Source organism: Sphingomonas sp. Root720 (assembly GCF_001428605.1).
In the GTDB taxonomy this organism is placed as follows: Bacteria; Pseudomonadota; Alphaproteobacteria; order Sphingomonadales; family Sphingomonadaceae; genus Rhizorhabdus.
Genome location: NZ_LMID01000001.1, coordinates 1074338 through 1301937, shown reverse-complemented (window position 1 = coordinate 1301937; position 227600 = coordinate 1074338). Strand labels below are relative to the sequence as shown.

General features: G+C 64.4%; 204 protein-coding genes, 1 tRNA gene and 2 pseudogenes (2 of these 207 running past the window's edge). 127 read left to right on the top strand and 80 right to left on the bottom strand.

Features of this window, described 5'->3' with window-relative positions; genetic code table 11:
- Positions 1 to 78: the beginning of a hypothetical protein gene (locus ASE22_RS05980; RefSeq protein WP_056356097.1), read on the bottom strand. The gene continues 213 nt to the left of window position 1, outside the view; only the first 78 of its 291 coding nucleotides appear in the window; it begins with the start codon at positions 76 to 78; its stop codon lies beyond the left edge, outside the window.
- Positions 79 to 210: 132 nt separating this feature from the next.
- On the bottom strand, positions 211 to 1209 hold the full coding sequence (locus tag ASE22_RS05975; protein ID WP_056356094.1) for a 2-hydroxyacid dehydrogenase: 999 nt from the start codon (positions 1207 to 1209) through the stop codon (positions 211 to 213).
- Positions 1210 to 1349: 140 nt separating this feature from the next.
- On the opposite strand from ASE22_RS05975, the gene ASE22_RS05970 reads away from it, so the two are divergent.
- From ASE22_RS05970 to ASE22_RS05955, 4 genes are all read left to right on the top strand, one after another.
- Positions 1350 to 1808: an SH3 domain-containing protein gene (locus ASE22_RS05970; protein WP_056356092.1), complete on the top strand. Its 459-nt coding sequence runs from the start codon at positions 1350 to 1352 to the stop codon at positions 1806 to 1808.
- Complete coding sequence (locus ASE22_RS05965; RefSeq protein ID WP_056356090.1) at positions 1805 to 2338, top strand: GNAT family N-acetyltransferase; 534 nt, start codon at positions 1805 to 1807, stop codon at positions 2336 to 2338. Before ASE22_RS05970 ends, ASE22_RS05965 begins: the two co-directional genes overlap by 4 nt.
- 138 nt (positions 2339 to 2476) lie before the next feature.
- Positions 2477 to 2947 carry a VOC family protein gene (locus tag ASE22_RS05960; protein WP_056356373.1) on the top strand — a complete coding sequence of 157 codons (471 nt, stop codon included), beginning with the start codon at positions 2477 to 2479 and terminating at the stop codon, positions 2945 to 2947.
- A 14-nt stretch (positions 2948 to 2961) separates the two neighbouring features.
- Positions 2962 to 3753: a VOC family protein gene (locus ASE22_RS05955; protein WP_056356088.1), complete on the top strand. Its 792-nt coding sequence runs from the start codon at positions 2962 to 2964 to the stop codon at positions 3751 to 3753.
- A 58-nt stretch (positions 3754 to 3811) separates the two neighbouring features.
- Here the strand turns inward: ASE22_RS05955 and ASE22_RS05950 are convergent, their stop codons facing one another.
- From ASE22_RS05950 to ASE22_RS05935, 4 genes are all read right to left on the bottom strand, one after another.
- Positions 3812 to 4411: a TIGR02466 family protein gene (locus ASE22_RS05950; protein ID WP_056356086.1), complete on the bottom strand. Its 600-nt coding sequence runs from the start codon at positions 4409 to 4411 to the stop codon at positions 3812 to 3814.
- Between the two features lie 65 nt (positions 4412 to 4476).
- Positions 4477 to 5394 (bottom strand): S41 family peptidase, encoded by a 918-nt coding sequence (locus ASE22_RS05945; protein ID WP_056356084.1) that lies wholly within the window; start codon positions 5392 to 5394, stop codon positions 4477 to 4479.
- A complete protein-coding gene (locus ASE22_RS05940; RefSeq protein ID WP_156397764.1) occupies positions 5394 to 6347 on the bottom strand; it encodes a hypothetical protein in 954 nt (317 codons plus the stop codon). The genes ASE22_RS05945 and ASE22_RS05940 overlap by 1 nt, the downstream gene beginning before the upstream one ends.
- A gap of 28 nt (positions 6348 to 6375) precedes the next feature.
- Positions 6376 to 6708, bottom strand: coding sequence for a hypothetical protein (locus tag ASE22_RS05935; RefSeq protein ID WP_056356080.1), 333 nt, complete (start codon positions 6706 to 6708; stop codon positions 6376 to 6378).
- 157 nt (positions 6709 to 6865) lie between these two features.
- Here ASE22_RS05935 and ASE22_RS05930 point away from each other — a divergent pair, with 157 nt between their 5' ends.
- Positions 6866 to 7258: a hypothetical protein gene (locus ASE22_RS05930; protein ID WP_056356078.1), complete on the top strand. Its 393-nt coding sequence runs from the start codon at positions 6866 to 6868 to the stop codon at positions 7256 to 7258.
- A gap of 59 nt (positions 7259 to 7317) precedes the next feature.
- Here ASE22_RS05930 and ASE22_RS05925 read toward each other — a convergent pair whose 3' ends face one another.
- The 4 genes from ASE22_RS05925 to ASE22_RS05910 all read right to left on the bottom strand — a co-directional run bounded on the left by ASE22_RS05925 (position 7318) and on the right by ASE22_RS05910 (position 9984).
- Positions 7318 to 7578: a hypothetical protein gene (locus ASE22_RS05925; RefSeq protein ID WP_056356076.1), complete on the bottom strand. Its 261-nt coding sequence runs from the start codon at positions 7576 to 7578 to the stop codon at positions 7318 to 7320.
- 180 nt (positions 7579 to 7758) lie between these two features.
- Complete coding sequence (gene rpsI / locus ASE22_RS05920) at positions 7759 to 8331, bottom strand: 30S ribosomal protein S9 (RefSeq protein ID WP_056356073.1); 573 nt, start codon at positions 8329 to 8331, stop codon at positions 7759 to 7761.
- On the bottom strand, positions 8331 to 8810 hold the full coding sequence (gene rplM / locus ASE22_RS05915; protein WP_056356071.1) for a 50S ribosomal protein L13: 480 nt from the start codon (positions 8808 to 8810) through the stop codon (positions 8331 to 8333). Before rplM ends, rpsI begins: the two co-directional genes overlap by 1 nt.
- A gap of 130 nt (positions 8811 to 8940) precedes the next feature.
- Positions 8941 to 9984, bottom strand: coding sequence for a COX15/CtaA family protein (locus tag ASE22_RS05910; RefSeq protein ID WP_056356069.1), 1044 nt, complete (start codon positions 9982 to 9984; stop codon positions 8941 to 8943).
- A 376-nt stretch (positions 9985 to 10360) separates the two neighbouring features.
- Between ASE22_RS05910 and ASE22_RS05905 the strand changes: the two genes are divergently transcribed.
- The 5 genes from ASE22_RS05905 to ASE22_RS05885 all read left to right on the top strand — a co-directional run bounded on the left by ASE22_RS05905 (position 10361) and on the right by ASE22_RS05885 (position 15397).
- The gene (locus tag ASE22_RS05905) at positions 10361 to 12667 is read left to right on the top strand and encodes a xanthine dehydrogenase family protein molybdopterin-binding subunit (RefSeq protein WP_082545645.1); all 2307 of its coding nucleotides are present in this window, start codon (positions 10361 to 10363) and stop codon (positions 12665 to 12667) included.
- The gene (gene hemH / locus ASE22_RS05900) at positions 12664 to 13674 is read left to right on the top strand and encodes a ferrochelatase (RefSeq protein ID WP_056356064.1); all 1011 of its coding nucleotides are present in this window, start codon (positions 12664 to 12666) and stop codon (positions 13672 to 13674) included. Before ASE22_RS05905 ends, hemH begins: the two co-directional genes overlap by 4 nt.
- A 107-nt stretch (positions 13675 to 13781) precedes the next feature.
- Entirely contained in the window at positions 13782 to 14504 is a 723-nt protein-coding gene (phbB, locus tag ASE22_RS05895) for an acetoacetyl-CoA reductase (RefSeq protein ID WP_056356062.1), read from the top strand.
- Between the two features lie 25 nt (positions 14505 to 14529).
- Positions 14530 to 14808 (top strand): ribbon-helix-helix domain-containing protein, encoded by a 279-nt coding sequence (locus tag ASE22_RS05890; RefSeq protein WP_056356060.1) that lies wholly within the window; start codon positions 14530 to 14532, stop codon positions 14806 to 14808.
- Between the two features lie 40 nt (positions 14809 to 14848).
- Positions 14849 to 15397 carry a hypothetical protein gene (locus ASE22_RS05885; protein WP_156397312.1) on the top strand — a complete coding sequence of 183 codons (549 nt, stop codon included), beginning with the start codon at positions 14849 to 14851 and terminating at the stop codon, positions 15395 to 15397.
- On the opposite strand, the gene ASE22_RS05880 is transcribed toward ASE22_RS05885, so the two are convergent.
- Positions 15340 to 16563, bottom strand: a complete 1224-nt coding sequence (locus ASE22_RS05880) for an MFS transporter (protein ID WP_056356056.1) — start codon at positions 16561 to 16563, stop codon at positions 15340 to 15342. The two genes, ASE22_RS05885 and ASE22_RS05880, sit on opposite strands and share 58 nt — an antisense overlap.
- 389 nt (positions 16564 to 16952) lie before the next feature.
- On the opposite strand from ASE22_RS05880, the gene ASE22_RS05875 reads away from it, so the two are divergent.
- Positions 16953 to 17696, top strand: a complete 744-nt coding sequence (locus tag ASE22_RS05875) for an aspartate/glutamate racemase family protein (RefSeq protein WP_056356054.1) — start codon at positions 16953 to 16955, stop codon at positions 17694 to 17696.
- A 105-nt stretch (positions 17697 to 17801) separates the two neighbouring features.
- On the opposite strand, the gene ASE22_RS05870 is transcribed toward ASE22_RS05875, so the two are convergent.
- The 3 genes from ASE22_RS05870 to ASE22_RS05860 form a co-directional block, all read right to left on the bottom strand.
- Positions 17802 to 18761 carry an oxidoreductase gene (locus ASE22_RS05870; RefSeq protein WP_056356052.1) on the bottom strand — a complete coding sequence of 320 codons (960 nt, stop codon included), beginning with the start codon at positions 18759 to 18761 and terminating at the stop codon, positions 17802 to 17804.
- Between the two features lie 296 nt (positions 18762 to 19057).
- The gene (locus ASE22_RS05865; protein WP_056356050.1) at positions 19058 to 23719 is read right to left on the bottom strand and encodes an NAD-glutamate dehydrogenase; all 4662 of its coding nucleotides are present in this window, start codon (positions 23717 to 23719) and stop codon (positions 19058 to 19060) included.
- 249 nt (positions 23720 to 23968) lie between these two features.
- Positions 23969 to 25201 (bottom strand): hypothetical protein, encoded by a 1233-nt coding sequence (locus ASE22_RS05860; protein WP_056356048.1) that lies wholly within the window; start codon positions 25199 to 25201, stop codon positions 23969 to 23971.
- Between the two features lie 170 nt (positions 25202 to 25371).
- Between ASE22_RS05860 and ASE22_RS05855 the strand changes: the two genes are divergently transcribed.
- Positions 25372 to 25447 (top strand) — tRNA-Thr (locus tag ASE22_RS05855).
- A gap of 153 nt (positions 25448 to 25600) precedes the next feature.
- The gene (locus ASE22_RS05850; RefSeq protein ID WP_056356046.1) at positions 25601 to 26818 is read left to right on the top strand and encodes a tyrosine-type recombinase/integrase; all 1218 of its coding nucleotides are present in this window, start codon (positions 25601 to 25603) and stop codon (positions 26816 to 26818) included.
- A gap of 332 nt (positions 26819 to 27150) precedes the next feature.
- On the opposite strand, the gene ASE22_RS05845 is transcribed toward ASE22_RS05850, so the two are convergent.
- The 4 genes and pseudogenes from ASE22_RS05845 to ASE22_RS26050 all read right to left on the bottom strand — a co-directional run bounded on the left by ASE22_RS05845 (position 27151) and on the right by ASE22_RS26050 (position 31786).
- Positions 27151 to 28005 carry an endonuclease domain-containing protein gene (locus tag ASE22_RS05845; RefSeq protein WP_200933222.1) on the bottom strand — a complete coding sequence of 285 codons (855 nt, stop codon included), beginning with the start codon at positions 28003 to 28005 and terminating at the stop codon, positions 27151 to 27153.
- A 214-nt stretch (positions 28006 to 28219) separates the two neighbouring features.
- A complete protein-coding gene (locus ASE22_RS05840; RefSeq protein WP_056356042.1) occupies positions 28220 to 28432 on the bottom strand; it encodes a helix-turn-helix transcriptional regulator in 213 nt (70 codons plus the stop codon).
- A gap of 606 nt (positions 28433 to 29038) precedes the next feature.
- Positions 29039 to 29796, bottom strand: a pseudogene (locus tag ASE22_RS26055) (IS5 family transposase).
- A 334-nt stretch (positions 29797 to 30130) separates the two neighbouring features.
- Entirely contained in the window at positions 30131 to 31786 is a 1656-nt protein-coding gene (locus ASE22_RS26050) for an FAD-binding protein (protein ID WP_082545646.1), read from the bottom strand.
- Between the two features lie 413 nt (positions 31787 to 32199).
- Here ASE22_RS26050 and ASE22_RS05825 point away from each other — a divergent pair, with 413 nt between their 5' ends.
- A complete protein-coding gene (locus ASE22_RS05825; RefSeq protein WP_056601659.1) occupies positions 32200 to 32790 on the top strand; it encodes a nuclear transport factor 2 family protein in 591 nt (196 codons plus the stop codon).
- 43 nt (positions 32791 to 32833) lie between these two features.
- Here ASE22_RS05825 and ASE22_RS05820 read toward each other — a convergent pair whose 3' ends face one another.
- Positions 32834 to 33325, bottom strand: a complete 492-nt coding sequence (locus ASE22_RS05820) for an SCO family protein (RefSeq protein WP_056356035.1) — start codon at positions 33323 to 33325, stop codon at positions 32834 to 32836.
- A gap of 111 nt (positions 33326 to 33436) precedes the next feature.
- On the opposite strand from ASE22_RS05820, the gene ASE22_RS05815 reads away from it, so the two are divergent.
- Positions 33437 to 34972: a linalool dehydratase/isomerase domain-containing protein gene (locus tag ASE22_RS05815; RefSeq protein WP_156397313.1), complete on the top strand. Its 1536-nt coding sequence runs from the start codon at positions 33437 to 33439 to the stop codon at positions 34970 to 34972.
- A gap of 17 nt (positions 34973 to 34989) precedes the next feature.
- Here the strand turns inward: ASE22_RS05815 and ASE22_RS05810 are convergent, their stop codons facing one another.
- Positions 34990 to 35622, bottom strand: coding sequence for a TetR/AcrR family transcriptional regulator (locus ASE22_RS05810; RefSeq protein ID WP_056356031.1), 633 nt, complete (start codon positions 35620 to 35622; stop codon positions 34990 to 34992).
- 139 nt (positions 35623 to 35761) lie between these two features.
- Here ASE22_RS05810 and ASE22_RS05805 point away from each other — a divergent pair, with 139 nt between their 5' ends.
- Genes ASE22_RS05805 through ASE22_RS05795 form a run of 3 tightly spaced genes read left to right on the top strand, consistent with a single transcriptional unit; the run spans position 35762 to position 39857 of the window.
- Positions 35762 to 36859, top strand: a complete 1098-nt coding sequence (locus tag ASE22_RS05805; protein ID WP_327196962.1) for an NAD(P)-dependent alcohol dehydrogenase — start codon at positions 35762 to 35764, stop codon at positions 36857 to 36859.
- Positions 36859 to 38394 carry a class I adenylate-forming enzyme family protein gene (locus ASE22_RS05800; protein ID WP_056356027.1) on the top strand — a complete coding sequence of 512 codons (1536 nt, stop codon included), beginning with the start codon at positions 36859 to 36861 and terminating at the stop codon, positions 38392 to 38394. The genes ASE22_RS05805 and ASE22_RS05800 overlap by 1 nt, the downstream gene beginning before the upstream one ends.
- A gap of 20 nt (positions 38395 to 38414) precedes the next feature.
- Positions 38415 to 39857, top strand: a complete 1443-nt coding sequence (locus ASE22_RS05795) for an aldehyde dehydrogenase family protein (RefSeq protein ID WP_156397314.1) — start codon at positions 38415 to 38417, stop codon at positions 39855 to 39857.
- Here the strand turns inward: ASE22_RS05795 and ASE22_RS05790 are convergent.
- Both ASE22_RS05790 and ASE22_RS05785 read right to left on the bottom strand, forming a co-directional pair.
- The gene (locus ASE22_RS05790) at positions 39854 to 41275 is read right to left on the bottom strand and encodes an FAD-dependent oxidoreductase (protein WP_162248251.1); all 1422 of its coding nucleotides are present in this window, start codon (positions 41273 to 41275) and stop codon (positions 39854 to 39856) included. The two genes, ASE22_RS05795 and ASE22_RS05790, sit on opposite strands and share 4 nt — an antisense overlap.
- 38 nt (positions 41276 to 41313) lie before the next feature.
- Positions 41314 to 42297 carry a hypothetical protein gene (locus tag ASE22_RS05785; RefSeq protein WP_162248252.1) on the bottom strand — a complete coding sequence of 328 codons (984 nt, stop codon included), beginning with the start codon at positions 42295 to 42297 and terminating at the stop codon, positions 41314 to 41316.
- Here ASE22_RS05785 and ASE22_RS05780 point away from each other — a divergent pair.
- Entirely contained in the window at positions 42284 to 43993 is a 1710-nt protein-coding gene (locus tag ASE22_RS05780; RefSeq protein ID WP_162248253.1) for an MOSC domain-containing protein, read from the top strand. The two genes, ASE22_RS05785 and ASE22_RS05780, sit on opposite strands and share 14 nt — an antisense overlap.
- Before the next feature lie 14 nt (positions 43994 to 44007).
- Positions 44008 to 44619, top strand: coding sequence for an NAD(P)-dependent oxidoreductase (locus ASE22_RS05775; RefSeq protein WP_056356018.1), 612 nt, complete (start codon positions 44008 to 44010; stop codon positions 44617 to 44619).
- A gap of 12 nt (positions 44620 to 44631) precedes the next feature.
- On the opposite strand, the gene ASE22_RS05770 is transcribed toward ASE22_RS05775, so the two are convergent.
- Positions 44632 to 45666 carry a LysR family transcriptional regulator gene (locus tag ASE22_RS05770; RefSeq protein WP_082545649.1) on the bottom strand — a complete coding sequence of 345 codons (1035 nt, stop codon included), beginning with the start codon at positions 45664 to 45666 and terminating at the stop codon, positions 44632 to 44634.
- Positions 45667 to 45807: 141 nt separating this feature from the next.
- On the opposite strand from ASE22_RS05770, the gene ASE22_RS05765 reads away from it, so the two are divergent.
- Positions 45808 to 46896, top strand: coding sequence for a helix-turn-helix transcriptional regulator (locus tag ASE22_RS05765; RefSeq protein ID WP_235538117.1), 1089 nt, complete (start codon positions 45808 to 45810; stop codon positions 46894 to 46896).
- Between the two features lie 20 nt (positions 46897 to 46916).
- Here the strand turns inward: ASE22_RS05765 and ASE22_RS05760 are convergent, their stop codons facing one another.
- A complete protein-coding gene (locus ASE22_RS05760; protein ID WP_056356012.1) occupies positions 46917 to 47693 on the bottom strand; it encodes an aspartate/glutamate racemase family protein in 777 nt (258 codons plus the stop codon).
- A gap of 233 nt (positions 47694 to 47926) precedes the next feature.
- Here ASE22_RS05760 and ASE22_RS05755 point away from each other — a divergent pair, with 233 nt between their 5' ends.
- The 7 genes from ASE22_RS05755 (at position 47927) to ASE22_RS05725 (ending at position 57901) form a co-directional block, all read left to right on the top strand.
- Positions 47927 to 49966: a hydantoinase/oxoprolinase family protein gene (locus ASE22_RS05755; protein ID WP_056356010.1), complete on the top strand. Its 2040-nt coding sequence runs from the start codon at positions 47927 to 47929 to the stop codon at positions 49964 to 49966.
- An 11-nt stretch (positions 49967 to 49977) separates the two neighbouring features.
- Positions 49978 to 51858, top strand: a complete 1881-nt coding sequence (locus ASE22_RS05750) for a hydantoinase B/oxoprolinase family protein (protein WP_056356008.1) — start codon at positions 49978 to 49980, stop codon at positions 51856 to 51858.
- Between the two features lie 179 nt (positions 51859 to 52037).
- A complete protein-coding gene (locus tag ASE22_RS05745) occupies positions 52038 to 53447 on the top strand; it encodes a 3-isopropylmalate dehydratase large subunit (RefSeq protein WP_056356007.1) in 1410 nt (469 codons plus the stop codon).
- The gene (gene leuD / locus ASE22_RS05740; protein ID WP_056356005.1) at positions 53447 to 54076 is read left to right on the top strand and encodes a 3-isopropylmalate dehydratase small subunit; all 630 of its coding nucleotides are present in this window, start codon (positions 53447 to 53449) and stop codon (positions 54074 to 54076) included. The genes ASE22_RS05745 and leuD overlap by 1 nt, the downstream gene beginning before the upstream one ends.
- A complete protein-coding gene (locus ASE22_RS05735) occupies positions 54073 to 54942 on the top strand; it encodes an isocitrate lyase/PEP mutase family protein (RefSeq protein WP_056356003.1) in 870 nt (289 codons plus the stop codon). Before leuD ends, ASE22_RS05735 begins: the two co-directional genes overlap by 4 nt.
- 126 nt (positions 54943 to 55068) lie before the next feature.
- A complete protein-coding gene (locus tag ASE22_RS05730; RefSeq protein ID WP_056356001.1) occupies positions 55069 to 57135 on the top strand; it encodes an oxidoreductase in 2067 nt (688 codons plus the stop codon).
- Between the two features lie 4 nt (positions 57136 to 57139).
- Positions 57140 to 57901 carry an SDR family NAD(P)-dependent oxidoreductase gene (locus ASE22_RS05725; protein ID WP_056355999.1) on the top strand — a complete coding sequence of 254 codons (762 nt, stop codon included), beginning with the start codon at positions 57140 to 57142 and terminating at the stop codon, positions 57899 to 57901.
- Between the two features lie 15 nt (positions 57902 to 57916).
- On the opposite strand, the gene ASE22_RS05720 is transcribed toward ASE22_RS05725, so the two are convergent.
- The gene (locus tag ASE22_RS05720; protein WP_056355997.1) at positions 57917 to 58723 is read right to left on the bottom strand and encodes a CmcJ/NvfI family oxidoreductase; all 807 of its coding nucleotides are present in this window, start codon (positions 58721 to 58723) and stop codon (positions 57917 to 57919) included.
- 58 nt (positions 58724 to 58781) lie between these two features.
- Positions 58782 to 61142, bottom strand: a complete 2361-nt coding sequence (locus ASE22_RS05715) for a TonB-dependent receptor (RefSeq protein ID WP_056355995.1) — start codon at positions 61140 to 61142, stop codon at positions 58782 to 58784.
- Between the two features lie 183 nt (positions 61143 to 61325).
- Here ASE22_RS05715 and ASE22_RS05710 point away from each other — a divergent pair, with 183 nt between their 5' ends.
- On the top strand, positions 61326 to 63056 hold the full coding sequence (locus ASE22_RS05710; RefSeq protein ID WP_082545651.1) for a carboxylesterase/lipase family protein: 1731 nt from the start codon (positions 61326 to 61328) through the stop codon (positions 63054 to 63056).
- 13 nt (positions 63057 to 63069) lie between these two features.
- Here ASE22_RS05710 and ASE22_RS05705 read toward each other — a convergent pair whose 3' ends face one another.
- Positions 63070 to 64512 carry an aldehyde dehydrogenase family protein gene (locus tag ASE22_RS05705; protein ID WP_056356370.1) on the bottom strand — a complete coding sequence of 481 codons (1443 nt, stop codon included), beginning with the start codon at positions 64510 to 64512 and terminating at the stop codon, positions 63070 to 63072.
- Between the two features lie 336 nt (positions 64513 to 64848).
- Between ASE22_RS05705 and ASE22_RS05700 the strand changes: the two genes are divergently transcribed.
- Genes ASE22_RS05700 through ASE22_RS05690 form a run of 3 tightly spaced genes read left to right on the top strand, consistent with a single transcriptional unit; the run spans position 64849 to position 68728 of the window.
- The gene (locus ASE22_RS05700) at positions 64849 to 67287 is read left to right on the top strand and encodes a TonB-dependent receptor (protein ID WP_082545652.1); all 2439 of its coding nucleotides are present in this window, start codon (positions 64849 to 64851) and stop codon (positions 67285 to 67287) included.
- A gap of 14 nt (positions 67288 to 67301) precedes the next feature.
- Positions 67302 to 68195 carry a TauD/TfdA dioxygenase family protein gene (locus ASE22_RS05695; RefSeq protein ID WP_056355989.1) on the top strand — a complete coding sequence of 298 codons (894 nt, stop codon included), beginning with the start codon at positions 67302 to 67304 and terminating at the stop codon, positions 68193 to 68195.
- Positions 68196 to 68209: 14 nt separating this feature from the next.
- On the top strand, positions 68210 to 68728 hold the full coding sequence (locus tag ASE22_RS05690) for a nuclear transport factor 2 family protein (RefSeq protein WP_056355987.1): 519 nt from the start codon (positions 68210 to 68212) through the stop codon (positions 68726 to 68728).
- 11 nt (positions 68729 to 68739) lie between these two features.
- On the opposite strand, the gene ASE22_RS05685 is transcribed toward ASE22_RS05690, so the two are convergent.
- Positions 68740 to 69390 carry an isochorismatase family protein gene (locus ASE22_RS05685; protein ID WP_056355985.1) on the bottom strand — a complete coding sequence of 217 codons (651 nt, stop codon included), beginning with the start codon at positions 69388 to 69390 and terminating at the stop codon, positions 68740 to 68742.
- Between the two features lie 151 nt (positions 69391 to 69541).
- Between ASE22_RS05685 and ASE22_RS05680 the strand changes: the two genes are divergently transcribed.
- On the top strand, positions 69542 to 71548 hold the full coding sequence (locus ASE22_RS05680; RefSeq protein ID WP_156397316.1) for an oxidoreductase: 2007 nt from the start codon (positions 69542 to 69544) through the stop codon (positions 71546 to 71548).
- 24 nt (positions 71549 to 71572) lie between these two features.
- Positions 71573 to 72835, top strand: a complete 1263-nt coding sequence (locus ASE22_RS05675; protein WP_056355982.1) for an MFS transporter — start codon at positions 71573 to 71575, stop codon at positions 72833 to 72835.
- Positions 72836 to 72849: 14 nt separating this feature from the next.
- Here the strand turns inward: ASE22_RS05675 and ASE22_RS05670 are convergent, their stop codons facing one another.
- Complete coding sequence (locus ASE22_RS05670) at positions 72850 to 73653, bottom strand: inositol monophosphatase family protein (RefSeq protein ID WP_082545654.1); 804 nt, start codon at positions 73651 to 73653, stop codon at positions 72850 to 72852.
- Positions 73654 to 73763: 110 nt separating this feature from the next.
- Here ASE22_RS05670 and ASE22_RS05665 point away from each other — a divergent pair, with 110 nt between their 5' ends.
- Together ASE22_RS05665 and ASE22_RS05660 are read left to right on the top strand one after the other, a co-directional pair.
- Positions 73764 to 74591, top strand: coding sequence for a helix-turn-helix transcriptional regulator (locus ASE22_RS05665; RefSeq protein WP_056355979.1), 828 nt, complete (start codon positions 73764 to 73766; stop codon positions 74589 to 74591).
- Positions 74588 to 75943: an MFS transporter gene (locus ASE22_RS05660; RefSeq protein ID WP_056355977.1), complete on the top strand. Its 1356-nt coding sequence runs from the start codon at positions 74588 to 74590 to the stop codon at positions 75941 to 75943. The genes ASE22_RS05665 and ASE22_RS05660 overlap by 4 nt, the downstream gene beginning before the upstream one ends.
- Here ASE22_RS05660 and ASE22_RS05655 read toward each other — a convergent pair.
- Positions 75876 to 78158 carry a molybdopterin-containing oxidoreductase family protein gene (locus ASE22_RS05655; RefSeq protein ID WP_082545655.1) on the bottom strand — a complete coding sequence of 761 codons (2283 nt, stop codon included), beginning with the start codon at positions 78156 to 78158 and terminating at the stop codon, positions 75876 to 75878. The genes ASE22_RS05660 and ASE22_RS05655 overlap by 68 nt on opposite strands.
- 113 nt (positions 78159 to 78271) lie before the next feature.
- Here ASE22_RS05655 and hpaE point away from each other — a divergent pair, with 113 nt between their 5' ends.
- Entirely contained in the window at positions 78272 to 79774 is a 1503-nt protein-coding gene (gene hpaE, locus ASE22_RS05650) for a 5-carboxymethyl-2-hydroxymuconate semialdehyde dehydrogenase (protein WP_056355973.1), read from the top strand.
- Positions 79775 to 79788: 14 nt separating this feature from the next.
- Here hpaE and hpaR read toward each other — a convergent pair whose 3' ends face one another.
- Positions 79789 to 80208: a homoprotocatechuate degradation operon regulator HpaR gene (gene hpaR, locus ASE22_RS05645; protein ID WP_235536487.1), complete on the bottom strand. Its 420-nt coding sequence runs from the start codon at positions 80206 to 80208 to the stop codon at positions 79789 to 79791.
- A 108-nt stretch (positions 80209 to 80316) separates the two neighbouring features.
- Between hpaR and ASE22_RS05640 the strand changes: the two genes are divergently transcribed.
- Genes ASE22_RS05640 through ASE22_RS05610 form a run of 7 tightly spaced genes read left to right on the top strand, consistent with a single transcriptional unit; the run spans position 80317 to position 84795 of the window.
- Positions 80317 to 80949 (top strand): fumarylacetoacetate hydrolase family protein, encoded by a 633-nt coding sequence (locus ASE22_RS05640; protein ID WP_056355969.1) that lies wholly within the window; start codon positions 80317 to 80319, stop codon positions 80947 to 80949.
- Positions 80946 to 81701, top strand: a complete 756-nt coding sequence (locus ASE22_RS05635) for a fumarylacetoacetate hydrolase family protein (protein WP_056355966.1) — start codon at positions 80946 to 80948, stop codon at positions 81699 to 81701. The genes ASE22_RS05640 and ASE22_RS05635 overlap by 4 nt, the downstream gene beginning before the upstream one ends.
- Positions 81698 to 82021 carry an aromatic ring-opening dioxygenase LigA gene (locus tag ASE22_RS05630; protein WP_056355965.1) on the top strand — a complete coding sequence of 108 codons (324 nt, stop codon included), beginning with the start codon at positions 81698 to 81700 and terminating at the stop codon, positions 82019 to 82021. The genes ASE22_RS05635 and ASE22_RS05630 overlap by 4 nt, the downstream gene beginning before the upstream one ends.
- A complete protein-coding gene (locus ASE22_RS05625) occupies positions 82018 to 82836 on the top strand; it encodes an extradiol ring-cleavage dioxygenase (protein WP_056355963.1) in 819 nt (272 codons plus the stop codon). Before ASE22_RS05630 ends, ASE22_RS05625 begins: the two co-directional genes overlap by 4 nt.
- On the top strand, positions 82836 to 83228 hold the full coding sequence (locus tag ASE22_RS05620; RefSeq protein WP_056355961.1) for a 5-carboxymethyl-2-hydroxymuconate Delta-isomerase: 393 nt from the start codon (positions 82836 to 82838) through the stop codon (positions 83226 to 83228). Before ASE22_RS05625 ends, ASE22_RS05620 begins: the two co-directional genes overlap by 1 nt.
- A complete protein-coding gene (gene hpaH / locus ASE22_RS05615) occupies positions 83228 to 84034 on the top strand; it encodes a 2-oxo-hept-4-ene-1,7-dioate hydratase (RefSeq protein WP_056355959.1) in 807 nt (268 codons plus the stop codon). Before ASE22_RS05620 ends, hpaH begins: the two co-directional genes overlap by 1 nt.
- The gene (locus ASE22_RS05610; protein ID WP_056355957.1) at positions 84031 to 84795 is read left to right on the top strand and encodes an HpcH/HpaI aldolase family protein; all 765 of its coding nucleotides are present in this window, start codon (positions 84031 to 84033) and stop codon (positions 84793 to 84795) included. Before hpaH ends, ASE22_RS05610 begins: the two co-directional genes overlap by 4 nt.
- A 3-nt stretch (positions 84796 to 84798) precedes the next feature.
- Here the strand turns inward: ASE22_RS05610 and ASE22_RS05605 are convergent, their stop codons facing one another.
- Entirely contained in the window at positions 84799 to 85680 is an 882-nt protein-coding gene (locus ASE22_RS05605) for an AraC family transcriptional regulator (protein ID WP_056355956.1), read from the bottom strand.
- 107 nt (positions 85681 to 85787) lie between these two features.
- Here ASE22_RS05605 and ASE22_RS05600 point away from each other — a divergent pair, with 107 nt between their 5' ends.
- Entirely contained in the window at positions 85788 to 86834 is a 1047-nt protein-coding gene (locus ASE22_RS05600; RefSeq protein ID WP_156397317.1) for an aromatic ring-hydroxylating dioxygenase subunit alpha, read from the top strand.
- Here ASE22_RS05600 and ASE22_RS27975 read toward each other — a convergent pair.
- Complete coding sequence (locus ASE22_RS27975) at positions 86818 to 87033, bottom strand: 2-dehydropantoate 2-reductase N-terminal domain-containing protein (RefSeq protein WP_162248255.1); 216 nt, start codon at positions 87031 to 87033, stop codon at positions 86818 to 86820. The two genes, ASE22_RS05600 and ASE22_RS27975, sit on opposite strands and share 17 nt — an antisense overlap.
- Before the next feature lie 30 nt (positions 87034 to 87063).
- A complete protein-coding gene (locus tag ASE22_RS05595; RefSeq protein ID WP_156397318.1) occupies positions 87064 to 87636 on the bottom strand; it encodes a hypothetical protein in 573 nt (190 codons plus the stop codon).
- Positions 87637 to 88201: 565 nt separating this feature from the next.
- Here ASE22_RS05595 and ASE22_RS05590 point away from each other — a divergent pair.
- On the top strand, positions 88202 to 88873 hold the full coding sequence (locus tag ASE22_RS05590; RefSeq protein ID WP_056355950.1) for an EthD domain-containing protein: 672 nt from the start codon (positions 88202 to 88204) through the stop codon (positions 88871 to 88873).
- 233 nt (positions 88874 to 89106) lie between these two features.
- On the opposite strand, the gene ASE22_RS05585 is transcribed toward ASE22_RS05590, so the two are convergent.
- The 3 genes from ASE22_RS05585 to ASE22_RS05575 all read right to left on the bottom strand — a co-directional run bounded on the left by ASE22_RS05585 (position 89107) and on the right by ASE22_RS05575 (position 92692).
- On the bottom strand, positions 89107 to 90384 hold the full coding sequence (locus tag ASE22_RS05585) for a dihydrolipoamide acetyltransferase family protein (RefSeq protein WP_056355948.1): 1278 nt from the start codon (positions 90382 to 90384) through the stop codon (positions 89107 to 89109).
- Positions 90385 to 90389: 5 nt separating this feature from the next.
- Positions 90390 to 91394 carry an alpha-ketoacid dehydrogenase subunit beta gene (locus ASE22_RS05580; protein WP_156397382.1) on the bottom strand — a complete coding sequence of 335 codons (1005 nt, stop codon included), beginning with the start codon at positions 91392 to 91394 and terminating at the stop codon, positions 90390 to 90392.
- Between the two features lie 62 nt (positions 91395 to 91456).
- Positions 91457 to 92692, bottom strand: coding sequence for a thiamine pyrophosphate-dependent enzyme (locus ASE22_RS05575; protein WP_056355944.1), 1236 nt, complete (start codon positions 92690 to 92692; stop codon positions 91457 to 91459).
- Positions 92693 to 92834: 142 nt separating this feature from the next.
- Here ASE22_RS05575 and ASE22_RS05570 point away from each other — a divergent pair, with 142 nt between their 5' ends.
- The 6 genes from ASE22_RS05570 to ASE22_RS05545 all read left to right on the top strand — a co-directional run bounded on the left by ASE22_RS05570 (position 92835) and on the right by ASE22_RS05545 (position 96411).
- Positions 92835 to 93302 carry an Lrp/AsnC family transcriptional regulator gene (locus tag ASE22_RS05570; protein WP_056355942.1) on the top strand — a complete coding sequence of 156 codons (468 nt, stop codon included), beginning with the start codon at positions 92835 to 92837 and terminating at the stop codon, positions 93300 to 93302.
- A 20-nt stretch (positions 93303 to 93322) separates the two neighbouring features.
- Positions 93323 to 94099 (top strand): helix-turn-helix transcriptional regulator, encoded by a 777-nt coding sequence (locus tag ASE22_RS05565; RefSeq protein WP_082545657.1) that lies wholly within the window; start codon positions 93323 to 93325, stop codon positions 94097 to 94099.
- An 87-nt stretch (positions 94100 to 94186) separates the two neighbouring features.
- Positions 94187 to 94789 carry an acyl-homoserine-lactone synthase gene (locus ASE22_RS05560; RefSeq protein ID WP_056355941.1) on the top strand — a complete coding sequence of 201 codons (603 nt, stop codon included), beginning with the start codon at positions 94187 to 94189 and terminating at the stop codon, positions 94787 to 94789.
- Positions 94790 to 94791: 2 nt separating this feature from the next.
- Entirely contained in the window at positions 94792 to 95652 is an 861-nt protein-coding gene (locus ASE22_RS05555; protein ID WP_056355939.1) for a phytanoyl-CoA dioxygenase family protein, read from the top strand.
- A complete protein-coding gene (locus ASE22_RS05550; protein ID WP_056355936.1) occupies positions 95649 to 95861 on the top strand; it encodes a transcriptional regulator domain-containing protein in 213 nt (70 codons plus the stop codon). Before ASE22_RS05555 ends, ASE22_RS05550 begins: the two co-directional genes overlap by 4 nt.
- A 112-nt stretch (positions 95862 to 95973) precedes the next feature.
- A complete protein-coding gene (locus ASE22_RS05545; protein WP_056355934.1) occupies positions 95974 to 96411 on the top strand; it encodes a DNA -binding domain-containing protein in 438 nt (145 codons plus the stop codon).
- Here the strand turns inward: ASE22_RS05545 and ASE22_RS05540 are convergent, their stop codons facing one another.
- Positions 96412 to 96618, bottom strand: coding sequence for a helix-turn-helix domain-containing protein (locus ASE22_RS05540; protein ID WP_056355932.1), 207 nt, complete (start codon positions 96616 to 96618; stop codon positions 96412 to 96414). It abuts the gene before it with no gap.
- A 93-nt stretch (positions 96619 to 96711) separates the two neighbouring features.
- Here ASE22_RS05540 and ASE22_RS05535 point away from each other — a divergent pair, with 93 nt between their 5' ends.
- The 4 genes from ASE22_RS05535 to ASE22_RS05520 all read left to right on the top strand — a co-directional run bounded on the left by ASE22_RS05535 (position 96712) and on the right by ASE22_RS05520 (position 101453).
- A complete protein-coding gene (locus tag ASE22_RS05535; protein WP_056355930.1) occupies positions 96712 to 96990 on the top strand; it encodes a hypothetical protein in 279 nt (92 codons plus the stop codon).
- A gap of 377 nt (positions 96991 to 97367) precedes the next feature.
- Positions 97368 to 98168: an ArdC family protein gene (locus ASE22_RS05530; RefSeq protein ID WP_056355928.1), complete on the top strand. Its 801-nt coding sequence runs from the start codon at positions 97368 to 97370 to the stop codon at positions 98166 to 98168.
- 151 nt (positions 98169 to 98319) lie between these two features.
- A complete protein-coding gene (locus ASE22_RS05525; protein WP_056355927.1) occupies positions 98320 to 99669 on the top strand; it encodes a tyrosine-type recombinase/integrase in 1350 nt (449 codons plus the stop codon).
- Positions 99666 to 101453: a hypothetical protein gene (locus ASE22_RS05520; RefSeq protein ID WP_056355925.1), complete on the top strand. Its 1788-nt coding sequence runs from the start codon at positions 99666 to 99668 to the stop codon at positions 101451 to 101453. Before ASE22_RS05525 ends, ASE22_RS05520 begins: the two co-directional genes overlap by 4 nt.
- Here the strand turns inward: ASE22_RS05520 and ASE22_RS27970 are convergent.
- Positions 101426 to 101896 carry a hypothetical protein gene (locus tag ASE22_RS27970; RefSeq protein WP_414886675.1) on the bottom strand — a complete coding sequence of 157 codons (471 nt, stop codon included), beginning with the start codon at positions 101894 to 101896 and terminating at the stop codon, positions 101426 to 101428. The two genes, ASE22_RS05520 and ASE22_RS27970, sit on opposite strands and share 28 nt — an antisense overlap.
- Before the next feature lie 9 nt (positions 101897 to 101905).
- Here ASE22_RS27970 and ASE22_RS05515 point away from each other — a divergent pair, with 9 nt between their 5' ends.
- The 7 genes from ASE22_RS05515 (at position 101906) to ASE22_RS05485 (ending at position 108882) form a co-directional block, all read left to right on the top strand.
- Entirely contained in the window at positions 101906 to 103633 is a 1728-nt protein-coding gene (locus tag ASE22_RS05515) for an integrase (RefSeq protein WP_414886676.1), read from the top strand.
- 155 nt (positions 103634 to 103788) lie between these two features.
- Positions 103789 to 104652, top strand: coding sequence for an ArdC family protein (locus tag ASE22_RS05510; protein ID WP_056355921.1), 864 nt, complete (start codon positions 103789 to 103791; stop codon positions 104650 to 104652).
- Between the two features lie 71 nt (positions 104653 to 104723).
- A complete protein-coding gene (locus ASE22_RS05505; protein ID WP_056355918.1) occupies positions 104724 to 105179 on the top strand; it encodes an ArsI/CadI family heavy metal resistance metalloenzyme in 456 nt (151 codons plus the stop codon).
- Positions 105179 to 105535, top strand: a complete 357-nt coding sequence (locus ASE22_RS05500) for an ArsR/SmtB family transcription factor (RefSeq protein WP_056355917.1) — start codon at positions 105179 to 105181, stop codon at positions 105533 to 105535. Before ASE22_RS05505 ends, ASE22_RS05500 begins: the two co-directional genes overlap by 1 nt.
- Complete coding sequence (locus ASE22_RS05495) at positions 105532 to 106059, top strand: arsenate reductase ArsC (RefSeq protein WP_056355914.1); 528 nt, start codon at positions 105532 to 105534, stop codon at positions 106057 to 106059. The genes ASE22_RS05500 and ASE22_RS05495 overlap by 4 nt, the downstream gene beginning before the upstream one ends.
- A complete protein-coding gene (gene arsB / locus ASE22_RS05490; RefSeq protein WP_056355912.1) occupies positions 106056 to 107123 on the top strand; it encodes an ACR3 family arsenite efflux transporter in 1068 nt (355 codons plus the stop codon). Before ASE22_RS05495 ends, arsB begins: the two co-directional genes overlap by 4 nt.
- Positions 107124 to 108138: 1015 nt before the next feature.
- Positions 108139 to 108882: an HAD-IIB family hydrolase gene (locus ASE22_RS05485; protein WP_056355910.1), complete on the top strand. Its 744-nt coding sequence runs from the start codon at positions 108139 to 108141 to the stop codon at positions 108880 to 108882.
- A gap of 46 nt (positions 108883 to 108928) precedes the next feature.
- On the opposite strand, the gene ASE22_RS05480 is transcribed toward ASE22_RS05485, so the two are convergent.
- Positions 108929 to 109327, bottom strand: coding sequence for a MerR family transcriptional regulator (locus ASE22_RS05480; RefSeq protein WP_056355907.1), 399 nt, complete (start codon positions 109325 to 109327; stop codon positions 108929 to 108931).
- A 66-nt stretch (positions 109328 to 109393) separates the two neighbouring features.
- Between ASE22_RS05480 and ASE22_RS05475 the strand changes: the two genes are divergently transcribed.
- The 14 genes and pseudogenes from ASE22_RS05475 to ASE22_RS05415 all read left to right on the top strand — a co-directional run bounded on the left by ASE22_RS05475 (position 109394) and on the right by ASE22_RS05415 (position 124907).
- Positions 109394 to 110038: a cation transporter gene (locus ASE22_RS05475; RefSeq protein ID WP_056355905.1), complete on the top strand. Its 645-nt coding sequence runs from the start codon at positions 109394 to 109396 to the stop codon at positions 110036 to 110038.
- 90 nt (positions 110039 to 110128) lie between these two features.
- Positions 110129 to 110467, top strand: a complete 339-nt coding sequence (locus ASE22_RS26695; protein ID WP_156397319.1) for a hypothetical protein — start codon at positions 110129 to 110131, stop codon at positions 110465 to 110467.
- Between the two features lie 64 nt (positions 110468 to 110531).
- Positions 110532 to 111797: a TolC family protein gene (locus tag ASE22_RS05470; RefSeq protein ID WP_056355903.1), complete on the top strand. Its 1266-nt coding sequence runs from the start codon at positions 110532 to 110534 to the stop codon at positions 111795 to 111797.
- Positions 111798 to 111914: 117 nt separating this feature from the next.
- Positions 111915 to 113072 (top strand): efflux RND transporter periplasmic adaptor subunit, encoded by a 1158-nt coding sequence (locus ASE22_RS05465; RefSeq protein ID WP_056355902.1) that lies wholly within the window; start codon positions 111915 to 111917, stop codon positions 113070 to 113072.
- A gap of 3 nt (positions 113073 to 113075) precedes the next feature.
- Positions 113076 to 116330, top strand: coding sequence for an efflux RND transporter permease subunit (locus ASE22_RS05460; RefSeq protein ID WP_056355900.1), 3255 nt, complete (start codon positions 113076 to 113078; stop codon positions 116328 to 116330).
- 12 nt (positions 116331 to 116342) lie between these two features.
- Positions 116343 to 116687 carry a DUF190 domain-containing protein gene (locus tag ASE22_RS05455; protein WP_056355898.1) on the top strand — a complete coding sequence of 115 codons (345 nt, stop codon included), beginning with the start codon at positions 116343 to 116345 and terminating at the stop codon, positions 116685 to 116687.
- Between the two features lie 134 nt (positions 116688 to 116821).
- The gene (locus tag ASE22_RS05450) at positions 116822 to 117292 is read left to right on the top strand and encodes an SRPBCC family protein (RefSeq protein ID WP_056355896.1); all 471 of its coding nucleotides are present in this window, start codon (positions 116822 to 116824) and stop codon (positions 117290 to 117292) included.
- A gap of 190 nt (positions 117293 to 117482) precedes the next feature.
- Positions 117483 to 117932, top strand: a complete 450-nt coding sequence (locus ASE22_RS26690) for a hypothetical protein (protein ID WP_156397320.1) — start codon at positions 117483 to 117485, stop codon at positions 117930 to 117932.
- Between the two features lie 91 nt (positions 117933 to 118023).
- Positions 118024 to 120591: a heavy metal translocating P-type ATPase gene (locus ASE22_RS05440; protein WP_056355890.1), complete on the top strand. Its 2568-nt coding sequence runs from the start codon at positions 118024 to 118026 to the stop codon at positions 120589 to 120591.
- Positions 120592 to 120644: 53 nt separating this feature from the next.
- A complete protein-coding gene (locus ASE22_RS05435) occupies positions 120645 to 121331 on the top strand; it encodes a ZIP family metal transporter (protein WP_056356366.1) in 687 nt (228 codons plus the stop codon).
- 389 nt (positions 121332 to 121720) lie between these two features.
- A pseudogene (locus ASE22_RS05430) lies at positions 121721 to 121945 on the top strand (zincin-like metallopeptidase domain-containing protein); the annotation flags it as partial.
- The gene (locus ASE22_RS05425; RefSeq protein WP_056355886.1) at positions 121942 to 122388 is read left to right on the top strand and encodes a DUF2958 domain-containing protein; all 447 of its coding nucleotides are present in this window, start codon (positions 121942 to 121944) and stop codon (positions 122386 to 122388) included. The pseudogene ASE22_RS05430 and the gene ASE22_RS05425, both read left to right, overlap by 4 nt.
- An 81-nt stretch (positions 122389 to 122469) precedes the next feature.
- Positions 122470 to 124275: a ParB/RepB/Spo0J family partition protein gene (locus tag ASE22_RS05420; protein WP_056355884.1), complete on the top strand. Its 1806-nt coding sequence runs from the start codon at positions 122470 to 122472 to the stop codon at positions 124273 to 124275.
- Positions 124276 to 124433: 158 nt separating this feature from the next.
- Positions 124434 to 124907 (top strand): MucR family transcriptional regulator, encoded by a 474-nt coding sequence (locus ASE22_RS05415; protein WP_082545661.1) that lies wholly within the window; start codon positions 124434 to 124436, stop codon positions 124905 to 124907.
- Positions 124908 to 124913: 6 nt separating this feature from the next.
- Here the strand turns inward: ASE22_RS05415 and ASE22_RS05410 are convergent, their stop codons facing one another.
- Positions 124914 to 125315, bottom strand: a complete 402-nt coding sequence (locus ASE22_RS05410; RefSeq protein ID WP_235537473.1) for a thermonuclease family protein — start codon at positions 125313 to 125315, stop codon at positions 124914 to 124916.
- 32 nt (positions 125316 to 125347) lie between these two features.
- Positions 125348 to 125566 (bottom strand): hypothetical protein, encoded by a 219-nt coding sequence (locus tag ASE22_RS05405; RefSeq protein WP_056355880.1) that lies wholly within the window; start codon positions 125564 to 125566, stop codon positions 125348 to 125350.
- Between the two features lie 372 nt (positions 125567 to 125938).
- Between ASE22_RS05405 and ASE22_RS05400 the strand changes: the two genes are divergently transcribed.
- The 6 genes from ASE22_RS05400 to rlxS all read left to right on the top strand — a co-directional run bounded on the left by ASE22_RS05400 (position 125939) and on the right by rlxS (position 130793).
- On the top strand, positions 125939 to 126259 hold the full coding sequence (locus ASE22_RS05400; protein ID WP_056355879.1) for a DUF736 domain-containing protein: 321 nt from the start codon (positions 125939 to 125941) through the stop codon (positions 126257 to 126259).
- Between the two features lie 336 nt (positions 126260 to 126595).
- The gene (locus tag ASE22_RS05395) at positions 126596 to 126829 is read left to right on the top strand and encodes a helix-turn-helix domain-containing protein (protein WP_056356361.1); all 234 of its coding nucleotides are present in this window, start codon (positions 126596 to 126598) and stop codon (positions 126827 to 126829) included.
- Positions 126822 to 127403: a S26 family signal peptidase gene (locus ASE22_RS05390; protein ID WP_056355877.1), complete on the top strand. Its 582-nt coding sequence runs from the start codon at positions 126822 to 126824 to the stop codon at positions 127401 to 127403. Before ASE22_RS05395 ends, ASE22_RS05390 begins: the two co-directional genes overlap by 8 nt.
- The gene (locus ASE22_RS05385; protein ID WP_056355875.1) at positions 127391 to 127993 is read left to right on the top strand and encodes a lytic transglycosylase domain-containing protein; all 603 of its coding nucleotides are present in this window, start codon (positions 127391 to 127393) and stop codon (positions 127991 to 127993) included. The genes ASE22_RS05390 and ASE22_RS05385 overlap by 13 nt, the downstream gene beginning before the upstream one ends.
- 223 nt (positions 127994 to 128216) lie before the next feature.
- Entirely contained in the window at positions 128217 to 128576 is a 360-nt protein-coding gene (locus tag ASE22_RS05380; protein WP_235536489.1) for a hypothetical protein, read from the top strand.
- Between the two features lie 252 nt (positions 128577 to 128828).
- Positions 128829 to 130793, top strand: a complete 1965-nt coding sequence (gene rlxS / locus ASE22_RS05375; protein WP_056355873.1) for a relaxase/mobilization nuclease RlxS — start codon at positions 128829 to 128831, stop codon at positions 130791 to 130793.
- On the opposite strand, the gene ASE22_RS05370 is transcribed toward rlxS, so the two are convergent.
- The 3 genes from ASE22_RS05370 to ASE22_RS05360 form a co-directional block, all read right to left on the bottom strand.
- Positions 130786 to 130971, bottom strand: a complete 186-nt coding sequence (locus ASE22_RS05370; protein ID WP_056355871.1) for a hypothetical protein — start codon at positions 130969 to 130971, stop codon at positions 130786 to 130788. The two genes, rlxS and ASE22_RS05370, sit on opposite strands and share 8 nt — an antisense overlap.
- A 103-nt stretch (positions 130972 to 131074) precedes the next feature.
- Positions 131075 to 132943: a UvrD-helicase domain-containing protein gene (locus ASE22_RS05365; RefSeq protein ID WP_056355869.1), complete on the bottom strand. Its 1869-nt coding sequence runs from the start codon at positions 132941 to 132943 to the stop codon at positions 131075 to 131077.
- Positions 132940 to 135267: an ATP-dependent nuclease gene (locus tag ASE22_RS05360; RefSeq protein ID WP_056355866.1), complete on the bottom strand. Its 2328-nt coding sequence runs from the start codon at positions 135265 to 135267 to the stop codon at positions 132940 to 132942. Before ASE22_RS05360 ends, ASE22_RS05365 begins: the two co-directional genes overlap by 4 nt.
- Positions 135268 to 135435: 168 nt before the next feature.
- Between ASE22_RS05360 and ASE22_RS26685 the strand changes: the two genes are divergently transcribed.
- Positions 135436 to 135579, top strand: a complete 144-nt coding sequence (locus ASE22_RS26685) for a hypothetical protein (RefSeq protein ID WP_156397321.1) — start codon at positions 135436 to 135438, stop codon at positions 135577 to 135579.
- 28 nt (positions 135580 to 135607) lie between these two features.
- Here the strand turns inward: ASE22_RS26685 and ASE22_RS05355 are convergent, their stop codons facing one another.
- The 3 genes from ASE22_RS05355 to ASE22_RS05345 form a co-directional block, all read right to left on the bottom strand.
- A complete protein-coding gene (locus ASE22_RS05355) occupies positions 135608 to 136513 on the bottom strand; it encodes a DUF2971 domain-containing protein (RefSeq protein WP_056355864.1) in 906 nt (301 codons plus the stop codon).
- 230 nt (positions 136514 to 136743) lie between these two features.
- Positions 136744 to 139818, bottom strand: a complete 3075-nt coding sequence (locus tag ASE22_RS05350; RefSeq protein WP_056355862.1) for an AAA family ATPase — start codon at positions 139816 to 139818, stop codon at positions 136744 to 136746.
- Positions 139815 to 140957 carry an exonuclease SbcCD subunit D gene (locus tag ASE22_RS05345; protein WP_056355860.1) on the bottom strand — a complete coding sequence of 381 codons (1143 nt, stop codon included), beginning with the start codon at positions 140955 to 140957 and terminating at the stop codon, positions 139815 to 139817. Before ASE22_RS05345 ends, ASE22_RS05350 begins: the two co-directional genes overlap by 4 nt.
- 75 nt (positions 140958 to 141032) lie before the next feature.
- On the opposite strand from ASE22_RS05345, the gene ASE22_RS05340 reads away from it, so the two are divergent.
- The 4 genes from ASE22_RS05340 to ASE22_RS26680 all read left to right on the top strand — a co-directional run bounded on the left by ASE22_RS05340 (position 141033) and on the right by ASE22_RS26680 (position 145226).
- A complete protein-coding gene (locus tag ASE22_RS05340; protein WP_056355858.1) occupies positions 141033 to 141803 on the top strand; it encodes a WYL domain-containing protein in 771 nt (256 codons plus the stop codon).
- A complete protein-coding gene (locus ASE22_RS05335; RefSeq protein ID WP_056355855.1) occupies positions 141769 to 143253 on the top strand; it encodes a DUF6035 family protein in 1485 nt (494 codons plus the stop codon). Before ASE22_RS05340 ends, ASE22_RS05335 begins: the two co-directional genes overlap by 35 nt.
- A complete protein-coding gene (locus tag ASE22_RS05330) occupies positions 143250 to 144695 on the top strand; it encodes an ATP-binding protein (RefSeq protein WP_082545663.1) in 1446 nt (481 codons plus the stop codon). Before ASE22_RS05335 ends, ASE22_RS05330 begins: the two co-directional genes overlap by 4 nt.
- A gap of 165 nt (positions 144696 to 144860) precedes the next feature.
- Positions 144861 to 145226 carry a hypothetical protein gene (locus ASE22_RS26680; RefSeq protein WP_156397323.1) on the top strand — a complete coding sequence of 122 codons (366 nt, stop codon included), beginning with the start codon at positions 144861 to 144863 and terminating at the stop codon, positions 145224 to 145226.
- A 103-nt stretch (positions 145227 to 145329) separates the two neighbouring features.
- Here ASE22_RS26680 and ASE22_RS05325 read toward each other — a convergent pair whose 3' ends face one another.
- Positions 145330 to 145992: a restriction endonuclease gene (locus ASE22_RS05325; protein WP_056355853.1), complete on the bottom strand. Its 663-nt coding sequence runs from the start codon at positions 145990 to 145992 to the stop codon at positions 145330 to 145332.
- Positions 145993 to 146253: 261 nt separating this feature from the next.
- Here ASE22_RS05325 and ASE22_RS05320 point away from each other — a divergent pair, with 261 nt between their 5' ends.
- The 12 genes from ASE22_RS05320 to ASE22_RS05265 all read left to right on the top strand — a co-directional run bounded on the left by ASE22_RS05320 (position 146254) and on the right by ASE22_RS05265 (position 157923).
- Positions 146254 to 148284 carry a conjugal transfer protein TraG gene (locus ASE22_RS05320; protein WP_056355851.1) on the top strand — a complete coding sequence of 677 codons (2031 nt, stop codon included), beginning with the start codon at positions 146254 to 146256 and terminating at the stop codon, positions 148282 to 148284.
- A gap of 2 nt (positions 148285 to 148286) precedes the next feature.
- A complete protein-coding gene (locus tag ASE22_RS05315; RefSeq protein WP_056355849.1) occupies positions 148287 to 148694 on the top strand; it encodes a hypothetical protein in 408 nt (135 codons plus the stop codon).
- Entirely contained in the window at positions 148691 to 149692 is a 1002-nt protein-coding gene (gene trbB / locus ASE22_RS05310) for a P-type conjugative transfer ATPase TrbB (protein WP_200933226.1), read from the top strand. The genes ASE22_RS05315 and trbB overlap by 4 nt, the downstream gene beginning before the upstream one ends.
- Before the next feature lie 2 nt (positions 149693 to 149694).
- The gene (locus tag ASE22_RS05305) at positions 149695 to 150030 is read left to right on the top strand and encodes a TrbC/VirB2 family protein (RefSeq protein WP_056356357.1); all 336 of its coding nucleotides are present in this window, start codon (positions 149695 to 149697) and stop codon (positions 150028 to 150030) included.
- Positions 150027 to 150299, top strand: a complete 273-nt coding sequence (locus ASE22_RS05300; protein ID WP_056355845.1) for a VirB3 family type IV secretion system protein — start codon at positions 150027 to 150029, stop codon at positions 150297 to 150299. The genes ASE22_RS05305 and ASE22_RS05300 overlap by 4 nt, the downstream gene beginning before the upstream one ends.
- Positions 150293 to 152725 carry a conjugal transfer protein TrbE gene (gene trbE, locus ASE22_RS05295; RefSeq protein WP_056355843.1) on the top strand — a complete coding sequence of 811 codons (2433 nt, stop codon included), beginning with the start codon at positions 150293 to 150295 and terminating at the stop codon, positions 152723 to 152725. Before ASE22_RS05300 ends, trbE begins: the two co-directional genes overlap by 7 nt.
- A gap of 11 nt (positions 152726 to 152736) precedes the next feature.
- Positions 152737 to 153465 carry a P-type conjugative transfer protein TrbJ gene (trbJ, locus tag ASE22_RS05290; RefSeq protein WP_056356355.1) on the top strand — a complete coding sequence of 243 codons (729 nt, stop codon included), beginning with the start codon at positions 152737 to 152739 and terminating at the stop codon, positions 153463 to 153465.
- A 119-nt stretch (positions 153466 to 153584) separates the two neighbouring features.
- Positions 153585 to 154877 carry a P-type conjugative transfer protein TrbL gene (gene trbL / locus ASE22_RS05285; protein WP_056355842.1) on the top strand — a complete coding sequence of 431 codons (1293 nt, stop codon included), beginning with the start codon at positions 153585 to 153587 and terminating at the stop codon, positions 154875 to 154877.
- Positions 154877 to 155674: a conjugal transfer protein TrbF gene (gene trbF, locus ASE22_RS05280; RefSeq protein WP_056355840.1), complete on the top strand. Its 798-nt coding sequence runs from the start codon at positions 154877 to 154879 to the stop codon at positions 155672 to 155674. Before trbL ends, trbF begins: the two co-directional genes overlap by 1 nt.
- Positions 155671 to 156501 (top strand): P-type conjugative transfer protein TrbG, encoded by an 831-nt coding sequence (gene trbG, locus ASE22_RS05275; RefSeq protein ID WP_056355837.1) that lies wholly within the window; start codon positions 155671 to 155673, stop codon positions 156499 to 156501. Before trbF ends, trbG begins: the two co-directional genes overlap by 4 nt.
- Before the next feature lie 98 nt (positions 156502 to 156599).
- On the top strand, positions 156600 to 157709 hold the full coding sequence (locus ASE22_RS05270) for a TrbI/VirB10 family protein (protein ID WP_321163659.1): 1110 nt from the start codon (positions 156600 to 156602) through the stop codon (positions 157707 to 157709).
- Positions 157702 to 157923 (top strand): DUF2274 domain-containing protein, encoded by a 222-nt coding sequence (locus ASE22_RS05265; RefSeq protein WP_056355833.1) that lies wholly within the window; start codon positions 157702 to 157704, stop codon positions 157921 to 157923. Before ASE22_RS05270 ends, ASE22_RS05265 begins: the two co-directional genes overlap by 8 nt.
- Positions 157924 to 158003: 80 nt before the next feature.
- Here ASE22_RS05265 and ASE22_RS05260 read toward each other — a convergent pair whose 3' ends face one another.
- From ASE22_RS05260 to ASE22_RS26675, 5 genes are read right to left on the bottom strand one after another with little or no spacing between them, the layout of a single operon-like run.
- The gene (locus tag ASE22_RS05260) at positions 158004 to 158591 is read right to left on the bottom strand and encodes a hypothetical protein (protein ID WP_200933227.1); all 588 of its coding nucleotides are present in this window, start codon (positions 158589 to 158591) and stop codon (positions 158004 to 158006) included.
- Positions 158588 to 159016, bottom strand: coding sequence for a very short patch repair endonuclease (locus ASE22_RS05255; protein WP_235538120.1), 429 nt, complete (start codon positions 159014 to 159016; stop codon positions 158588 to 158590). The genes ASE22_RS05260 and ASE22_RS05255 overlap by 4 nt, the downstream gene beginning before the upstream one ends.
- Before the next feature lie 28 nt (positions 159017 to 159044).
- Positions 159045 to 159626 carry a hypothetical protein gene (locus ASE22_RS05250; protein WP_056355831.1) on the bottom strand — a complete coding sequence of 194 codons (582 nt, stop codon included), beginning with the start codon at positions 159624 to 159626 and terminating at the stop codon, positions 159045 to 159047.
- Entirely contained in the window at positions 159626 to 161140 is a 1515-nt protein-coding gene (locus ASE22_RS05245) for a DNA cytosine methyltransferase (RefSeq protein ID WP_056355828.1), read from the bottom strand. The genes ASE22_RS05250 and ASE22_RS05245 overlap by 1 nt, the downstream gene beginning before the upstream one ends.
- The gene (locus tag ASE22_RS26675) at positions 161137 to 161319 is read right to left on the bottom strand and encodes a ribbon-helix-helix protein, CopG family (protein ID WP_200956568.1); all 183 of its coding nucleotides are present in this window, start codon (positions 161317 to 161319) and stop codon (positions 161137 to 161139) included. The genes ASE22_RS05245 and ASE22_RS26675 overlap by 4 nt, the downstream gene beginning before the upstream one ends.
- Positions 161320 to 161496: 177 nt before the next feature.
- On the opposite strand from ASE22_RS26675, the gene ASE22_RS05240 reads away from it, so the two are divergent.
- From ASE22_RS05240 to ASE22_RS05225, 4 genes are read left to right on the top strand one after another with little or no spacing between them, the layout of a single operon-like run.
- A complete protein-coding gene (locus ASE22_RS05240) occupies positions 161497 to 163038 on the top strand; it encodes an ATP-binding protein (RefSeq protein WP_235538116.1) in 1542 nt (513 codons plus the stop codon).
- 3 nt (positions 163039 to 163041) lie between these two features.
- Positions 163042 to 165786, top strand: coding sequence for a Z1 domain-containing protein (locus ASE22_RS05235; protein WP_056355822.1), 2745 nt, complete (start codon positions 163042 to 163044; stop codon positions 165784 to 165786).
- Between the two features lie 44 nt (positions 165787 to 165830).
- Positions 165831 to 166772, top strand: coding sequence for a PD-(D/E)XK motif protein (locus ASE22_RS05230; RefSeq protein ID WP_200933229.1), 942 nt, complete (start codon positions 165831 to 165833; stop codon positions 166770 to 166772).
- The gene (locus tag ASE22_RS05225; protein ID WP_056355819.1) at positions 166769 to 168844 is read left to right on the top strand and encodes an AIPR family protein; all 2076 of its coding nucleotides are present in this window, start codon (positions 166769 to 166771) and stop codon (positions 168842 to 168844) included. Before ASE22_RS05230 ends, ASE22_RS05225 begins: the two co-directional genes overlap by 4 nt.
- A 793-nt stretch (positions 168845 to 169637) precedes the next feature.
- Here the strand turns inward: ASE22_RS05225 and ASE22_RS05220 are convergent.
- The 9 genes from ASE22_RS05220 to ASE22_RS05180 all read right to left on the bottom strand — a co-directional run bounded on the left by ASE22_RS05220 (position 169638) and on the right by ASE22_RS05180 (position 179924).
- Positions 169638 to 170042, bottom strand: a complete 405-nt coding sequence (locus ASE22_RS05220; protein WP_056355816.1) for an ester cyclase — start codon at positions 170040 to 170042, stop codon at positions 169638 to 169640.
- A gap of 41 nt (positions 170043 to 170083) precedes the next feature.
- Positions 170084 to 170710: an MSMEG_1061 family FMN-dependent PPOX-type flavoprotein gene (locus ASE22_RS05215; protein ID WP_162248256.1), complete on the bottom strand. Its 627-nt coding sequence runs from the start codon at positions 170708 to 170710 to the stop codon at positions 170084 to 170086.
- Between the two features lie 35 nt (positions 170711 to 170745).
- On the bottom strand, positions 170746 to 171837 hold the full coding sequence (locus ASE22_RS05210) for a DUF917 domain-containing protein (protein ID WP_056355814.1): 1092 nt from the start codon (positions 171835 to 171837) through the stop codon (positions 170746 to 170748).
- A gap of 21 nt (positions 171838 to 171858) precedes the next feature.
- Entirely contained in the window at positions 171859 to 173430 is a 1572-nt protein-coding gene (locus tag ASE22_RS05205) for a hydantoinase/oxoprolinase N-terminal domain-containing protein (RefSeq protein ID WP_056355812.1), read from the bottom strand.
- Positions 173431 to 173530: 100 nt separating this feature from the next.
- Positions 173531 to 174763, bottom strand: a complete 1233-nt coding sequence (locus ASE22_RS05200; protein ID WP_056355810.1) for a metal-dependent hydrolase family protein — start codon at positions 174761 to 174763, stop codon at positions 173531 to 173533.
- Positions 174764 to 174879: 116 nt separating this feature from the next.
- Positions 174880 to 176877 (bottom strand): molybdopterin-containing oxidoreductase family protein, encoded by a 1998-nt coding sequence (locus ASE22_RS05195; RefSeq protein ID WP_056355808.1) that lies wholly within the window; start codon positions 176875 to 176877, stop codon positions 174880 to 174882.
- Positions 176877 to 177659, bottom strand: a complete 783-nt coding sequence (locus tag ASE22_RS05190; protein ID WP_056355806.1) for a cysteine hydrolase family protein — start codon at positions 177657 to 177659, stop codon at positions 176877 to 176879. The genes ASE22_RS05195 and ASE22_RS05190 overlap by 1 nt, the downstream gene beginning before the upstream one ends.
- 101 nt (positions 177660 to 177760) lie before the next feature.
- On the bottom strand, positions 177761 to 178897 hold the full coding sequence (locus tag ASE22_RS05185) for a hypothetical protein (RefSeq protein ID WP_056355804.1): 1137 nt from the start codon (positions 178895 to 178897) through the stop codon (positions 177761 to 177763).
- 19 nt (positions 178898 to 178916) lie between these two features.
- Positions 178917 to 179924, bottom strand: coding sequence for a zinc-dependent alcohol dehydrogenase family protein (locus ASE22_RS05180; protein WP_056355802.1), 1008 nt, complete (start codon positions 179922 to 179924; stop codon positions 178917 to 178919).
- Positions 179925 to 180087: 163 nt separating this feature from the next.
- Between ASE22_RS05180 and ASE22_RS05175 the strand changes: the two genes are divergently transcribed.
- Entirely contained in the window at positions 180088 to 181077 is a 990-nt protein-coding gene (locus ASE22_RS05175) for a zinc-dependent alcohol dehydrogenase family protein (RefSeq protein WP_056355801.1), read from the top strand.
- Positions 181078 to 181124: 47 nt separating this feature from the next.
- A complete protein-coding gene (locus tag ASE22_RS05170) occupies positions 181125 to 181556 on the top strand; it encodes a hypothetical protein (RefSeq protein ID WP_056355799.1) in 432 nt (143 codons plus the stop codon).
- 15 nt (positions 181557 to 181571) lie between these two features.
- On the opposite strand, the gene ASE22_RS05165 is transcribed toward ASE22_RS05170, so the two are convergent.
- From ASE22_RS05165 to ASE22_RS05155, 3 genes are all read right to left on the bottom strand, one after another.
- Positions 181572 to 184418 (bottom strand): LuxR C-terminal-related transcriptional regulator, encoded by a 2847-nt coding sequence (locus ASE22_RS05165; protein WP_056550203.1) that lies wholly within the window; start codon positions 184416 to 184418, stop codon positions 181572 to 181574.
- Positions 184419 to 184475: 57 nt separating this feature from the next.
- Positions 184476 to 186722: a TonB-dependent receptor gene (locus ASE22_RS05160; RefSeq protein WP_056355794.1), complete on the bottom strand. Its 2247-nt coding sequence runs from the start codon at positions 186720 to 186722 to the stop codon at positions 184476 to 184478.
- Positions 186723 to 186934: 212 nt separating this feature from the next.
- Complete coding sequence (locus ASE22_RS05155; protein WP_056355792.1) at positions 186935 to 187489, bottom strand: dTDP-4-dehydrorhamnose 3,5-epimerase family protein; 555 nt, start codon at positions 187487 to 187489, stop codon at positions 186935 to 186937.
- Between the two features lie 194 nt (positions 187490 to 187683).
- On the opposite strand from ASE22_RS05155, the gene ASE22_RS05150 reads away from it, so the two are divergent.
- On the top strand, positions 187684 to 188532 hold the full coding sequence (locus ASE22_RS05150; protein WP_056355790.1) for a glycosyltransferase family 2 protein: 849 nt from the start codon (positions 187684 to 187686) through the stop codon (positions 188530 to 188532).
- Positions 188529 to 190193 carry a class I SAM-dependent methyltransferase gene (locus ASE22_RS05145; RefSeq protein ID WP_056355788.1) on the top strand — a complete coding sequence of 555 codons (1665 nt, stop codon included), beginning with the start codon at positions 188529 to 188531 and terminating at the stop codon, positions 190191 to 190193. Before ASE22_RS05150 ends, ASE22_RS05145 begins: the two co-directional genes overlap by 4 nt.
- A gap of 16 nt (positions 190194 to 190209) precedes the next feature.
- On the opposite strand, the gene ASE22_RS05140 is transcribed toward ASE22_RS05145, so the two are convergent.
- A complete protein-coding gene (locus ASE22_RS05140) occupies positions 190210 to 190755 on the bottom strand; it encodes a nuclear transport factor 2 family protein (RefSeq protein WP_056355787.1) in 546 nt (181 codons plus the stop codon).
- Positions 190756 to 191007: 252 nt separating this feature from the next.
- Here ASE22_RS05140 and ASE22_RS05135 point away from each other — a divergent pair, with 252 nt between their 5' ends.
- Entirely contained in the window at positions 191008 to 193479 is a 2472-nt protein-coding gene (locus tag ASE22_RS05135; protein WP_056355784.1) for a TonB-dependent receptor, read from the top strand.
- A gap of 118 nt (positions 193480 to 193597) precedes the next feature.
- On the top strand, positions 193598 to 194239 hold the full coding sequence (locus ASE22_RS05130) for a TetR/AcrR family transcriptional regulator (RefSeq protein ID WP_056355782.1): 642 nt from the start codon (positions 193598 to 193600) through the stop codon (positions 194237 to 194239).
- Positions 194240 to 194348: 109 nt separating this feature from the next.
- Here ASE22_RS05130 and ASE22_RS05125 read toward each other — a convergent pair whose 3' ends face one another.
- Entirely contained in the window at positions 194349 to 196304 is a 1956-nt protein-coding gene (locus ASE22_RS05125) for an NAD(P)-binding protein (RefSeq protein ID WP_056355780.1), read from the bottom strand.
- Positions 196305 to 196667: 363 nt separating this feature from the next.
- On the opposite strand from ASE22_RS05125, the gene ASE22_RS05120 reads away from it, so the two are divergent.
- On the top strand, positions 196668 to 198866 hold the full coding sequence (locus ASE22_RS05120; RefSeq protein WP_056355778.1) for a TonB-dependent receptor: 2199 nt from the start codon (positions 196668 to 196670) through the stop codon (positions 198864 to 198866).
- Between the two features lie 26 nt (positions 198867 to 198892).
- A complete protein-coding gene (locus ASE22_RS05115; RefSeq protein ID WP_056355776.1) occupies positions 198893 to 199408 on the top strand; it encodes a YybH family protein in 516 nt (171 codons plus the stop codon).
- 55 nt (positions 199409 to 199463) lie between these two features.
- On the opposite strand, the gene ASE22_RS05110 is transcribed toward ASE22_RS05115, so the two are convergent.
- The 6 genes from ASE22_RS05110 to hutI form a co-directional block, all read right to left on the bottom strand.
- Positions 199464 to 199850 (bottom strand): response regulator, encoded by a 387-nt coding sequence (locus ASE22_RS05110; RefSeq protein WP_235537474.1) that lies wholly within the window; start codon positions 199848 to 199850, stop codon positions 199464 to 199466.
- A 122-nt stretch (positions 199851 to 199972) separates the two neighbouring features.
- Positions 199973 to 201337: a methyl-accepting chemotaxis protein gene (locus tag ASE22_RS05105; protein ID WP_056355772.1), complete on the bottom strand. Its 1365-nt coding sequence runs from the start codon at positions 201335 to 201337 to the stop codon at positions 199973 to 199975.
- A gap of 132 nt (positions 201338 to 201469) precedes the next feature.
- On the bottom strand, positions 201470 to 203140 hold the full coding sequence (gene hutU / locus ASE22_RS05100; protein WP_056355770.1) for a urocanate hydratase: 1671 nt from the start codon (positions 203138 to 203140) through the stop codon (positions 201470 to 201472).
- A 10-nt stretch (positions 203141 to 203150) separates the two neighbouring features.
- Positions 203151 to 203954 (bottom strand): N-formylglutamate deformylase, encoded by an 804-nt coding sequence (gene hutG, locus ASE22_RS05095; RefSeq protein WP_056356348.1) that lies wholly within the window; start codon positions 203952 to 203954, stop codon positions 203151 to 203153.
- Between the two features lie 70 nt (positions 203955 to 204024).
- A complete protein-coding gene (gene hutH / locus ASE22_RS05090) occupies positions 204025 to 205554 on the bottom strand; it encodes a histidine ammonia-lyase (RefSeq protein ID WP_056355768.1) in 1530 nt (509 codons plus the stop codon).
- Entirely contained in the window at positions 205551 to 206762 is a 1212-nt protein-coding gene (gene hutI / locus ASE22_RS05085) for an imidazolonepropionase (protein WP_056356346.1), read from the bottom strand. The genes hutH and hutI overlap by 4 nt, the downstream gene beginning before the upstream one ends.
- Positions 206763 to 206836: 74 nt before the next feature.
- Between hutI and ASE22_RS05080 the strand changes: the two genes are divergently transcribed.
- Positions 206837 to 208198: a formimidoylglutamate deiminase gene (locus tag ASE22_RS05080; protein ID WP_056355766.1), complete on the top strand. Its 1362-nt coding sequence runs from the start codon at positions 206837 to 206839 to the stop codon at positions 208196 to 208198.
- The gene (hutC, locus tag ASE22_RS05075) at positions 208195 to 208896 is read left to right on the top strand and encodes a histidine utilization repressor (protein ID WP_056355764.1); all 702 of its coding nucleotides are present in this window, start codon (positions 208195 to 208197) and stop codon (positions 208894 to 208896) included. The genes ASE22_RS05080 and hutC overlap by 4 nt, the downstream gene beginning before the upstream one ends.
- A gap of 77 nt (positions 208897 to 208973) precedes the next feature.
- Here hutC and ASE22_RS27115 read toward each other — a convergent pair whose 3' ends face one another.
- Positions 208974 to 209615 (bottom strand): acyloxyacyl hydrolase, encoded by a 642-nt coding sequence (locus tag ASE22_RS27115; RefSeq protein ID WP_162248257.1) that lies wholly within the window; start codon positions 209613 to 209615, stop codon positions 208974 to 208976.
- Positions 209616 to 209720: 105 nt separating this feature from the next.
- On the opposite strand from ASE22_RS27115, the gene ASE22_RS05065 reads away from it, so the two are divergent.
- From ASE22_RS05065 to ASE22_RS05045, 5 genes are read left to right on the top strand one after another with little or no spacing between them, the layout of a single operon-like run.
- Positions 209721 to 210848, top strand: a complete 1128-nt coding sequence (locus ASE22_RS05065; RefSeq protein WP_235536490.1) for a DUF2279 domain-containing protein — start codon at positions 209721 to 209723, stop codon at positions 210846 to 210848.
- Between the two features lie 60 nt (positions 210849 to 210908).
- Positions 210909 to 211448: a phosphatase PAP2 family protein gene (locus ASE22_RS05060; RefSeq protein WP_082545668.1), complete on the top strand. Its 540-nt coding sequence runs from the start codon at positions 210909 to 210911 to the stop codon at positions 211446 to 211448.
- Between the two features lie 50 nt (positions 211449 to 211498).
- Positions 211499 to 212395 (top strand): KPN_02809 family neutral zinc metallopeptidase, encoded by an 897-nt coding sequence (gene ypfJ, locus ASE22_RS05055; RefSeq protein ID WP_056355757.1) that lies wholly within the window; start codon positions 211499 to 211501, stop codon positions 212393 to 212395.
- Complete coding sequence (locus ASE22_RS05050; protein WP_056355754.1) at positions 212395 to 213156, top strand: histidine phosphatase family protein; 762 nt, start codon at positions 212395 to 212397, stop codon at positions 213154 to 213156. The genes ypfJ and ASE22_RS05050 overlap by 1 nt, the downstream gene beginning before the upstream one ends.
- Positions 213153 to 214055, top strand: coding sequence for an NAD(P)H-hydrate dehydratase (locus ASE22_RS05045; protein ID WP_056355752.1), 903 nt, complete (start codon positions 213153 to 213155; stop codon positions 214053 to 214055). Before ASE22_RS05050 ends, ASE22_RS05045 begins: the two co-directional genes overlap by 4 nt.
- 15 nt (positions 214056 to 214070) lie before the next feature.
- Here the strand turns inward: ASE22_RS05045 and lldD are convergent, their stop codons facing one another.
- The 5 genes from lldD to ASE22_RS05015 all read right to left on the bottom strand — a co-directional run bounded on the left by lldD (position 214071) and on the right by ASE22_RS05015 (position 218127).
- Positions 214071 to 215225 carry an FMN-dependent L-lactate dehydrogenase LldD gene (lldD, locus tag ASE22_RS05040; RefSeq protein ID WP_056355750.1) on the bottom strand — a complete coding sequence of 385 codons (1155 nt, stop codon included), beginning with the start codon at positions 215223 to 215225 and terminating at the stop codon, positions 214071 to 214073.
- Between the two features lie 20 nt (positions 215226 to 215245).
- Positions 215246 to 215815: a nitroreductase family protein gene (locus ASE22_RS05035; protein WP_056355748.1), complete on the bottom strand. Its 570-nt coding sequence runs from the start codon at positions 215813 to 215815 to the stop codon at positions 215246 to 215248.
- Positions 215816 to 215942: 127 nt separating this feature from the next.
- Entirely contained in the window at positions 215943 to 216362 is a 420-nt protein-coding gene (locus ASE22_RS05030; protein ID WP_056355746.1) for a MucR family transcriptional regulator, read from the bottom strand.
- Positions 216363 to 216831: 469 nt separating this feature from the next.
- Entirely contained in the window at positions 216832 to 217653 is an 822-nt protein-coding gene (locus ASE22_RS05020) for an IclR family transcriptional regulator (protein WP_056355742.1), read from the bottom strand.
- Between the two features lie 39 nt (positions 217654 to 217692).
- Entirely contained in the window at positions 217693 to 218127 is a 435-nt protein-coding gene (locus tag ASE22_RS05015) for a nuclear transport factor 2 family protein (RefSeq protein ID WP_056355740.1), read from the bottom strand.
- A gap of 135 nt (positions 218128 to 218262) precedes the next feature.
- Between ASE22_RS05015 and ASE22_RS05010 the strand changes: the two genes are divergently transcribed.
- The 8 genes from ASE22_RS05010 to ASE22_RS04975 all read left to right on the top strand — a co-directional run.
- Complete coding sequence (locus ASE22_RS05010) at positions 218263 to 220566, top strand: TonB-dependent receptor (RefSeq protein ID WP_056355737.1); 2304 nt, start codon at positions 218263 to 218265, stop codon at positions 220564 to 220566.
- A 141-nt stretch (positions 220567 to 220707) separates the two neighbouring features.
- Positions 220708 to 222720, top strand: coding sequence for a carboxypeptidase-like regulatory domain-containing protein (locus ASE22_RS05005; protein WP_235537475.1), 2013 nt, complete (start codon positions 220708 to 220710; stop codon positions 222718 to 222720).
- Between the two features lie 42 nt (positions 222721 to 222762).
- Entirely contained in the window at positions 222763 to 223197 is a 435-nt protein-coding gene (locus ASE22_RS05000; protein WP_235536491.1) for a c-type cytochrome, read from the top strand.
- A 2-nt stretch (positions 223198 to 223199) separates the two neighbouring features.
- Positions 223200 to 224696, top strand: a complete 1497-nt coding sequence (locus ASE22_RS04995) for a flavin-containing monooxygenase (protein ID WP_056355734.1) — start codon at positions 223200 to 223202, stop codon at positions 224694 to 224696.
- A gap of 44 nt (positions 224697 to 224740) precedes the next feature.
- The gene (locus ASE22_RS04990; RefSeq protein WP_056355731.1) at positions 224741 to 225454 is read left to right on the top strand and encodes a dienelactone hydrolase family protein; all 714 of its coding nucleotides are present in this window, start codon (positions 224741 to 224743) and stop codon (positions 225452 to 225454) included.
- A 21-nt stretch (positions 225455 to 225475) separates the two neighbouring features.
- The gene (locus ASE22_RS04985) at positions 225476 to 226432 is read left to right on the top strand and encodes a fumarylacetoacetate hydrolase family protein (protein WP_056355729.1); all 957 of its coding nucleotides are present in this window, start codon (positions 225476 to 225478) and stop codon (positions 226430 to 226432) included.
- Positions 226433 to 226444: 12 nt separating this feature from the next.
- A complete protein-coding gene (locus tag ASE22_RS04980; protein ID WP_056355726.1) occupies positions 226445 to 226840 on the top strand; it encodes a hypothetical protein in 396 nt (131 codons plus the stop codon).
- Between the two features lie 16 nt (positions 226841 to 226856).
- Positions 226857 to 227600, top strand: the start of a protein-coding gene (locus ASE22_RS04975) for a long-chain fatty acid--CoA ligase (protein ID WP_200933230.1). Its footprint extends 882 nt past the window's final position; 744 of the gene's 1626 nt are visible here — the first part of the coding sequence; it begins with the start codon at positions 226857 to 226859; the stop codon falls past the right edge of the window.

Genomic DNA, 227600 nt, shown 5'->3' with positions numbered 1-227600 from the left:
GCTCTGTGCAAAGGCGGGAGCGCCCGCACCGGCGACCGACAGGGCGGTGGCCGCCGCAATGATCTTGATCGTCTTCATGATAAGGTCCCTTCCTTAATTCGTGCCAGTAGAACGTAGCCGCCCGACATGGGTTCCGCCGTTCATCTGACGTTGTTTTTAGTAGGGAAGGTCAACTGAACGGCTGCTGAAAGCGCCGTTCATCTGCTGGATTTAGATCCAGCCCTCGAACACTTGGTCGCGCGGGCGATGGCCGTCAGCCCATTGGCGGATATTGGCGATTACCCGCTCGCCGGTCTCGGCACGGCCCTCGAAGGTGGCCGATCCCATATGCGGGAGCAACACGACGTTATCGAGGGCCAGCAGCCGCGGGTCGACCGCGGGCTCGTGCGCGAAGACGTCGAGGCCGGCGCCCGCGATCTCGCCGCGCTCGAGCCGGTCGATCAGCGCCTCCTCGTCGATGATCGGGCCGCGCGCGGTGTTGATCAGGTAGATATGCTCGGGCAGCAGCGCCAGCCGCCGCGCGTCGATCAGATTCTCGGTCTCGGGCGTGTGCGGACAGTGGATCGAGATGATGTCGCTTTCGACCAGCAGCCGGTCGAGATCGGGCTCGTAGCGGGCGGCGAGTTGCTGCTCGACGACGTCGGGCAGGCGGTGGCGGTTATGATAGCCGACGGTCAGGTTGAATGCGGCCGCGCGCCGCGCGACGGCCCGGCCGATCCGGCCCATGCCGATGATGCCCAGCCGCTTGCCCGAAATCCGGTGGCCCAGCATCGCCGCCGGGCTCCAGCCGGTCCAGCTGCCCGACCGCACCAGCTTCTCGCCCTCGGCGAGGCGGCGCGGGACCGACAGGATCAGCGCCATCGTCATGTCGGCGGTGTCCTCGGTCAGGACGCCGGGGGTGTTGGTGACGATCACGCCGGCGGCGCGGGCGGCCTTCAGGTCGATATGGTCGACGCCATTGCCGAAATTGGCGATCAGCCGCAGCGTGCCCCGGCCCGCCGCGATGACGTCGGCATCGACATGGTCGGTGATGGTGGGAACGAGCACGTCGCAGCGCGCGGCGGCGGCGGCGAGTGCCTGCCGGTTCAGTGCCAGGTCGCTATCGCTCAGTTCGACGTCGAACAATTCGCTCATCCGCGCCTCGACCTGGGGAGGGAGGCGCCGGGTGACGACCAGCCGGGGGCGGCGGGGGCGATCTTGCTCGGTCATGGACCGTCGCTAATCCCGCCCGCCGCCAAGCGCAAGCGGGCGCGTCTCGACTCTTGAACGGCGGTTGCCGGCCTCTACTATGGGGGGGCGGAGCCGATTGGGGAACGACGTTGAAAAAACCGGGCTGGATACCGCTGGGGATGCTGCTGATCGCGGTCGCCGGCGTGGGAGAGGGAATGGCGCAGGAGCGCAGCGTGCCCTATTGGGCGTCGATCGCGACAGGCAATGCGCTGCTGCGCACCGGACCGGAGCGCACCTATCCCGCCACCTGGCGCTATCGCCGCCGCGACCTGCCGGTGCAGGTGGTGCAGGTCTATGGCAACTGGCGGCGCATCCGCGAGCAGGATGGGACCGAGGGCTGGATGCTCGCCACCCTGCTGAGCGCGACGCGGACCGCGGTCGTCACCGGCGATGCCGCCGCGCCGATGCATGCCGATCCGAGCGCCGGTTCGAGCCTGAACTGGCGCGCCGAGCCCGGCGTGGTCGGCCGGATCAGCAAGTGCGAAAGCGACTGGTGCCTGTTCGATGTCGGCGGCAAGCGCGGCTATGTCCAGGTCGAGCATATCTACGGCGTCGACGCGGGCGAGGTGGTGGAGTGACGGCTGGGCCGAGAATCGAGACGGCACGCCTGATCCTGCGGCCGCACCGGATCAGCGACTACGAGGCTTGCTGCGCGTTGACCAGCGATCCCGAAGCGGTGCGGATGATCTACCAGAATCCGATGAGCCGTGAAGATTGCTGGCACCGCCTGCTGCGCTTCGCGGGCCATTGGTCGCTGCTCGGCTATGGCCTGCTGGTCGTCGAGGAGAAGGCGAGCGGCCGGGTGGTGGGAGAGGTCGGCCTTGCCGATTTCCACCGCGGCCTGGGCGAGGATTTCGACCCCTTTCCCGAAATGGCCTGGATGATGTCGACCGAGGTCCATGGGCGCGGCTATGCGACCGAGGGTGCCCAGGCGGCGCTGCGCTGGATGGAGGGCGCCTTCGCGCCCGAGCGGACCGTCTGCATCATCGATCCCGCCAATACGGCCTCGCTGCGGGTCGCCGAGAAGCTCGGCTTCCATCCGATCGGCAATGCGGAATATAAGGGCAAGCAGGTCCTCAAGCTGCGGCGCTTCGCCACCCCGCGCTAGCCCGGCCGACGGCGGATATCGGACCGTCGCAAAAAGTTCGCGGGGCTGTCGGATAAGCGGTCACGGACTCGTCGTACGGACGTCGGGGCGGCGCCCCGTCGATCGCCTAGCGGTCGCCCTGTGACGAAGGAGGATGCCATGTCCCGGATTACCCCCTGCCTGTGGTTCAAGGATCAGGCCGAGGAGGCCGCCCGCTTCTACTGCTCGATCCTGCCGGACTCGCGCATCGACGCTGTCCACCGCGCCACCGTCGATTCGCCCGGCCCGAAGATCGGCGACGTGCTGCTGGTCGAGTTCACCCTGGCGGGTCAGAAGTTCCAGGCGATCAACGGCGGCATGGACGCCCAATATGGCCTGGCGGTGTCGATGTCGTTCGGCGCGCGCGACCAGGCCGAACTCGACCGGGTCTGGGACGGGCTGCTCGAGGGCGGCGCGGCGCAGCAATGCGGCTGGCTGGCCGATCGCTACGGCCTGCACTGGCAGATCGTTCCCGAGAATATGGGGGCGATCATGGCCGATCCGGCGAAGGCCAGGGCGGCGATGACCGAAGTGTTTAAGATGGTGAAGATCGATATCGCGACGATCGAGAAAGCCGTCGCCGACGCCTGAGCGGGAGAAACGACATGTCCGGCAAATTCTTCTGGTACGAACTGACGACCGACGACCGCGCCGCGGCCGAGGCCTTCTATGCGAAGGTGATCGGCTGGACGCTGTCGCCCTTCGGCCCGCCCGAGGACCCCTATATGATCGTCGAGGCGGGCGGCCGTGGCGTCGGCGGCATCATGACGATGCCGAGCGAAGCCCGCGACGGCGGCATGAAGCCCTGCTGGGTCGGCTATGTCCATGTCACCGACATCGACGCGGCGGTGAAGAAGATCGCCGACGGCGGCGGCAAGGTCCATCGCGCGCCCGAGATGATCCCCACCATAGGCCGCTTCGCGGTCTGCGCCGATCCGCAGGGGGCGATCTTCAACATGCTCCAGCCCGACAGCACCGAAGAGATGCCGCCGGTGCCGATGGGCACGGTCGGCGCGATCGACTGGCACGAACTGCATAGCAGCGACGGGCAGGGTGGCCTGAAATTCTATGCCGAGCAGTTCGGCTGGTCGGCCACCGAAGCGCTGGATATGGGCCCGATGGGCACCTATCAGATGTTCGCGATGGAACCCGCCACGGTATCGGCCGAATGCGGCGTCACCGTCGGCGGGATGATGACCGATCCGCAGGCGCCGCAGCCATACTGGACCTTCTATTTCCACGTCGAGGACATCGATGCGGCGATCGGCCGGATCAAGGACAATGGCGGCGCCATCCTGTTCGGACCGCAGGAAGTCCCCGGCGGCGCGTGGATAGCCAACGCGCTCGATCCGCAGGGCGCGACGTTCTCGGTCGCGGGGCCGCGCGCGAAGGCCTGACCGTCGCCTATGTCCGCCATCCCGTTTTCGTGGGGATGGCGGACCGCACGGTCGAGCCCTAGCTGTAGTTGAAGCTGATGCTGATCCGGTCGCCCTTGGCGGCGCTCGGCGGCACTTCGTGACGCAGCCAGCTCTCCCACAGCAGCAGCATGCCCGGCCGGGGTTCGGCATAGACGAAGCTGCGGCTGTCCTCGGGCGCGTCGAGCGTTCGGGGCGGAGCCGCCATCATCAGCGGCAGGCGCGGGTCCTCCAGCTTCAACCCGCCCGAGCCAGGCGGCACGCAGACGTAGAAGGTACCCGAGACCACGCTGTGCGGGTGGATATGGCCCGAATGGGTGGCGCCCGGCTTCATCAGGTTGACCCACAGGCTGTCGAGCTTCGGCCGGCGCCCGAGGTCGAGATGCGAGGCCTCGGCGAACCGGCGGACATGGCCGTTGAGCAGCCTGACGAGGTCGCCGATGACTGGGTCGCGCGACGGCAGGTCGTTCAGCGACGCATAGGAGGTGTAGCCGCGATAGCCGTGCGCCTTCGACCAGGTCCGTCCGGCGCGATCCTCGGCGGCGAGCGCCCGGACCGCGTCCGCAAGTTCCTCGATCAGCGCGGGCTTGTCGATCATCGCTTCATAGAGGCGGGTGACGAAGAGGGTGCGAATGGACATGTCCGCCCCAAGCATGGACGGCGGCCGAGTTCAAGTCGCGCGAGGGGCTCCACGGCGGTGGGGGATCAGCGGGGCTCGCCTTTCAGCAATGCCACCGCCTTGGCCAGCGCCAGGTCGTTCGGCTCCGTCGCCGTGGGCACGCGATAGCGCGGCGTGAAGCCGTTGCCTTCCAGCCGGACGCCGTTCGCGGTCCGTATGTCATATTCGGCGATGGTGATGCGGCCGCCGCCGGGCAGGTCATGGTCGACCCCGCCCGTGACCGCGCCCGCGCTGCGCTGGCCGACGCTGAACGCGCGGCCGTTCTCGTCGAGGAAGAAGGCCAGGATCTCGGCGGCGCTCGCCGTATCGGGGCCGACGACCACCGCCAGCGGCCCCAGATAGGCCCTGTCGCCCGATCCGCGCGTCTTCTCCTCGATGCTGCGCTTGCCGGTGAGGCGGATCAGCACCCGCCGCTCGGGGGTGAAGATGCCCGCCACCTTGTCGAGCACGTCGTCGCGGCCGCCGCCATTGCCGCGCAGATCGAGGATCACGCCGCGCAGGCCGGGTGTCTCCTCGATCGCCTGCCGGATCCAGCGGTCGTCGCCCGGATCGAACTGGTTGAAGCTGAGCAGCAGCAGCCCTCCGTCGAGCCGTACCAGCCGCCGGGCCGGCGGCATGTCGCGTTCCTCGGGCGGCTCCTTCGACCAGGCGATCTGGCTCGGGCTGGTCGCATAGACATGGCTGTCGTCGAGCTGGTCGAGCATGCGGTTGACGACGGCGTAGAGCTGCTTCTCGTCGCGCGCGGCCACCGCCTGCGGGTAGAAGCGGTCGCGGATCGCGCCCCAGTCGTTGCCGCCCAGGCTGCGGTCCCAATAGCGATCGCCCGCCAGTTCCCAGGCCCGGTCGAACACGCGTTCGTTGAGCCTATCCTCGCGCGCCACCGCGCCGGCGCCCGCCATGGCGATCAGGCAGACCAGGAGCGCGCTTTGGAGCGGGCGGCGCATCAGCCGTCACTCCCTTCGAAGGCGCAGCGCAGCGTCAGCACATGGCTGTTGCCGTCGAACAGCGCCTCGCCGCATCGGTCGAGCCGGTCGCGCGCGACCAGCACGACCGGCCAGGCTTCCTGCAGCGGAACCTTCTTCCTCACGACGATGTCCCGGGGTTCGTTAGGGTCGGCGGGGAAATAGTGCCGGCCCCCGAAGTCGGCGGTGCGCACCGCGATCGAGAGATAGCGGAAGCCCGCGACCGATGCGGCCCGGTCGAGGTGCAGGACCGATATGGGGCGCTCGACCCCGAAGGCCGCGACGGTGGTGCCGCCGTCGGTCAGGTGGCCGCCCTGCGCGGCGGCGAGCATCGCTCCCGCCGCGGCAGTGGCGACACTGTTCTGGCGATGCAGGGAGAATTGCACGAAGATCGTCTCGCGTCCTATGGGCGTGGCTGCCTGGGGGCCGTGCTCGCTGCTGTCGTCGATCAGGAAATCCACGCTGCGTTCGTCCGAGCCGGCTTCGGGACGGGAGAAGCGGATCGTCGCGTAAGGTAGCAGGCCGATGCCGATCTCGCCATCGACGCCCGCGCAGCAATCGCGTCCGTGCGACGCGACCGTCACCAGCAACCGCCGGCCGTTGAGCGTGATCGGGGCGGCGGCCTGGACCCCCTTGAGGGTCTCTCGGCCCACCAGCGCATCGAACCCCGCGTCGAAGCGGAAGCGACGGTCGGGCGGGTCGGCGGCGAGGCGGTCGGCGGCGTCGGGATTGAGCTCGATCAGCCGCTTCTGGTCGAGCGCGACCCTGAGCCGGAGCGGAACCTCGCCGATCTTCACGTCGATCACCGGATCGGTCATGTCGAGCCGGAGTTCGCCGGTGAAGGGCGGCGGCGCCTTGGGTCTCGCGGCGGCGGATGGCCCGGCCGCGAGCGCCCCCGCCATCAGGATCGGCACCAGCAGACGAGCCGTTCGCACCGCGCCGCCGCGCATCGACGGATGGCCGTCAGTTGGCCCGATAGCTGCGATATTTAGGCGCAGTGGCCGCCGCACGGGTGCTGCGACTGCTGCTGTAGCGGGTGCCGCCACGATAGCCCCGGCTGCGATAGGTGCGGCGTTCCTTGTTGATCAGCGTGTTGTACAGCGCGCCGCCGGCACCGCCGACGAGGGCTCCCTCGCCGACCGAGAGGCCGGGGATGACCGCGCCGGCGATCACGCCGCCGGCCGCGCCGATGCCCGCGCCGCGCAGGATGTGCGAGGCGCTCTGAGCGGAGGCAGGCGCCGCCACGACGCCCATCGAGAGCAGGGCGGCGCTGCCAAGGACGAACAACTTCTTCATGGCAGTATTCCTTCTGAAATCCGTACAGGCAACGGGCAAAGAACCCACCGGTTCCTGCGTTCATTTGGGAGCAAGGAAATAGTTGCCCTGCTCCGTCTCGCTCATTGAAGGTTCAGTTGCTGAACCGCATATTGCTGACGGAAAAGGAGACTATATCATGCGCGCTATTCCGTGCCTTATCGGCGCTGTGTTGATGACCGCGACTTTGCCCGCCCATGCGGCCCGGCCCGATCCGGAGACCCGGATCGCCAAGGCGCTCGAAGGGCGGGTGGCCGGGAAGCCGGTCGACTGCATCCCGCTTCGCCAGATCCAGTCGACCCAGATCTTCGACCGGACGGCGATACTCTACAAGGTCGGCAATACCTTTTATCTGAACCGGCCGGCCTCGGGCGCCAATTTTCTCGACAGCGGCGATATCCTGCTGACCGATACGCATAGCTCCAATCTGTGCAGCATCGATATCGTCCGCCTGATCGACCAGTCGACCCGCTTCCCCAGCGGATCGCTCGGGCTCGGCAAGTTCGTGCCCTATACCAAGAAGAAGGGCTGATCGCCCCGGCCGGATCGCGATCCGCTCCAGGCGGATGATGTCTCGGCCTCGAAATCGCCCTAGTCGAACTGGCCCCGGTCCGCCCTGGGGTGGAAGGCGGCTTCGCGGCGGACGGCGGGGTCGCCGCTGTCGAGGGCGACGACGACGTCGCCCGGCTGGCGGAAGCGGATGTGGACCGGGCCTGCCATCTGGCGGGGGTGGGGCTGCGCGGCCAGCGCGGCGATCCGCTCGGGCATGGCGTGCGGGGGCAGGTCGGTCGCCTGCACCACGGACGTGACACCTGTGGCGATCGCGGCGGCCAGGGCCATTTTCAGGAACATCGCTCGATCCTCGCAATCGGAGACATACACCGCTCCGTGCCCTCGCCCATAACCCGGGCCGACCGATCCAAAAAGTAAACTATCCGCGCCGCCGGCGGGTGGCGGCGGCGAGCCACAAAAGAAAAACGCCGGGGAAATCCCCGGCGTTTCTCGTAATTCGCAATCGAAGGAGCCGAGCGATCAGCGCTTCGAGAACTGGAAGCTGCGGCGGGCCTTCGCCTTGCCGTACTTCTTGCGCTCGACCGCGCGGCTGTCGCGGGTCAGGAAGCCCGCGGCCTTCACCGGCGCGCGCAGGATCGGCTCATATTTGGTCAGCGCCTGGCTGATGCCATGCTTGACCGCGCCGGCCTGGCCCGAAAGGCCGCCGCCCTTGACGGTGGCGATGACGTCATACTGGCCTTCACGCTCGGACACCGAGAAGGGCTGGTTGATGACGAGACGCAGCGTCGGGCGCGCGAAATAGACTTCCTGGTCGCGGCCGTTGACGGTGACCTTGCCGGTGCCCGGCTTCAGCCACACGCGGGCGACGGCGTCCTTGCGGCGGCCGGTCGCATAGGCGCGGCCCTGCGCGTCGATTTCCTGCTCGCGGAGCGGGGTCGTCGGCAGGACGGGTGCGGTATAGGCCGGAGCTTCGGCTTCAGCTTCGGCGGCGGCGGGAGCCTCGCCGGCCGTCGCGGCGGGAGCCGGGACCGGAGCGGGGGCCGCGCCGGTCAGCGACGCGAGATCGGAAAGAGACTGGCGGTTGTCGGACATTATGCGCCCACCTTGTTCTTGCGGTTCATCGACGCGATGTCGAGGACTTCAGGGTTCTGGGCGGCGTGCGGATGCTCCGCGCCCTTGAAGATGCGCAGGTTGCGCATCTGCTGGCGGCCCAGCGGGCCGCGCGGGATCATGCGCTCGATCGCCTTTTCCAGGACGCGCTCGGGGAAGCGGCCCTCGAGAATCTTGTCGGCGTGGGCTTCCTTGATGCCGCCGGCATAGCCGGTGTGGCGATAATAGACCTTCTGCGACAGCTTCTTGCCGGTGAAGCGCACCTTCTCGGCATTGATGATGATGACGTTGTCACCACAATCGATGAACGGGGTGTAGCTCGGCTTGTGCTTGCCGCGCAGGATGTTGGCGATGATCGAAGCGGCGCGGCCGACGACCAGCCCTTCCGCATCGACGATGTGCCACTTCTTTTCCACCGTGTGGGGCGTAGCCACCTTGGTGGTCTTCATGAGCGCCTTCATGGGCCAGGACCTTCTTGTTTCGATCGTTCCAAATGAACGACGCCGCCCGGTTGAGGAACGGCGTTGACGGGGCGCTAATGCGCGTGAGGCCCGAATGAGTCAAGTAAAATGGGCTTATTTTAAAGAGGTATTATGATACCTTGCGGTTGTCGAGGCCGTGCGCGGCCCACAACAGCCCGGCCAGCAGCAGCACCGCCACGGCCTGGTGGGCGACCGCAACCGAGATGTCGACGCCCGTCAGTAGCGTCGCGACGCCGAGACCGATCTGCAGGACGACCAGGGTTGCGACCGCATGGACCGGGCCGACCGCGCCCGCCGCCCTCGCCGCGCGGGCAACCGCGAGCGCGGCGAGGGCGGCGACCCAGGCCCACCAGCGGTGGACGAATTGCACCACGATCGGATTGTCGTGGAGGTTGGCGAAGCCGAGCGCGGCGTTCCATCCGCCCGAGGGGAACCATTGCTCGCCCATCTTGGGCCAGCTTGCGAAGGCATAGCCCGCGCGCAGGCCCGCGACGAACGCGCCGAGCATGATCTGGACGGCCAGGATCAGGACGGCGGCGATCGCCAGGCCCGTCGGTCGCGCCGGCCGGGCAGCGGCGTCGCGCGCCAGCCGGCGCAGGTCGAGCACCGTCCATATGAGCGCCGAGAAGATCAGCAGCGCGGCGATCAGGTGGGTGGCGAGGCGGATATGGCTGACCTCGGTCCGTGCCGACAGGCCCGAATAGACCATCCACCAGCCGATCGCGCCCTGCAGACCGCCGAGCGCGAAGATGCCGATCATCCGCCAGCCATAGCCCGCCGGGATCGCCCGCTTCCACCAGGCGACGACCATCACCGCCGCCAGCACCGCGCCGATGCCGCGCGCCAGCAGCCGGTGCAGATATTCCCAGAAATAGATCTGCTTGAAGCCTTCCAGCGTCATGTGGAGGTTGAAGGCCGCATATTGCGGGATGCGCTGGTAGTTCTCGAACTCGGCTTGCCATTCGGCCTGGTCGAGCGGCGGGATGATGCCGCGGACCGGCTTCCATTCGGTGATCGACAGGCCCGACTCGGTCAACCGCGTGATGCCGCCGACGACGACGATCGCGAAGACCAGCGCGGCGACGAACAGCAGCCAGTCGGCCAGCGCGCGCGGGCGTGGCGAAGGGAGGGCGGGGCGGGCGAGCAGCGACATGGCGCGCTCATGCGCCACCGTGGAGGACGGATCAAGCGTGGCGGAGGTCTTCCCGGAGGAGAAGGCTATCCTGAAGCGTCACCCCAGCGAAGGCTGGGTCCATGTCTCTCATCAGCCAGATGGCATCTGTCGAGAAAACAGACATCAATGCCAGCCTTCGCGGGATCTTTGCGTAACGCCGTCCCCTTCCGTCATCCCGGCGAAAGCCGGGATCTCCCTTCATCTTCGTCTTTCTTCCCGAAGGTGGAAAGGCAGAGAGGTCCCGGCTTTCGCCGGGATGACGATGACGAGAAAGGAGATGGGCTCTTACGCAAAGGCCCCGCTTCGCCGGCATGGCGGCAAGGGGGCACCCGGCGGCCGTTGGACTTTCGTCCAAATGACAATTCGGGTGGTTTCATACCATCCGCCCGCCTATCATGTCGCGATGCACGGACGGATGGATCGGGAGAAGGGGCCGGGGAAGGGCGGGCGCGGCGTCACCCGGCGCAGGCTGCTGATCGGCGGCGGTGCTGCGGCGGGGCTGGTGCTCGGCTGGGCGGTCTGGCCGCGCCGCTACGCGCCGAATCTCGCGGTCGGGCCCGGCGAGCAGGTCTTCAACGCCTTCCTCAAGATCTCCACCGACGGTCGGGTCGTCGTCGCGGTGCCACAGGCCGAGATGGGACAGGGCGTCTATACGTCGATGCCGCAGATCCTGGCCGACGAACTGGGGGCCGACTGGCGCACCGTCGGCGTCGAGCCCGCACCGATCAACCCGGTCTACGCGAACAGCTTCCTGTTCGAGGAACAGGCGCGCGAACGGCTGCCCGCCTGGCTGCACGGTCCGGGCGAGTGGGCGGCGCGCGAGGTCGCGATCCGCATGAACTTCACCGTCACTGGCGGCTCCTCCTCCATCCGCGGCTTCGAGACGCGCCTGCGCGAGGCGGGGGCGGCGGCGCGCAGCTTGCTGTGCATGGCGGCGGCCGAGCGCTGGGGAATCGACTGGAAGGCGTGCGATACCGAGGCGGGCTTCGTCGTGCGCGGCGGCGACCGGCTGAAATTCGGCGAGCTGGCGCAGGTCGCCGTGCGGTTTGTCCCGCCCGATCCGCTGCCGCTGCGGAATCGCGACGAGCGGACTCTGGTCGGCCGGCCGGTGCCGCGCCTCGACCTGCCGTCGAAGGTGGACGGCACCGCGCAGATGGGGGCCGACATCCGCCTGCCCGGGATGGTCTACGCCTCGATTGCGCATGGCCCCTATGGTGGCGCCCGTCCCGCCAAGATGGCGACCGCCGCCGCCGACGAGACGCCGGGGGTGATGGCGGTGGTCACCAATCCGGGCTGGGTCGCCGTCGTCGGCACCAATTGGTGGGCCGCCGATCATGGGCTCCAGGCGCTCGCGGTGGAGTTCGAGACGAGCGCACCGCGCCCCAGCGACGCGACGGTGCGCAAGGCGCTGGCTGCGGCGCTCGACGGCGGCGGGGCCAAGCGCTTCGTCGACCGCGGCGACCCCGATGCTCTGCTCGGCCGGCAGGGCGTCGTCGCCGCCAGCTATTCGGTACCGATGATCGCGCATGCGCCGCTCGAGACGCTGACCGCGACCGCTCGCTTCGGCGACGCCGGGCTGGAAGTCTGGGTGCCGACCCAGGCCGCGCCCATGGCCCGCGCGGCCGTGGCGAAGGCGGTTGGGCTCGACGAAGACCGGGTCACCATCTACCCGACCCTGGTCGGCGGCGGTTTCGGCCGCAAGACCGAGGTCGATGCCGCGGTCGAGGCGGCGATCATCGCGTCGAAGGTGAAGAAGCCCGTCCAACTCGTCTGGCCGCGGCGCGAGGATATCCAGCACAGCCGTTTCCGCCCGCCCGCGCTCGCGCGGCTGAAGGCGTCGCTCGGTCCGGCCGCTTCGATCGCGGCCTGGTCGGCGACGATCGCCAGCCCCTCGACCAACGGCGAGACGATGGCGCGGCTCACCCGCGCCGAAGCCAAGGACAGCCATGGCCCCGATCGCGGGTCGATCGAGGGGGCGGTACCGCCCTATGCGATCGGCGCGCTCGCGGTCGCGCACGCCGAGGCGGTGACGGGCGTGCCGACCGGTGCCTGGCGATCGGTCGCCAACAGCTACACCGCCTTCTTCACCGAAAGCTTCGTCGACGAGCTCGCGCTGGTCGCCGGGCTCGACCCGCTGTCATTCCGCATGCAGGGCCTGAGCCGCCAGCCGCGCCTGGCCCGCTGCCTGCAGATGGCAGCCTCGATCGGCGCCTGGCAGGGCGGGGAGCCGGGCACGGGGCAGGGTCTGGCGGTCCACAGCTGCTTTGGCAGCCATGTCGCGATGCTGGTCGAGGCGCGGATCGAGGGCGACCAGGTCAAGGTGCCCAACGTCACCGCCGTCGTCGACATCGGCCGGGTCGTTCACCCCGACATCGTCCGCCAGCAGGTCGAGGGCGGCATCCTCTGGGGGCTCGCCAACGCGTTCGGCAACGGCATCTCGATCGTCGACGGCGTGGTGACCGCTCAGAATTTCGACGGACTCGGCCTTCCCGACCTGTCAACGACCCCTGAGATCCGGGTCGAGATCATTCCGTCCGAACTGGCGCCCGGCGGCGCGGGCGAGATCGCGGTGCCGCCGGTCGCGCCGGCCGTCGCCAACGCCATCTTTGCTGCCAGTGGCAAGCGCCTCCGCCACCTGCCGCTGCGGCTGACCGACGCATGAGCGCCTTGCCGGAAGGACATGGGCCCGTCGCGACGCCGAAGGTCGGCGTGCTGATCGTCAACCTGGGAACGCCCGACGCGCCGACGCCCGGCGCGGTGAAGCGCTATCTGGCCGAGTTCCTGTCGGACCGGCGCGTGGTGGAGATCCCGCCGATCGCCTGGCAGCCAATCCTGCGCGGCATCATCCTCAACACCCGGCCGCGCAAGTCGGCCCATGCCTATGCGCAGGTGTGGAGCGAAGAGGGATCGCCGCTGGCCGCGATCACGGCGCGGCAGGCGGCGGCGCTGACGGGGCGCTTCGGCGAAGGGGTGATCGTCGATCATGCGATGCGCTACGGCAAGCCGGCGATCGCCGACCGCATCGCCGCGCTCAAGGCCCTCGGCTGCGACCGCATCCTGATCGCGCCGCTCTATCCGCAATATTGCGCGGCGACCACCGCCACCGCCAACGACGCGGCCTTCGCCGCGCTCGCGAAGATGCGCTGGCAGCCGGCGATCCGTACCCTGCCGCCCTATCATGACGATCCCGCCTATATCGCCGCGCTGGCCACGTCGGTGCGCGAGGGGCTGGCGGCGCTGCACGGCGAACCCGACGCGATCCTCGCCAGCTTCCACGGCATGCCGGCGCGCACGCTCGACCTCGGCGATCCCTATCATTGCCATTGCCGGAAGACCGCGCGGCTGCTGGGCGATGCGCTGGGCCGCGAGCTGCAGGTCTCCTTCCAGTCGCGCTTTGGCCGCGCCCGCTGGCTCGAACCCTCGACCGAGGCGATGCTCGCCAAGCTGGCCAGGGACGGCGTGCGCCGGCTGGCGGTGATCGCGCCGGGCTTCTCCGCCGACTGCCTCGAGACGCTCGAGGAACTGGCGATCCGCGGCCGCGACCAGTTCCTGGCGGCGGGGGGCGAGAGCTTCGCCTATCTCCCCTGCCTCAACGACGGCGCCCCCGGCATGGCGATGCTCGAACGTCTCATCGGCGAAGAATTGAAGGGCTGGATCGACCAGTCCTGATCTGCGTGCGGCAGGCGCCTTTCAGCTGTCACGAATTTCTGTTCGGGGAGCTTTCGTCACACAGGCAGAGGCTCTAGCATCGAGCCGAATCTACGGGAGATGAGGATATGGCGCGCGTTGCGATCGTTACCGGCGGAACCAGGGGCATTGGCGAGGCGATCAGTCTGGCGCTCAGGGACTCGGGCGTCATCGTCGCCGCGGCCTATGCCGGCAATGCGGAACGCGCCGACGCCTTCACCAAGGCGACCGGCATCAAGAGCTACAAATGGGACGTCGCCGACTATGACGCCTGCCACCGGGGCGTCGAGCTGGTCGAGGCCGAGCTGGGCCCGGTCGACATCGTCGTCAACAATGCCGGGATCACCCGCGACGGCACGCTGCTCAAGATGACCTACCAGGATTGGAAGGACGTCATGGACACCAATCTGGGCGGTTGCTTCAACATGGCGAAGGCGACCTTCCCAGGCATGCGCGCGCGCGGCTGGGGCAGGATCGTCAACATCGGCTCGATCAACGGCCAGGCGGGCCAATATGGCCAGGTCAACTATGCCGCCGCCAAGTCGGGCATCCACGGCTTCACCAAGGCGCTGGCGCAGGAAGGCGCCAAGTCCGGCGTCACGGTCAACGCGATCGCGCCGGGCTATATCGACACCGACATGGTCGCCGCCGTCCCGCAGGACGTGCTGGCCAAGATCGTCGCGCGCATTCCGGTCGGCCGGCTCGGCCACGCCGAGGAGATCGCGCGCGGCGTCGTCTTCCTGTGCGGCGAGGAGGCGGGCTTCGTCACCGGGTCGACGCTGTCGATCAACGGCGGCCAGCACATGTACTGACCGAGCGCGGATCGGGGCAATCGGGATGGTGGGGCCGGTCAAGCGTTCGGTGAACATCGCCGGCCACGCCACCTCGATCACGCTCGAACCGGTCTTCTGGGAGGCTCTGGTCCGCGCCGCGGATGAGGAGGGGCTTCCCCTGAACGCCCTCGTCGCGCGGATCGACGTCGAGCGGATCGCCGGCGACGACTTGCCCAACCTCGCCAGCGCGATCCGGGTGTGGCTGTTCCGTCGCAGCCAGGCGGTCGTGGAGGCGCTCCGAAACGGATCGGATTTCCCATGCTATCCGCCGGCGGTCGATTAAGCTGCACGGATGCCATGAGGGAGTCGGAAGGATGGTCGTGATGATGCTTCGGTTCGCTGCCTGCCTGTTGCTGGTGGCGGGCCCCGCGGCCTGGACGCCGGTCGTCGCGCAGGAGATCAGCCAGGCGGATCGGGCGATGATCGAGGCCCGGATCGCGGCGTTCGACGCGGTGATCAAGGCGGGCCGGATCGGTGAGGTCGTCGATTTCCTGCCGCCTCGCCTGTTGCATTCCATGGCTGGGGAGGCTGGTCTCACCGAGGCAGAGCTCAGGCCCCACATAGCCGCACAGATGGCCGAGGTCTTCAAGGTCGTGAAGATCGTCTCGTTCGCGATGGACATCGCCGATGCATCCGTGGCGACCACGCCCGACGGACGGCGCAGCTATATGCTGATACCGACCGAGATCGTCATGGAGCTTCCCGACGCGCGGCGCCTCCGCAGCCGGTCCAGCACGATCGCGCTGAAGGACGACGGCCAATGGTATATCGTTCGCATCGACAATGCTCGGCAGGTCATCATGCTGCGCGACATCTATCCGGAATTCGCCGGCGTCGATTTCCCTGCGGGTTCGACGGCGGCGGTCGACTGACCTTTTCTCGCGATCCGCTCGGCCCAGATCGCCGCGATCAGCATGGCGATCGCCATCGCGGCGATCGCAAGCCCGAGCGCGGGCCAGCCCCAGAGCCTGACGACCCAGCCGCCGAGCGGCGGCCCGATCAGCGCACCGCCCGCGCCGAACTGGGTGAGCAGGCCGTTGGCGGTGGCGATGCGGGGATCGTGCGGCGCGCGGGCGCCGGCGAGGACGGGCAGCCGCGCGAACATCATCGGCGAGACGAGCCCGCTCAGCGCGATCGCGAGCACCGCGATCGTCCCGGCGGCGAACAGGCCGGTGCCGCCATTGGCGAAGACGAACGGCGCGAGCAGCGCGGTGGCGATCAGGCTCGGCGTCGCGACTGCGACCAGCCGCCGCGAGGAAAGCGTCCCGCCGCGCGCGGCGACCATCGCGATCACCGAAGCGGGCAGGGCGGATAGCGAGGCGAGCGCGGTGACGAGGCCGGCCGTGCCGACCGTGGCGCCGCGCTCCTCGATCAGGAAGGTCGGCAGCAGCATGGTCAGCGCGCAGACGAACAACGTGTAGAGCCCGAAGGCGAAGGTCGCCATCCACGCCGCGGGCGCGGGCAGGGCGATCGGCCCGCGCGATCCGCCGCCCAGTGGCACATGGAACGCCGCCAATGCCGCCACGCCCAGCAGCGCGGCCCAGAGCAGCATCACGCCGCCCGGCTCCAGAAGCCCGGCCGCGACGCTCGTCACCGCGCCGCCGGCGGCGACGCCGACCGGCACGAAGCAGCTCCACAGCGCGAGCGCGCGGGGCCGGTCGGCATCGCTGGCGACCGCGACGATCGCGGTCGGTGCCGCGATCACCACCAGCAGATAGCCGATCCCTTCGGTCGCGCGGGCCGCGAACAGCAGGCCGGGCGTCGACGCGATCGCCTCGACGACGCTCATCGCCGCCAGCAGCATCATGCCGGCGAGCAGCGACCGGCGGCATCCGATCCGGCCCAGCGCCAGCCCCGCCGCGAAGCCGAACAGGCCGCCGCCCACTTCCAGCAGCGAGATCAGCAGGCCGGTCTCGGGCAGCGACAGCGCGAAGCGGTCGCGCAGCAGCGGCGCTATCGTCGACATCTTCGCCAGCTGCGCCGCGGCGAGGACGCCGAGCAGCCAGAGCAGGATAATCGTGGACCAGCGCCGAACCATGGCACGCGGCTAGACCGATGGCGCGCGCCGGGCCACGGATAAATATGCGTCGGGCGAACATGGTCTAGCCAATCGGTCCGACCGTCGGCGAGCGGGATCTTTTCCCGCTGCATCGGGCTTGGCCGCACCGGGACGTCTTGCTGCCCCGCGACAGCCGGGCAATGCGGCCAGTTGGCCTGCTTGAGGTCCTGGACGGCGCAACCGGTGCAGCGCCATTCCGAAGGGCCGGTCGGCGATCAGGCGGTTGCCTTGGCCGGAGGACGCCGAAAGCGCCATGCGAGTGATTGGGCGGGGGCCGTCTCGGCTACTCCAAAACCCGTCGCATTACCCCGACCCGCGATGATTCGGGCGGATGCCCGCGCTATCTTGCGTCTACAGGAGGAACAGGCATGGCTGAAATCCACATCATCGCCCCCGTGATCACGCAGGGCATGCGCAACCTGGACGACATCGCTCATCTCGCACGACCGGATCTGGCATTCTCGCTTTCGGTCCTCGATCGGGGCCCAGCGTCGATCGAAAGCGAATATGACGAAGCGCTGTCCGTTCCGGCTATCATCGCCCGCGCCGTCGAGGCGGAACGCAACGGGGCCGATGCCGTCATCATCGACTGCATGGGCGATCCGGGCGTCAATCCCTCGCGCGAGATGATCAGGATCCCCGTGCTGGGGCCGGCCGAATGCTCGATGCATCTCGCGGCGACGATGGGGCAGACGTTCAGCGTCGTCACCGTTCTCGACTCGGTCGTACCGATGCTCAACAACCTCGCGCGTGCCTATGGCGTCAAGGACAAGCTCGCATCGGTTCTGGCGGTCGACATGCCGGTGCTCGAGATCGAGCAGCGGCTGGAGGAGGCCCGGCAGCGCCTGGCCGAAACATCGCGGCTCGCGGTCGAGCGCGACGGCGCCGACGTCATCATCCTGGGCTGCACGGGCTTCTTCGGATGCGCCGATGCGATCGCCGCTCACCTGGCCGCGGCGGGGCATGACGTTCCCGTGATCGACCCGATCCCCGCCACGGTGTGCATGGCGGACGCCATGGTCCGGGCTGGGCTCCGCCACAGCAAAAAGACCTATGCCTATCCCCGCGCCAAGACCCTCATCGGCTATGAAATGCTCCATTCCACAGGCTGATCCGGCCGGATAGGGCGATGTCGGGCGCGTCGCCGCCGTCCGCGGAGCAGCTTGCGGCAAAGACCTTCCTCGCCGCAGTTGCGCCGGCAGGTCGGGCGATGGTCCCTAGTGGACCGATCGCCGGTACAGGCCCGCCTCGGCCATCGCCTCGAGCACGCCGGTCCCCAGCAAGTCGCCCAGGGTCGCGTGGACGTCGTCGCCCATGCGCTTGCTGCCGCAGACATAGATGGCGCCGCCTGCCAGCGCCCAGTCGAGAATCGGCGCCTTGGCGTCGCGGATCTGATTGGTGACGAAGCGCTGCTCGCCGGTCTCGCCCGGGAAGACGAGGTCGCAGCGCTCGAGGTGCCCCGTCGACACCCAGTCGGCGATCTCGGCGGCGAGAACCTTGTCGTCGGCGCTGTTGCGGTCGCCGAAGATCAGCCAGTTGCGCGTTCCCGCCGGCCGCGCCTTGATATGGGCGTGGAGCCCGGCCAGCCCGGTCGCGTTGCCGACCAGGATCAGCGGGATGTGGTCGGGCGGGGGCAGGAAGCTGGGATCGTCGCGGACCAGCAGGGCGACCCTCTGCCCGGTCTGGACCTCCTCGCACAGCCAGCGCGAGCGGCGCCCCTCCGCCGGGGCGCTCGCGGGGACGCGGCGTACGACGAGGTGGATGGCGCCTTCGGCCGGCAGCGATCCGATCATATAGTCCGCAGCCTCGGCCGTCGGCCTGCCGCCGGGATCGAGCACGTCGAGCGCGGGGCCGCAATAGACATGGGCGACGGCGCCCGGCTGCCAGCTAGGTAGCGTCTCTTCGGGTTCCAGCCGCAGCCGGTAGAGCGGTCCTCCCGCCGAATCCGGGTTGGCGACGCCGCGCGACATCAGGCGCCAGCCCGTATAGGGCAGCCGCTTCGCGGTGGCGGGATAGGTCACCGCCAACGGAGCGGGCGTCGGTGTTGGCGCCGGCCGGGGATCGGGCGGCTCCAGTCCCTGGCCGCGGGTCCGCTTCGCCAGGATGAAGGCGAGCAGCACGAAGGTCAGCGCGGCGAAGGCCGCAAAGACCAGCATCAGATAGTTGAAGCCGTTCACCGACGCGGGTGTCCGCGCCGCAGGGCGCCCATGGGCGCGGCGGCGTTCCGATCCCGCACGATGTTCGATTGCATCAGCCGCCGTCTCCTGCCGGTCGCGGGCGAGGACGGCGATGGATCGAGATCATCCCGCTTGACTTGCGCACCTTGTCGTTCCCCCACGACCCAATGATAGGCAGGGTATGGCCCAGCTGACAATATTTTACAGTGCGGCTCGACGAATTCCCCATTCGTTTCCGCGCTGTAGCGATCACCCGTGTCGATTTCGGCACATGTGCCGCGACCGGCGGGGAGGCGCTACCGCATCAGCAACGTGCGGGCCTGGGCAGCGATCTGCGCCAGCATCGCCGCCGTGGGCGCCGCGGCCGATCGCGCCCGCGCGACAGTCTGGCGGAATTGCTCGGCGCGGGCACGGTGGGTCTCCAGCCAGGCGACGACCGCTTCGCCGGGGCCCTTGCCGCCGTGACGCGCCAGGAAATCGAGCCGAATCTGGCCGAACTCGCGGGTGAGCCCCGCGATCAGCAGCCTTTCCCAGGCGTCGGCGCTGCGGAAGCGCGCGGCGGTCGCCTTGGCCCAGTCAAGGCCCAGCGCCTCGCCCAGCACGACATAAGCGCGGGTCACGTCGACCTCGTCCGCCGAAAGCTCGCTCGCGAGCGCCGCGGTGCCGATCGCGCCGTCGATCTCGGCGATCTCGACGACCGCGTCGATCAGGGCGCGGTCGGCGCCCTTGGCGGCGATCCGCTGACGCAGCTGGTCCGACTGCTGGCGCGCCTCGCTGCGGATCAGGTCTGCGCGGGCGTCGTCGAGCCGGGCCAGGCCGGGCTTGAGCATCGCCACCATCGTGCCGATGTCGGTATCCGCCGCGATGCTGCGCAGCAGGTCGGCGACATGGCCGCGAGCGATGTCCGCCAGCGCGCCCAGCAGCGTCAGGCGCGCCTGCTCGTCGATCGCCGCCTGCTCGATCCGCATAAACAGCGCTTCGAGCCCGAACAGGGCGTCGACCGTGAAATAGGCGGTCGCCACCTGCGCCAGCGCGCAGCCTTCCTCCTCGGCCATCTCGAACGGCGCGACGAGGCCCAGCCGGTTGATCACCCGGTTCGACATCTTGGTCGCGAGGATCTGCGGCCGCAGGCGATGCGCTTCGATCGCGTCGGCGTAGCCTTTCTGCATCGCCGGCGGGAAGGCGGCCATCAGCAACGGGGTAAGCATCGGATCGCCGGTCCGGTCGCTGGTCTCGATCGCATCCTGCAGGGCGAGCTTGCCGTGCGACAGCACCACCGCCAGCTCGGGCCGGGTCAGGCCGAGATGCTCCTGCGCCCGCCGCAGCAGCATGTCGTTGCTCTCGAAGCCGTCGACCGCGCGGTTGATGCGGCCGGCTTCCTCCAGGATCTCGATGACGCGAAGCTGCGCGGGCAGGGCGTCGGGCCCGCCGCGCTCGGCCAGCGACAGCGCCAGCGTCTGGAGGCGGTTGTCTTCCAGCACGAGGCGCGCGATGTCGTCGGTCATCTTGACCAGCAGCGCGTTGCGCTTGTCGAACTCCAGCCGGCCTTCGAGCATCTCGCGGTTGAGCGCGATCTTGATGTTCACCTCGTTGTCCGAGCAGTCGACGCCGGCCGAATTGTCGATGAAGTCGGTGTTGATCCGGCCGCCCCTCATCGCGAAGGCGATGCGGCCCGCCTGGGTCACGCCGAGATTGGCGCCTTCGCCGATCACCCGGGCGCGAACCTCCTCGCCATCGACGCGGTGCGCTTCGTTCGATCGGTCGCCTACCTCGGCGTTGGTCTCGGACTTCGCCTTCACATAGGTGCCGATGCCGCCGAACCAGAGCAGGTCGACCTGGCTCTTCAGGATCGCCGCGATCAGCGCGGAGGGATCGAGCACGTCCTCGGCGATGCCCAGCGCTTCCTTGACCTGGGCGGAGATCGGGATTTCCTTCTGGTCGCGCGGGAAGACGCCGCCGCCCTTGGAGATCAGCTTCGCGTCATAGTCGGCCCAGCTCGACCGGGGCAGCGCGAACATGCGGCTGCGCTCCGCCCAGCTTTTCGCCGCGTCGGGGGCGGGATCGAGGAAGATGTGGCGATGGTCGAACGCCGCGATCAGGCGGATCGCCTTCGACAGCAGCATGCCGTTGCCGAACACATCGCCCGACATGTCGCCGCAGCCGACGACCCGGATCGGATCGTTCTGCACGTCGATGCCGATCTCGGCGAAATGGCGCTGCACCGAGACCCAGGCGCCGCGTGCGGTGATGCCCATCGCCTTGTGGTCATAGCCATGGCTGCCGCCGCTGGCGAAGGCGTCCCCCAGCCAGAAGCCGCGGTCGACCGCGATCGCGTTGGCGACGTCGGAGAAGGTCGCGGTGCCCTTGTCGGCGGCGACGACGAAATAGGGATCGTCGCCGTCGCGGATCGCGACCTTGGGCGGATGGACCACCTTGTCCTCGACGATATTGTCGGTGACCGACAGCAGCGCGCGGATGAAGACGCGGTAGCTTTCGGTGCCTTCGGCGAGCCAGGCGTCGCGGTCGGAGGGGGCGGGAAGCTGCTTCGGGTAGAAGCCGCCCTTGGCACCGGTCGGTACGATCACCGCATTCTTGACGACCTGTGCCTTCATCAGGCCGAGGATTTCGGTTCGGAAGTCGTCGCGCCGGTCGGACCAGCGCAGGCCGCCGCGGGCGATCGGCCCGCCGCGCAGGTGGATACCCTCGACGCGGGGGCTGTAGACCCAGATCTCGCGCCAAGGCACCGGCGCGGGCAGGCCGGGCACGCCGCTCGAATCGATCTTGAACGCCAGCGCCTCCCCTGCGGCGGGGGAGAAGGCATTGGTGCGCAGGGTCGCGCGGACGACCGCGCGGAAGCGGCGCAGCATGCGGTCGTCGTCGATCGCGGTCACCTTCTTCAGGCCCGCCTCGATCTCGGCCTGCAGCCGCTCCGCCTCGGCCGCGTCGCGCCGGGTCGGATGATGGAGCGCATGGAAATAGGCGATGATCGAGCGCGCGACGCCCGGCGCCTTCTTCAGCGCCTCTACCGCGGTGGCGAGGCCATAGGCGAAGCCGGTCTGGCGCAGGTAGCGGAACCAGGCACGGAACAGCAGCGCCTCGTCCGGGGACAGGCCGACCGTGACGATCAGCTCGTTGAACAGGTCGTTCTCGGCACGTCCCTCGAGAGTCGCCGCGATCGACTCCTCGGCCACCGCGCTGTGCTCGATCAGGCGACCGGCCGTCTCGGCGTCGGGCAGGTCTAGCTTGAACTCGTGGATATAGCCGATCGCGCCGCCGTCGAGCGGGGTCGGGATCTCCTCGATCACGCGGAAACCGAAATTCTCCAGCACGGGCACCGCTTCGGACAGCGGGATCAGGGCGCCGCGCCGATAGATCTTCAGCCGCAGGCTGTCGGCGGGATCATGCTCGCCGCGATAGAGGCGACAGCCGCGCGCCGCGCTGTCGGCCAGGGCGCTGAGCCGCAGGATGTCGGTGGCCGCCTCGGCCGGGGTCGAATGGGTGCGGTAGGCGATCGGAAAGGCCGCCGCATAATCCATCGTCAGCCGCGCGGCGCGATTGCCCGCGTCCATTTCGGCGAGCTGCGCCTCGACCGCGGGCTCCCAGCCGCGCAGCATCTCGGTCAGCCGTCGGTCGAGCGGCTCGTTGTCGGGCACGGCGGCGCCCCCCGGCAGGTCGAGCATGTAGCGGATCTGGGCGATGTCGCCTTCGCCGAGCTGCAGCGACCAGTTCGACAGCGTCGCGCCCGAGGCCTGCGCCAGCATCTCGCCGATCGCGACCCGGCGGCCGGTGGTCAGCAGCTCGCGCGGCAGCCACACGATCGCGACGAGATGCTCGGCCAGGGTGGTGCGGACCAGCTCGAGGCGCGGCCGCGGACGATCGACCAGCGACATCGCGGTCAGCACGACCTTCTCGAGCGATTCGACCGGCAGCGCCAGGACGAGATCCGGCGGAAGCTCCGACAGCGCATGGTGCAGCGCCTTGCCGGCATGGCCCCTCGGATCGAAGCCCAGCCGCTCCTCGATGGCGGCGAGGCGGCTGCGCAGCACCGGGATATCCTCGGCGGGGGTGCGCAGCGCCGCGCTGGTCCACAGCCCGGCGTGGATCGACAGGCCGCTCACCTCCTTGCCCTGCCGCACCGGCGTGACGATCAGGTCGAGCGGTGCGCGGCGATGGACGGTCGAGCGGCAGTCCGACTTGAGCAGCAGCGGCGCGGTGCCGCCCTTCTCGAACCAGGCGACCGCCGCCTTGGCGGTGGAATCGCGCCACAGCTTGCGGCTGCCGACCCGCAGGATGCCGAGCTTGTTGCGCGGTTCGCCCTTCACCATGGCGACCTGATGGCCAAGCAGAGTGAGATTCTGGTCGAGCAGCCAGCGCAACAGCGCCGCGCCCTCGCCGTCGGGCAGTCCCTCGGCATCGTCGCGCATCGCGACCTGCATCGCCTGCCAGTCGCGCACCGCGGCGCGGACGTCGTCGAGGACCGACTCGAGCGCCTGGGCCAGCGCCTGCCGCTCGCGCGCGTCGACCCGCTCGGCTTCCAGATAGATGAAGGATTCGCGACGCTCGCCGGTGGCGCCCTGGGGCAGCACGGCGGTCAGCGTGCCATCCTCCTCGCGGCGGACCGCGATGACCGGATGGAGCAGGCGCCGCACCTCGACGCCCTGTGCCGCCAGCGCGGCCGAGACCGAGTCGACCAGGAAGGGCATGTCGTCGTTGACGACCGCGATCCGCATCAGCCGACTGCCGCCGACATTGCCCGCGATCGTCTGCACCGCGATCGCCGATCGGCCGGGCTGCCGCTTGCGCGCGGTGTGGGCCAGGAAGGCCGCCGCCTTTTCGAGCCGCTCCTCGCCGAGATCGGCAATCTCGCCGGGAAGGGCGCCGCTGGTCAGCGCCTTGGCGAAGATGTCGGTGAAATCCTGCTTGTCCGAAGCCGTGCGCTTGGCCGTCTCGGTATCCATGTAAGGTCCGCTCCTCCTCCCCCGCCTCCGGATTACCCGGATCGCGGCTGGGAAACTGCGCAGTCGATATGGACCCCTCTGTCGGGCGCGACAAGGGTCGTGCCGAGGCGGGCGAACTTTGCAACGAACGTGCGAGAATGCGGCCGCCGCGATCGTCTTGTCGCGCAACGGCCGGGGAAGATGGGAAATTCTCCGATTGCCGGCATGGCGTGGCCCGCCGCCGGGTGGGGAGCGGCGGAGGTCAGGCGCTCAGGCGTTGAAGCGCTGCAGCGCCCTGTCGACCAGCGCGCGTTCGCCGATCGGCCGCGAGACGATGGCCAGGCGGCCGTCCTCCTCGCGCCGCGCGATCAGCAGGACGACGTCGTCGGCGACCTTGCCCAGGTCGACCAGCCCGCGGGCCGGGGCGCTGCCCAGCATCATCCGTGCCGAGCGGATCTTGTCGACCTTCAGCGCGGGCCGGCGCTCGCCGCGTTCGGCGGCGACCACCGCCTTGATCCCGCCAGCGAGCCCCGTCAGCCAGGACTCGACCATACCGGCGGCGAGGCAGAGGCGCCGGGCATGGGTGAGGACGGCGGCGAATTCGGTGAGCCGCTTGCGGTCATGGTCGCGGCCGAACACGAGCTTGACCACCGGGGTCATCGGCGCGCGCGCCTGCGGCACGATCCCTGCTCCGGCGAGCAGCGCGGCGAAGCCGGCGGGATCGGCCTCGGCGGCGAGCGCGACGTCATAGGCGAGCGAGATCGCGCGGTAGAGCGCGGCGTGCGTGCGTCCCTCGCAGGCGCGCGCCTCTCCCGCCAACTCGCGGGCGTCCTCGACCAGTTCGGCCAGGTCGGGCTCGTCCTGCTCGATCGCGGCCTCCGGCGCCGCCTCGGCCGGGGTCGCCGCGGGCGGGCGGGCCGGACCGGCGAAGGCGGTGGTGATCGCGTGGAGGATGTCGGGCGACAGCGCCTGTTCGGCGGTTTCCTTCCAGTTGATCACGCCATGGACCAGGTCGATCGCGCGCCCGTCCGACGAATAGGGCATCAGGATGCCGCGATAGAGCATCGGCTGGCCGCGATGGCTGACGAACTCGGCCTCGAAGCCGACCGGCGCGCGGTTCTCCAGGATCTCGGCATAATGCGCGGTGAGGCGCGACAACAGCGCGCGCGCGGGCACGTCGGCGACGGTCGCGACGTCGGCGCCGAGCTCGCCCTCTTCGCGCAAGGCGCGGCCCAGATAGGCGATCGACGGATTGGCGCGATCGGCGGCGAAGTCGAGTAGCACCGAATAGGGACCGAACTCGCCCAGCGCGTCCGAATCGAGATCGGCGATCGCGGGATAGTCGCGCCCGTCGAGCAGCGACAGCCACATCTCGTAGGCGCGCACATGCATGCGCCGCTCGTCCGCGCCGATCATCGGCGGCAGGTCCATGCAGGGTTCGTCGGCGACCGGGAAGTCCCAGTCGGCGAGGTCCTCGGCGGTGAACGAGCGATAATCTTCCATTGGCGATCCCCATGACCGGCGGCCGATTCCGGAATCGCCGCCTCTCCCGCGCACCATGCGCCCGCCCGGGTTGAGGATTGGTAAAGGGCCGCAGGGATCGGCCCGGCGAAGATAGGCGGGCAGGGTGCTTGAAACTGCCCGCCACCGCTGATAGAGGCCCGCTTCGGTTCGCCGCTTTAGCTCAGTTGGTAGAGCATCGCATTCGTAATGCGGGGGTCACAGGTTCGAGTCCTGTAAGCGGCACCAGTACATATCCAGAACATGGTAGAAAAACCTTGTAAAACAAGGTATAAATGAGCCTTCACGGTCTCATGTTATCTCACTATGTTCCACCGTGGTCCACTCAAAGTGGGCCAAAAAACATGGGACCACGAAGCTTCGAAGGAGGCGTGGCCCACTATGCTTACAACCACCCAGATTCGCTCTCTCAAGCCCGCAGCCCGTCCTTACAAGGTTGCGGACGCAAAAGGTCTCTATCTTCTGGTGCAGCCTAGCGGCTCGTTGCTGTGGCGTTTCCGCTTTAGGAAATTCGGCATCGAGAAGAAGCTTTCCTTTGGCGCATTCCCGGACGTATCTTTGCAGGACGCCCGCAAAGCGCGAGACGAAGCACGCAATCAACTCGAGGAAGGAATCGATCCTGTCGAGGAGAAGCGCCAGCGAAAGCTGGAGGCGGAGCTGGCCGCGAAGACGACGTTCAAGCTTGTCGCCGAGGAATATATCCAGAAGATCGAGCGGGAAGGGAAGGCACCAGCTACTATCAAGAAGGCGCGTTGGTTTCTCGATCTCCTCGACCACATCAGCAAACGGCCCATTGCGTCGATCACACCCCATGAACTGCTCGATGTCCTCAAGCGGGTCGAGCGGCGGGGCCATCATGAGACGGCCTTACGTCTTCGTGCCTTCGCGGGACGCGTCTTCCGCTATGGATTTGCGACCCTGCGAACCGAACGTAATCCGGCCGATATTCTGCGCGGCGCGCTCATTGTGCCGCAGGTTAAACATCACGCCGCGATCCTTGAGCCGGCCAAGGTAGGAACCCTGCTTCGTGCCATCGACGGCTATAGCGGTCGGCCCGAGACGGTCTTTGCACTCCGGCTGGCGCCGCATGTTTTCTTGCGCCCGGGTGAGCTTCGGCAAGCGAAATGGGAGGAAGTCGATTTCGCCGAGAAGGTATGGAGGGTACCGGCTGAGCGGATGAAGATGAAGCAACCGCACGCGGTGCCGCTGTCGAAACAGTCGCTCTATCTGCTCCAGGAACTGCGGTCCCTTGCGCGCCAGAGCGAATTTCTGTTCCCCGCGCTTCACACTACCCGGCGGCCACTGTCTGATAATACACTTAATGTCGCCCTGCGACGCCTGGGGTACGGCCACGACGAGATGACGAGTCACGGTTTTCGCGCAATGGCGAGCACTCTGCTTAATGAGTCAGGGCTCTGGCATCCGGATGCTATTGAGCGGGCGCTCGCACATGGCGAGCACAACAAGGTAAGGGCGGCCTACCATCGTGGAGCGCACTGGGCCGAGCGGGTTCGAATGGCGCAGTGGTGGTCAGACTACCTGGACCGGCTGCGCATTGGCGGGAAGGTTGTTCGAGGCAAGTTTCGGAAGCAAGCGTAAGCAGATTTTGGCCAATTCCCGACGGCATGATTCGGGGAGCGATTTAGAGAAAGCTGCCGTTTGTGGAGCTCAACGTAGGCACTCCGCTCAAGCCGACAAACCCGATATTCATTGCCACTAATCGGCTCGCCAGAAGCTGCCGTCCATCCACGCACCGTGGCCGCCGACGGGCGCCTGAGACCGCCCGTGGCGATGTGCTGGCAAGGTCGGTGGTTCGACAGCTACTATTTCGGCTCGTCGAGATCTGACGGTTGACGAGGATGCAGAGAACGCTCTGAAGCACAGCCCCGGTTAGGGGCAGCAGCACCGCAGCCGGTAACAATCACCATGGGTCACAGTTCGTAGGGATGAAGCCCCATTGCGGTGCCAATCGGGTACCAGACATTTTGCCAGCGGACCTTTGCGAGATCAGTCCCCACAAACGCGGTTTCGTCGTTCCCCTTCCGCAGAAGCTTGCCGCCTGGCAGAAACGCGAAGTTCTGACCGCCGAGGACGCTATCGCTCAGCTGAGCGGGCAGCACCGTCCTGAGCGGAAGCACGTAGATGGGATCATCCGCTACCAGAAAAAACTCGTCGAACAGGTGCGCGTAGCTCTCCATGTGGACACCAAGCTCGCAGGAATAGAGGTCATCCGCCACGACGTTGATCCGGACCTCGCCCTTCTCGTACTCCGTTGTCTTTCCGTCCAATGCCCTGATGTGGTCTTCTTCCTCCGGCGGAAGGAACACAAACGCGGTGATGAAGGACTTCTCGTGCAGCCAGCCCACGGCGTGGGCGATGAATACATCGAGGCTAGGAAGTTGCAGGCTCTTGTCAGGATGGAGGTCCTGATAAAATCGGCTAGCCTTCGACATCTGGCCGATCAGAAATTGGTAGTCGATGTACAGCACGCGATACCTCGCAGGCGCACGTTGCATGCGCTCCTTATACGTCTCTCGCACCTCGCGGACGCAGGAGGCTGGGTCGCGATTGACCTCCCGTCCGGTAAACCGGATTACCGAATAGCCAGCCCGTGTGAGATATCTCTGTCTGATCGCATCTCTCTCGAACTGCTCTTTGGTTGAATGATATGCGTGACCATCAAGCTCGATGATCAGCCGCGCGTCCTTTAGGATGAAATCAACGCGGTATCGCCCATGCTTTTCAGCGTCTCCGAACCACTGCTCGCTCTCGATCAGGTCAGCCAAGTCGCCTAGCTCAGCTGAAAAATGCTTCTCGATGTGGGATGGACCTCGGTCTCGATACCAGGCTGGAGGCGATTTTGGTTGTCCGGGATGGCGCATGGATTTCCTGAAAATGATCGGCCCGTCGAGTTAGGCCTTTAATATCGCAAAGGGGCAGTTCGCGGCAGTAGGGGAAATTTCTGCCGCTAAAACTGAGCGATCCGGGCCATTACAGTGCTCAACCTGCTTGGCCACCATCGACCGTATAAAACATCGGATCCTTGAGCCAGTCGTTGATCGCTGACTCGCGCCATCCAGCACAGCGTGTGCTGATCTGGATGCTTTTCGGAAAGGTGCCATTTTGGATCATTCGGTACATGGTCGAACGGCAGAGACCGGTGCGGCTAAGCACGGCCTTGATGCGAAGGATCCGATCGGGCGTGTCGGTCATGCCATGGTCCTCTCTGCTTCTTTCCAGTTTCGGACGAATAGGATTAGGATTTGGGTATACAGTGCAAGGAGGCAGGACCCGCGGTGCATCAGAGAGCCTCCGCCCGGCACCAAAATGGTACCTCGGTATAGCGAAACTCTTGAAGCTGGAATCCCAAGGTGTCCCAGCCTTTGGCGTGACCGCGGTCTACGCCGCGTTGGAGCAGCGGCGAGTCGACCCTAGGCGCTTCGGACTTTTCGGACGGCGATCGAATGGTACGAGGCGAGGCATGTCTCCGCTGTGCAGATTTCCGGACAGCACAGTCGAACCGCCCTCAAAAAGCGGTTCTGCGATGAACCGTTCGTTCGATAGGACGAAATATTTTCAAGCTAAATCAAGCATTTATCTATATAGTGATAGGATCGATTCGACCCTTGGACGTGTCTGGGAGCCATGTAGGCGCCAGGAAACGCGCAGAATACTCTCCAAGCTCAAGCGTATCGGATCGAGAGCGAGCGTGGTTTTAGGCAGATATAACGACGTCTGCGGACCGGCCTGCCGGTCCCGCCTGCAGTTCGCTCGTTGCGGCGCCTGGCTGCAAACGGTCCCTCTTGGCCGGATCGACATTCAACGTAACCAGATCATGGCTGCGGCGAGGTGAATGAATCCGGCGAAGTGGACGGTTCGCCGGTCGTAGCGCGTTGCGAAGCGGCGGAAATGCTTGAGGCGTCCGAAGCATCTCTCGATCCGATTGCGCTGCTTGTAGAGTTCGGTGTCGTGCGAGATGAAGACCTTCTGATTGCGCTTGGACGGGATGACCGCCTGCGCATCCATCTGAGCGATCGTCTCGCGTAATTCATTACTATCATATGCTTTATCGGCGAGTATGGCATCCGCTTCCTGACCCTCCAGAAGAGCTGGAGCGGCGGTGATGTCATGGGCCTGGCCAGCCGTGATACGGAACCGCAACGGCCGACCCAAGGCATCGGCAAGCATATGGATCTTGGTCGTCAGCCCTCCTCGGGAACGCCCCAGCGCCTGGTCCTGGGCCCCCCTTTTCCGGTCGCCGCCTGCTGGTGGGCGCGAACGATGGTGCTGTCGATCATCAGATACTGGTTGTCGCGGTCCGTGGTGAGCGCATCGAACACCCGCTCCCATACGCCGGCGTGACACCAGCGACTGAAGCGTCGGTGCACCGTCTTCCAGCGGCCATAGCGCTCAGGCAAATCACACCAATGGGCGCCAGACCGCAGAACCCACAAACATCCGTTCACAAACAATCGGTTATCGGACCCCGTCCGCCCAGGATCGCCTACCTTGCCCGGCAGCAGCAGCGCGACTTTCGCCCACTGCGCATCGTTCAACTCGTATCGCTTGGTCCCCATCGTCCGCTCCGCGCTTCAACACGGAGTCCTATGAATCAGGGATCAGCCCCCTTGGGAATCCTGAATGTCGATCCCGCCTAGTCGTGCAAAAAACTGCAAGCTCCAACAATCGAGGGAGCCGTCAGAGGTCCAGAGCCTGATGTGTAGAATGCCGAACTCATGGTGATTTGGCAGTTTCTCCATGAATGTAGGCTCACCGGTCGGTTCGGATTTTTGATCGCGGCCGTGCCCGAATGGGCTGTTCCATGTCGCACTGTTGTGGCGGCAGTGGCTCGATCTGGACAACCACCCGGGCTTGGTCGTCCTTTAAGCCGGCTTTAGGCTGTAATGTCATCTAGTCGCGGATGTTCGTGCCACTCGCATGGCGTGCAGCAATGTAACCAAAGGTGAGCGATGGGCCAATTGTCGCACCTGATCCTGGGCAGCTTCGACCCATGACTGTCGCCGTCGTATTCCCCGTGGCATAAAGGCCTGGAATCGGAAGACCAGCGTCGTTTAACACACGCGCCAACTCGTCTGTGAGGAGACCACCACAGGTGCCTCCGTCGCCAGCGTGGATCCGCACCGCATAAAACGGAGGCTTGCAGATGGCGCCTAGCGAGGGATTGGGCGATGAGGTTGTATCACCGAGATATTGGCTAAGCGCACCTCGGCCGCGGTGGAAATCCTCGTCCACGCCCACTGCCGCAAAGGCGTTGAAACGGTCCACCGAAGACCTGAGCGTTTCAATCTCCAAGCCGCAGCATTGAGCCAGCTCCTCCAAACTGTCGGCGCGGATCATGTAGCCCGATTCAAGCCATTCTTTGGGCACCGCACCCGGCGGCTGGAGGCCCCACCAATAGCGGCTGCGGTGTTGATGATCGAGAATAGCCCAACTCGGGTCAGCCGATACCGACTTGCTGCGATTGAACATTGCGTGGCCTAGTGCGCAATAATCCCCCGCTTCGTTGACAAACCGCGCCCCCCGGCTGTCGACCAACATACAATGAGGCCGGGCCAGTTCGATCACGTTGAACAGAACAGTCCCGTCGGCAAGGCGCGATGTCGGTATCCACCATGCCTCATCCATCATTGCCGTGGCTGCACCGGAATTCATCGCGATGCTGATGACCTCACCTGTGTCGCCGGGATTGGCGGCGCTGAACATCCTGCTTGTTGAAGGGCGTTGATAGGTGCGCCGCATCTCATCACTTTGAGAGAAGCCTCCGGCATTGAGGAGAACACCGTGACGGCTTTGTACGGTCACCTTCTCACCGTTGCGGACAATTACCACGCCGGCGATTTTTCCGTTTTCCAGTACAAGATCCTGTAACGGGGCATCATACCAGATATCGATCTTCTCGCGCAGAGCGATTTCGAGCAAGCGTGCCTGTAAAGCTGCGCCCATGCGCACCCATTCCTGCCCCAGCTTGTTCCGCAGCATGCGCAGAGCAACCGTAAGAAAGGCGCGCTTGCTGGTCCAAGTGCGACCGTTCAGCGTCAGTTGAATGACTTCCGGATTGGACACAGGTGGAAGCGGCTTCTCGGGGCGACGCAGTCGGTGGCGTGACTCCCCCAGCCGTCGCAGATTAAAGATTTTCGCTTCGATGGAGCGGCCCCGAGCCATGGCTCCAGGATATTCTCCCTCATAATAATCGGACCAGCCGTCGGAGTAAGTGAATTCCATTCCCTGTTGTTCTAGGAAAAGAATAGCAAGACGGGCTTCACGAAGATACGCCGCGCGCCTTTCGAGCGTTGAGGCAGGTTCGGGGTCGCCCGCGCACGCATCAAGATAGCGTCGCGCTGCTTCCTCGCTGTCGACGGCTCCGGCCCGCGCCATCACGGTGGAATTTGGGATCCACATCACCCCGCCGGATAGTGCTGTCGTCCCGCCGAATTTGTCTGATTTCTCTATGATCAGCGGCCGTTTTCCGGCCTCGCGGGCGACCAAGGCCGCACATACCGAGGCGGCGCCGCTGCCCACGATGATGAAGTCATACGGGTCCGTCATTTTCTCTCCCGAATGTGACCTTGAGCGAACGGCATTCTCCCGGGAAGGCTGTCAAGCTCACCTCCAACGAAGTCCGCCCTGGGACTTTGGGCTAGAGATTCAGTGTTTGAAGCAGCAGTGTTTAAGCGCAGCCGATCTCCCCGGTATCGCTCGATCTAGGTATTTCCAGTTGCCCTATCGACGAGGAACGGTGCCGGACGGATTGGTGGCCGGCTACTCCAGCTTGGCGGGTCGACATGCAATCCTTCGCCAGTCCTATGAAGAGAACCCCCTGATCGAGGGATTTGGATAGCAGCACCGACCGATATTCTCATGTCGCGTACAGAGCACAGGCGACGATGCGAACAGCCTGTCGACGTTGCTCGGATCATCGAAGGTGAGGCTGTCTGCCGCCTCAGCGCCGGGAGGAATGGATGGACGTTGATGCTAACCTTATTACCGAGATCGTTGATCGGCAGCGGATTCTTGATGTTATCATGCGCTACGCGCGGGCTGCAGACCGCAGGGACCCCGAAATTTTCGCGGCCGTGTTCTGGCCGGATGGCGGTTTCGAGGGTGGCCCGATCGATGGACCTTCGAGAGATCTAACGGGGGCGATGTGCGAGTTGCTCGATCACATCATGGATGTGACGCAGCATTTCATGCTCAACTCGATTATCGAATTGGATGGAGGGCGAGCATATGGGGAAACCTATTTTATCGCCTATCATCGCTCTCGGCCAACATCCGACAGTGCCGAAGCCATGCTTGGCCTCGAAACGCTGGAGAATCTTGGCGGCGATCGTTCGCGGCACTATGACTATATAATCGGCGGTCGCTATCTCGACCTCTTCGAAAGGCGCGACGATCAGTGGCGCATCAAGACACGGCGGCTTGTGGCCGACTGGACCAAATGTGGGATTGCCACCGCCACTACAACGGGTCTCGTCAATAAGCTGAGATTCCGCGGCTCGGCCAATCGCGACGATCCTTCTTATGAGTGGCTCCGAGGAAATCCGTCCTGATAGGGGCGATTTCGAGTTGCCGGTGATCGGAAGTGGGCCAAACTTAATCCAGGAATCGATGCAGGGACCCGGCTAGTTGCGCTGCATCCCCAGCATCGGCAAAATGGGTCCGATAGCCGCCGGTGCGGTCCATCAGATAGGCAAAAGCCGTGTGCGCTACGGCATAGCCAGCTGGATCGTCGGGGTCGTCGCGGTGCTGCGCGAAAACCTTGAAGCTCGCCTTCGCCCGATCGATCTGTGCAGCGGTCCCTGTCAGGCCGCGAAAGCGCGGATAGCGCTGGGTGAGAAACCTGCGCATGGCATCGGGGGTGTCGCGCTCTGGGTCCACGGTGATGTAGATTGGCTGAATTTGTTTGGCCAACGGCTCCAGCAGATCGAGCGCGTCAGAGATGCGGCCGAGCACACGGGGACAGACCACGCGACAGTGGGTGAAGCCGAAGGCGACGAGCATGAACCTGCCTCGGAAATCGGATTGCGTGACGTCCAGGCCGTCATGATCGGTCAGGGAGAATGAGCCTTCGTGGTCCAACGTCATAAGCTCTTTACTCCGCCTTGCGGTTCGCCATCGAGCCACAGTCTCTTTGCCTCGGCATTACCAAATTGACATTTTGTGGTCAATTTGGTAATGCCGAGGCAGGAGTTCCTGATGATCGCTGCTGCAAAGCCCACCTCCCCGCAACCTCGTCCGCTAAGCCTCGATCGCGATCAGCGAGGGCATTTGCGGCGCCTCATAAACCTCGCCGAGCAATTGCCCGACGACTGGTCGGGGATGATGGGCCGGAGCACGTTACAAGAGGACTTCGGCGCTCTCCGCTTTCAGCTTGCATATGCTTGCTATGCGCTCGCGCTTACGCATGTGCATCGCTTGCCGGCAGCACCGGGATTGTTCCGTGAACCATTCGCCAGGCTGATCGAGAAATTATGTTCCCCGGATGTCTGGGCCTATTGGCACTATGTCAGCACGGGCAATGGCGTGCTCAATCACAGCTTGGGCGAACTGCCGGCTGAATGGAATCCCGTGATCAGGGACAACATCATGTACAGCGCGTATCTCCAGTCGGCCGCGCTGCTCTACCATCATATATTCGACGACGCGCGCTATAGCGAACCCGGCGCGCTAACGCTCACGTTGAGGCCACTCTTCTGGGGAGACGGGCCGAAAATCTTCATCAATGACGAACGCTCGTTGAGCGAGCATATCTACTGGCAGATGGTGGAAAATGGCTATCTCGGCGTGGCCTGCGAACCCAACTGCATATTCCAGATCTGCAATCAACCGTCGATCCTCGGCTTCCGACTAGAGGACCTCATCTATGGTGGATCGCGCGCGCAGGAAGTAACCGATGGCTATCTTCGTGCCTGGGCCGAATTCGGAATTTCGAACGAGGCCGGGCACTTCAACGTCATGGTGCAGCAGAAGGAGCGATCCCTCCCAAGTCCGCCATCGCCATGGTCGGATTTCTGGCTTGGGGCTCTCATGCACGCATGGAATCCCGAGACTGTGGCGCAGCATTACGCCGTTGCTCGCGACATATGGATACGGCCCGGACCGGCTGATACGGCCTGGGTCGATCTGTCCCAAGGTTTCGCCCGCGCCGGTCTCTCGTCCGCGCTCGACTTCGGGTGGGCGGCGGTATGCGCCTCGGAAGTAGGGGACCAGGCGGTTTTGGATGGATTACTACGTTATGCCGACGCACGCCTTCATCGCAGCTGGGACCGCGGGGGACTTTTCTATCGTCGGCATGACACGATCCATGACGATGAAGGCTATCTGGCCGCGATGGACCCCCATAGCGGAAATGTCCTGTTAGGCTACGCTCGGTTGAATGTTCCGGGAGGGTTGAAAGCGATCTACGAGGGGCAATGGAGCACGGCGCGCAAGAACACACCAGCCATTGTCTCCATTGCCGGTAGGGTGGATTTGGAGATGGCGTATTACGACGAGGATGCGAGAACCTTGCATTGGGTCGCGCTTCCAGTCGAGAACGAGCCCGCTATAATTCGCTTTGAAGTTGGCCGTCAGCCTACTGCCGCGGGCTGGGAGCTTAGCGTCGATGGTGAAGTCGTGTGTTCATCTGCCGGCGGAGGGAATCCCCATATCAATGTTCTAATAGCTGACGACACATTGTCTGTCGGTCTTCACCTTTCCGCGCGGACGGCAATCGCGCTGCGGTGGTACTGAGCACCGTCGCTACCGCATCATGTGATCGGCGAAGGATCCATGCTAAGTTCAGAAGCCTCTGGCTCTCGGACGCCCAGCGCCAGCAAAAGCATTCGTGCCAGATCAGCGACATAAGCATCTGACGCCCGCTGCTCGAGGCGGGCGCGGAGCATGGCGCGCACGGCGCTGACGACCAGGTCGCGTGCGCTGGTCAAATCGTTGAACGAGAATCGTCCCGACTGAAGGCCCAGTTTTAGGTCCGGCGTTGGATAGGCCCGCAAATCCACGTTCACCTGGCTCAGGCCCGACATCGAGAGAAGCAGCCATCCCCAAATGGAATCTTCGTCGGCATGGTGGGCAACGAGATGCATGGTGGCGACGATCCGTTTAGCGGGGTCGTCGAACACCGTGATGGCTTGTTGAATCCGATGGAACGGGACGTGGCCTACATGCGCCCACAAGGCCTCGAGGAGATCCTCGCGGGTGGGGAAATAATTGTAGAACGTCCCCCTCGCGACCTTCGCCTCGCGTGCGAAGTCGTCGATCGTCGCGCTATCCGCGCCTTGGTGCGCCACGAGCCGAGCGGCGGCCTCGATCAGCTTATACCGGGTCCGTTCGCGCCTCTTGCGGCCGGTTTCGGTGCGATAGCCAAGCTGAGTTTCGATCTCCATTGCCATTATCTTTTGGAGAAGCGACTATCTGTCAAGCCAGCTAAAATGACGGTTAATGTTCATATTGACGAATCATGTTCAATTTGACTAACTGAATCGGGGCAAAGAACCCCTTTTCGGTGAGGATGGCATGATTGAAATGAGCGCCGCGGTCGTCCGCAACCCCTGCGGGCCCTTCACCCTGGAACGGGTCAGGCTGGAAGAGCCCCGCGACCATGAGGTTCTGGTCAAGATCGTCGGCACTGGCATGTGTCACACCGATCTGGTGGTGCGCGACCAATATTTCCCGACTCCGCTGCCGGCGGTTCTTGGTCATGAAGGTGCGGGAATAGTCGAAAAAGTGGGGGCTCGGGTGACCAAGGTCGCGCCCGGCGATCACGTTGTGCTGAGCTTTGCGAGTTGTGGCGTCTGCCAGAACTGCCGACGCGGCCTTCATGGCTATTGCATTGATCTTTATGGCCGCAACTTTGCCGGCGCACGGCCAGACGGCTCCTCCCCGTGCTGCGACGCCGAGGGCGGGCGGCTCAGTAGCTTTTTCTTCGCGCAGTCATCGTTCGGCGAATATGCGCTCGCGACCGAGCAGAATGTCGTGCCGATCACCAAGGATGTACCGCTCGAGATCATGGGACCGCTGGGCTGCGGGATACAGACCGGTGCGGGCGCGGTCATCAATGCGCTCAAGCCGGCCGCCGGCTCAAGCATCGCAATCTTCGGGACCGGCTCGGTCGGTCTTGCCGCTATCATGGCGGCAAGAGTTGTCGGTTGCACAACGATCATCGCCGTCGATCTTAAGGACAGCCGGTTGGCGTTGGCGCGAGAGCTGGGTGCGACCCACAGCTTAACGGCCGGTGCGCATGTGGTCGACGAAATCCGTTCGGTGACTGCCGGCGAAGGTGTCCAATATTCGCTCGAGTGTACTGGTTTACCGCCGGTCTTGCGGCAAGCCGTCGATGCTCTTCGGCTGACGGGAACCTGCGGCGTGATCGGCGTTGCTCCGCTCGGTACGGAGGTGTCGCTCGATATCAACGGCTTGCTCTTTGGCCGTACCGTCCGCGGAATCATCGAAGGCGACAGCGTGGCAGACATCTTCATTCCGCAGCTGATCGAACTGTGGCGGCAGGGACGTTTCCCTTTTGACAGACTGATCCGCTTTTACCCGCTCGCCGAGATCGAGGAAGCTGCCCGCGCATCCGCCCATGGCGAAGTTCTGAAGGCCGTCCTTCGGCCCGCCTCGTGATGAGCGTGCCCCTTGCCGGGACAATCAGTGGTTTGGCATCCCGTGCCGGCAGCCTCTTTCGGGGAGCGACGGCTCTTTCCATGGCGGGGCAGCGTGATCTGAGCTTTGGCGTTCTGGATGCCCAGTCCGCTTGCTTTGCAGGCGGGCTGGCGGCCCGAGGCGTGCGCCGCGGCGATCGGGTACTGCTGCATCTGCCCAACGGAGCGGAGTGGCTGATCGCCTATCATGCGCTCGCCAGGCTGGGGGCGGTGGTGGTCCCGGTCAATACGCTCCTGACCAGTTCCGAAGTGGCTTACATGGCTGCCGACGCTGATGTTGCGGCCATGATCGTGCCAGCAGCGCGTCGTGAAGCTATCCACCAAGCCAGGGGGTGGGAACGTCGGTTACTGACCATCCTCACCGATGCCTCCACCGAAGACGGATTTGAGGCGCTGCTGAGCGGTCATCCGCTCGACCCCATCGAGGTAGCGCCCGACGACCTTTTCACGATCTGCTACACGTCAGGAACGACCGGGCGGCCCAAGGGTGCAATCCAAACGCATAGAGCCGTTTTCGCCAGCGCCGCCATGACGGCTATGGTTCATGGCCGGGTGCGTGGCGAAACCGTGTTGACTGCGCTCCCCTTCACCCATGTCTATGGCAATGTCGTCATGAATGCGGCGCTTCTCGTGGGCATGCGCCTTGTCGTCCTTCCCCGTTTCGATCCGGGAGAAGCTCTCGCGGCCATCGGCAAGGAAGGGCCCGCCCTGTTCGAGGGCGTACCCACCATGTATTATCAGATGCTTACCCACCCCGGGATCGACGCGACCGATTTCTCGTCGCTACGGTGCTGCACCGTCGGCGGGCAGACGATGCCGCTGGCGCGGATCGACGAGGTTGTCGCCCGCTTCGGTTGCCCATTGTGCGAATTGTGGGGGATGACCGAGGTGGCGGGGCCGGCGATGTCGCACTCGCCCCATTGGCCCCCGCGACACGGCTCGATCGGGCTGCCCTTCCCGAATGTCGAGACCAGATTGGCGTCGCTTGACGACAAGGACCACGCCGCCGCCGACGGAGAGCCCGGCGAGCTCCTGGTGCGTGGTCCTCAAGTGACACCCGGTTATTGGCGTGACCCTGTGGCCACCGACCAGAGCATCGCATCGGATGGCTGGTTGGCGACAGGCGACATCGCGGTTCGCGATGCCGATGGCTATTTCAGGATCGTCGACCGTCGAAAGGACGTGATCATAACCGGCGGGTACAATATCTATCCTGCGGAGCTGGAACAGGTGTTGTCCCTCCATCCGTCAGTTGCGATGGTCGCCGTTGCACCGATGGTGGACCTCGAAAAGGGAGAGCTCGCCAAAGCCTTCGTGGTCCTGCGGCCCGGCACGCAGTGCACGGCCCAACAACTTGACCGTCACTGTCGCGACCACCTCGCACCTTATAAGGTGCCTCGCCTCTACGTATTCGTCGACGACCTGCCGAAGTCGAGCACCGGCAAGATATTGCGGCGCGAACTTCGCGAAGCAATTCCACCAGCACCGATGCCCTGACCCCTTGGATGAGGTAAAACATGTCTATCGATTTTTGGTCCGATTATCGCATGACCATCGACGGGATTGATGCGCCGGCCCGCTCGTGGTTTGATGCTTATAATCCGGCGACGGGGCGGGTGGTCGCTCAGGCGCCCGAGGCGGACCGCTCCCAGCTGGACCAGGCCGTAGCCGCCGCTCGCCGCGCCTTTCCTGGCTGGGCCGCGAAAACCCTGGCGGAACGACAGTCATTCGTCGACAGCATCGGTACCGCCATTGAAACCCATATGGACGCTTTTCAGCGATTGCTGACGCTGGAGCAGGGCAAGGCGCGCGCCGGAGCGGAATGGGAGATTGGCGGTTCGATCATCTGGTGTCGGGAGATTGCCCATCAAGAATTGGCGCCGCACATTGCCGAGGAAAGCAGTGGTCGGCGGGTCGAAACACGGCGGGTCCCACTTGGCGTGGTTGGGGCGATTACGCCTTGGAATTTCCCCGTCCTGCTTGCCATCTGGAAGATCGCTCCGGCGCTGGTGGCCGGCAATACGGTCGTCCTCAAGCCTTCACCCCACACGTCTCTCTGCACGCTCAAGCTGGGGGAGTTGCTGCGTGAAATCTTGCCTCCGGGCGTGCTGAACGTCGTGTCCGGCGGCAACGAACTCGGCGCGTGGCTGACAGGTCACCCCGATGTCCAAAAGATCAGCTTCACCGGTTCGACCGCAACCGGCAAGAAAGTGATGGCGTCGGCGGCTTCGAACCTCAAACGCGTCACGCTCGAGCTGGGCGGCAACGATCCGGCGATCGTCCTGCCTGATGTCGATGTCGAGGACACCGCCAAAGCACTCTTCTGGGCGGCTTTCCAGAACAGCGCCCAGTTCTGTGTAGCGGCCAAGCGGATCTACATCCATGAATCGATCTACGACGCGCTGGCTCAGGCGCTGGTCGCCTACGCCGCGACGGTAAAGGTAGGTGATGGCTCGCAACAGGGGGTTGATCTTGGTCCGATCCAGAATCGGATGCAGTTCGAGAAGTTGAAAGACCTTCTCGCGGACGCGAAAGCGAACGGGTTACGCTTTCTCGCCGGAGGAGAAGTCACCGATGACAGCGGTGGCTTCTTCGTGCCCGTCACGATCGTGGACAATCCTCCCGAAAATTCCCGGGTGGTGCAGGAGGAAGCTTTCGGGCCAGTGCTGCCGCTGCTCAAGTTCAGCGATATCGATGATGTCGTGGCGAGAGCGAACAATACCGAATATGGATTGGCCGCCTCGGTCTGGTCGCGTGACCTAGATCAAGCTCGTAGTATCGCTGAACGCATCGAGGCGGGAACCGTGTGGATTAATGAAATCCACAGTTTCTCGCCGCATGTCGCCTTTGGCGGTCATAAGCAATCGGGTATCGGCATCGAGAACGCCCTGGAAGGGCTGGCCGAATATACCAATGCCCAGACCATCGTAGAAAACCGGGCGGACGCCGAGAAAAACTAGACGGTGGCGCTTTTACCGGTCCGCAGGAGCGCGGCCCGGCCAGCAGACTGCCCGATTAAGCGGCCGGTGACACAGGCCAACGTCAAGCCTGAGCCAGGCAGATAGCCTGACGAGTTCGGCCCGGCCATATTTCGGATGACGCCACCGCCCGCAAAGAGATTAGGCAAGGGCCGTCCGTCTTCCCGGATGACCCGCCCCTCAGAATTGATCAGAAGGCCGCCCAGCGTGTGCAGCAGTGCGGGACCGACCCTGATGGCGTAATATGGTGCATGGAACGAGCCATCGGCCGGAAAGACACGGTTGAACCGGTCGGGTGTGCCGGTTCCTGCCAACAGCTCGACCTCGCGAAATGTGTCGCACAGCAGGTCTGGTCGGGCACCCGTAATCGACACGAGCTCGTCGAACGTTTCGGCTCGCTTGGCGATGCCCAGCTCGATTGCCTCGCGATACTCACCGCGCGTGAGCAGCTCGCGGTGCCGACGTTCATCCAGCAGCACCCAGGAAAGCTGATCCGGAAGCGCGGCGACGCGATCGCCCTGTCCCGAAATATCCTCGATTTCGTGCGAGAACCGTCGTCCATCGCGATCGATCTGGATGGCGCCCTCGGAATAGATTTCATAGCTCAGCATGATACCCGAGGGTTCAGCGAGAGCGCCGAAATTCTGGACGGACGTCATGTCGCCAAGAGCGCCGCCCAATTCCATGCCCCAGATGATCCCGTCTCCTTCGTTGCCTTCCCAGCCGAAATAGCGTGTATCCGCCATCGTCGGAGCGAAGCGCCGGAGCATCTGCTTGTTCGCGCCATATCCGTTCGTTGCGAGGATCATCACGTCGCAGCCGATGTCTTCCCGCAGACCATCAGGGCGTTGGATGCGTACGCCCCGAACCGTGCCGTCTTCCTCGGCAAACAGCGCGACCGCGCGAGCGTTCGTAACGAGGTCTGCACCCATATCGCTCGCCGCCCGTAACAGGGCGCCATGGAGTTCGGCGCCTGTCAGGCTCGGATTGCGGTGAAGGCGGGCGCAACTGTGGCCGAATGCCGCCCATTCCGGTAGATGGGCGAGCGGAATCCGGTGTGCTTCGACGAGCCAGTCGACCGTCCTGCCGGCATTGTCGGCGACATAGCGCGAAAGGATGGGATCGCCAGATCCGGCTGATTGCGCCATGAGGTCCGCGAACAATATATCGCTGCTGTCTTGAACGCCGTTGAGGATTTGAGAGCTTGTGCCGGCGGCATAGAGCGTGCCCTGCGACAGGCTGGTATTTCCGTGCGGAGCGGCATCGCGTTCGAGAATGAGGACGTCAGCGCCGAGTTCACGCGCCGCTAGAGCAGCCGTCAGGCCGCACGCTCCCGCGCCAATGATGAGAATGGTGCTACGCGCAAAAAATTCCGCTTCGCTTGCAGGAAGAATGCTCACTGGTTTTCCATTCGATTGGAGAGTGACATGGAGCGAGCTCAATCCGACTGCTTAAGCGCCGAAACGGTGAGAACCCGCCCAGGGTTGGCGGAAAAGATGCGCACTTCTCGTCCGTCATCCGCCAAGACAAAGGTGTCGTAGGTGGTGGCCGCCTGGGGAGAAAATTCGGCCTCCGACGCATATTGCAGCATGCCGTGGCAATCGGGCCCGAGTTTATAACGGGCGTTGACCTTCTTGTTGGGAAGCATCGTACCGTTGAAGTTCAACGTCCGATCCACCGAGAGGCCCCCCTTGCCGTCGAAATGGATTATGCCGGCCGCTGCGAATGCTCCAGAACCGATGATCGGCCCTTCGCCGCTGGAGATGAAGCTGCCATGCAGATCTGCGTCAGTGCAGGGAGCGCGCCTTGCATCTTTAAATTGCCGTTTCGCGGTCAAATTGGCGATGACCGAGCGGTCGTCAGTGACCAGCCGAATTTCGCCGGCTTCCGACGCGAACACGAAATAGCCGCTCGGGAAAATGAGGCTGGTCGATGCGGTCTGGGACGCGATGTGACCGGTGCAATCGGCATCAAGGCGATATTTTCCCTCGACCTTGGTATCGACGCTCAGCGTTCCATTGGAGCTGCTGCTGCCCACCGCGGAAAAGCCGCCCTTGCCATCGAAATTGACGTAGCTGACCGCTGCGACTGCACCGCCCGCCACCAACACGCCCTTAAGCGTCGACCCGAAGCCACCTTGTAACGACGCAGACGAGCAGGAGTGGGGCGCGCGCGCCTGAGCGGCGCTCGGTAATGCGAGCATGATCAAGGCTGCGCCAATTATCCTGAGCATCCGCTGTTCCCTCCTGTCCTGCAGAGCGACGAGGATTCCGCATATCGAGCGGCGGGAATATCCCTCGATCGCGCGATTTTGCTTGTCGTGCCGACTGGCTAGCCAAGGCCAGAAGCGATGGCGCTGCCATGGTTGAGTGATCGGAATGGGCATGGCAGAACCAAAAGTCATATCTGTGAGTGTCAGCACCCCTCAGATGGTTCGTATCGGCAACATGGAACTGCCGACCTCGATCATCAAAGAGCCGGGGCAGGGGCCTGTATATGTCGGCTCCGATGGTCTCATCGGGAACAAGCTCGCGGTTCACCCCGAAGCTGTCTACGCGATCGGAGTGGAGGCCTATGACTATTGGGCTGCACGGTTTGGGGTGGATCGGAGCAGCTGGGAATGGGGATATTGGGGCGAGAACATCACTTTTGCAGGATTGTTCGAGCAGGATCTCCGCATAGGTGACATATTGGAGGTCGGCGACGAGCTCGTTCTGCAGGTTTCCGGTCCGCGCAACCCATGTGTGAAGCTCACATGGCGCTTGGGAGTGCCAGCAAGCGAGCTTGCGACCCTCGTTGCCGACGGGCGGATGGGCTTCTATCTGCGTGTCCTGCATGCCGGCTATGTTCGCGCCGGCGATGACGTTTGTGTTCGTCCGCAATACCCGCACAACATGGCCGTGATTGATATCCCGCGGCTGTTCCACGATCAGCAGGCTCCCTCCGAGACGATCCGCGCCGCTCTCGAAATGCCGGCGCTGAGCGATTATCCCAAGATGTTCCTGCGGCAGCGGCTGACTCAGTCGCTCGATAACGAGATCGCCGGAAAAAATCGCTGGAAGGGCTGGCGCGATTTCAGAGTCTCGTCGATCTCAGACGAGGCGCATGACGTGAAGTCTTTTGTGCTGCGACCGGTGGACGATGAGCCGGTGGCCGGCTTTCGAGCGGGACAGTTTCTGACCTTTGGCCTGCCGACCGAGGCGTCGCGGCAGACGGTCCGCCAATGGAGCATTTCGGATTATGGAGCAGAGGAAAGCTACAGGATCAGCGTGAAGCGCGTCGAGGGTGGGGCTTCGCAATGGCTGCATGACAATGTTGAGATTGGGATCGTGCTGCCGGTCCGCGCCCCTAGCGGGAAATTCGTGCTCGATATCGGATCGACCAAACCGATCATCTTCGTCTCGGCCGGCATAGGGGTGACGCCGCTCCTGGCGATGCTCAAGATGCACTTGGCTCGTCCGAACGGTAAGACGCCGCCGATCGTGTGGATACATGCCGCACGGGACAGTGCCCATCATGCTTTCGCCGAGGAAGTCGATGCGCTGATCGCCAACCGGGCCGATGTGGTGAGACGAATTTTCTACAGCCAACCGACGCCGGAAGACCTCGAATACGGACGGTGCCATCATCAGGGCCGGATATCGATGGCTAGCCTGCTCCCCTTCATAGAGAGCTTCCCTGTCGAGTTGCACGGTCATAGAGTCGATCTGCCCGGCCAGATATGCGAATATTATATTTGCGGCCCCGAAATCATGCAGCGCGATCTGAAGAGCGCGTTGGTGCATTGGGGTGTCGAAGAAAGCTCGGTACACACCGAGTCCTTCGCCCCGCCAAAGAGCCGTGCTGTCGAGATGGTCGACCAGGCCGAAGTCCGCTTCGCCGTGTCGGGCAAGACAGCGATCTGGCGACGCGACGATGAGATGAGCTTGCTCGAGCTCGCGGAGGCTTCCGGTGTGATCACCCAGTCTAGCTGCCGCATGGGTTCGTGCCATGCCTGCGTGTGTCGAATTTCCTCGGGTCGGATCGAGCATATCGTCGAAGTCGAAGGCATCGCCGACGGTCAAATCCTGCCGTGTTCCGCGGTGCCCGCATCCGCCTCAATCGTCATCGACCTCTAGCAAGGAAACAGCTCATGCAAATTGCTCTCATCGGCGCGACCGGAAACGTCGGAAGTGCCATCGCCAAGGAACTTGTTGGCCGTGGCCATCGCGTTACGGCCATCGCTCGCAATGTATCTGGTCTGACAGAAAGCGAAGCGATACAGCCCACCGCGGGCGATATGACCAATCCGGATGAACTTGCTGCGGTGTTGGCGGGTCACGACGCAGTGATCAGTTCAGCGGCATTCACACCGGGAACTTCAGCAGGACTCATCGAGGCTGTGCGTCGGTCCGATGTAAAGCGCTTCATCGTGGTGGGTGGCGCAGGATCGCTGAATGTGGCCCCGGGCAAGCGACTGATCGATGTGCTCGAGGCGCCTGCCGATGCGATGGTGCGCATCGGCGAAGGTGTGGAGCTTCTGGCCAAGCTTCGTGGCAGCCCCGATCTCGAATGGACCTTCTTTTCGCCGCCTGCTCAAATCGGGCCGGGCGAGCGAACCGGCATCTTTCGGCTGGGCAAGGATGACCTGATCGCGGACTCGTCCGGCAAGAGCGCGATATCCTATGACGACTATGCCATCGCGCTGGTCGATGAGTTGGAGCGGCCGGCGAACGTACGGGCGCGGTTCACCATAGGGTATTGATCTCGCCCGTTGTCAGGCGAGTTCGGCGTGGAGCCAGTCCCCGCCGGAAATCAACTCGCCGATTGTCGAGATGAGAAGCCTTTCGACGGCGTCAGTGGCACTGTTGGAAGAGCGGTCGACGGGTCGGCATAAATCAAACGAGCGCTTTACGGTGCCGTCGCCAATGCGCTTGAGCTTGATGTCGCCCGAGTGAACATAGTGCTTCATCGCGGAATAACCGACGACAGAGCAGGCGTGTCCGCTTGCGATCAGGCTGGCGATCGCGTTCAGCGAATCCACTTCGGCAATAACCTTCAGACGCAGCCCCGGTAGGTCTGATGCGCGACGCAGCATCTCCTGGACCGAGAAGATGAGTGTGAGGGGCAATACGATCGGAAATTGTTCCAATTCGGCGAATGCGATCTCGTCGCATCCCGGTAAAGGATCGTTCTTCGCCGATACCGCGAGGAACATTTCTTCGCGCACGATCTGACGTCCGCTCATGCCGTGGGCCTGTGCGGACGTTGATATTACGGCCAGATCGAGTTCGCCCGATGTTAGCCTGCGATAAATATCAATGCTCTGGCCGGACGCGAGCGATATCCTCACCTTGGGGAGCTGAGAGAAGGCGGCGATCAACAAGGGCACGGCCGAGACGGCCGCGACGCTTTCGGAAAGACCTATGCTGACGTGTCCCGTGGGGTTCCTGCCCAGATCCTTCACGATATCGGTCACGTTGCTGAGGTCATCCAGCAGACGTTTGGCCGTCGCGTAAAGAACGCGTCCTTCTTCCGTAGGCGTCACGCCGCGAACGCTACGGATCAGCAATTTCACGCCGAGTTCGTCTTCGATCCGCAATATACGGCTGGTCAAGGCCGGCTGGACGATGTTGAGGGCTAGGGCTGCGCGCGATATGCTGCCGGCGTCGATAGTCGCTACAAAATAGCGCAGATGCTTGATGTCTAGCTGGGACTTGGAGACCATCAGCAGGTTCCCCGCCACTTGATTACCTGACGATTGGGGAAGACCCTCAAACTGGCGAATGGCGACCACAAGAGGAGATGCCATCGCAAACCCGAGACGCCCTTGCGCATTCGATGCGGGTATCGGCAATGACGCCTTCCCGCAATTTATTTCTTATGTTAAGATTTTGTGTCGGGAACCGACTGTCACACCCGGCAGTGATGGGAAGTTGGAACGCGTATGCATTTGTCCGGTGTTGAAGTTGAGGAACTGCTCCGTTTCCAGCAGGATATAGCCGGCAGTCGAACCGTGCGCGATCTTCAGGGACGAACATTATCCTATATCTCGGAGATTCTGCATTCGAAGGCTGCAGTCTTCATGTTGGATCCAGAGCAACGTGAAGCGCCTGATCGCCGTATGGTGAACCAGGGGCTCGGCGATCGCGCAGAATGCTTATTGAGTTCGGAGTTCCGCGATAATCCGCTAGCGATCTGGGCGCGGCATATGCGCCGCCGCTGGCATCAACCCGTCGCCGTTCCCTCGGATATTCTCAAGCGATCGGACAATACGCCCTTTTATGCTGAATTCATGCGACCGCTCGACGTCCACCACACCATGGCCATTGGGCTGTTGAACGGACAACGCTATCTTGGCCTCATCGGCGTTTTCAGAGCCCGGCATGAACCGGAGTTCGGCGCTGTCGAACTCCGGAAAGCGGCGCTTCTTGCATGCTCCATCCAAACTACGCTCGAGCGAAACATCCTGGAGGAGGATCTCTCTGCGTCGCGGGGTGTCGTCAGCGCGTTGGGCCAGGTTCTCGAGAATCAGGGTGTCGTTGTCACTGATACCGATTTCCGTGTCCGCTATGCCAATCTGCCGGCACAGCAGACCCTTGAAAAGCTCATGTCGCCCAGCGAACGCAATCACGGTGATATGAGTTCGTTGCCGGCCGCCTTGCTCACGCCCTGTCGGATGTCGTTGGGCCGGCTCGAAGAGGGCGCTAGCATCCAGTTCGAACTCGACGTCCAGCGCGGTGGCTTCCGAACGAAAGTGAAGATCGACTCGATGGTCGACGATCCGGCGAATCTTCGCAGGATCATCCAGTTCACGGCCAGCGGCTCCGCCTTGTCGCATGTCCGCAAGATGCGGGAACTCGGTCTAACTGCACGCGAGATCGACGTAGCGGTGGCGATCTCGTCAGGGCTGACCAATTTCCAGGTCGCAGATCAGCTCTGCATCAGCTTCTACACTGTGCAATCACATCTGAAGTCGATTTACAGCAAGCTGAACGTCTCCAATCGTGCAAGCCTGCTCAACCGGGTTTCGGGCCACTAAAGTCGTTTGGGCGGCTAGTCTTAATCATGTTCGCCGGCGGCACCTACCATGCGCGCGAGCATCCCCTGAAGCGGCATGGGAGAGATGGTGTTGCCGTCGTTGAACTGGGTCAGACCCAGATCGAGAAACATCTCAGCGTAGCGATAGGTTAGCGGGCCTGCCGCGATAACAGGTGCGGACACGCGTTCCGCGACATAGGCGGCACCTCGGTACATCGTGGTCGATCCCATGAGGATCACCTCGGCACCGTCCTCCTCGATGGCAAGGCGGGCCACCTTTTCGAGCTTGGGCAGGACGTCGTCTTCCTCGTCACCCATAGCGACGCCGCCATTCTTGCTATAGGGCGTCGGTGGGTGGTCTATCGAACGGATCGATGCCAGACGATCCATCAGCCCATATTCCTTCAGCGTTTTCTGCTGCATTGGAATCCAGGGCTTATACATGACGATGATCGAGAATTTGGAGCCGAGCATAAGCGCGGTCATGAAGGCGGTGCGCCCGGCGCCCACGACGGGAATCTTCAACACGCTGCGCAAGGCGGCAACGCCGGAATCGCTCATCGTATCGACGCAAACAGCGTCAAATCCTTCCTTCTCGGCGGTCGAGCCGGCTTGCAGAACGGCGAAATCGACGATGGTCATGTCCTGGGCGCCTTGGAAGGAGCGGGGGCCGACTGCGACCGCTCGATAGACGAGCTCGGTATCGTCCTTGACCTTGGCGACATGCGACTGTCCACGCCGCAGGGCGAGGCCATCTTCACCCATTGGAATTGGAACGATGACCAGGATCTTCTTCATCTGTGCCTCCCGAATATCGCAGGAATGCTAGCCCTGGCGTGGTGATAGCAAATCCCGCAATCGAGGGATTCGGGGCGGTCGAACACCGTTCGACAATTGTCAGCTCATTCGCGGAAAACACTTTTTCGAGGGATATCGCTGAAGAACCCCCCTCTTATGATCGGCCCCTCGAATGGGGGCTGCCTGACGGCTGCACCTGGTGGCGATCAATAATATACAGGAAGAAGCTAACCGTGGGATATCGTATAGGTTGCGATATTGGGGGCACGTTCACCGATTTCCTTTTGCTTGATGAGGGCAGCGGCGAAACGTGGCGTGAAAAGGTCCCAAGCACACCCGCCGATCCATCGATCGCGGTATCGAACGGCCTGGAAGCCATTTGCTCGAAAGCGGGCATAGCGCCCTCGCAGATCGCCCAGTTCTTCCACGGTACCACCGTGGCGACCAATGCGGTGCTACAGCATAAGATCGCCAAGGTAGGCCTCGTAACCACCGCGGGCTTTCGCCAAATCCTTCAGATTGGTCGATCCTATGTTCCTGGCGGGCTGGCGGGGTGGATCATCTGGCCGAAACCGGAACCGCTCGCGCCACTTGAAAGCACCATCGAAGCGGTTGAGCGCACCGGAGCCGACGGCGCTATCGTTATTCCGCTCGACGAAGCCAAGCTGCGCGACGATCTTCTTTGCCTGAAGAGTCAGAAGATCGACGCGCTGACGATTTGCTTCATCAACTCCTATGTCGATGGCAGCAACGAGGTCCGGGCGGGCGAAATCGCAGCGGAAATATTTGCTGGCATACCGATATCGCTCAGCCACCAAATCCTACCTGAAATGCAGGAATATGAGCGGGCGCTGACGACGGTTACCAATTCCGCGGTCGGCCCGGTGGTGGCTGATTATATTCGAAACCTTACCGAACGGCTTGATCGAGCTGCCTATCACGGACGATTCCATTTGCTGCGATCGGACGGAGGTCTGATGTCGGCAGCCAAGGCTCAGGCTGCGCCCGTCAATTTGCTCATGTCTGGTCCAGCGGGCGGGGTGGCAGGTGCGGTGTGGATCGCAAAGGCTTCAGCGATTCCCAACGTCCTGACCCTCGATGTCGGCGGAACGTCGACCGACGTTGCGCTTATCGAGAACTATGTCCCTCGGCTCACACGCGATACTAGTGTCGGAGACCTGACGGTTCGCTCCTCGTCCCTTGACGTAAAGACGGTCGGTGCGGGGGGCGGATCAATCGCCTATGTGCCAGAACTCACGCGGGCCCTGCGCGTCGGACCTGAGTCGGCGGGAGCGGTTCCGGGCCCGGCATGCTACCAGAAGGGTGGGACACGCCCTACCGTCACCGACGCGAACGTAGTGCTGGGCTACCTCCCGGCCGACTTGCTGGGTGGCTCATTCCATCTGGATCGCGAGGCTGCAAAGGCTGCTGTCCAAACCATTGCGGATGCGATGGGCGTCTCGCTTATGGCTGCGGCTCAAGGCATCATCTCAGTCGTCAACGAGAATATGAACGGCGCACTTCGACTTGTTTCGGTGCAGCAAGGATATGATCCTCGTGATTTCGCTCTGATGGGCTTCGGTGGAGCGGGATCGTTGCATTCCAATGCGGTCGCCAAGATCATGGGCTCTTGGCCTGTTATCGTTCCGGTGAGCCCCGGCGTGTTGTGTGCTCAAGGAGACGCGACCACCCGTGTACGCCATGAAATGGCACGCAGCTTTGCCAAAAGCTTTCCCGATACGACGAATGAGGAGGTCGTGGCCGCTCTCCGCGAAATGTCGGCAAAGGTATCAGCTGACTTGGTCGACGAGGGCGTCCCGGTGAAGGACCAGCAGCTGCGGTTCGAAGCAGGGGTTCGCTACAAGGGGCAAGGATCGGAACTGTCTCTTCCAACATCGACCGATGGCTTCGATCTTGCAACGCTGGGCAAGGCATTCGACGCCGAGCATAAGCGGATGTTCGATTTCACGCTGCAGGCGACGCGTGAATTGTTGAACCTGCGCGTGGTGGCAATGGGTCAAGAGGCCGATTTGCCCCTTCGCGAATTGCCGATAGGGGACGGCAATCCCAACGCCGCCAAGTTGCGCGACCATGAGATCTGGGTCGACAACAAGGCTTTTCCTGCCGTGATCTACGACCGGGCGAAGCTCCGGGCCGGCGATCGCATCCTCGGTGCCGCCATCGTCACCGAGATGGACTCAACCGCCCTTATCCTGCCGGATCATGTCGGGACGGTCGATCGTGCCGGCAACATTCTTATCCGCCCCGTTTGAGGTTCAGTGCGATGCCAGCCACCATCATTCAATCCAACGCCCAGCCGTTCGACAGCGTCGAGGTCGATCCCGTAACCCTCGATATCATTGAGAATGCGCTCCGCCATCTTCGCGAGGAGATGGATGCCACACTGGTGAGAACGGCCATGTCGCCGGCTATCCGGGAACAGGGAGACGCGTTCCCGCTCGTGACCGATCGCGATGGCAGGATGATCGTCGGTCAGATGGGGTCGTTTCTCCAGGGCTTCCTCGCCAATTACGAGGGGACCATCGAAGAAGGGGATGTGATCTGGCTTTCTGACGCGTACGCCTGTGAGGGTGCTATCAGCCACAACAATGACTGGGTGATCTTTCTTCCCGTGTTCCATGAGGGTCGCCTGATCGGGTGGGTCTCGATGTTCGGGCATCAGACCGATGTCGGCGGCAAGACCCCCGGCAGCCTGCCCACAGACGGCACTTCCATTTTCCAGGAAGGAATCCGTATCCCTCCCGTGAAGATATATCGAAAGGGCGTGTTCAACGACGAGCTGCTCGCCCTCGTTTTGCATCAGGTCCGTATCCCGGAATGGAATCGCTCAGATCTCAATGCCCTGGTCGCCAGCTGCCGCACGGCAGAACGACGTATGCGCGAATTGTGCGAGCGCTTTGGCGTCGACACCTATGTCAGTTCGCTCGATTTGCTACTTGAGCGCAACTATCGGGCGGTCAAGGAGCTGATCGCCAGGAATATCTCCACGGAGCCAATCTCCTTCGAGGATTATGTCTGCGATGACGGTGCCGGTTTCGGGCCCTACAAGTTAAAATGCACGATGTGGCGAGAGGGCGAGAAAGTCATCCTCGACCTGGATGGTACCGACCCGCAGTCTCCAAGCTCGATCAATTACCTGCTCAATGAGAATGTTCAGAAAATGTTTTTCGGCGCCTATCTGATCAAGGCGTTCGATCCACAGATTTTGATCAATGACGGATTCTATCCGCTCGTCGAGGTGCGCGTGCCGGAAGGCTCGATTCTGCGGCCCAAGTTCCCGGCCGCCTTGTCGTGCCGAACCCACACACTGAGCCGCCTGTTCGATGTGATGGGGGCGCTGCTGGGACAGAAAACGCCTCAATTCCTCAACGCTGCCGGCACCTCGACCGCCCCGCATCTGATGTACTCGGGCTATGACAGCGAAGACGAGTTCTTCCAGCTCTTTCAGATAGGCTTCGGGGGTATCCCCGCGCGCCCACATGGCGACGGTCCAGATGGGCACTCGATGTGGCCGGACTTCACCAATGTGCCGAACGAATTCCTCGAACGCTATTTCCCTATCCGAATCGAGCGATACGAAACAATCCCCGACTCCGGGGGGGCGGGCTTCTTTCGCGGCGGTAATGGCATGCTCATCGCATACCGGTTCCTCGAACCGGGCGTGATATCGATCCATGACGACCGCTGGCTGCTGTATCCATGGGGGGTCAACGGCGGAGAGCCTGGCTCGCGGTCGAGTAAGATACTGTACCGCACGGATGGTTCGGTGGAGGTGGTTGCCCCAAAAATCGATAATATCCGGGTGTCGTCCGGCGATCTGCTCCATTTCCTGACCTGGGGTGGCGGGGGCTGGGGCGACCCGCTGCAACGCGATCCTGAGAACGTGGCCCTCGAGGTGCGCCGTGGCCTGATATCCAGCGAAGGCGCGCGGCGTTACGGAGTCGTCCTCACCGGTGAGGATCAGGTCGATGGCGACTCTACCCTCTTGCTCCGTCGATCGATGCTCAACGGTCGCGGTGAGCTCCCGTTGTTCAATTATGGCGGGACGTTGGACGAGATATTGGAGCGCTGTCATCAGGAGACCGGCCTGTCCGCTCCCGTTCGACCCTCATGGGCCGATCGTCGTAGCGCGCAGTCGCTGTAATCTCGCCATGGGGCAATCATAGCGGGGAGCGATGGCGCACCTACGAAGCGCTATGGCCAAGTGAGCAATTTGTTTGGGCTAGAAGCGAAATATCGACACCAAGGTCGTGGTCGAGACTGATGGCTGACGCATCGGTGCCATCAATAACGTGATGTCCAATTTGGGAAGGGTGTTCGAACGTGGGTCTTACTTTCTTCGAAAAGGTTTGGAACGATCATGTCATCGAGGATGTCGGTGATGGCAACTTCTTGATCCATATCGATCGCAACTTCATGCATGAACTCAGCGGCGCGGTGTCGCTGAAGGCGATCGATGAGGCGGGCTTTGATGTTCGCAATCCCGAACTGACCTTCGGAGTGGTGGAGCATGCCATCGATACCCATCCCGGACGGAAGCGGACCTCATCGGCGCCGGGTGGGAATGATTTCCTGCGTGAGTTTTACGAGCGCATCCGCCATCGCCCGATCCGCTTTTTCGATTATGACGATCGACAGCAGGGCATCGTCCATGTGATCGCCCCCGAATTGGGGATAGCGTTGCCTGGCGAGACCTTCGTGTGTGGTGACAGCCACACCTGCACGGTGGGCGGCATCGGCGCCTTTGCCTGGGGTATTGGTTCCACCGACGGCGAGCATGTGCTGGCTACCCAGACCCTCGTCATAACAAAGCCGAAGACGATGCGGGTCGACTTCCAGGGTCGCCTAGCCGCGGGTGTCTTCGCCAAGGACATGATCCTTGGCCTCATCGGCAAATATGGCGCCGGCGGCGGCGTCGGCTATGCGATCGAATATGCCGGGGAGACCATCGAAAGTCTGCCGATGGACGGTCGTCTGACCCTTTGCAACATGGCAGTCGAATTTGGAGGCCGCACTGGCATGGTCGCGCCCGACCAGATCACGTTCGACTATCTGAACGGTCGGCCGTTCGCTCCGGCGGGAGAGGACTGGCTTCGCGCGGTTGCTTATTGGCGATTGCTCCGGTCGGATCGGGACGCCCGGTATGACAAGGAATTGGAGCTGGATTGCAATCGATTGGCTCCGCAGGTGACTTGGGGGACCAGCCCGAGCCACGTCATCGGCGTCGACGATGTCGTTCCCGATGCGGCCGAAAGCCCCGAAGGCGTTGCGCGCGCCTCCCATGCAAGAGCCCTCGAATATGTTGGCCTTGAACCGGGCACGCGGCTGTTGGGGGAAAAGATCCAAGGCGTCTTCATAGGATCATGTACGAACAGTCGGCTCGATGATCTGAGGGAAGCCGCCAGCGTGTTACGCGGGCGGAAGATAGCGGACGGCCTGATGGCGCTCTGCGTCCCCGGGTCGACGACGGTCAAGCGTGCCGCCGAACAGGAGGGCCTGGACCGGGTCTTCAAGGAAGCAGGCTTCGAATGGCGGGAAGCGGGTTGCTCGCTTTGCGCCAGCGGCGCAATCGGCGGCGAAGCCTTTCCGCCCGGTTCGCGGACGTTGAGTACCACGAATCGGAACTTTGAAAACCGGCAGGGCCGGGGGGTGCGGTCTCATCTCGCCAGCCCCGCCACGGTGGCGGCATCGGCCGTCGCTGGACGCATCGCCGATGCGCGGGAGTACTACTGATGGAACCGATCACCCAGCTCGAGGGCGTGGCCGCCTCGTTGATGATCAACGACGTCGATACCGATCAGATCATCCCCGGCAAGGATCTGATGAAAGTCGAGAAGACAGGCTTCGAGAAGGGCCTGTTCGCAAACTGGAGATTCCTGCCCGACGGTGCTCCTGATCCGGACTTCATCCTGAACAAGCCGCCGTTCAACGATGCCACCTTCCTCGTTAGCGGAAGCAATTTCGGTTGCGGAAGCTCACGCGCATCGGCGGTCTGGGCTCTTCGCGACTTTGGCATCCGATGTGTCGTAGCCTCCAGCTTCGGGTCGATCTTTCAGTCGAACTGTCACGTCAGTGGGGTGCTCCCCGTCGTGTTGCCGGAAGATCAGGTGCAGGCAATCGTCGCCGATCTGGCGATAGCGCCCCGTTTGCAGGTCGATTTGGAGAGCTGCACCCTCGTTAGCGCCAGGCGAACCTACACATTCTACGTGCCTAAACTGGCGCGTGAGATGCTGCTGAGCGGGAAGGATCCCATCAGCGTGACCCTCAATCGCGATGCCCTGATCCGGGATTTCCAGGACGTCGACCGCCAAAGGCGACCCTGGGTCTATGATATTGTAGAGAAGGCGGAGCAAGGCGCATGAGCCGGAAAAGCTTTGGCGAATTGTTCGCCAATCTCGATGGACCGCTGCTGCTGCCCGCTGCGCATGACGTGGTATCGGCTCGCCTCATCAAGAATAGCGGTTTTCCCGCAATTCTTGTCAGCGGCTTCGGCGTGGCCGGCTTCCAGTTCGGCCTGCCCGACTTGGGGCTCGCGAGCTTTGGCGAGTTCGCCAATGCAGCGCGCTATATCGCCGAAGCGGTTGAGGGGATTCCGATCCTGATGGATGCGGATGACGGATATGGGGATGTCAAGAACGTCACTCGCACCGTCCGGACCTATCAGGCGATGGGAATGTCGGGAGTCCTCCTCGAAGATCAGGTCAGTCCGAAGAAATGCGGCCAAACCGCTCATCGTAAGCGGATATTGCCCGCCGAGGAGGCCGCGAAAAAGCTGACTGCGGCAGTCCAGACGCGGACCAGCAAGGACTTTTTCATCGTCGCCCGCACCGACTCATTGGGCGTTGAGGGCTTGGAGGCGGCGATCGAGCGCGGCAAGCGCTATGTCGATCAGGGGGTCGACGCGCTCTTCATCGAAGCTCCGCGAGAACTCGATCAGCTTGAGCGTATAGGACGCAGCTTCAAAGGAACGCCGCTGTTCGTCCCCGCCGCCGGGAACAGTCCGATCCTGCCGCCCCGTGACTATTGGGAGATGGGGTTTTCCGCGATCCTCTATCCCGGCACCGTCATGGCGGCGATGATCGGCGGCGCCGAGAAGATGCTGGCGGAACTCGCTACGGGCTCGATCGCGGCAGCCAACCCCTCCAATCCAGACTTCAAACGTGTGACCGAAATAATGGGGATGCCGGAATGGATGACGATTGAGGATCGGTACGAGAACCTCGGATGATCGATTGGGCGATCGGTACGGCGGTTTGAGAGGACCAAAGATGCCAGGTCTCCGCACCAAGCTGATCGCAAGCCGAACGATTGCCTGTGCTGACGTCTTTCCAAGGCAATAGAGGACGGCATCCACGTGAAATATCGCCATCTGACCAGTCCGATCACCATCAATGGCCTGACGATCCGCAACCGTCTGATGCAAACCGCGCACAACCGCCATTATGCGCGGCGGGGCGCCGAGTCCGAACGCGACCGGGCCTATGTCGAGGAGCGCGCCAAGGGCGGCATAGGCCTTCTAACCCTGGGCAACCATATCGTGCATCCGACCGGGATGGGCGGTGGCCATCCAGGCGTGGCATTCACATTTCTGCCTGAGGCCCAGCAGCCGTTGCGCGCAACGGTCGAGGCTGCCCACCGTCATGACGCGCGGATATTCCTGCAACTCAACCATTTCGGCGGCTCGATCACGAGCAATCCCGATGATTATCGCGTGCTGTGGGCACCATCCCGCTCCGTCTCGATCCTGTCTGGAGAACAGTCGAAGGCGATCGAGCTCGAGGAAATCAACGCTGTCGTCAGCGCATTTGCCGAAGGCGCTGTTTTTGCGAAACAGGCGGGGGTGGATGGTGTCGAGATACACGTCGCTCATGGCTATCTGCTGCATAGCTTCCTCACGCCGCTGACCAACCGGCGCGCCGACAACTATGGCGGCGCGCTGGAAAACAGGCTTCGCATCACGCGTGAAGTAATCGCGGCGGTGCGTGCCGCGGTGGGCCCCGAATATGTTGTCGGAGTTCGCCTCAGCCTCTCCGATGAGATGCCGGGAGGGATGGAAGTCGACCAGATGGCAGCGGCCGCCCGCTTGCTGGTGGACGATCGGATGATCGATTATATCGCGACCAGCTCAGGGCAGGGCGCGATGTTTTGGGTCGGCGCTCAGACCGGATTTGCGCCACCTGGCTTCCTGCTGGACAAGCTCGCGCGCTTCAAAAAAGCGCTGCCCGACATTCCGGTCTTCGCGGTTGGTGGCATTGACGATGCCGATATGGCCGAAGCGATCCTGGCCGAGGGCAAGGCGGACATGGTCGCGATCACGCGCGGCCAGATCGCTGATCCGGAGTTCGCTCGCAAGGTCGTGGAGGGCCGTACCGACGAGATCCGCCACTGCATCCGTGGCAATCAAGGCTGCCTCGCACATGCGATACGCGGCGCCCCGGTGACCTGCACCGTCAATCCGGCCGCCGGCCGGGAAGCGATATTCGGTCTCGGCACCCTCAAGCCAGCGGATTCCCCGGCTGTTTGGCTGGTCATAGGAGGTGGGCCCGCCGGCATGAAAGCCGCCGAGGGGTTGGCCGAACGAGGTCACCGCGTCACGCTGGTCGAACGCGAGGCGCTGCTCGGCGGTCAGCTGAACATCAACATCCTCCAGCGAGGCAGGGCGAGCTGGAATGTCCTCCGAACGGATCTCGAGCGGAACCTGACGAGATTGGGCGTCACGATCATGCGGGGCCTTACCGCCGACGAAAGCTTCATATCGACCTTTGGCGCGGATGCCGTTCTGCTCGCCACTGGCGCTTATGCCGACCGATCGGGTTGGTCCTCGGTGTCGGCCCGCATCGCTGGGCTCGAACAAGCCCATGTGCTCACGCTGTGGGAAGCCATTCAAGAACCGGCGCGAGCCGGAAAGAAGGTGCTTCTGCTGGATGACGAAGGCGCTTTTCGCATCGGCGGAGCCGCGTTGCGGATGCAGGAGGCCGGATCACACGTCGTCCATGTCTCGCGACTGAATGCGTTGCTGCCGGGCACGATGACCACGACCGACATGCCGCCGCTTTATACGGCCCTGTTTGGAAACGGACTCGAATCGCACCTGAACAGTTGGGCGCGCCGGATCGATGGTCGGTCAGTGACGATCTTCAATTTATATAGCGGTGTTGAAGTGGTGATCGAGGACATCGATACGATCGTACTGGGCACGCCCCGACACCCGGCGGATGGCCTCTATTACAAGTTGAAGGGAAGGATCGACCGTCTCTATCGGATCGGAGACTGTCTTGCGCCACGAACCACCGACCATGCGGTTTATGAGGGCTTTCTCGCTGGACGGGAATTGCTGGGATGGGAGAAGCGACCGATATTCGAGGGTGATCGCGATGCACTGTTGCCGACCGCCGTCCCGCCGACAGCGCTGATCGGCTGAACCCATGGATCTCTCGGGACAGGTTGCTGTAATCACCGGCGGGGCACGCGGTATCGGCCGTGTCTTCGCGACGGCGCTCGCAGAGTTCGGGGCGGACGTTGTGGTCATCGATGTCGCTCCCTGCGATCAAACCGTGGCGGATGTGCAGGCGCTGGGACGCACCGCATGGCCGCTCGTTGTCGATATAAGCAGCGGATCAAGGTTCAAGCCCGCCCTTGTCGAGGTTCTGAAAATCGCTGGCCGCGCGGATATCCTCGTCAATAATGCAGCCAGCACGGGCCGTCGCCAATTGCTTCCCTTCGATCAGATCGATGAAGCGGATTGGGACGAGGTCATGGCGGTGAACGTCAAGGGAATGTGGCTTGCGGCGATCGCCGTGGCGCCCTTCATGCGCGCCCAGGGCCGCGGCCGTATCATCAATATGACGTCCGGCACGGTGTTCACAGGGCAGCCGAGCCTCGCTCACTACATCACGTCAAAAGGTGCCGTCATCGCATTCACCCGCGCGCTATCGCGGGAACTCGCCGGGACGGGGATAACGGTCAACGCGATCTCGCCCGGCTACATCAATACGGACGGTTCCCGCGAACTGGCGGCCTCGGCCGACCGCCAGGCATTCGAACACGCGATGGTCGGGGGGCAGATCGTTCACCGGATTGGCGAACCCGATGACCTCCTTGGGGGTCTGCTCTATCTTGTGTCCGATCTCAGCGCGTTCATGAGCGGTCAGCTTCTCAACATTGACGGCGGTCTCGTTCATTACTGAAGCTTTGCGATCGGTTCAGTCGAGCCAATAGGCATAAGCCCGCAATTCGAGGCTAACCCGGGGCGGGGCGGAGGCGGGGGCGGTCGGATCCTCGAACGCGGTGTGCAGCACATGGTGGGCGCGCGTAGGATCGCTCTCATTGGTCTTGAAAATCAGCAGGTCGTCGCGGCCCATGTCACGAAAATAGCACCAGCGATGCGCCGGATTATAGCAGGGCATCAGCGATTCCAGGGTCACCCCTTGCGGAAAATGGGAATCATAGGGGCGTAAATCCATCGGGCTCACCGAGCGCGCGTCGCAAATGGCGAGAGGCTCATCCAACGGACCTGGAGAAAGGGCACGCCATATATTGTAGAAGGCCCAGCGGCGTGCATGGCGCGGTCGATCGGGGAAGCCATAATCCAGCAGGGTGACGATTCCGCTGTCGCTGGCGTCGATATGCGCAAATGGGACGGGCAGGTTGCTGTTTCCGCGCTGCTCTGGCGGCGTCTTGGTACCTCGCCTCAACTCGCCCAGTCCAAGGGCGATGACATCGTCGGCACCGGTCAGCTGCTTCAGTACCGCCTCGAGCTCGGGAACATATAATTGCGCCCGCTGATCCTGATCCTCGAAATCGGTGACCTTCGTCGGTGCGTGCACCAGCGCAAATCCTTCGCGATCGACATCGGGACGGTCGAGGTTGAAGCTGGCATTGTGAATGGTCATCCGATGGGGGGAAAAGGCGGCGCGATTGCGGGAATAGTCCGTCGCATAGATTTGCGGGCGGTCGGCGTCGTGCGTACTGTAATTAATGATGGCTTCTACATTCGTGGGGGCGAACATCCGCTGCTCCAGACAAAAAAGGGGCGGCCTCAGCCGCCCCCGAATTGATGTGACGTCGCTACCAGGAGTAGCGCAGTTGGAAAGCAACCTGCCGCGGTTTCTCGCGACTAACCGTATAGGATCCGGCGGTCAGCGGGGTATCGGCGCCCCAGATGAAGGGTTGCTTGTTCGTCAGGTTCTTGCCGATCACCGACAGTTCCCAACCGGCGACGGGATTGGAGAGCGCGATTACCGCATCCAGCTTGGCATAGTCATGCTGCGTCAGGACCGGATCGAGCGTGTCGGTGATCACATAGTCGGTCGAGTAATAGATCGAACCGCGTGCACGGAACTCCAGATTCTCACCCACCGGAGTGTGGAACTGGATATCGCCGGCGCCGCTATACTTCGGCGAATAGGCTGTCCGCAGACCCGAATAGTCTCGGATACGGATGCCGTTCAGGGTGTCGATCGGCCGTGGCGAGCCGTTGGGATAGGATCCGTAATGGGCCTGCAGATAGCTGAACGTACCGCCCATCTCCCAATGCTCGTCGATCACCCAACGCCCTTCGACTTCGATACCTTTCGAAACCGCGCCGTCTACGTTGCGGATGATGTTGAGGATCGAGTTGCCCGAGAACTGCGTGGTGACCTGCTGCAGGTTCTTATATTTGCTGTAGAAGAGGTCGAAATTGAACAGGACGTGCCCATCGAACAGCTTGCTCTTCAAGCCGACCTCGAACGCATTGACCGTCTCCGGCTTGAACGGAAGGTTCACACCGGTCGCGTCGAAGCCGTTGAAGCCGCCCGCCTTGAACCCGTTCGCATATTTGGCGTAGGCCATCGCGGTGGGGGTGATCTGATACTGGGCATTCACCGACGGCATCAAATGGGAATATTTGCCTTTCACCCGCCGGAAGCCTGGATTGACCCCCAACGCCGGGCCAAAGACGGCGTTGACCGTGGCAGCAAGCGGGCCGGTGACGCGGACGATCCCGTCGGGCAGGTTCGCCCGACCGAAATAGACATCCTGGGTGTCATGCTTCACCACCTTTGTACCGCGAAGCCCGCCGGTGACCTTGAGATCGGGGCTGATATTCCAGGTCAAGGCGCCGAAGGCCGAATAACTGTCGGCCCGCTCATGGAACTGGAACGAGTCGCCAAATGGTGCGAGTGACGCTAGCGCAGGCGGCAGGGCCAGGAACGAGAACGCGATATTGGTCGACTGGTCGAGGACGCTGTGCTGGTAATATAGGCCGCCGATATACTCGATCGTGCCGCCCGTCTCCGACGCGAACCGCAACTCCTGGCTGAACTGGCTGAACTTCTCGGGCCCGGTCGCGCTCAGCAGATCGACCGGTGAATTGTCGATGTCGAAGAAGATTTGATAGTTGTGATGCTGGAAGCCGGTCACCGACGTCACCGTCACGCCTCCCAGGTCGAGCTGCATGTTGGCGGTGACCAACTGCCGGGTCATGTTGAGGAACTTGCCCGGAGTGGTCGCGCGCCGATTGTCCAGTTTGTAATTGGTGAAGCCGTTGGCCAGCGCAATGCCGCAGAAGCTGGTCGGATTGAGCACGAAAGGCGCGGGCGGAGGACAGCGAATACCTTCACCGATGATCGCGCCCTCGTTATGCTCCTTGCCGATCTCACCCTTGATCCAGGCCTTGAAGTTCGTGCCCGGATCGTAGCTCAGAATGACGCGGCCGGCCTTGTTGTCGTCGCCGCCGACCTTATGGCCATAGCCCTCGTCGAACATCCAGCCATTGGAGCCGCTGACTTGGCCTGATACGCGAACGGCGAAGGCGGCGTTGAGGGGGATGGTCGCGCCCGCCTCGAAGGCATAGCCGCCATCGGTGGGTTCATAAAGCGCCCGCGCGAAGCCTTCGGCAACCTTGCCGGGCATTTTGGTCGTGATGTTGAGCACACCCGCTATCGCGCTGTTGCCGAAATAGGTCGATTGCGGTCCCTTCAGCAGTTCGATCCGCTCGATGTCGAAGAAATTGGATTCGGTCGATTTCGCCCGTCCGAAATAGATGCCGTCGACGAAGGTACCCACCGACTGCTCGAACGATCCGTTGCCGCCCGATCCTATGCCGCGCAGGAAAATCCGGTTGGCAGGCGACGACATGGAGACTTTGAACGCCGGCAGATTGCCGGAAAGATCCAAGAGCGATTTGATCTGCCGATCGGCCAGCATCTTGCTGTCGACGACGGTGATCGCGACCGGAACTCTCTGTACATTTTCAGATCGCTTCTGCGCGGTGACGACGATCTCCCCCAAGCCGGCCTCGGCAGATTCAACAGGTTGAGGCGCCGCTTCCTGAGCGAGCGCCATGCTGCTCGTCATCGCGCCGCAGAGCGCGCCGCCAATCAGATAGGCGCGGAGTGCTCGGAAATGCCTCCTGCGGAAATCCCTGTTCGGTGTTTGGTTCGTCATATTTTCCCCCTATGGCCCGAAAATAGCTGCTGGTGGGCTCGAATCAGCTTCGGCTTGATTTCGGCATCTAAACTTCCTTGGGACTGCGTTTTGATGCACTCCCTCGAATAAGTGATTTTACGCACGTTCATCGGTGTCTGGACGTGCCGGCTGCCCAATATCGGGGGGAAGGGCGACGAAGGCATGTTCGTTCCCGCTTCGGAATACCGCGATCGAGGTATGGCCGCGGCTCGATCGTTGCAGTCAGCCTCCTGGTTTCGGGAGGAAAGGCCTATGGGCTCGCTGTTGGCCGAACGTCGGAGTGGACCGGACCAAAGAGGGGCGTCGGCTTTGCGGGCTCGCAGGCGCCTGCAGGTCCTTTTCGCGCTGGTCTGTTTGTCGATCGCTCCGGTTGAACCGGGGCCTCGATTTGCGTCCCTTGGTGCTGTGGCCACCGCCTCAACAGATAATAATATTTCCATCCCGGATTCCCTGATTTCCCATCTCGGCATTCGGTACGCAGAGCCTCCGGTCGGAAATCTCCGATTCCGCGCGCCGAGAGCTCTGCCTCCAGGGGAGCCCGTCGTCACCAAGCCTGCAGCTTGTCCGCAATTGTCGGGAGTTAATGCCGCTTTGACGAGTGAGGACTGTCTCCAGCTCAATATCTACGCGGCGCGAAAGCCAATCGATGGAAGGCGGCCAGTAATCGTCATATTCCCCGGCGGGGGGTTCAACGAGGGTGCAATCCAGATGCCGATCTACGACGGCAAGCTTCTGGCGCAACGAACGGGTACCGTCGTGGTGACGGTGAATTACCGTCTCGGTGTCCTCGGATTCCTGAGCCACCCGGCGCTCGATGCCGACGATCCGGCGGGGCGGTCTGGCAATTACGGCTTTCTGGACCAGCAGGCAGCGCTTCGCTGGGTACAACGCCATATCATGACCTTCGGCGGCTCGCCGCACAATGTCACGATATTGGGACAATCAGCCGGTGGCTTTTCGGTCTTGAATCATTTGGTCGCGCCAGGAAGCGCCGGGCTTTTTCATCGCGCGATCATCATCAGTACCCCGCCTGCTGCGGCGGGCCCCGCCGTTGATGTCAGCGGGGCTCAGCCCCAGGGGGCGGCCGTCGTGCGGGCCGTTCATTGCGATCAGGCTCTCGACGTCGCCAGTTGCCTGCGGGCTACGCCCATTGCCGCTTTCCTGAAGCTCGCATCACTGCTTCCGACCAGCATCTTCGTGCCCATGCCAGTGCGCGATGGAGTGGATATCCCTGTTCAGCCAATGACGGCGATCCGTGAGGGACGGATCAACCATGCGCCGGTGATGGTCGGCACGGCACGACGCGATCTGGATCTCCTCGTCGCGGCTCTTCAGCTCGACCGATCCGTTTATCCAGCGGAGTTGCGGAGCTGGTTCAAGGGGTTCGCTCCCGAGGTTCTGCATCGATATCCGGTGACTGATGCCGCGGACGCCGAGCGACAATTCGCCAATGCCATGACCGATGGCGTAATGTTCTGCCAGAATGAGTGGCTTCGTCAGGCGCTCGCGAAGCGAGGCACCGTCTATGGGTTTGAATTCACGCAGAGTCCTTCTCGACAGGCATGGTCCCTCGCTCCCGGCACTCGCCTACACGACAGCGATCCGCACCACGGCTCCGAACTGCCCTATATATTTGGGGTCGATAAGGACGGGCGACCACTGATGGGCGAGGATGAAAAACTGTCGCGCATCGTCATGGGCTATGTAGCTGCTTTCGCGAGAAGCGGAACTCCGCATCCCCGGGGAGATCGTCGATGGAAACACTATGGATCGGGAAGATCCCTCATGATGCTCCAACGCAGACCAGAAATGTCCGGTAGCGCGCGCTTGATTCATCATTGCGATTTCTGGGACCGATCACCGATCTACTTCCCTTCGGGGACGAAGCGGTAAGGCTCTCGAACCCTCAACCATGATGGATCACGGTCGTCTTGGTTTTTGAAAATTCGAGAAGGGACACCAGGCCTTTTTCCCGTCCGTGTCCGCTCTTGCCGCTTCCACCAAAGGGCAGTTCGACACCTGCCCCAGCGCCATAGCAATTGACAAAGACCTGACCGGCACGAAGAGCCTTGGATACTCGGATTTGTCGTGCCCCGTCGCGGGTCCAGACACCGGCGACCAAGCCATATTCCGTCGCGTTGGCAAGAGAGATCGCATCAGCTTCATCGTCAAACGGGATGAGGCTGAGCACTGGTCCGAAAACCTCCTCGCGGGCAAGCTCATGATCGCGGGGCACCGGTCCGAACAAGGCAGGCGTCACGAAATAGCCGCTGTCCGGCACCTTGGGATCAATTCGCCCTTCCGCGAGGAGCGGTATCCCGTCCCGGCGAGCCCGATCGATGAAGCCGAGGACACGCAGCTGCTGAGCGCGTGTAATCATCGGGCCACAATCCAGATCCTGATCGGACAGCCCGACGCGAACGGCATTGAACGCCGGAACCAAACGCTCGCTCACCGTCGCGCAGATGGAACGTTGCACGAGCAGTCGGCTTCCCGCCGAACAGGTCTGTCCCCCATTTTGAATGATCGCGCGCAGGATGATCGGCAATGCCGCGTCCAGATTTGCATCCTCGAAGACCAGTTGCGGGGATTTACCGCCGAGCTCCAGCGAGCAACCGATGAAATGGTCCGCCGCGAGCTTCTGAATGATCTGTCCGACCGGCGGAGAGCCCGTGAAGGAAATGAAATCGACGCCCGGATGTGCCGCCAGCGCCGCCCCAGCCGTTGCCCCCCGGCCAGTGACGATATTCAGGGCGCCTTCGGGCAGGCCTGCTTCACTGGCGATTTCCGCCAGGCGTAATATGCTGGCGCAAGCTTCCTCGGCGGGCTTGAGCACAGTCGTGTTCCCCATGGCGAGGGCCGGTGCGAGCGAGCGACCGAACATCTGTGCCGGGTAGTTCCAAGGCAGTATATGTCCGGTCACACCCATCGGCTCACGCGACAGCAGCACGAGATGGTCGGGCGTATAGGGAATGATTTCGCCATGCATTTTGTCAGCGGCCCCGCCGAAGAACTCGAAATAACGGGCCAGCGCGGCGATGTCGGCCACCGCCGTGGAGAGCGGTTTCCCGGTGTCCTTTGCCTCGATCGCGGCGAGCTCGGCCGAACGGGCTTCGATATGTTGTGAGAAACGGCTCAGGATTCGGCCTCGGTCCATCGCAGACATGAGACCCCAGGGGCCGTGCTCCAAAGCCCGTCTTGCGGCCGCGACCGCAAGGTCGATATCCTCCGCGTCGCTATCGGCGATTTGAGCATAGCAATCCCCACTGGCGGGATCATGAACCGGCAATGTCCCACCACTGGCAGCCGGCACCGGGCGGCCTGCGATGAAATTGGCGTTTTTAAGCATGGTCACCTCCACTGAATTCATTGCTTTGCCAAACACCGACTGTGGCGCCGTCGGTCTCAAATTCCTTTCCCCCTTCCATCATTTACGATGATGGCGTGGGCCTAGTTCGAGAGCATTCAGCTGCCAGTGAGGCGCGGGTACAGTCCCTTTCGCAGGCCCCTAGACCAACATGTTGGTGGGTCGGGCCATAACACCAAGATGCCTCCCCCTTCCGCACTACTATGGCTCGCCGATTTTTCCTGGATGTAGTCTCCGCCTGACCATGACGGCGGATGTTCCGCGCAGACCTCGTCGCACGGTTCAGAAGATAAAAACGCATTGGCGGGAGGAAAGGACATGCAAGTAATGATCGAGGGGCTTCAATCGGATAGAAGCGGGCAGGGCAAAGCGTCGACATCCAGCCGGCGCGACCTTCGTCGCCTGCATCTGTTGCTCGGCAGCGCGATAGCGGTCGCTCTCAGCGGCCCGGCGTTCGCGCAGCAGCCGGCTTCGGGCGCCCAGGCTGAAAGCGCTGATGCCGCGACGATCGAGGACATCATCGTCACCGCGCAGAAGCGTGAGGAGCGGTTGCAGGAGGTGCCGATCTCTGTGGCGGTGGTGACATCAACCACAATCGCCGCGCGCAACCTGATCCAGCTCACCGATCTGGGGCGCTTGTCGCCGGGTGTGCAGGTCACCACGGGCGGCCGATCGGATCGCTTGAGCATCCGCGGCGTCAGTTCGGCCCCGGGTGCGTCCATCGAGCAGTCGGTGGGTACCTTCGTCGACGGCATCTATCGCGGTCGGTCGCGGACATCGAGCGCCGGCTTCCTTGATCTGGAGCGTATCGAGATATTGAAGGGCCCTCAGGGCACCCTGTTCGGTAATAACGCCATCGCCGGCGCCTTCAACATCATCACTGCCAAGCCGACGGCACAGCCATCGGGCTTTGTCCGCGGCGTATATGGCACCGAAGGGGAATATACCGTTGAAGCCGCTGGCGGCGGCGCGGTCACGAGCAATCTGCTGGCACGCGGGGCGATTATCGCGTCCGGATCCAGCGGTTATATCAGCGATAGCGGCATGGGGCGCAAAATCCCCGCCTATGACAATCTTGCCGGTCGCGGCACCTTGCTGTTCGAGCCTTCGGCGGATTTCAACGCCACGCTGAAAGTGGAGGTGGGACGCAGCAAGCAAAAGGGAGGTATTCCCAACGAGGCCGTGGGTTGTCCGCCTAACCCGGTGGACTTTCCGGCGGGGCCGGGGCGTTTCTGCCAGGCGGCGCTTGCCAATGGCCAGACGGACGGCGTCGACTATCGGCGGGCCACTTCACCGGGCCAAAGCTTCCTGTTGCGAAATCGCGATGTGGTCCTGACGCTGAACAAGATGATCGGGGATGGCGAACTGACCTCGATCACCGGCTATTCCTGGTATCGCTATAACGCCAATATCGATGTCGATGGCGTTCCGCAGGTGTTGCTCCATATCGCGCAGCCGGAGCGATATCGCCAGATCAGCGAGGAACTCCGTTACACCTCGGCGAAAGGCAATTTCCTCGAATATTCGGTTGGTCTCTATTATCAGAACGGCAAGCTGGACAGCGATTTCCAGAACACTTACGGCTTCCTAGCCACCGCGATCGCGACCGCCGCCCCGAGCTTGGCAGCGCTTCTGCCATTCAACATCACGACGAAGTTTCGGCAAAAGGATGAGACCTTTTCGGCCTTCGGTCTGATCGGGATCAATCCCACCGACAGGCTCACGATTTCGCTCGGCGGACGCTGGAGCAGCGTCAAGAAGGATTTTCGCCAAGCGAATATCTTCGGTCGCAGCACCGACAATTATGGGCAGATGATGCCCTATTCGGATGCACTCCAGTCGGTGGCGCAGGCAGCCGCGGCGGCGGTGCGCCTGTCGGGACAGAATTTCTACGGCGTGGCCGGGGTGCCCGCCTATGTGCTGTCGCGCAAGGATACTAAATTCACGCCATCGCTCAACGTCAATTACAAGGTCGACGACCGGGTGATGCTGTATGCCAGCGTCGCCAAGGGCTTCAAGTCGGGCGGCTTCAACGCCGCCGATGTGAGCCGCACCGCCGCTAATGTCCTGTTCGCGCCAGAGACGGTGACCGCCTATGAAATCGGTATCAAGAGCGAGTTGTTCGATCGACGGTTGCTGCTGAATCTCGATGCCTTCCGCTCGAATTACAAGAACCAGCAGCAGCGGATCAGCATCAACAACGGACCGACGCTGGTCAGTTTGATCCGCAACGCGGCATCGACCGTCGCTCAGGGTGTCGAGCTCGAGAGCCAGTTGGTCGTCACCGATCAACTCAAGGTCATGTTGAGCGGCCTTTATCTGGACACGCACTTCAAGAGCTATCCGAACGGAGGCGCCACGTCGGCCCAGCTGGTCCGAAATCCGCTGGCGATACAGGATCTGAGCGACCGCTCGCCGCCTTATGCTCCCGAGTGGAGCGGGAATGCCGGCTTTATCTTCACAGCGCCGGTCGGCGACTTCAAGCTCACGGTCGACGGCAATGTCTTCTTCTCGAGCAAATATTTCCTCGAGGAAACACTCGACCCCAACCTCGTCCAGCAAGGGTTCGCCCGTATCGACGGTCGGGTTGCCCTGGCGACCTTCGACAATGCCTGGGAGCTTTCGGTGATCGGCCGAAATCTCAACAAGAAAAAAACCTATATATTCGGAGCGGTAACACCAAGTACGCCCGGAACCTATGGAATTACGCCGGAGCGGCCGCGGAGCGTGGCTGTTCAGTTGCGATATAAATGGTAACCATTGGAGATATTATGACTTTGTCGATTGCTCCGTTGTCGCCGGGCTTCGTCGCGGAACTGTCGGGTGTCGATCTGCGCGAGAAGCTCGACGATGCAGTGATCGAAGGCATCGTGAAGGCCATCGACCGCTACGCGGTCGTGGTCTTTCGCGGCCAGCCTTTGACCGAGGAGCAGCAGATCGCTTTCGCCGAGCGTTTCGGCCCGCTGGATATCGGTCTCAAGCGAGTCTCCAAGGCCGGCCAAGCCGCCCCCAAGGAACGCCTGAAGAATGACATTCTCATCGACATCTCGAACGTGGATGCCGACGGACGCCCGGTCCAACGCACGGATCCGAAGATCGTCAACAACATTGCCAACCAGCTGTGGCATAGCGACAGCTCCTTCCAAAGCCCGCCTGCTGCCTATTCGATGCTTTCAGCGCAAACGGTAGCGAGGAAAGGTGGGGATACCGAATTTGCCGATATGCGGGCGGCCTATGATGCGCTCGATGAGGATATGAAGGCCGAACTGGTCGAGCTGGTTGGGGAGCATTTTGCGCTTCATTCCCGGGAGATTCTCGGCGCCGACAATTGGACCCAGGCCCAAAAGGACGCCATCCCGCGCGTCCACTGGCCGATTGTGCGAAGCCATCCGGGTTCGGGTCGGAAGCTGCTGTTCATTGGCGCGCACGCGTGCCGCGTCTTGGGGATGACCGTGCCGGAAGGCCGGATGCTGCTACAGGATCTGCTCGAGCACGCCACCCAGCGCGAATTTGTATATCGCCACAAATGGACGGTGGATGATCTCGTGATCTGGGACAACCGCGCCACGCTTCACCGGGGTCGCCGCTTCGATTTTACCGAGAAGCGGGAGATGCGCCGCAGCACAACCGTCGATGCGTCCGGCCTGCTGCCAGCCGCCGCGTGAGGGCGGGGGGCGATATGTACGATCTCAAGCATCTTCAGGATCGGGCCGAAATCGAGGACGTGATACACCGATATTGCGATCTCACCGATCGATCCACCTATGAAGGCGAGCATCTCCTCGACAGCCTGGCGGAGATTTTCGCCGAGGACCTCGCGGTGGATTACGGTTTCGCCGAAACCTTTGCTTCGGCCGCGGCCTGGATTGCGCAATGGAAACGAATGCGCCCCGATCTTGGGCGCGTCCACCACCTCTATGGCAATATGCAGATCAGGATCGATGGCGACGTCGCTACCGCCCGATATCATGTTCTCGCCCGCCATAGCTGGGACAATGGGGATCATTGGCACGCGGGAGCGGTGTTCGACACCGGACTATCTCGGCTGTCGGGGAGATGGAAGATCGCGTCGATCCTGCTTCATGTTCGCTATATGGACGACCCCTTTGGGCGCATTGCTGCGTTGCCACAGCACCAGAAGCACAGCTTCGTGGAGCATGAGCGGCAGGCCTCGCCTCAGAACAGAAAGGCACCCTGAACCGTGGCGCCTCAGCTGGCGGCGGGGATCTTCTCAAAATGGCGCGCTACATCGTCCTCGGAAACGATGTCCGCATATTTCGCGCCCATATCGAACAAATTGGCCTGATGCGGTCGATCGTCGCGGTCGGCCACGCCGTCATGAACAACAGACGGTGCAAAGCCATAGCTGATGCTGTCGTTGCAGGTCGCCCGCACACAGCCGCTGGTGCTGAGGCCGGTGATGATCAGGCTGTCCACCTTGTCCGCGACCAGAAGCGACGAAAGCGCCGTACCGAAAAAGGCGCTCGGATAGAGTTTGGTGATCAAATGATCACGCGGATCGGGGGTGAGGCCATCCGCAAATTCCGCGAACTGGCTTCCCTGCTCGAAAAGGGCGAGCCCCTTGCTCTTGCGATACATGAGGTGCGACTTCAGGTCGCTTGGACTGATCACGACCTGGGTCAGGAAGACGGGCAACCCTGCCTTGTGGGCAAGCGTGCGCAGACGCAGCGAGGCTTCGAGCGCGGCCTGCATGCCGTCCACCGCGTCGGGGGCATAAAGCGGCGAGGCCTTGGCAAAATAGGCCTTCACGAAATCGATCAGGATGAGCGCGGGCCGGGCGCCGAAGCCGACATGCAGGCCAAAGCCGGCTTGCTGATAGTCGAGGGTGAGATTCTGCATGGCGGGGCCCCTGCTTTGGCGAAACATTGGGTGGCCGGGTATCATGCCGTCGCCCGGCGACGATATACCTTGATCGAGGGAATGAAATGGGCGGACGTCTTGGCCAAAGCACGAGCTGACGCCGGATGGGCGTGCCGCAGGAAGGTTGGTCGTGCTGAATAGTCACGCGGAGATATCCGGCGCTCCCTACCCCCATCTTTTTTCGGGGTTGCAGTTGGGATCGCGCCTCCTGCGCAACAGGATCGCGTTCGGTGCCGTTTATACCGGTCTGATGGAGCGGGGAGAGATCAGCCGCGCCTATCTCAATTTCCTCGTCAACCGGGCGCGGGGCGGCGCCGCCCTGCTGGTTTCCGAACCCTATGCCATGTGGCGATTTTCGACAGGCGCGCTCGCCCAGGCGCAAGTCCACGGCCAGCGCGACTTGGACGGCTTTCGGAGGCTCGCTGCGGCAATTGAGGACGAGGGGAGCGTTCTGCTCGCGCAGCTTTCGGAGCAGGGCAGGGGAGATATTCGCGCTGTTCGCCGGTTTCGTGCCGTCGCGCCCAGCATGCTGCCAGACGATCTCAGCTGGACTATGCCGCAGGCGCTGTCGGTTGACGAAATCCGCCATATGGTGGGCGACATGGCGGAATCGGCAGAACGCCTTCGGCGATGCGGCTACGCCGGTGTCGAAATTTCGGCCGGTCACGGACATATCTTTCATCAGTTCATGTCGACTTGGTCTAACCGTCGGGATGACGCTTATGGCGGTTCGTTCGAAAACCGCATGCGCCTGCTTGATGAGCTGGGTCGGGCGCTTCGATCGTGCTGTGGCCCGGATTTCCTGATCGGTGTCCGACTGCCGGGCGATGATGGCCTCCCAGGCGGTATCGGCTGGAACGAGGCGGCCGAAATTGCCGCTCACGCTACGGCCACGGGCATCTACGACTATGTCAATTTCGTCCAGGGCTCCCAATCTTGGACTCTGCACAAGCATTTGCCGGACATGCACGGCCCGCGCGGGCCTTATGTGGACCAGACGGGCTTGATGAAACGCCATTGTAATGGCGTACCCGTCGCTTGCACGGGCCGCATCGTGGAGCCCGTTCAGGCGGAAACCCTGTTGAGCCAGGGCAAAGCCGATTTCGTCATGCTCGGGCGGACGTTGCTTGCCGACCCCGCTTGGGGGCGCAAAGCCCTGCAGGACAGGGATGGCGACATCCGCAAATGTGTCTCCTGCAACAATTGCTGGGCATCCACGCTGATGGGTCAGCCAAGCTATTGCGACAACAATCCTCGAATCGGCCTCGAGGACGAGGTCGACTGGTGGCCGGCCAAGGTCGAGCAGCCGAAGAGGATCGTCGTTGTCGGTGGCGGCATCTCCGGGCTTGAGGCCGCGTGGATCGCGGCAGCTCGCGGCCATGAGGTCACACTCTTCAACGCGTCCGCGGAACTGGGTGGTCGCGTGCGGCTCTTTTCACAACTACCGGGCTGCGAGGCGGTGAGCTCGATCTTCGACTATCAGATCATGGCCGCGGAGCGTGCGGGGGTTGACCTCAAGCTGTCGCATCACGCCACGGCCGATGACATCGCGGCCTGCCGGCCGGACAGCGTCATACTCGCGACGGGGGGCCAGTTTCTCTGGCCGGAGCAGCTGCCTGCCGAGCTTCGTGACGAAGGCTACATATTGGATATGGCTCAACTGCTGCGCGAGTTGGTGGGCCGTAAGGCTCATATGCAGGGCACGGCGGTGATATATGATATGGACGGCACCGATATGACCTATGCCGGCGCCGAACTGCTGGCGGACATGTTCGATCGCGTGGTGATCGTCACGCCGGTCGAGAGCGCAGCGCGCGACCAGGCAACGGTTATCAAGCAGGCGGTCTATAGCCGTATCCTCGGGCGCGGGATCGAGGTGATCAGCTGGGCGGAGCCATCCCCAGCGAGCCGTTTCGAGGACGGAGTGTTCGTCTACCGAAACATCATGACTGGTCGCGAGGGCATTATCGAGGATGTCCAGCTCTTCACCTACGCCACGCCACGCGTGCCGCGGAGGGAGCTGGCAACGCAGCTTGGCAAAATATGTGCAGATGTGCGGCTGATCGGTGATGCAAAGGGCCCGGGCTATACGATCCCGGCGATGCGCGAAGCGCACATGCTCGGTTGCACGATCTGATCGCAGCGGGAGGGAGCGACCGAGATGACCAGTAATGATGTAGATGGCGGCTTTGCCGAGTTTCGCACGGGATGGAAGGTCGTCATGGCGGCCTTTGCTGGATTGATGTTTGGCGCCCCGACTCTTGCCTCCTATTCGATCGGTCTGTTGGCGCCCGAGCTCGTCAAGGAATTCGGCTGGTCCTTCTCCTTCGTGCTGAGCGGCTTGATGGTGGTGGTGGTGGCTTTCCTGCCATTGGCCCCCCTCGTCGGCGTTGCAGTCGACCGCTATGGTCCCCGCAGGATCGGATCGATCGCGCTGGTAACCTTCGGTCTAAGTTATATGGGCCTCGCCCTTTCAACGGGCTCGCAGCTGCAATATTGGTTGACTTGGGTGCTGATCGCGCTGAGCGGCGTAGGGGCAACTGCGGTCACTTTCACCCGCGCGATCGCCGGCACTTTTGCCGCTCGACGCGGCCTCGCGCTTGGCATCGCCCTTTCCGGTACCGGCTTTTGCGTGATCTTTCTGAAGCTTACTGGCCAGCCGCTGATCGATGCGTTCGGCTGGCGAACTACGGTGGTCATGTTCGGTGCGCTACCGATCCTCATTGCTATGCCGCTTGTCCTGTTGGGTACGCCGCGCACGATCGTGGGCGCGTCCTCCTTGACCCGGAATGCCGGCGAGCGGCACCAGAGTGACGAGGGGCTTCGGCTCGGTCAGATACTCCGAGGCCGCACCTTTTGGATTCTTGTCCTGGCGTTTGTGCCGGTGGCGTTCGGCGGTGCCGCTTTTCCCAATCTGGAGAACATCTTCCGTCACGCCAAGGTCCCGCATGAGCTAATCCCCGTTATCACGGCTCTGATTGGCGCCTCGATGATCATAGGCCGCATCTTCGGGGGCTACATCATCGATCAGATCTGGGCACCCCTCGTGGCATTCGTAGTCGTCGTGTTGTCGATGATCGGATGTCTGCTGCTGTCGCTCCCCGTGATGCAGCCCTGGCAGGCCGCAACCGCCGCCATCCTTCTGGGGCTGAGCGCCGGTGTGGAGATCGACCTGCTCGCCTTTCTCGTGGTCCGTTATCTCGGCCTGCGCAACTATGGCGTCATCTACGGGCTCCTATTTGGTCTGTTCATGATCGTCGCTGGCGGCGGGCCAACGCTCATGGGGTATGCCTATGATCAGACCGGTAGCTATTCTACGATCCTCTGGTGGACCGGCTGGGGCATATTGCTCCTTGGCTCGAGTGTGCTTCTGCTCGGTCGCTACCCTGAACAGCGGCCACCGTCGCCAGTGGCCGCCAAATAGGTGGCTCGACGCGATCAATCTCGGATAAGATCGATCAGGGGCGCCGCGAGGGCCTTGCTCGCCGCGACAATGCCGCTTCGATCGAAGCCAAAGGCTTCGCCATCGAATGCGGTCACCGATCCTCCCGCGCCTGCGACCAGGGCAACGCCTGCGATCCAGTCGTCATGATCATTCCCCGGTTCGACATAGGCATCCAGGCGACCGGCGGCGACATAAGCGAGCTGGAGCGACGACGCAGCCATTTGCCGCACGATGAAGCAGTGGCCGGCAATGCGGGTGATCAACGCGGCGGTGTTGCCGAGAACCTCGCTGCCGATCTGCGCCACGGGCGCGAGCGAGGTCCCGATCACGGCGGTCGGCAGCGTCGTCTTGCTCGAGACCGAAACAGGATGGCCGTTGAGTGTGGTGGGGCATCCTTCGCTCCAGAGGAACATTTCGCGCAAGCGCGGGTCATAGACCGCGCCGAAGATCGGTTTTCCGTCTTCGATCAGGGCCAGCGAGGCGGACCAGAGCGGCAAGCCCTGGACATAATGATAGGCGCCGTCGATCGGGTCGAACAGCCAATAGCGTCGTTGATCGCGCCCTGTCCGGTCGGCGTCCACCATCTCGGTTTCACCCCAGCCGATCGTCGGATAGCTTTGCGCCAGCAGTTTCTTCAGCAAGGCCGTGGCGTCGGCGCTGATGCGCCGAAGCTCGCCGACGATGGCTCTGAGATCGGCGTCGGCATCGAAGCGATAGGGGTTGGCGGCGATCCGATCGGTGACGATTTGCAACGAGGATGCGCACAGTGCCGGGTCAATTTTCATCTGCATAGACATTCAGAAACTCCTTTTGCCGCTACCTATCAGTGCGGCAGCCGCGTTGCTGTCTGGCTCGCGACAAAAAGCAGGGAAATCCGGCCATTGTCGGCTGAGAAGGCCAAGGCGTGATGGCGGCACCGCTCATGCGCTCGATGATCGAGCCGCGCCTTGCCGGGACGCAGATCTGGAGTGTGTCGCCGACCTCGACCGACGTGACCGGTAAGGCGCGCCACCGTCATCCCGAAGGACAGTTGGTGATATTGTCGCAAGGGCTGTTGGCGATCGAACTGGACGATATGAGCTGGCTGATGCCTTGCGGCCGCATCGCATGGATTCCGCCGGATCGGAGCCATGCCGCCAAGCCTATCGGCGACGCGTCCGGCGTGAACGTCCATCTCGGCGCGGAGTTGGGCGCCAGGTTGCCAGCATCGCCGACAATGTTCCAGCCGACCGATGTCATGGAGGTGCTGCTCCGTCGCATGGTGCATTGGCGCTCAGACCACAGCCTGTCGCTTCGCGACCGGCGATTGGTGGACGTCCTGGTCGATGAACTGGAAATGGCGGAGGCAGACGAACTGCGGTTGCCGATGCCCCGCGATGGCCGCCTGTTCGCTGCAGCGGCCTTGGCTGTCGCCGAGCCGGCCAGCAAGCAGCGGCTGTCAGATTGGGCGGGGCGGTTGGGGACATCCGAGCGGAGTCTCTCGCGCCGGTTTCGAGCCGATACCGGCATGTCCGTCGCGCAATGGCAGATTGCGAGCCGGATGATGCAAGCGGCGAAGATGCTGCGCGAAGGAGTGAGCGTGACCGATGTCACCTATGACCTTGGCTATGATGGGCTGAGCAGCTTCATCGCCGCGTTCAAGCGATCCTATCGAATGACGCCAGCGGAATATCGACGCCAAGCGAAATTGCTTCGCGGCGGAAAGAAAATCGCAGCAAGGGACGATCGACCATGAACACGCAGAGCAACACCGCCGAATCGGTCGACATTGGAAAATTGATCGAGGCCCAGCGTGTGGGACCATTCCTGTGGTGGCTGATCATCGCGTCATGGCTGGTTACCTTCTTTGACGGCTTCGACCTCAGCGCGATCAGCTTTGCTGCGCCATATCTGGCGAAGGATATGGGTCTGACGAAGATCATGCTGGGCAATCTCTTCTCGGTTGGCCTTGCCGGATCCGCCATAGGCGGCATCCTGTTTGGCTTCCTCGGTGACCGTTGGGGGCGGCGGCCGGTTATATTGTTCGCCGTGGCGGCCTTCGGCGTCACGACGCTTTGCGTCGGCTTCTCGCATGACTATCATCTGATCTTCGCGCTGCGGTTCTTGACCGGCGTGGCCGTGGGGGGAGCGCTCCCGCTGATCTGGACGCTCAACATCGAGTTCGCGCCCAAGCGGCTGCGGTCGACGATCATCACTGTGATCATGTTCGGCTACACGCTCGGCGGAAGCTTCGCAGGTCCTGCAACCGTATGGCTGGCGCCGGACCATGGCTGGCGCGCGGTCTTCCTGGCCGGTGGTGTGGCGACGATCGTCGCGCTCGCGATCCTCTGGTTCATCTTACCGGAATCGGTGCGGTTCCTGACCAAGAACCGCTCGAATGACGAGCGGATTGCCAAGATCGCTTCGCGCATTGATCCCTCGGTGTCGAAGGATGCCGTGTTCGTCATCGAAGAAGAGGCCGCGCCTCAGCGGCAACGCAATCCCCTGGCCAGGCTGTTCACCGGTCCGCTCCGGATCATCACGCCGGCGCTCTGGCTGGCCTATATCTGCAGTTCCGCGATGGCCTTCCTCATCAGCAATTGGACTCCCATCATGATGGAGAGCGTCGATTTCACCCGAACGGATGCGGCTTGGATCGCCTCGGCCGGCTCCATTTTGGCGTCACTTGGGGGCTTTGCTATTGCCCGTGTCATAGACCGCATTGGCCCGTTGGCGCTGGCGGCGTTGCCGGCGCTCGGCACGCTGGTGCTGGCGGCCTTGATCCTGGCCGATCTGACGAGGGTCGCTTTCCTCGTCTCCTATATGCTGATCTTCCTGCTGGTCGGTGGCGCGCATCATGGCATCAACAGCATCGCTGGCATTTTTTATGCGACCGATGTCCGTGCGAGCGGCACCGGCTGGGCCTTGTCCATCTCCAAGATCGGAGGCGTTATCGGACCGATCGCCGGAGGGCTGTTTCTATCATCGGCGCTGTTCATCAAAGGCGTTTTCATGTTCGAGCTGGCCTGCGCCTCCGGCGTCATGTTGTGCCTGATCGTCCTGGGAACGGTTTACAATCGTAGCCAAGTTGGGGATCGTGCAGGCTGATCATAGCTGAGCGGTCGTCATCTGCTCGTCCTTTGAGCCGTGCGATGACCTCAAGGCGAACCGGTATGCCGCTCATGCGCGGTATACCGGAAAATTCGTCGAATTCGACGTCATGTGTGACCAGCCTGCTGGTGCTGCCTCCGGTGAGCCAGGGATCCTCTACGTCACCAGGCAATCCACCCCAGCAATGACTCATCGAGATGCAGCCGGGTTTGACGTCGAGATCTTGCTGCACCACCCCGGTGATGGCTCCCGCGCTGGAGCTTATCCGAATGAGATCACCGGGCGTTGCTGCCAAGGCGGTCAGATCATCGGGGTGGAGGAAAGCGGGATTGTACCGCCAGCGGCGCTGCTGCTTCGAATTGTCGTGCCAGTTCGAATTGATCACGTCCTGCAGCCGGCGACTGATCAATCGCCACGGGAAGCCTAGGTCGACAGGCGAATCACCCGTCGCCAGTATTGCCAGCTGCTCCATCATCGCGACCGCGCCGATATCCATGCGTCCGGGCCAGCCTTCGGGACGCGGTTGGATCCGAACTTCGGGCATATCATAGATGCGGCCCTGTGGTTGCCGCACAAGCTCATCATAAGGAACGGGGGAGCCCTTAAGGATCGCTCGCCACAGATCATCGCTGGTCGGCTGACTGTCCATGGGAAGGGCTGTGGCAGCTTCGGCTGCTGCGGCCGGGTCGAGTATCGCCATCGGTTTGACTGACATGCTCCGTCCCATGCTGCGTAATATCTCATGGAGAAATTGCCAGTCCTCGGCGAGGTCGGCCGAGGCAGGCGGCTCGACGACCGCCGGGCTTAGCTGCGCATAAGGTCGCTCATAGCCAAAGCCCGAACCCATCATGGCGCCAAACCATTCGTAGATCGCCGTGCTGCCTTGCACTTCGAGCTGCATCTTGGGTGCCAGCAGGTAATCAGCATGGCGCCCGGTCGCTGAAATCTTCGGATCGATGCACACTAGAAGATCGAGCGCCTTCATCGCTTCCAGAGCGCGGCTTTGGTTGGGAAACGCCGCAAGCGGATTCCCGCCCACCACCACGAGGGCGCGCACTTGGCCCGGACCGGGCGTCAGAATCTCGTCGATAAGCGCTGCCGTCGGCAAGCCTGCGGCCGACTCGCTGAGCCCGCGAACCCGCATTTCCTCGCCGATTCCGCGAGCGGGGAACGGTCCGGGCGACGCTGCCAGGGGCGGGAAAGGCTGGATCAAAACGCCCGGGTTGTTCCGCACCGCGCCGGCGCGAAGGCGCCAACCGCGCAATGTTGCAAGCGTCATGATGAGATATTCCGCCAATGAACTCTGGCCGCTCATATTCAGACCGGTTCCGCCCATGGCGATACCTGACCGGCCCTCGCCGAGAATGTGCGCGGCTTCGATCAGCTCCTCCACGGCTATTCCCGCGATCGCTGCGGCCCGCTCCGGCGTGAATGGTGCGACAGCCTGTGTCAGCCGGTCGAGGCCGACCGTCTCCGCCGCCAGGAATTCCCCATCGATCCGTTGATCCGCGATCAAGACATGGATCAGGCCGGCGAGCAGTTCGGCATCGGTGCCGGGCCGGCTCTGCAGAAAAAGGTCGGCATGTTTCGCCGTTTCGGTTCGTCTTGGATCAGCGACGATGACCTTCACGCCGCGGCGCTTGAGCTCGAGCATCTTGCGTGACGGATTGGGGCCCAGGCCGCCGTTCATCGTGATCAGCGGATTGGTTCCCATGAACAGGATTGTGTCCCAACTATCACTGGGCGGCGTACCTGCTAGCCAAGGGCCATGCAGCGCGGCGGCGATCACCTTACCAGGTTGATCGATCGTGCCGCTGTGGAACATCATCGGGCTGTGCAGCGCTTCGGTAAACGCGACCCCGGCTGCGAACCCGGTCATCGTGAAATAAGCGTAGGTTCCAAGGTAGGTCGCGACAGAGCGCGGTCCGTGGTCGGCGAGGATGCCGTTCAGCCTGCGACCTATCTCCGCACAAGCCTGTCGCCAGTCGGTCGCAACCCATTCCCCGCCCTCGCCCCGCCGCTGCGAGCGGAGCAGCCGTGAGGGGAGCGACTGGATCGCTCCGATCTCGCGCCCCTTGATGCAGGTGAAGCCTCCATAGATCGCATTGTCTTTGTCGCCGTGCACGGTGATGCGGCCGTCATCCTTGCATTCCACCACAAGTGCGCAATGCGCCGAGCAGATGCGGCACATGGTGTGGTGGGTTTGCGACATGACATTCCCTTCAGTGCTTTGCTTGCCCAAACCATCGCCCGTTCGAGCCCCGGCCGATTCACGCTTGAAAACTTAACACGATAAGTAATATAGGGCAATCGAGGAGATCAGATGTGACCCAAACGCGCCGTGACGCCGCTCTTTCGACCCTAGCTCCATTTCGGGCACGGCCGCTTGGCCATTTCGTCGGCGGCCAGTCCGTCGACGGGGCGGGCACCAAATTTGACGTGCTCGAGCCGGGTACCGGCGAGGTGATCGGGCAGGCTCGCGATGCCACCGAGACCGAGCTTGATGCCGCGGTGGCGGCGGCCAAGGTCGCATTTCCGGCCTGGTCCGCGACCAGCGGCGAGCAGCGCAAGCAGGTGCTTCATCGCATCGCCGATTTGATCGTCGCCCGCGCCGAAGAGATCGCCGCGGTCGAGTGCCTTGACGCCGGGCAATGCTGGCGCTTCATGTCGAAGGCCGCGATCCGGGGCGCTGATAATTTTCGGTTTTTTGCGGATCGGGCGCCGGCTGCTGCAGATGGACAGGCGCTGCCGTCGGCCGATCACTTCAATTACACATTGCGTCAGCCGATCGGGCCGGTGGCGGTGATCACGCCGTGGAACACACCCTTCATGCTCTCGACCTGGAAGATCGCTCCGGCCTTGGCGGCCGGCTGCACGGTCGTCCATAAACCGGCCGAATGGTCACCTTATTCGGCTCGCCTGCTGATAGAGATCGCGCATGAGGCGGGCCTCCCGGCGGGCGTTTTCAACGCGATCAATGGGCTCGGAGAAACGACCGGCAAGCGGCTAACCGAGCACCCCGATATCAAGGCCATCGCTTTCGTCGGCGAATCCAAGACCGGCTCGGCGATCATGAAGCAAGGTGCCGATACGCTGAAGCGGGTTCATTTTGAGCTGGGCGGAAAAAACCCGGTGATCGTCTTTGACGATGCCGATCTCGAACGGGCGCTCGATGCCGTTATCTTCATGATCTACTCGCTCAATGGTCAGCGTTGCACCTCCTCGTCGCGTCTGCTTGTCCAGCGGTCGATCTATGATAGCTTCGTGGCGAGGGCGGTCGAACGTGTGAACCGCTTGAAAGTGGGCGATCCCTTCGATCCGACGACCGAGGTCGGGCCTCTTATCCACCCTCGGCACCTAGCGAAGGTCGCAAGCTACATGGACGTCGCGCGGGCCGATGGCGCTTCGATAGCGGCTGGCGGCTCGCCCGTCGGGGGCGGCGGCTATTTCTTCCAGCCGACATTGTTCGCCCAGGCCGAGCAGTCCATGCGGATCGCGCGCGAGGAGATTTTCGGCCCGATTCTGACAGCGATCCCCTTCGACGACGAGGCTGACGCGATCGCCAAGGCCAATGACGTGGACTATGGACTGGCCGGCTATTTGTGGACCGGAGACATGGCGCGCGCGCTGCGCATGTCGAATGCGCTCCAGGCGGGCATGATCTGGGTGAACAGCGACAATGTCCGTCACTTGCCGACGCCCTTCGGGGGAGTCAAGGCATCCGGCATCGGACGCGATGGCGGCGACTGGAGCTTCGACTTCTACATGGAGACCAAGAACGTCGCGCTCGCTTATGGCTCGCATAATATCCAGCGGCTGGGTGTCTGAGACCCGCCGCGTGTTCAGTCCGAAGTGTGCGCCTTTCGGAGCGCGCTCGTCAGCTCCTTCAGCTCGCGCTGAAGATTGGCCAGGCGATCGGCGCCGAAGGCGGATCGGTTGCGGTCCACCAGGCGTGACGTGAAGGCGGCCGTATGGTCCATCAGTGCCCGCCCCGCATCGGTGAGCCTGACGAGCGATCGTCTGCCGTCGGTCTGATCGCTGTCGCGCCGGATCAGCCGGCGGTCGACAAGATCCTTGAGGATGCGGGTTACGCTCGGCGGATGCAGCAGGGCGGCCTCCGCGAGCGAAGAGAGATCGAGTTCGCCACCGTCGGCTAAGACGCGCAGGACGCGCCACTGTTGCTCGGTCACTCCAGCCTCGCGCAGATAGGGGCGAATTGGGCTCATCACCGCCTCCCGCGCCGCGAGCAATGTGCCGGCCAAGGAGTCGCGGTAGGGCGGAAGGCGGCGTGACATGGCAGTCCTATGCCATCCGGAGTTCAAGTTGACAACTTATCATGTTAAGTATATCCGGGCATCGAAGGAAGTTTGATGATTTACGGAACGGCCTACGGCGTAGCGCTAAACGATCGCCAGCAACTGGAAAGCCTGGGCGATGATCTTCTTCAGCCGCCCTATCGTGGCCTGCCCGTCGCGCCGATCGTCTATATCAAGCCGCGCAACTGCTTCGCATTAGGGGGTGCGTCGGTGCCGATACCCCGGAGTTTGGACGCGGTAGCCATCGCGCCGACCATCGCCGTCCATTTCGGCCGCGATGTCACGGAGGGCGACGATCCGTGGGCGGGTATCGCCGCGGCATGCCTGGCACTCGACGTCTCCCAGCCGCATGACAGCTATTACCGGCCCGCGATACGCGAACGTTGTCGGGATCGCTTCCTGCCGCTGGGTGATTTCGCATCCTTCGATGCGCCGTTGGAAATGGCTCGGATCGAAACCTACATTGATGAGGTTCCCGTGCACTGCTGGGCGATGGACAGGCTGGCGCGCCCGATCGGGCGGCTCGTTTCCGATCTAGCCGCCTTCATGACGCTCAAGGCCGGTGACCTCCTGCTCGTGGGTCTGCCGGGTGACGCGCCGACCGCGAGCGCGGGACAGGCAATCCGTGTCACGACGCCAGGCCTGCCCTCGCTTCACACCAGCATCGTCTGGGAGGCGGCGCAATGAAGCGCGCCCGGCTCTTTCATCGTGGCCGCGAGATATGGGCGACCGTCGAACGCGGCGGAGCAACGCTGCTGGCACCAGATGGCGAACCTATCGCGGCGTCCGAGGCGCAATGGTTGCCTCCCGTGACATCGGGTGCGACGATCTTTGCGCTCGGCCTCAACTATGCCGATCATAACGCTGAACTCGGCTTTGCGGCGAAGCAGGCAGCACCGCTTATTTTCCTCAAGGGGCATGCCACGCTGGTCGGTCATGGCGGGGCAACGCCACGGCCGACCGACGCGCGCCAGATGCATCCCGAATGCGAGCTCGTCGCGGTGATCGGTCGTCCGACGCGCAAGGTCAAGCGTGGTCAGGCGCTCGATCACGTCATGGGTTATACGATCGCCAACGACTATGCAGTCCGCGAATATCTCGAAAACTATTATCGTCCGAATGCGCGGGTGAAAAATCGCGACGCGACCACGCCGATCGGGCCGTGGATCGTCGATGCGGCCGATATCGGCGATCCACAGGCGCTGTCGCTGACGACCCGCGTAAACGGAGTGGTGGCTCAGCACGGATCCACTGCGGATATGATCATGGATGTTGCTGGGCTTGTCGAATATCTTTCGGACTTCATGACCCTCCTGCCGGGTGACCTGATTCTGACAGGGACACCCCATGGCCTGCACTTCGTCGAGCCCGGCGATGTGATTGAGTCCGAGATCGAAGCGATCGGCACGTTGCGCAATCAGGTGGTGAGCGCGCGATGAGCCTCTACCAGCTCAGCAAGCTGCTGTTCGAATTGAACCGCAGCGAAGAGGCGAAACAGCGGTTCCAGGTTGATCCGGCCGCTTTCGCTTCGGGCTATTCCTTGAGCGAAGAGGAGCGCGGCGCTTTGCTGGAGCCCGATATCGGACTGCTCTACGTTCTTGGCGTGAATGGACAGATTCTAATGCATTATGCGGCGCTGCGGGGGATCGAATGGTCCGATTATCTGCAAAGAATGCGGGACGGCGTGAAGCAATATGGCCCGGTACGCGCCGGCATATATGCGATGACGACGTCTCCTGACGAAAAGGTGGCGGGATGAGCTTGGTGTTTGCCGGCGTCTGCAGCCATGCTCCGGGCATCACCGGCCGGGCGGAGCGTGCGCCGGAAGACCTGCGTAAAAACCTCGCCGCGGCTTATGCCGCCATGCAGCAGGCGCTTGAGGCGGCCCGTCCCGATGCGCTGATCGTCATCGCGGCGGAGCATTTCGCCAATTTCTTCATGAACAACATGCCGGCCTATGCGATGGGCATGGGGGAGGATTATTCGGGCCCGATCGAAGATCCGGAATGGCTCAGGATTCCGTCGCGGACCGTAAAGGGCGATCCCGATCTCTCGCGCCGTATCATATCCTCGGTGCTGGAGACGGTGGACGTGGCGTATGCCGAGGAATGGCGTTTCGACCATGGCATCATGGTGCCGCTCCATTTTCTGGATCCGCGCAACGAACTCAAGATCATACCGGCCAATATCAATTGCCAGGGCCCGCCCCTCACGCCGCTGCACCGCGCCTGGGCGTTCGGCGAAGCTCTGCGCCGCGCCGCCGACAGCGTTCCCGAGCGCATCGCGATCGTCGGGACCGGCGGCATATCGCACTGGCCGGCGACGCCGGATAGCGGCCGGATCAACGAGCAATGGGATCGCGCATTCCTCGATCGGTGGGCGTCGGGCGCCCGCGAGGCGATGCTGCGCTACAGCGATGCCGAAACCTATGCCGACGCAGGGCAGGGGGGCTTCGAGATCCGCACCTTCATCGCCACCGCGGCGGCGGCGAAGGGGCGGGGTACGGTCCATTATTATGAGCCGATCCCGATCTATGCGGTGGGATGCACGGTCGCGACGATGGAGATAGGCTGATGGCCCATGCCGTGGTCGAGTGGAGCGACAATCTCGAGGGCGAAGCGGACATCGGCGCGCTGCTTCGCCTCATCGCGCAGGCGATGCGCGATGCCGATGGCGTGTTTCCCTGGGGCGGCATCCGCGTCCGGGGGATCAAGCTGACCGACTATGTCATCGCCGACGACAGCGGTCAGGACGCGTTCGTCAACATAACGATCAAGATCGGCGCGGGGCGGCCGGCCGAGTTCAAGCGGGCCTTTTTTGGATCGCTATTCGAACGGATCAAGGGTCATTTCGCTCCCTTGTTCGAACGCCGGTACCTGGCGTTGTCGATGTATGTTGAGGAAGCCGACGAAGCCGACAGTTTCAAGCACAACAATATCCACGCGCGATTCAAGAAGGTCAGCTGATGCCATTGTCGGAGGCTATCGTCGTCGAATTGGCGGAACGCCTGCACCGGGCGGAGCAGGATCGGGAACAAGTCGGCCATTTTTCGGCGGATCATCCGGCGATGACGATCGAAGACGGATATGAAATCCAGCGCGCCTGGGTTCGCCGCAAGATCGGTGACGGGCGGCGGCTGATCGGTCACAAGATCGGCCTGACGAGCCGGGCGATGCAGCGCTCGTCCAACATCGACGAGCCGGACTATGGCGCGCTGCTGGACGACATGCTGTTCGCCAACAACGCCGACATTCCGGTCGAGCGCTTCATCGAACCGCGCGTGGAGGTCGAACTCGCCTTCATTCTGAAGGACGCGCTCTCGGGGCCCGACTGCACCATATTCGACGTGCTGAACGCGACCGACTATGTCTCGCCAGCGGTCGAGATCATCGATGCGCGTATCCGCCGGGTCGATCCCGCGAACGGCGCGACCCGCAAGGTGTTCGACACCATTTCCGATAATGCGGCCAATGCCGGGATCGTGCTCGGCGGGAATCCCGTCAAGCCGGATGCCGTCGATCTCCGGTGGATCGCGGCGCTCATTCATCGCAACGGCGTGATCGAGGATAGCGGCGTCGCCGCCGCCGTGCTGGGTCATCCCGCGATCGGCGTGGCCTGGCTCGCCAACAAGCTGGCGCCGTGGGGCGAGACATTGCAGCCGGGCGAGATCATCCTCAGCGGTAGCTTCACCGCGCCGGTCTTTGCGACGGCGGGAGACAGCTTCCACGTCGACTATGGCCCGCTCGGCTCGATTTCGGTTCGCTTCGCATGAACCGGTTCGTGGCGGCGCTGGGGCAGGGACGGCCCCTGTTGGGGCTATGGCAGGCGCTGGCCAATCCCTATACCGCCGAGATATGCGCGGGGGCGGGCTATGATTGGCTGCTGATCGATGGCGAGCATGCCCCCAATACATTCCAGACATTGTTGGGCCAGCTTCAGGCCGTGGCGGCCTTTCCGGTCGAGGCGGTGGCGCGCGTGCCCGTCGGCGAAGCGGCCATCATCAAGCAATATCTCGATATCGGCTTCAAGACGCTGCTGGTGCCGATGGTGGAAAGCGCCGATCAGGCGCGGGCGCTCGTGGCGGCCACGCGCTTCCCGCCTCGCGGGATCCGGGGTGTCGCCAGCGCGACGAGCAGGGCGTCGGGGTTCGGCAGGCGGAGCGACTATCTGGTGACAGCTCATGAGGAAGTGGGTCTCATCGTGCAGATCGAAAGCCGGGCGGGGCTGGAGAATCTCGACGCGATTGCCGCTGTCGACGGCGTTGACGCCGTGTTTATCGGCCCTGGAGATCTGGCTGCGTCGCTGGGGCATCTCGGTAACCCGCGTCATCCGGATGTTCAAAGCGCGATCGCCGGGGCGCTCGCGCGGATCGCGGCCGCCGGCAAGCCGGCCGGCATATTCGCGCTCTCGGTCGACGACGCGCGTCAGCGCATCTCGGACGGCATCGCGTTCGTCTCGCTGGGTACCGATATCGGCCTGCTCACCGCCGGCGCGCGGACCTTGGTCGAAGCCTGCCGCCCGGACGGTGCCTGACGGTCAGCGACGGGCGGCCAAATGCACCGCTCGCCAGGTCGCCGGCGACTGGCCGACAGCTTGACGAAATGCCCGGCTGAAGTGGGTCTGATCCTCGAAGCCGAGCGTCGTCGAGATCTCGAAAATCTGAAGCGCCGTGTAGAGGAGCAGCCGCTTGGCTTCGGTGATGGTCCGCCCCCGCACCAGGGCCGCAGCACTGAGATCATGCCCGCCGCGCGCGGCGTTGTTCAGCAGATAGGCGGTCGTGCCGAGCTCTTCCACATAGCGTTCGACCGACCAGCGCTCTCGAAAATGGCGCTCGAGCAATATGTGGAAGCGCGTCAACAACCGCTTCCCCTGCGCGTTGACGCCCGATCCGGCCTTGTTCCGGGCTTCACCGAGCCGTGCGATCAAAATCAGGATGAGCCGGACATAGGCCGCCATGGCGTCCGCCTGGGCCCAGGATGGATAGCGATATTCCCGCTCCACCCGTTCGAACAGCAACCCGAATTCCTCGGCCATTTCGTCGACATCGAGCAATCGCGGCCCGGCCAGCGCATCGACGATGCGGGCGTCCATGGCTTCGGTGCAGTCGGCCCAGAAACCTTCGGACATGCTGATCACGATCGCGTCTCCGCGGACAGGGACGTCGAAGCCGTGGACTATGCCCGCCGGCATCACGACGAGCGCCGTCCCCGGCAATGTCATCCGTTCGCTTTCGATCAGATAATCGCCCTCCGCCTCGCGCCAGAAGGAAAGCTGGTGAAGGTGCGGATGGCTGTGCGCCGAAACATGGCCGTTATGCACGGCGACGCGATCGGACACGCGTTCGACATGCACAAACCGGGAGTCTACTTCCCGCGGCGGTTCGCCATAGATGTAGAAAAAGGGGACTTCGGCCGTCATTCACCCTCTCATCTTTTTTGACAAACTGGTCGGCATTTTCGCCTTTCCTGCCTGTCACCAGTCCATAAATTAAAGCAGAGTCAGGCCCAATCAAAAAGAGGCTTTTGATGTTTTTGCTCAATTGTTGGTATGTTGCCGCATGGTCGCATGAAGTGCAGGGAACGGACCTGCTGTCACGAAAGCTGCTGGGTGAGCAGGTCGTGCTCTTCCGGAAGGAAAGTGGCGGTGTGGCAGCCTTGGTCGATCGTTGTAGCCATCGTTTTGCGCCGCTATCGATGGGGCGCCGCGAGGGAGACTGCTTGCGGTGCATGTATCATGGCCTGGTTTTCGACGGGCAGGGCGAATGTGTGGAGGAGCCTGGCCGGAAGCGGCCAAGCTCGGGCATCGCGGTCAAGAGCTTCCCGGTCGTCGAGCGCTACAAGCAGATATGGATATGGATGGGCGATCCCGCTCTATCGGATCCGTCGCTGGTTCCGGACTGCCATTGGCAGGATGATCCGAACTGGCGGTCGATCCCCGCCTATATCCATTATAAGGCCGATTATCGGCTGATACTCGATAATCTGCTCGATTTCTCGCACCTCTCCTTCGTACACGAGAATACGCTGGGAGGCTCGGTTTCAATTGCGGAGACGAAACCCAAGATCGAGGTCACCGACAGCGCCGTTAAGATCACAAGGTGGTATAAGAGCGAGCCGGAATTGGCTCCTTATCTGCGCGGTGTCACCGATCTCGAAGGGCCGATCGATCGCTGGAACATCTATGAGCTGTTCGTGCCGGGTAACGTGTTCAATATGGACTCGGGTAGTGCTCCGGCCGGTACAGGTGCGCCCGAGGGCAATCGGGTGGCCGAGGCGCTGCAATTTCACGCGGTGCAGATCATCACTCCGGAGGATGAAAGGAACGCTCATTTCTTCTGGGCTTATGCCCATAACTTTAATCTCGAATCCAGCAACCTAACGGAGCGGCTCGCGGCTCGGATCCAGGAAGGGTTCGAGGAAGACCGCAATTTCATCGAAGCCCAGCAGAAGGTCGTCGATGAGAGTGGAGATGATCCTATGGCCTATATCTTCGTCGATGCGGGCTTGACGCATGGTCGTCGCCTCTTGGCGTCTTTGCTTGCCCGCGAGAAGAACATCAACGTCGACGCTTGAGGATCTCGCGCGCTTGGGGACGATGATGCCCCTGGTACGCCCAGCCTACCGATCTCAAACTCGAGCCGTTGTCCGCGCGTTTCCCGCGAGCGATCGTGACCACGGAATAACCCGCGCGACGAAGATGGGCACCCACGATGGAGCCAAGTGCGCCTGGCCCAAAAATAGCATAGTCCCACTGTGATGGGCCCTCGCTCAAGATCGCGCTCCTTGCAGCTGCGGGATAGTCTCAGTCCTGAGTGGGCGTCTCGGCCTCGAGGACGGCTTTCAAGCGCTTGAGGCTTTCTTGCATCAATTCGGGGTCGTCCACAGGATAACGCTGTACCGGATTCACGACCTCATCCTTGATAAAATGAAAAGTCCGGCTGAACAAAGTCCGTGTTTCGGAAAGGGATTTGGTCGAAAAAATCTGAACGAACCGGATTTTCTCCCCTGCCACTCCGTTCTCCCATGATTGTCCGGCGGCGATCCAGAGGAGACCCTCGACCAGAACGACTACAGTGTAGGCATAGGTTTTCCGCATTGAAGGTTCATTGGAAGAGGTGTTCCCGTATTTCGGCGGGACATATTCAAGCAAAACGTCGCCGATCCTTGAGGGTTTCTCGATCGGGCCTCCCCGGATGAGTTCCGCCTCATCGGCAACAGCAAGCCATTTGCTGATATTGCCCCATGTGGTGACCCAATCAAATACCGCATTCGCAGGTCGATCGATAATAACGTGATTTTCGACAAATCTTACGTTCATCGATTCAGGAAGAACGGATTTATAGAGCTTTTCGGGAATGTCGTTGCCCTTGATCATATAATCGTTGACCTTCATGCCGAAATTATGGGCATTGGTGATGTAGATACGTACGCGAATTTAATATTGTTCCTCCGATATGTTCCATACTCTCAAGAGTATCCCCCCTTGTAGAATCCGTATGGAAGCAATCGCGCGAACGCCGATATCGTAAGATAGTCGCAGCGGATGCCATCGCCAATGACAGCAAGACGGTCTCGTGGATATCCAGCAGAGAGTCGGGAAATGAGCGCATTTTTCTTGGCAGAGATGATTGTCAACGATCAAGCGGGATTGGAGAGATGCAGAAGAGAAGCAGCGGCGTTGCTAGCCAAATTCGGAAGTCGACCATTGGCTATTGATGAGGATCCTTCGGTGATCTAGGATAGCTGGTACCCGAAAAACCTGGTGACTATCGAATTTCCTGATCGTCTCTCCATCGAGCGGCCTTTTGCTAGCGAGGAGTATCAGCCTTGCGGGCGTTGAGAGATGCCAGTGCCATTACGCACTCGCTTGTCGTTCAGGGCCTATCTGGCGGGAAATTGGGATTTGCGGGAGGCAAGCTATTCTAAAGCTATATGGAATCATGTGGCGAAGGCCCGGGTTTAACATCGAAGAATTCAGCGAATATTGGCGCACTGTCCACAAGCAATACGCCATGCGCATGGCTGAGATTGGGTTGACGCTAGGTTATTTGCAAAACCATCTTATCGAAGGCGACATTGAGGGGCTTCCGCGGACATCGGACGGTTGTGCGGAAGTCTGGATGAGGTCCTTGGATAATCTTCGATCTTTCGCTTCGTCCCCAGAGTATCTTGAGGGCGCGGCTGTTGATGAAGAAAGATTCATGGCTATGCGGCCTCAAGTCCTGATCGGACGGGAGGTGGAGTTGGTTGCGGGCCCAAGCCGGATCGAAGCTCTGCATCTGACCAAGGTAATGTTGTGGGTAAAGCGTAGGCCAGGCGTTTCAAACGGCGATTTCGCAAAGTGGGTGGACCCGATGTGGGAAATGGCTGCAGGGGCCAGGAAGCCGCAGAAGTTGCTGCGGGTTACGGCTCTAGACAGCAGCGAGACGCGGTTCGGCGACCCACCCTATGATGGATTGGAAATTTCCTGGTGGCCGGATTTGGCGACGTTCGAAAATGCTTGGAAGGAGAGGCGTAGCGAGAATATGCCTCTCATAGATGCTTCCGCTACGACGGGATTAATCGTTCGCGAAGAGCCTGTCTTCTGGCCCGTCGGCATCGATCAGATCTAGGCGGCAGACCCGTGGACGCGTGGTCACGGCCGCATGAGCCGAATCGGATAATGACGAGGATATTGTCGGCAAGCTTGCCGTAGGTGCTCCGCACATTATCCGTGCGCGATCATGGCCACGGAATGCCCCGCGGCGAAGATGGAGAGGATCGCCCCAGGATCCACAATGGCATGATCCCAATGGGACGGCTCCGTCGTGCTCATGAACACACTCGCCGTGCGGCCGATGCGGTCTTAGTCGAAGAACAGCAGCGCCGGCGTCTCGATCAGCCGCTTGAGCGCCTGGACATAGCTGGCGGCATCCCAGCCATCGACGACCCGGTGATCGCAGCTGATCGAGAGGTTCATCAGCTTGGCGACGACGACCATGCCGTCCCGGAACACCGGCCGCTCGACCACCTTGTTTGGGCCGATGATCGCGACCTCGGGCCGGTTGATGACGGGCGTCGTCGCGATCCCGCCGAGCGGGCCCAGCGAGGTGATCGTCAGGGTCGAGCCCGACAGCTCCTCCGACTTCGCCTTGCCGGTGCGCGCGGCGTCCGCCAGGCGGACGATCTCGGTGGCGAGCTGCCAGATGTTGCGGCTCTCGGCGTTGCGGATCACCGGCACCATCAGGCCGGCGTCGGTCTGCGTCGCCATGCCGAGATGGACCGTGCCCGAACGGGTGACGATTCCCGCCTCGTCGTCATAGCGCGCGTTGATCATCGGGAAATCGGGCAGCGTCTTGCAGATCGCGAGGATCAGCAGCGGCAGCATGGTGATCTTGGGCTTGGCGCCGCGGGTGGCGTTGAGATCGGCGCGCAGCTCCTCCAGCTTGGTGACGTCGATCTCTTCGACATAAGTGAAGTGCGGGATGTGGCGCTTCGACGCGGCCATATTCTCGGCGATGCGGCGGCGCATGCCGATCACCTTGATCTGCTTGTCGGGGCGGGCGCCGCCCGCCGGGCGATAGCCGCCCCCGGCATTGTAGCTGAGGAAGGCGTCGAGATCGGCGTGACGGACCCGCCCTCCCTCAACGGTCTTCACCTGGGCGAGCTCCACGCCGAGATTCTTGGCGCGCTGCCGGACGGCGGGCGAGGCGAGAATACGAGCGGGGGGGTGGGGGAGAGGAAGGGGTTGCTGCGTCTCGGCGGGAGGGCATACCGACGCCTCCCTGCCTTCCTCTCCCCGCGCAGGCCCCTCCTGCGCATCCGGCTCACGCGCCGGAATGAATGCCGCCTGGCGGCTATCCTTTACGGTGAGCGCGGGTACCGGCGCGTCGGGCGCAGAACTCTCGACCGCGAACACGGCCAATATCGACCCGATCGCGACACTTTCGCCAACCTCTCCGGCGAGCTGAACGATCTTGCCGCCGACCGGAGCGGTCATCTCGACAGTCGCTTTGTCGGTCATCAGATCGGCGAGAGGCGCGTCTTCTTCGACGACGTCCCCGATCGCGACATGCCAGGCGACGATCTCGGCTTCGGCGATGCCTTCGCCGATATCCGGCAGTTTGAAATTGAAGCTTTCCATCGCGATCAGCCCCGCATCAGTTCGGTCAGTGCTGCCGCGAGCCTGGCTGGCCCCGGGAAATAGTCCCATTCGAACGCATGCGGATAAGGCGTGTCGTAGCCGGCTACTCGCGTAACGGGCGCCTCGAGCTCGTAAAAGCAGCGTTCCTGGACGAGCGCGGAGAGCTCGCCACCAAATCCGCCAAAGCGTGAGGCCTCGTGCAGGATCAGGCAGCGTCCGGTCTTGCGGACCGACGCGACGATGGTGTCGATGTCGAGCGGCACGATCGACCGCAGATCGATGAGTTCTGCGTCGATCCCGCTATCTTGGATGCCAGCCAGCGCCACATGCACCATCGTCCCGTAGGCGAGGACCGTTGCCGCCTCGCCCTGGCGAACGATAGCGGCGGTTCCGAGAGGAATGCTGTAATGGCCAGTCGGCACTTCGGCGGCACCATGGCCCGCCCATGACTTGACCGCCTGTTCATGCCGGCCGTCGAACGGGCCATTATAGAGCCGCTTGGGCTCGAGGAAGATTACCGGATCGTCACACTCGATCGAGGCGATCAGCAGACCCTTGGCATCATAGGGGTTCGAGGGAATCACCGTCTTCAGGCCCGTGATATGGGCAAAGATCGCCTCCGGGCTCTGGCTGTGCGTCTGTCCGCCGAAGATGCCGCCGCCATAGGGTGAGCGCACCGTGATCGGCGCCCAGAACTCGCCATTGGATCGATAGCGGAGTCGCGCGGCTTCAGACACGAGCTGGTCGAACGCTGGCAGGATATAGTCGGCGAACTGGATCTCCGGGACGGGCCGCAGGCCGTAGGCGCCCATTCCGATCGCGGTCGCGATGATGCCGCCTTCGCTGATCGGCGCATCGAAGCACCGCTGGAGACCATGGCGCTTTTGAAGCCCGTTGGTGACGCGGAACACGCCGCCGAAATAGCCGACATCCTCGCCGAAGATCAGTACGTCGGGGTCGCGTGTGAGCATGACGTCGAGTGCCGAATTGAGCGCATCGACCATAGTCATGGTCGATGTTGCAGTGACATCTTGCAGTTCGGTGGCGGGCGGTGCATCGCCGTCGATCATGATCACGGCGTGATGCCTGCTTCAAGGCGCTGCTCGATCAGGCGCCAGTCGGGCTCGGCGAAGACGCCCTCGAACATCTCGGCGATCGGAGGCTTGGATTTGCCCAACGTGCCGACGGACTCGGCTTCGCGCACGGCAACTTTCACCTCGTTGTCGACCTCGCCGAGCAGATGGACGTCACGCTCATCGTCCCAGATGCCTTCGTTGATCAGGTGGCGCTTCAACCGCGTGATAGGATCGCCCAATGGCCAGTGATTGGGTTCGTCGGCCGGACGATATTTGGTCGGATCGTCCGACGTCGAATGCCCCGAGGCCCGGTAGGTGAAGAACTCGATCAGCGTCGCGCCTTGATTGGTGCGCGCGCGCTCGGCCGCCCACTCGGTTGCGGCCCAGACCGCGAGGAAGTCGTTGCCATCGACCCTGAGGCCAGGGATGCCATAGGCGAGCGCCTTGGCGGCAAAGGTCGTCTCATTCGCGCCCGCGATCCCGGCGAAGCTCGATATCGCCCATTGGTTGTTCGTCACGCACAGGATGACGGGTGCGCGATAGACCGAAGCAAAGGTCAGCGCTTCGTGGAAGTCGCCTTCGGCGGTCGTGCCCTCGCCGATATAGGCGAGCGCGATCTTGTCGTCCTGCTTGTAGGCAGACGCCATCGCCCAGCCCACCGCATGGCCGAAGCGGCTGCCGACATTCCCCGACAGCGAATAGAAACCGTAATCCCGCGCCGAATAAAGGATCGGCAATTGCCGGCCTTTCAGTGGATCCTTGGCGTTGGAGAAGATCTGGTTGACGAGGTCGGTCAGCGGGTACCCGCGCGCCATCAGCCAGCTCAGCACCCGATAGGTCGGGAAGCACATATCGTCATACCCGAGCACCATCGAAGGTGCCGCGCCAAGCGCCTCTTCTCCGGTCGATTTCATGTAAAAGCTGGTCTTGCCTTGGCGGTGTGCGCGAAACAGCCGCTCATCGAACGCGCGGGTCAGCATCATCGCGCGCAATCCGCAAAGCAACTGCAGCGGCGTCGCCTCCGGCTTCCATGGTCCAACAGCTTGGCCCTCGTCGTCGAGCACGCGGATCAGCTGGTAGGGGAGAAGGCGGAGCTCGCTCTCGGGCGTGTCCGTCGCTGGCCTATCAACGCTGCCGGCCGACGGAATCACAAGGCCGCCGAAGTCGACGGCCTCACCGGGCCGCGCCAGGGGCTCGGGAATATATAGCTGCAATGTCGGCCTGTTTGTCATGCGCCCCCCGCCGACAGGAACTAGCAAGCGTGCCGTTAGAATGTCCTGACCTATTCGCGACCAAATTCACTACAAATTGAGAAGAAAATTCTAATCGAAATAGGGTATATAGATGGCCTAATCTCTTTGTAGGCGTTCGGTTATGGCAGTTCGTGGCCTCGACGAAACGGATCGCAAAATCCTGCGGACCCTTCAGGCACATCCGGAAATGTCGATTCTCAATGTCGGTGAGGCGGTTGGACTGTCCCAGACGCCCTGCTGGCGTCGCATGAAACGCCTGGACGACGAGGGAGTCATTCTTCGTCGTGCCGTCATTCTCGATCCGAAAAAACTTGGGTTAAGCGTGATGGCCTTCGCCAACCTCAAGCTCAACAGTCACAAGGAGGAGACGCTCGAGGCACTCGAGTCCGAAGTGCGTCAGCACCCTGAAATCCTCGATTGCTTCGCGATGAGCGGCGACAGCGATTATGTCCTGCGCGTCGTCGTGCCGAACATCGACGATTATGAGCATTTTCTCAAAAAGGTGGTTGTCCATCTCCCCGGTGTGGCGTCGGTCAATTCGAGCTTTGCGTTGAAGAGCGTGAAGGCGACGACCGACCTGCCGATCTGATAGCGTCCGCGCGCGTGAGCATGGAATATGCGGCTTGGATCAACCGCACCGATCGTGATTTCGCCGCCGGCTTTTTTGCCGACTTCCTGCGCGAGCTCGCCGCCGCCCACGACGAGAAGGCGTTACAGGTGCTCATGGCCAATGTCGCGCGCGACTTCGGCTGCCAATATTATGCGCTGATCAGCCACGAAGATCATCGTATCTACCGGCCCGGCCAGGTCGATGTCCGCGAATATCCCGCAGCCATCGCCGAGCGCATCATCGGGCAGGGCACCTATCGTCGCGATCCGGTCTTTCGGGGCTGCATGTTCGCCGACAGCGCCTTCATCTGGTCGAAGCTCAACACCCTCATCGCGATGGACCGCCGCGACCGCGCGACGCTCGAATTCGGTCTCAGCCATGGCCTCAATGAGGGCATCACGGTGCCATGCAACAAGCTCGGCTATTGTCTCGGCTCGGCAACCTTCGCGGGCAAAATCTCGGCCGAGCAGGCCGAGAAATTGATTGGTTTGGTGCAGATGATCGGGGTGTTCGCGTTCAAGCACGCTCGCGAGCTCGCGGGTGAGCCGATCGTCAAAGGAACGCGGCCGCGGCTCAATCCTCGACCCCGTGACTGCGTCGCGCTCGTTGCCCGCGGCCTGTCCAACAAACAGATCGCTCGCGCGCTGAATCTCGCGCCGCGCACGGTCGATGGTTATCTGCGCGACGGCTATCGGCTGTTCAACGCCGCCAATCGCGCGGAGCTTCTGGCCGCTGCGGTGCTCGCCGGTGAGATCGGCACCGACGAACTGAAATAGGGTCAATCCCGCGCATTTGCGCTGGGATATTTTCGCGACGCCAACGGTGGTTTTTTCAGGGCTCACCCAAGCCCCGGACGAGCCCCCATGATCCTCACCATCGAAAACCGTCCAACCTCGCCGCACCACCGGTCGATCGAGGGAATGTTCGCCGACCGCAAGACGCTCTTCGTCGACCTGTTCGGTTGGGATGTCCCTGTCATCGACGGGCGTTTCGAGATCGATCAGTTCGACGACGCGTACAGCGTCTATCTGATCGCGATCGACGAGCACGGCGAGCATCAAGCCTCGATGCGGCTGCTGCCGACCCAGCGGCCGCACATGCTGAGCACGCTGTGGCCGCATCTCTGCCCGCTCGGGGTGCCGGCCGGCTTCGGCATTTGGGAGAGCACGCGGCTCTGTCTGCCGCAGCGTCATGGCGCCGCGCGCCGCCGCGAGCTGCGCAATGCGCTGATCACCGGCATGATCGACTTCGCGCTTGCGCGCGAGATAATCCGCTACACCGGGCTTCTCCCCGAGGCTTTCCGCAAGGAAGTGCTGGCAATGGGCTGGCTCGCCGAGCCGCTTGGACCCGCAGTGTCTTTCCCCGGCGGGCCGGTCGGCGCCTTTTCGGTCCATATTGGACCAGACACCCCCGAGCGGATGCGCTGGAGCGGCGTCTACGTCGGCCCGCTGGAGATGGCGGCGTGAAGATGCCGGCCATCGATCGCCATGCCGCGCGCCTCGCGGCCGACGGTTATTGCGTGGTTCCGCGCGTGGTCGAGCCTGAAGTGATCGCGGACCTCGAAGCGGATCTCGCGCTAGCCTTCGCGGCGACGCCGATGGGGAAGGGCGTCTTTTACGGCGAACGGACCCGCCGTTTCGGATCGCTGCTCAAGCGCTCGCCGCTCGCTGCTCAGCTTGTCCAGCAATCGACGATTCTGGGCATCGTCGAGCAGATGCTGCTGCCCTGGTGCGACCGGATCGCGCTCAACCTCACCCAGGCGATCGAGATCCACCCCGGCGCGCCGGCGCAGCTGCCGCACCGCGATCAGGATATGTGGCCGGGACCGAAGGGCGGTTTCGAATATCTCGTCAACGTCATGTGGCCGCTGACGACCTTCACGGCGGACAATGGCGGTACGCGGCTGTGGCCTTTCAGCCACCTTGATCAGGACGTTCCGCTATTGCCCGAGGCGGAGGCGATCGTGCCGCCGGTGCTGCCGGGCGATGCGCTTCTCTTCCTAGGCTCGAGCCTGCACGGCGGCGGGGCAAATCTGTCCGGCAGGCCGCGGCGCGGTATCATCGTCAGCTATTGTCTCGGCTGGCTGAAGCCGTTCGAGCTGCAATGGCTGGTCTATCCACCGTCTATCGCGCGGACGTTTTCGCCGGAGCTTGCAGCCCTGGTTGGCTACGCGCAGCACCGGCCCAATCTCGGCAATGTCGAGGGCCAATGCCCGTCGATCCTGTTCGATGACGACGTGCCCGAACATATCGGTGCGGTCGACGCGCTGCGGCCCGATCAGGTTGCGGCGGCCGCCGCCTTCGCGGCGGAGTCTGACGATCAGCCATGACATACAGGGTCATTCCCAGCGGCCAGTGGCGCGATGCCGCTGCCTATGCCGCGATCGCGGGTGGCGGCCGCGCGGCGCTCGCCTGGGAAGTGTTGCGGCGGAACGTCGACTTTGTTGGCTTTGAACTGTCAGGAATTGCTGAGCGAACCATGTTGGACGAGGCGCCCGAGGTCGTCGCGGCCCGGTGGGGACTGATGTTTCGCAACTGATCCGGCGATCGACGGCGCTCGCTGCCAGCCGATCTGGACCGAGGCCGTCGATCCCGCGGTGCTCCGAACACGCCGTCGCCGATGCGATGCCGGCGCGCCGCTTACCTTCGACATGCGGCATTTCGATGCGACCGTCGCCGTCATGGGCGACTGCCAGCACGTTCGCCTGGACGGTACCGGCGATTCGATCCGTCTCGACATCATCGGCGGGTCCGCGCTCGACGGTCCGGTCCAGCTTTCTCCTGAGATCGTGCTCGAGCGGGATGTCGATGCGCAACTTTCGGCCGTCTGTCGGCTGCGCGCCATGCTCACTGGCGGGACCTTGCCAGCCCCGACCGATAAGCGACTTCCCCGGTTGATCCTGGCGCTCCGCGCGCTCGATGCGCGTGCCGAGAATGCGAGCACCCGCACCATCGCAGTGGAATTACTCGGCACCGATGATTGGCCGGGTGATGGCGACTGGATGAAATCTTGGGCGCGGCGTCTGATCGCGCTATCGGATCGATTACTTTGCGCCGGCCCGGCCGGTATCCTTCAGCGAGCCGTCTGACTATTCGGTGATCAGCTCGCAAGGTGTCACCTGCAGCGCGACGGCGAGGCGGCCGAGGATCGAGACGCTCGCGGAGACACTCGCCCGTTCGATCGATCCCACATAGCGCGAGCTGATCCCTGTCCGGTCGGCCAGTTCCTCCTGCGTAATGTCGCGCGCCAGCCGCAGCTTGCGCACGTTCTTGGCGAGGAGGTGCTTCAAATCCATCGACCAGCTTTTCAGCGGACCGGAACGATCCTTCTAGGAACTATCGTTCCTATTTGCTATGATCTTGCCCTGTAGTTCTACGAGGGATGGGCTGTGCAACCTCTTCGCGCCATAGCGCCTGTCGGCGAAATCGTTTCCGACTATGACCGGCGCAACCTGCTCATCTATGCCGAACTGATCGGCGCCGACGATGCGGGTACCGACTGGGTCGACGGTGCGAGCGCGATCCTCGGGCGCGATCCGACGGCCGATCCTGAAGGCACGAAGCGATGCTGGGAGACGCATCTCGTCCGCGCCCGCTGGATCATAGGCGAGGGGCTCGGTGCCGCGATCGAGGCTTTTTCGGAATCATCGATCACCACCGAGGTCTAGGTGGCTATCCTGCGTCCCGCGCGTTCCGCGCGGCCGCGCTCTACTCCTCGCTGCGCTCGGACCCGAGCCGCCTTCGGCGTCTCGGCCTGCGGTAACGATCGCATGACGCGGCGGCAGCATAGCTGCCGTTAGCGGTCGCCGCACCTGGCGGCGCGGCGGCGTTGTTGGAGCCTCCCGGTCGAGCGGTCGGTGGTCGGCGCTCCCTGCTAGGCCCGCCGCGGCCGTCGGCAACCCCTGCGCTTCGCTCCAGGGTGCTCCACTGCGTTGCGCCCTTCGGTGCCGCCGTCCGCTTGCGCGGGCCTTTCCGGTTCGCTTCGCCGCCCACCCCCCGCTCTTCCGCGGGAGGCTTGTTTTTTGGGCAGGGAAGGAGCCGACCGATGCGCAAAGCCACCCGCCGTTCCGCCGCTCTTGAGGCTGGAGGCCAGCCGCCCGCGCCGCGCGTGAACCTCTATGACGAGGTCACAGCCCGCATTGTCGCCGAGTTGGAGGCGGGGCGTCTGCCATGGGTTCAGCCTTGGGGGTCGGCAGCGGCGGCGGGGCTTGGGCCGGGCCTGCCGCGCAACGCGCTGACCACGCGCTCCTATTCGGGGGTCAATATCCTGATCCTGTGGGGTGCGGTCATCGCGCATGGCTTTCCCGATCAGGGCTGGCTGACCTTCAAGCAGGCGCTGGAGGCGGGCGGCTGCGTCCGCAAGGGCGAACGCGGCACCACCGTAGTTTATGCCGACCGGTTCACGCCCGAGGCCGAGAAGGCCAAGGCCCGCGAAACCGGCGCAGACGCCAAGGCGATCCCCTTCCTCAAGCGCTTCACCGTCTTCAACATCGCCCAATGCGAGGGGCTGCGCCCTGGCCTCGCCACCGATCCCGCGCCCTTGCCCGAGCGCGAGATCGTCCCCGTCGCCGAAGAGGTCATCGCCGCATCGGGTGTCGATTTCCGGATCGGCGGACCCAAGGCCTATTATGTGCCGTCGCTCGATTTCGTGCAGGTGCCGCCGCAGCCCGCTTTCTTCGAGCAGATCAACTATTACCGGACCAGTCTGCACGAACTGACCCACGCGACCGGCCACCCATCGCGGCTTGGGCGCAACCTCGCCAACGCCTTCGGTAGCAAGGATTACGCCCGCGAGGAACTGGTCGCCTTATCTGGACAGTCTGCACCGCATGCGACTTTGCAGTAAGAGCGGTGATGGACGCCAACGGTAGGCAGTCATCAGGCTGGCCGTAGCGCTGACCCAAGAGCTGGCGAAGGTCAGCCTGATGACTGCCGGTCCGCAAGGACGGTATCGCGAGGTCAGCACCCGGGTGGGGTCCGGGGGAGGGTTCGCGCGGGTGTCCAATATAGTCGTTTGCGAGCGGCGGGAGGCCGAGGGCCTCGACGCCCATATTCCGCTCATCCTGCGCGACGGCGTGCTATACGATCCCGATCTCGACCGCTTTTTCCTCGATCTGCCGCTCGACGGCGTCCGATCGCGCCATTCGCTGCGCGCCTACGCCTACGATGTGGCTGTCTGGCTCCGTTTTCTCGACGCTTCCGACAAGACGATCTGGGCTGCGACCCGCGACGATGTGACGGCGTATCACCGCGCGCGGCGGCGCGGAGAGGCCGATCACCGGATCACGGCGGCAAGCTGGAATAGGTCGGTCGCCTGCCTCGATCGTCTCTATCGCTGGGGCGAACAGTGCGGGCTGATCGCCGACGCTCCATTCAGCCGGCGCGCGGTATGGCGTCCCACGCAGGGAGGTCGGCGCGGCGTGATCGCCGCGCGCAACGATGCCTATGAACGCGCGGCGAGACGGTCGGACGTCCAGTTCGTCATGCTCGACCAATATCGCGTCTTTCGCGACGTCGGCCTGCAGGGTCTTCGCCCAGATGGCACCGCGCGGCCCGGCGCGCGGGACCGCAATGGGCTGCGCAACGCCCTCTTCGCCGACCTTCTCGTCACCACCGGCCTGCGCCTGGAGGAAGCTTCCGGGCTTGCCGCCGCCGAGCTGGCTGCCATCGGGCAAAGCGATGACCAGTCCCGTCAAGTCTGGCTACCGCTGCCGCCCCCGCTCACCAAGGGTGATCGCGGTCGCAGCGTGCTCATCCCGCGCCGCCTTCTCCAACAGATCATCGCCTATATGGCGGTAGAGCGCGCGTCGGCGGTCGCGAAGTTCGTCGCGCGCGGCGGCATCGACCGGGTCGCTCGACCGATCCCCGTGCCGCGCAGCGGCCTTGGCCGGATGCTCGAAATCTGCACGCCAGAGGAGCGCGGTCGCCTGATCCTGTGCGGCGAAGACGGAACGCCGCAGGAGCCGGTGGCCCTGTGGCTGACCGAGGTCGGGCAGTCGATGCGCCCGAACTCGTGGGAGGCGATTTTCGCGCGGGCCTGCCAGCGATGCGCCACCAGCGGATTCCCGCTGTGGATCAGTCCGCATCAGCTGCGGCACAGCTTCGCGGTCCATATGCTCGCGCTGCTAATCCAGCAGCGGCTGCGCGAAGCGGCGCTTCCGGCCGGCCCGATAGAAGGCTATCGGCTGATCCTCGGCGACCCGCTCCAGCAGGTGCAGCGCCTGCTCGGCCACGCCAGCCTCGCCACCACCTATATCTACCTCGACCATATCGCGACCCGCGCCGATACGGTCGATGCGGCGGTCGAGGAACTGCTGGCGCTGCTGCCGGGCACGCTCGGCGCGTGAGCACGCGTCCGCGCAAGGGCCGGTCGCTGATCTTCCCAGCGGCCGAGGTCGCACCTCCGGACCCCGATCCCGTCATCGGTCTCCGCTTCACCATCGATGCGCAGCACGGCGGTGTGGTCCTCATCGATATGACCACGCTGACACCCCGGCCACTCGCCATCGCCTTTGCCGGTGCGCTCCGCCGGTCGGCGGAACTCGGCGGGCCGATCGCGGCCGCCAGCGTCATCAAGCAGCATGTTCAAGGCTACCGGCGCTTCTTCGCGTGGCTCGCGGCTGCCGCACCCGCGGTTTCCCAACCGCGCGACCTGCGAGCCGCGCACATCGACGCCTTCGAGGCGGCCCTGGAAAGAGGAGGCATGGGGCCGATCCATCGCCACACGGTCCTTGCCAAGATCATCAATGCGTTGTGCGCAGTCGAGGCTGACCGACCCGATTCCGTAACCTGGGACCTGCATGACCGCCTGCGGTACACGGCATCCCGCTCGGCAGGCCGCTCGACGCCGCGCGATGCGTATAGCCCGTTCGTCGCGCGAGCGATCCGCGAAGCCGCGCGAGCCGATGTCGAGGCGATGTCCCGGCGGTTCAGCGCCGATGACCCAACCGACGCCAGCGATGCGGCGATTGCCGCCGCGCGCGGAGCGGTTGAAGCAGTCATTGCCGCTAAGGGCTTCATCGATGCGAACCAGCGCGAGGTCCGCCGCTTGTATTTCATGCGCGTTCGCCGGGCCTTGCCGTTCAGCACGCTGATCGACGACCTCCACGGCCGGCACCACCTGCTCGCACGTGATCTCCCTGCTCTGCTCGCCTTGCTCGTGCTCGATACGGGTCTCGAGCCCGAGTGCGTGAAGGCGCTCGACGTCCATTGCCTGCGCAACCCCGGCAGCGGCACCATCGAGCTTCGCTACCTCAAGCGCCGCGCGCGAGGTGCGGAGCATAAGACCATGCGGGTTCGCGATGGCGGCGTCGGCACGGCGGCCGGTCTGATCCGCCGCCTTATCGAGGTTACGACAACGGCCCGACAGCACATGCCGACCGACAATCTATGGGTATATCATTTTCGCGGCGGCCTTCGCGCGGGCATCGACCGTCCGGCCGAACAGCTGGCCGCATGGGTCGCGCGCCGCGGCATCATCGATGACGACGGCAAGCCGCTCAGGCTACTGCTCTCGCGGTTGCGCAAGACCCACAAGGCGCTTTGGTATGCCAAGACCGAGGGCCACATGACCCGGTTCGCGGTCGGCCATAGCCGCGAGATTGCGGCCCGCCATTATGCGGACCTGCCATCGCTGCGACCATTGCATGAAGCGACCGTCGCCGAAGCGTTTCGTGATGCCGTTGCGTCGGCGATGCCGACGATATTAGCGCCGGAGAAGGAAGCCGCGTTGCGGGCCGCACCCGAAGCGGCCGCGCCGCTGATGGAGGCCGATGCCGTCGCGCCGCTGCTCGACGGCGAGCAAGATATCTGGCTGGCCGCCTGCGCCGGATTCTACCGGAGCCCGTTCGCCGAGACGGGGTCGCCCTGTGCGCAGCCCTTCTGGGGCTGCCTCGACTGCTCGAACGCGGTCATTACCGCGCGCAAGCTGCCTGCTATCCTCGCCTTTCTGGCGTTCGTCGAGGGCCAGCGGCGCTGCCTTGCCGATCCCGATTGGACCGCGAAGTTCGGACATGTCCATGTCCGTATCGTCGGCCAGATCCTCCCTGCCTTCCCGGAAGCCGTGATTGCCGATGCGCGACGGCAGATGGGCGAGCAGCCGCTCTATCTTCCACCCGAGATGCGCGCATGATTGAAGCGACACGCGTCGCAGCGGTCGAACCCGCGTTCGACGACCGGCCGGTGTTGGCGACCGCGCCACTCAAGCCGGGATACGCCCGCGAACATCTTTCGCGTGTCGGCGATCCGAGCTGGGATCTCAGACCCGCTGTCTTTCGCGAGAATGCCCGGCGATGCCACATTACCGTCTATTTCGATGTGCTCGAACATGACGATGTTCGCGCCGCCATGCGGGCCTATCTCTACGCTCGACTCAATGTTGAACGTACTGGCTACCGGACGAAGCTGCCTCCGACCAGCGTTCGACAGGCCTTCAACCACGCGCGAAGGTTCCTCCTTTTCGTGCGCGAGCAGCGTGGCTTCCTCGACCTCCGCGCGGTCGATCAGTCGCTTGTCGACGCCTATGCCCGACATCTGAGGTCTGATCCTCGGCGGCGCCCCGTTGTCGTCGGCCATCTGCTTCAGGTGATCGTCGATCTATTTCACTACCGCGACCATTTCCCCGACGGCGGCTTGAGCTTCGAACCCTGGCAAGGTCGGTCCGCAGCGCGGGTCGCGGGCTATAAGCACGCCCGCGAGAACCGCACGCCACGTATCCCTGAGAACATCATCGAGCCGCTGCTGGGCTGGTCGCTGCGCTATGTCACCTATTTCGCGCACGACATATTCGCGGCCCGGGCCTCGCTCGACAGGCTCGAGGCGCGCCGCGCCCGGCTGCTCGCAGCCGAGCACGGATTGCCCGCGGCCGAGCGCCGCCTTCGGCAGCGCAGGCGCCTCGAGCGCTGTCTCGCGAACCGGGCCAGGCAAGGACGCGGCGTGCCGATCTGGTCGAAGCCTCCTAACGGCGCAGGCCGGACCGATCCCGCCACCGGCGCGGACATTCCGATGGTCAACGCGCAGCTGCTCCACCTCCACATGGGGATCGATGCGCTCGCCGAGCCCTATATGCACCTTCAGTTCCTGCACGGGGGCAGCGACCTGATCGCGGCGGCGATCGCGTCACACGGGATCGAGATAGGCGGGATGGATAGGCCAATTTCCTATGATCCCCAGCTTGGCCGTTCGTGGCGGCCGCGCTTCGACAGTAAGTCGCTGGCGGTGGAAGAGCGCATGTTGCAGGCGGCGGCCTATGTCGTCTGCGCCTACCTCACCGGCATGCGCGATTGCGAGGTTCAGGCCATGCGCCGCGGCTGTCTCAAAGCTGTTCAGGACGAAGAGGGTCGGATCCTCCGCCACCGGGTCCGCGCTACCGCCTACAAAGGCAAAGCCGTGCGCGGCGAGGGGGCCGAGTGGATCACCATCGAGCCCGTCGCCCAGGCCGTCGCCGTCCTTGAACGACTATCCACCCGAGCCGCCGAAGCGCGCGGCACCGACACGCTGTGGCCGGTCCTGTCGCTGAAGGCCGGTACGAAGACACATATCTCGAGCGAGGTCGTTCGCCAGCTCAACGCTTTCCGGGACCATCTCAACATGATGTTCGGTAGCACCGATGCGCCGGTGATTCCTGCCGGTCCCGATGGTTTGCCTTGGCGGATAACCACGACCCAGTTCCGCCGGACCATCGCTTGGCATATCGCCAACCGTCCGTTCGGCACCATCGCCGGCATGATCCAGTACAAGCACGCCTCGGTCGCCGCTTTCGAGGGCTATGCCGGCAGCAGCCCGTCGGGATTCCGCGCGGAGGTCGAGGCGCAGCGCAAGCTCGGCCAGCTCGACGACCTGCTCGATTATTTCGACCGCCGGCGCGGCGGCTCCAGTCTGTCAGGCCCCGCCGGTCCGCGCGTCGCCGGCGCCCTCGACGCCGCCGCTGCCGAGCTTGGCCCGCTCCCCGCGATGATAGCCGATCGCGGCCGCCTGCGCGTCATGCTCGCCAGTCTCGCGCGCACCCTTCATGTCGGTGTCCTCGCCGATTGCTTCTTCGACCCGGCGACGGCGCTTTGCCTCAAGCGCGTGACCGATACCGACGCGAAGCAGCCATTGACCGCGCTCTGCCAACCGACCCGCTGTCCCAACGCCTGCATCACCGCGCGCCACCGACCGGCCTGGCAACGCTCCGCGGATGACGCCCGGACGCTGTTGAAGGAGCGCCGCCTCTCGGATATCCAGCGCACCGCGCTGACCACCGAGCTCCACCGTCTTTCCAAGGTGATCGATGCCATCGACCCCGTAGCGGCGGGGACCGACCCCGGCTGAGGGCGGAAGCTCTGCGCCGGTCGGCGCGCTGGCGCAACGGCTTCGCCGTCCTCCGCTGTGCTGCGGCCCTGCGGGTGCGCAACCGCGCCTGTGCCCGGCGCCTATCGAGCTCCGCCGCCGGGGATGGTCCCCGCCGGACAAGCGGAGTTCAGATCATGTCATCCCCCGCACATATCGACGTCTACGCTCGGGTCACCGCCGCGATTATCGCCGCGATAGAGGCGGGCCCCGGCACTTGCCGAATGCCCTGGCACCACAGCGGTGCCGCCATCACCCGGCCAATGAATGTCTCGAGCGGCAAATCCTATCGGGGCATCAACACCGTGTCGCTTTGGGCCGCCGCCTATACCCAGGACTATGCCAGCGGCGTCTGGGGCACATACCGCCAGTGGCAGGCGCTCGGCGCGCAGGTCCGCAAGGGCCAGCAAGCGAGCATCGCCGTCCTCTGGAAAGAGATGCGCGGGCGCGATGAAGATGATGACGATAGCGATGACCGCAAGCGTCTGTTCGCGCGGGCCTTCAGCCTGTTCAACGCCGACCAGGTCGATGGCTACGCGCCCGAGGCCAGAACCGTCCTGCCCGAAGCCGAGCGGCTCGCTGGCGCCGAAGCCTTCATCGCCGCGCTCGGTATCGCGACAAGCTATGGCGCGAGCGGCGCCTATTACCATATCCCCGAAGACCGCATCTATATGCCGGACTTTGCGACCTTCCACGAGACCGCCGGCTTCTACGGAGTCCACATCCACGAATGCGCGCACGCAACTGGCGCCGCCCATCGTCTCGACCGCGATTTCAGCGCCAAGTTCAGCAAGGATGCGCTGGCCATGGAGGAGGCGACAGCTGAACTGACCGCGTCATTTTTACTCGCCGACCTCGGCATCGCGCATGAACCGCGCCCTGACCACGCCGCCTATATCGCGTCCTGGCTGCGCGTTCTGAAAGACGACAACCGCGCGATCTTCACCGCCGCCAGCAAAGCGCAGGCGGCCGCCGACTGGATGCACGCGCAGCAGCCCTGACCTGGCTGGGCATTGACTCGATGATATTACGGATATACCCGTAATATCATCGAGTCGCCAGGAGCTATTCCATGAAGCGCATGCATCTGCACGTCAGCGTGCCCGATCTCCACCAGTCGATCCAGTTCTACGAGACGTTGTTCGGCGCGGCACCCGTCGTCGTGAAGGACGACTATGCCAAGTGGATGCTCGACGACCCGAAGGTCAATTTCGCGATCTCCGAGCGGGCGCGGGCAACCGGCGTCGACCATATCGGCATCCAGGTCGACAGTGCCGACGAGCTCGGCCAGCTCGCCGACCGGTTGAAGGCCGCCGGTACCGCGACCTTCGACCAGGAGGCGACCACATGCTGCTACGCCCAGTCGGACAAGTGCTGGGTCCAAGACCCGGCCGGGGTCCGCTGGGAGACCTTCTACACCTTCGACGAGGCGACCAGCTACGGCGAGGAAGAAGTCCTGCCCGAGCCGGCGGCGACGGCTTGCTGCGGCCCTACTGCCGCACCCGCGCCCAAGCAGGCATGTTGCTGATGGACGCGGATACCGCAGTCTCGGCACTCTCGGCGCTGGCGCATCCCGGCCGGCTCGACGTCTTCCGCCTGCTCGTTCGCGCGGGTGCCGACGGCATGGCCGCGGGCGATATCGCGCGGGCGACCGGTCATAAGCCGCAGACCCTGTCCGGCAACCTGACCATCCTCGGCCATGCCGGCCTGCTAGCCTCACGCCGCGACGGCCGCTCCATCATCTACACCGCCGACTATGCCCACATGACCAGCCTGCTGGGCTTTCTGATGGAGGATTGCTGCGGCGGGGCGCCCGAGATCTGCGCGCCGCTCGTCGATGTCCTTACCAAATCCGCCTGCTGCCAACCCGGAGCCGTTCAATGACCGACCGCATCTTCAACGTGCTGTTTCTCTGCACGGGCAATTCCGCTCGTTCGATCCTCGCCGAGAGCGCGCTGAACAAGCTTGGCACAGGGCGTTTTCGCGGCTTCTCCGCTGGCAGCTTTCCCAAGGGCGCCATCAACCCGGATGCGCTCGGTCTGCTCGAGCGGATTGAATATCCGACCGAAGGCCTGCGCTCGAAGAGCTGGGAAGAGTTCTCGAAGCCGGGTGCGCCGGTCATGGATTTCATCTTCACCGTTTGCGACAGCGCGGCCGGCGAGACCTGTCCGATCTGGCCGGGTCATCCGATGACCGCCCATTGGGGCATCGAGGATCCGAGCCATGTCGTGGGCGATGATATCGAGCGCGAGCGCGCCTTCGTGACCGCGCTTCGCTATCTCGAGAACCGCATCAAGCTGTTTGTGGCGCTTCCGTTCGACAAGCTCGATGCGATGGCGGTGAAGGCGCACATCCACGAGATTGGTCAGGGCGAGGGCGCCAGCAGCCGGCGCGGCGACGCCGCGTGACCGCTGCTGCGGTCGCGCCGGCAAAACCTGCCATCAGCACCTTCGAACGCTATCTGACGCTGTGGGTCGCCGGCTGCATCGTCGTCGGCATCGCGCTCGGCTATGTGCTGCCCGGCCTGTTCGCTGCGATTGCGACGGCCGAGCTCGCGCGCGTCAACCTCGTGGTCGCCGGACTGGTCTGGCTGATGATCATTCCGATGCTGCTGAAGATTGATCTCGGCGCGCTCGGATCTGTCCGTCAGCATTGGAAAGGCGTCGGCGTCACGCTGTTCATCAACTGGGCGGTGAAGCCCTTCTCGATGGCGCTGCTCGGCACGTTCTTCCTGGGCTATCTGTTCCGTCCGCTACTCCCAGAGACCGAGATCAGTTCGTATATCGCCGGGCTCATCCTGCTCGCCGCAGCACCATGCACCGCGATGGTGTTCGTCTGGTCGAACCTCTGCGAGGGCGAGCCGAACTATACACTGAGCCAGGTCGCGCTGAACGATATCATCATGGTGTTCGCCTTCGCGCCTCTCGTCGCTCTACTGCTCGGCGTCGCGTCGGTTACGGTCCCGTGGGACACGCTGCTGCTGTCGGTGGTGCTCTATATCGTCATTCCGGTGATTGCGGCACAGCTCATACGGCGCGCGATATTGGCGTCGGGTGGCGAGGCGGCGCTGTCCCGGTTGCTGGCGGCGCTCGGGCCGGTATCGCTCGTAGCACTTCTCACGACCCTCGTGCTGTTGTTTGGATTCCAGGGCGAAGCGATTGTCGCCCATCCGCTAGTCATCGCGCTCATTGCGGTGCCGATCCTGATCCAGGTCTATTTCAACGCCGGATTGGCCTATTGGCTGAGCCGCCGGTTCGGGGTGGCCTGGTGCGTAGCGGCGCCGGCCGCACTTATCGGTGCGTCCAACTTTTTCGAGCTGGCCGTGGCTGCTGCGATTAGCCTGTTCGGCCTCGGCTCTGGTGCAGCGTTGGCGACCGTCGTTGGTGTCCTCGTCGAGGTGCCGGTGATGCTGTCCGTCGTGTCGATCGTGAAGCGCACGCGGCCGTGGTATGAGGCTCGTCTGAGCGCCTGAAGGCAAAAAGAAGGGCGCCCGGACCGAAGACCGAGCACCCTTCCTCTTACTTCACGATGTTAAGGGCAGCAGTCAGCGCCCTCGACGCAGCAGGCCAGTGCTTCGCAGCACGCAGCCGCCGCCTTTGAGACTGCCTCGGGCGCAGCCGCATAGGCTGACCCAGTGAACAGCAACACCGTCGCGACAAATATGATCTTCTTCATAACAAACTCCAAAATGGATGTAGATTTGTCTGAAATCAACTTCGCGGAGGGGGCGTGTCAGGCTCGGAGGCTCGCGCTACTAGAGTGCGGAGGCCAGCGACATGTATAGGAGCCGCTATCGAGACCGGAGCGATGACCTCGGCGACGCCCGCAGCAATTGCCAAGCAGGATGATTTGCAGATCGTCATGCTGCGCCCGCCACTCTGCTGGTCCGTTTGATGGCAGCTCTCGCCTGCAGACATCACCATCGTGCTGGTCGATGCCGCAACCGAGGGCGCGACCGAATTGCACCCGATAACCAGGCCGGTCATGACGAGTATCTTCAACCAGGTGCGCCAAACAGCGATCATGCGGCGGTCATAGCTTTGTGACCGCGAACAATCCACAGTTCCTTGCCTTGGGCGCTATGATAAGCAGGGTGCGCGGATGGCGCCCTGAGACTCATGATCGAGGGCGGGTCTGGCGAGTGAGGAGCCGCGCTGCACGACAACAGCAAATCTGCGCCGCTCTTATTCACCAGAAGCTGGTATATCTTCGACGCTCTCCCGGCCGTCCTGATCGGGATGGCTGGGTTGCTCCGGCGTTTCGGCCGGCCCTGACGGCGGTGAGTCCGGATGTGGATCGGGCGGCGAACTTGCCATTCTTTGTTCTCCCGGTGGTTGGCCGATAGAACTTCGGAGCCGGTCGACAGTTCCCAGATCTGTCCGTGGCCATTCGGGCAGCCAATGATGCGCGACGGGACAAGAATAGCTCGCTGGGGCGTAAGAGACGGAACCCCTCAGCATGTACGAAGAGGACTAAGGGGTGGCGTCATGAAACAGTTGGTAGCGTTCGATCTCGATGGCACGCTCGCAGAGAGCAAGCAGGCCATGTCCAATGAGATGGGTGAGATGCTCGCCGACTTGCTTGGCGTGGCGCATGTCGCCGTAATCTCCGGGGGCGATTGGCCGCAGTTCGAAAAGCAGGTCGCAAGCCGTCTTCCTGCACGCGCCAACCGGACGAAGCTGTGGCTGATGCCGACCACGGGCACGAAGCTCTACCGATATAAGAACCAGTGGACTCCAGAATATGCGGAGCTGTTCGGCGACGAGCAGAAACGGTCCATATTGGATGCTTTTGAGGCCGTGCTAGAAGCGACCGGCTTCACGCCCGAGCAGACATGGGGCGATCGCATAGAGGATCGCGGCAGCCAGATCACCTTCTCGGCGCTAGGGCAGCAGGCGCCGCTTCACGAGAAAGAGCGTTGGGATCCGGACTTTGCCAAGCGCAAGATCATCCAGGCCGATTTGCGGCAGCGGCTTCCCGGGCTGTCGATCAACATGGGCGGAGCCACCTCGATCGACATCACCCGCGAAGGCGTCGACAAAGCCTATGGCTTGAAGAAGCTCAGCGCCGCCAGCGGGATCGCGCTCGATACAATGATGTTCATTGGCGACGCGATTTTTCCAGGCGGCAACGACTATCCGGCAAAGACCTTAGGGCTCGACACGGTCCGCGTTCGTGATCCTGAAGAGACGCTTGCCGTAATAGCCGCCATCGTCGCCTGTCAGAAATAAGGCGGCGGCCAGGGCCGCATCTGTGCCGCATGAGCGCCGTGACGGATCAGGCTAGACGCGCGGGCGCCAGGGTTTCGAGGATCAGGCAATCGGCCACCGTACCCTTGCGGCAATCGCCGATCAGGCGGCTGAGTTCACCTCGAAGCGCCTGAAGATCGGTTATCTTCCGATTGATCTCGGCAAGGTGCGTGGTCGCGATGGCGTCGACGGCCGCGCAGGATTTCTTCCGGTCGTCCGAGAGGCCCAGCAGCTCGCGAACCTGGTCGAGCGTAAATCCCAGGTCGCGAGCGCGGCGGATGAAGGAGAGCCGCGCCAGATGCTCCGGGCCATATTCCCGATAATTCGCGGTGTTGCGGGCCGGAGGCGGCAGCAGCCCGATCTTCTCATAGTAGCGAACCGTCTCGATATTGGTTCTAGTCGCGGACGCCATCTCGCCGATTTTCATCGCTTGACCCTGTAGTTGGTACAGGGTGCATAAGCCCTCATATCATCCGAGTCGATGACAGGAAGAATGACCGTGGACGATTGCTGCTCGAAGAAGGGCGAGACTTTGAGCCGGCTCGCACAGGGCGACCAGCGCCGCGTGCTGGTGATCGTCATGATCATCAACATCGTCATGTTTTTCGCCGAGTTCGGGGCGGGCGTTGTCGCGCAATCCACTGCCTTGATGGCGGATTCGGTCGACATGCTCGGGGACGCGTTCGTTTACGCGCTGAGCCTGTACGCACTGGCTCGGGGTGCTCGCTGGGAGGCCGGTGCGGCGCTCGCGAAGGGGCTAGTCATCCTGGCCTTTGGCGCTGGGATCATCATCGATCTGATGTGGAAGGTTCAAAACGGCGTCCAGCCCTCGAGCGGCGTCATGATGGCGATGAGCTCGGTGGCGCTCGTGGCCAACGGCATCTGCCTCTCACTGCTTTGGCGCTTCAGGACGCTCAACGTGAATATGAGTTCGACCTTCGAATGCTCGCGCAATGATGTCGTGTCGAATATCGGGGTACTGGTGGCGGGTGGCCTCGTCGCGTTCTTCGCGTCTCCATGGCCGGACATCTTTGTCGCGGCAGTGATCGCGCTGGTTTTTCTTCGGTCGGCCTTCAATGTGCTGACCAGCGCCTGGCCGGTGTTTCGCGGACAGCCGGGCAAGGTGCAATTCGATTAAAATGCCCGAACCATATGACCATTGCGACGATCGGGCTCGTACCCGTTTGAAAGTTACAATGTGGCCAGCAGATGCTACAGGGTCAGCCGCATGAATCGCCTTGCCGCTTTCTTTATCTATTTCGCACTTGCCCTGTCACTTGCGCTCGGCTCGGTCGCGCATGCAACTGAAGGCACGGCATGCGTCGAGATTTCGGCGGCTGATTCAGCCTCGCCACATGCTGCCGGGGATAGCGATCAGGTGCCCGCCGACGCTGATAAGGCTTATCCGCATCATCATGGTGGATGCCACGGTCATCACATCGGTGTTCCGATCAAGCTCAGTTCCGTTCAACAGCCTCCGATCGCGCCGATGCTGCCGCGTGCATTCGAACAGAGCCGGTCAGCCCGCGGGCCCGCCGATCCCGCCCTGCGCCCTCCGATAACCTGACGAAGCCCTAGCACCTGTCGGCCATGCCGACGGGCTCTTCAGGTTCGTCAGGAGTCCATCATCCATGCTTCGTGTCATCGCGGCCCTGTTGGCTGTCTCGTCCTGTGCGTCGATCGCACAGGCACAGACGGCCACGTCGCCCCCCTCAGCTAACCAACCCATATTTTCACTCGAACGCGCGCGGACCAACGCTGGAGGAACCTCTCCCAGCATTGAATCGGCCGCAGCAGGCGTCCGTTCTGCGGTCGCGGGCCGCACGATTGCAGGTCTTCGTCCTAATCCTGAGTTTCAGGTGCAGTCGGAAAATGTCGCGGGTTCGGGCCCCTATCGCGGCACCCGGAGCGCCGAGACCACGGCGACACTCGCTCTGCCGATCGAACTGGGCGGAAAACGGTCAGCCCGCATTGCTGTTGCCGACTCCCGCGCCGCGCGGGCCCAGATCGATGCGGCCATCGCGCTTGCCGATCTCAACCTGCGTATCTCCCAGACCTACATCACCGCGGCGGCTGCCGAACGGCGGGTCGATGTAGCGCGCCAACAGGCGTCGATCGCGGGAAATGCGTTCAAGGCGGCGCGCACGCGGGTGACGGCGGGCGCTGGCGCTCCCATCGATCAGCAACGCGCCGATGTGCTGCGCCTCAACGCCGAGGTCGGCCTTGAGCGAGCGATTCGCGAAGCGGAGCTCGCCAGGGGCAACCTTGCGCGTCTCGTCGGCCAGCCCATCGATGGGTCACTTGATCTGGGCTGGTTCGATCGCGTCGGCGGCTATGGCCCAAGCCGACCGGTCGATCCGAGTGGCACGCTGGCGCTGGCAGCCGCGCAGGCGGATTTGAACACCGCCAATGCGGGGGTCCGGCTCGCCAAATCCCAGCGCATTCCTGATATCACGATCAGCGCCGGCGCTCGGCGGTTGTCGGAAACCAACGACACCGCCGCGGTGGTCGGGATCGCAATTCCGTTCCCGGTCTTCAATAACGGTGCTGCCGGGGTCAGTCAGGCTCGGGCGGAACTGGCCCGCGCCGATGCCAACCGCCGTCTGGCGATTATCGAGGCCGAGCAGGCTATCGCAAGCGCGCAGGCGGAGCTGGCCAATGCTGCGGCGACGGCGCGGTCGGCCGGCGGGCCCGGCCTTGCGGCAGCGGCTGAAGCGGCCCGCATCGCCCGCGTCGGCTATGCGCAGGGCAAGTTCAGCCAGCTCGATCTTCTCGAGGCGGAGCGGACGCTGGCAGAGACCAGGGCGTCTTTCACCGATGCGCTAGCAGCTTACCACGACGCCGAAGTCCGGCTCGAGCGCCTGACGGCGCCTGCCCCCGAAATCGGTGGGCGCTGAGCATGGTCCGCTTCGACCATCCAAGCCGCGCCAGCGCGGCCTTCCCATCATGACCAGCCCGATCTCGCGCTCGTCCACGGGGCTTCGATGCCCTGACATCCATTCCGGAGACTTTCTATGATCCAGCAAGACAAACGCCTGTTCGGCGGTGTCGCCGCCGCGGTGCTCGTCGCCGCTCTTGGCGGCTTCAGCGTTGCACGCTGCACCAGCGATGCTCCCCCTGCCACCGAGGCGGAAGCAAAGCCCGAGGAGGCGAAAGAAGCCGACACGCTCGCTATGACGCCAACGGCGATCAAGGACGCAGGGATCGTCACCGAGACAATCACGGCAGGCGGCCTCGGTGCCGAGATCGTGAGCCAGGCCATCGTCTCCCCATCCCCAACCGGCGAGGCAATTGTAACGGCCCGCGCGGGTGGGGCGGTTACGCGCATATTGAAGCGGCTCGGCGATCCCGTCCGTGCCGGCGAGGCGTTGGCTGTCGTCGAGAGCCGTGATGCCGCGCAGATCGCGGCGGATCGAACCGCGGCGGGCGCAAAGGCGGTGCTGGCGCAGAAATCACTCGCTCGCGAGCGATACCTGTACGACCAGAAGGTCTCGGCCCGCGTAGACCTCGAACAGGCTCAGGCGGAGGCCGCTGCTGCTGCTGCTGAGGCACATCGCGCCCGCGCTGCTGCCGGCGCTGCCAATGTCACATCGGACGGGAGGGGCGTGGTGCTCGCCAGTCCTATTTCAGGCCGGGTAACGCAGATGAAGGTCAGCCTCGGCGCCTTCGTTCAGCCGGAAACCGAGCTGTTCCGGGTGGCCGACCCGCGCCAGATTCAGATCGACGCGGCGGTGGGCGCCGGTGACGCGGCTCGTCTCGTTGCTGGGGACAAGGCGATCGTCGAGCTTCCCGACGGTCGCACCGTCGGAGCCCGCGTGCGTGCAGTGACACCCACACTCAGTGGAGAAACGCGCGCCGCGACGGCCGTGCTTGAAGTGACCGGTGGTTTGATCCAGCCCGGACTTGCCGTGCGCGTGCGGATGATGCCGAGCCGCGGCGCGACCTCGAATGCGATCGTCGTTCCGGAAGAGTCGGTGCAATCGCTCAATGGTCGTGACATCGTCTTCGTTCGGACCCCCACTGGCTTCAAGGCGACGCCGATCACGACCGGTCAACGCAGCGCCGGTCGTATCGAAATCGCCTCCGGTCTCGCAGCGGGTCGCGCGATCGCCACCCGCAATGCCTTCTTGCTCAAAGCCGAGCTCGGCAAGGGCGCAGGCGAGGAAGAATAGACCATGATCGCGAACCTTATGGCGCTCTCCGTCCGTATGCGCTGGGCGGTAGTCTTCATCTTCCTCGTTATCGCCGGATTCGGCGGTTGGCAGCTCTCGAAGCTGCCGATCGACGCGGTCCCCGACATCACCAACAATCAGGTTCAGATTAACACCATCGAGCGCGGCCTTTCGCCGATCGAGATCGAAAAGCGCGTCACCTTCCCGATCGAAACGGCGCTTGCGGGTATTCCGGGCCTGGAGACGACCCGCTCGCTGTCGCGGAACGGCTTCAGCCAGGTCTCAGCGATCTTCACCGAAGGCACCGATCTCTATTTCGCTCGCCAGCAGGTGAGCGAGCGCCTGACGCAGGCACGCGACACATTGCCGGCCGGCGTTCAGCCACAAATTGGTCCGGTCACCACCGGGCTGGGCGAAGTGCTCATGTACTCGGTCGACTTCGCCAATCCCGGCGGCAAGGGCGCTACAATCCGGAACGGGCAGCCAGGCTGGCAGTCGGACGGCAGTTTCCTGACGCCCGAGGGTTCGCGGCTTACCGATGAAGTCGGCCGCGCTGCCTATCTGCGGACGGTACAGGATTGGATCATCCGTCCCCAACTGCGCACCGTGCAGGGCGTTGCCGGCATCGACTCAATCGGCGGATACGCCAAGCAATATATCGTCGAGCCCGATCCGGTGAAGCTGTCGTCCTACGGCATCTCCTACTCCGAGCTGGCCAAGGCGCTTGAAGCGGCCAACCTCGCTGTCGGCGCCAACTATTTCAACAAGGGCGGCGAGGCTTATCTGGTCCGCGCGGACGCTCGTATCCGCGACATCGACGAGATAGCCGACGCCATTGTCGCGACCCGGGGTGGTCTTCCGATCTCGGTCAAGGATATCGCCACTGTAAAGATTGGTGGCGAACTACGCACGGGTGCGGCCAGTCAGAACGGCCATGAAGCCGTCATCGGGACTGCCTTGATGCTCATCGGCGAGAACAGCCGCGTCGTCGCCCGCAACGTCGGTGAAAAGCTAAACGGTATCGGAAAATCGCTGCCCGCCGGCATCAAGGTCACGACGGTTCTGGATCGCTCGAAACTGGTCAATGCCACCGTCGGTACCGTCCAGAAGAACCTGATCGAGGGCGCTATTCTCGTCGCTGCAGCGCTCTTCCTGTTGCTGGGGAATGTCAGGGCCGCGATCATCGCGGTGTTGATTATTCCCTTCTCGTTCCTGATGATGGCGATCGGCATGAACGCCTTCCGCGTCCCCGGCAATCTGATGAGCCTCGGCGCACTGGATTTCGGCCTGATCGTCGATGGCGCCGTGATCATCATCGAAAACTGCCTCGCGCGTCTGGCACATCGCCAGGAGCATGAGGGCAGGCTTCTCTCGTTGCGCGAGCGGCTCGAGGAGACGATGCGCGCCAGCCAGGAGATGATCAAACCAACGGTCTTCGGGCAGGGTATCATCCTTCTCGCCTTCGCGCCGTTGCTGATGTTCACCGGGGTCGAAGGGAAAACCTTCTCGCCGATGGCGATCACCATCATGCTGGCGCTGGTCGCGGCCTTCATCCTTGCGCTGACGTTCGTACCCGCGATGGTCGCGCTCCTGATCCGGGGCCGCGTCTCCGAGAAGGAGGTCTGGATCATCGCCAAGACCAAGGACCGCTACATACCCTTGCTCGAAAAGGCGGTGGCGCGGCCCTGGCCATTCATCGGAGCCGGTTTTGCCTTCTTTGCCTCGTCGGCATTGGTCTTCGGCCTGCTCGGGCAGGAGTTCATTCCTCAGCTCGACGAGAAGAACGTGGCGCTGGCTTCGACGCGGGTACCATCGGTCTCGCTCGAGCAGTCGCTCAAGATGCAGCGCGATGTGGAGCGAGCAGTCACTAGCCTGCCCGAAGTCGAGCTGATGTTCTCGAAGACCGGTACGGCCGAGGTGGCGACCGATCCGATGCCGCCGAACATCTCCGATGGCTTCGTTATCCTGAGACCCGAGTCCGAGTGGCCCGAGGGAGTCAACAGCAAGGCCGACGTCCTCCAGCGCATCGAGGAAAAGGCGAGCAGCAAGCTCGGCAATGCCTTCGAAGTCAGCCAGCCCATCCAGCTTCGCTTCAATGAGTTGATTGCCGGCGTTCGGGGCGATGTCGCGATCAAGCTCTATGGCGACGACCTCGACAAGATGGGCGCGGCCGCACAGCACATCGTGCGGGCGCTCCAGTCGATACCTGGTGCGGCTGACGTCAAGGCCGAGCAGACCGACGGTTCGCCGACGCTCGACGTGAAGTTCGATCGCGCGACGATCGCACGCTTCGGCCTCACGCTGGAGGAGGTCGCCGACACGGTTGCCGCCGCAATGGGCGGGCGCGATGCAGGCCTGCTGTTCGAAGGCGACCGGCGTTTCGAGGTGACCGTCCGGGTGCCGGAAACCACGCGCGTCAGCCTCGACGCACTGGCAGCCATTCCTGTCCTGCTTCCACAGGATGGCGATGTGGTCCGTGGGTCGGTGCCTCTGTCGCAGCTCGCGCAGTTCCGCTTCAGCGAAGGGCTGAACCAGATCAGCCGGGAGAATGGCAAACGTCGTGTCGTCATTCAGGCGAACGTCCGTGGGCGCGACGTCGGCTCGTTCGTCGCCGACGCGCAGGCCAAGGTCGATGCCGTCGCTCTGCCGGCGGGCTCATACCTTGAATGGGGCGGGCAGTTCCAGAACCTGCAGGCGGCATCCGACCGTCTGTCGATTGTCGTGCCCTTGTGCTTCCTGGCGATCTTCGGGCTGCTCTACATGGCGCTCGGCGGGCTCGCGCGCGCGGCAGCCGTGTTCCTGGCGGTGCCGCTGGGTCTCGCGGGCGGCGTCTATACGCTCTGGCTGACCGGGATTTCCTTCTCGGTATCGGCGGCAGTCGGGTTCATCTGCCTGGCCGGCGTCGCGGTGCTCAACGGTCTCGTCGTCATGACGGCGATCCGGGAACGGCTCGAGGCTGGGGTGGAGCTCAGCGAGGCCATCATCGACGGCTGCCGCGAAAAGATGCGCGCGGTCGTCATGACGGGCTTCGTGCCGGCGATCGGTTTCGTGCCGATGGCGCTTGCGAGCGGAACCGGCGCCGAAGTGCAGAAGCCTTTGGCAACGGTGGTGATCGGCGGTCTCATCGCTGCGACCATCCTCACCCTGCTCGTGCTGCCCGCGATCAGCAAAGTCGTCCTGGGGTTCGGGGAGCGCATCGGCCGCCGACCGGCTCAGCAGGGCGGCGAAGTTCCCGACGCGTCTCCCGAAGCGGTTTGAGAGGAGTTGAAGATGAGCGAACGAGCAAAATTGCTGCGCATCTACACCGACGAGGCCGCCTATTTCGGTGACCGCAAGGTGTTCGAGGTGATCGCGTCCCGCGCCCGGGACGTCAAGATGGCCGGCGTGACCATATTGGAAGCGATGGTGGGCTTCGGCCGATCAGCGCAGGTCCACCGGCGCCATGTGCTGGAAAGCGACCGCGCCGTCGTGATTGAGATCGTCGATCTCGATTCGGCGCTACGGGCGTTTGTCGAAGGCCTCAGCGAAATCGAGGGCATCGGGCTGATGACCCTCGAAGCCGTCGAGATCCTCGGCGGCAAGGCCCGCCAGACAATCGCCAAGGCCGACGCGTGACGGTGGCCCTCGTACTGCCGGGCTCAAGCCTAGAGTGCCGGGGTACAGCATCCGTTTCCATGACAACGCGTCTTGAAACCCCTCTCCCGCCCAATCGGCGGGAGAGGGAACCGGCGCTGGCTGGACACTTTCCTATGTTCATCGTCGAAAGCACGATCCATCTGGCGACACCACTCGCACGCGTGTGGCGCCTACTGATCGATCTCGAACATTATGCCGACTGGCATCCCTTCGTTTCGCTAGCGGGCGTCGCTGCCGTCGGAAACGAGATCACCTACAACTACCGCTCCCGACTGCGGGCCATCCCTGACGTCTCTTCAACGGCCCGTCTCGTGCGGCTCGATCGGCACGCCGCGATTTCCTGGAAGCTCGGTATCAAGCGGCTGCTTGAAGTCGAAGAGGGCTTTTACCTCGCTAAATCCGACGCGGGCACTGTCCTGACCCACCGCATGTGTTTGAGCGGGGTTCTGTCGATGTTGCCCATCGGTCGCATGAGGCGCGGGATCGAAAAATCGACCAGCGTCACCAACCAGTCGCTCGCTCGTTACCTACAGCGCGGCACGACGATCGCGCGATATTCGATGCCACATAAACGAAGTCATTAGGTCTGGAGCGCGAGATGTACCGTGACGGATCCGACCCCATTCCAACAAAGAAAATGATGGAGAACGCCCGTGCCGCCGCATTCCTCTGCCCATATTGCGTAGTGGAGCCCGTGTTGAGCGCGCGGGAGGGCATCGAGATCGACTATTGGCCCAAGTGCTTTCGCGCCTGTTCGACCGAGGCGCATCGCAGATGATCCCCGCAAGTGCGTCCGTGTTCATACCCCTGAGGCGGGCGCCTCCGGCTTGCGAGAAGGGCAAGACGCCGATCGGTGGGCGGGACGATCACGCGGGCCCGTTATCGAATTCCGTCTGGGCTGGTCTAATCCTGTTTCTTGGCCTGACGGCCTGTTCCGGGAGCGCCGAGCCTGCGGGCGACGACCGCAATCATACCACCAGCGAGAACGCGAACGTCATCGGACGTCATGTCTACCATTGTGATCCCGGTGGCCTCTGGATCGTGGATTTTCTGCAGGACGGGCTGAGCGTCGATCTTGCGGCTAACGGTGAAAAGCCGGTCCGTCTGACCGCCCCCGCTCAAGGCCTCACCTATGTTGGCGAGCACATCAATGCCCGCGTTTCCGGACGGGATATGCACGTTCAGCGATCCGATCGGCCGCCGCTGAAATGTCGTCGAACCTGACAACAACCACACACGGCACCGACGACAATGAGCAGGAACAACAACCCATGGTCAAAATAGCACGCAGCCTCTCTGGGGCACGGACGCAGTCATGACAGAGAAAGTCCGCATCGAGCTTCCTCTCCTGCTCCCCAAGGTCGACGACGCGTCCGACGCCTGCGTTGCGCGCCTTCTGGAAAATCTGAGTGCGCGCGACGGTGTCGCCAATGCGCATATCGTCGCGGCGCAGGGCGAGGCGCCTGCGAGACTCTGTATCCATTACGACCCTGGTCTCTTGCCCTTGTCGCGCATTCGTCACCTGGCTCAGAGTGAGGGCACCCGGATTACGGAGCAGTTCGGGCACGTCCGCTGGACGGTCGAAGGGCTGTCCAGCCAGCGCCGCGCCCGCACGGTCGCCGAGCGCCTCTTAAGGACTCCGGGCATCGTCGAGGCCGACGCGTCCGCGTCCGGTACGGTGCGCGTCGATTTCGATCGGGAAGCAATCACCGAGCCCGATATCCGCCGACTTCTCGCCGGAATGGCCCTGAGCGTTAAAGGAGAGCAAATCGCGGGCTCGGCATCGGCGGTGTCACCATCCATTGCTGCCAACGACGATGATGCCGATCACGATCATGCGTCGGGCGACCATAAAGGCCATGATCACGGAACGGACGCCGGCGACAACAAACACGACCATGGTTCGGATGAAGGTGGCGACGGTCACGATCACGCGCATGGCGGTATATTCGGCGCCAATACCGAAATCATATTTGCGATCGCGTGTGGCGCGACGGCGGCGATTGGCTTCGCCATCGAGAAGCTGACCTCGGCCCCCGGTTGGCTTCCGCTCGCTTTCTATCTCATGGCGTATGCCTTTGGCGGTTATTTCACTCTGCGCGAGGCGATCGACAATCTGCGCATGAAGCGCTTCGAGATCGACACGCTCATGCTGGTAGCGGCCTGTGGCGCCGCCGCGCTCGGCGCCTGGGCGGAGGGTGCCTTGCTCCTGTTCCTTTTCAGCATGGGGCATTCGCTCGAACATTATGCGATGGGGCGGGCCAAGCGAGCAATCGAGGCGCTCGCCGAACTGGCGCCGCAGAGCGCGCTGGTACGGCGCGAAGGCCAGACCGTGGAAATCCCGGTCGAGCAGCTTGCCGTCGGCGATGTCGTCATCGTCAAACCGAATGAACGGATGCCGGCCGACGGCTTCGTGCTAGTCGGCACTTCGAGCGTCAACCAGGCCCCGGTCACCGGTGAGAGCATTCCCGTCGACAAGCGGCCGGTCGATGACCCAGATGCGGCCGCTAGCCAGCCCGACAAGGTCGGCGCGGCCTACCGCATCTTCGCGGGCACCATCAACGGCGCCGGCGCGATCGAGGTGCAGGTCACCCGGCTGTCCAAGGACACCACGCTGGCGAAAGTCGTCCAGATGGTCGGTGAGGCCGAGGCGCAAAAGTCGCCGACCCAGCGCTTCACCGATCGCTTCGAGCGCATCTTCGTACCCGCCGTGCTCGGGCTCGTCGTCGTGCTGCTGTTCGCCTGGGTCGTGGTAGACGAACCGTTCCGCGACAGCTTCTACCGCGCGATGGCAGTGCTGGTTGCCGCCAGTCCGTGCGCGCTCGCTATCGCCACGCCAAGTGCCGTGCTGTCCGGCATTGCCCGGGCGGCCAGGGGCGGCGTCCTCGTCAAGGGCGGTGGACCGCTTGAAAATCTCGGGACGCTACGCGCGATCGCATTCGACAAGACCGGCACGCTGACTGAAGGCAAGCCGCGTATCAGCGACATCGTTCCCGCCGACGGCACCGATGAGAAGGAGCTGCTTCGCATCGCGATTGCAGTCGAAAGCCTGAGCGATCACCCCCTCGCGGCAGCGATCACTGCCGGTGGGCGAGAGCGGCTCGGCGATACCGCCATTCCCCCCGCCACTGATCTGCGCAGCATCACCGGGCGCGGCGTCCAGGCGACGGTCGAAGGTGAACTGGTCCATGTTGGTAGCCCAAAGCTGTTCGGCGAAGCCGATGGGTCGGCGATGCCGCAGGCGCTGCAGGACGAGGCCAAACGCCTCGAGGAGGCGGGTCGAACGACGATGGTTATAAGAAAGGGTGCGCGCTATCTGGGTATAATCGGTGTGATGGACACGCCGCGCCCTGCGGCCGTCGCGACCCTCGCACGCCTACGCGAGCTAGGCATCACCCGCATGATCATGATCTCGGGCGACAACCAGCGCGTCGCCGATGCGATCGCCAAGGAGGTCGGGCTGGACGAAGCGTGGGGCGATCTCATGCCCGAGGACAAGGTGGCAGCCATCAAGAAGCTGAAGGCTGAAGACAAGGTTGCAATGGTCGGCGACGGCGTCAACGACGCACCGGCCATGGCCAATGCGACGGTCGGCATCGCCATGGGAGCAGCCGGATCGGATGTGGCGCTGGAGACGGCCGATGTCGCGCTCATGGCCGACGACCTTGCTCATCTGCCATTCGCCGTCGGCCTGAGCCGACAGACAAGCCGGATCATCCGGCAGAACCTGTTCATGAGCCTCGGGGTTGTGACGGTCCTACTGCCCGCGACGATCCTCGGACTGGGAATCGGCCCGGCCGTGCTCGCGCACGAGGGTTCGACGCTAGTCGTCGTCTTCAACGCCCTGCGGTTGCTCGCTTTCAAGGATCGGAGTGATGTTTGAAATCTGCGGGCAGTCGACCGCAGTCCAAATCGTAAGGGCGTGACGGGATGAATATGGTCGCGCTCAAATATACTCTTATCCCCATCTTGGCCGTCATTCTGGGCTCGGTGTGGGCGACCTGGCGCAAACCGAGCACTGGCTTTGTAAGCGCGATGCAGCACCTTGCTGCGGGCGTGGTGTTCGCGGCGGCGGCCGCGGAGATCTTGCCGCGGGTCATGCACCAAGCGTCGCCGATTGCGACATTCATCGGCGGGACGCTCGGTGTCGGGGTGATGCTGGCGCTCAAGGGGTTGGAGGGCCGCACGAGCGGGCCGATGGCGATGCTGGGCGCGATCGGGATCGACATCCTGATTGACGGGCTGGTGCTGGGGTTGGCGTTTATTGCTGGCGCCAAGGCGGGCTTCCTCCTCACGATCGCTCTGACGCTCGAGGTTCTCTTTCTCGGGCTCACCGTGACGGCCGAACTCGGCGAGACGATGCGATCGCGAGCGAAGATCATCGCCCTGACGGCCGCATTGGCGCTATTGCTGCCAATCGGCGTGGTAGTCGCGACGCCGGTGGCAACATTCTCGCCCGTGGTTATCGCTGGCTTCCTAAGCTTCGGCCTTATCGCGCTGCTCTATTTGGTGACCGAGGAATTGCTCGCTGAGGCGCATGAAAAGCCGGACAGCCCCTTAATCAGTGCGATGTTTTTCGTGGGGTTCCTTGGTCTGCTTCTCATTGAAGAGATTTTGGGTTGAGGATCGGTACGATACCTGGTCGCGAATGGCGCGTCTAAGGTTGCACATGAAGGCCGTTCTCTTGGAGCGTCCACTCTAGCTACTGGGCGGGCTCCGCCCGCAGAGTAGACGCCGCTCGCGCGGCGGCGCTGTTGGTTGGCCTCCCTGCGATGCGGAGGTGGTCGGCGCTCCCTGCTAGGCCCGCCACGTCGTGCCGCAAGCCCGGCTTCGCCGAGCTGCTCCATTTCATTTCGCCCCTCCGGGTGCTGCCCGCCGCTTGAGCGGACCTCTCCAGTCGCTCTCGCCGCCCACCCCCGCCTCGGGGGAGGCCCATGGCTTTTGGGTGGTGATGGAGACGACCGATGCCTTTCTCCCTCGGACCCCCGATTGGGGCTGGACTGTCAGGATATGTCGCCGAGATGGGCTCGGCGTTCCTCTGCGCCGCGCTTGGCATCATGCCGACTGTCCGCCACGCCGACTATCTGGCGTCATGGCTGGAGGTGCTGCGCGAGGACAATCGCGCGATCTTCCGCGCCGCCAGCGCGGCGAGCAAAGCCGCCGACTGGCTGCTGACCCGCCACCGCGAAGTCCGCGAGCGTGAAGTGGCGAGAGGCGAGGGGAGGCAAGCGGCATGATCATCCTGCCGCCCGATCTGCGCACAACCTTGCGCACCAACGCCGTCCTGCGCGAGATGCACCAACGGCGCGAATGGGCCGAGCCGGACCCCGTGCCCGCGCTCAAGCTGTTCAACCCGCTCGGCCCGGCGACATGGCTCGCGACCGAACTCGGTCGCGACGGCGATATGCTGTTCGGCCTCGCCGACCTCGGCTTCGGCTGTCCCGAACTCGGCTATTTCAGCCTGTCCGAGATCGCGAGCGTCCGCCTGCCGTTCGGGCTCGGCATCGAGCGCGACGAGCAATTTTCGAGCCTGCGCCCGCTGTCGCTATGGGCCGCGACCGCGCGCCGCGAAGGTTCGATCATAGGCGCGCAGGCGCTGTTCCGGCGCGCCGATGGCGCTGCCCCATCCCACCAGCTTCCGACCGATCCGGCGTCCGATACGGACGGCGGCGGCGGCTGACGCGCGGCGCGTTTCGCCGCATCGAAACCGGTCCGCCCTCCCTGAACGAACGGCGAACCGGCACTCACGAGGAGCATTGTCATGAAACTCGAATTCATCGCCTTGGACAAGCTGGTCATCAGCACCGCCAACATGCGCGGTGGCAAGAAGCCGCCCGACGTGTCCGATCTGCTGCCGACCGTCCGCGCGCGCGGCGTCCTCCAGCCGATCATCGTGCGTCCCAACTGCGCGCCCGATGGCTATGAAATCCTCGCCGGTCGCCGCCGTTTCTTCGCCGCCTCGCTGGTCGCGCAGGAAAGCGGACAGTCCGAACCGATGCCCTGTGCGATCCTCGAGGCGGGCGACGATGCCGCCGCCATCGAAGCCTCGATGATCGAGAATATGGCGCGGCTCGACCCCGACGAGGTAACCCGCTGGGTGAGCTTCACCCGGTTGGTTAAAGAGGGCCGGGGCGTCGAGGATATCGCTACGACCTTCGGCCTGCCCGATCTTGCCGTCCGCCGTATCCTCGCACTTGGCAATCTGCTGCCGCGCATCCGCGACCTCTATGCGCAGGAGCAGATCGACCGCGCCACCGTCCGCCACCTCACCATGGCGAGCAAGGCCCAGCAAAAGACCTGGCTCTCACTGCGCGACGACGCGCAAGCCTATGCGCCGATCGGCCATCAATTGAAGGCGTGGCTGTTCGGCGGGCAGTCGATCGCGGTCAAACAGGCGCTGTTCGATATCGTCAGCTATCCCGGCCAGATCGTCGCCGACCTGTTCGGCGAGGACGGCTATTTCGCCGACGCCGACACGTTCTGGACAGCGCAGCAGGCGGTGATCGACGCGCGCCGCGACGCCTATCTGGAGGCCGGGTGGAGCGATGTCGTGATCGTGCCGACCACCGAGCACTTCCATGAATGGGAATATGAGAAGACCGCAAAGCGCAAGGGCGGGCGGGTCTACATCGACCTGTGCGCCAATGGCGAAGTGACCTTCCACGAAGGCTATCTGAGCCGAAAAGAGGCGCAAAAGGCAGCGCGAGCCGAGGCGATTGGGACGGGCACCAAGGTGGCGCGGCCCGAGGTCACCAGCACGATGCAGACGTATATCGACCTGCACCGCCACGCCGCCGTGCGCGCGGCATTGATCGGCCATCCGGCGGTGGCACTCCGCTTGATGGTCGCGCACGCCATCGCCGGATCGCATCTGTGGCGCGTCTCTATCGAGCCGCAAAGCAGCCGCAACGAGGCGGTGCGCGAGTCGGTCGAGACAAGCACGGGCGAGGCCGATTTCGACGCCGCGCGCCGGAGGATGCTCGACCTGCTGGGCTTCGATCCCGATCAGCCGACCCTGATCGATGGGCGTATCGTGCGGGACGACGACGGCCCCACCGGCGATGGACTGTCGGCGATCTTCCTCGCCCTGCTCGACCTCACCGACGCACAGATCCTCGGCATCGTCGCGGTCGCCATGGGCGAGACTTTGGCGAGCGGCAGTCCCGCCGTGGAGGCGGTGGGGGCGACGATCGGCGTTACGATGTCCGCCTATTGGCAGGCCGACGACGCGCTGTTCGACCTCATCCGCGACAAGGAGGTGCTCGACAGGATCGTCGCCGAGGTCGCGGGCGAGACCATCGCCAAGGCCAATGTGGGCGAGAAGACCAAGGTCTTGAAGAAGATCGTCCGCGATCATCTGGACGGTGCCGAAGGCAGGACCAAGGTCGAGCATTGGGTGCCGCGCTGGATGGCCTTCCCGCCTTCGGCCTATACCGAGCGCGGCGGCGTCGGCACGGTGCGCGCCGCTGCGATGGTCGAGGCGGCGCGCGCCATCCCGCCCGCGCCGGATCCCGACGCACCCCCGGGTGCGGTCGCGGCAACCGAGCCGCAGGCGCTGGCGGCCTGACCATAGACGGGCGGTGGCTTTACCGCCGCCCGTTCTTTCGGAGCCTGAATTTCCGCGCCGCGCCGCGCTCCCTGCGGGAGGCGCGGCGCGGCGTTTTCGCTGTTCGCTTGTGCAACCATCCATTGTCTGCAAGGCCCTCGCCAACGAGGAGACCTTCATTGTCGAACGACGCCCAGGCCGATCTGCTGACCCTGACCACCGAGATCGTCGCCACCCATGTGATGCACAACAGCGTCTCGGCGAACGACGTCGCCACTCTGATCAGGACGGTTCACGCAGCACTTGCCGGGCTCGGCGCCGCACCTGAACCCGTCGAGACGGTTCAGTCACCGGCGGTGACCGTCCGCACCTCGGTCAAGCCCGATCACATCGTCTGCCTCGAAGACGGCAAGAAGATGAAGATGCTCAAGCGCCATCTGACCACCGATCACGGCATGACGCCCGCCGATTACCGTGCCAAATGGAAGCTCCCCGCCGACTACCCGATGGTCGCGCCGAATTATGCCGCGACCCGCCGCGCGCTCGCGGTCAAGATCGGCCTCGGCCGCAAGAAGGGCGACACCGTCGCCAAGCCAGCGGTGGCGGCCAAGCCGGCGCGCAAGTCGCTCAAGCTCAAGCTCGACGACGCCTGACGGCGCTCAGCGGCACCAGTCGGGCTTGGGCATGCCCCGCAGCCATGGCTGCGCGACACCGGCTTCGACCAGCATCTCGCCGAGATCGTGGCCTTCGATCCGCACCCGCGCGACCGTCCGCTTGTAGCTTTTGCCGACCCGCACGAACGACACCGCTTGGCCCGCCAGCATCGCTCGCGCCCGGCTAGACGCCGCGCGGCCCCGGCTGAGTTCCGCCGAGCATTTCGCCTGACCCCGCTGCGATTCAGGCGCATCGATGTCGGCGATCCTGATCCGCTCGCCGCTCCCGAGCCGGAAGGTATCGCCGTCGGTCACCGAGGCGACCCGGCCCGAGACGGTCTCGTATGGCGGGCGCGGGCCCGCCGCCGCGCCCGGAACCGTCATCGTCAGCATCATCGCGAGTAGCAACGGTCCACACAGCAAGGATCGAGCGCGCCCCGTCATTTGTCCTTGTGCCGGATCACCGTCTTGGTCGATCCACAGATGGCGCAGGTATCGATATGTCGTTCAAAGCCATGCTCGCCCGCGAGTTCGCGGGTCTTGTGGTTGGCGTGCTGGCGCACGCTCAGGTCGAGCTTGTCGGTGATGCAATTGTCGCAGATCGATGCCGGCGACAGCCGCTCGATCAGCGCTCGGACCTTGTCCAATATCGTCGTCATTCTGCTCCCCTTGGGAGCCGCATATAGGCAGGCATGTGGGCGCGACAAAGACGGATCAGTCTCCATTCGTCGCTTTGCCCGGCGGCGGTATCCGAGCGTCTTGGCAGTCGTCTCGGCGGCGCTAACGCACCGCATACCGAGCTCTTGGCGCATGACCTGGGAGGGCCGGAGGCTTCCGAAACCATCGCTTCGCACTGATTTCCCCGGCCCGCTTACGCGGTCCTCCTCGCGGCCGCTTCGCTCCAAATCAGCCCTCGGCTCCGGTCCTCCGCTTACGCTGCGGCCTTTCGAGTTCGCTCGCCTCCTAATGCCCTCCCTCACGGTCCGCCATCGCCCGGAAGCGGTTCGGGCGCAATTTTGAGGAGACGAACAATGCCCGCAATCGGTTATGTCCAGCGCCAGGAAAATGGCGGCTTCAAGGGTGTCCTGAAAACGCTTTCGGTTCGCGCCGAGATCGAACTGGTGCCCAATCGCGGCAAGAGCGGCGAGCAGCCCGACTACCGGGTTCTGGCCGGCGGGGTCGAACTCGGCGGCGGCTGGATCCGCACCGGCGAGGTCTCGCAGCAGGAATATATCCGCCTCTCGATGGCGGCGCCCGAGCTCGGTCCACGCCCCATCTACGCCAATCTCGGCCGTGCCGCCGGGCAGGATGACGACGACAGCTACGCGATCATCTGGAACCCGGCTGACTGAGCCGATCCGCCCGCGCCGGGCAAGCCGGCGCGGGCATCGATCACCCTCTAAGCGGTGCGCCGGATTTGCCATAGCTCGCGAGGGACAGTGCAGGCGGGGGCGTCCGCACTGTCCGCTTTCCGTCGCACGGGACCGACAATCCCGTGCCACCCGGTCTCACCCACGCCGCTTATCCAGCCCCGCGCGCTCCGGCGCGCGGGGCTCTTTGCATACTTGTCGCCGGCAGGGGTGTCGAAAACGCGTTTCTCGTTTCCGACACTCTGCAGCGGGTGCCGGGCGGCTCAGATCGGGGGACGCGGATGGCCCCGAGCCGCCGCTTCAGACCGAGGCATGCTCATGGACAGCGACGACGACATCCAGCGGGCGAACCGCGCGAAACGCGGCTCACCCTTCCTGAATACAGACCAGGCGGCGGCCTATCTCATGATGTCGAGCCGGCTGCTCAAGCGGCTGCGCAAGAACGGAACCGGACCACTGTTCCGCCGCCATAGCCGCTTCGTCCAATATCATATCGACGACCTCAATGCCTGGAGCGTCGGCAATTCCGTGCGCGGAAACGGCCATGATTAAGCGCCGCGCCGCGCTGGCGGAAGCGCCGTTGCTCGCCTGGGGCGAGCGGCGGATCGATCGACGCGACCCGCCGAACAAGCGCCGATTAGCCACTTTGATGGCAGGCGGCGTGGCCCTGATCGGGCTCACCATCGTCGCGCCGTCCGCGCCGCGTCTGATCTGGAATGCGAGTGCCAGTGCTCCGATCGGGCTCTATTGGATCGATGCCCGATCCGAGATCGGGGCCGGCGATATCGTCGCCGCTTATGCACCGCCGGCCGCGCGGCGGCTTGCCGCCGAGCGCGGCTATCTGCCGGCGAATGTTCCGCTGGTGAAAGCGGTCGGCGCGGTTGCGGGCGACGATGTCTGCGCCTTCGGGCAGGAAATATTGATCAACAGCCGGCAGGTCGGCGACCGGCAATTGGTCGATGGGCAGGGGCGACCGATGCCCGCTTGGAACGGCTGCGTGCGGCTGCGCGGTCGGATGTTATTCCTGTTCGCATTCGGCAAACCCGAAGCGTTCGACGGGCGCTATTTCGGCGTTACCCAAGCATCGGACATCATCGGCAAGGCGCAGCTGTTATGGGCGCGTTGAGGCTGGCGATCGCGGCGGTCAGCCTGGCGGCAAGCGCGCCGGCCAGCGCCGATCAGGTCGCGCGCTGGCGACCGCTGATCGCCGAGGCATCGGCGCGGTTCGGCGTTCCGCTGGTCTGGATCGAGCAGGTTATGCGCGCGGAGAGCGCGGGAATGACGGTGGTCGATGGCCGGCCGATCCGCTCGTCCGCGGGCGCGATCGGGCTGATGCAGCTGATGCCGGGCACCTGGGATGCGATGCGGCGGAGGATCGCGCTCGGGTCCAATCCCGACGATCCGCGTGACAATATTCTCGCCGGCACATTCTATCTGCGGCTGATGCACGACCGCTTCGGCTACCCCGGATTGTTCGCCGCCTATAATGCCGGGCCGACCCGCTATGCCGCTGTTCTGGCGAGGAAGCGCGCCCTTCCGGCTGAGACGGCTGCCTATCTTGTGAAATTGTCTGGCAGTACGAACGCTGTCGCCAACGGCAATTCAGCTCCGCCATTGCTGTTCATTGTTCGCCGCGATGGCACGCGGGAGACCCGGATGAGGCCAGCGTTGGCGCCTCTTGCGGGGTTGTTCGTGGTCCGCTCCGATGATCGGTGAGGCGCGCGGAGGGGAGGGGGCTCGTCTCGGTCCTCCCAGCATGACGGGCGGCGGAGTGGCTATCAAGGCCCGCGGGTGCCCCCCAATTTACTGCGTAAATCGGTTCCCCCCACGTCCGCTTCGCGGCGCCTGCGCTGGCGCTCCGGCGGCCCTGACAGCCACTCCGCCACCCGTCTTCCGGTCGCTGTCCTCAATCAGGAGGATAAGAGCGAAGGAGACTATCATGACCATGTTTCAACCCATCGGGAACGCATCGGATCGGGTGATGGCGGCATTGATCGCGGGACTCGAGATCGACTTTGGACGCGATGCCGCGGAGGCTCTGGCGCATCGGTTTCTCGAGGCCGAGGAGAGCGATTTCTGCTGGGATGCGAGGGTTCAGGAGCGCTGGCTGGGCACCTATGAGAGCTTCGATGACGACGAATTTGAGCTCGATCGTGTGGTGATCTTGGGGCGGTTGGATGGCCGCTGGTTCGTCGCGGTGAGCATCATCGATGGCGACGGCATGCCGCACGGATTGCTCGGGCGGCGGTCATTCGGGCGGGAAGGCGATGCACAAAGGGCCTTTGCCAATGCGCATTGAGAGTAGCTTTTTTCACCGGGGCGCGGCGTCGGACAGGCGTCGCGTCCCGGCTCTCATTTTGAGCCGTTGGGGGGTGTGGGGAAGGGGAAAGGGATTGCAAGATAAAGGCAATGTCTCGCGACCTTGCTTAACGCTTTGTCTGCACATCCTTTTTTCGCGAGATAGGGGCGCTGACGCGCGAGACAATGCGAGCTTTTTCGGAAGGAAACTTCCGAAAACCGGCACTTTGCTTCCGCTTTTGGGGTCTCGCGCGTGAGCGAGGACGCGTTCGAGCCCCGCGTCGGCAAGATGCGCAGCGGCGGCGGCAAGCGCGCGCGCAAATATGCCAGTCGGATCATCGCTGCGGCGGCGCGCGCTGGCATTGTGACCGGTGGTCGCAATCGTACGTTCGACGGCAGCCGAATCGGGCGCGGTGCCAGCATGGGGCGGCTCCTCGGCAGCCGGGACAGGTTGGCCGCCTTTCGCGGACGGCGCGCAGTGGTCAAGACGCGCCTGGTCCGATTGGGCGCCAAGGGACTGCCGGCGGCACGGGCACATCTGCGCTACATTCAACGTGACGGCGTGACCCGCGAAGGGAGCCCCGGCACGCTCTATTCGGCCGAGCTGGACCAGGCCGAAGGGAAGGCCTTCATCGAACGCTGCGACAGCGATCGTCACCAGTTCCGGTTCATCGTCTCGGCAGAGGACGGTGCAGAGTATCCTGACCTTAAGCCATTCGTCCGACGGCTGATGACGCAAGTCGAGGAGGATCTCGGCACGAAGCTCGACTGGGTCGCGGTCGATCATTTCAACACCGGCCATCCCCATACCCACATCATGCTGCGCGGGGTCGACGATCAGGGGCAGAATCTCGTCATCGCGCCCGAATATCTCAAGCACGGGTTCCGCGCTCGCGCGGCCGAACTCGTCACGCTCGATCTGGGACCACGCACGACCCAGGAGATCGAAGCGCGGCTTCGGCATGATATCGATGCGGAGCGGTTGACCGCGATCGATCTGAAATTGCTGCGCAGCATGGACGCCGATCGTCTCGTCGCGGCGGCCGATCGCGATCCGTTCCAACAGTCGCTGCTAGCAGGGCGCTTGCAGAAGCTCGCCACCATGGATCTCGCCGACAATATCGGCGGCGGTAGCTGGCGGCTCGCCGACGGTCTAGAGGCCGCGCTGCGATCGATCGGGGAACGCGGCGACATCATCCGCACGATGCAGCGCGAGCTGACCGCGCGTAAACTCGACCGGCCGTGGATCGGTCGCAGCTTGTACGGCGCGGGCGATAGCGATCCCCAGCCGATCGTCGGCCGGGTCATTGCGCGCGGGCTCGCCGACGAGCATCGCGACCGCCATTACCTGCTGGTCGACGGGGTCGATGGCCATGCCCATTATGTCGATATCGGCCGGAGCGACGCCGTGCGGCCGATTCCCGACGGCGCGATCGTGCGCGTGTCGGCGCGGAGGCTAGAGCTCCGGAATGCCGATCGCGTGGTTGCCGAGGTGGCGGCCGCTAATGGCGGGCGCTACTCAATCGACCTCCATTTGCGACAGGATCCGACCGCCACACAGGCATTTGCCGAAACACATGTGCGGCGGCTCGAGGCAATGCGCCGCGCCGGCGTTGGCGTCGATCGCGCGGTCGATGAGAGCTGGACGATCCCGACCGATCATATCGATCGTGCCGCCGCCTATGAGGCGCGTCGGCACCGGGATCAGCCGGTTGCGGTGGAAACGCTGTCTTCGCTGCCGCTCGAGCAACTACAACGCGCTGATGCCGCGACCTGGCTCGATCGGGAGCTCGCCGAGGGCAGGCCGCCGTCTATCCGCGATGCCGGTCTGGGGCGCGAGGTACGGACCGCGCTCGCCGCGCGGCGCCAATGGCTGATCGAGCAGGGGCTGGCGGGCGAAGACGGGTCGGTTGGCCAGCCGGTAATCGATGCCCTACAGCGCCGAGATATGTTGCAGGCGGCGGACGGCCTCGCCCGCGCACTCAACAAGCCCTTCGCCGAGATCGCGAACGGTGCGTCGATTGAGGGCAAACTCTCGCGCTTGGTCGAGCTGACCAGCGGGCGGTTCGCGCTGATCGAGCGCGCCCATGACTTCACCCTGGTGCCGTGGCGCCCCATGCTTGAGGCGCGGATCGGCCAGCAGGTCGGCGGGATCATGCGCGCCGACGGGATTAGCTGGCGTCTGAACCGGGGGCGCTCCGTGCCGCAGATCAGTTGAGGCGCCTATCCTGGTCCGACCGGTCGGACGCTCGGGCGCTGCCTTCTCGGCCATGGGCATAGCCATCGATCAGTTCGGCAAGGCTGAGGTCATCCTGCGGTACCGCGCCGATCCCGTCGGTCGTCAACGTCACCACGATCGTGCTTTGATTGTGCGACAGCTTGAAGCGATGCAGCATGGTTGCCGCGCTCACGGTTAGCGGACTGGCAGCTTTCGGGCGTTTACACCGCTAAGCGGATGTCGGAGTATCCAACCTACCGGGCGCGGATTGCCGGTCACGATTAATTCAACTGATGCAGTTCGCGGATTGTGGCTTCGGGAAAGATGTGCGCGGCGGTCACGGCCGCCCGCGCGGCAGCGACGTCGGGTACAAACAGGACTACCGCAAGGTCCTTCACGGCGCGCGAACAGCAAACGTAGAAGAGCCGTCGGGTGCGATCGAGCACCGACTCCTCGCCCCCCGCAATCCGCGCTTCGTCGTTGTCGGAAAGTGGAGTGAACCCCAGATATTTGCCGTAAGAGTAGAGGTTGTAGGCGGCTTCCTCGTCGTCGAGCACCACAAGCACGCGCTCGAACTGCGCACCCTTCACCCCATGATGCGTGGCGAAGGGCGACTCTTCGAGCATGTAGCGGCGATGCGCCCAAAGCTCGTCGACGCCACAGTCGAGGAACGCGGCGACATTCGCATAGCCCGACGAACCGTCATCGACCGGCTCGGCCACGAAGTGCGCACCGAAGCGATCGTCGAGGCTAAGCAGTTCGGCATTGCGGACATGCTGCAAAACCTGCCGGACGGTCGATAGCGATCCCTCGGCGAGCATAATGCTCAATGTGTTGACCGCCTGCTGAAGCGCGGCGAGCACCGGCGCGACCGGCTGGCCGCGGAGCCGGTCGGACTGCAGGCGCGGGCTCTCGGCGCGCAGGATCGACATGATCGCGAACTGGTCGTCGGCCCGGGCCGCACCGATCATCGGCAGCAGATGCTGGGTGAATGGGCGCAGCGGCCAGGCGGTCCCATCGGCAATCCCTTCGCTCATGCTCTGGGGTGCGCCGTCGTTGAGGGCCGCGTAGAGATCGGCAAAGCCCAGCCGCCGCGCCGCCATCCGGTGCACCAGCACGAGCAGGCGCACATCGCCGTCGCGCAGGTCGCTCAGCCAGGCATCGTCCGCGGTCTGTTCGGCAAGCCATGAGCGAACCGCAGCGAGACGCTCGGAGCGCTGGTTGTCGGCAGGCAGGATGAAGATGTTGGCGGTGCCCTCGACCGGCTGTTCGACATCGTCGATCACGACCGTGCGGCCGCGAATCTGCGCCAGCCCGTCGCCCGGCGCGCGGATCGCATTGATCACGCCAAGCACCGAGGTCGGACAGCGGAAATTCTCTGGCTTGGTGATGTCGGCCCAGCCGGCGTTCAGCGCGATCGCACCGGCGCCGGCGCCATAGATCTTCTGCATTGGGTCGCCGAAGAAGCCGACGCACAGCGGCTCCTCGCCGGCGATCTGCCGCAACGCCTCGATGACCGCGGGTTGGGTGTCCTGGCTTTCGTCGACGAAGATATAGGGAAATCGGCGGGCGACGATCCGCCGCAGCAGTGGATGAACGGTGACGCAGGCGGGCGTTAGCCGCAAAATGTCGTCATGCCCGAGAATGCCCTCAGCATAGCGGCTGCCGGTTTCATAGGTGAACTTCTCGACGCGCCCGATGGCCTCGCGCTCGATCCCGAGATCGGCAATCTCCTGCTCGAGCCGTACCCTCGTCGCGGCGCGCGTGCCGGGCTTTGCGTGCCGCTCCTGCCGCTCACCGATTTTCTCGTCGATCCGCGCGACGACCCAGGCCGCAATGTCGGTCTGGAACGGACGGACGATCGACCACAGGAAGCTGTGTATCGTCGAGACGTGAAATAGCGGCGACACGCCGACATCGTGCGAGATTTCGCCGACCGCGACTTCGGTGAAGGTGATGCAGGCAATCTGCTGCCCGGCGCGCCGTAGCGCCGGTCCGCGCGTTTCGCCGAGATGCGCCAGCGCCTTAATCAGCGACGTCGTTTTGCCCGACCCCGCACCCGCAACCATGACGAACGAGCGCGCCTCACCCAGGCAGTCCCGCACCTGGAGATCGGCCGGCGTGTCAGGGCTGCCGATGCGGCTGGTCATGCGGCAATCTCGGGATTCACTGCGTCGCCCTGACCGAGTCCGCCCGCGGGGAGCGGTGCGAGCTCATTCTCGAGCCAGCGCAAACCATTGGCGATATAAGCCGGCACCGCCCATTGCGCCGGATCCTCGGCCAGCAACGCGAGCGCGAAGTCGGTCTTTTTGAAGCTCTTGGCCTGGACCCGTCGGTGGATGCGCCGCGCGAGATCCGTCAGATCTTTGTCGCCCGCCTTAGGAATCCGCAGCTGTAAGGATTTGCGCGCGACGTCCTGGCACCAAGCGAGGTTTTCCAAGGCAAAGGCCTCTTCGAGCGTTCGCCCGGCAAGCGCCATGGTGTCCTCACCCCAGGTCACATCGGTGCGGCACTGATAGGCGACGCGGACAAGCGCCTGATTGTCATTGGCCCTTGGCTGGGTGCAGTCGTCGTCGGTCGCGGCCCATAATGCTTCGACGGTGCCGCACCGCGGCAGCCATTGCAGCAGGGTCTGATTGGACGTCGCCGCGCCGGGATGGCCCGCAATGCACGCCTTGCCGGGCTTCTCGGCGACGTCGGCCGCTGGTTCAGCCGCATCGTCCTCCTGGTCGTCATCCTCGTCCTCCGCTTCAGCCGCGGGGAGCGCTCCGCCTTCGTCCAGAGCGGCTGCCACAACCGCGCCATCCGCGCCATCAGCGCCGCCTTCGCCTTCCTCGTCGGCTTCAAGCACGGGCGCGGCGAAAACGCTGTCGAGATCCGTGATGACCAATGCCGTTAGCCCCAGAAACTCGATCAGGGATTTGAACCGATAGCCAAAGGCACCTCCGATCTCGAGCACGGTCAGATAGGTCGATTGCAGCCGCGGCGCGGCACTCGTGATCATCTGCGGTAGCAGCAGCCGCTCGACATTGCCCTCCACCAGCACGGTCGCGTCGGCGAAGAACAGATCGCAATGGGTGAGTCTCAGATAGCGTTCCAGAAAGGTCCGGATGTTCGGATCGGTGTCGTCGTAGAATATCGATAGGTTGAGGACATCGGACGTCGATATTGCCTCTGAACGGCTGCGCCGGAAATAACGGATGGGACGGAAGCCGCGCTCGTAGAGGATGTGGGTCGAGTGCGTCGTGACCACGACCTGGCTGGTATAATGGACCTGGTCCTCCTCGCCGAGTGCGAGGATATCCATTACCTTGCGGATGAACGCCTGCTGGAGTTGGGCGTGCAGGTGCGCTTCCGGCTCTTCGATGAAGATGAGATGTACCGGCGGGCGATTGTCCTCGATGCCCAGCCACTGCGCATGGATGTCGAGCAACTCAACGACCATGAAGATCAGGTTCTTGAAGCCGAGGCCATTGTAGTTGTCGGGCAGTGTCGGCGGCTCGGTCGCGCCGTCGTCTGGGCCGAGCGCATAATGGACGCGCGTCCCGTCGCGACTGCTCATGATCGACTCCGGGTCGAGCGCAGAGCGGATCATGAGCCGTGGATTGGCGAGGCCGGGATAGCCAAGCCGGGCAAGGCTGCGCAGCGTCGGCGCGAAGACGCGTTCCAGATGCTCGTTGAGCAGCGCTTCGGATTCCGCCAGCGCCCGAAGCGCGACGAGATCCTCGCCCCTTTGCTCGAGATTGCGATCGTAGAAGCGGCTGAGGACCCGTGAGAGGTTCTCGGCACGAGCGCTGCCCGGCAGGTCCGACAAATGCCGCTGGGCATGTAGAAAATCAATGCGCAGTAAACTTTCGAGTATCTTGGCGCCCGTCCGGTCCCGCCCGGTCAGCTGTTTAGGCTGATAGCCAACCTCCGCGACCATAGCAGGATCGAACCGTCTGGGGTCGAGCACGAAGTGGCGAAGCTCGTACTCGTCGTTGAGCTTGTCACGCAGATACTCTTGTAGATTGCGCGGCGAAGGATCGAAGGCAAGCGCCTCACCGTCCTGCGGCGCCATGGCCTCAAGCGCGCGCTGGCGTGCCTCGGTATATCGGACCCGCGTCATATTGGGATCGACCGGTCCGAAGACGACGCGCATGCCGACCAGAGCACCTTCCCAGGCGAGGCTCGGCAGCAGGTCGACAACGCGGTGGATGTCGTCGGCTCCGATCTCCAGCCAGATGTCGATCTCTATCGACGGAAGTTCGGCTTCCGCCTCTCCCTCGCCAAACGCAACAATCTGCGGCCATTGATCCGCGCTGAAGTCGTGGACGCTGAACTTGCCCCGGCCGGTAAACAACTGAAGCGCGTGGCCAACGGATGTCTTGCCACTATTGTTAGCACCAACGAAGATCGAAATATCGGGCGCTAGATCGATCACGACATTGCTTAGACGCCGAAAATTTCGGATCGACACCTTCTTCAGGTACATCTCACCTCCCCATATAGATCGACGGCAAGCACTCCCCCGCGCCGACGATCAGGACTGATGGACTAAACTGAATCTACGAACCAAACGAGGCTTTAATGCAGCAATCCGCCGTTCGAAGAGCGGGAGTGACAGGCTCGCACGACCCTCCAGATCGCAAACCGGATCATCGTGGCGGCAAAGGAACTGCTGGAACGCCCCGAAGCGCTGCGGCAGGAATTACTGGACGCCGCAATTGCCGATCTCCTGGCTGATGCCTCTCCGGTGCAGCGAAGCGAAATGGTGGGTGATCTCTGGCAATCGCTCGCGATCTAGGTTCATTAAGGCCCTGTGTCGTAAACGCTCAGCCATCGGCCGCGTCAGATGGCGGCTCAACAAACCGGGTACCAAAGACGATGAAGGGCGGTTGGCGGATTCCGCTCTGTTCGAAATAGTCCCTTTCCACCAAAAATCGCTCAAGTTGAAAGGAATCCTCTCTCGCCCACATCGCGAAGAGTTCGATGTCGCGGTCGCGCGCGAGCACCTTCGCAATCGTCTGCTGCACAGTCACGTCGGTGCGTAAGCCGAAGTGAATCGCGGTAAGCTTAAAATTCAGCGTGTTTGCTCCGACTCGGGGGGAGATATCGCGCCACTCACGCTCATAAGCCCACTCTTTCGATTTTGCATAGAAGTAGGTCTGCCGCACCCTCTTCTCGGCATCCGCGCTGCCTTCGAATTTCCAGCGCAACAGGTCATCCGCCCGTACCGCCCTCGGCGCCCTGTAGTCGACTGCCCCAAGCGTCTGCACGGGCATCAGCGACGTGTCATATTCCAGGCAAAGCCCTCGATGATGATCGCTATAGTGGCTCCACATTAGCACCGAGGAATAGGTTTCGGAGAGCGAAAGGACGCCATAGGTCGCCATCTCCGCGCGCAGGCGGTTTAGAATATCCCTTCCGAGCGACCAGCGCAGCCTGGCATCCTCGGCGCCCGGGGTGTCGGGCTCATCATCCCAGACCTCAGTCGCAGAGTAGCGCAGGCTTCTGATCTCCTGCTCGATCCTGTCGGGCGTCTCCCCGCTCTGCTCTAGCATTTGGCGAAGCAGCCGGATCCCATCGTCGGTGCTGACATCCAGGTCGAGCGTCGGATTGCAATCGAGAGGATCGTTGAACTGCTGGGGCGAGGCATGAAAGATTTCTGCCTCGCTGATCGCGCGCAGCGAAAACACCTTGAAGGGACAATATTTATAAAGCTTCGCTGGCGGCGTCATTCGCCAGACCTATCAGCAGAAGCGCCGACGTGAATAGCGGCCATGGTGGATGCGATTGCCCGGGCGGGATCGTTTTCCCGTTCAATTTAGGTAATGACAAGCGGAGGGCGCGTATCCAGGGCGACGGCAGATTGCGCCCTGGTCGCTCCAACCTTGAAATGCTGATCCTGAAAGGAGCCGCCTGCTCCGCCGCGAGTGCCTTTGGTTAGGCAGACGAACGCTAGTTGCGGCTAGAGAAACCGTTGCTCGATTCTACTACCGCTAGGTGTTTTGATCACCGTGAAACCGTTTGGCACGGCTTGCTGAACGAGCGGAACGTGAGAGATCAGACCGACCGCTCTGCGCTGGCCTACGATATCCTGCAGAACCTGCAGCACCTGATCCAATGTCCCGCCGTCGCTGTCGCTGTCGAGACTGCCGAAGCCCTCGTCGATGAAGATCGTATCGAGACGGATGGCACCGTGCGTCATCTCGACGATGTCAGACAGCCCAAGCGCGAGAGCCAAAGCGGCGATGAAGGTCTCGCCACCGGACAGGGTCGTGACCTCGCGCGCCCGCCCAGTTTGGATGTCATGTACGCGGATATCCAGCCCTCGCTTTCTGCGACCGCCTACCGTTTGAACGTCGCGCTCCAAGCGATACCGACCTTGGCTCATCGGATCGAAGCGAAGGTTGGCGGCTTCGAGCACCTGATCGAACATCGCGCCAACGGCGTATGTCTCCAGAGTTATATTCATCGCATTGCGGCCTTCGAACACGTCAGCAAGCGCACGCAAAGGGCCGGATTGTTCGTTCAACAGCGCCAGACGATCCATCTGCTCACGCAAGCTTTCGAGCAACTGGGTCAGCTGGTTGCAACCCGCGCGCGCGTCGGCGGTAGCGCGGGTAGCGGTCGCTGCGGCCGCCTGCGCAGCGTCCCGCGCGGCGCGGAGAAGCTCAAGATTCGGCCGTTCACGGTCCACGATCGCCGCGCTCGTGTCTTCGACCCGACTCTGCGCACGCGTCAGGTTTTCGCGGAACGTGTCGAGTTGTTCGAGCATGGTCGCCATGTTCGCAATATCGGCTTTCGCTACCCGATACTGTTCATCGGTCAGGCCGAGCTCGTCTCGCCGCGTCGCATAAGCGGTACGCGCATTCGCAAGGTCCTGGTCGCATTCGGTGATACGCTTAGCCGCACCCGTTCGCTCGCTTTCGGCGCCGGCGCGATCAGCGCTGCTCTGCGTGCGGGCGTCCTGCGCTGTCTCGATTTCCTGCTGACGCTGGTCGATCTGCGTGCTGACGGTGCGTCGCCGAATCGTGATCGCGGCGGCGTCGCGAAGCCAGTCAGGAACTGCGGCGATGTGGTCATTATAGGACTGCCGAGTCAGCGCGGCCGCTGTCCCCGCCGATTGCTCAGCAACCGCCTTTGTCGTGCTTTCGATGTCTGCGGTGGTGACGTTGCCCTCAAAAGTGCCGGTCTGTCCGACGAGGGACGCAACATCAACGACAGCGCCCAGAGCCTCAATCGCCTTGCCCAACCGCAGCGCCTCGCCCTCGAGATCCGCCGCACTACCTTCGGGCGCGTCGAGCGCCTCCACGGCAGTCTTTCGTTCGTCCCGAACGCTGCGCGTAGCGCTGAGCGCCGATTCCGCCGTCTGAGCGTCTACTGCGGCGCTGTCGAACGCGACCTGCGCCTGACGCCATGCGGCCTCCAATCCGGCGGCGGGCTCGCCACCATGGGCAGGCTGGGGATGCTCTGCACTGCCACAGACGGGGCAGGGACTGCCGCTCTCAAGGCTTTCAGCGAGCAACCTCGCCTGCCCGGCGATGAATTCCGCCTGTCGATCACGGACGGCGTCCTCTAGTCCGCTACGGTGCAACCGTGCGTCCGCCACCTTGGTCTGCGCTTTCGTTAGAAGACCTTCGGCGGTCTCCAAGGCCGTCCGAGCCCGCTCCACCTCGCGCGCGTGGCGCGCTTGCCGCTGAACCCGGTCGCGTTCTCCGGTGAGGCGCAGCCGTTCATTCTCGTTGGCATGCGCTCGATCGACAGTCGCGCGGTGGGTCACGAGCGCTTGCGTTGCACGTTCGGCCAGTTGCTGGGCCGTCGCGGCTGCGGTCCGCGCGCTTGCGCGCATGCCCTCGGCATTCTCGGCCTGTACCTTCAGATCGGCGGCATCGGTGAGGACCGCGGCATAGCGATCGAGATCGGAAAGCTGCTGCTTCAAGGCGTCGATCTCACCGACCTTGGCTTTCAGATCTTCTAGCGTCCGCTGTGCTGTCACCTCTGCCGCCACGGTTTCGGTCACGCGCTGCACAGCGATCGTCTCCGCGTCCTTGGCCGCAGCCAAGGCTGTGACCGCGCGCGTGACGGCGTCATCACGATCGACCAGCTGCACCGCGCATCCGGCGGCCGTATGGCGTTCCCGAAGGGCGTCCATATAGGTCTGGCGTCCTTGCAGGGCTGTGAGCGCTGTCGTCGCAGCACTGGCTTCATCGAAACACTTCTGCAGGGCCTCGCCATTGCCAAGCGTGGTGGCGGCGGCGGCACGGGTCGCGTCGGCCGTCGCGGCGGCGGCATCGAGTTCGGCGCACCGTCCTTCCGCTGCATCGATCGCGCTGGTCAGATCATCGGTGCTGGCAAACCCGGCGTTGGTCAGTTGCTGAACGTGCAGCGACATGCCTTGCTGGTAAGTCGTGCGGGCTTCGGTGGCACGCTCCTTCAGGCGCTCGGTCATCCGCTCGTAGAGCGAAACGTCGAACAGGCCGCGCAAGATCTCTAGGCGCGCCTTGCTGTCCGACGCGAGGAAGCGCTCGAACTGCCCCTGGGGCAGAAGGACGATCTGGCGAAATTGCTCGACGTCGTAGCCGAGCAATTCGCGAATGCGTTCGTTGACCACGCCGACCCGCTTCTCGGCCAACACCGTTCCGCAATTGTCGACCGAGACGTCGTCGACCTCGATATCGGTCACATCAAACAGATAGGCGGTATGAACATGGTCGGTCTCGCCATCGCCGCGCACTCTCGGCCGCTTCTGCTCGGGCTGCCGGCGCACGAAGTAACGCTTGCCGCCGAGCTCGAAAAGGAAAGCCACCTCTGTGAGGGTCTGCGCGGCGGCATGGCCTGACCGCATGCTGGTCGTCGGTTGCTCGTGCTTCGCGCCTTCGCCGAAGAGCGCGAACGCCATCGCACTGAAGATCGAGGATTTGCCCGATCCCGTCGGCCCGTAGATCCCGAACAGGCCCGCGTCCACGGCCTGTCGGAAGTCTACAACCTCGGTCGCGGCGTAAGGCCCGAAAGCGGTTATGAAGAGCTTGAGCGGTTTCACGCCTCGATCTCCTGACGCGCTTCGTGGATCAGCGTGTTCACCAGCTGAGTATCGACCTCGCCGGGTGCCTCCCCGCGAACGAATTCTATGAAGTCGGAGACGAGGGTCTCAGGATCGTCGATCGCGGCGCGCCCCTCACCGAGTTTCTCTTCCAGCGTCCGTTCAGCGCGTTCATAAGTGAGCTGGACAGCATTGGGGTATAGCACACGGATGCGCTTCATCGGATCAATCTGGGGGGTTTCGTCGGTGAGGACCACGCGGATGAAATCGTCCGAGCCAACAGGCGCTGCAACCAATTCCTCAAGCGTCCCCCGGATCGTCCGGGCCTGCCGGCGAGGCTTCAATGGTATGGCTGTTGTCTCGATGGAGCCATCGGCTGCCATGTCGATCAGCGTCAGCGATTTCTCCCGACCTTCTTCGTCGAAGCCAAAGGCCAGCGGCGAGCCGGAATAGCGAATATGCGGCGCCCCCACCGATTGCGCCCGATGGAGATGGCCAAGCGCGACATAGTGGGCGCCATCGAAGATCTCCGCGCTGATCGTCTCGATCCCGCCGACGGTGCGTGACAGCGACCGCTCGCTGTCCGTCGAGGCGGCGCCCTCGACGAAGCTGTGGGCCACCACGATCCAGCGAGCACCGGCCGGGACCCCGTTGCGGGCCGCATTGACCTGCGCCGCGATGACGTCTGCAGGGCAGTTGATGTCTTCTTCGTCGAAGCAGGCTCGAGCTGCGAATTCATAGGAAAAGGGAAGGGCGGAGATCGCGACCGGCCCATGCTCGTCTTCAAGCATCATCGGCAGGTCGTAGGCGTCGAGCGGTCCGCGGATCAGCGCCTTTTCGATTGGTGCGAGGACGCCAAGCATGCCGATCTGCGCGGCTGCATCGTGATTGCCGGCGATAATGACAATGGCGAGCCCGGGGTTGGCCGTCGCCTGAAGCAGAAAGTCGCGAAGGCGCGTGAGCGCCGTCTGCGGCGGCCCGGCGCGATCAAAGATGTCCCCGGCAATGATGAGCACGTCGGGGGAATGCTCGAGGATAGCCGTATCGATCTGCGCGAGGATCGCATCATGATCCTCGTCGAGGGATAGCTGGAAGAACTGGCGGCCGAGATGCCAGTCGCTCGTGTGCAAAATCCGCATACCGTGATTCCATCTATTTTCTATGCGTGTAGAAACTAGATGGATTCGCCTCGAAGAGTCAACTATGGTCGGATCATGATCGACGGCGAGCTCAAACCCGCGCAGCGTGCGAGGCTACATTACCTGGACCAATGCCTGACTTGGCTGGGGCAGGCGAACCGGCGCGACCTCATCGAGAGATTTGGTATTTCCAACGCGCAGGCAGCGGTCGACTTTCGAATCTACATGGAACGCGTACGCGCGCCCGCGCCTTCCTACGACCCCGTTCGCAAGACGTATGTCGCCGACCGGGCGCATCGCGGGCTTGAAGATACGGCCGAGCCGCCTTCGCTTGAAGCGATATACGCACAGGCCCACCAGGACTTTTCGCGGCTTCCTGGACCGACCCGTCAATGTCCCGCGCCGGTGATGCGCGAACTCAATCAGGCGATCGAACGGCGCTGTTTCGTGGAGATCGACTATGTGTCGATGTCGTCCGGTCGCCGCGATCGTCAATGGATCGCGCCCGCCCATATCGCGAGCGACGGCGAGCGATTGCATGTCCGGGCCTGGAGCCAAGATCGCAACGAGTGGCGCGACTTCCTGCCCGTGCGGGTATCGAACGGCAGCAGTTTCAAGATGCGTCCGATCGAGGACACGCTGCCGACGGACGACGACTGGGAGACGATTGTCGAGATCCGCCTGCGGCCGAGAGCGGATCTGACTGCCGAGCAGAAGCGGGCGGTTCGGCTAGAATATGGCTTCGAGGGCGACGACATTCGCTTCGAGACGCGGCGAGCTCTCGAATTCTACATCGAGCGGCGTTGGGGACTTGATCGCCCCGGCGCCCGGCTCGAGCGGTATTGACCGCGCGATGGGAGGCAATGTCACCATCGATCCCCGCGAGCGGGCTACCCCGGTTGATGACCCCGCGATCATCGAAGCGCGCAGCCTGCGCACCGGACGCTTGCTCGACGCAAAGCGCCTGATCGGTTCTTTCAATTATGCCGCCGCCATCCGCCTGAGGGGCGTCCTGAAAGAGGCGGCTAATCGTGGGCGGCCGCGTCTGGTCTGCCCGATGTGCGGCGTCACGCTGTTCCTGGCGAGCAGCACGCGCAAGAATTTCTACCTCCGGCACCGTTCGGAGGACGGGTCCTGTCCGGCCGTCACCCATAGCGGTCTGACGGAGGCGGAGATGCGCGCCATGAAATATCGCGGCGCACAGGAGAGCGACGCGCATCTGCGCACAAAGGAACTGCTGGTGCGCAGCCTCGCGGCCGACGCCAGTTTCTCCGACGTGCGCGTTGAGGCGACGTGGCGGGCAAGCGAGGGGCTGGTTGGACTGCGGCGTCCCGACGTGTCGGCCCGGCGTGGCGATCTGCGAGCCGCGTTCGAGGTGCAGCTCAGCACGACCTTCCTTGATGTCGTACTCGGCCGGAAGCGCTTCTACCGCGACGAGGGCACAGCGCTCGTTTGGATTTTGCCGAGTTTCGACCCGAGTTACCGGCGCATGACGACCGACGACATCCTGTTCGGCAACAATTCGAACATCCTTGTGGTCGACGAAGCGACGGTCGCGGCGTCCATCGCGGCGAGCCAGCTGATCGTGCGCGTGTGGTACCGGCAGCCGCGGATCGATGGCGAGCATATCGTCGACGACTGGGTCGAGCGCCTCGTCGCGTGGAGCGAGCTGCTTATCGATATCGATCGCCAGACCGTCTGTGCGTTCGATTTTGCCGCGGCCGAGAGCGCGGCCATTTCCGAACTGGGTCGGCTGCGGGAGCAGGAGAAGACCGCAAGAGAGGCGAGGTGGCGCGCGGCAGGCGAAGCGGCCGAGCGCGAGCTAAGGGCCGAAATATTCGAGTGGGCATTGGGCGAGGATTATGTCGTCGACCCGGTCGCCTATCATCGTCGCTGGGCCAAGCTGAATTACGATCTCGTCGCTTATTGCGCAGATCTTCTGGGGCCTGCCACGGATCTGCGCGCGCCCATACGGATGGTGAAGCTGATCGAGACCGCGAAAACCGGAAGGCCCGTAGGTTTCCGATACGATACGCTCGTAGAGGTGGCGCACCACCTGTTCCATCAGCGCCCGGAACTCCTCAAGGGCTTCGGTTTTCTGCTGCGCGCCTACGGGCATCACCATCTTCTCGCCGAGCAGGATGCCAGTGGGAAATGGGCGAGCAAGGTCGCCGCCCATCGTGAGGCGATGCGACGCGAACCGCGCTTCCAGCTCGCCGAAGACGAGCAGCGTCTTTTCGACTTTCTTTCAGAGGATCTTTGCCGGAAACCGGCGGCGGGGGAGGGTGACAAATGACGGAAGCACGTCTGTTCGATCTCAACATCGAGAAGATCCTCGAAGCGTGGGAGAGCGCCCATGCGGTTCGCGAGCTTATTGCCAACGCGATCGACGAGCAGCAGCTCAGCGACACCAGTGACATCGAGGTGTTCAAGGCTGAAGATGGCAGCTGGATCATCCGCGATTACGGTCGCGGGCTGCGCTACGAGCATTTCACACAGAACGAGAATATCGAGAAGCTTCAGAATTCAGGCAAGGTGATCGGCAAATTCGGCGTCGGTCTGAAGGATGCGATGGCGACACTTCATCGCAACGGCGTTCAGGTCGAGATACGCTCGGCGCATGGTGAGATTACGCTCGCACAGGTCGCCAAGCGAGATTTCGCCGATGTCGTCACCCTACACGCGGCGGTGCAGCCGGCGTCCGATCCGACGATGACCGGCACGATGATCGTGTTGCGCGGGTTGAGCGATGAGCAGATGGACAAGGCCAAGGGCTTTTTCCTCCGCTTCTCCGACGAGGATCTTCTCGAGACCACCAAGATCGGTGACATCCTGCGCCGCAAGCCGGGCGCGGTGGCCCGGATCTATGTTGCCGGCCTGTTGGTCGCCGAGGAGGAGAATTTCGCCTTCTCCTACAATATCACCGCGCTCACCGAGCCGATGCGCAAGGCGCTCAACCGCGAGCGGACCAACGTCGGGCGCACCGCCTATACCGATCGCGTCAAGCAGATGCTGCTCAACGCCACCGCGAGCGATGTCGCCGAGGAGCTGGCGCGCCAGCTCCAGGCGATGCAATCCGGGGAAGGGAGCGACGAGGTTCGGTGGAAGGAGGTCGCGATCCATGCGGTGCGGATCCTGAGCGTCAGCGGCGACTATTTGTTCGTGACCGCAGACCAGCTGATGAGCAATTCGTCAGCGGTCGATCATGCCCGTGGCGACGGAATCCGCATCATCACGATCCCGGATACGATCCAGCAGGAAGTCTCGGGCATGACCGATCTGTCGGGCGCGCCGATCCGCGATCTCGGCCAATATCAGTCGGAATGGAATAACAGCTTCGTGTTCGACTTCGTCGAGCCGGGCGCGTTGGCGTCCGGCGAACGGGCCGTGTTCGGCCAGGCCAAGGCGATTGTCGATCTGGTGGGCGGGCTTCCAAGCCGCGTACAGGCGGTTCGAGTCAGCAACACGATGCGCGTCGACTTTGCGACCGGTAGCGATGCCGCTGGTCTGTGGGATGGCGAGACCAATTCTATCGTTATCCGTCGAGATCAGCTCGCATCGCTATCAAGCTTCGCCGGGACTTTGTTGCACGAGCTCGTTCATGCGCGCACCGGCTATGATGACGTGACGCGGAGTTTCGAAAATGCTCTTACCGACATCATCGGCAAAACTGCAGCCGCTGCGGTAACTGCTTCTCCGGAGCAGAAATTTAGCTTCCGCCGGCTCCTGGGTCTCTGACTAATGACGCGCGCTGGAGGCAGAATTGGGCTACATCGCCCAAATCTCCGCCATCTGAATGGCGCCGTCGCCAATCTAGTTGGCAATACTGGGCTTGGGATGTGCTTCTTCCGTTCGGCCGCGTTAGTGCTCGATGTCCCTGGCACTGAACTTTGCGTCGGAGTGTTGGCCGGCGCTACCGAGGAGGAACTTGCAGCCAAACCTGATGCCTCGACGACGCCTTTCATCCACGCTTGGGTCGAGCGTGGTGAGACGGTAATCTCGCCGACCCAAATTGAGCGAGAGGGTGGACTGACGCCTTGGCCAAAAGCGGTTTATTACGAGACAAATGGTGTGACGGAGGTGCGCACCATAAGTCGACCGGTGCTGTTGAAACTTTCTGGAAATATAGGTTTATCTGCACATCTTCGTCTCGGTCGCGCGCTGAAAACCAATGCATCGTTCGCGTTCACTGTGCTCGATATGGCGGGAATGTCATACGCGATCGCCAGTGACGGCGGAATTGTCCCTCCAGACTATGGCGGAGGTTAGTCTGATCGATGCTGGTAGTGCGGCAACGATCGATCGGTCCCTGCTGGCTGGAGGCAATCAAGGCCCGGCAGCTTCGCGCGCTAGTCCCGGTCATTCAACTCTGTCAGGTAGGACGAGGCTGCGCGACGACCGGTTTGCCAAGGTGGTACAACAGGTCGCCGGCCCTGGCGAACTGATGCTCGCCATCGATGGCGAATGTATCGAACAGGCCAAAAGTGCTGTCGAGCGCGGGAAAATCATAGTCGAGGAGCGCCTCCTGGGCCTCCCAGGCCTTGTCTTCGGCCATCTGATCGGCTGCCTCCCGGAACGCCGCCTTGCTGCCGTCGACCATGCACGCCATCATGATTTCCATCTCGCCATTTTCGATAATGCGTACCACGCAGATGCCTTGAGCGCGGGCATAGTTTAACGCGCCCTGCTGCAAGACTGCGGTGGTCACGAACATCGCCTTCACGTTCTTGCCGAAACATTGATCCAGCTTGGCCTTGAACTCCTCCAGTTCACCAACGTCGATCGAGCCCGCATAATCCTTGCACTCGATGATGATCGTGAGCGAAGGGGCGAGGGCTGGATCGAGGCGGAGTTCGATCGAAAGGTCGAACTGAATAGGGCCGCCGCGATCGTTGGAATGGTAGCGGGGCGCGGTCCGCAGCTCCGCGGAGGGCGGAATTAGGCCCATCGCGCCGGCCTTGATCTCCCGCAGCAGAATCTCGGCAACCCGCTGTTCGAACGCGTCGCCCTTGTTGCGAGTCGAGGGTCTTTTCATGATGTTCGCTCATCGCATGGATCTTCGGGCATAGCATAGCCGAAGCCGAACGATTGGCCGAGGCTGGTGTCGGACGGTGGTTCGGCGATTTGCCCAGCAATGATATCCCCTGGTGAATTGCCCGGGACGCGGTTGCGGATCCCAGATTCACCCGATCGGTACGTGACGGCACCAGACATGCTCTGATCGGGCGGCGCGGCTTCATCAACATTAGCGGCTGAGCCCGCGAGACGTGATTCTCTTGGCGGGCGGGAGCCCGCGATGACACCGACCAAGCTGCTTATCGGCCAGATCCTGATCGTCTTCGCCATCGTGATCGCCGGTGTCTGGATCGCCACGCAGTGGGCCGCGGCCGCGCTCGCATATCAGCCGCAGCTTGGCAGCCCATGGTTCGAAATGTTCGGGCGACCGATCTATCGTCCCTGGGCACTGTTCGCCTGGTGGTTTCACTTCGAAGCCTATGCACCGCGCGTCTTCGACGAAGCCGGCGCGATCGCGGCGGCGAGCGGCCTCGTCGGATGCGGCGCGGCGATATTCGGTTCGCTCTGGCGTGCCCGCCAACGGCAGAACGTGACGACCTACGGTTCGGCACGCTGGGCCAATTCCACCGACATCCGCGCGGCCGGATTGCTCGGAGAGGCCGGTGTCTTCCTCGGTCGCGAAGAGCATCATTATCTCCGGCATGATGGCCCAGAGCATGTCATGGCCTTTGCCCCGACCCGTTCGGGCAAGGGCGTTGGCCTCGTCGTCCCGACCCTCCTCGGCTGGATCGGCTCGACCGTCGTCCACGATATAAAGGGCGAGAACTGGCAGCTGACCGCCGGCTGGCGCGCGCGCTTTTCGCATTGCCTGCTGTTCAATCCGACCGACGCCCGCTCCGCGCGCTACAATCCGCTGCTCGAAGTCCGCCGCGGCGATTTCGAAGTCCGCGATGTCCAGAACATCGCCGATATTCTCGTCGACCCAGAAGGCGCTCTCGAACGCCGCAATCACTGGGAGAAGACGAGCCATTCGCTGCTCGTCGGCGCGATCCTCCATGTTCTTTACGCTGAGGAAGAAAAGACGCTCGCCCGTGTCGCGACCTTCCTCTCCGACCCGCAGCGCCCGTTCGTCACGACGCTCACGCGAATGATGTCGACCAATCATCTCGGCACCGAAGAGGCGCCGATCGTCCATCCGGTGGTCGCCTCGGCCGCCCGCGAACTGCTCAACAAGTCCGAGAATGAGCGTTCGGGCGTGCTTTCGACCGCTATGTCGTTCCTCGGCCTTTATCGCGACCCGACCGTCGCCGCGGTCACGTCGCGGTGCGACTGGCGCATCACGGATCTCGTCGAGGGCAAATCCCCGGTTTCGCTCTATCTTGTCGTGCCGCCGTCGGACATCAGCCGCACCAAGCCTCTGATCCGGCTCGTGCTCAACCAGATCGGCCGCCGGCTGACCGAGCATCTCCATGCCGAGAGCGGGCAGAGCCGCCACAAGCTGTTGCTGATGCTCGACGAGTTCCCGGCGCTCGGCCGCCTCGACTTCTTCGAGACGAGCCTCGCCTTCCTCGCCGGCTATGGCGTGCGCGCTTTCCTGATCGCACAGAGCCTCAACCAGATCGAGAAGGCCTATGGCGAGCACAACGCGATCCTCGACAACTGCCATGTCCGGATCGCTTTCGCGTCGAACGATGAGCGCACCGCGAAGCGGATCTCCGATGCGCTCGGCACCGCCACGGAACAGCGCGCAATGCGCAACTATGCCGGGCATCGGCTCGCACCCTGGCTCGCCCATGTCATGGTCAGCCGGCAGGAGACCGCCCGCGCGCTGCTGACGCCTGGCGAAGTCATGCAGCTGCCCGCCACCGACGAACTGGTCCTCGTTGCCGGCACGCCGCCGATCCGCGCCCAGAAGCTGCGCTATTTCGAGGATCGCACTTTCACGACCCGTGTGCTGTCGCCCCCGGTGCTCGCCGACACAGATTACGCCGATCGCCCGACTCCGCGTGCCGACGACTGGACAGGCATCATCCGCGGAGCCGATGCCCGGCTTGCGATCGCCGATGACGGAAACAGCGAAGACACATCCGGCGGCGGACTCGAGCAGAACCGCCATCCTGGGCACGAGCTCGATCAACCAATCGCGCCCGAACCGATCTCCATCGATCCCCTTGGGCTCGGCGACGACGATACCGATCCCGCGACCGACAAGCGGGCGATGGACCAGGCCCGCGCGCTGACAATCGCTCGGACCACCTACGGCGTCGATGCCGGCCAAAGCCCCACCCAAGACATGCTGCCGGGATTTTGATCATGGCCATCGAGAAGATCCGCTATCAGCTCTTCCTGACAAAGCCGGTCAGCGAACGGCTCGAGGCGCTGGCTTCAAAGCCGGGCACGTCCAAGTCGGCGATCCTTACCGACGCTGTCACAGCCTGGCTCGATCGCCGTGCGACCAACGAGATTGACCAGCGCTTCGGCCTGCGCCTCGACCGGATGACGACCGCGCTCGGCCGCATCGAACGCGACGGACACATCCTGCTCGAAACCCTCGCGCTGTTCGTCCGCTACGAACTCGCGATCCACGCGCCGCTTGCTGAGAATGACCAGGCGGGTCGCGCGATAGCGCGGCAGCGCTTCGAAGCTTTTGTCGAACAGGTCGGTCGTCAGATCGGCGCCGGACGCCGGACGATCGGCAGCGATCCGGAGCAGGGCCGATGATCGGCACACTCTCCGACGCCAATAGATCTGAGGGGCGGCGCCGCGCGATGCTGCGCACCGCGATGGGCTCGGCAATCGCCGAAGCCATGGCGGATCCTCTCGTCATCGAGATCATGGTCAATCCCGACGGCGCCTTGCGCCTCGATAGATTGGGGCAGGGGCGCAGCGACACCGGCGTCCGCATGGAGCCCGCGCAGGTCGAACGCATCATCCGCCTGGTCGCGAGCCACGCTCGCGCTGAGGTTCATGGCGACGCCCCAATCGTCTCGGCGGAACTACCGCCCCATGCCGAGGGCCGCGCCGGGGAGCGCTTCGAAGGCCTGCTGCCGCCGGTCGCGACCGCGCCGTGCTTCTCGATCCGCAAGCCCGCCGAGCGGCTTTACACGCTGATGGACTATGTGACCGACGGCATCATGGCGCCCGAAGCGGCGCGCCTCCTCAGCCTCGCGGTGGTCGATCGCCGCAATATCATGGTCGCCGGCGGGACGAGCTCGGGCAAGACGACGCTCGCAAACGCGCTACTGGCCGAGATGGCGCATCTCGATGAGCGCGTGATCCTCATCGAGGACACGCGCGAGCTTCAAGGTCGCGCGCCCGACACGGTCGCTCTTCGGACTCGGCCGGGCATTGTCAGCATGGCCGACCTTGTCCGCTCGACTCTGCGCTTGCGTCCCGACCGGATCATCGTCGGTGAGGTCCGCGGACGCGAAGCGCTCGATATGCTCAAAGCCTGGAATACCGGTCATCCCGGCGGCATCGCCACGGTCCACGCCAACAGCGCGGTCTCGGCGCTCTACCGGATCGAGCAACTGATCCAGGAAGCCGTGGTCACTGTGCCCCGGCATCTGATCGCCGACGCGATCGACATCATCGTCTTCATCTCCGGTCGCGGCCTCGCCCGTCGGGTCGACAGCATCATCCGCGTCGCGGGTGTCGATCCGGACGGCGGCTACGGCCTCATCGACATCACCCCAGCCCCCGAAAACCAAGGAGCATGACCATGTCCATTAATCGTCCACCGAACCGCCATGACGCATTCCTGATCCTCGCAGCATTTGGCGTCATCATCTCGTTCGCCGCCCGCGCCCAGGCCGCCGGCACAGGCATGCCGTGGGAGCAGCCCCTGCAACAGGTGCTGGATTCGGTCCAGGGGCCTGTCGCCAAGATCATGGCGGTGATCATCATCATCGTCACAGGCCTGACGCTGGCCTTCGGCGAGACCGCGGGCGGCTTCCGTCGGCTCATTCAGATCATCTTCGGGCTCTCGATCGCGTTCGCGGCCTCGAGCTTCTTCCTGAGCTTCTTCAGCTTCGGCGGTGGGGCGCTGATTTCGTGATCGAGACTGGCGGCCATATCGAAGGGTTCGAGGCACCGATCCATGGCAGCCTCGGGTCGCCGATCCTCCTCGGCGGCGCGCCGCGCGGCATCGCGATCGTCAACGGTACGATCGCGGCTGCGATCGGCCTCGGTCTCCAGCAATGGCTGGCCGGTCTTTTGATCTGGGCCGCCGGCCACAGCCTCGCCGTCTTCGCGGCGCGCCGCGATCCGGATTTCGCGCCCGTCCTTCTCCGTCACCTCCGCCAAAAGGGTTTCTTCGCGTGCTGAACCTCGCTGAATATCGCCATCGCGCCGATCGTCTCGCCGATCATTTGCCGTGGGCCGCGCTGGTCGCGCCAGGCGTCATCCTCAATAAGGATGGCAGCTTCCAGCGCACCTTGCGTTTCCGCGGGCCCGACCTCGAGTCCGCCACCGAAGCCGAGCTGCTGTCGGCCTGCGCTCGCGCGAACAATGTGCTCAAGCGCTTCGGCACAGGTTGGGCATTGTTCTTCGAGGCCGAGCGCCGCGAGGCGGCAGCCTATCCCGACAGCGACTTCCCCAATGCTGCGTCCTGGCTTGTTGACCACGAGCGCCGCGCGACCTTCATGGATGCGGGCGCGCATTTTGAAAGCCGCTACCATCTGACCCTCGTTTGGCTGCCGACGGCGGACAGCGCCGACATGGCCGGCCGTTCGCTCGTCGATCGGCCCGATGCCGACAAGGGCCGCGACTGGCGCGCGGCGCTTGCCAGCTTCATCGCCGAAACCGATCGCGCGCTCGATCTGCTGTCGGGCTTCATGCCCGAGATCCGCGCGCTCGACGATGCCGAGACCCTCGAACATCTCCACGGCTGCATATCGGAGCGCCGCCATCTGATCGCGGTGCCGGCGACCCCGATCTATCTCGACACGCTGCTCGCCGACACGCCGCTGATCGGCGGCCTCGAGCCGATGCTCGGCGAGCAGCATATCCGCACCCTCACCGTGCGCGGCTTCCCGAGCTTGAGCCGGCCGGGTATCCTCGACGCGCTCAACCACCAGCATTTCGCCTATCGCTGGACGACGCGCTTCATCGCGCTCGACAAGACCGATGCGGCCAAGGCGCTGACCAGGCTCCGCCGGCAATGGTTCAACAAGCGCAAGTCGATCTCGGCATTGCTGCGCGAGGTCATGTATAATCAGCCCGCCCAGCTGCTCGACAGCGACGCCGACAACAAGGTCGTGGATGCTGATCTCGCGCTTCAGGCGCTTGGCCAGGATCATGTCGCCTTCGGCTACCTGACCACGACAATCACCGTCAGCGATGCCGATCGCGCAGCGGTTGAAGACAAGGTCCGGCAGGTCGAGCGCATCGTCAACGGGCTCGGCTTCACCACCATTCGCGAGGGCGTGAACGCCGTCGAGGCGTGGCTGTCATCCTTGCCGGGGCAAACCTACGCCAATGTCCGGCAACCGCTGGTCCACACGCTCAACCTCGCCCATCTGATGCCGCTGTCGTCGGTATGGGCGGGGCCGGCTCGCAACGCCCATCTCGACGGGCCGCCGCTGCTCTATGCGAGCGCGACCGGCGCGACACCGTTCCGGCTGTCGACCCATGTCGGCGACGTTGGCCATATGCTCGTCGTCGGCCCGACCGGTGCTGGCAAATCCGTATTGCTGGCACTGATCGCGCTGCAATTCCGCCGCTATCCGCAATCGCAGCTCTACATCTTCGACAAGGGCTTCTCCGCGCGTGCCGCAGTGCTGGCAATGGGCGGCGCACATCATGCGCTCGGGCTCGGCGCCGATGCCGGCGAGACGCTCGCCTTCCAGCCCTTGCGCCGCATCGACGATGCGACCGAGCGAAGCTGGGCTGCCGAATGGATCGCGGCACTGCTCGCCCACGAAAAGGTCATGGTTACCCCCGACGTCAAGGATGCGGTCTGGTCCGCCCTGACAAGCCTTGCGTCGGCGCCGGTTGAAGAGCGCACGCTGACCGGGCTGACGTTGCTGCTCCAATCGAACGCGCTACGCACAGCGCTCGGCGCTTACACGCTCGACGGTCCCTACGGCCGGCTTCTGGACGCGGCCGAACAGGGACTTGCCTTCTCCGATCTCCAATGCTTCGAGACCGAAGCGTTGATGGGACAGGCGGGCGTGATCGCCCCGGTGCTCACTTATCTGTTCCATCGATTGGAGGAGCGCTTCACCGGCCGGCCGACGCTGCTGATCCTCGACGAGGCCTGGATCTTCCTCGACCATCCACTCTTCGCCGCGCGCATCCGCGAATGGCTGAAGGTGCTCCGCAAGAAGAATGTCGCGGTCGTCTTCGCGACCCAGAGCCTTGCCGACATCGCCGCGAGCAGCATCGCCCCCGCCATCATCGAGAGCTGCCCGCAGCGCATCTTTTTGCCCAATGATCGCGCGGTCGAACCGCAGGGTCGCGAAGCCTATGCGCGGTTCGGGCTCAACTATGCCCAGATCGAGCTGATCAGCCGGGCGACGCCCAAGCGTCACTATTACCTCCAGTCGATGCGCGGCAACCGGCTGTTCGAGCTCGACCTTGGACCGATCGCGCTTGCGTTCGCAGGATCGTCCGACGCTGCCACCCAGGCCCGCATCGACACGCTGCTCAGCGACCATGGCGCGGCCGAGTTTGCCGACCGGTTCCTGCGCGATGCCGGCCTCGATTGGGCCGCCGAGCTCCTCCCCGAATTCCCGACCCCTCAAGCCTGATGGAGACCCCCATGAAGAAACTCGCCATTGCCGGTATCAGCGCCATCTGCACGATGGCGACGATCAGCGCCGTCACGCTGCCCGCAACGCCGGCACAAGCCATCCCGGTGTTCGATGCGCTCAACTATGCGCAGAATATTCTGACCGCCGCGCGTGAGCTGCAGCAGATCACCAACCAGATCACGTCACTCCAGAACCAGGCAACGAGCCTTTCCAATCAGGCGAAGAATCTGAGCACGATCGGCTTTCCCGAGCTGAACACGCTGACCCAGACGCTCCAGCAGATCGACGTGCTTATGGGGAAAGCCCAGGGCATCCAGTTCAACGCCACCAACACCACCCAGCAGTTCCAGTCGCTTTATCCTCAGAGCTTCAATTCGGCGCTCACCAACAACCAGCATATGGCCGATGCGCAGACCCGGCTCACCACCGCGATGCAGTCCTTTAGCCAGACGATGACTTTGCAATCACAGGTCGTCCAAAACGTCCAGGCTGATGCGACGACCTTGAGCGAGATCGTCAGCCGCAGCCAGGGCGCGGTCGGCGCATTGCAGGCGACACAGGCGACCAACCAGCTGCTCGCGCTCACCGCCAAGCAACAATTTCAGATCCAGACACTGATGGCCGGGCAGGCGCGCGCGCAGGCGATCGCGGAGGCCAATCGCGTCCAGTCCCAGTCGGACGCGCGTGCGGCGGCCACCAAGTTTCTCGGTTCCGGCTCAGCCTACACCCCTCAATAGGGCTTGAGCCGGATTTGGCGGCGGCGAGGTTTCGCCTCCCTTGTCGCCGTCGCCGCGGGGCGGGCTCCCCAGCTCCCCCGGTCCGCCCCGCGGCACCTTCTTAAATCGCAGGATCCGCCATGAATGACTTGAACGTCATCGATCAGTTCATGACCGCCTTCACCACTTATATCGACAGTGGGTTCGGCCTGCTCGGCGGTGATGTGCGCTTCCTGACAGCGACGCTAATCGCGCTCGATATCACGCTTGCCGGACTCTTCTGGGCGCTAGGCGGCGAGGACAATGTCATCGGCCGCTTTCTGCGCAAGATCCTCTACATCGGCACCTTCGCGTTCATCCTGAACAATTTCTCGACGCTCGCCGACATCATCTTCCGCTCCTTCGCACAGGCGGGGCTGACGGCGGGCGGCGGGACGTTGAGCGCTGCCGATCTGCTCCGTCCCGGTCGGCTTGCAGGCACGGGCTATCAGGCTGCGTGGCCTTTGTTGCAGCAGGCCTCGAATCTGATGGGGTTCACCAGCTTCTTCGATAATTTCATGACGATTGCGGTGCTGTTGTTCGCCTGGGTGCTCGTTATCATTGCCTTCTTCATCCTCGCGGTGCAGATGTTCGTCACGATCATCGAGTTCAAGCTCACCAGCCTGGCGGGCTTCATCCTCGTTCCCTTCGCGCTCTGGAACCGCACAAGCTTCCTCGCCGAGCGCGTCCTCGGCAATGTCGTGTCGTCAGGTATCAAGGTGATGGTGCTCGCTGTCATCGTGGGCATCGGCTCCAACTATTTCAGCCAATTCACGACTGCGCTTCAGGGCCATGAGCCCGACATCGGCCAGGCGATGAGCCTCGTCCTCGCAAGCCTCGCGCTGTTCGGTCTCGGCATTTTCGGGCCCGGCATCGCAGCGGGATTGGTATCCGGCGCACCGCAGCTCGGGGCGGGAGCCGCGCTCGGCACGACCGTAGGCGCCGCAGGTTTCGCCATGCTTGGCGGTGCCGCCGCCGCTGGTGCAGCGCGTGGCGTCATTGGCGGGGGGCTCGGGGCGATGCGCGCCGGTACCGAGATGGGATCGGCTGCATCCGCCGCCTATCAGCTCGGACAGGAAACGTCCGGCTCGTCATCGGTAGGCGCAGGTCTCGGCGGCGTCGCACGCGCTGCGGGCAATGCCGCGAAAGCGCGTGTCGCATCAGCGTTCGGTCTCGGCGAAGCCGCTGAGTCCGGCCGCCAGGCCGCTTGGTCGGCCCATGGCGGCACGGCCGCGGATCAAGGCGGCAGCGCCGGCAACGCGCCGGCATGGGCTCAAGCTCTTCGCGCCGAACAGGCCGCCCGCACCCGTCGCCACGCCACCCTCCAGGCGCTGCGAGAAGGCGACCGCGGCGGCGCGTCCGCCACCCCTGATATCAAAGAGAAGGACGACTGATGCTCTTCAAACGAAGCGTCCAGCGCTACGGCCGGACCCCCGAACCCGACACACCCTATCAACGCGCCGGTCAGGTCTGGGACGAGCGGATCGGATCCGCCCGCGTTCAGGCGCGCAACTGGCGGCTGATGGCCTTCGGCTGCCTGTCACTGGCCGGTGGGCTCTCCGGCACACTGGTCTGGCAGTCGCTGCAAAGCCGTGTCGTGCCCTACGTCATTGAGGTCGATCATCTCGGCCAACCGCGCGCGGTAAGCGAAGCGGAAGCCGGTTACACGCCGACCGATCCCCAGATCGCCTGGGCCCTGTCGCACTTCGTCGGTGACATCCGGACAGTGTCGCTCGACCCGGTGCTGATGCGTCGGTCCTGGCTCGAGGCCTACGATTTCACGACGAAACGAGGGAGCCAGTTTCTCGACGACTATGCACGCGTTGCGGATTCCTTCGCGCATATCGGCGAACGTACCGTCTCGGTTCAGGTGACGAGCGTCGTCCGAGCCTCGGACCGTTCCTTCCAGGTTAAATGGACCGAGACTGCCTTCGAGCGCGGCGCGATCGCCGGTACGTCGCGCTGGACCGCGATCGTCACCGTCCTGCTGAAGCGGCCGGCCAATGCCGAGGTGCTCCGGCGCAATCCGCTCGGTCTCTACGTCGATGCGATCGACTGGAGCCGGGAGCTCGAGACGTCGGCGGCGGTGCGCCCGTCGTCGGCGATCCCTCCGGTCAATGTCCCCGCGGGCAGCCCGCTCGATCCCAATCTCGCCACCGTCATCCCCAAAACACAGGAGAACGCGTCATGAAGATCATGTTGGGCGTAGGACTCGCATCGCTCGCCGCCGCTACCGCTTTCGCCGCCGTACCGCCGCCCCTGGCGCGAGTCAGCGCCGCCAATCGAAGCGCCACGCAGGAGCCGGCGAGCCAGGGCTTCGTCAACGCCGTCCAGATCTATCCGTTCGCTGACGGGGCGATCTTCCAGGCCTATACCGCGCCAGGTGTCATCACCGACCTATCGTTGCAGCCCGGCGAAAGCCTCGTTGCCGTGGCAAGTGGTGACACCGCCCGCTGGGTGATCGGCGACACGACCAGCGGAAGTGGGGAGGGCAAGCGCACCCACATACTGGTGAAGCCATTCTCGGCCGGCCTCGAGACCAATCTCGTGATCACGACCGACCGTCGCAGCTACCATGTGCGGCTGCGCAGCACATCGCATGTGGCGATGATGGCCTTATCGTGGATCTATCCGCAGGATGTAATGATCGCGCTGCAGAAGGCGAAAGTAGCGGCCGAGCAAGCGGCGCCGATCGCAGCGGGCCTCAACATCGACCAACTCCACTTCAACTATCGGATCGATGGCGACAAGGCCGATTGGCGGCCGCTTCGCGCCTTTGATGACGGCCGGCAGACCTTCATCGAGTTTCCGCCGAGCCTCAGTACCGGTGATGCACCGCCGCTGTTCGTGCTGGGAGCCGATAAGAAGGCCGAGCTTGTAAATTACCGGCAGCGTGGGCGCTTCTATGTCGTCGATCGTCTGTTCGATGTGGCCGAACTGCGGCTCGGCACCAAGAAACAGCAGATCGTTCGCATCTCGCGGATCGGCGATCCGCACAGCGCTCGGAGCGCGGCATGACTGAGAGTGACGTCGCAGCAGCACCGCAGACAAAGCTCGATCCGGAGACGCTGGCGATCCGGTCGCGACCGCAGCGCGCGATCCGTTTCAAGCGCGGGTTGATCATCGGCATCGCCGCCGCCGGGTCCGCCAGCCTGATGGTGATCGCGTGGGTGGCATTGAAGCCACCCGTCTTCAACAAGGTGAGCGATCAGACCGAGCTGTCCGAGCCCGACACGCGCCAAGCAAGCGATGCGCTCAACGGACTGCCGTCGACCTATGGCGACACGCCAAAGCTGGGGCCGCCGCTGCCGGGCGATCTCGGCCGGCCGATCCTCAATCGCCAGCGCGAACTCGAGGCTCCGGGCGTGACGGGACCGACGCCAAGCCAGAGCGCGGCGGCTGAGGAGTGGCAACGTCGGCTTGCCGACATCAGGGCAGCGCGGCAGTCGCCCATCCTCGTTCAGTCAGGATCGCATTCGGCGGAAATCCCGGCCGCGCCGGGGAGTGGCGCGGCGCCTGCGGCGAGTGAGGCCGCCCAACTGGCGATCGATCCGACGAAGGATCCAAATGGACAACAAACCAAGGCAGACTTCCAGCGGCGGGTCGATCGCGGTGGGGATATCAATCCGCATGCGCTGATGCCGGCGGCTTCACCCTATCTCGTCTCGGCAGGGAGTGTGATCGCAGCCAGCCTCATCACCGGACTCAATTCTGACCTGCCGGGACTCGTGACCGCGCAAATATCGCAGAATGTCTATGACAGCCCGACGGGTTCGATCCTGCTCATCCCGCAAGGCGCGAGGCTGGTCGGCAGCTACGACAGCGTCGTCGCCTTCGGGCAGAAGCGCGCGCTTGTCGTCTGGCAGCGGATCATCTGGCCCGATGGGTCGTCGATGCAGATCGACAATGCGCCAGCGACTGATCCGTCGGGCTATGCAGGGCTTGTCGATAAGGTCGATTTTCATACATGGATGCTGCTGAAGGGGGTCGTGCTATCGACGCTGCTCGGGGTCAGTTCGCAGCTGGCGCTTTCGGGTCAGAGCGATCTGGTTCAGGCGATCCGGGAGTCGACGCAGGACAATGTCGCGCGCGCCGGTGATCAAATCACCCAGCGCAATCTGGGCGTGCAGCCGACGATCACGATCCGCCCCGGGGGGCCCGTGCGGCTGCTGGTCCACAAGGATCTTATCTTGTCGCCTTGGAAGGCGGGAGGTCCCAATGCCTGATTTGAAATTAGCGAGATTGCCAGACCGAACGCCCGTCAAGATCACGATCTCTGTCTCGCCCAACCTTGCAGCCACTTTGAAGGCATATAGCGAGGCTTATCGGGAGGCCTACGGCCAGGAAGAGGCGGTGTCTGACCTTATTCCAGTCATGCTTGTAAGCTTCTTGGAGAGCGACAGAGCCTTTGCGCGCCGGCGTCGAGATGCGACGGAATGAACCAAACAGCGGCAGCAATCGGGACATCGATTGCGTTTCGGACCTCGTCAAGGCTGACGAATTTGCCAATGGCGCATCTCTCAGGGACTTCGACTATGTTCCGGCGACGGGGCGGCTGGCAGCGGTTGATCCGGTCCATTCGATCTTTCGATCGCGTCCGCTCGCGTTGGTGGGACAAACGTGGTCGCGCGCGCCAGTGTCTTTGTGGCGAGCCCGACATACCATGCGTTCATGCGACTGTCCCAGCTGCGCACCTCACAGAATGTCTTCCAGTCGAACTCATGGATGCAGATGAGCTGCCACTCAGGATTGATCCGCACGATCAGGAGAAATTCGAACAGCTGTTTATCACGGTCGTCGCGATCGGGATAAACGGTTCCTGTCTTGCGGCCATCAAGCACGCCCTTGATCGAATAGCGATCGCCGCGACGCGAGAGCGCATCGACATTTTGCGTTCCCGTAGGCGCGGGCTGAAGGTTCGGGCGTCCGGGAGTTCCGTTGAAGAACGACAGAGCAAGACTCTCCGCGACCTGACCAACATTGGATGCCAGGCCGCGGCGCTTGAGCTCGGCTGCCACGCGCGCGCGCAGCCGCAGCAACTCCAGATCAGCAAGCGCCTCAAGCGCGTTGTCCGGATCTGCTCCCGTTATCGAAACGATGCCCTTCATGTTTCTTCCGCCCCCATTTCTCTGATCGCCGCGAACGCTACGTCGCTGGCGATGAACGCGGTGATCCTGTCGGTCAGTGTCTCGGCTGGCAACCGGCCGCGCCCGCGCAGGGCACATTCCCAGATCAGCAGGCTGCGCCAATGGGCATCGCGCAGCCCTGACACAGCGTCCCAGTCGCGGCGACGGTTCGCTGCGATTTTCGCAGCCCAGAATTCCGGCCGCGTCGCCGGCATCCGGAACAGCGAACAGTCATGCCCGTGCCAGAAGCATCCGTGAACGAAGATCGCAGCCCGATAGCGCGGCAGGACAATGTCGGGCCGACCGGGAAGGTCGCGACGGTGCAGCCGATAGCGAAAACCCGCGTGATGCAGCAGGCCGCGGACGGTCATCTCCGGGCGGGTGTCCTTGGCACGGACGCGGCTCATGTTGAGCCGGCGCTGGTCCGGCGTCAGCCTATCTACCATCGCTCCCGGCCGCATGCTCCGGAACGGCGCCCCCAACGTCCGGAAGCGGTGATCCGACCGCGAGATCGGAGGGGACCGGGGGGAATGCAGCGGATAGGGCGGCGAATGCGTCCGATCCGGACGCCACCATAGCGACACTGTCGCGGAAGTCCTCGGCCAGGCTCGCAACGATGCCGGCGTGAAGCAGCCGCTCGCGCTGCCGGCCGATAAAGGTCATCAGAATGGGGTGGTTGCCGTCGTTCCCGGCGACCGAACGCAGTAGCACGAAATCCTTGCTATCGAGAAAAGCGCAGGCGTTGGCGGTGATCTTGCGCCCGCCCAGCCGCCAGTTCTTGCCGACTTTCCCGATGTTGCGCAGCTCGCGGTTTCCGTAACCGCCATAGACGCAGATAAGGTCGAGATCGTCACCACCGGCGGCGAACAGACGCTCGCTCAGCAGCCGCCGCGCAACCGGTGTCGTCAGCGCAATCGCCCGCTGTTTGCTCGTCGCGCTCAGCCGGTGCATCGAGAAGATGCCGAGGTCGGATTCGGCGAGCGAGCGGACGACGATGATCTCGTCGCGTCGGCTCATCAGCGTCCGGTTCCCACGGCTAGGGCCGGCGTTTCGCTCGCAATGTCGCCAAGCAGCTGACTGCGCAGCGTCTGCGCGACCGCGCGGGCAAGCAGCGGTGGCACTGCATTGCCGATCTGCCGGAACGCCGGGTTCATCGTGCCGGCGAAACGGAAGCCGTCCGGGAAAGACTGCAGGCGGGCCGCTTCGCGGACCGAAATCGGGCGCGCCTGCCGGCTGTCATAATGGATATGACTGTATCCGTCCTTGCCGAGATGGGCGAGAAGCGTCCGCGCCGGCGCGCCAGCCTCCATCTTGCGCCATTTGTTCGGGAATTTGCCCGCGTCATATGGCGGGACAAATGCAGCTTTGAGCGCGTCCCATTCCGCACTGCTGTCGGCCGGCCGCAGACCTTCGGCGTCCAGGCGCTCAAGCTCCGCCTCGAACAGGCTGAGCGCGTGACGGTGCGCCTCCGGATACTGGTCGCCGGGCTGAAGTCCGGCGAAGATCCGATAATCACGCGGAAGATAGCGGATCACATGATCGCGCACGTGCGCGACGCCTTCGAAGCCGGACCAACTGCGCATCGCTTTCACATAGTCGTGCTGGCGGTTGTGACCGCCGTACGGCAGCATTACGTCAAGTCGGCGCGTACCACGGCGGAGCTGCCCGTCTGCGAGGAGTTCGCGTGCGAGGATCTCCGGGAGATCGCTGATCGCCTGTTCGGTCGTGATCGCGGCGGGAAGACCGTCATCGGCTTCCGGCGCCGCCTTGTAGGTGCTGAGGCCAGTGACACCGGACAGAAGATCGCCGCCCGTGGCTAGCTTGAGCGCGACCGCGCGGGATCCCTGATAGCCAGACGGCAGGTCGATCCAGTGCGTAGGAGCCGGGAACTCGACATCGTCGGCGAGCTCTTTGCGGATCGCGATGAGGATCATCCGCTCGCGCATCTGTGGCACGCCGTAAAAGGCAGCGTTCAGCAGCGTATAACGCACTACATAACCCTTGCCGGCGAGGATTTCGCCGATCTCGGCCGCCAAGTTATGTCCACCATGATTGAGCATGTCGGGGACATTCTCGATTACGACGGCGAGCGGTGCGCAGGCCTCAACATAATTGAGATATTCAATGTAGAGGCGGGCACGCGGATCGTGGCGGAACGCCTCGGGATGTTCGGCGATCTCGCGCAGTTTTGAACGGCCGACACGCGCAAACGCCTGACAGGGCGGACCGCCGACGATGACATCAAATGCGGCCGACGCGGGTCCGAGACCGAGGTCCTTGGCCAGATCGTCGGGCGAGGTTGCGGTGATATCGCGCGCAATGCTGTGGCGGTCTTCGCCATGGTGGAAGTTGAGGCCGTGTGAGCGGGCCGCGTCAGCGTCGTTCTCAACAGCTGCCACAATTTCATAGCCGGCCGCCTGAAAGCCGAGCGAGATGCCGCCGCAGCCGGAGAACAGGTCGAGTACACGCGGTTTTGCACCGGCGCGCAGCCGCTGAATTTTCTGTCGGATCAGCTTCGCATCGACGCTCACGACCGACCGGTCCCGAGCGGCAGTTCGGACTGGCCGGCACGTGTCGAGAGATACTGCAGAACGGCTTGGCGGATGACCCAGGCCGACGATACATCATGAGCAGCGGCGACCGCCTGCACCTGACGGTGGACGGGCTCGGGCAGCAATACGGTGCTTCGAACGGTCTTGCTGGCAGCCAAAGTCGGAGTCTCCTTCCGCTGCTCTTACACCAGTCCGCACCAGGATGCACCACTTTACATCACCTTACGCCCGATCTGATTCCACCAGATCGGCTGAAAAGGGGGGAACTTCCCAGAGAATTGATGCAGTTGCTGTTTCGGTACAGGCGGGTTTATTCCTGCTGCGGTCCGACTCCGATGTGTGCCGACAGCGATGCGTTCCAACTGCCAGACACCGGAGACTGTTTTTTGCGTCCCATCGAAATCCCACCATCCCCGCGTGCACTGCTCCGATCGCTACGAGGTCTGGGCTATTCGCCTGAAACAGCGCTCGCCGATCTTATCGACAACTCGCTCGCGGCCGGCGCCCGGCAGATCGACATTCGCTTCGAGTGGCGGGACGGTGACCCGCTCGTCGAAGTCCTCGACGACGGTGCCGGCATGGGTATGGAGCGCCTGATCGAAGCTATGCGGTTCGGCGGCGACGGTCCGGATGCCGAGCGCGACGGAACCGACCTGGGCCGCTTCGGTCTCGGGCTGAAGACCGCGTCGCTCTCGCAGTGTCGCGAGCTCACCGTCGCTTCCCGACGGGATAATGCTATCGCGCGGCTAGCCTGGGATGTCGATCGTGTGGGAGACGGCTGGACCGCTGATGTACCGGAGATGTCACCTGACGGACCGCTCGCCACGAAGTTCGCGCAGGCAGGTGTCGGAACGCTGATCAGCTGGAACCGCATGGATCGGCTGGGCGGGCTCTGGGGTCTTGATCGCGACGGGTTCAACGACCGGCTCGCCGCGATACGGGCGCATCTCGCAATGACCTTTCACCGCTTTCTAAGCGGCGAAGCGCGACGGCTCGCGATCAGCCTCAACGGGCTCCCGCTGACCGCCTGGGATCCGTTCTGCCGCAGGCACGACGCGACGATGTCGCTTCCCCGCGATGTCATCCGCGGCAGCGAGGGATCGATCTCCGCGAGACCCTATATTCTGCCGCACCGCGACCGCTTCGCAAGCGAACGGGAATGGGAGGAAGCCGGCGGCCCTGGCGGATGGGTCGAGCGTCAAGGCTTCTACGTCTATCGTGGTGACCGGCTGGTCTCGCCCGGCGGCTGGCTCGGGCTGGGCGGCGCACGCGCCTGGACGCGCGAGGAATCGAGTCGCCTTGCCCGCGTCGCGCTCGACCTCCCCGTAACGATGGACGAGGCATGGCGCATCGACATCCGCAAGTCGTTAGCGAGGCCGCCCGCCTGGGCCCGCGCGCGGCTGGCCGGGATCGGTGCGGACAGCCGCCGCCGCGCCCGCGAGGTGTTCGCCTGGCGTGGCACCGGGCCGTCCGTCACGCGCAGGCGCAATAAGGACGACGGCGAAGTCTGGCCCTGGGAAGCGCGTAGCGGGAAAACTGCTCCCCGCTACCGCGTGCGGCGCGATCATCCGGCAGTCGCTACCGTCGCCGCATTGCTGGGCGATGACGCAGCCGTGCTCGAAGGACTGCTCTCGGCTCTTGAGCTTACCGTTCCCGTCGAACGCATCTGGCTTGATGTCGCCGAACAGGGCGGGAGCAGTCCGGCAGAGCCGTCTGCGGCGGAAATCGCCGAACTGGCCGCGCCGCTTGCCTCGCTCGCGCGTCAGATGGACAACACGGACGATGCCGGAGACCGCCTCGATTCGGTGCTGCGTTCGCTCGGCGTGACTTCGCCTAAGCTGCGCGCCGCGGTAATCGGGGAATTGGGGGAGAAGTAGCCGATGGACCCGGTAACACAGCTTGCCAATACGGCCCGGGTCGCACTCGGTCCGCGCGCGGGTGACCGCACGCTGGCGACCGACGAAATCTTGACGATCGTCAGAGCCTCTGCTCCGCTGGTCGGGCTGACCAGCGGCCACAGCTTCACCGAGGCGGAGATCGAAGCGGCAGCGCGCGACCTAGAGGCGCTGTTCATTGTCGCGCAGGGACCGTCGATCAGGCTGCGGGGTGAATTGCAGCCAGCACCCTGGTATCTGGGCGAACGCCGCCGGCCGGGCGCCTTCTTCTCACGTTATTTGCAGAAGCTTAGTGAGAGCGGCTGGGCACCGAAAGCCGTGGAAGCGCTGGAGGAGAGCACCGCGGAGGTCGTCGAACTGATCGATGATCCGGAGCGCGAAGGACCGTGGGACTGGCGCGGGCTCGTGGTCGGCAATGTCCAGTCGGGCAAGACCGCGCATTATGCCGGCGTCATAAGTCGCGCGGCCGACGCCGGTTACCGTGTGATCATCGTGCTTGCGGGCATGCACAAGATCCTTCGGCGTCAGACCCAGCTGCGTCTCGACCAGGATTTTCTCGGCTTCGACACGGCGGGCGGCACAGTTGATGGCGGACGCCGGCCGATCGGCGTTGGCCTTCTGCCCGGACCCGTCCAGCTGGTCGACAGCGTGACGACGTCGCTCTTGAACGGTGACTTCAGTCGCACGGTCGCCAACAACGCCAATTTTGCGCCGGCGAACCGTCCTTTTGTTTTCGTTGTTAAGAAGAACGGCGCGGTCCTCAAGAATCTCAATCGCTGGATCGCGCGACTGCCTGAGGAGTCCCGCGACGCACCGCTGCTGGTGATCGACGACGAGGCGGATCAGGCGTCGCCTGATACCGGTGAGCAGGGGTTTCTGCCGGACGGCAGCTTCGACGAGGATTATGATCCCAAGCGCATCAACGGCCAGATCCGCACGCTGCTCGGCGGGTTCAGGCGCAGTGCCTATATCGGCTATACGGCGACGCCCTTCGCCAACATCATGATCCACGACGAGCGTGCCGCGCAGGATTATGGCGCCGATCTGTTTCCCTCGGCCTTTATCGTCTCGCTGTCAGCACCGAACGATTATTTCGGGCCGCTTGCGATCTTCGGTCGTGATGACGACGCTGACGCCGTCGGCCTGCCGCTTATCCGCCACCTCGACCAGACCCGCGAGGGCTGGATCCCGGATCCGCACGACAAGACGCTCCGACCGGTCTGGTCAGGCGAGTCGCGTGTGCCACCGAGCCTGGCCGAAGCGATCCGCAGTTTCGTCATCTGCTGTGCCGCCCGCGCGGCGCGCGGACAGGCCAATGCCCATAAGACCATGCTGGTCCACGTCTCCCGCTTCCAGGACGTCCATGATCCGGTCCATGCGCAGGTTGAGGCTGAGCTGCGCGTCATCCGCAACGCGATCGCTGCCGATGACAGGAGCGAGCTCGCTGCCCTGGAGCGGCTGTGGCGCGAGGATTTCGAGCCTACAACCGACGCGATGGCATCGACCCTGTTCGGGCGATCAGTCCGGCGGGTCGGCTGGCAGGATGTGCTGTCCCGGCTTGGCGCGGAAGCCGACCGCATCCAGGTCGCGGTCTCCAACGGTCGCAGCCGCCAGGGAATTGATTATGATGCTGCTGATGAGGCCGGACAGAGCCTCTCGGTGATCGTTATCGGCGGTGACAAGCTCGCTCGCGGACTGACGCTGGAGGGCCTGTCCACCAGCTATTTCCTGCGGGTTTCGCGCCAGTATGACAGCCTGCTTCAGATGGGTCGCTGGTTCGGTTACCGGCGCGGCTATGCCGACCTTTGCCGGCTCTACACGACGATCGATATGGAGAGCTGGTTCAGGCATCTCGCGACGATTAACGAGGACCTGCGCAAGCAGCTCGCGCATATGCGGGTCACAGCCGGCACCCCGAAACTATATGGGCTGAGCATAAGCGCGCACAGCATTATGAATGTCACGGCCGCGAACAAACGGCGGCACGCCGCACTGCGGCCCGTCACCTATGCCGGTGAAGGCAAGATCCAGACGGTTCAGTATCGCGACGGCGACAGCGTCATCGCCAATGCCGGGGCGGTGAACGAGCTGCTCCTCGAACACGGTGAATTCGAGACCGATCCGCCCCGGCCCGGCGGTCGGCCGCCGGCTGCCGGACTTCTCTGGAGGAATGTCCGTGGCAACCGGGTCGCAGCACTGCTGGAGTCTCTGGCATTTCCGCCCGAGAGCAGCGATGTCGATGGCAAGCGCATGGCGGCGTACATTACCGCCCAGCTGGAGCAGGGTGAGCTGAGCGACTGGACGCTGTTTGTGCCGGCAGGTGTCGGGGCGGACGTCGAGGTCGCAGGGCGCACCCTGCGCAGCGTACGGCGCACACCGATCTCCCGCTCGACCCCGGCGAGGTTCATCACCAAGTCGATCCTTAGCCCGCTAGACGAAGCAATTGACCTGACCGACGATCAGTACGCCCGTGCCCAGGCGGAAACTAACCGTGTGCTTGCGGAAGAAGGCGAGCCCCCCGCCGACCGTCCGGCGGGTCCCTGGATTCGCCAAGTTCGTGGCGACGATCCCCGCCGGGGCCTTCTGATCCTCTATCCGATTGACCCTGCAGGCGCGGGGCTCGAACCCGGCACGCCGCTATGGGGAGTCGTTGTGAGTTTCCCGACGTCACCGACAGCGTCAGCGGAGTGGCGGCTCGAAAATACGGTCCAGCAGCGGGCCGCACCGTGACGTCTGCTCCTCATGCGACAGCGCTGCTGGAGGAGTGGCTCGGCTTGGCGGCAGTGGTGCCCGGCGACCGTTTGTTTCGGACCCGACGCCTCGCCGGGCCGGCGCGGCTCGATCTGCGCGTAGGCCTGAGGGAAACCGACGGCGCGCCGTGCCTCGTCGTCTCCCCAGGGGCAGCGGGTGCAGGTATCTCTTCGTTCGAGACCGGCGGCCTTCGACTGTCGCGCGTTGCCGATCCGGGTGGCGTCCTGCTTGTTCTGTCGCTCGAGGAGCCGGCGCGACGTGAGCTGTTTGCGGCGGTCTGCAGTGACTGTCTCCGCGCCGTGATGCGCGGTGAGGATGAGGCGGACGACGATCTGCTCGGTGTGTTCGCCGCGCGACTGTCAGCGTGGCGCGCGTTTTTGAGAGATCAGATCGGCGCGCTGTCCCGCAGCGAAATGATCGGGATCATTGGCGAGTTGCTGTTGTTCGGCCAACTCACTGATATCGGCGCTGACGCTCTCGCAACATGGAGGGCACCCGATGACGGCCTGCACGATTTTGAAATGGCGGGTGACAGTATCGAGGTGAAGACATCGCTCGGCGGAGCGCGACAGTTCCATGTGTCCACTCTGGATCAGCTCGATGACGCAGGGCTTACGTCGCTGCATGTAGCGCATGTCAGGCTCATCGAGTCTCCCGACGGTGAAACGCTCGCGGATATCGCGGATCGCATCGAGACACAGCTGGACAGCGAGCGTGCGCGCGGCGCGTTCCGCAATGCGCTGCTGCGCCGGGGCCTCGCGCCGGGTACAGACGATGATGCCGGGCCGCGTGTGCGACTGGCAGGTACTGATTTCTATGCCGTGCGCGACGGGTTCCCCCGTCTACGGCGCGGCGAGGTGGCGCTCGGCATTGCTGAGGCAACCTATGAGCTTGAGGTTCGCGCGCTGGCTGAATTCCAGGCAGACGGCACAGCAGTGCTGAGCAGGTTCGGGGGCGGACAATGAGTGATGACGCGACAGCCGAATTCGCGCGGACATTGGCAGCGGAGATCGACGAGGCCCGAGACGATCCGGGGGTCGATCTGCCTTCGACCGAAGCGCTGTTCACGCGCACCGTCATCGATGAGCTTGAGGAGATCGGACATTTCGCGGCGGCCTTCGATCTGGCGCAGGAAGGTAGGGTCGGCCGCTCGCCTTTCCAGATCAGTGGATATGCTATCGACGAAGATGCCGGGCATCTGACGCTGTTTGCCACCCATTATTCCGGCGACCTGCCACCGAGGCGCATTCCTGCTTCGGAACTGCTGAAGACCGCAGAGCGGGCCGGGACATATGTTGCAGCATGCATTGGCGGGCTTGCGGACCGGATCGAACCGTCCAACACTGAGGCCGGCGACCTTGCGCGGCAGGTTGCATCGCTCGGCGAGCGCATCGACCGGTTCCGCATCGTCGTCCTCACCGATGGGATCTCCGGCGGCGCACTGCCGGCGACAATTGAAAGCCATGGCAAGACCGTCGAGGTCGACCTCTATGACATCGTCCGACTTTACCGCGTTCTTGGCGAAGGCCAGACGCGCGCCGACATCGACGTCGATCTTGTCGCACTCTCCGGGCATCGCATCGCCTGTCTGCCGGTGGCGTCCGGCGCAGGCCATTATGAGGCGTACCTCGCAGCATTTCCCGGGGAGACGCTTTCACGCATTTACGACCGTTACGGCACCCATCTGCTGGAACTGAATGTGCGTGCCTTTCTCGGTCTGTCCGGGCGGAAATCAGTCAATGCCGAGCTGCGCCGAACGCTGGTCGAGCAGCCTGAGATGTTTCTGGCTTTCAACAATGGCGTGGTAGCGACCGCTGATGAAGTCCGCCTTGAGCGGGAAGGTGGCGCCGTCTTTCTGACCGGGCTTCGCGGTCTCCAGATCGTCAATGGCGGACAGACCACAGCCTCGCTTCACCGCGCTCGGCGCAAGGAAAGCATTGGACTCGGCAATGTTGAGGTGCCGGTCAAAATCATCCACGTGACCGAAGGCGACCTTGAGGAAATCGTCGGGTCGATTTCGCGCGCTGCAAACCGCCAGAATACTGTGCAGCAGGCAGACTTCTCAGCCGGTGACCCATTCCACCGCGAGGTCGAAACGCTTGCGAACAACGCATGGCTGGAATCCGGTCGGGGACGCTGGTTTTACGAACGCGCACGGGGATCGTGGCTGGCCGCCGAACAGAAGGCCTCCTATCGCTCCACCGAGCAGCGCGCGTTCCGCGAACAGACGCCAAAGGCGCGGCGGTTCGGCAAGCTCGACCTTGCCCGCTACCTCTCCGCCTGGGACGGTTTTCCGTGGCGCGTGGCATTTGGCGGACAGAAGAACTTCCAGGTGTTTATGCAGCGCCGCAAGGAAACGACCGCACCGGCGCCGGACGCGGCTTGGTTCAGGCGGCTGATCGCGCTCACCATCCTCTACCGGGCAACCGAACGTCTGGTACGCGCTATGAAGTTCGCGGCCTACGGCGCCAACATTTCCGCCTATCTGGTTGCGGCTATCGGAGAGCGGACTGGCGGCCGCATCGATTTCGATCTCGTCTGGCGGCAGCAACGCCTGTCGCCTGAACTGGAGACGCTGATCACCGTTTGGGCGCCGAAGATCGATGAGGCTCTCCGCGCGAGCGTCGGGAGCCGTAATCCGACCGAATGGTTTAAGAAGGAAGACTGCTGGGCGGACTTGCGCCACCGTCTGCCCGCCCTTGCCGACCCTTTGCCGCCGGAGCTGACGGGGGTGCCGTCGGACAGTGGTTTCGTTGCAGCGGACCATCTTGCGAGCGGCCTAAACGTCGCGGATTACGACCGGATCGAGGAATGTATGCGGATTCCCTCGTCGGCCTGGGTCGCCACGGCAGAAGCCGGTCAGCGCAGCGGGGTGCTGCATTTCAAACTCGCCGGTATCTGCATGACGCTCGCCAATTACGCAGCGGGAGGCTGGTCCCGTCGGCCATCAATCAAACAGGCGAAAAACGGCTTAGAGAGTGTGGCGAAAGTGCGTGCCGCCGGGCTGTTCGACGAGGATCAGCGTGAGGCTGGCTGATGGCGAGCGAAGCGATGTTGGATCACTGCCATAGTCATCAGGCTCCGATAAGGTCTGCTGTTGCGCCTGCAATCGTGGAGGCTGATCGACGCCCGAATCATCCTATTAAGGATGATTGGGGAACAGGTTCGTGTCCCTTCTACGGACCGAATTTAGGGGGTGGACCACGAGTGGGCCACGAAACAGGAGGGTGCCAAAAACCCCAGCATTTTTGGGCTTTTCTGAGCCGATATGAGTCCTGTAAGCGCACCATTTCCTTCAGCAGTATAAAGAGCGCGCTTCCTATGGGAGTGCTTTCGGCCGTTCCCCGCAGTGGGAGGGGCGTGAGAGTTGATAACCGCTTCGAACTAAAAAAGCTTGTAATGTGGGATTTCATTTGTTCACTCTATGTTCGACCTTGAATATGGAGAGAGCAAATCTGCTTGGACGCAACACAGAACGACGCATCTATGGGTCAGGCTCTGGGGCTCATCAGTACACGGCTGCCTGTGGGCATTTTCGACCAAAGTGCTTTCAACAGAAAACCGCCGAATCCAAAATATCCCCCGAAACGGGAAGCGCCTGGGAAGGCAAGAAACCAACGTCCCAGATCATCGAACGAGCTTTGTTTCTCCGGCTTTCTGGCGTTGCTTCTCCGACCTTCGCAATGCGGGAGTCACAGGTCGGCTCCGGTAAGCGCATCATTTCCCCGATCGCCGACAAAGAGCGCAGGCGCGCTGTCCATGGTCGGGACGGGCGCCCCGACCGCCGCGCGCAGCTTCCAGCGGGCGGCGCACGCGGCGCGCGGCTTCGGCTAGCGCCCCGCTGCGCCAAGCACCTCGACGAAATTGGCGCTCGAATAGACACCCATGCTGTAGCCGTCGGCGACCTCGTGGATGCTGACGCCGGTCACCTCGAAGCGTTCGCCGCTCGGTTCGAGCCCGAAGACCGGGCCGACATGGCGGCCGCTGATGGCATAGGCGATGCCGAAGCCGTCCTCGCTCGCGAAGGACCAGCGCACCGTGAACTCCAGATCCTCGAACGCGTCCACCTGGGCCTGCAGCATCGCGAGGAGATCGTCGATGCCGTGCGCGGGCTGGAGCGGATTGCGGCAGACGAAGGCGGGCGACATGATCTCGCGGATCAGGGCGAAATCGCCGCGATAGGCGTCCAGGTACATCTGGGTGAAACGCTGGCGGTTGGTTTCCACGGCGGTCATGGGCAGTCTCCCGAATATGATCGCGACCGAAGCCGCGAGCCTCAGTAGAGGTCGGTCTTCATCCCGTGGTCGTAATGCGCGTCGAGCTCCTCGACCTCGACGTCGGCGAGCTGGCCGAGCGCGATCATCATCTGGCCGGCGCTCGGCAGCGAGCGCTTGTCGATCCGCGATTCCGCTTCCCAGAATCTGGCGCGGTTCACCGCCCGGCCGCAATGGAAGATGACCTCCTCGACGGTGACGACGATCGCGCTCTTGGGGATCCGAGCGCCTTCGCCGACCTGCGCGAGCAGCTCGGGATCGATGCTGATCGCGCTGCGTCCGTTGATCCGCAGGAAGATCTCCAGCCCCGGGAAGATGAACAGCATCGCCACGCGGTCGTCGCGCTCGATGTTCCGCATCGATTCGATGCGGTTGTTGCCCGGCCAGTCGGCGAAGGCGATCCGCTTGCGGTCGAGCGCGTGGACGAAACCCGGCGGGCCGCCGCGGGGAGAGGCGTCGAGCCCCGTCTCGCTGCCCGTCGCCAGGCAGAAGAAGGTCGCGACCTGCAGATAATCGAGGTGGAAATCGGTGAGATGATGGGTGATCGCCTTGCCGATCAGCTCCGCCGGCGGCGAATAGAGCGCGTCGAGGTCTGGCGCTGCCGTGGTCGGATCGGGTTCGTCCATCATCTCATCTCCCTCGCATGGCCGGCGCATGGCCGCCGTCAGAGCGCCTCGATCGGCCGGAAATCCTCGTCGACGCCGAAACAGCGCGGGCCGAGCACCTTCAGGCTTTCGGGGCGTCGTAACATGGGATCGGCGGCGTAGCCGAGCACCTTCACCCGCTGGCCGTAGGCGAGCATCTCGGCGGTCAGCGGTTCGCCGGATTCGCGGTCGAGGATGGTGATCAGGTCGGGCACGACGGTCACCGTCGCGCCGTTGACCCGCGCGACGATGAACTCGTTGCGGATCTCCACCGTACACTCGTCGTCCGATCCGTCGAGCGACCGGATCGTCGCCATGCCCCAATGCCAGCTGTCGCGCGTCTCGTGCAGCACGTCGGTGATCTTGCCGTCGAACAGGATCTTCGCGGTCCGGCCGTCGCGCCCGGAGAGGCAGGCGACCAGGTCGGCGAAGATGTCGCCAGACGTCTCGCGCGCCTGGCGGATGCAGCGGCCGATCTCCAGCGTCTGGGTGATCGTGCGCAGGACCGAGACGCGGCGTGTCTGCTCCCCGCTCATCGGATAGACCGACATGAACGCCATCGATCCCATCGCTCCGGCGACGACCCGGCTCAACTCCTCGGCCATCGCGTCGCTGACCGCGTCGATCGTCACGACATTGCCCGAATCGTCCATCAGCAGGCTGGGGGTCGCCCGCGCGCCGTAGATCGAGAAGGTCGTCATCTCGAGTTGGGGCACCGCGCGGCCGATCCCGTCGGCGTCGACCACGGGCACCCCGCTGATCGCCGAGAGGGCGAGCGGAAACATCGAATTGGCGCCGCCGATCTCGGCGCTGATCAGCGCGTCGATCTTGCGGCCGTAAAAGGCCTCGGTGCGGGTCAGCAGCTCGCGCAGCGCGCGTTCGCTGACGAGATGCTCGACGATCACGGTCGGCGCGCCGATGCCGGCGATCGATACGACGAAGGCGTCGTCGGCCAGCTCGTCGCATGATATGACGCGCGGATAATTGCCGCGCTTGATCTGCTCGGCGACGAACAGCTCGCCGACATAGGGGTCGCCGCCGCCGCCGGTGCCGAGCAGCACCGCGCCGCGCGCCATGTCCTGGATGTCCTGGATCTTGTCTACGGTGAACATGATGATGGTTCCGCGAAAGGGTTAGGCGAGGGAGGCGACGGGGCCGACGGCGCGGACCTTGATCTGGGTGGCGCCCGATCGCATGTGCATCATCGGCAGTTCGATCACCTCGACGATCTCGACCTGGTCGGGGTCGGCGCCGGCCCTGACCGCGGCGGCCTTCGCCTCCTCCTTCGCCATGGCGAGCGCGGTTTCGCGCCCCAGCGTCGGCACGTCGTAGAGCTTGTCGATCCGGCCGCTGACCAGCGCGATCGCCGCGCCCACGGCGTTGGCGACCTCGGCATGCTCCGGCCGCAGCACTTCGGAGGTTCCCCTCAGCGGGCGTGACACGATGATGTTGCCGCCGCCCACCAGCAGCAGTGGCAGCGGGGCGGCATTGACCTTGATCTGGTCGATCGCTTCCTCGATCTGGCCGTGGATGCTGTCCAGCGCGGCCTCGACCGTCTCGGCCGACAGGTCCGCCACCCGGGCGGGATCGCCGATCTTCGCCTGGCCGGCGCGGACCGCGATGTCGCTGGCGGTCAGCGTCTCGCCGCCGAAGATCAGGCCTTCCTGGGCCAGCCGAAAGCCCACCGACCGCGGGCCGACCTTGCAGCCGCTGTCGGTCGTCGTGACGTGACTGCCGCCGCCGACGCCGATCGACAGCACGTCGGGCATGCGGAAGTTGGTGCGCACGCCGCCGATATGGTTGGCCGCCGTCGTCTCGCGCGGGAAGCCGCGCGTGAGGAAGCCGATGTCGGTCGTCGTCCCGCCGATGTCGGCGACGATCGCGTCGGTGAGGCCGGTCAGGAACGCCGCGCCGCGGATGCTGTTGGTCGGGCCGGCGGAGCAGGTCAGGATCGGCAGGCGCGCCGCGATCTCGGGGAGCATCAGCGTGCCGTCGTTCTGGCTGATGAAGATCGGGGCGACGACCGAGAGGTCGGCCAGCGCCTGCTGGAGCGAGCGGACCACGGTGCCGCCCAGCGCCGAGAGGCTGGCGTTGATGATCGCCGCATTCTCGCGGTCCTTGAGGCCGATCCCGCCGACGTCGGCGGAAACGGTGACGTCCGCGTCGGGGATGACGCCGAGGACGATGTCGCGCGCGCGGGTCTCGAGGTCGGGCCGGATCGGCGCGAAATTGGCCGAGATGGCGACGGCGCGCAGGCCGCGCGCCTTCGCGTCGATCGCCGCCGCGCGGATCGCCGCCTCGTCGAGCGGGGCATAGTCCTTGCCGGTATAATAGGCGCCGCCGCCGACCATGTAGACCTGTCCGCCGACGATCGCGGCGATGTCGTCGGGCCAGCCGGCGAGCGGCGGTACGCCATCGGCCTTGGGCAGCGATACGCGGATGATCGCCACCGGCACCAGGTCGCGCCGCTGCACGAAGGCGTTCACGAACTGCGTCGTGCCGATCATCACCGCGTCGATCAGGCCGCGATCGGCACCGCTCTTCTCCAGCATCTCGGTCACGACGTTGACGACGCCGCCGCGCACGTCGGCGGTGGTGAAGCTCTTGGCCGTGGCGACGACCTGCTTTCCGCGCAGCAGCGCCGCGTCGGTGTTGGTTCCCCCCACGTCGATGCCCAGACGCAGGCGTTCGCTAGTCTTCGTCATTCTTCTTCCCGAACAGCTTCATGCCCGAACTAGACCAGCCGGCCGGCCGGCAGGCCAGCGGGCTTTGGAGTAAGCGTCCGCGTTTTGGGGTAGCCGTGGCTCAGCCCAGCGCGTTCCGAACGATCCGTCCGTCGCGCAGGATGCAGCGGATATTCTCGTGCTTTTCGAGCAGGGTGACGTCGTCGAGCGGATTGCCCTCGACGATCAATATGTCGGCGAAGGCGCCGGGCGCGATCGTCCCCAGCCTGCCCTCCATCCTGAGCAGCGCGGCGTTGACCGAGGTGGCCGACCGCAGGATCTCGATCGGACGGCAGGTTTCGCGGCGCAGGCGGAATTCGATCGATTGCTGGGGCATCAGCTTGCCCAGCAGGTCGGTGCCGAAGCCGATCTTCGCGCCCGCCGCGCGGAGCCGTTCGTAGGAGATATTGGCCTGGTCGGCGACCTCGCGCATCTTGTCGATCATCGCCGGCGGCAGGCCGAGCGACGCGCCCGACGCGCGGATCGTCTCGATCACCGCCAGCGTCGGGACCGCGAAGGCGTCCGCCTCGGCGATCGCCTGCGCGCCGCTGTCCTCGAGCAGCGTCGCATGCTCGATCGAGCGCACCCCGTTCCCGACGCAGCGAAGCACCGCCTCGTTGGTGTGGGCGTGCGCCATCACATAGGCGCGGCGCGTATCGGCCTCGGCGACCGCGATCCGGATCTCCTCGATGCTGAGCTGGTTCATCCAGATCGGATCGGAGGGGGAGAGGACGCCGCCCGACACGAACAGCTTGATATGGGTGGCGCCGGTACGCAGCTGCTCGCGCACCATCTTCCGCATCTCGTCGGGCCCGTCGGCGACGACGGCCATCGCCCCGCAATAGGCGCAGGCGCAGGCGTCGTAATGGTCCGGCGCGCGCAGGTCGCCATGGCCGCCGGTCTGGCTGATCGCGAGGCCGGGATAGAACAGGCGCGGACCGTCGATCAGGCCGGTGCGCAGCGCGGTCGCGAGCGAGACGTCGCCGCCGGCCGCGTCGCGGATCGTCGTGAAGCCGCGCTGCAGCGCGCCTTCGAGGATGCGCCTGGCGTGCAGGCCGCGCAGTTCGGGCGCGATCCTGTCCACCAGCACGGGGTTGAGCTCGATCCCATAGGCGTGGAAATGCGCGTCGATCATCCCCGGCATGACGAAGCGGCCGCCCGCGTCGATCCGCTGCGCCTCGGAGCGAAGGGCGGCGGTGGTGTCGCTATCGCCGACCTCTCGGATCAGCCCGTCCTCGATGACGATCGCCTGCCCGTCGGCGATCGTTTCCGAGACGCCGTCGAAGATCGCGCAATTTTCCAGGACCAACAGCATCCGACATCTCCCTTGAAGCGCGACAGTCTAGCGGTCCGGCGCGCCGTTGCGCAGGCCGTGCGGCGGGTAGCGTCGATGGATTTCGGGGGAGCTGGCGATTTCGAGGCCGCCGCGCCTTAACCCGCCCTGTGCACCGACACCGGGAAGGCGCCGAGCCGGACCATGCCGCTCAGCCGGTCGATGTCGCCGACGCTGGTCAGCCGGTTGACATTATGGTCGCCGAAACCGTGTGGCAGCGACGTGACGCCGCGCCGGTGGCGCGGGTCGAGCCGGGCGGGAACGGTGACCTCGCCGCTCGCGGTCGCTACGATCACCTTGTCGCCGTCGGCGATGCCGAGCTCGGCGGCATCCTCGGGGTTGATCGACAGCGCCGCCCGCTCGGGGCGGCGCGGATTGACCGTGCCGTCGCTCATCTGGCCGTTGAGCTTGTTCTTCTGGCGGTGCGGCACCAGCAGCATCGCGTCGTCGCCGGGTTCCGCCCGCGCGAGCTGGTCGAGCAGCTCGGCATCGTCGAGCTTCCACCGCCCGCCCGGCAGGTGGCGATCGATCCAGCGATAGGTGCGGCCGGGGGAGACCAGGGCGGTCGGGCTGGCCTTCACCGTGTCGAAATCGGCGCGGGCGTTGGCCATCATCGGACGCATCACGTCGTCGTCATGCTCGATCCCGGCGGACAGGCCCGCGTCGATACCGAGCCGCGCCGCCAGTTCGCGCAGGATCCACCACAAGGGCTTCCGCTCGGCCGTCGGCTCGACGACGCGTGGGGCGTAGCGCGAATATTCGGCCGGGTTCATGAAGTCCCACAGCACAAGGTCCGCCATTTCGAGCTGCCCGAGGCTCGGCAGGACATGGGTCGCATAAGGCGTGCTCGCGGTCTCGACGACGTCGACCAGCACCAGCATGTCGAGCCTGGCGAACGCCGCGATCAGCCGGTTCGTGTCGGGCAGCGCGATCAGCGGATTGCCCGCGAAGACGAACAGGCCGCGCAGGTTGCCGGCGTCGATCTCGTCGGCGATCGCAACGCACGGATATTCGCCGAGCCGCGACGGCAGGTCGGGGCGGCTGGCCGGGCCCGGCCCGCTCGTGTTCATCGGGGTCCAGCCATGGGCGTCGAGATTGCGGGCGAAGCCGGGATTGATATAGGCCCCGCCCGGCCGGTCGAGCGATCCGGTGACCGCGTGGAGCGCCCAGGTCAGCAGGGTGGTGACATTGGCGTTGCGGCCCATCGAGATGCCGGTGCCGCAATGGATGCCGATCCGGCCGGCCTTGCGGATCGCGGCGACGAAGCCGCTCACCTGCTCGCGCGGCAGGCGCGTTCCCGCCACGGTCGCGTCGAGGGTGAAGCGCTCCACCGCCGCGGCGAGCGCGGGCAGGCCGTCGACATAGGCGTCGAGAAAGGCGCGGTCGGCACCGTCGCGCAGCAATTCGCGGACGGCATGGCCCAGCAGCATGAACTCGCTGCCCGGCCAGGCGGCGAGATGCTCGGTCGCCACCTCGGCGCTCTCGCTGCGGCGCGGGTCGACCACCCACAGGCTGCCTTGCTCGGCCCAGCGGCGCAGCTGAACCTTGGGCGCGGTCATGAAGAAGACGTGGCCGTGCGACACCACCGGATTGACCCCGATCAGCACCGTCATCCGCGCGTCGGGATCGGGCTGGGTTGCGATCATCGGATTGCCGCACACGCGTTCGGAGACGAGCGGGACGCAGGGCACGTCGACCGAAACGGTCGAATAGATCGAGGGGGTCCGCAGCGCCGCTATGAACGGCCGCCAGACGTTGACGCTGGCGCAGGGCACCGCGGGGGTCCCGGCATAGCCGCCGATCGCCGCCGGGCCCTGCGCGTCGATCAGCCTGCGGACATGGCCGGCGATGTCGTCGAGCACGGTCGGCCAGTCGGTTTCGACCAGTTCGCCGCCGCGGCGGATCATCGGCCGGTCGAGCCGTCGCGGATGGTGATGGAAGCGGCCGAGCGCCGCGCCCTTCGAGCAGATATAGCCTTGCGAGACCGGATCGTCGGGATCGCCGCGGACGGCGGTGATCCGATCGCCTTCGACCGTGGCGATGACCGCGCAGTTGCTTCCGCAGAACCGACAGAAGCTGCGCCGGTCCTCGGCCATCAGGCGCTCTCCAGCCCCTCGGCCCAGTCGGTCGAGGTCATCGTGAAGCCGAAGCAGAAACGCACCTGGTAGAGCGCCGCCTCATGGCAGCTCGGCGGCGAGCTGGTTGCCGACCCGTCCTCGATCATCACCGTGTCATAGCCGTGGAAGCTGCCGTCGATCAGCGTCGCGAACACGCACTCGTCCGAATTGACGCCCATCATCACCAGCGTTTTCACGTCGAGATTGCGCAGAATCGAGTCGAGCGGCGAATCCCAGAAGCCGCTGATGCGATGCTTGTCGACATGGATGTCGTCTGGCCGCGCGTCGAGTTCGGCCACGACCTCGGCGCCCCAGCTGCCTTGCTGGAGGATGTGGTGCGGCTCGCTCCGGCCCTTGCCGTGGATCAGGTCGCCGAGGCCGGCCCCGCCGCCGACCCGCGCAAAGGGATAGCGCGTGATCGGGGCGAGGTTGGCGCGGTCGGGACGCGTGCCGAAGCCGACCCAGACGATCGGGATGCCCTTCGCCCGCGCGCTGTCGGTGACGCGGCGGATATTGGGATAGATGGCGTGGATCGGCGCCACGTCTACGCCGAGCGTGTCGAACCAGCCGCCATGGCCGCAAAAGTCGTTCTGCATGTCGACGACGACGATCGCGGTGCGGTCGAGGTCGATCGCGATGTCTTGCGGCTGGGCCCGGAAGGTCGCCGTCCTCTGCGGACCGGCGGGGCGGGTCATGTCGACGAGGTTGCCCGTCACCTCGTAGCCGGTCCGCCGAAGCCCCGTCTTGCCGTCGTCGTTCATCGCCGTTCTCCTGATCGGTCGGAGGCTAGGATATGCCGGGAGGAGGGCAAGCGGGATGGCGGATAGCCGCCATGCGATATGGGTAGCGGCGGGTGCGGACGTCAGGCCGCCGCCGGGACCGGGGCGGGGCGGCGGGCGAGCACGGCCAGCGCGAAGGCGGCGCCGGCGATCAGGAGGAAGCCGCTCGCGAAGAGGCCGACCGCGCCGAGCCCCAGCCGGCCGTTGATGAGCACCGCGGCGCTCGGCCCGATCGCGATCCCCGCGAGCATCATCGCGGGGCCGAAGGCGGTGTAGCGGCCATGGCGGTCGAGCGCCCCGAGCTGGGCGAAGAAATAGGGGACCGAGAAGATGGTGAAGGTTACCAGCAGGATCACCGTCGCCATGAACGCGCCGACGCCGGGCGCGAAGGTGACGCAGGGCGCGGCGACGGCGAGCACGGCGATCGTCAGCCCGACCGCCGCGACCGGGCTGATCCGCTCCCCGATCACCCGGGCGAGCAGCGCCCCCGCGAAGCCGAACGGCATGCCGAAGCCGACCATCTGGCCCGCGCGCTCGGCGCTGAGCCCGGCCGCCTGGCCGATGATCGGCATGAAGGAATTGAGCGTCGCCTGCCCGATGAAGAACAGCCCGAAGGCGATCAGCGTGACGATGGCGCGGCCGCGATGGGCGGGGCCCTCGATCTCGCCCACCACCGCCGGCATCGCCCTGTCCAGCGGCAGCCGGTGGAGCAGGCCGAGCCCCAGCAGGCCGGTCGCCGCCGTCAGCGGAAACATCGCCGACAGGTCGAAGCGGGCGATCATGGCGGTGCAGCCGAGGAACAGCGCGGTCGCGAAGCAGATCTCGACCAGCTGGAAGATCGCATAGCCCTTCTGGACATGCTCGTGGCTGCCCATCAGCCGGTTGGTGACGTTGAGCAGCGTGCCGAGCGCGCCGCCGGTGATCAGGCAGGCCGCCAGGAACAGGGCGGGCGACCGCACCGCCGCCATCAGATAGGCGAGGGAGACCACCGCGAGGGCGGCGCGGGCGAGCGGCAGCAGCGCCACCGTGCGGAACAGGATCGGGGTCGCCAGGTTGAACAGCGCCGCCGCGCCGAGCAGCGCCATCACCGCCGCGCCCGCATACCAGGACGGCATGCCGAGATGCCCGGCGATCTCGCCGAGCCAGAGCGGCATGACCGTCGAACCCGAGAAACCCACCGCGTTGACGCAGGACAGGCGGACGATGGTGGCGGTCTTCATCGGCGCGTGTCCGCCCGGATCATTCGGCGACGCTCACGATGATCTTGCCCGTCTGCTGGCCCGATCGCATACGGTCATAGGCTTTCCTGACGTCGTCGAGCGGGAAGATCCGGTCGATCACGGGTTTCGGCAGCTTGCTGCTCGCCACCGCATCGAGCACGAAATTGCGCCCGCGCGCCAGCCGGTCGGGATGCTTCAGCTCGTTGATCAGCGAATAGCCGTAGATGCCCGCGCGGCGATAGACGAGGTTGAGCACCGAGACGCTGAGCATGTTGTCGTCGCTGCCGAGCGCGCCGTGGATGAACATGATCCCCTGGTCGGCGAGCGTTTCGGTCAGCATCGACACATAGGGGCCGCACAGCGTGTCGCAGATCAGCCGCACGCCCTCGCCATCGGTCGCCTTCATCACCTCGGCGGCGAAATCGTCGCGCTCGGTCGACAGCACGACGTCGGCGCCGTGCCGCTTCAGCATCGCCACCTTGCTCTCCGACCGGGTCGTCGCGATCACCCTGGCCCCGAGCAGTTTCGCCATGCCGATCGAGCCGATGCCGGTCCCGCCGCTCGCCGCCGTGATCATCACCCAGCTTCCCGGTTCGAACGGGAACAGCTCGGCGAAGGGGAAATAGGGGGTCAGATACTGCATCCACAGGCTCGCGGCGTCGGCGGCCGACCAGCCCTCCGGCCAGTCGGTCAGGAAATCCTCCTGCGCCACCGCATATTCGCCGCCGGTCCAATAAGGTCCGATCGCGTTGGGCAGGCTGGTGACGCGATCGCCGATGCGGAAGCGCGTCACGCCGGCTCCCACCGCGTCGACCGTCCCGCAACCCTCATAGCCGACCCGGATCGGCAGCTGGGCCTCGACATAATGGCGACCCTTGGTCAGCAGCAGGTCGGCCTGGTTCAGCGCGAAGGCGGCCACCCTGAAGCGAACCTCGCCGGGCCCCGGTTCCGGAATCGGTGCGGTGCCGACCGTGAAGTCGGCCTCCTCGCCGACCTGATCAAAAATCGCGACCTTCTGGCTGCCCATGCTGCGCTCCGTGGTGGACCTCGTTCGCGACGCTAGGAAGCGCGGCGGGACCGCTCAACCCGTTCGGAGAGTAGCGGCCGGGGAATGCGGGTGGTTGCTATTCCCAAAGCGTCGCTCCGCCGCTCATCATCGCCACGTTGTTCGGGACGGGAGGGAAGGTGGCATGGCGGTGATCCTGCAGTTCGACCGGTTCGGCGGTCCCGAGGTGCTGCGGTTCCGCGACGTTGCGGTGCCACCGCCGGGACCGGGCGAGGTCCGCTACCGGGTCGAGGCCTTCGCGCTCAACCGCGGCGATCTCTTCTGGATGGAGGATCGCTATTACAGCTCGCCCGCGCTGCCGGCACGGATCGGCCAGGAGGCGTTCGGCGTGGTCGAGGCGGTGGGCGATGACGTCGCCGGCTTCGCCATCGGCGATCGGGTCTGTTCGCTGGTGCAGGATGACGGCCGCTATTGCGTCAACGGGACGTTCGCGATCACCCCCGCCCGCTATCTCGCCCACTGGACGGGAGAGGACGATCCGGCCGCGGGCTGTGCGATCTGGTCGCAGGCGCTGACGGCCTATTATCCCATGGTCGAGCTGAGCCGGGTGGGCGAGGGGAGCATCGTGCTCGTCACCGCCGGATCGAGCACCTCGGGCAATGGCGCGATCCAGATGGCGAAGCTGTGCGGTGCCCGCGTGATCGCCACCAGCCGGACGCTCGACAAGCGGGATTTCCTGCTCGGCCTGGGCGCCGACGCCGTCGTCGCCACCGACGGGCTGGACCTCGCCGCGCAGGTCGGCGCGATCACCGGCGGGCGCGGCGTCGATCTCGTCTACGACACGGTCGCCGGGCCGATGATGCCGCGCTATTTCGACTGCCTCGCCCCCGGGGCCCGCATCTACATCGTCGGGGCGCTGAGCGACGATCTCGCGCTGTCGGGGCCGATCCTGCCGCTGATCCGGGCCGGCGCGAGCATCACCGGCTTCTCGGTGTTCAACCACAACCGGCTCGACGCGCCGTTCGACCGCGCCAAGCGCTTCGTCGGGCAGGCGATCGCCGATGGCCGGCTCCGGCCGGTGATCGACCGCATCTTCCCGTTCGAGGAGGCGATCGAGGCCTATCGCTACCTCTCCTCGGGCGCACAGCGCGGCAAGGTCGTCGTCCAGCTTTGAGCCCCTTTCCGTTCCACCCACCGTCAATCACCAAGAGGAGTATCGTCATGGAAGATATCGAACCGGGATGCGAGGGCGTCGCCCTCCAGCTCAAGCGCTGGACCGACGCGCTGATGGTGCAGGATTTCGACGTATTGGAAGACGTGCTGCACGAGGATTTCCAGTTCACCGTCGATCCGCAATTCGCCGGCGGCCGCATGAACAAGACCCGCTTCATCGAACTCGATCGCAAGATCAAGAGCTGCGAGATCAAGTTCCTGGGCATCACCGCGCGCAAGATGGGCGATCTCATCACCTCGCTCGCCTTCGCGCAAGTCACCGAGGAGTTCGAGGGCGATCTCGGCCCCGACATGCCCAAGGCCGAGGACATGGCGGCGATGATGCAGGGTGCGAAGCTGGCCTATGGATCGGGCTGGCGGATGGGCCCGAAGGGCGAATGGCAGTGCGTCAGCCACCACATCTTCGGTTTCATCAACTGAGTTGACTGGCGGTCGCTAGGGGGCCGGTGAGAAACTGGCCTGCACCTTGGCGACCGCCGCCCGGCGGCTCGACACTTCGAGCTTCGAGAAGACCTTCTTGAGGTGGAACTTCACCGTGTGATCGGTGATCCCCATCCGCCGCGCGATGACCTTGTTGGAAAGCCCCTCGGCCAGGTGGCGGACGATCTCCCGCTCGCGCGCGTTGAGCTGGTTGCTGTCGGTCCGCGCCATCGCGCTCGCAATCGCCCGGCGTACGTCGTCGAGATGGCGCCGGGCATAGGCGTCGATCTCGGCGTCGGCGAGCAGCGCCCTGACCAGCGGCATCAGGTCCTCGCCCTCTTCGGCGAACGGCGCCACGAAGCCCTCGGGATAGGCCAGCAGGATTGCGCGCAGCAGGTCCGCCGATGCCTGGTCCGCCGATGCCTGGTCCGGTTCCGGCCGGGCGGCGAGGATCAGCGCCGAGAAGACCAGCCCCTTGATCTCCGAATGCAGCCTGCCGCCGTTGAGTCCCGCCTTGGCCATCCAGCGGGCCGAGTCGAGCGCCTCATCGGGACGGCCGTCGGCCAGGCACAGCCGGATATGAGCGCGGACCGCCCCATCGCGTTCGCGCCAGCTGCGCTGCTCGGCCAGGTCGTCCTCGCCCCTGGCGATGCGGTCGAGCCCGATCTCGCCCGCCATGCGCAGCGCCTCGGCGACGTGGCCGCCCCTGGCCAGATATTCGACCTGCAGGAAGCTGACGAAATCGGGCAGTGGTTCCAGCCCGATCCGCTGCGCGCGGCTTTGCGCCTCCGCCAGGAAGGCGTCGGCCGCGCCGGCGCCCTCGCGCACGAACAGCCGGGTCGCGATGATCGGATAGGCGATCGCATATTGGTCGATCCACGATTCGACCTTGCTATGCTCGGCCAGGCTGTTCTTGAGCGCCTCGACCGCGCTGTCGCTGAACTCCTGCTCGTAGCGGATCGCCGCCAGCAGCAGCTTGAGCAAGGTCGGCGTGCTGACGTCGTCGGGCACCTCGAGGCCCGGCTGCTTCTGGTAATTGGCGATCGCCTCCACCGCCTTGCGCAGCCGGCCGCGCGCGATCAGCACCAGCATCTCGTGCCCGACGATCTGGGTATGGCCGTAACGCGACAGCTCGATGGCATCGTAGATGCCCCGCGCGCGCAGGATCGCCGCGTCGGCCGCGTCGAAATTGCCGCGCAGCTGCTGGGCCAGCATCTGCACGACCTCGCACGACCCCCAGACCGTAGGATCGTCGGCCGCCGCGGCGAGCGCGATGTCGCACATCTCGTCGATCCGGGGCGACCAGCGCGAAACCTGCAGCGTGATGATCAGGTCGACCAGATTGCCTTCGGAGGTCAGCCAGTCGGGATGGCCGTCCGGATCGATCCGGAAATCGCCCGTCGCCGCGCGGATGCGGTCGAGCATCGTCCGGCTTTCCGCGAAGAAGCCCGCCTTGAAGTGGGCGAGCACCGCCATGATCTGGATGCGCGGATGGCCCGCGATCACCTCCTCGGGCAATTCGCGCAGGATCATCCGGAGCGCGGTGGCGCTGTCGGCCACCAGGATGTGCATCGGTCGCAGCGACTGGACGATGTGCCGGACCGTCGCCGCGTCCTTCGCCTCCAGCGCCGCGCGGATCGCCTCGGGGTGGCGCTGGTGCTCGAGGAACCACAGCGCCGCGTTGACCGAGAGCCGCGAACGCCGCGGGCTGTCCGCGCTCAGCGTCTGGCGGAGATGGTCGAGCAGCAGCGGATGGAGGCGATAGGCGGTGCTCGCGCCGTCGCGGCCCATCCACATCAGCGAGGACATGGCGCGGTGGATGTCGCCGAGCAGCCGCGCGCTGTCCTGCCGACCCCGCATCGCGTCGACCAGTTCGGGCTGGACCTCCTCGCGGTCGGCGATGTCGACGAGCAGCTCGAACTGCTCGGGCGGCAGGCTGGAGAAGAGCTGCTCGGCCAGGTAGTTGTGAACCTCGGCGACATGGCCGCCGAAGGTGGCGCGCGCGTCGTGCGCCTGGTGGCGGTCGCGCCACAGCCGATAGAGTTCGGCGGTCACCGGCCAGCCCTGCGTCTGCGCGGCGATCTCGCGCACCTCGGGGGTGTCGACGTCGAGATCGAGCATCCAGGCGAGCTCCTCGTGGCGGAGCTTGAGCTGGAAGGAGTCGATCAGCCGCAGCTGTCCTTCGATCTGGATCGTCGACAGCGGGATTGCCGGGAAGGTGCGCGACGCGATCAGCAGGTGGACCGTGGCCGGTGCGGTGTCGAGAAAGGTCGCCATCAGCGCGGTCACGGCGGGCTCGTTGATCCGCTCGAAATCGTCGATGATGAGCATGATGTGCTGGCCGGCCAGCTCGAGTCCCAGCAATATGTCGTCGAGCGAGAGATCGTCGCGGATCCTGCCGTCCTCGATCGGCGGGGGCCCCGCGATCTCGACCCCGGCTTGGACGAGCGCGGCGGCGATCATGGCGAGGAACATGGCGGGGTCGCGGTCGCGTTCCGCCGCCGAATAATAGGTGACCGGGATCTGCTTGTCTTCGAGCCGCTCGCACCACTGGCTGAGCAGCGTCGTCTTGCCGTATCCGGCCGGCGCGACGATCAGGGTCACGCGGGTGTTCAGGGTCTCGTCGAGGCTGTCGAGCAGTTCACGCCGCTCGCACAGGCGGCCGCGGCGGCGGGGGAGACCCAGGCGCCCGACATCGGCGCCCGTCGCGCGGTGCATCCTGGGATGGCCGTCCTTGGCCGAAGTGGCCCTGCGTATCTGCTTCGCCATGTCGCCGGGAAACAGCATAGGCTCCATGGCATTCCGAAGCAATGTCGGCGGCGCGCGGTCGGCGGCGGCGGTCGGATCTTCGGTCTCGCTCATCGGCGGCTGGCCACGTCGCGGCGCCGGCCGTTCGGCCGGCGCGCGCGGGTCGTGGGATCAGAAGCGGACGGTGGCTTCGACGCCGTAGCGCGAGGCCTGCGAGAGATAGGCGAAGTTGAAGCCGCCCGGCGCGCCGACGAACAGGTTGTCGAAGAACAGGCTGTCGTAGCGCTTGCCGAAGACATTGTCGCCGAACGCCCGGAGCTCCCACTTCTCGGTGCGGATGCCCGCGCTCATGTTGACGAGGGTGAAGGGCGACCGCTTGGCGTTGTTGTCCGGTTCCCAGTACAGGCTGCCCTTGCGCTCGACATCGACACGCGCGATGCCGTCGAGCGTGTCGGTCAGCGGCTGGGTGAACTGCGCGGCCGCGTTGAGGGTGTATTTGGAGGTCAGCGGCACCTTGTTGCCGACATAGGCCGCCGGGTTGAACGACGAACCGGTCAGCGACGCGCCGAACGCCTTGATCTTGCCGTCGGTGTAGGCGTAGCCGAACTCGAGCTGCAACCCCTTCACCGGTCGCGCCTGGAGGTTGAACTCCACGCCCTGGATGCGGGTCTTGTCGACGGTGAAATTGTCCTGGCTGACGCCCCCGGCACCGACCGACACCAGGCTGAGCTGCTGGTTCTTGTAATCGGTGTAGAAGGCGGCGGCGGTCACGTTCACGCGCCGGTCGAGCAGCGCGAGCTTGGTGCCGACCTCATAGGCGGTGGTCTTTTCGGGCTCGAACGCCTGCAGCACATTGGCGTTGGCGCCGCTGTTGAAGCCGCCCGCGCGGAAGCCGCGCGCGACGGTCGCATAGACGTTGGCGTCGGGGGTGAAGGAATAGCGCGCCGAGAATTTCGGCTGGAACTGCTTGAAGGTCCGCTTCTGGCGCAGCGGGGTCAGCGGCCCGGCGGGGTCGAAGCCCGTGGTCAGGTTCTTGCGCGGGTCATAGTCGTACCGGCCGCCGAGGGTGAACTGCAACCGGTCGCTGACGTCCCATTCGGCCTGGCCGAACAGCGCGTAGGAATCGAGATCCTGTTGCTGCAGGGTCTGGGTGAAGGGGGCGTAGACCGCCGCCGCCGGATCGGGATTGCCGGTCGTCAGCAGCGTGACGTTGATGAAGGTCGGGTCGATGTCATAGTGGCGATTGACCTTCAGCATATAGCCGCCGAACACCCAGTGGAACGGACCGTCGCCGTTCGACGAGACGCGCAGTTCCTCCGAGAAGGCCGAGATCAGGTTGTTGAGGTTGCCGTAGACGAAGGGGATGTACGAGACGTCGAGGTCCTGGACCTCGCGCTCGTTCACCTTCTGATAGGCGGTCACCGAGGTCACCGTAGCGGCGCCGAGATCCCAGTCGAGCTTGGCGGAGACGTCCCAGTAGTTCTGCTTGGTGCGTGGCAGGTCGGAGCTCGACTGGTTGGGCCGGCCGAGGACGATCGACTGGTTGAGCTGGTCGGTCGTCACCCCGGGGATGCCCGATCCGCTGCTGAGCGTCTTGATGACGAGCGGCTGCGCTCCGTAGAAGCTGTGGCCGACATCGGCGCCGATCACCGCCGTGAAATTGTCGCTCAGCTTGAAGGTGAGGTCGCCGCGCAGCGCCTCGCGCCGCTCGACCCCAGTCTTCTTGTCGGGGAAATAGGCATAGGCCATGTCGCCGCCGTCATGGCTGAGATAGCCCGACACGCGGAACAGGATCTTGTCCTCGACGATCGGGCCGCTGACCACCGCGGTCAGTTCGCGATGCTCGCGGGTGCCAAGGCTGCCGGTCAGGCGCGCCGTGAACTCGTTGCTCGCCTGCTGGGTGGTGACGAGCACCGCGCCGCCGATCGCATTCTGGCCGTAGAGCGATCCCTGGGGACCCTTCAGCACCTCGATCTGCTGCACGTCGAACAGCGCCTTGCCGAAGCTGTTGGCATAGGGAAGCGTCACGCCGTCGACGACCATGGTGACGGGGGCGTCGCCCTGGTTGGTCTGGGTGATGCCGCGAATGCTCATCCGGAACACGCCGGCCGATTCGCCGTCATGGATCTCGAAGCCCGGGGTCATCGCGACGAAGTCGTCGAGCCGGCGGATGCGCGCATCTTCCAGCGTCTTGGCGGTGAACACCGTGACCGAGTCCGGCACCTTCTGGAGCGACTCGACCTGGCGCCGCGCGGTCACGAGGATCTCGCCCTGATCGACCGCCACGCCGGCGTCCGCCGGCCGCGTCGGCGCCTGCTGCGCGCAGGCCGCGCCGGCCTGGCCGATCGCGATCAGCGAGGCGCCGATCGCCGCCAGCCTGAGGGAAAGGGACCTGTGCGACTGTCTTCCGTGGATCATGATCTTCCCTTTTTCGATGGATTATCTTTTCCAGGGCATCATGCTGTGTGTCCGTGGATCGGCGAACGCATCTATTGGGTAGAGGGGGACCTTTTCGAGTAGTTGGGCACGGCGCAGGCCCCCGGGAGCCCGTCGCCGCCACCTGCAGGCGCATCGCCGGGGCCGCCAGGCAAGGTGCGTGACCTGCGCAGAATGCTGGCTGCCGCGATCGTTCAGCCGGCGATGAAGCGTCCCGAGGCTGGAAAAAGATCCTTCAGCAGGGGCTGGTCGCGATCCGCCGCCGACAGGATCGGGTCCCTGTCCGGCCACGCCACATTCAGCGTCGGGTCGTCCCAGCGCACGCCGGAACGGCCGTTCGGATCGAACTCCTCCGAGACGTCGTTCAGATAATCGGTTTCCCTGTGGCAATAGAAGGCGTTGGCGAGGCCCTGGCTGACGAAGATCCGGTCGCGGCTGCCCGGCTCGTCGCCCAGCAGGAAGCTTTCGCTCTTGCCGAACGTCGGGCTGTCGGGCCGGACGTCGGCGACGACGCATGTCGCCAGTCCGCGAACCACATAGATCAGCTTGTCCCAGGGTTCGGTGTGGAAGCCGCGCAGGACCCGCGCGGCGGACCGCGAATGATTGCCTTGCCGCATGCGCAGCTCGCGTCCGACCGCGGCGGAAATCTCGTTATGCTGGTAGGTCTGCCGGAAAAAGCCCCTGTCGTCGGTGACGAGGTCCCAGGAAACGATGAACAGACCCGTTATGGGCGTGCTTCGTACCGGCAAATGCTTCCTCCATCGAACCTGCGGCGGAAGGGAAGGCGGCGAACATGTCCGCCGGCCGGCCCTCATGGTGACATCGCGACTTTGGGAAAATAAGGGCAAGCATTCAAGCCATATTCAGGAAGCCGGCGCGGCTTGGGATTGGCAAGCGTTCGCCCGCGTGCCACATCGCACCCGTTCCTCAGCCTGGGCGCCGCATGACCGACCCCGTTGCCACCGTCATCATTCCCACGTTCAACCACCGCCTGACGCTGGAGCTCGCGGTTCGGTCGGCATTGGCGCAAAGCGTTCCCGTCGAGGTCCACATCGTCGGCGACGGCGTTCCGGATGCGAACAAGCCGGCTATCCACGATCTGGTCGCCGGCGATCCCCGGGTGACCTTCTTCGACCATCCGAAGCATGAGAGCCGTGGGGAGCCTTACCGGCACGAGGCGATCGAGGCGGCCCGGGGCGGAATCATCTGCTATCTGTGCGATCGCGACATCTGGCTTCCCGATCATGTCTCCACGATGGACGTGATGCTCCGCGACGCCGACTTCTGCCATTCGCTGCCGCTGCACATATTCCCCGGCGAGGATCTGCGCTTCTACGCGACCGATCTGCGCATACCGATCCACCGGCAAAACATGGTGAACCTGTGGAACCGGGTTCCGTTGTCCTGCGCGGCGCATCGCCGCGATTTCTACCAGGGGCTCGAGGAGGGCTGGTCCACGACGCCGGAGGGCCAGCTGACCGATTGGCATTTCTTCAAGAAATTCCTGCGGCGGCGGGATTGCCGAGCCGCCAGTGGCGTGGCGCCGACCGCGTTGACCTTCCCGACGGGCCCCCGACCCGGCTGGACCGACGATCAGCGTTTCGCCGAGCTGGAGGGCTGGCGGGACAAGGTGGCTAACGAGGCGTCCCGGCAGGCATTGACGATCGACATCCTCAAGAAGGCCCTGAAGCAAAGGGACAAGGTCCTCGGCGACGCCTATCTCCGGCTCTTTGAAATGAGCCGCGAGGCCGCGAAGACGGCCGCCCCCGCACCGCCGACGCCCGCCTCGTGAACCCCGACCTGCTCGATCTCGCGCCGCTGAAGGCGCGGGTCCTCGAACTGGGATGCGGCGAAGGAAGCTTCGCCGCCGCCTATCGGCTGCGCAATCCGACCTGCCATTATGTCGGCCTCGAAGCCGATGCCGCCGCCGCCGAAGCCGCCGCGGGCCGGATGGACCGGGTGCTCGTCGGCGCGCTGGCGACGGTGGACATCGCCGCGCTTGCCGCCGAAGCGCCGTTCGACCTGATCCTCGCCGCGGATATCCGCGATCATCTGCCGGACGGGGATGCCGGCCTCTCCCGGCTTCGTGAGCTGCTCGCCCCTGACGGGCATCTCGTCCTGTGCCTGCCCAACGACGGCCATCGCAGCCGTCTCGACCGGCTGACCCGCGATCGGTCGCCGCTGTCTACGTCGCTGTTCCTCGGGCTGGAGAGGCTGTCGGCGGCCCTCGCCAGGACCGGCTTCCGGCTGGTCAGACAACGCCCGCGCAAGACGCCGGCGGACGCGGCCGCGCCGCGGGCCTGGTTGCCGCTGATGGCCAAGGTCGCGGGCAAGGCCGGCCTCGACCGGGCCGCGCTGCTCGACCGCAGCGAGATCGTCCACCACATCCTGATAGCGCGGCGGTCCGACGGGCCGGCGGCGTCGCCTGTGCAGATGCTCGTCGCCGCGATGGCGCCGCGCTTCATGGACGTCCGCGCCCGGCTGCCCGCGCGCTATCTGCAGACCACGCCCGAGGTCGCCCTGCGCTATCAGGAAAAGTCGGTGGCGCTGATGCCGGTCGCCGATGGCGTCGCGCGCATCCTGCTCCTCCAGCGCCCCGCGGTTCCCGACCGGCAGGCCTGGCTCCGCGTGGCCGGCGAGGCGATGCGCGAGGGGTGGCTGGTCGTGACCGAATATGACGACCATCCCGAACTGGTCGGCAAGGTCCTCGGCTGGGCTCCCGAACGGGCGCGCTGGCTGCATGTCGCCTGCGCGCATGCGGTGCAGACCACGACCGAGCGGTTGGCCGCGGTCTTCCGTGATCATAATCCCGCTGTGATGGCCTTTCCGAACGCGGCCTTCGTGCTGCCGCCGTTGCGTGTGCGGCCGCCGGGGCCGCGCCGGATCTTCTACGGCGCTCTCAATCGTGGCGGCTTCGGCGCCGCCGTGGCGCGTGCGCTGGCGCCCGCCGTCGCCGCGCATCCGGACGTGATGTTCGAGGTCGTCCACGACCGGTCCTTCTTCGACGCTCTGCCGACCGGGCGGAAGCGCTTCTGGGAAGCCCAGGACTATGAGAAATATCTGGCCGTCATGGAGGCCTGCGACATCGCGCTGCTGCCGCTGGCGGGCGACGATTTCGAGCTGTTCAAGAGTGACGTCAAATATGTCGAATGCGCCTCGCGCGGGGCGGCGGTGATCGCCTCGCCGGCGATCTATAGCGAGAGCGTCGTCGATGGCCGGACCGGTCTGATCGCGCCCGATCTCGCCGACTGGGCGCCCGCCCTCGTCAGGTTGCTCGACGACGAGGCGCTGCGCGAGGCGCTGACGCGCCATGCGTGGGAGGACGTGCGCGACAATCGCATGTTCGCCGCGCAGGTCGGCCCGCGCGTCGACTGGTATCGCAGGCTTTGGAACGATCGCGCGCGGCTGCACGCCGATCTGCTGGCGCGCTGTCCGTGGCTGGCGGCGGCCTGACCGGCCGCGCGGTCGCCTAGCCGTCGCGCCCCGACGTTCCCGCGGTCCAGTCGCGGGTCTGGCTGAAGTCCCGGCCGTCGCGGCCCGACAGGTGGATCGTCGTCTGCTCGCGCAGGATCGCGTCGGCGGCGGGCACGTCGCGCGCCCAGTCGATCAGCTCGCGGCGGCGCTGGATCGCCCACAACCCGTCCCGGCGGAGATAGTCGTCGACATAGCGCCCCGCCATCAACAGGTCGCGGTCCTCGCCACCCTCGCCGACCAGGCGGTGCCAGGCGAAGAAATAGACCTCGCCGCTCGCGGTGCCGGCCGCCGCATCGACCTCCAGGTCGATCTGGCCGATGATGTGCTGGCTGCCCTTCATCGATGCGAGGAAGCTCTGCGCGAAGTCGGTATAGGTTTCGGGCCCGCCGCGCAGCAGGCCGCAGTCGACATCGGCGTCGGCGTGGAACGAGGAGAGCTGCAGGTCGCGGTCGAGCCGGTCCTGCCCGCGCATATAGGCGTGGATCGCCCGGGTGATCTCGCGCCGCGCGACCAGGTCGGCGACCTCTTTCTCGATGTCCATCGTCCGCCTCTCCCTCTCGCGGTTGTTCGCCGGTCATGGCGCGTCGCCGCCATCCTGTGCGCTTGTGCGGCTCGCCTCCCACTATCCAAAATGTCAGGCCGGGCCGCTCGGCCCCCCGGAAAACGGGGTACCTGCATCTTTTGACAGGGTGACCCCGGCGGCGGTTTTGCGCATGCCTCCGCCCGCCGCGCGCCTTTACCGGAGCGCCAACGAGATAACCCAAGGCCGACGGCCGCTTCTGGTGAGGATGACATGCAGACCAACAGCTTCAAACGCGACCTGCTCCGTGGCGCCGCGATCGTCGTCGGCTTCGCGCTGTCGACGCCCGCGCTGGCGCAGGATGCGGCCCCAGCCGCCGCTCCGGCGCAGGGCGAAGCCGGCGAGCCGGCCGGCGGCCTCCAGGACATCGTCGTGACCGCCCGCAAGCGCTCTGAAAGCGTGCAGGACGTGCCCGTCGCCGTGACCGCGCTGTCGGCGGAGATGGTCCAGCGCCAGGACCTGACCTCGATCGAGAAGATCGCGGCGCGCACCCCCAACCTCAATGTCGGCCGCGCATCCAACGGCTCGGGCGCGCAGCTCACCCTGCGCGGCATCGGCTCGTCGTCGACCTCGATCGGCATCGAGCAGTCGGTCGCGGTGGTCGTCGACGGCGTCTATTACGGCCAGGGCCGCATCATCAACGAGGGCTTCTTCGATCTCGGCCGGGTCGAGATATTGAAGGGACCGCAGGCGCTGTTCTTCGGCAAGAACGCCACCGCCGGCGTGATCTCGCTCACCACCGCCGATCCGACCGCCACGCCGGAGTTCAAGGCGCGCGCGGGCTATGAGTTCAACGCCCGCCAGGTCCAGCTCGAAGCGATCGGCTCGGGTCCGCTGAGCGACACGCTCGGCATCCGCGTCGCGCTGCGCGGGTCGAAGATGTACGAGGGCTATTACAAGAACGTTTCGCAGCCGATCGCCTACCCCACGCTCGACGTCGCGACCGGCGCCGCCGGTACGTCGTTGTCCAACCCGGCACCGAAGGACCAGCCGGGCGAGAAGGAACTGCTCGGCCGCGTCACCCTGAAATGGGAGCCGACCGACCGGCTTACCGCGACCCTCAAGGGATCGGGCACCTATAACGAGACCAACAACAACAGCTGGAACTACGTCGCCTTCAACTGTCCCAGCGGGGCGAGCCAGCTCAACGGCTATGTCTGCCAGCGCGACTTCGTCGGCCACCAGAACAAGCTGCCGGCCGAGTTCGCCGCCCAGATCCCCTATGCCAAGGACGACGGCAGCCTCTACAATCGCTACAAGAGCTGGGCGGTCACCGGCACCGTCAACTATGAGCTCGAGAACGTGACCCTCACCTCGGTCACCAACTATAACTGGAACAACAACCGCTGGGCCTGCGCCTGCGATTTCCAGTCGAGCACGGCGGCGAACTGGGCGACCGAGAACTCGACCTATCACGCCTTCTCGTCGGAGTTCCGCGCGCTGACCAGCTTCGACGCGCCGGTCAACCTGATGGTGGGCGCGCTCTACCAGAAGACCAAGCGGACCTTCGACCAGTATATCGTGCTGTCGGGCCTCACAAACAGCGCGGCGGCGCCCGAGGACGAATATCTCGCGACGCGCAAGACCAGCTTCACCGACGGCGAGACGCTCGCCGCCTTCGGCCAGGTGACCTGGAAGGTCGTGCCGGCGCTCGAGATCGCGGGCGGCGTGCGCTACACCCACGAGACCAAGGACAGCTTCTTCACCCAGCCCTACAACAATCCCGGCGTCCTCGCGATCTTCCGTCCGCAGGACGACCCCGACGGGCTGGGCGAGATCAACGCCAACCAGACCTTCAACAACTGGTCGCCCGAAGCGACGATCACCTGGAAGCCGTCGCGCGCGCTGCTCGTCTATGGCGCGTTCAAGACCGCCTACAAGTCGGGCGGCTTCTCGAATGGCGGCATCAATTCGAAGCTGTCGAACGTGCCCTTCGCCGACCTGACCTTCGATCCGGAAAAGGCGCGGGGTTTCGAAGCCGGCATCAAGTCGACCCTGCTCGACAACCAGCTCCGGCTGAACCTGGGCGTCTACACCTATGGCTACAGCGATCTGCAGGTCGACTTCTTCAACTCGCCGATCTTCGCCTTCCAGACGCTGACTGCCGACGCCCGCACCAAGGGCGTGGAGCTCGAGTTCGAATATGCCCCGCGCGACGTCGCCGGCCTGAACCTCCATGGCTCGGTCAACTACAACCGGGCGCGCTATACCGACTTCCCCGATGCGCCCTGCTATGCGGGCCAGAGCCAGGCCGAGGGCTGCAACGTTCCGGTCGGCGGCGCCTTCCGCCAGAACCTGAAGGGCCAGCCGCTGTCGGTCGCGCCCGAATGGACCGGCACGGTCGGCTTCGCCTATGACGTGCCGATGGGATCGAGCCTGCTGGTCGGGTTCAACGCCGATGCGCGCTACAGCGATTCCTACCTCGCCTCGGGCTTCGGCAGTCGCGACTCGCGGCAGAGCAGCTATGTGACGCTCGATGCCGGCATCCGCGTCGGATCGGACGACGAACGCTGGCAGGTTGCGCTGATCGGCAAGAACCTCACGAACCGCTTCTACGTCACCGGCGCGGTCGACGGTCCCTCGACCGGCGGCGCCTCGGGCGGGGCCGTGGCGGCTCATGCCGATCAGCTCGGCTTCGGGACGCTGCCCCGCACGGTGATGCTGCAGGTCCAGACGAAGTTCTGACCAGGCGTCTTCGAAGACGAACAGGGGGAGGGGGGCGATGTGCTCCTCTCCCCCTTTCGCTGTCCGGCGCCGCCGAAAGCCATGGACCTCGGCGCCCCTCAACCGCTAGGATCGGAGGATGAGGGAAGCGACCACCGAAGCGGGAATCGGCCGCCGCTATACGCAGGCCCGCGGCCGCGCGCGGCGCGAGGCGCTGATTCAGGCCGCCCGCGAACTGCTGCAGGAACGCGAGATCGACGACATCACCCTGCCGATGGTGTCGGAGGCGGCGAACATCCCGTCCAGCTCGACCTATCATTTCTTCCCCGACCTGCGCGAGCTCTACAAGGAACTGGCGCGGACGCTCTCGGACGAGATGGCGAGCGTCGAGCCCGCGATTGCGGCCGATGCGCCCTGGCAGGCGATCATAGGCATCTTCCTCACCGCCTCGGCCGACTATTTCAACGCCGACGCGGCGGCGCGGCAGCTCATCCTGGGGCCGCGGACGACGCCCGATATCCGCCAGGCCGGTTGCCATGACGACTATCGCTTCGGCGTGCAGCTTCACGAAGCGCTCTCCGAACGCTTCCACCTTCCGGAACTGGCCGAGCCGGTCGCGATCTTCTTCCGGGCGATCGTCATCGCCGACGCCTTCTTCGCGCTGTCGGTCCTCGAGGACGGCCTTGTCACGCACCATATGGTGAACGAGGCCACCCGGGCCGCGACCTCCTATCTGGGCAATTACCTCCCCCCGATCCTGCAGTACAAGCGGCGCCACTGATCGAAGCGCCCTGAAACGAGGACGGCCCGATCCCCCCACCAGGGGACCGGGCCGTCGATCGGGGACAGGGACCGGGAAGGGGGCTCGCCGGTCCGCATCTCCGAAGCGGTCAGGGCTTCATCGCCAGGATCTGCTTGGCCGCGCGCTCGCCCTCCAGCACGGCGGTCTCCCACATCTGCGCGCCCGACAGCTCCGAATGGCCGAAGGCGATGCGATGATAAGGCTCGCGCAGTACGTCCTTCGCTGCCTTCTTGCCGTTGCGGCCGAAATGGAAACCGGGCGGTCCGACGAAATAGGCGTGGCCCTGCCGGTTGGTGATGATTCCGGCGATGTCGCGCTTGTCGTCGAAGCCATAGGGACCGAACATCTTGGTGAATTGCTCGCGGACCTGCGCCTCGATATCGGCATAGGACATGGAGAACAGCATCATCCGCGCCTGGGTGCACTGGTCGGGCCATTCGACCCCGGGGATCAGGAAGGGGATATACTGGGTCAGCACGATCGGCTTGTCGGGATCGAGCGGCTGGGGTTCGTGGCCGTCGATGACGAGGTTACGGCGCAGGCTCGTCCACCAGCCGAGCCCCTCGAACCAGCGGATGCCGGCGACGCCGAGCTTGTCGAGAAACTTCCAGTTCCTGAGCGCGACGTTGATCACCAGCATCGGCGCGTGGTGGAACTCCTGCATCGCCGCGCGATATCCGGCATCGATGTCGTGGCAGATGCGACGATTGGCATGCTGCTGTCCCGCGCAGATCACCGCCTTGCCGCGCACGCTGACGAGCTTGCCGTCCTTGTCGTAGGTGACGCGCACAGTTCTGGCGCGGGCGGGTTTGCCCTCGTGGACGACCGAGAAGACCGTGCTCGACAGGCGCATCCGCACCTTCTGGCCGGGCAGGTCGAGCTGGTCCCAGCGGACCTGGCTTTCCATCAGGCCGTAGAGGCTGTCGTCGCCGCTCAGCGCCTCGGGCTTGGCGAGTTTCAGGAAGCGCTTCGCCGCGATCGTGTTGCCGCCGGGAAAGCTCGCCAGATAGATGTTGTCGGTCGGATCGGCGCCGCCATTCTGGTAGCGATAATAGCCGATCACCCCCGGCATCAGGTAATTATAGGCCGAATAGGCGGAGATGACGTCGCCGCCCTGGCCGCAGCCCATCGCCGCCATCACCGGGCTCAGCACGTCCAGCACCCCGTCGATGCAGTCGGCCGGCACCTCCGCGACGTTCAGCAGGAATTGCTTGTAGGTCATGCTGTCGAGCCATGACGCCCAGTCGTCGCGCACCGGCGGCGTGCGGTAGAGCTCGAGGTCGACCAGCGCCTTCTTCAGCTTCTCGGGGATCGGCGCGTCGCGGAAGCCGTTGCGCCAGGGATTTTTCACCATGCCCTTGCCCTCATAATAGAAGGCGGTGTCGGCCATCTCCCAGGAGATGTGCATCGGTCCCCAGGCGTCGCGCGGCACCAGGATCGCCTGGGACAGGTTCTTCGGCTCCTGGTAGACGAAGCTCTCGGGGTAGCCGAGCTCCTTGAGGAAGGGGCTGCCGAAGCCGACCTGTTCCGCGACGGCGAAGGGAACGACGATCCCGGTCGATCCCTGCGGCGCGGTCAGGCGATAGCCGTCGACGTCGAATTCGTTCTGCTTGGCCTCGCCGCCGAAGATGGCATGCTGGTCGAGGATCAGGATCCTGGCCGACGGGTTGTCCCGCATATAGACGAAGGCCGACGTCAGGCCGGAGATGCCCGCCCCGACGATGATCAGGTCGTAGAGGTCGTCGGCGAGCGGCGCGTCGGCGATCCGCTTGTCGAGATCGCCGTTGCGGATATGGCTGTGCGCGGCGTTGACGACGGTCGCGGTGTTGCCGTTCTTGCCCGCATAATCCCCGACCCCGCCGGGGCCGGTCCAGTCCGGGCCGAGGTCGTTGAGCGGGCTCGGAACCGTCTGCGCCTTGGCGCCCGAGGTCATGTTGGGCGCGGCCATCGTCAGCAGCGCCGCACCGGAGCCGATCATGGTTCCGCCGACGAAGTCCCGGCGCGTCACCGGCGGCACGGCCCGCCCTTCCCCATTCTTGTCCATTTCCGAATGTCTCCCGTCGCTGCCCGTCCCCGGGCGCGGGTCGCATAGTGTCAAATCCTACTATGGGTTGCAATCGAGATTCTCGATTGAAATTGACTTTCTTTTCTCGCGGCAAAACGGCTCCGGGCTGGGCGCGGCGGCGTTGGGCCGGTTGACCGCTTCGCGCCGCGATACATCATTCGGCTCGATTAATCCCACAGAATATAGCTGTTTTTGCGGATCATGGAGAGTGGCACTGGTCATCCTCGAACGCTTCAAGCCCGATTGACAGCCCTGCGGGGACGCGAGATACTCGATTCCATTCGATAAGTAGCTCGAACAAAATCGAGTCGCGGCAAGGTCAATCGGAAAGGGGACGGGAATATGGGTCGAGTTTCGGGACTGCTGGCGTCAGCCGCGATCCTCCTGGGGTCGGGTAGCGCCGCATGGGCGCAGGCGGGCGCAGCCGAGGAGGATTTCGTACCGGGCGAGATCGTCGTCACCGCGCAGAAGCGCACGCAGAGCGCGCAGGCGATCGGCGTCGCGGTCTCCGCGCTGGGAAAGGACAATCTGGCGGCGCTCGGCCGTCAGGACGTATCGGCGCTGGCGACGCAGGTGCCTGGCCTCCAGGTCAACCAGTACAGCCCGACGATCACCGTCTTCAACATTCGCGGCGTGTCGCAGAACGACTTCGCCGACAGCCAGGAGGCGCCGATCGCCTTCTATAATGACGAGGTCTATGTCAGCGCACTCGGCGCGATCGCCGGAATGACCTACGACCTCGAACGGATCGAGGTGCTGCGCGGACCGCAGGGCACGCTGTTCGGTCGCAACGCCACGGGTGGCCTCATCCAGATCGTCTCGGCCAGGCCGACCGACCATCTCGACGGTTTCGTGACGGCGACCGTCGGCAGCTATGGCCAGGTCGCGACCGAGGGCGCGATCGGCGGCCCGCTGAGCGACACGCTGCGCGCGCGCCTGTCCTTCACCACCAACCATGGCGGCGCCTATATCGACAACCGGATCGGCAAGGATCTGGGCGGCGCGAAATTCTATGCCGGGCGCGTGCAACTCGCCGGCGACGTCGGCGAAAGCGGCACGTTCACCCTCAAGGTGCAGGGGCTGCGCAACGACGACGACCGGCAGGGCGGCATCTATTCGCACGCATCGGCGATTCCCAATGCGCTGGGGCTGGGCACCTTCGTCGGTACGGGCGAAAACCCCTGGGGCACCTGCAACGGCTGCGACGCGCTCGGCTATGGCGAGCCCGATCGCGATCCCTTTACCGCCTCGTTCAACGGGCCGAACCGCTTCAGCCGCACCTTCTGGGCGGTTACCGCGCGCTACGAACAGGATCTGGGTGGCGCGACCCTGACCTCGATCACCGACTATCAGGATCTACGCAAGCGCTACGGCGAGGACGCGGACATGTCCCCCGCCACCAACTTCACCTACGAGACCGCGCAGAACCTCTACCAGCTTTCGCAGGAACTGCGCCTGTCGGGGGAGACCGATCGGCTCAACTGGCTCGCCGGCCTCTACGGCATCAAGATCCACACGAAGAACGGCTATGTCACCGATACGACGGGCGCCTTCGGCCTGCTCGAACAATATGACAGCGTCCTCAACACCGAGTCCGTCGCCGCCTTCGGCCAGCTCGAATATAGGCTGAGCGACCAGTTCACGCTGATCGGCGGCCTGCGTTATTCGAAGGATTGGAAGCGCTTCGATTTCGTCCACTCCGAAAACGGCGTGCAGGATTTCGTCTTCAACAAGACGCTTTTCCCGGCTTTCGCGAAGAGGCGGTTCGGCGATTATTCGGGCAAGATCGAGCTCGATTACCGGCCCAGCCGGAACGCCTTCTTCTATGCCAGCCTCAACCGCGGCACGAAGAGCGGCGGCTTTGCGACGCAGGCCTTCGGCCCGTTCGACCCGGCCGAGCTGAGCTTCGACGGCGAGGTGCTGACCAATATCGAAGGCGGTATGAAGCTGACCCTGCTCGACCGCACGACGACCTTCAACGTCGCGGGTTTTCACTACCGGTACAGCGGCTATCAGTCATTCGAACTGGTCGGGGTCACCCAGCTCATTCGCAACAAGCCGGCCCGCATCAAGGGGCTGGAGGTCGAGTTCACCACCCGGCCGGTCGCCGGGCTCTATCTCCAGGCCTTTCTGACCTTGCTCGACGGCGAGGTGCGCGGCGTCAGCCTCCCTGGCGGCGCGGTGCTCGACCGCGACATGCCGCAGGCGCCGGAGGTCAGCCTGGGCGGCCTGATCCGCTACGAATTCGCCGCGGGTCCGGGGCGGCTCGCGCTTCAGACCAACTGGAAGCACGACAGCCGCCAATATTTCTCGACCTTCAACGCGCCGGTCGACCGCGAACCGGGCCGCTGGGTCGGCGACGCGCGCATCTCCTATGCGTTCGACGATATACCGGTCGAGGCGGCCTTCTTCGTCAACAACCTGACCGATCGGCAGTACCGCCTCTACAATCTCGACCTGTCGGGGCCTTTCGGCTTCACCCAGCAGACCTATGCCCGGCCGCGCTGGTTCGGCGGCAGCCTGACCTACCGGCTCAAATGACTCCCGAACGAAGAAAGAGGAAAAGAATGTCCAAGTCCGTTGCCCTGCTGGCATCCGCGCTGCTCGGCTTGTCGACCATGACGGCGGCGCCCGCCGTCATGGCCGCCGCACCCGCGGAAGCGGTCGGCGGCCTGCCCAAGGCGTCGCCCGGCGAAGCCGCCGATTTTCGCCGCCAGGTCGATGCCCTCTACCGGATGAAGGAAGACGCCTTTGCGAGGGAGGATGCCGATGCGATCGTCGACCGCTTCTATGCGCGCGACGCGATCACCTTCGGTCCCGAAGGCAAGCCTGTGATCGGGCGCGACGCCTTTCGCGACGAATATCGCAGCGTCGTCAAGGTCGCGAACGTGAAGGTCGAGCCCTTCGCCAGCCATGTCGGCAAGGATGCGGCCTGGGAGTGGGTCAATTTCCGCGCCTTCCCGAAGGACAAGGCGCAAAAGCCCTTCACCTTCATCATGCTGTTCGTCTTCGCGAAGAAGGACGGCCGGTGGATATCGGGCGGGGACGCCTACACGGTGGGCGAATTCCCCAAGGCCGACTGACCGGGGCACCGGCTGTGGTTGTCGCGACGGGCGGCCACAGCCGCCACGGTCGCGCTCAGCCGGCCGGCGGCAGGTTGTGCCTGGCGACCGCGGTAGCAAGGTCGAGCCAGCGGATCGGCTTCGCCAGCATCTGGGTCATGTCGTCCGGTGTCTCGCAACCATGGGGATGGCCGGTGATGAACACCACCGGGATATGGCCCAGCGACCGGCGAATCGACGATACCGCGCCGACACCCGATCCTTCGCGCAGCGCGCAGTCGGCCGTGATGAGATCCGGCGCCCGATCCAGCGCGGCCGCGATTGCCTCATCCTCGGTTTCTACAAGGTCGCAGCTGTCGGCGCCAAGTTCGCTCAAGAAGCATTCAAGATCCGACGCGACGAGCGGTTCGTCTTCGATAATCAAGATATGCATGGGTCTCTCCACCAATGCCGCGGGGACCAAGCCCCCACCTTGAACGAAGTTCCTTATTAACCGACCAACAGGCCGAACCTTCAGTTTAACCGATGATTACAGTTCGACCTAACAATAAATAAGCGGCCTTAACGGCCCGCCCCGCCGGCGCGTCATTCTGCGAACAGCCCCGCGAACTCGTGTGCGGTTTTTTCCAGCCGGGCGAGCTCGTCGTCCACCTCGCGGAAACCGTCCGCCAGATGGTCGATGTCGCCGGCGACGGTCTCGGTGTCGCTGCGGATCGCGGCGATCGTCGAGGACATCGAGTCGGCGGCGAGGGCGGTCTGGTCGACGGCGGCGGTGATGGTGGTGACGGTGCGCGCCTGGGTGTCCATCGCGTCGCGGATGCGCGCGGCGCAGGCCTCGACCTCGCCGACCGTGGCGCGGATCGATCCGTTGGCCTCGACCGCCTGGCTGGTCGCGGTCTGGATGGCGTTGATCTTCTGGGCGATGTCGTCGGTCGCGCGCGCCGTCTGGTTGGCGAGGTTCTTCACCTCCTGCGCGACCACCGCGAAGCCGCGCCCGGCCTCGCCGGCGCGGGCGGCCTCGATCGTCGCGTTGAGCGCCAGCAGGTTGGTCTGGCCGGCGATGTCGCGGATCAGCCCCAGGATCGATTCGATCGCCCGGGCATGGTCCGACAGCGCTTCGGATACCGACAGCGCCGCGGCCGACTGGCCGGCGGCGCGGGTCGCTACCGATGCGGCGACGTCGACCTCGCGGCGCGCATCCTCGATCGCGCGGATCAGGCCGGCGGCGGTCTGCGCAGCATCGCGCATCGCGGTCGCCGACTGTTCGGCGGCGGCGGCCACCTCGGAGGTCTTGCCGAGCATGCCGCGCGCCGATCGCGAGGCGATGCCGGTCTGGTCGCGCAGGGCGGCCGAACGGCGGGACGTGCTGCCCAATATGTCGCCGATGTCGGTGCGGAACATATGGCTCGCCGATTCCCGCAGCGTTATCGACCGCTGGCGCCGGATGCCGTTGAAATAAGACAGGTTGAGTTCGAGCTGGATCGCGCCGAGCATGTCGATCGTGCGTTGCGCGAACAGGGCGAAGGCGGTGTCGTCGGGGAAGCGCTCGGCGATCCGGTCGACGATCATCTCATTTTCGCGCGCGGTGTCGAGCAGCACGGTCGGCAGCGGAATCTTCAGGCTGAAGACGAGGCTGCTGTTATAGCCGAGGATGCGGATCCACTCGGCATCGATCGGCCGCGAATAGACGTGGCGGCGCCGTTCGAGCAGGTTTTCGACCTTCAGCGACAGGAAGCCGTCGATATCGCCCTCGGCGCTGTCGGCCAGCCGCCGCAGCCTCGGCGTCCAGTTCTCGCGATAGACGTCGAGGATCGTGTCGGAGGCGCGGTCCCACAGCCTCGCCAGCCGCTGGTGCAGGCCGGCTTCGGTATAGTGCGCGACGCGCTCGGCGATTTCATCGTCCGTCAGCACCGCTTCGATCGGCGCCAGCGGCGTTGATCCCATGTCCATCGACCTCTCCTTCGGGCGCGGTTTCTACGCCGGACATGGTTAACGAGCCGTTGAGGTCGATGACGGCCCGATGACATTCGCCCCGAGAAACGGGGCGTTCTGCGAGGAAGTGGCGGATATCCGCCGGATATCTCAGCCGCGCAATATGCCCGGCAGGTCGAGCCCCTTGTCGCGGGCGCAGTCGAGCGCGATTTCGTAGCCGGCATCGGCGTGGCGCATCACGCCGGTGGCGGGATCGTTCCACAGCACGCGCTCGAGCCGCTTCGCCGCCGCCTCGGTGCCGTCGGCGACGATCACCATGCCGCTATGCTGCGAATAGCCCATGCCGACCCCACCGCCATGGTGGAGCGACACCCAGGTCGCCCCGCTCGCGGTGTTGAGCAGGGCGTTGAGCAGCGGCCAGTCGGACACCGCGTCCGATCCGTCCTTCATCGCCTCGGTCTCGCGGTTGGGGCTGGCGACCGATCCGCTGTCGAGATGGTCGCGGCCGATCACGACGGGCGCCTTGAGCTCGCCCTTCGCGACCATCTCGTTGAAGGCGAGGCCGAGCCGGTGGCGGTCCCCCAGGCCCACCCAGCAGATCCGCGCCGGCAGCCCCTGGAACTGGATCCGCTCGCGCGCCATGTCGAGCCAGGTGTGGAGATGATGGTCGTCGGGCAGCAGTTCCTTCACCTTGGCGTCGGTCTTGTAGATGTCCTCGGGATCGCCCGACAGCGCGACCCAGCGGAACGGGCCGATACCCCGGCAGAACAGCGGGCGGATATAGGCGGGGACGAAGCCCGGAAAGTCGAAGGCGTTTTCCACCCCTTCGTCCTTCGCCACCTGGCGGATGTTGTTGCCGTAGTCGACCGTCGGCACCCCCGCCGCCTGGAAGTCGAGCATCGCGCGGACATGGACCGCCATCGACGCCTTGGCCGCCGCCGCGACCGCTTCGGGCTCGCGCTCGCGCCGCTCGATCCATTCGGCGACCGTCCAGCCGGCGGGCAGATAGCCGTTGACCGGGTCGTGCGCCGAGGTCTGGTCGGTCAGCAGGTCGGGGCGGATGCCGCGCCGGAACATCTCGGGCAGCAGCTCGGCGGCATTGCCGAGCAGACCGACCGAGACCGGCTTCCTTGCCGCACGGCTCTCCTCGATGATCGCCATCGCCTCGTCGATCGTATCGGCGGCGCGGTCGAGATAGCCCGTGCGCAGCCGCATCTCGATCCGGCTCGGCTGGCATTCGACCGCGAGGCAGGAGGCCCCCGCCATCACCGCCGCCAGCGGCTGCGCGCCGCCCATGCCGCCCAGCCCGGCGGTCAGCAGCCAGCGGCCCGACAGGTCGTCGTCATAATGCTGGCGGCCCATCTCGACGAAGGTCTCGTAGGTGCCCTGCACGATCCCCTGGGTGCCGATGTAGATCCAGCTCCCCGCCGTCATCTGGCCGTACATCGCCAGGCCCTTGCGATCGAGTATGTTGAAATGCTCCCAGGTCGCCCATTTCGGCACCAGGTTCGAATTGGCGATCAGCACCCGCGGGGCATCGGCATGGGTACGGAACACGCCGACCGGCTTGCCCGACTGGACCAGCAGGGTCTCGTCGTTCCCCAGCCGCTTCAGCGTCTCGACGATCCGGTCATAGCTCTCCCAGTCGCGTGCCGCCCGGCCGATCCCGCCATAGACCACCAGCTCCTCGGGCCGCTCGGCGACATCGGGGTGGAGGTTGTTCATCAGCATCCGCAAGGCCGCTTCCGTCTGCCAGCTCCTGGCCGAAAGCTCGGGGCCCGTCGCCGGGCGGATGACGCGGCTGTTGTCGAGGCGGGTCATGATGGTCCTTTCAGCGTCGGGCGAAGGCGAGGCAGGCGGAGAGGATCGCGCGCAGGTCGGCGATGACGGGGCTGGCCGGATCGAACGGGGCGGGCCAGGTTTCGGGGCCGATCTCGCTCGGCTCGGCCATATAGGCGCGCATCGCCAGTTCCATCTGGATCGCGTGGATGCCGTCGGCCGGGCGGCCGTAATGGCGGGTCGTCCAGCCGCCCCGGAAGCGTCCGTCGAGGACATGGCTATGGCCGCTCGCGGCGGCGATCCCGACCACCGCGTCGCTGAGCGCGCGATCGCAGGTCGTGCCGTTGTTGGTGCCGATGTTGAACAGCGGCAGCTCGCCGTCGAACAGGCGCGGCACATGGCTCAGGATCGAATGGGCGTCGTAGAGCACGACCCTGCCGTGGCGCGTCCTGAGCCGGTCGAGTTCGGCCGCCAGCGCGTCATGATAGGGATCGAACCAGGTCGATCGCCGCCAGCCGACCTCACCTGCATCGGGCGGCGCGTCGCGATAGAGCGGTTCGCCCGCGAAGGTCGTGGTCGGGCACAATTCGGTCGTCGCCTGGCCGGGATAGAGCGAGGCGCCCGAGGGATCGCGGTTGAGGTCGATCACGCTGCGCGAGATGCGGCTGCGGATCGTCGTCGCGCCGAGCGACGCGGCGAAGGCATAGACCCGGTCGATCCACCAGTCGGCATCCTTGCGCGCCAGCCAGGGCGAGGTGAAGCTGCCCTCCAGCGCCTCGGGGATCTCTGTGCCGCTGTGCGGGAAGGCGACGACCAGCGGCGCCTCGCCCCGCGATATGTCCAGCCAGGGGATCATCGCGACCGATTCCCGATGCATCCCTTCCCCGGAAGGGGAGGGGCTCCGGTTGCCAAATCCAATGGCGGCATCACGCCACCCCCGGCAGATCGATCGCCGCCGCCTCCACCAGCGCGCCCGAACGGACCAGCGCATTGGCGGCCTCCATGTCGGGGTGGAAATGGCGGTCATGGTCGAGCATCGGCACCTCGGCGCGCAGCAGGGCGCGGCCCGCCTCGAGCGCCTCGCTCGATCGCAGCGGCGCGTGGAAGTCGCAGCCCTGCGCGGCGGCGAGCAGTTCTATGCCGACGATGGCGTTGGCGTTGGCCGCCATGTCGAGCAGCCTTCTGCTCCCATGCGCGGCCATCGAGACATGGTCTTCCTGATTGGCCGAGGTCGGGATCGAATCGACGCTGGCCGGGGTCGCGCGCTGCTTGTTCTCGGACACCAGGGCGGCAGCCGTCACCTGCGGGATCATGAAGCCCGAATTGAGCCCCGGCCGCGGCGTCAGGAAGGCGGGCAGGCCCGACAGCGCCGGATCGACCAGCATCGCGATCCGGCGCTCGGCGATCGATCCGATCTCGCAGATCGCCAGCGCGATCATGTCGGCGGCGAAGGCGACGGGCTCGGCGTGGAAATTGCCGCCCGACAGCGCCTCGTCGGTATCGGGGAAGATCAGCGGATTGTCGGAGACGCCGTTTGCCTCGATCTCCAGCGTCGTCGCGGCCTGGCGCAGCAGATCGAGCACCGCGCCCATCACCTGCGGCTGGCAGCGCAGGCAATAGGGGTCCTGCACCCGCGCATCGTCTTCCAGATGGCTGGCGCGGATCGCCGAACCAGCCATCAGCCGGCGCAGCGCGTCGGCGGTCTCGATCTGTCCCGGCTGGCGGCGCAGCGCGTGGATGCGCGGGTCGAACGGGGTGTCCGATCCCTTGGCCGCCTCGGTCGCGAGCGCGCCGGTGATCAGCGCCGAGCGGAAGACCGTCTCGGTCTCGAACAGCGCGGCGAGCGCATTGGCGGTCGAGAACTGGGTGCCGTTGAGCAGCGCCAGCCCTTCCTTCGGCCCAAGCGTCAGCGGCACCAGCCCGGCCCGCGCCAGCGCGCCCTCGGCGCTCAGCCGCTGCCCGCCCATCTCGATATGGCCGACGCCGATCATCGCCGCCGCCATATGCGCGAGCGGGGCGAGGTCGCCGCTGGCGCCGACCGACCCCTGCGAGGGCACCACCGGGGTCAGGCCCGCGAGCAGCATCGCTTCCAGCATCTCCACCGTCTCGGGCCGAACGCCCGATGCGCCCTGCGCGAGGCTGGCGAGCTTCAGCGCCATCATCAGCCGCACGACCGGGATGGGGGAGGGGGCGCCGGTGCCGGCCGCGTGGCTGAGCACGATGTTGCGCTGGAGCGTGGCGAGGTCCTCGTCGCCGATCTTGACGCTGGCGAGCTTCCCGAAGCCTGTGTTGAGCCCGTAGACCGGCTTGTGGCGCGCGATGATCCGCCCGACCGCGGCGGCGCTGGCGGCGATCGCCTCGGCCGAGGCGGGATCGAGGCTGGGCGCGGCGCCGCGATGGATGGCGCGCCAGTCGGCGAGTGGCACGGCGCCGGGCGTGAGGAGGATGTCGCTCATAGGCCTTTCCAGATGCGGGCGTGGAGGGGATTGAAGCCCATGCGGTAGACGAGCTCGGCGGGCCGCTCGATGTCCCAGATCGCGAGGTCGCAGCGCTTGCCCGCCTCGAGCGTGCCGACCTCGCCGAGCAAGCCCAGCGCGCGGGCGGCGTTGCGGGTGACCCCCGCCAGGCATTCGTCGACGGTCAGGCGGAACAGCGTCGCGCCCATGTTCATCGTCAGCAGCAGCGATGTCAGCGGCGACGTGCCCGGGTTGCAATCGGTCGCCAGCGCGATCGGGACCCCGGCCGCGCGCAGCCCGTCGACCGGCGGCAGTCGTGTCTCGCGCACGAAATAATAGGCGCCGGGCAGCAGGGTCGCGACGGTGCCGGCGCGCGCCATCGCCGCGATGCCGTCCGCGTCGAGATATTCGAGATGGTCGGCCGACAGCGCCCCCGCCTCGGCCGCCAGCGCGGCGCCGTGCAGGTTCGAGAGCTGCTCGGCATGGAGCTTGACCGGAAGCCCCGCCGCCTTCGCCGCGTCGAACACGCGCCGCGTCTGCGCGGGCGTGAAGCCGATCCCCTCGCAGAAGGCATCGACCGCGTCGGCCAGCCCGCAGCGCGCGGCGGCGGGGATCATCTCGCGGCAGACCAGCTCGACATAGCCGTCGGCGTCGTCGGCATGTTCGGGCGGCAGCGCATGGGCACCGAGCAGGGTCGTCCGCACCGTTACCGCGCGCGCCTCGCCCAGCGCGCGGGCGGCGCGCAGCATCTTCAGCTCGTCGGCGACGGTCAGGCCATAGCCCGACTTCACCTCGATCGTGGTGAGCCCCTCGGCGATCAGCGCGTCGAGCCGGGGCAGGGCGATGTCGACCAGCGCCGCCGCGTCCGCCGCGCGGGTCGCGCGCATCGTCGCGACGATCCCGCCGCCCGCCCGCGCGATCTCCTCATAGGACGCGCCGGCCAGTCGCAGCTCGAACTCGTGCGCACGGCTTCCGGCATGGACGAGATGGGTGTGGCAGTCGATCAGCCCCGGCGTGATCCAGCGGCCCTCGCAGAGGTCGGCCCGGTCGGGTTCGAAGGCGGGGGCGTCGGCGGCGGGGCCCGCATAGAGGATGCGCCCGTCGCGCGCGGCGACCACGCCGTCCTCGACGATGCCCATCCCGTCCCCGGGGCCGTCGCCGGCCATCGTCGCGAGCCGCGCGTCCCGCCAAAGCCTGTCGCATCGCATCCGCTCGAATCTCCCGGCGGCCATCATTGCACCGCCGTTCAATAATGTATAGACATTATCACGGAAGGCGATCGATGGGCCGCGAGCAGCGTTTTCATTTCGACCAGGCCCTGCTGCCGGGCGGCTGGGCGGTGGATGTCGCGCTCCTCGTCCGCGACGGGCTGGTGGCGGCGGTCGACGCGGGCGCGGCTGCGCCGCGGACCGATGCCGAACGCCACGCGATCGCGCTGCCGGGACTGCCCAACCTCCACAGCCACGCCTTCCAGCGCGGCATGGCCGGGCTGGCCGAGGTCAATCTGGGCGGCGACGACAGTTTCTGGAGCTGGCGCGAGACGATGTACCGCTTCGTCGCGCGGCTGACTCCCGACCATCTCCACGCCATCGCCGCCATGGCCTATGCCGAGATGCTGGAGACCGGCTTCACCCGGGTCGGCGAGTTCCACTATCTCCACCGCGATATCGGCGGCGCGGCGTTCGACGATCCCGCGGCAATGAGCCTCGCCATCGTCGAGGCGGCGGCCGAGACCGGGATCGCGCTCACCCACCTTCCGGTCTTCTACGCCCATTCGGGGTTCGGCGGCGCGGCGGCGGGCGAAGGACAACGGCGCTTCCTCCATGATGTCGACGGCTATGCGGCGCTGCTCGACCGGTTGCGCCAGCCGATCGAGGCGCTGCCCGACGCGGTGCTCGGCGTCGCGCCGCACAGCCTGCGCGCGGTGACGCCGGAGGAACTGGCGGCGGTCGCGGCGCTGGTCGGCGGCCCGGTCCATATCCATGTCGCCGAGCAGGTGAAGGAGGTCGAGGACTGCCTCGCCTGGAGCGGGGCGCGGCCGGTCGAATGGCTGCTCGACCATGCCGCCGTCGATGCGCGCTGGTGCCTCGTCCATGCGACCCACATGACCGACGGCGAGGCCCGTCGGGCGGCGGCCAGCGGCGCAGTGGCGGGTCTTTGCCCGATCACAGAGGCCAATCTCGGCGACGGCATCTTCCCGGCCGAGGTCTTCCTCGCGGCGGGCGGCGCCTATGGCGTCGGATCGGACTCGAACATATTGATCGACGCGAGCGAGGAATTGCGGCTGCTCGAATATGGCCAGCGTCTCGCCCATCGCCGGCGCAACCGGCTGGCCCCGCCGGGCGCCTCGGTCGGCGATACGCTGTACCGCTCGGCGCTGGCGGGGGGAGCCCGCGCGCTCGGCGCCCCGGCGGCGCTGGCGGTCGGCAATCCGGCCGATTTCGTGACGCTCGACGCCGATCATCCCTCGCTCGCGGAGCGCCGCGAGGGGCTGCTCGCCGACGGCTGGCTGTTCGCCGCCGGGCGGCAGGCGGTGGATGGGGTCTGGCGGCGCGGGCATCGGCTCGTTACGGCGGGTCGCCATGTCGATCGCGCGCGGATCGCCGCGCGCTATCGCCGGATATTGGGGGAATTGCTGGCATGACACGCATCGCGATCCACGATCGCATCCGCGGCGATATCGAAGGGCGGATCATGTCGGGCACCTGGGAGGCGGGGCACCGCCTGCCGCCCGAGCATGCGTTCATGGAGGAATATGGCTGCTCGCGGATGACGGTCCACAAGGCGATCGACGGGCTGGTCGATCGCGGCCTGATCGAGCGGCGCAAGCGCGCGGGCAGTTTCGTCGCCGCGCCCAAGGCCCACCGCGCCGCGCTGGAGATCCCCGACGTCGCCGGCGAGATACGGGGCCAGGGCAAGGACTATCGCCTCGGCCTGATCGCCCGGGTCGAACGCGAGGCCGACGGCCGCGACCGCGAACTGCTCGAGATCGAGTCCGGCCCGGTCCTCTCGCTGCAATGCCTCCACCGCGCCGACGGCAAACCCTTCGCGCTAGAGGAACGGCTGATCAGCCTCGCCGCGGTCCCCGCCGCGCGCGCCGTCGACTTCGCGCAGGAAAGCCCCGGCGCCTGGCTGCTCGCGCATGTCCCCTGGACCGACGCCCGCCACCGCATCACCGCCATCGCCGCCACCCGGCCGATCGCCGAGCGGCTGGCCGTGCCGCTGGGCAGCCCCTGCCTTTCGGTCGAGCGCTGGACCTGGCGCAGCGACGCGCGGATCACCTATGCGCGGCAGGTCTATCCCGGGGACCGCCACGCCCTGATAGCCAGTTTCCTGGCCTGAACGCGCCGGATCTCGTCCTCCGGCGAATGATAGAGCCGGGCCGTCCGAATGGCGACCGGCGCTCCGGCCGCGCGACGTCAACGCAATCGGTAGACCAGCCTCACGCCACCCGAATCCATGCCGCGGTTCTGATGGCTGAACAGCCTGCCATGGCTGAGATGAATCCATGATCCCTCGATCGCGAAACGATCGTTCAGCCGCCATCCCCCCGCCAATTCCGGCTCGAAGAGGATCGGCGAGCCGAGGTCCACGCGTCGGCCGCCACGATACGCCCTTTTCGGGCCGTCATGCAGGGCGAGGCCGATGCCGACGCGCAGATAGAGCGTCGAGCCGATGGTCCAGTCCAGCCCCGCGGCGACGTAGTTCGTCTGCCCCTTGAGGCTTATCGATGCAATCGCATGCGGCGAAGGCCGCCCAATCGCGCGCAGCCGGTCGAGCGGCGCGCCGATCCAGCCGGCCTTGATATCCTGCCCGTCCTCGAACTTCGTCTCCGACGTGGTGATGTCATGCTGGTATAGCCCGAGCCAGGCCTGATCGGCGACCGCGGGCGCTGGCGCGACCAGCACGAGCAAAAGCAGAAGTGATTTGCCAAGGATCGCCATCGCCCATGCACCCTCCAGGTCCGGGTTTCCGCCACGATCATAGATATCGATGATCTCAGCTAACTCCCATGGCAATAAGGGGCTTCTCCTGATGGGCGATTGCGACCGTCGGTTCATTATCGCAGCGTCGAGTCGGTGGTGTCTGGATGTTGATCGTATCGGGCTGATCGGCCGGATGCGGGGATCGGATCCAGAGGATGGATTGGACGGGAGAGATGCTCGGTGCGGCGTCCTGATTCCTTGTCGTTGCGCCGGATCGACGGAACGCCGCCGCGGGTCGAGGCGCGTAGCGGGGCGGGGGCCATCCCGCTGCGATGCGTCGGCGCGTTCCTGCTCTGCGCCACGGCCGCGCACGCGGCGCTGCATGCCGAGGCACCGGTGGGCATGGCGCTCCCCGGCGCGGGAAGTCCGGCCCATGCGACCGACATGTCCGATGCCACGGTCGAGCCGTCCCTCGTCATCACCGTCTTTCCCGGCGACAGGGGCGCAAATCCCGGCGAGGAAGAGCAGACCCCGTCTCCGCCGATCGGGCCGGTCGACGGCGTGGTCGCGCCAAGTCGCTGGACCGATCACGTCGCATCGGATCGATATGGTACCAGCGGCAGCAGGATAGGCCGGATCAAATGGGAAACGGGAGGCGTCTTCGCCTTCTACACCGCGATCAATGCTCCCAAATTCTCAAAGCCGACCAAGCCGTTTCATTTCAAGAAGGAGGGCTGGTTCGGGGCGGGGACGGACAGCCTGGGCGTCGACAAGCTGGCACACGCCTGGGACAGCTACATGATCAGCGAACTGCTCCATGCGCGGTTGCACGAGAAGACGGGGGGCGCCGCCGGCGACGCGACCACCGCCGCTCTCATCGCCATGGGCGCGATGGTCTACAGCGAGATGTACGACGGGATCGAAACCACCAGCGGCTTTTCATTCGAAGATATCGCGATGAACGCGGCAGGCATCCTCTTTTCGCTGGTCCGGAACACCGTTCCGGGGGTTCGGGAGAAGCTGGACTTCCGCCTGTTGCTGACGCCGAACTCGAACTTCTACACCCGGACGGGACGGGACCATTGGGCGCAGCAGCAATATCTCCTGGCGCTCAAGCTGTCCGGGTTTCGTCGCTTCGAGAACAGTCCGCTGCGGTTCGTCGAATTGCACAGCGGATATCGCGTATCGAACTTCACGCATAAGGCAATCGCGCGGGGCGAGATGCCGAAGGGTCATATATTCTTCGGCGTCGGCATCAACCTGCGCGAGCTGTTCTTCAAGGATTCCAGTTCCACTGTGGGACGTGTCGCGGGCACGGCGCTCGATTATCTGCAGGTGCCGTACACGGCCGTCCATCACGACTACTGAGGCATCGGGCGGTTGTTCGCCCGGCATGGGGTAAGACGCTTTCCGACCAGAGAGGACGCCATGTCCATCAACCTTGCATATAAGAGTTCGCTGTTGCTCTGTTCCATCTTCCTCGCGCTCGGTCCGGCGCATGGCGGTGGCTGGTCCAAGGCGAGCGATATCGGCCGCGCCGCGCTGGTGGGAACGGCGCTGGCCGTACCCGCCGCCCAAGGAGACTGGCAGGGCGATCTCCAGGCGGGCGGCAGCATCCTGCTCGCGCACGGCATGACCACCGGACTGAAGGAGATATTTCCGGAGAGGAGGCCTGACGGCGGTCGCAAGAGTTTCCCGTCCAAGCACAGCTCCGATGCCTTCGCAGCGGCCGCCACGCTGGAAAACCGTTATGGATGGGAAGTCGGGCTCCCTGCCTTCGTCGTCGCCACCCTGGTAGGTGTCGGACGCGTCGAGGCGCGACGGCATCATTGGTACGACGTGGTCGCGGGCGCGGCGCTCGGTACCGGAAGCGGACTGCTGCTCACCTCCAAAAGGAACGATCGGGCGCGGCTGGTGCCCTGGGGCGATTCGGGCGGAGGAGGTCTCACGCTCGCCTTAAGATTCTAGGCCGCAACCATTACGGCCGTGACGCATTGTCTTTCCGTTGGGGAGATAGCATGCGGCTCGACGACGAAAGCGAAAGCAGCAATTACGAGATCCGGTCGGGGCGCGGCGGCGGCGGCTTCGGTCTGCCGGTCGGCATTCCGCTCGGGCGCGGCGGGCTCGGTTGCGGGTCGCTGCTCGTCATCATCGTCATCTCGCTGGTGCTGGGCGTCAACCCACTGTCGCTGCTGGGCGACGGCGGCGGGCAGGGGCCGGTGGTGCAGCGGTCGCAGCCGGGCGAGGCGCCGGGTTCGCCGGGCGATGCCGCTGGCGCGAAGACCCCGGTGATGAGCCGCTCGCTCAAGGTGCTCGGCTCAACCGAGCGGGTCTGGGGCAAGCTGTTCGCCGACCAGGGCGGGGCGTATAGCCCGACCACGCTGGTCTTCTATTCGGGCGGTACCCAGGCGGGCTGCGGCTTCGCCGACGCCTCGGCCGGGCCCTTCTACTGCCCCGCCGACAAGCGCATCTTCCTCGACACGGCCTTCTTCGACGAGCTTGGCAGCCGCTTCGGCGCACCGGGCGATTTCGCGCAGGCCTATGTCATCGCGCATGAGGTGGGCCACCATGTCCAGGACCTCGAAGGCACGCTCGACAAGGTCCATGCCGCCCAGCGGCGGCTAAGCGAGCGCGAGGCCAATGCGTTGCAGGTCAAGGTCGAGCTGCAGGCCGACTGCTATGCCGGCGTCTGGGCGGCGCAGGACCGCAATCTGCTCGAACCCGGCGATGCCGAGGCCGGGCTGCGCGCCGCCGCGGCGGTCGGCGACGACACGCTCCAGAAGGCTTCGCAGGGCTATGTCGTCCCCGAGGGCTTCACCCATGGCAGCGCCGCGGACCGGCAGAAATGGCTGCGGGTCGGGCTCGACGGCGGCGATCCGGCGCGGTGCGACACCTTCGGGCCGGGAGGGCTGTGATGCAGCGCTGGCCAGACCGCCTGTGGATCGTCCGCCACGGCCAGAGCGCCGGCAATGTCGCACGCGACGCCGCGCACGAGGCCGAGCTCGATCGCATCGCGATCAAGGGGCGCGACGTGGACGTGCCGCTCAGCCGGCTCGGCGAGGAGCAGGCCGACGCGCTCGGCCACTGGTTTGCGGCGGGCCATGGCGACGACCGGCCCGACGTGCTGTTGTCCTCGCCCTATCGCCGCGCGCTGCAGACCGCGCGCCACTTCCGCGATGCGGGTGGGGCGGCGGCCGACGAACGCATCTGCATGGACGAGCGCCTGCGCGAGAAGGAGTTCGGCATCCTCGACGGGCTGACCACCCATGGCGTCGCCAATCATTTTCCCGATCAGGCCGCCTTCCGCCGTACGCTCGGCAAATTCTACCACCGCCCGCCGGGCGGGGAGAGCTGGGCCGACGTCATCCTGCGGCTCCGCTCGCTGCTCGACACGGTTTCGCTCCATTATGGCGGGCGGCGGGTGATGATCTTCGCGCATCAGGTCGTGGTGCTGTGCCTGCGCTACATCATCGAGAATCTCGACGAGGAGGGGATCCTCGCGATCGACCGCGAGGCCGACGTCGCCAATTGCTCGGTCACCGAATATCGATTCGATCCCGCCGCCGGCAAGAATGGCAACCTGGTGCTCGAACGCTACAACACCGTCGCGCCGATCGTCGCCGAACATGCCCGGGTGACGCGCGAACGCGATTCCATCGTGGCGGCACGCGGGTGAGCGCGAACCTGCCGCTCGACGCAGCCTGGCGCGCGGCCCACCCGCTGCCCTGGCATCATGCGGGGACCGACAAGAACCGGCGCGGCCGCGTGCTGCTGGTCGGCGGCAGCATGTTCGTGCCGGGGGCGCTCAGCCTGACCGGCGAGGCAGTGCTGCGTGGCGGTGCGGGCAAGCTGCAGATCGCGACGGTGGACGCGGCCGCGATGCATCTGGGCGTGCTCGTCCCCGAGGCGGCTATGATCGGCCTGCCGACCGACGACGACGGAGAGATCGGGCCGGGCGCCGCCGAAAGGCTGGTCGACGCGGTGCGGTCCTGCGACTGCCTGCTGATCGGGCCGGGCATGGTCAGCCAGCCGAGCGCCTGTGCGCTGCTCGAAGGGCTGCTGCCGCTGCTGCGCGAAGGGCAGGTCGCGGTGCTCGATGCCGCCGCCATCTCCTGCGCCCGCGCGCTGGCGCCACTGGTCGCCGCGCAGGAGGGCCGGGTGATCCTGACCCCGCATCATGGAGAACTGGCCAGCCTGACCGGGATCGACAAGGGCGACATCGACCATGATCCGCGCGATTCCGCGCGGGCGGTCGCCGCCGAATTCGAGGCGGTCGTCGTGCTGAAGGCGGCGGAGACGGTGGTCGCCGCCCCGGATGGCGCGACGCTGATCTATGCGAGCGACTGCGTCGGCCTCGCCACCGGCGGCTCGGGCGACGTGCTCGCCGGGGTGATGGCCGGGCTGGCCGCGCGCGGCGCCGATCCGCTGACGGCCGCCGGCTGGGCGGTCTGGCTGCATGGCGAGGCGGGTCGGGCGGCCGCCGCGAGGATCGGACCGATCGGCTTCCTCGCGCGCGACCTGCCGGCCGAGATACCCCGGCTGATGGCCGCCGCCGGGGACGGGGCGGCCGGCTGACCTAGCCCGATCGGATCAGGCGGGCGGCCATTCGGCGAGGCTGTTCCGGTCGATCGCGGCGATCGAGGTGGCGCCGGTCAGCGCCATCGCGACCCGCATCTCGGCCTCTACCAGCTGGAGCACATGCGCGACGCCGCGCTGCCCGGCGCCCGCCAGCGCATAGGCCCAGGCGCGGCCGAGCATGACGGCGTCGGCGCCGAGCGCGAGCAGGCGGACGACGTCGAGGCCCGAGCGCACGCCGCCGTCGGCGAGGATGGAGAGCGACCCGCCCACCGCGTCGGCGATCGGGGGCAGCGCGCGCGTTGTCGACAGCACCCCGTCGAGCTGCCGGCCGCCATGGTTCGACACGACGATACCGTCGGCGCCGCTCTTCACGGCCTCGCGCGCGTCCTCGGGGTCGAGGATGCCCTTGAGGATCAGCGGGCCGCGCCATTCGCTACGGATGAAATCGAGGTCGCGCCAATGAATGCCGGGGTCGAAATTGCCGCCGACCCAGGCGAAGAAATCCTCCATCCCCTTCCGCCCGCCCAACACCGGCGCGACATTGCCGAGATGATGCGGCCGGCCCATCAGCCCGACGTCCCAGGCCCAGCCGGGCCGCAGCATCGCCTGGCCGAGCCGGCGCAGGCGGCCGCCGAGCCCGGGGGCGCTGGACAGGCCGCTGCGGCGGTCGCGATAGCGGGTACCGGGCACGGGCATGTCGACGGTGAAGACCAGCGCCGAGCAGCCCGCCTCGACCGCCTGCGCCAGCAGGTCGCGCATGAAGGCGCGGTCGCGGATCATGTAGAGCTGGAACCAGAAGGGCTGGTCGACGCCGCGCGCCACCTCGCCCAGCGGGCATGCCGATACGGTCGACAGGGTGAAGGGGATGCCCGCCGCCTGCGCCGCGCGCGCCGCCTGCACCTCGCCGCGCCGTGCGGCGAGCCCGGCGAGCCCGATCGGCGCCAGCGCCACCGGCATCGCCATCGTGCGGCCGAACAATTCGGTCGACAGGTCGATCGCCGATACGTCGCGCAACACCCGCTGGCGCAGCGCGATCGCCTCGAGATCGGCGATGTTGCGGCGAAGCGTCACTTCGGCATAGGCGCCGCCGTCGATATATTCGAACAGGAAATGCGGCAGTCGTCGCCGCGCCGCCTCACGATAATCCAGAGCCGATGCGGCGATCATGGTTTACTGATTCCCATCGATTAGGCCGCGAAATTGCCGGCGAACGCGACCTGGTCGCGCGGCTTGCGGTCGCTCGGCTTCTCGCGTTCGCGATATTTCTCGGGCAGCACCTCGGGGCCGGCCTGGCGCCCGACCGCCGCCGCGGCATCGATCTTGAAATTGTCGGGCACGCCGAGTTCCTTCCGCGCCGCGTCGAAATCGACCCCCGACATGCCGTGCGCGCGCAGGCCCAGCTTCTCGGCCTGGAGCGCGAGCGACATCCAGGCGGCACCGGTGTCGAAACTGTGCGTATGGGACGGATTGCCGTTGAGATTGGTGTCCGACACGAAGAAGACCAGCAGCGACGTGTTCGCCGCCCACGCCTGGTTGGCGGGGACGAGCAGGCCCAGAAAGCGATCCCAGTTGGCATCGCCCTTCTCGGCGTAGAGCAGCCGCCAGGGCTGGGCGTTATAGGCCGATGGCGCCCAACGCACGGCTTCGAACAGGGCTTCGCGATCGGCGGTGGAGAGCTTCGACCCGTCGAAGGCGCGGGGCGACCAGCGATCGAGAAACTGGCGGTGGACCTGGGTGTCGCTGCTACGGTCGGTCATCGGGTTGTCCTTTCGTCGGCGTTTCGATCGGTACCGTCTTAGCGTCGGCGCAGGGCCGCCGCCAATGGCTGGATCGGAAAACGGCGTTCGCGAAAAGCGATCGCGGACGACCTGATGCGCGGGCGGATCAGGCGTCCCTTTTGCGCCTCTTCGCTCGGACGGGGGCGGCCGCTGCCTTTGCGCGTCCCAGGCCGGCCTTGATAGCCAACTCGCGGCGGGTCGCTGCGTAATTAGGGGCGACCATCGGATAGTCCGCCGGCAGCCCCCATTTTTTCCGGTAATCGTCGGGGGTCATCCCATAGCTGGTCTGAAGGTAGCGCTTGAGCATCTTCACCTTCTTGCCGGATTCCAAGCTGACCAGATAATCCGGTTTGATCGAAGACCGGATCGGAACCGCAGGCTTGAGTTCCTCGACGGGATCCGCCGCTGGCTGGCCCAGCTTCGTCAGCGTCGAATGAACCTTCTTGATAAGGTCGGCGACGTCGCCGACGGCGACCATATTGTTGGCCAGGTGCGACGCGACGATATCCGCGGTGAGTTCCAGCATAACTTCATCTGCCACGGGGCACCTCGCATATTTGTCTTTGGATGGGCGATCCTAACCGGGAATGGCGCTCGCGGAAACTCCATAGATAGGAGTCCCGAGCGGGCTGCGGGACCAACCTTCAGGACCTACCGTCTCGGCCAGACATGTTCGGCCCAGCGGGCCGTGTTCGAGCGGATCATCACGTCGATCAACATATCCGTCTCCGACGAGACGGCGCAGGATCTCGCGCTTTATATGTCCGCGTCGCTCGAAGGCATGACGTTGTTCGTCGGTCACGAGAGACCGCAGGCGGAACGTTCGCGAAGATGGACAAGCTCGCGGTGGAAAACCTGCCCAGCGTCGTTCGGGCGGCGACGGACGATATATTCCTGGAGGCGGACCATGAGGCAGGGCGACCGCAATTCTGACCGCAGCCCCCGCGGCAGCATGAGGTGGTCGATCAACCGATCGTCGGCATCGGCCAGCCGCTTCAAACCTTGACGCCTGCCACCTTCAGAGATCTGCGCAACTTGGCGTTGTAAAGAGGCTGGAGATGTTCGGCCAGCAAAGCGGCTTCCTCTCGAAGCCAGCGAATGAGCTGCGCCCGGCGTGGCTCTTCCATGCGTTCACGGATGGCGGTTATGCTGAGTGCGGCGAGCGGCTTTCCATTGGAAGCGATCGCAGCGCAGCCCAGCGTGCACATGCCCGGGATGAAAATACCGTCATTGAACACATACCCGTCCTCCCGGGCCGCCGGGATCAGGCCCCGGACGGTTGCCTGGTCGATATTGGGGAAACGGGCATAGCCTTCGCGGTTCGCGCGCAATGTTTCGTCGACCATGTCGTCGGGCATGGCCGCCAGAATGGCCAGACTTCCCGCGCCAATGCCGAGCGGACGGCGCTCGCCTAGCCATGGAGAGTTGATCTGCACGGGGAAATCGCCTTCCGCCCTGTCGATCACGACGCAGTCGGTACCGGCGGCGATCGACAGGATGACGGTGTCGCCGACTCGCTCGGCGAGTCGTTCGAGATGCGGGCGCGCCACGTCCACGACGCCGTAGCGATTGGCGGCGGCTGCACCGAGCTGCAGCAGGTCGAAACTGAGGAAAAAAGCGCTGCCCTCGTCGCCCTGCTCGACCAGGCCCTGCGCAGCGAGGCTACTCAGCAGCCGGTGCACCGTCGACTTGCTGAGCCCGGTGGCGTTTTCGACATCGACGAGCCTCGCGCCGTTCGAGTTGTGGGCTGCCACGGCACGTAGGATTGCGGCCACGCGTTCGATGCCTTGTCCTGCGCCGGACGATTTGGTTGTCATTCTATCGATGCCTTCAGGGTATCTGGTTACAGGTTGCGGTCAGGTTCGTATGAAGACCGGATTAATGGTCCTTCTTTCGATGTGCCAGCGCCCAGCTTGGCGCACATAGCTTTCCTCCACGTCCGCAACCGTATGTGGAACGGGATTTCGCGACGGCTCTTCCGACCGAAAGACCGTTAGCAGCAGCAGCGAATCGACTCTGTCGTCCTCCTGCCTCGTCAGCTGGAGATTGGAGACGAGATGACGAGTGATCAGCCTCGGCGTTTCCTGTCGCCGGCGCATCGCGATGCCGATCGCCTCGCCTCGCAGCTCTCCAGGGGTGGGGGCGCCCTCGCCATAGATCAACCGGGCATTCCCGGTGAACATCTCGGCCGTTTCCGCGGCCCGGCCGTGGTCCACCAGCCAATAGAAGCGGTGAATGAGAGCGGTGATGTCCCGCTCGATTTGATCGCCAACGTTCGCCTCGCCCCACATCGTTCACAAATCCCATTGACTGAAATGCCATCTCATCTTATGAAACGATTATTGCAGATGCACTGTGATATGCACATATATGTACCGATATATCTATAAAAATATCGGGCATAGGAACATTAGGTGGAGGGGGTAATGCGGGACGATCGGAAATATATCGGGATATCGAGCGTCGCGATCGCCGCTGCTCTGATCTGTCCCGCGAAGGCTTGGGCGGCCGAAACGGGTGCGGAGGACTCCGTCGAGATCGTCGTGACCGCGCAGAAGCGCGAGCAGCGGGTCAACGAGGTCCCGATGTCGATCAGCGCGCTGAGCGGCAAGGATCTGGCCGACAAGGGTATCGTCAAGCCGGGCGACCTCGAAAAGAGCGTGCCGGGCTTCAGCTACACCGTCAGCGGCTATCAGACGCCGGTCTACATCCTGCGCGGCGTCGGCTATTTCGAATCTTCGCTCGCGGCCGATCCGGCGGTGTCGGTCTATGTCGACGAGGTCAGCCTTCCTTATTCGGCGATGACGATCGGCGCCGGGCTCGACCTAGAGCGCGTCGAGGTCCTTAAGGGCCCCCAGGGTATCCTGTTCGGGCGCAATTCGACGGGCGGCGCGATCAACTATGTCGCGGCCAGGCCCACGGCCGACTTCGGCGCGGGCATGCGGGCGAGCTATCACCGCTTCGGCGAGGTGGAATTAGAGGGTCATGTCACCGGACCGATCAGCGATACGCTTCGGGTTCGCGTCGCCGCGCGGACCGATCAGGGTGGGGGCTGGCAGCGCAGTTATACCCGGCGCGACAGCCTGGGCGCCAAGGACCTCCTGGTCGGCCGTGCGATCGTCGAGTGGGCGCCGTCCGCGGCGTTCACGGCGCAGCTGAACGTCAACGGCTGGCGCGACCGATCGGACAACCAGGCGCCGCAACTGGTCGCACTGATACCCAAGACGCCGGCCAATATTCCCGACGTCCCGGGGACCTTCCTCTATCCGCTCTCGCCAGCGAACGATCGCGCGGCGGACTGGAATGCCGGTCGCAGCCTCAAGAACGACAACTCGCTCTGGCAGGCCTCGCTGCGGCTGGGTTACGAGCTGTCGTCCGACATATCGCTCACCTCGATCACGAGCTACGCGGACTATTCGCGCTATGCGCCGATCGATCAGGACGGTTCGACGCTCAACATCATCGACAGCCTCGATGTCGGCAGCATCAAATCCTTGTTCCAGGAGCTGCGCCTGTCGGGAACCACAGACGCGCTTACCTGGGTGTTCGGTGGCAATTACGAGCGCGACCGCATTTACGAGCGGCTGACCTCCTTCCTTGGGGACTCGACCGGCGGGAAGATCGCGGGCGTCCGGTATAACGGCGCCCAGGCAAACAACGTCCAGATCGCCAAGACATATGCCCTGTTCGGCAATGTCGAATATGAGATCCTGCCCGGCCTGAGCCTTCAGGGCGGCGCGCGTTACACCAAGGCCGACCGAAGCTTCGACGGCTGCAGCGGCGATGTGGGCGACGGCAGGTTCGCGGCCGCGTTCGTCGCCTTGCAGACCGCGCTGAAACGGGGTGCATCGCCCGTTGTGCCGATCGCGCCCGGCGAATGCACCAGCCTAGACGCCAACCTCGATCCCGCACGCCTCGTCACCACCTTCAACCAGGACAACATATCCTGGCGCGCGGGCCTGAGTTGGAAGGGGGAGGGCGGTCTGCTCCTCTATGCCAATGTCAGCCAAGGCTATAAGGCGGGCGGCTTCCCGACGACCACGGCCGCAACGCTGACCCAGTTCACCCCGGTGTCGCAGGAAAAAGTCGTCGCCTATGAGGCGGGCTTCAAGGTGCCGCTATGGGATCGGAAGATCCAGTGGAACGGCGCGATCTTCCGCATGGACTACACCGACAAGCAGGTGCGCGGGATCATTCCCGATCCGGTCCTGCGAACCGTCCAGGCGCTCGTCAACGTACCGAAGTCGAAGATCGAGGGGGTCGAGGGGCAGGTGCACATGCGCCCGACGCGGGGGCTCGATCTCGATTTCTCGGGCACCTATCTGCACACGCGGGTCGACGATTTCATCGGTCTCGACGTGTTCGGGCTTCGGCGGAATTTCGATGGGTCCCGCCTGCCGTACACGCCGAAATGGCAGGGGGTGGCGGACGCGCGCTATGCCTGGCCGGTCAGCAACGGCCTGTCGGCCTTCGTCGGCGGGCATCTGACCTATCACAGCGGCACCAACGCCCAGCTCGGTGGTGTGCCGGTGGTGGCCATCCGCGCCTATACCTTGCTCGACCTCAGCGCGGGTATCGAGAGCGCTGACGGCCGCTGGAAGGCCATGCTGTTCGGCGAGAACGTGACCAACCGATATTACTGGAACTCCGCCAACAGCATCAGCGACGTGGTGGTCCGCTATGCGGGCATGCCCGCGCGCTACGGCGTCAGCTTCAGCTTCCAATATTGATCAGCCAAACGCCGGGCCCGCGGGCCCGGCGTCAGAGGTCTTTCGATGAAACGACTTGTCCCGGTGGCCGCTATGGCCGGTGCGCTTGCAACGGCGTCGGCATCGTTCGTATTGACGACCGGAGCCGCCCCACCGCCCAACATGGCGCCCGCGACCGCACAGGATGCGATCGTCGGTTCCGTGTCCGGCCCCGGGGGGGCGGAAGCCGGGGTGTGGGTGATCGCGGAAACGACCGATCTTCCCACCCGCTTCATCAAGATCGTGGTGACCGACGATCGCGGGCGGTTCGTGCTGCCCGAGATGCCGAAGGCGCGATATCGCGTCTGGGCCAGGGGCTATGGACTGGCCGACACCGACCGGGAGCCCGCGTCGCCCGGCGCGCGCGTGGCGCTGCTGGCCCGTGCGGCGGCCGACGCGGCCGACGCCGCGAAGGCCTATCCGGCCAATTACTGGTACGCGATGCTGAAGCCACCGCTGGCGCCGGCCTTCGGGGGCGACGCGGGGCGTCGGCAGAGCTTCATCGCCACGGCCAAATTCTGCCTGGTCTGCCATCAGATCGGCAATGCGGTGATGCGCGAGCCCGCCGACAACAGCTTTGAGGGTTGGAATCAGCGGATCCGGCAGGCGCGCGACAAGGGCGATCCCGCCATGGGGGACCTCGCCCAGGGCTATGCCAACGCGATGCAGGTCACGATGGCGTCGCTCGGTCCGGCGGGCCCGCGGATGTACGCCGATTGGACCGCCCGGATCGGGCAGGGGGAATTGCCGGTCGAGCAGCCGCGGCGGCCGTCCGGGATCGAACGGAACGTCGTGATCTCGATCTGGGACTGGGGCGGTCCGACCTTCAATCACGATCTGATCGCCACCAACCCGCGCCACCCCGATCTCAACGCCGGAGGGCCCGTCTTTGGCGTCGAGCCCCATGTCGGTCGGCTGACCATGGTCGATCCGGCGACCGGCAAGGCGCGATTGCTCGATATTCCCGATGGCCGACGGCATCCGATGCTCGTGACGCTCGATCATCGCGGGCGGGTGTGGTTCCCCAGCTATGGGCCCCAGTTCCTCAAGGAGCACGTCGCCGACGCGCCGTCGCTAAAGGCGGAATGCCCGGCGGAATGGATCGACCCGGCGGGAAAGAACTTTATCGTCGCGCCGCGCGTCGAATATCTTCGGATGTACGATCCCGCGCGGGACCGCTTCGCCTCGGTGCCGATGTGCCTCGACCGGCAGGCCAAAGCGGCGCCGGATATGCGCAAGGCGCTTTTCTTCACCAGCGATACGGTGCTTGCCTGGATCGATCCGGACCTGTGGGATCGCACCGGCGATGCCGCGCGGGCGACGGGCTGGTGCCCGGTCGTGCTGCCCACCGCCGGGCGCCGGCAGCGCGTGACCGAGCTGGACCCCAGGCAGTGGACCCTGCTCGGCGAACCATCCGATCCCAGGCGCGACACCCGGATCGGCGGCCATTTCGTCTTCCGCGCGCGGCCGCATCCGACGGATGGCAGCATCTGGTTCACCGCGACCCGCGACTTTCCCGGCGGGATCGTCCGGCTCGTTCCGGGCGACAGGCCACCCTATAGCTGCCGCAGCGAATATTATGAGCCGCCTCGCCAGCCCGACGGCAGCTATGCCGGCTATTCGCCGATGAACGTCGATTTCGACAGCCGCGGGCGGGTCTGGGTCGCGATGATCAGCGGCGGCATTGCCCAGTTCGACCGCTCGAAATGCCAGGTGCGCTCGGGTCCGGGCGCGACCGGGCAGCAATGCCCGGGGGCATGGAGCTTCCGCCGGCTTCCCGGTCCGCGCCTTGCCGGTAGCTCGGAGACGGCGGACTTCAACTATGGCCTCGTCGTCGATCATGCCGACGTCAGCGGGCTCGGTCGCGACAGCGTGATCGTCAGCGGCGGCAATTCGGACTCGCTCGTGGCGCTCTCAAGGCGGTCGCAGGCGCCGATCGTCATGCGCATTCCCTATCCGCGGGGCTTCTATGCCCGCGAGATCAGCGCGCGGCGCGATCGACCCGGAGCCGGCTGGAAGGGCGGCGGCCTCTGGGCGAGCTACAACAGCATCACGGTCTGGCACGGCGAGGACGCAGACAACGGCAACCCCGGCCTCGTCAAGTTCCAGATCCGCCCCAATCCACTGGCGCGATGACGACCGCCTCCGCACAACCCTGACCCAAGGATCGGTTTCAACATGGACCTTTCACGTCACGTCCCGAACAGTTTCGCCGAGGTCCGATGGCGTCATGGCCGGGGGGCCGCCTCGGCCGCCTACATCCTCCTCTCCATGACTAGCCCCGCTCATGCCGCCGGCGATGCGACGCTGGGGCAGGCTCAATTCGCCCGCTGCACGTCGTGCCATGGCATGTCCGCAACGTCCCCGCCCAAGATCGGCCCCAGGCTGGACGGTGTATACGGGCGCGCCGCCGCGTCGATTGATCCCGCATATGGATATTCCGATGCCTTGCGGCTTGCGAAGATCCGCTGGGACGACGCGTCGCTGGATCGGTTCCTGGCAGCGCCGCGCAGTTTCGTGCCCGGCAACAAGATGACCTTCACCGGCGTGGCGGACGCGGGCGTGCGTGCCAATATCGTCGCCTATCTCAAGACTCGCGAGCAGGAGCGCTGACGATGGCCACCGTGCGAGAGGTCATCGAACGCGGCCGGTCCGCGAAGCTCAGGGGAGATCTTCGGATCGCGATCATCGGCGCCGGCATCGGCGGCATCGCCATGGCCTATGCGTTGGAGCAGGCCGGCATCTCCGACTTCACCATCTACGAGAAGGCCTCGTCGGTCGGGGGGACATGGCGCGAAAATGTCTATCCGGGCGTCGCCTGCGACATCCCGTCCTATGCCTATTCGTTCACGTTCGCGCTGAATCCCGAGTGGAGCCAATCTTTTGCGCCGGGTGAGGAGATCCGGCAATATCTCGAGAATACCTGCCGGCAGCTCGATCTCAGCTGGCGGATCAAGTTCGGCAAGGAGGTCGTCTCGGCAGTCTATCGGGGCGACGGATGGCATCTGGGCATGGCGGACGGCGACAGCACCGTCGTCGATGCCGTGATCGCTTGCACCGGCTTCCTGCATGTCGCCAACGAAATCCGCCTGCCCGGGGTCGAGCGATTCGAGGGCGAAGTCCTGCATAGCGCCAAATGGCGACACGATGCGGATCTGCACGGCAAACGGGTGGCTCTTATCGGCTCGGGCTCGACGGCGGCGCAGATCGTTCCCGCGATCGTCGATCAGGTCGGTGGACTGACGATATTTCAGCGGACGGCGCAATGGGTCTTTCCCATCGCGCGGGAACGGCATTCGGATGAGCAGAAGCGGCGCCTGCGAGGCGACGTCGGACAGCTCTACGAGATATATGACCGCATCATCGCCGAGAGCCAGCGCGACCTCGGCGCGCTTTCCGCCGGCGATCCCGAGATGACCCGGCGCTATTTCGAGGAATGCCGCAACAATCTGGCACTGGTCGAAGACGCTGATCTGCGGGCGAAGCTGACGCCCGACTACACGATGATGTGCAAGCGGCTCGTGATGACCGAAGGCTTCTATGAAGCCATCCAGCAGCCTCGTTGCGATGTCGTCACAAGTCCGATCGAGCAGATCGAGCCCCACGGCATCCGCACCGCGGACGGCACGGTCCATGGCGCCGACGCAATCATCCTGGCCACGGGGTTCAAGACGAAGGAATATTTCCGCTCGATCAATCCGGTCGGGATCGACGGCATCACGCTCGACGAGGCCTGGGCGGACGGTATCTCGTCCTTCGCGACGGTTTCCTTCGCAGGTTTTCCAAATCTCTTCGCGATCGGCGGACCGTTCTCGGCGCTCGGCAATCAGTCCTACATTACGGGCGCCGAGCTGCAGACCGGCTATATCATCCGCCTGCTGAAGATGCTCGAGGACAGCGGCGCACGCGCCCTGGCGCCCCGGCCGGAGGCTGAGCAGCGGTTCAAGGCAGAGAATGCGGCGGGCGCGCAGGGGACCGTCTGGCTGTCCGGCTGCAAGAGCTGGTTCCTGGATGAGAATAATCACTTCCAGTTCTGGACCCGAAGCCCCGACGCCTATGTCGAGATGATGGACGCGGGCCCTCAAGCTTCTGATTTCCAGCTGTTTTCCTAAACCGCCTGCATCGCCGCCCGCTCAAGGCCGGCCCGGAGACTGTGATGACCGAACTATTCGACTATCGTGATGGAGACGTGTCGTGCCACGGCCGGATCGCGCTGCCCGCAGGGCAGAACAAGGCCCCGGCAATCGCGGTTTTCGCTGACCTTAGTGGGGTGAGCGAGCAGACGATCGGACGCGCCGAGCGGCTCGCGTCCGAGCTCGGCTATATCGGCCTCGCGGCGGACATGTACGGCCACGGTCGGTCGGTGCAGTCGATCGAGGAAGGCGTGCCGCTGGTGCAGTCATGGCTTGCGGAACCCGAACGGATCGTCTGCCGCGCGGGTGCCGCGCTCGATGCGCTGGCTCGCCATCCCCGCTGCGACGGTCGACTGGCTGCAATCGGCTTCTGTTTCGGCGGCGCCGTCACCCTGGAACTCGCGCGCGCCAACTATCCCGGCTACCTGGCCGGGGTCAGCTTCCACGGTAATCTTGCGACGGTTCGCCCAGGCCAGGCGAGGATCGGGGCCTCGCTGCTGGTCTGCCATGGTGCGGAGGACCCGTTCGTGGGCAAAGCCGAATTGGTGGCCTTCCTCGACGAGATGGCAATCTGCCAAGCCGACTGCCAGACGATCGCCTACACGGGGGCGGCGCACAGCTTCACCAGCCCCGCAGTCGACGCGCTGGGGATGACCGGCGCCTTCTACCATGGCCGCACGGACGACCGATCCTGGCAGGCGATGGGCCGGCACCTCCGGGAAGCCTTCGGCAACTGATCGGCTTTCGGGAGAGAGAGCATGCGGCTGGTAACCTATGAACGGGGCGGGACCGAGAGCATCGGCGCGCTGCTCGACGGCGATAGCGTCGTGGACCTTGCGGCGGCGACCGACGAAGCGCCGGCCTATTTCGGATCGATGCAGGCGCTGATCGAGGCCGGGGAGCCGGCCTTGCGGCATGCCCGCGCGATCGTCGAGGCGGCCCCCGAGACGGCCGTGCTGGGCCTGTGCGACGTAGCGCTGCTGGCGCCGTTGCCGCGACCCGTCAAGATGCGGGACTGCCAGCTTTTCCTGGAGCATCTGCAGGCGGTCGGCGAAATGATGTTGCGGCAAAAGGCCGGAGCCGATGGGCCCGGTGTCGAGGGCAGCTATCATCTGGCGCCCATCGTGAGCGAACGGATCATCTATTATAACTGCGACACGACCGCGGTGTGCGGCACCGGCCAGGAGGCCATCTGGCCCGGTGAAACCGACTGGATGGATTTCGAGCTGGAATGGGCCTGCGTGGTCGGGAAGGACGGCCGGAACATATCCCCCGCGCAGGCCCGCGAGCACATCTTCGGCTACACGATCTTCAACGATCTGTCTGCGCGCGACGTGCAGCTGGCGGTGATGGCGGGGCAGATCGGCCCCGGTGCCGGCAAGGATTTCGACAACAGCAATCCGATCGGCCCATGCATCGTTACCGCCGACGCGGTTCCCGATCCCTATGCCCTGACCATGACCGCCTCGGTGAATGGCGAGCGCTGGTCGCAGGGCAGTACCGGTTCGATGCATCACAGGTTCGAGGATGCGATCGTCATGCTCAGCCGGGACAGGCAACTCCATGCCGGGGAGATCATCGCGTCGGGCACCGTATTGTCAGGTTGCGGCTTCGAACTGCAGCGTCGCCTTTCGCCCGGTGACGTGGTGGAACTGCATGTCGAGGCGATCGGCTCGTTGGTGACGACCGTGCGCCAGGCCGAACGGCGGTCGTGAGACCATTCTGACATGCGTCAGGAGATCGATTTTCACGGTGTTCACCTCGTCCTGCTCAGCTCGATCACCGAGGTGAGCGCATGCGACCGCGATGCCGTCGTCGTTTCCGGATCGCATGGCGGGGCCAGCGTCGTCGACTATGCGTTGCGCTACCCCTTACGCGGCGTGTTCTTCAACGATGCGGGGGTGGGCAAGGACCTCGCCGGCATCGTCTCGCTGGCCGTGCTCGAACGGCATGGACTGGCGGCGGGCGCCGTCGCGCACATATCGGCGCGGATCGGCGACGCCGAGGACGGTTTCCTGTGCGGTTGGCTGTCCCATGTGAACGGGCCCGCTCACGCCTGCGGTATGCGGGAGAGGGATTTGCTGCGCGACGCCATCCCGCGCTGCTTTGGAAGGACCGGGTGACCGGAGGAGGACCAGAATGCAGATCATCGACAGTCCGACACCAGGTCTGATGCAGGATCATCCTCTGCAGATCAGTGCCTTGCTCCGTTACAGCGCAACCGCGCATCCCGAACGCGAGATCGTCTCGCGTCAGGCCGATGGGTCGATTTTCCGCTATGACAATCGCACGCTCGCCGATCGGGCTGCCCAGGTGGCGAACATGCTGCAATCGCTGGGCATCACGCCCGGCGACTTCGTGAGTTCGCTGGCATGGAACACTCATCGTCACCTCGAGCTGTTCTACGCGGTTCCCGGGATAGGCGCCGTTCTTCACACCGCCAATCCCCGGCTCAGCGACGAGCATATCGCCTATACGATCAACCATGCCGGTAGCCGCATCCTCCTGATCGACGAAAGCTTCGTCGATCTCGTCGCAAGACTGCTTCCGCGGCTGACCGCCATAGAGACGGTCATCCTGCTCGGATGCCGCACTGACGCGGCGATCGCCGCTCGATCTTATGAAACCCTGCTGCGGGTTCAGCCGAAGGCCATCGAGTGGCCGTGGCTGACGGAGCGGTCCGGAGCATTTCTCTGCTACACGTCGGGAACGACGGGCGACCCGAAGGGTGTGCTTTACAGCCATCGCTCGATCGTAATGCACGCCTATGCCGCGGGGCTTTCCGGCGCGCTGGGTTTCTCGGCCTTCGATTGCGTGATGCCGTGCCAGTCCCTGTATCACGCTACCGCATGGGGCCTGCCGTTCGCCGCGGCGATCAATGGC

Excerpts from the sequence above, each read along its gene's own strand:
- ASE22_RS05390 (WP_056355877.1), top strand. The coding sequence starts at position 126,822 with ATGATTAAGCGCCGCGCCGCGCTGGCGGAAGCGCCGTTGCTCGCCTGG.
- ASE22_RS26695 (WP_156397319.1), top strand. The coding sequence starts at position 110,129 with ATGAATCGCCTTGCCGCTTTCTTTATCTATTTCGCACTTGCCCTGTCA.
- ASE22_RS05655 (WP_082545655.1), bottom strand. The coding sequence starts at position 78,158 with ATGTCGCAAACCCACCACACCATGTGCCGCATCTGCTCGGCGCATTGC.
- ASE22_RS05140 (WP_056355787.1), bottom strand. The coding sequence starts at position 190,755 with ATGGACATCGAGAAAGAGGTCGCCGACCTGGTCGCGCGGCGCGAGATC.
- ASE22_RS05320 (WP_056355851.1), top strand. The coding sequence starts at position 146,254 with ATGACACCGACCAAGCTGCTTATCGGCCAGATCCTGATCGTCTTCGCC.
- ASE22_RS05605 (WP_056355956.1), bottom strand. The coding sequence starts at position 85,680 with ATGACGGCCGAAGTCCCCTTTTTCTACATCTATGGCGAACCGCCGCGG.
- ASE22_RS05215 (WP_162248256.1), bottom strand. The coding sequence starts at position 170,710 with ATGATGGACGAACCCGATCCGACCACGGCAGCGCCAGACCTCGACGCG.
- ASE22_RS04980 (WP_056355726.1), top strand. The coding sequence starts at position 226,445 with ATGCGTCAGGAGATCGATTTTCACGGTGTTCACCTCGTCCTGCTCAGC.
- ASE22_RS05795 (WP_156397314.1), top strand. The coding sequence starts at position 38,415 with ATGTCTATCGATTTTTGGTCCGATTATCGCATGACCATCGACGGGATT.
- ASE22_RS05440 (WP_056355890.1), top strand. The coding sequence starts at position 118,024 with ATGACAGAGAAAGTCCGCATCGAGCTTCCTCTCCTGCTCCCCAAGGTC.
- ASE22_RS26050 (WP_082545646.1), bottom strand. The coding sequence starts at position 31,786 with ATGACGGACCCGTATGACTTCATCATCGTGGGCAGCGGCGCCGCCTCG.
- ASE22_RS05725 (WP_056355999.1), top strand. The coding sequence starts at position 57,140 with ATGGATCTCTCGGGACAGGTTGCTGTAATCACCGGCGGGGCACGCGGT.
- ASE22_RS05695 (WP_056355989.1), top strand. The coding sequence starts at position 67,302 with ATGACTTTGTCGATTGCTCCGTTGTCGCCGGGCTTCGTCGCGGAACTG.
- ASE22_RS05160 (WP_056355794.1), bottom strand. The coding sequence starts at position 186,722 with ATGATCCACGGAAGACAGTCGCACAGGTCCCTTTCCCTCAGGCTGGCG.
- ASE22_RS05975 (WP_056356094.1), bottom strand. The coding sequence starts at position 1,209 with ATGACCGAGCAAGATCGCCCCCGCCGCCCCCGGCTGGTCGTCACCCGG.
- ASE22_RS05960 (WP_056356373.1), top strand. The coding sequence starts at position 2,477 with ATGTCCCGGATTACCCCCTGCCTGTGGTTCAAGGATCAGGCCGAGGAG.
- ASE22_RS05685 (WP_056355985.1), bottom strand. The coding sequence starts at position 69,390 with ATGCAGAATCTCACCCTCGACTATCAGCAAGCCGGCTTTGGCCTGCAT.
- ASE22_RS05395 (WP_056356361.1), top strand. The coding sequence starts at position 126,596 with ATGGACAGCGACGACGACATCCAGCGGGCGAACCGCGCGAAACGCGGC.
- ASE22_RS05770 (WP_082545649.1), bottom strand. The coding sequence starts at position 45,666 with ATGGCATCTCCTCTTGTGGTCGCCATTCGCCAGTTTGAGGGTCTTCCC.
- ASE22_RS05630 (WP_056355965.1), top strand. The coding sequence starts at position 81,698 with ATGAGCCTCTACCAGCTCAGCAAGCTGCTGTTCGAATTGAACCGCAGC.
- ASE22_RS05255 (WP_235538120.1), bottom strand. The coding sequence starts at position 159,016 with ATGAGCCGCGTCCGTGCCAAGGACACCCGCCCGGAGATGACCGTCCGC.
- ASE22_RS05475 (WP_056355905.1), top strand. The coding sequence starts at position 109,394 with ATGACCGTGGACGATTGCTGCTCGAAGAAGGGCGAGACTTTGAGCCGG.
- ASE22_RS05385 (WP_056355875.1), top strand. The coding sequence starts at position 127,391 with ATGGGCGCGTTGAGGCTGGCGATCGCGGCGGTCAGCCTGGCGGCAAGC.
- hpaH (WP_056355959.1), top strand. The coding sequence starts at position 83,228 with ATGCCATTGTCGGAGGCTATCGTCGTCGAATTGGCGGAACGCCTGCAC.
- ASE22_RS05195 (WP_056355808.1), bottom strand. The coding sequence starts at position 176,877 with ATGGCCGAGGACCGGCGCAGCTTCTGTCGGTTCTGCGGAAGCAACTGC.
- ASE22_RS05665 (WP_056355979.1), top strand. The coding sequence starts at position 73,764 with ATGGCGGCACCGCTCATGCGCTCGATGATCGAGCCGCGCCTTGCCGGG.
- ASE22_RS05180 (WP_056355802.1), bottom strand. The coding sequence starts at position 179,924 with ATGGGCAGCCAGAAGGTCGCGATTTTTGATCAGGTCGGCGAGGAGGCC.
- ASE22_RS05935 (WP_056356080.1), bottom strand. The coding sequence starts at position 6,708 with ATGAAGAAGTTGTTCGTCCTTGGCAGCGCCGCCCTGCTCTCGATGGGC.
- ASE22_RS05425 (WP_056355886.1), top strand. The coding sequence starts at position 121,942 with ATGATCATCCTGCCGCCCGATCTGCGCACAACCTTGCGCACCAACGCC.
- ASE22_RS05885 (WP_156397312.1), top strand. The coding sequence starts at position 14,849 with ATGATGCTTCGGTTCGCTGCCTGCCTGTTGCTGGTGGCGGGCCCCGCG.
- ASE22_RS05010 (WP_056355737.1), top strand. The coding sequence starts at position 218,263 with ATGCGGGACGATCGGAAATATATCGGGATATCGAGCGTCGCGATCGCC.
- ASE22_RS05060 (WP_082545668.1), top strand. The coding sequence starts at position 210,909 with ATGTCCATCAACCTTGCATATAAGAGTTCGCTGTTGCTCTGTTCCATC.
- hutU (WP_056355770.1), bottom strand. The coding sequence starts at position 203,140 with ATGACCCGCCTCGACAACAGCCGCGTCATCCGCCCGGCGACGGGCCCC.
- ASE22_RS05595 (WP_156397318.1), bottom strand. The coding sequence starts at position 87,636 with ATGATCAAGGGCAACGACATTCCCGAAAAGCTCTATAAATCCGTTCTT.
- ASE22_RS05240 (WP_235538116.1), top strand. The coding sequence starts at position 161,497 with ATGTGTGCCGACAGCGATGCGTTCCAACTGCCAGACACCGGAGACTGT.
- ASE22_RS05460 (WP_056355900.1), top strand. The coding sequence starts at position 113,076 with ATGATCGCGAACCTTATGGCGCTCTCCGTCCGTATGCGCTGGGCGGTA.
- ASE22_RS05500 (WP_056355917.1), top strand. The coding sequence starts at position 105,179 with ATGGACGCGGATACCGCAGTCTCGGCACTCTCGGCGCTGGCGCATCCC.
- ASE22_RS05200 (WP_056355810.1), bottom strand. The coding sequence starts at position 174,763 with ATGCTGTTGGTCCTGGAAAATTGCGCGATCTTCGACGGCGTCTCGGAA.
- ASE22_RS05115 (WP_056355776.1), top strand. The coding sequence starts at position 198,893 with ATGTCCAAGTCCGTTGCCCTGCTGGCATCCGCGCTGCTCGGCTTGTCG.
- ASE22_RS05305 (WP_056356357.1), top strand. The coding sequence starts at position 149,695 with ATGTCCATTAATCGTCCACCGAACCGCCATGACGCATTCCTGATCCTC.
- ASE22_RS05170 (WP_056355799.1), top strand. The coding sequence starts at position 181,125 with ATGGAAGATATCGAACCGGGATGCGAGGGCGTCGCCCTCCAGCTCAAG.
- ASE22_RS05405 (WP_056355880.1), bottom strand. The coding sequence starts at position 125,566 with ATGACGACGATATTGGACAAGGTCCGAGCGCTGATCGAGCGGCTGTCG.
- trbG (WP_056355837.1), top strand. The coding sequence starts at position 155,671 with ATGAAGATCATGTTGGGCGTAGGACTCGCATCGCTCGCCGCCGCTACC.
- ASE22_RS05840 (WP_056356042.1), bottom strand. The coding sequence starts at position 28,432 with ATGACCGACACGCCCGATCGGATCCTTCGCATCAAGGCCGTGCTTAGC.
- hemH (WP_056356064.1), top strand. The coding sequence starts at position 12,664 with ATGAGCGCCTTGCCGGAAGGACATGGGCCCGTCGCGACGCCGAAGGTC.
- ASE22_RS05925 (WP_056356076.1), bottom strand. The coding sequence starts at position 7,578 with ATGTTCCTGAAAATGGCCCTGGCCGCCGCGATCGCCACAGGTGTCACG.
- ASE22_RS05715 (WP_056355995.1), bottom strand. The coding sequence starts at position 61,142 with ATGACGAACCAAACACCGAACAGGGATTTCCGCAGGAGGCATTTCCGA.
- ASE22_RS05125 (WP_056355780.1), bottom strand. The coding sequence starts at position 196,304 with ATGGACAAGAATGGGGAAGGGCGGGCCGTGCCGCCGGTGACGCGCCGG.
- ASE22_RS05880 (WP_056356056.1), bottom strand. The coding sequence starts at position 16,563 with ATGGTTCGGCGCTGGTCCACGATTATCCTGCTCTGGCTGCTCGGCGTC.
- ASE22_RS05340 (WP_056355858.1), top strand. The coding sequence starts at position 141,033 with ATGATCGACGGCGAGCTCAAACCCGCGCAGCGTGCGAGGCTACATTAC.
- ASE22_RS05930 (WP_056356078.1), top strand. The coding sequence starts at position 6,866 with ATGCGCGCTATTCCGTGCCTTATCGGCGCTGTGTTGATGACCGCGACT.
- ASE22_RS05165 (WP_056550203.1), bottom strand. The coding sequence starts at position 184,418 with ATGAGCGAGACCGAAGATCCGACCGCCGCCGCCGACCGCGCGCCGCCG.
- ASE22_RS05235 (WP_056355822.1), top strand. The coding sequence starts at position 163,042 with ATGGACCCGGTAACACAGCTTGCCAATACGGCCCGGGTCGCACTCGGT.
- trbF (WP_056355840.1), top strand. The coding sequence starts at position 154,877 with ATGCTCTTCAAACGAAGCGTCCAGCGCTACGGCCGGACCCCCGAACCC.
- ASE22_RS05365 (WP_056355869.1), bottom strand. The coding sequence starts at position 132,943 with ATGACCAGCCGCATCGGCAGCCCTGACACGCCGGCCGATCTCCAGGTG.
- ypfJ (WP_056355757.1), top strand. The coding sequence starts at position 211,499 with ATGCGGCTCGACGACGAAAGCGAAAGCAGCAATTACGAGATCCGGTCG.
- ASE22_RS05670 (WP_082545654.1), bottom strand. The coding sequence starts at position 73,653 with ATGTCTATGCAGATGAAAATTGACCCGGCACTGTGCGCATCCTCGTTG.
- ASE22_RS27970 (WP_414886675.1), bottom strand. The coding sequence starts at position 101,896 with ATGGCCGACGACAACGGGGCGCCGCCGAGGATCAGACCTCAGATGTCG.
- ASE22_RS05905 (WP_082545645.1), top strand. The coding sequence starts at position 10,361 with ATGACAATTCGGGTGGTTTCATACCATCCGCCCGCCTATCATGTCGCG.
- ASE22_RS05510 (WP_056355921.1), top strand. The coding sequence starts at position 103,789 with ATGTCATCCCCCGCACATATCGACGTCTACGCTCGGGTCACCGCCGCG.
- ASE22_RS05530 (WP_056355928.1), top strand. The coding sequence starts at position 97,368 with ATGCGCAAAGCCACCCGCCGTTCCGCCGCTCTTGAGGCTGGAGGCCAG.
- ASE22_RS05805 (WP_327196962.1), top strand. The coding sequence starts at position 35,762 with ATGAGCGCCGCGGTCGTCCGCAACCCCTGCGGGCCCTTCACCCTGGAA.
- ASE22_RS05120 (WP_056355778.1), top strand. The coding sequence starts at position 196,668 with ATGGGTCGAGTTTCGGGACTGCTGGCGTCAGCCGCGATCCTCCTGGGG.
- ASE22_RS05485 (WP_056355910.1), top strand. The coding sequence starts at position 108,139 with ATGAAACAGTTGGTAGCGTTCGATCTCGATGGCACGCTCGCAGAGAGC.
- ASE22_RS05185 (WP_056355804.1), bottom strand. The coding sequence starts at position 178,897 with ATGAAGACCGCCACCATCGTCCGCCTGTCCTGCGTCAACGCGGTGGGT.
- ASE22_RS05495 (WP_056355914.1), top strand. The coding sequence starts at position 105,532 with ATGACCGACCGCATCTTCAACGTGCTGTTTCTCTGCACGGGCAATTCC.
- ASE22_RS05150 (WP_056355790.1), top strand. The coding sequence starts at position 187,684 with ATGACCGACCCCGTTGCCACCGTCATCATTCCCACGTTCAACCACCGC.
- ASE22_RS05360 (WP_056355866.1), bottom strand. The coding sequence starts at position 135,267 with ATGTACCTGAAGAAGGTGTCGATCCGAAATTTTCGGCGTCTAAGCAAT.
- ASE22_RS05030 (WP_056355746.1), bottom strand. The coding sequence starts at position 216,362 with ATGCTGGAACTCACCGCGGATATCGTCGCGTCGCACCTGGCCAACAAT.
- ASE22_RS05945 (WP_056356084.1), bottom strand. The coding sequence starts at position 5,394 with ATGCGCCGCCCGCTCCAAAGCGCGCTCCTGGTCTGCCTGATCGCCATG.
- ASE22_RS05560 (WP_056355941.1), top strand. The coding sequence starts at position 94,187 with ATGATCCTCACCATCGAAAACCGTCCAACCTCGCCGCACCACCGGTCG.
- ASE22_RS05175 (WP_056355801.1), top strand. The coding sequence starts at position 180,088 with ATGGCGGTGATCCTGCAGTTCGACCGGTTCGGCGGTCCCGAGGTGCTG.
- ASE22_RS05580 (WP_156397382.1), bottom strand. The coding sequence starts at position 91,394 with ATGACTATGGTCGATGCGCTCAATTCGGCACTCGACGTCATGCTCACA.
- ASE22_RS05330 (WP_082545663.1), top strand. The coding sequence starts at position 143,250 with ATGACGGAAGCACGTCTGTTCGATCTCAACATCGAGAAGATCCTCGAA.
- ASE22_RS05465 (WP_056355902.1), top strand. The coding sequence starts at position 111,915 with ATGATCCAGCAAGACAAACGCCTGTTCGGCGGTGTCGCCGCCGCGGTG.
- ASE22_RS05810 (WP_056356031.1), bottom strand. The coding sequence starts at position 35,622 with ATGGAGATCGAAACTCAGCTTGGCTATCGCACCGAAACCGGCCGCAAG.
- ASE22_RS05910 (WP_056356069.1), bottom strand. The coding sequence starts at position 9,984 with ATGTCGCTGCTCGCCCGCCCCGCCCTCCCTTCGCCACGCCCGCGCGCG.
- trbJ (WP_056356355.1), top strand. The coding sequence starts at position 152,737 with ATGAAGAAACTCGCCATTGCCGGTATCAGCGCCATCTGCACGATGGCG.
- ASE22_RS05315 (WP_056355849.1), top strand. The coding sequence starts at position 148,287 with ATGGCCATCGAGAAGATCCGCTATCAGCTCTTCCTGACAAAGCCGGTC.
- ASE22_RS05480 (WP_056355907.1), bottom strand. The coding sequence starts at position 109,327 with ATGAAAATCGGCGAGATGGCGTCCGCGACTAGAACCAATATCGAGACG.
- trbB (WP_200933226.1), top strand. The coding sequence starts at position 148,691 with ATGATCGGCACACTCTCCGACGCCAATAGATCTGAGGGGCGGCGCCGC.
- ASE22_RS05325 (WP_056355853.1), bottom strand. The coding sequence starts at position 145,992 with ATGAAAAGACCCTCGACTCGCAACAAGGGCGACGCGTTCGAACAGCGG.
- ASE22_RS05015 (WP_056355740.1), bottom strand. The coding sequence starts at position 218,127 with ATGTGGGGCGAGGCGAACGTTGGCGATCAAATCGAGCGGGACATCACC.
- hutI (WP_056356346.1), bottom strand. The coding sequence starts at position 206,762 with ATGCGATGCGACAGGCTTTGGCGGGACGCGCGGCTCGCGACGATGGCC.
- ASE22_RS05400 (WP_056355879.1), top strand. The coding sequence starts at position 125,939 with ATGCCCGCAATCGGTTATGTCCAGCGCCAGGAAAATGGCGGCTTCAAG.
- ASE22_RS05380 (WP_235536489.1), top strand. The coding sequence starts at position 128,217 with ATGACCATGTTTCAACCCATCGGGAACGCATCGGATCGGGTGATGGCG.
- ASE22_RS05675 (WP_056355982.1), top strand. The coding sequence starts at position 71,573 with ATGACCAGTAATGATGTAGATGGCGGCTTTGCCGAGTTTCGCACGGGA.
- ASE22_RS27115 (WP_162248257.1), bottom strand. The coding sequence starts at position 209,615 with ATGAACCGACGGTCGCAATCGCCCATCAGGAGAAGCCCCTTATTGCCA.
- ASE22_RS04995 (WP_056355734.1), top strand. The coding sequence starts at position 223,200 with ATGGCCACCGTGCGAGAGGTCATCGAACGCGGCCGGTCCGCGAAGCTC.
- ASE22_RS05820 (WP_056356035.1), bottom strand. The coding sequence starts at position 33,325 with ATGACGTTGGACCACGAAGGCTCATTCTCCCTGACCGATCATGACGGC.
- ASE22_RS05050 (WP_056355754.1), top strand. The coding sequence starts at position 212,395 with ATGCAGCGCTGGCCAGACCGCCTGTGGATCGTCCGCCACGGCCAGAGC.
- ASE22_RS05190 (WP_056355806.1), bottom strand. The coding sequence starts at position 177,659 with ATGAACGACGACGGCAAGACGGGGCTTCGGCGGACCGGCTACGAGGTG.
- ASE22_RS26690 (WP_156397320.1), top strand. The coding sequence starts at position 117,483 with ATGATCCCCGCAAGTGCGTCCGTGTTCATACCCCTGAGGCGGGCGCCT.
- ASE22_RS05800 (WP_056356027.1), top strand. The coding sequence starts at position 36,859 with ATGAGCGTGCCCCTTGCCGGGACAATCAGTGGTTTGGCATCCCGTGCC.
- ASE22_RS05005 (WP_235537475.1), top strand. The coding sequence starts at position 220,708 with ATGGCGCCCGCGACCGCACAGGATGCGATCGTCGGTTCCGTGTCCGGC.
- ASE22_RS05130 (WP_056355782.1), top strand. The coding sequence starts at position 193,598 with ATGAGGGAAGCGACCACCGAAGCGGGAATCGGCCGCCGCTATACGCAG.
- ASE22_RS05265 (WP_056355833.1), top strand. The coding sequence starts at position 157,702 with ATGCCTGATTTGAAATTAGCGAGATTGCCAGACCGAACGCCCGTCAAG.
- ASE22_RS05635 (WP_056355966.1), top strand. The coding sequence starts at position 80,946 with ATGAAGCGCGCCCGGCTCTTTCATCGTGGCCGCGAGATATGGGCGACC.
- ASE22_RS05355 (WP_056355864.1), bottom strand. The coding sequence starts at position 136,513 with ATGACGCCGCCAGCGAAGCTTTATAAATATTGTCCCTTCAAGGTGTTT.
- ASE22_RS05815 (WP_156397313.1), top strand. The coding sequence starts at position 33,437 with ATGATCGCTGCTGCAAAGCCCACCTCCCCGCAACCTCGTCCGCTAAGC.
- ASE22_RS05345 (WP_056355860.1), bottom strand. The coding sequence starts at position 140,957 with ATGCGGATTTTGCACACGAGCGACTGGCATCTCGGCCGCCAGTTCTTC.
- ASE22_RS05575 (WP_056355944.1), bottom strand. The coding sequence starts at position 92,692 with ATGACAAACAGGCCGACATTGCAGCTATATATTCCCGAGCCCCTGGCG.
- ASE22_RS05080 (WP_056355766.1), top strand. The coding sequence starts at position 206,837 with ATGGGCCGCGAGCAGCGTTTTCATTTCGACCAGGCCCTGCTGCCGGGC.
- lldD (WP_056355750.1), bottom strand. The coding sequence starts at position 215,225 with ATGATCGCCGCATCGGCTCTGGATTATCGTGAGGCGGCGCGGCGACGA.
- ASE22_RS05105 (WP_056355772.1), bottom strand. The coding sequence starts at position 201,337 with ATGGACATGGGATCAACGCCGCTGGCGCCGATCGAAGCGGTGCTGACG.
- ASE22_RS05970 (WP_056356092.1), top strand. The coding sequence starts at position 1,350 with ATGCTGCTGATCGCGGTCGCCGGCGTGGGAGAGGGAATGGCGCAGGAG.
- ASE22_RS05225 (WP_056355819.1), top strand. The coding sequence starts at position 166,769 with ATGAGTGATGACGCGACAGCCGAATTCGCGCGGACATTGGCAGCGGAG.
- ASE22_RS05950 (WP_056356086.1), bottom strand. The coding sequence starts at position 4,411 with ATGTCCATTCGCACCCTCTTCGTCACCCGCCTCTATGAAGCGATGATC.
- phbB (WP_056356062.1), top strand. The coding sequence starts at position 13,782 with ATGGCGCGCGTTGCGATCGTTACCGGCGGAACCAGGGGCATTGGCGAG.
- ASE22_RS05455 (WP_056355898.1), top strand. The coding sequence starts at position 116,343 with ATGAGCGAACGAGCAAAATTGCTGCGCATCTACACCGACGAGGCCGCC.
- ASE22_RS05735 (WP_056356003.1), top strand. The coding sequence starts at position 54,073 with ATGAGCCGGAAAAGCTTTGGCGAATTGTTCGCCAATCTCGATGGACCG.
- ASE22_RS05210 (WP_056355814.1), bottom strand. The coding sequence starts at position 171,837 with ATGTTCACCGTAGACAAGATCCAGGACATCCAGGACATGGCGCGCGGC.
- ASE22_RS05555 (WP_056355939.1), top strand. The coding sequence starts at position 94,792 with ATGCCGGCCATCGATCGCCATGCCGCGCGCCTCGCGGCCGACGGTTAT.
- ASE22_RS05660 (WP_056355977.1), top strand. The coding sequence starts at position 74,588 with ATGAACACGCAGAGCAACACCGCCGAATCGGTCGACATTGGAAAATTG.
- ASE22_RS04990 (WP_056355731.1), top strand. The coding sequence starts at position 224,741 with ATGACCGAACTATTCGACTATCGTGATGGAGACGTGTCGTGCCACGGC.
- ASE22_RS05135 (WP_056355784.1), top strand. The coding sequence starts at position 191,008 with ATGCAGACCAACAGCTTCAAACGCGACCTGCTCCGTGGCGCCGCGATC.
- ASE22_RS05550 (WP_056355936.1), top strand. The coding sequence starts at position 95,649 with ATGACATACAGGGTCATTCCCAGCGGCCAGTGGCGCGATGCCGCTGCC.
- ASE22_RS05435 (WP_056356366.1), top strand. The coding sequence starts at position 120,645 with ATGGTCGCGCTCAAATATACTCTTATCCCCATCTTGGCCGTCATTCTG.
- ASE22_RS05860 (WP_056356048.1), bottom strand. The coding sequence starts at position 25,201 with ATGGAAGATTATCGCTCGTTCACCGCCGAGGACCTCGCCGACTGGGAC.
- ASE22_RS05020 (WP_056355742.1), bottom strand. The coding sequence starts at position 217,653 with ATGACAACCAAATCGTCCGGCGCAGGACAAGGCATCGAACGCGTGGCC.
- rpsI (WP_056356073.1), bottom strand. The coding sequence starts at position 8,331 with ATGTCCGACAACCGCCAGTCTCTTTCCGATCTCGCGTCGCTGACCGGC.
- ASE22_RS05545 (WP_056355934.1), top strand. The coding sequence starts at position 95,974 with ATGCGGCATTTCGATGCGACCGTCGCCGTCATGGGCGACTGCCAGCAC.
- ASE22_RS05260 (WP_200933227.1), bottom strand. The coding sequence starts at position 158,591 with ATGAAGGGCATCGTTTCGATAACGGGAGCAGATCCGGACAACGCGCTT.
- ASE22_RS05865 (WP_056356050.1), bottom strand. The coding sequence starts at position 23,719 with ATGGATACCGAGACGGCCAAGCGCACGGCTTCGGACAAGCAGGATTTC.
- hutC (WP_056355764.1), top strand. The coding sequence starts at position 208,195 with ATGACACGCATCGCGATCCACGATCGCATCCGCGGCGATATCGAAGGG.
- ASE22_RS05625 (WP_056355963.1), top strand. The coding sequence starts at position 82,018 with ATGAGCTTGGTGTTTGCCGGCGTCTGCAGCCATGCTCCGGGCATCACC.
- ASE22_RS05540 (WP_056355932.1), bottom strand. The coding sequence starts at position 96,618 with ATGGATTTGAAGCACCTCCTCGCCAAGAACGTGCGCAAGCTGCGGCTG.
- ASE22_RS05890 (WP_056356060.1), top strand. The coding sequence starts at position 14,530 with ATGGTGGGGCCGGTCAAGCGTTCGGTGAACATCGCCGGCCACGCCACC.
- ASE22_RS05710 (WP_082545651.1), top strand. The coding sequence starts at position 61,326 with ATGTTCGTTCCCGCTTCGGAATACCGCGATCGAGGTATGGCCGCGGCT.
- trbL (WP_056355842.1), top strand. The coding sequence starts at position 153,585 with ATGAATGACTTGAACGTCATCGATCAGTTCATGACCGCCTTCACCACT.
- ASE22_RS05450 (WP_056355896.1), top strand. The coding sequence starts at position 116,822 with ATGTTCATCGTCGAAAGCACGATCCATCTGGCGACACCACTCGCACGC.
- ASE22_RS05955 (WP_056356088.1), top strand. The coding sequence starts at position 2,962 with ATGTCCGGCAAATTCTTCTGGTACGAACTGACGACCGACGACCGCGCC.
- ASE22_RS05600 (WP_156397317.1), top strand. The coding sequence starts at position 85,788 with ATGTTTTTGCTCAATTGTTGGTATGTTGCCGCATGGTCGCATGAAGTG.
- ASE22_RS05370 (WP_056355871.1), bottom strand. The coding sequence starts at position 130,971 with ATGCTGCATCGCTTCAAGCTGTCGCACAATCAAAGCACGATCGTGGTG.
- ASE22_RS05775 (WP_056356018.1), top strand. The coding sequence starts at position 44,008 with ATGCAAATTGCTCTCATCGGCGCGACCGGAAACGTCGGAAGTGCCATC.
- ASE22_RS05825 (WP_056601659.1), top strand. The coding sequence starts at position 32,200 with ATGGACGTTGATGCTAACCTTATTACCGAGATCGTTGATCGGCAGCGG.
- ASE22_RS05875 (WP_056356054.1), top strand. The coding sequence starts at position 16,953 with ATGGCTGAAATCCACATCATCGCCCCCGTGATCACGCAGGGCATGCGC.
- ASE22_RS05590 (WP_056355950.1), top strand. The coding sequence starts at position 88,202 with ATGTGGCGAAGGCCCGGGTTTAACATCGAAGAATTCAGCGAATATTGG.
- ASE22_RS05705 (WP_056356370.1), bottom strand. The coding sequence starts at position 64,512 with ATGCTTAAAAACGCCAATTTCATCGCAGGCCGCCCGGTGCCGGCTGCC.
- ASE22_RS05000 (WP_235536491.1), top strand. The coding sequence starts at position 222,763 with ATGGACCTTTCACGTCACGTCCCGAACAGTTTCGCCGAGGTCCGATGG.
- ASE22_RS04985 (WP_056355729.1), top strand. The coding sequence starts at position 225,476 with ATGCGGCTGGTAACCTATGAACGGGGCGGGACCGAGAGCATCGGCGCG.
- hutH (WP_056355768.1), bottom strand. The coding sequence starts at position 205,554 with ATGAGCGACATCCTCCTCACGCCCGGCGCCGTGCCACTCGCCGACTGG.
- leuD (WP_056356005.1), top strand. The coding sequence starts at position 53,447 with ATGGAACCGATCACCCAGCTCGAGGGCGTGGCCGCCTCGTTGATGATC.
- ASE22_RS05750 (WP_056356008.1), top strand. The coding sequence starts at position 49,978 with ATGCCAGCCACCATCATTCAATCCAACGCCCAGCCGTTCGACAGCGTC.
- ASE22_RS05035 (WP_056355748.1), bottom strand. The coding sequence starts at position 215,815 with ATGACCGACCGTAGCAGCGACACCCAGGTCCACCGCCAGTTTCTCGAT.
- ASE22_RS05250 (WP_056355831.1), bottom strand. The coding sequence starts at position 159,626 with ATGAGCCGACGCGACGAGATCATCGTCGTCCGCTCGCTCGCCGAATCC.
- rplM (WP_056356071.1), bottom strand. The coding sequence starts at position 8,810 with ATGAAGGCGCTCATGAAGACCACCAAGGTGGCTACGCCCCACACGGTG.
- ASE22_RS05420 (WP_056355884.1), top strand. The coding sequence starts at position 122,470 with ATGAAACTCGAATTCATCGCCTTGGACAAGCTGGTCATCAGCACCGCC.
- ASE22_RS05620 (WP_056355961.1), top strand. The coding sequence starts at position 82,836 with ATGGCCCATGCCGTGGTCGAGTGGAGCGACAATCTCGAGGGCGAAGCG.
- hutG (WP_056356348.1), bottom strand. The coding sequence starts at position 203,954 with ATGATCCCCTGGCTGGACATATCGCGGGGCGAGGCGCCGCTGGTCGTC.
- ASE22_RS05570 (WP_056355942.1), top strand. The coding sequence starts at position 92,835 with ATGGCAGTTCGTGGCCTCGACGAAACGGATCGCAAAATCCTGCGGACC.
- ASE22_RS05690 (WP_056355987.1), top strand. The coding sequence starts at position 68,210 with ATGTACGATCTCAAGCATCTTCAGGATCGGGCCGAAATCGAGGACGTG.
- ASE22_RS05760 (WP_056356012.1), bottom strand. The coding sequence starts at position 47,693 with ATGAAGAAGATCCTGGTCATCGTTCCAATTCCAATGGGTGAAGATGGC.
- ASE22_RS05700 (WP_082545652.1), top strand. The coding sequence starts at position 64,849 with ATGCAAGTAATGATCGAGGGGCTTCAATCGGATAGAAGCGGGCAGGGC.
- ASE22_RS05565 (WP_082545657.1), top strand. The coding sequence starts at position 93,323 with ATGGAATATGCGGCTTGGATCAACCGCACCGATCGTGATTTCGCCGCC.
- ASE22_RS05585 (WP_056355948.1), bottom strand. The coding sequence starts at position 90,384 with ATGGAAAGCTTCAATTTCAAACTGCCGGATATCGGCGAAGGCATCGCC.
- ASE22_RS05470 (WP_056355903.1), top strand. The coding sequence starts at position 110,532 with ATGCTTCGTGTCATCGCGGCCCTGTTGGCTGTCTCGTCCTGTGCGTCG.
- ASE22_RS05720 (WP_056355997.1), bottom strand. The coding sequence starts at position 58,723 with ATGTTCGCCCCCACGAATGTAGAAGCCATCATTAATTACAGTACGCAC.
- ASE22_RS05850 (WP_056356046.1), top strand. The coding sequence starts at position 25,601 with ATGCTTACAACCACCCAGATTCGCTCTCTCAAGCCCGCAGCCCGTCCT.
- ASE22_RS05220 (WP_056355816.1), bottom strand. The coding sequence starts at position 170,042 with ATGACCGCCGTGGAAACCAACCGCCAGCGTTTCACCCAGATGTACCTG.
- ASE22_RS05505 (WP_056355918.1), top strand. The coding sequence starts at position 104,724 with ATGAAGCGCATGCATCTGCACGTCAGCGTGCCCGATCTCCACCAGTCG.
- ASE22_RS05610 (WP_056355957.1), top strand. The coding sequence starts at position 84,031 with ATGAACCGGTTCGTGGCGGCGCTGGGGCAGGGACGGCCCCTGTTGGGG.
- ASE22_RS05640 (WP_056355969.1), top strand. The coding sequence starts at position 80,317 with ATGATTTACGGAACGGCCTACGGCGTAGCGCTAAACGATCGCCAGCAA.
- ASE22_RS05205 (WP_056355812.1), bottom strand. The coding sequence starts at position 173,430 with ATGACGAAGACTAGCGAACGCCTGCGTCTGGGCATCGACGTGGGGGGA.